Raw genomic sequence first — 223,896 nt, 5'->3', positions numbered from 1 at the left:
CACACCAGCGGCACGAAGGCCCCGACCAGCGGCACCTGGTAGGCGCCCGAGACCAGTTCGTAGATCGGCGTGCCCTGCATGCGGATCGCGTAGGCCAGCACGGCGGCGCTGAACAGCAGCACCGTGATGCGCATGGTCATCAGGTTCTCGCGGTCGGTGCCGGCGGGACGGAACTGGCGCCAGATGTTCTCGGTGAAGGTGACGCTGGGCGCCAGCAGGGTGGCCGAGGCGGTCGACTTGATGGCCGACAGCAGCGCGCCGAAGAACAGCACCTGCATCACGAAGGGCATCTTCTGCAGCACCAGCGTGGGCAGCACCTTCTGCGGATCTTCCTTGAGCAGCACCGCCACCTCCTCCGGCATGATCAGCAGCGCGCTGGCCACGAGGAACATCGGCACGAAGGCGAACAGGATGTAGGCCACGCCGCCGATCACCGGCCCGCGCGTGGCGGCCTTGACGCCGTTGGCCGACATCACGCGCTGGAACACGTCCTGCTGCGGAATGGAGCCCAGCATCATCGTGATGGCCGCGGCAAAGAAGAACACCATGTCGTGCCAGTTGGGCTCGGGCCAGAACTTGAAGAGGTCCTTGCTGACCGCGAAGGCCACCACCTTGTCGGCGCCGCCGGCCATGTCGCCCGCGAACATCGCGATCACCGCGAGGCCGACGACCAGGATGATCATCTGGATGAAGTCGGTCACGGCCACCGACCACATGCCGCCGAACAGCGTGTAGGCCAGGATCGAGACCACGCCGATCACCATGCCCAGCGGGATGCTGATGGCGCCGGCCGACAGCACGTTGAACACCAGCCCCAGCGCCGTGACCTGCGCCGACACCCAGCCCAGGTAGCTCAGCATGATGATCAGCGAACAGGCCACTTCCACGCTGCGGCCGTAGCGCTCGCGGTAGTAGTCGCTGATGGTCAGGAGCGTCATGCGGTACAGCTTGCCCGCGAAGAACAGGCCCACCAGGATCAGGCAGGTGCCCGCGCCGAACGGGTCTTCGACCACGCCGCTGAGGCCGCCCTCGATGAACTTGGCCGGAATGCCGAGCACCGTCTCGGACCCGAACCAGGTCGCGAAGGTGGTCGTGATGATCATGAACAGCGGCAGGTGCCGCCCCGCGATCGCGAAGTCGGTGGTGTTCTTCACCCGTTTGGCCGCATACAGGCCGATGGCGATGGTGACCAGCAGATAGACGATGACCAGCGTCAACAACACGGCGAAACTCCTCCAGCCTCTAGAACAAACGCACGCGCACCAGCACTTGCATGGCGAGCAACCCCAGGACGAATCCGATGCCGCCATAGAGGATGGCCTGCAGCAGCCGGTTGGTGCGCTTCTGCGCGGCCAGCAGCTCCTGCAACTCGCGGCGGTGATCGGGCGGCCGATTTTCCAGGAAATCGTGCAGCAAACGCGGCAATTGCGGCAGCAATTTCGCGTAGCGCGGCGCCTCGGCCCGCAACTGCTGGAACAGCTTCTTCGGCCCGATCTGGTCGATCATCCACTTCTCGAGGAAGGGCTTGGCCGTGGCCCAGAGGTCGAGCTCGGGGTCGATGCTGCGGCCCAGGCCCTCGATGTTCAGCAGGGTCTTCTGCAGCAGCACGAGCTGCGGCTGGATCTCGACATGGAAGCGGCGCGAGGTCTGGAACAGGCGCATCAGCACCATGCCCAGCGAAATCTCCTTCAGCGGCCGGTCGAAGTACGGCTCGCACACCGTGCGGATCGCGGCCTCGAGCTCGTCGATGCGCGTGCCCTGCGGCACCCAGCCGCTCTCCAGGTGCAGCTCGGCCACGCGCTTGTAGTCGCGCCGGAAGAAGGCCGCGAAGTTCTGCGCGAGGTACTCCTTGTCGGACTCGGTGAGCGTGCCGATGATGCCGAAGTCGAGCGAGATGTAGCGCCCGAAGGTCTCGGGCGCCAGGCTCACCTGGATGTTGCCCGGGTGCATGTCGGCATGGAAGAAGCCGTCGCGGAACACCTGCGTGAAGAAGATCGTCACGCCGTCGCGCGCCAGCTTGGGAATGTCGACGCCGGCAGCGCGCAGCTTGTCGATCTGCGCAATGGGCACGCCGTTCATGCGCTCCATCACGATCACCTCGGGGTGGCAGAAGTCCCAGAACATCTCGGGGATCAGCACCAGGTCGAGCGAGGCCATGTTGCGGCGCAGCTGCGCAGCGTTGGCAGCCTCGCGCACGAGGTCGAGCTCGTCGTGCAGGTACTTGTCGAACTCGCCGACCACCTCGCGCGGCTTCAGGCGCTTGCCGTCGGGCGAGAGCTTCTCGATCCAGCCGGCCATCATGGCCATGAGGGCCAGGTCCTTCTCGATCACGCCGCGCATGTTTGGGCGCAGCACCTTCACCGCCACGTCGCGGATCTCGCCCTGGTTGGTGCGGATGGTCGCGAAGTGCACCTGCGCGATCGAGGCGCTGGCGATGGGCGTTTCGTCGAACTGCACGAACACGTCGCTCACCGGGCGGCGGAAGGCGCGCTCGATGGTCGCGACCGCCACCGCCGAGGGGAACGGCGGCACGCGGTCCTGCAGGAAGGCCAGCTCATCGGCGATGTCGGGCGGCAGCAGGTCGCGCCGCGTGGACAGCACCTGGCCGAACTTCACGAAGATGGGGCCCAGCCGCTCCAGCGCCTCGCGCAGGCGCTGGCCGCGCGGCGCGTCAAGGTTGCGTCCGATGGAGACGATGCGCGCCACCACGCGCAGCCAGGGCTTCTGGAAGCTCGTGAGCACGAGCTCGTCCAGGCCATAGCGCAGTGCGACCCAGACGATGAACAGGCCGCGATAGAAGCGACTCATTCGGCGTGGCCCGCCGCACCGCCGGCACGGGCCGAGCGGTCGCCGACGAACTGGCGCAGCGCGCCCACCACGCGGCGCACGCCATTGCCCAGCGTGTGCGCGGGCACATCGCCGATCACGCGGGCCAGGTCGTCCTCGACGTCCCAGCGCACGTGGTCGACCAGCCAGTTGACCTCGGCCGCGAGCTGCACGTCGCCGACGATCTGCACGGAAGGCTTGTCGCCCCGCAGCGTGGCGCGGGCAATGTCGAAGGGGGAGTCATCGATCACGGTGAGCGTGAGTTCGGGCGTGGAGCCGGCAGGTGCCAGGTCGAGCAGGCCGGCCGGCGTGGCCACCAGTTCCATCGTCACGAAGCGCCACTGGAAGCGCACCACCCTGCCCTGCTGGCGCAGCAGCCGCTGCTGCGCTTCGGGTTCCTGCTGCAGCACGTGGTTCAGGAACAGGACCGCGCGGTGCTGGATCTCGTGGACGGCCCAGGCCGGCGGTTGCAGGCGTTCGCCGATGCGGTTGAACAGGTCGCCGAGCAAAGAAAAAGGGGACGATGGTGTAGCCATGGTCCCCATTATCCCGTCAGTGCTACGGCCGGGTGACGGCCGTGGCTCAGGTTTTTGTCACTGCAGCGCTTGCACACCTGCCACCAGCCAGCCAGCGCTGCCGGTCTTGGTCATGTTCCAGACTTCGCGGAACGGGGCCGGGCCCGCCGAGGCGTCTTCGCGGATCATGCCGGAGAACTCCACGCTCGCCATGTAGGCGTCGGGCAGCTCTTCGATGCCCAACAGCTTGGCGTCGAGCATCACGACTTCGGTCTTGTTGAGCGCACCGCCCGTGTGGCTGGCGCGGTCGGCCAGCTGCGTGCGGATCTCTTCGACCATGCTGTCGGTCATCATGGAACGCAGCATCGACACGTCGGCGCGGTCCCAGGCGTCTTGCAGGGTCACGAAGTTGCGCTTGGCGGCGGTGAGGAAACCGTCGGCATCGAAGCCCGCGGGGATGCCCCAGGACTGCGAACCGGCCAGTGCCGAACCGATCATGCTGCCGCCGGCTGCGGCACCCGCGGCCGAGAGGCTGCTGCCGTGCGATGCCGGCGCGGCGTCGAACGCCGCGGCGTTGCGCTCCCACGGCCGTGCCGAGGCGTCGTTGCCGACGTTGGCCGGGCTGTACTGTGCCGGTGCGCGTGCATCGGCGGGGCTGCCGGCGCCCTGGAAGGCGAAAGCGCCCTGGCGGTTGGCGTTGCCCGACGACGCGGCCGAGCGCGCCTTGAAGATGCGCCACACCGCGAGCGCGGCAAAAGCCAGCAGCGCGATCAGCAGGATGTTGGCGAAGCCGGCACCCAGGCCGAGCGAATTCGCGAGCCATGCCAGGCCCAGGCCGGCGGCCAGGCCGCCGAGCATCGCGCCCCACGGACGCTTCGGCGCAGCGGCGGCGGGCGTTGCGGGCTTGGGCGCCGCATTGGTCGCGTTCTGCTGCGCGGGGGCCGCGGGCTGCGTGGCCTGGCGCTGCGTCACGTTGGACGACTGGCGACCGACGGACTTGCCGCCACCCATGCGAGCAGCTTCCGCCTGAACGCTCACCAGCACCAGTGCTGCTGCCAAGAACAAAGAACCCAAACTCTTCATGCCGTCTCCTCTTGAGCGAAAAATTCGCGTCGTCATCGTGATCAACACTTGATTCCAACATGGAGGGCAGCAATTCCCCCCGTCATGTTGTGATAGTCCACATGTCCGAAACCGCCCTCTTTCATGAGGGTCTTGAGCTCCTCTTGCGAGGGATGCATCCGGATCGATTCGGCCAGGTAGCGGTAGCTCGCATCGTCGCCGGCCACGAGCTTGCCCAGGCGCGGCAGCACGTTGAACGAATACCAGTCGTAGGCCTTCGTGAGCGGCTTGGCGACCTTCGAGAACTCGAGCACCAGCAGCTTGCCGCGCGGCTTGAGCACGCGGTTCATCTCCTTGAGTGCGATGTCCTTGTGCGTCATGTTGCGCAGGCCGAAGGCCACGGTGACCACGTCGAAGTGGTCGTCGGGAAAGGGCAGCTTCTCGGCGTCGCAGACCGTGGTGGGCAGCACCACGCCGGCGTCGAGCAGGCGGTTGCGGCCGGTGCGCAGCATGGCTTCGTTGATGTCGGTATGGACCACCTGGCCCGTGGCGCCGACCTTCTTCGAGAAGGCGAGCGCGAGGTCGCCGGTGCCGCCCGCGATGTCGAGCACGCGCGAGCCTTCGCCCACGTTCGCGACCATCACGGTGTAGGCCTTCCAGGCCCGGTGCAGTCCGGCCGACATCAGGTCGTTCATGATGTCGTAGCGCGAGGCCACCGAGTCGAAGACGCCGCGAACGCGTTGCGCCTTCTCGCTTTCGTCGACTTTCTCGAAGCCGAAGTGGGTTGTACTCATGCGCTGGATGTTAGGCCGGAAGGCATTCCTTCAAGGCGACGACCCCGCGGGCACGGCGGACATTTGTTGCTTTTTCCTCCAACGGAGGGCCGCCGCAACGCGCGTCTTTGCTGTGTGTAAGGCTATCTTTTCAATAGCAACAGGGTATGTTTACCCTCGGTTCCGGCGACGCTCAGTGGCTGCTGCAGGCGTGGCCGCCCTTGTCGGCCATCGGGGCGTCGCGGTCCACGCCGGCCGCGGCCAGGCGCCGCTCGTAGTCGGCCCACAGCTCGGCTTGCCGCGCGCCCAGGTCGTACAGCAGGCTCCAGGTGTAGATGCCGGAGTTGTGGCCGTCGCTGAAGGCCGGCTGCACGGCGTAGTTGCCCACCGGCTCCAGCCCGACCAGGTCGACATCGCGCTTGCCGGTCTGCAGCACCTCCTGCCCCGGGCCGTGGCCCTGCACTTCGGCCGACGGCGAGTAGATGCGCATCAGCTCGAAGGGGATGCGGAAGGTGGCGCCGTCCGAGAAGCCGACCTCGAGCACGCGCGACTGCCCGTGCACGGTGATCGATTGGGGCGTCGGCGCGCCGGCTTGCAAACCTGCCATGGGGAATCCGTTCGGAAGAAGAAGAGAAAAAGAGAAAAGGGGTGGGACTCGCGCAGTATGCCGCGCAGCCCGCGCCAGCGTGCCGGCCGCCTGCGCTTAGCATCGCTGCATGCCGTCACGCACACGCTTTCCCCTCCTCCTGTCGCGCCCGAACCAGGCCGCCCTCGTCCTCTGCGCCGCGCTCGCGGGCACCGCCCTCGCCCCACCGGCCCATGCCTTCTGGGGCCTGATCGGCAAAGCGGCAGGCAAGGCCGCGACCGCCGGCAAGGCGGCCGGTGTGGCGGGCAAGGGCGCAGCAGTCGGCGCCGGTGCGGTGGCAGCCGAAGGTGCCACCGGCGTGGCCGCCAAGGGCGCGATGGCGCTGGGCGACGACGCCGCGCATGCCGCCCAGGCCGGCTCGCGCGGCTTCGGCGGCGCGCATGAACTGAGCACCGTGAACGCCGCGCTGCCACCCGAGGTCGCGGCCTACCTTGCCAAGCCGGCGAAGGAGCTCACGCCCAAGGACACGTCGTTCATGATGGACAGCTACCGGCAGATGGTCGAGCGCGCTGGCAAGAGCGGCGACTTCACCGCCGTCGAGCGCATGCCGACCTCGGCGGGCATCGCGCGCACGCTGCCTGCGGAGCCGGTCAAGGCTGCAGCAACACCGCAGCCGACGACCACTGCAGCGACCGCGTCACCCGGCAGCTCGGGCGCACTGCCCTTCCACGCGGTGCGCCTGCTGGCCCACGCCGCACATGCGGGCAACAAGAGCGCGCAGGCCGAGCTCGATCGCGTGTGCAGGGATGGCAGCGTGGCCTCGAAGCGCTTCTCGAAGGAAACGCGCGCCACGCCGGAATTCAAACAGGCCTGCGCGGACCGCAAGGCAGGCAGCGCGACGCGCACCGCCGCGGCCAACTAAGAAGAAACGAAGGCCTCAGGCCAGCGTCGCCAGCCGACGGACCATGTCGGCCTCCGCCTGCGGCAGCAGCGCCTGCACGGCGGCCAGCCGCTCGGCCGGCGCGGTCCGTTGCACGGCAGCCCAGACCGAACCGGGGAAATGGCTGTCCCAGTCGAAGCGCGCGATCACATGCCAGTGCAGGTGCGCCACCATGTTGCCGAGCGCGGCGATGTTGAGCTTGGTGGGCGCCAGCGCGTCGCGCAGGCACTGCTCCACGCGCACCACGGCTTCCATGCACAGCACGCGGTCGGCCGCGTCGAGGTCGGAGAACTCCGCCGCATGGTCTTGCCACACCACGCGGTAGAAGGCCGGAAAGCCTTCTTCCTGTGCATGGATGACACGCAGCTTCGCGCCTTCGAACACGATGCGCCCGCCGGGCGCGTCGCACAGCGGGCAACCGGCCACCGCCGTCATACGAGCACCCGCTCGATGCCGCCCTGGTTGGCGGCGGCCACGTAGTTCGGCATCCAGTCGTCGCCGAGCAGCTTGTTCGCCATCTCGACCACGATGTAGTCGGCTTCGAGCAGGCCGTTGTTCAGGTCGTTGCCGTAGCGCGAGAGGCCTTGCAGACAGCTCGGGCAGCTGGTGAGGATCTTCACGTTGTCGGTCGCGCCAACATTGCCGCTCTCGCGCAGCGCGGCCTCGCCCTTCTTCAGCTCTTCCTCCTTGCGGAAGCGGATCTGCGTCGAGATGTCGGGCCGCGACACGCCCAGCGTGCCCGACTCGCCGCAGCAGCGGTCGTTCTTGAGCACGTTGTCGCCGACCAGCGCCTTCACGGTCTTCATCGGGTCCTGCTGCTTCATCGGCGAATGGCAGGGGTCGTGGTACAGGTAGCCGCCACCGCCCGCATCGGCCAGGGTGATGCCCTTTTCGAGCAGGTACTCGTGGATGTCGATGATCCGGCAGCCCGGGAAGATCTTGTCGAACTGGTAGCCCTGCAACTGGTCGTAGCAGGTGCCGCAGCTCACCACCACCGTCTTGATGTCGAGGTAGTTGAGCGTGTTGGCGACGCGGTGGAAGAGCACGCGGTTGTCCGTGATCATCTTCTCGGCCTTGTCGAACTGGCCGCTGCCGCGCTGCGGGTAGCCGCAGCACAGGTAGCCCGGCGGCAACACCGTCTGCACGCCCGCATGCCAGAGCATCGCCTGCGTGGCCAGGCCCACCTGCGAGAACAGCCGCTCCGACCCGCAGCCCGGGAAGTAGAAGACCGCCTCGGTTTCCGAGGTGGTCGTCTTCGGGTCACGGATGATCGGCACGTAGTCCGCATCCTCGATGTCGAGCAGCGCGCGCGCCGTCTTCTTCGGCAGGTTGCCCGGCATCTTCTTGTTGATGAAGTGGATCACCTGCTCCTTGATGGGCGCAGGCCCCAGCGTGGCCGGCGGCGCGCCGGTCTGCTTCTTCGCGAGGCCGCGCAGCAGGTCGTTGGCCAGGCGCTGCGCCTTGAAGCCGATGCCCACCATGCCCGCGCGCACCGCCTTGATGGTCTGCGGGTTGGTCGCGTTCAGGAAGAACATGGCGGCCGCGTTACCAGGGCGGAAGCTCTTCTGGCCCATCTTGCGCAGCAGGTTGCGCATGTTCATCGACACGTCGCCGAAGTCGATCTTCACGGGGCACGGCGTGAGGCACTTGTGGCACACGGTGCAGTGGTCGGCCACGTCCTCGAACTCTTCCCAGTGCTTGATGCTGATGCCGCGCCGGGTCTGCTCCTCGTAGAGGAAGGCCTCGACCAGCAGCGAGGTCGCCAGGATCTTGTTGCGCGGGCTGTAGAGCAGGTTGGCGCGCGGCACATGGGTGGCGCACACCGGCTTGCACTTGCCGCAGCGCAGGCAGTCCTTCACGCTGTCGGCGATGGCACCGATGTCGCTCTGCTGCATGATCAGCGACTCGTGCCCCATGAGGCCGAAGCTCGGCGTGTAGGCGTTGGTCAGGTCGGCGTGCAGGGTCTGCGCTTGGCCGGCCGGCGCGCGCAGCAGCTTGCCCTTGTTGAAGCGGCCCTCGGGGTCGACCCGGGCCTTGTACTCGGTGAAGGGGCGCAGCTCTTCGTCGGTGAGGAACTCGAGCTTGGTGATGCCGATGCCGTGCTCGCCCGAGATCACGCCGTCCAGGCTGCGTGCCAGCGCCATGATGCGCACCACCGCGGCATGCGCGGTCTGCAGCATCTCGTAGTTGTCGCTGTTGACGGGCAGGTTGGTGTGCACGTTTCCGTCGCCCGCATGCATGTGCAGCGCGACCCACACGCGGCCCTTGAGCACCTGCTTGTGGATGGCCGTGCACTCGGCCAGGATCGGCCCGAACTCGGCGCCCGAAAAAATCTCCTGCAGCGGCTGGCGCAGCTGGGTCTTCCAGCTGGCGCGCAGCGTGTGGTCCTGCAGCTGCGGGAACAGCGCGTCGACGTTCTGCAGCCAGCCGGCCCACAGCGCGCGCACGTCGTGCACCAGCGCCACGGCCTGCGCCACGCGGTCTTCGAGCAGCTCGGCCGCCGGAATCTCGTGCGCGTCGTCGGTCTTGCCCAGCGGCAGGTTGCCGCGCGTGAGGAAGGCTTCGAGCGCGTCGGTGAGCGCGAGCTTGTTCTGCAGCGACAGCTCGATGTTGATGCGCTCGATGCCGTCACTGTACTCGGCCATGCGCGGCAGCGGGATCACCACGTCTTCGTTGATCTTGAAGGCGTTGGTGTGCTTGCTGATGGCCGCCGTGCGCTTGCGGTCGAGCCAGAATTTCTTGCGCGCCTCGGGGCTGATGGCGATGAAGCCTTCGCCGCTGCGCGAGTTGGCGATGCGCACCACTTCCGAGGTGACGCGGGCCACCGCATCGGCGTCGTCGCCGGCGATGTCGCCGAACAGCACCATCTTGGGCAGGCCGCCGTGCTTCTTCGACTTGGTGGCGTAGCCCACGGCCTTGAGGTAGCGGTCGTCCAGGTGCTCGAGGCCGGCCAGCAGCACGCCCGAGCGCTTCTGCTCGGCGAACATGAAGTCCTTGATCTCGACGATGCTGGGCACCGCATCCTTGGCGTTGCCGAAGAATTCGAGGCACACGGTGCGCGTGTGCGCCGGCATCTTGTGCACCACCCAGCGGCAGCTGGTGATGAGGCCGTCGCAGCCCTCTTTCTGGATGCCCGGCAGGCCCGAGAGGAACTTGTCGGTCACGTCCTTGCCCAGGCCTTCCTTGCGGAAGGTCTTGCCGGGAATGTCGAGGCGCTCGGTGCGCAGCGGGGTCTTGCCGTCGGCGGCGTAGTACTGCAGTTCGAACACGGCGCTCTCGGCGTCGTGGATCTTGCCCAGGTTATGGCCAACGCGCGTGACTTCAAGCCATTCGGCCTGCGGCGTGACCATGCGCCACGAGGCGAGGTTGTCCAGCGCCGTGCCCCACAGCACGGCCTTCTTGCCGCCGGCGTTCATGGCGACGTTGCCGCCGACGCACGAGGCCTCGGCGGAGGTGGGATCGACCGCGAACACGAAGCCCGCGCGCTCGGCCGCGTCGGCCACGCGCTGCGTGACCACGCCGGCCTCGGTCCAGATGGTGGGCACGGGCGCGGCCAGGCCGGGCAGCGCGACGTGCTCGACCTCGGTCATGGCCTCGAGCTTCTCGGTATTGATGACCACGCTCTTCCAGGTCAGCGGGATCGCGCCGCCGGTGTAGCCGGTGCCGCCGCCGCGCGGAATGATGGTCAGGCCCAGCTCGATGCAGCCCTTGACCAGCAGCGCCATCTCGGCCTCGGTGTCGGGGCACAGAACGACGAAGGGGTACTCGACGCGCCAGTCGGTGGCGTCGGTCACGTGCGACACGCGCGAGAGGCCGTCGAACTTGATGTTGTCCTTGGCCGTGAGCCGGCCCAGCACGCGGGTGGCCTTGCGGCGCAGCGCGGCGACGTCGCGGAAGGTGTCGTCGAAGGCGGCGACGGCCTGGCTGACGAGCCCGGTGAGCTCGCCCACCAGCTGGTCGCGCGGCAGGTCGCTGTCGGGGGTGCGGCGCTTCTGCACCTCGCCCAGGCGGTGGCGCAGGGCGTCGACCAGCTGGCCGCGGCGGCGCGGGTTGTCGAGCAGGTCGTCGACGAGGTAGGGGTTGCGCTGCACCACCCAGATGTCGCCCAGCACCTCGTAGAGCATGCGCGCCGATCGGCCGGTGCGGCGCTCGGCGCGCAGGGTCTGCAGCAGGTCCCAGCCGCGCTCGCCCAGGAGGCGAATCACGATCTCCCGGTCGGAGAAGCTGGTGTAGTTGTAGGGGATCTCGCGCAGTCGTACAGGCTCTGCGGCCTGTGACAACAGCGTATTCAACGCGGTCGGAGCATTCATCGGGTGGGGCCCTTGGCCAGGCGCTGCGCGCCCATGTAGCCGGGGGGTCGATTTTAGGGCAGGCCCCGGGGGCTTTGCCGTGCCCGGCCGCTATTCCCTATCGCGGCCCTATTGCGGGGCCCGCAGGGGCCCCGTCGGGCTCAGAACAGCACGCGGCTGCGGATCGTCCCGCCTACCTTCGCCAGCTTTTCCAGCGCCAGGTCGGACGAGGCGGCGTCGATGTCCATCACGACGTAGCCGATCTTCTCGTTGGTCTGCAGGAACTGGGACGAGATGTTGATGTTGTTGTCCGAGAAGATCTTGTTGATCTCGGACAGCACGCCCGGCACGTTGCGGTGGATGTGCAGCAGGCGGTGCTTGCCGGGGTGCGCCGGCAGCGCCACCTCGGGGAAGTTGACCGACGAGGTCGAGGTGCCGTTGTCGCTGTACTTGACCAGCTTCTCGGCCACTTCGAGCCCGATGTTGGCCTGCGCCTCCATGGTCGAGCCGCCGATGTGCGGCGTGAGGATCACGTTGTCCAGCCCGCGCAGCGGCGACTGGAACTCGTCCTTGTTGGTGCGCGGCTCGACCGGGAACACGTCGATGGCGGCGCCCAGCAGCTTCTTGCTCTTGAGGGCCTCGGCCAGCGGCTCGATCTCGACCACGGTGCCGCGCGAGGCGTTCAGCAGGATGGCGCCCGGCTTCATGGCGGCGATCTCGGCCGCGCCGATCATCCATTGCGTGGCCTGGGTCTCGGGCACGTGCAGGGTCACGATGTCGCTCTGGCCCAGCAGCTGGTGCAGCTCGCGCACCTGGCGGGCGTTGCCCAGCGGCAGCTTGGTGACCACGTCGTAGAAGGCCACGTGCATGCCCAGCGCCTCGGCCAGCACCGACAGCTGCGCGCCGATGGAGCCGTAGCCCACGATGCCCAGCGTCTTGCCGCGGATCTCGAAGGCGTTCTCGGCCGACTTGAGCCAGCCGCCGCGGTGCGCCACGGCGCTTTTCTCGGGCACGCCGCGCAGCAGCAGGATGGCTTCGGCCAGCACCAGCTCGGCCACCGAGCGGGTGTTGGAATACGGCGCGTTGAACACGGCCACGCCGTGTTCGCGGGCGGCTTCGAGGTCGACCTGGTTGGTGCCGATGCAGAAGCACCCGGCGGCCACCAGCTTGTGGGCGGCAGCGAACACCTCGGCCGTCAGCTGGGTGCGCGAGCGGATGCCCACGAAGTGCACGTCGGCGATCTTGGCCTTGAGTTCGGCGTCGGGCAGCGCACCCGGCAGCGACTCGATGTTGGTGTAGCCGGCGGCGCGCAGCACCTCCACGGCCGAGGGGTGGATGCCTTCGAGCAAAAGGAACTTGATCCTGCTTTTGTCGAGGGAGGTTTTGCTGCTCATGGCGTACTCAAGGAAGCCCCGGCCATGGCGACAAGCTAGGCCAAAAAAGGGAGGGCGATGCTAGCATGGTGCAGCGCAGCATGAGGCCCGCAACCCGCGCCGGGCTTGACGCCAAAGGGGTTTCCCCGATTGGAGGAACCCTTCGGTCCGTGCCCCAATGTGACGCGGCTGTGTCACGCACATGCCCTAGCATTCGCGCTTTCCATTTTTTCCCTTCAGGAGTCTTCATGCGATTCAAGACGCTCGCGTTGGCATCGGCGCTGGCCGCCACGCTGTTCAATGCAGCCCAGGCCCAGACCGAGATCCAGTGGTGGCATTCCATGACCGCCGTCAACAACGAGTGGGTCAACGACCTGGCCAAGCAGTTCAACGAGAGCCAGAAGGAATACAAGATCGTGCCGACCTTCAAGGGCACGTACGACGAATCGATGACGGCCTCCATCGCGGCCTTCCGCTCGGGCAACGCGCCGCACATCCTGCAGGTGTTCGAAGTGGGCACCGCCACCATGATGGCCAGCAAGGGCGCCGTCATTCCGGTCGGCCAGGTCATGAAGGACGCGGGCGAGAAGTTCGACCCGGCCGCCTACATCCCCGCCGTGGCCGGTTACTACACCGCCCCCAACGGCCAGATGCTGAGCTTCCCGTTCAACAGCTCCACCACCATCTTCTATTTCAACAAGGACGCCTTCAAGGCCGCCGGCCTGCCCACCGACAAGGCACCCGCCACCTGGCCCGAAGTGGTGGCCGCCGCCGCCAAGCTCAAGGCCAGCGGCCACAAGTGCCCGTTCACCACGGCCTGGCAGAACTGGACGCAGGTCGAGAGCTTCTCGGCCTGGCACAACGTGGAGTTCGCCAGCAAGGCCAACGGCCTGCAGGGCCTGGACGCGCGCCTGAAGGTGAATTCGCCGCTGCACCAGCGCCACATCGAGAACCTGGCCAGCATGTCCAAGCAGGGCCTGTTCATCTACAAGGGCCGCGGCAACGTGCCTGAAGCCTCGTTCGTGTCGGGCGAGTGCGCCATGATCAACACGTCGTCGGGCTTCTACGGCAACGTGGCCAAGAACGCCAAGTTCGCCTACGGCCTGGCACCCCTGCCCTACTACCCGGACGTGCCGGGCGCACCGCAGAACACCGTGATCGGTGGCGCCAGCCTGTGGGTCATGTCGGGCAAGAAGCCGGCCGAGTACAAGGGCGTGGCCAAGTTCTTCAGCTTCATCTCGACGCCTGAAGTGCAGTCCGCCAGCCACAAGCGCACCGGCTACCTGCCGGTGACCACCGCCTCGTACAAGCTCACCGAGGAATCGGGCTTCTACAAGCAGAACCCCGGCACCGACGTGGCCGTGACGCAGATGATCCGCAAGGTCACCGACAAGAGCCGCGGCATCCGCCTGGGCAACTACGTGCAGATCCGCGCCATCGAGGACGAAGAGCTCGAACAGGTCTGGGGCGGCAAGAAGACCGCCAAGGAAGCCCTCGATTCGATCGTGACCCGCGGCAACGAGCAGCTCGAACGCTTCCAAAAGGCGAACAAAAGCTAACGATTGAAGAACCGGGCTCCGTGTCCGGCTAATATCGCCCGCCCCCGCACGCCCTTCTTCCAGGGTGCGCCGGGCGGGATTTTTTATGTAGGGGCTTCATGGAAAAACGCGTTTTCTTTCGCTCGGGCTGGTTGCCCTGGCTGCTGCTGACACCGCAGATGGCGGTGATCCTCGTGTTTTTCTTCTGGCCGGCCGGCCAGGCGCTGTTGCAGTCGCTGCAGCAGCAGGACGCGTTCGGCACGTCGGTCGAGTTCGTCGGGTTCGACAACTTCCGCCACCTGTTCGACGACCCGGCCTATGCCGAGTCGTTCAAGACCACCGCGCTGTTCTCGGTGCTGGTGGCCGGCATCGGCATCAGCCTGTCGTTGATGCTGGCCGTGTTCGCCGACCGCATCGCGCGCGGCGGCATGTTCTACAAGACCATGCTGATCCTGCCGTACGCCGTGGCGCCCGCCGTGGCGGCCGTGCTGTGGGTCTTCATGTTCTCGCCCTCGCTGGGCGTGGTGGCCTATGCCCTGGGCAAGATCGGCATCAACTGGAACCACCTGCTCGACTCGGGCCACGCCATGACGCTGATCGTGATGGCCTCGGTGTGGAAGCAGATCTCCTACAACTTCCTGTTCTTCCTGGCCGGGCTGCAGTCGATTCCGAAGTCGCTGATCGAGGCCGCGGCCATCGACGGCGCGCGCCCATGGCGCCGCTTCTGGACCGTGCAGTTCCCGCTGCTGTCGCCCACCACCTTCTTCCTCTTGGTGATCAACGTGGTGTATGCCTTCTTCGACACCTTCGCGATCGTCGATGCAGCCACGCAGGGCGGCCCGGGCAAGGACACGACCATCCTGGTCTACAAGGTCTACCACGACGGCTTCAAGGGCCTGGACCTGGGCGGCTCGGCCGCGCAGTCGGTGGTGCTGATGGTGATCGTGGTGGCGCTGACGGTCATCCAGTTCCGCTACGTCGAGAAGAAAGTGCAGTACTGATGAAGCAACAAGAAAAAATCGAATTCGGCGGAGCGCAGCATGGTTGAGAAACGCGGCACGCAGGGCATCCTGGCCCACGTCATCATGATCCTGGGCGTGTTCATCGTCGCCTTCCCGCTCTACCTGGCGTTCGTGGCCTCCACGCACACGGCCCAGGAGATCGTGCAGGCGCCGATGCCCCTGACCCCCGGCTCGAACATCGTCGACAGCTACAAGGGCGCCCTGTTCGGGCGCGAGAGCAGCGCGGGCTCCAACGCCCCGGTGGCGCACATGATGTGGGTGAGCTTCGTGACGGCCATGGTCATCGCCATCGGCAAGATCACCATCTCGCTGCTGTCGGCCTTCGCCATCGTGTACTTCCGCTTCCCGTTCAAGAAGATCTGCTTCTGGGCGATCTTCGTGACGCTGATGCTGCCGGTGGAGGTGCGCATCCTGCCCACCTACAAGGTGCTGTCCGACCTGAACATGCTGAACACCTACGCGGGCCTGACGGTGCCGCTGATCGCGTCGGCCACGGCCACCTTCCTGTTCCGCCAGTTCTTCCTCACGGTGCCCGACGAGCTCACCGAAGCGTCGCGCATGGACGGCGCGAGCCCCATGCGCTTTTTCTTCGACGTGCTGCTGCCGCTGTCCAAGACCTCGATCGCGGCGCTGTTCGTGATCCAGTTCATCTACGGCTGGAACCAGTACCTGTGGCCGCTGCTGGCGACCACGAGCGAAGACATGTACCCCGTGGTGGTCGGCATCAAGCGAATGATTGCCGGCGGCGACGGACAGAACGAATGGAACGTCGTGATGGCCACCGCCATCCTGGCGATGCTGCCGCCCGCGCTGGTGGTGATCCTGATGCAGAAATGGTTCGTCAAGGGCCTTGTAGATACCGAGAAATAAAAAATGGCAGCTCTTTCCCTACGCAACGTCATCAAGCGCTACGGCCACGGGCCGAAAGCCAACCAGGTCATCCACGGCGTGAGCGCCGAGATCGCCGACCACGAATTCATCGTCATCGTCGGCCCTTCGGGCTGCGGCAAGTCGACGCTGCTGCGCATGGTCGCGGGCCTGGAGGAAATCTCCGCCGGCGAAATCTGCATCGGCGGCAAGGTGGTGAACCAGCTCGAACCCTCCGAGCGCGACATCGCCATGGTGTTCCAGAACTACGCGCTGTACCCGCACATGAGCGTGTTCGCGAACATGGCCTACGGCCTGAAGATCGCGAAGGTGCCGACGGCCGAGATCAAGGTGCGCGTCGACAAGGCCGCCAAGATCCTCGAGCTGGGCCACCTGCTCGAGCGCAAGCCGCGCGAACTCTCGGGCGGCCAGCGCCAGCGCGTGGCCATGGGCCGCGCCATCGTGCGCCAGCCGCAGGTGTTCCTGTTCGACGAACCGCTGTCGAACCTGGATGCCAAGCTGCGCGCCCAGACCCGCCTTGAGATCCAGAAGCTGCACCGCGAGCTCGGCATCACCTCGCTGTTCGTCACGCACGACCAGGTCGAGGCCATGACGCTGGCCCAGCGCATCATCGTGATGAACGGCGGCGTGATGGACCAGTTCGCCACGCCCGAAGAGGTGTATTCCAGGCCCGCCACCACCTTCGTGGCGAGCTTCATCGGCTCGCCGCCGATGAACCTGCTCAAGCACGCGCCGGGCGTGCGCCCGGGCCAGATCCTGGGCATCCGCCCCGAGCACATGAAGCTCGACGAAAGCGGCTGGACGGTGCAGGTCGAGCAGGTCGAACTGCTGGGCGCCGAGCGCCTGGTGTACGGCCGCATCGGCGAAGAACAGATCATCATGCGCACCGACGAAGGCGACCACCCGCCAGTGGCCGGCGACACGGTGAAGATCGCCGCGCGCGAAGACAAGCTGCACTGGTTCGACGCCGGCTCCGGCAAGCGCGCCGACTGAGCGATGGCCGAACGCAGCCCCTGGCCCTACCCCCGTTGGGTCGCGCACCGCGGCGCCGGCAAGCTGGCGCCCGAGAACACGCTTGCGGCCTTCCGCTTCGGCGCTTCGCACGGCTACCGCATGTTCGAATGCGACGCCAAGCTCAGCGCCGACGGCGTGGTGTTCCTGATGCACGACGCCACGCTCGATCGCACCACCAACGGCCACGGCATCGGCGGCCAGCAGGCGTGGAGCGCGCTGTCGCAGCTCGACGCCGGCGGCTGGCATTCGCGCGCCTTCGCGGGCGAGCCGCTGCCCACGCTGGAGAACCTGGCGCGCTACTGCCGGGCCAACAACCTGCTGCTGAACATCGAGATCAAGCCCACGCCCGGCACCGAACGCGAGACCGGCGAGGTGGTGGCGCGCGAAGCCGCGCGCCTGTGGCAGGGTGCGGCCGTGCCGCCGCTGCTCACCTCGTTCCAGGTCGATGCGCTGAAGGGCGCGCAGGCCGTGGCGCCCGAACTGCCGCGCGGCCTGCTGCTCGACACGCTCTGGAACGGCTGGCTCGACACCGCGCTGAACCTGGGTTGTCAGGCCATCGTCTGCAACCACGCGCTGTGGGACGCCGCCACCGTGGCGCAGGTGCACGGCGCGGGCCTGCGCTCGCTGAGCTACACGGTGAACGACGACTGGGCCGCGCAGCGCCTCATCGACCTGGGCACCGACGGCATCATCACCGACCGGGTCGACCTGTTCAGCCCCGCGGGCTGAGGCTGCATTTCTTACCCGTTCTTACGTCATGGCGGCTTCTATGATGCGGCCATGAATCGGACCTCTCGCCTGGCGGGCCTGCGCCTTCCCGCCCTCCTGGCTCTGTGGGCCCTGCTGACGTGCGGCGGCGCCTTCGCGCAGCCGGACGCCAGCATGAACGCAGGCAACGGCAACCCCAACAACAGCGCCAACACCGCGGCGGCGGCCGCCCCGCCCCCCACCATCGCCGAACTGCGCGCGCAGTTCGCCCGCATCGCGCCTTCGGGCAAGGGCAACGCCAGTGTCGTTCCGGGCGCCGAAGACGACGCACGCAAGCAGCTCGCGCAGATCAACGAGATCGGCGTGCAGGCCGACAAGTTCGTCGCCGCCCGCGCCAGCGAGCTGGCCGACCTGAACGCGCGCCTCGGCGAACTCGGCAACCCGCCCGCCGCCGGCGCCACCGAAGACCCCAACATCACGCGCCAGCGCGCGCAGCTGACCAAGGAGCGCAACGCGCTCGACGCGGACATCCGCCTGGCCAAGCTGCTGGCGATCGACGTGCGCCAGCGCGGCACCGACGTGGTGTCGCAGCGGCGCCAGCAGTTCGAGGCCGAACTCACCAGCCGCGCCGCCTCGCCGCTCAGCGGCGAATTCTGGGACGACCTGCGCGAGGCCTGGCCCGACGACTTCGAACGGCTGCAGGCGATCGGGGCGGCGCTCGGCGATGGCTTCGATCAGGCGCTGCAGCCCGAAAGCCGCACGCCGGTGATCGCCTCGTTCATCGGCGCGCTGCTGCTCGCCTGGCTCGGCGTCTGGGCCGCCGAGCGCGGGCTGGCGCGCCTGGCCACGCGCGTGCTGCCGGCCGGGCGGCTGCGCCGCTCGCTGCTGGTGATCGCCATCGTCGCCACGCACGTGCTGCTGGTCGCCGTGGCCGCGCACGGCGTCGTCGAAGTGCTCAAGGCCCACGCGATGTGGGACGCGCAGGCGCGCAAGGCGCTGCAATCGGCGGCGCAGACGCTGACCTTCATGGCGTTCATCATCGGCCTGGGACGCGGGCTGCTGGCCACGGGGCGGCCGTCGTGGCGCCTGCCGGCCATTCCCGACCTCACCGCGCAGCGCCTGTCGGCGCTGCCGTGGCTGGTGGCGCTGGTGGCCGCGCTGGCGTGGACGCCGGCCGAGATCAACGCGCTCATCGACGCCAGCTTTGCCGCCGTGGTCACGACGCACGTGGCGACGGCGCTGCTGCTCACCGCGCTGGTGGGCACCGTCGTGTACCGCCTGAAGGCGCTGCGCGCCGACGCGCCCGACGCCGGCCTGCCGGAACGGCCGATGTGGGTCGGGGTGCTGGTGGCGCTGATCGTGGTGCTGGTGATCGCGATCTGGGTGCTGGTGGCCTTCGGCTACGTGGCGCTGGCAAGCTTCCTGGCCTCGCAGCTCACCTGGAGCGGCATCGTCGCGGCGGCCTTTTACGTGCTGTTCAAGTTCGCCGACGACCTGTTCATGGCCGTGGTGTCCTCGCGCAGCGCCTCCGGCCAGCGGCTGCAGAAGAGCTTCGGCTTGGCGCCGCAGACGCTCGACCAGGCGGCCACGGTGCTCTCGGGCCTGAGCCGCGTGGCGCTGTTCTTCTACATGCTGGTGGCGCTGGCCGCGCCGCTGGGCACGGGCCCGGGCGAGGTGTTCCAGCGCGGCGGCAAGCTCGGCACCGGCGTGAAGGTGGGCGAATTCCAGCTGGTGCCGGGCGCGATCCTCAGCGCCGTGGCGGTGGCGGTGATCGGCTTCATCGTGCTGCGGGTGTTCAAGCGCTGGCTCTCGCGCAGCTACCTGCCGAGCACGCAGTTCGAGCCCGGCATGCAGAGTTCGATCACCACGCTGCTGGGCTACGTGGGCGGCATCCTGGTGGTGGCGTTCTCGCTGTCGGCGCTGGGCATCGGCATCGAGCGCATCGCGTGGGTGGCGAGCGCGCTGTCGGTGGGCATCGGCTTCGGCCTGCAGGCCATCGTGCAGAACTTCATCTCGGGGCTGATCCTGCTGGCTGAGCAGCCGGTGAAGGTGGGCGACTGGGTGGTGCTGGGCACCACCGAGGGCGACGTGCGGCGCATCAACGTGCGCGCCACCGAGATCCAGCTGGGCGACCGCTCGACGCTGATCGTGCCGAACTCGGAGTTCATCACCAAGACCGTGCGCAACATGACGCTGGCCAACGCCGAGGGCCGCGTGCTGATCCGCCTGCCGATGCCTCTGACCACCGACGCGCAGCGCGTGCGCGAGCTGATCCTCGAGGCCTGCCGCGCGCACGAGGGCGTGCTGGAAACACCGGCGCCCTCGCTCACGCTCGAAGGCATCGAGAACGGGCTGCTGATCTTCCAGGCCATCGCTTACGTGCCGAGCCCTCGGCTGGCGGGCGGCGTGCGCAGCGACCTGCTGTTCACGATCCTCGATGCGCTCAAGCAGGCCGACCTGCCGCTGGCCACGCCCACGACGCTGGTGATGGCGGCGCCCGCGCCGGTGCTGCCTGCAGAACCTTCGCCGGCGCCCGCCACGCCGGCCTCTCCTTTGCCGGGCACCACCAGCACCTGACGCCGTTGTCGCTCTATTCGAGCGGCAGCGCCCCCGTGCACTTGATCTCGTTCAGGCACACGCTGGAGCGCACCGCCGACACGCCCGGCATGTGCATCAGCGTGTGCATCAGGAACTGGGACAGCGCCTCCAGGTCGCGCGCGACCACCTTGAGCACGTAGTCGAAGTCGCCCGTCACCGAGTAGCACTCCAGGATCTGGCGCATGTCGGCGATCAGGTCCTGGAACTTGGGCAGCTCGTCGACGTGGCCGCGCGCCATCGTGACGTGGATGAAGGCGATCACCCCCAGCCCGATGTGGCGCGCGTTGAGCCGCGCGGCGTAGCCGCTGATCAGCCCCAATTCCTCGAGCCGCCGGTGGCGCCGAAGGCACTGCGCGGGCGACAGCTGGGCCACCTCGGCCAGGTCCAGGTTGGACGCGCGGCCGTGCGCCTGGAGGTGGTCCAAAATCCGCCGATCGGTCCGGTCGAGTTCGATGATCTGCAATTTCGTCTCCCCATACGCATCAATGATGCAATTATGTTTCCTAAAGCGGGGAAAGCCCGAGGCATTCATGCACCTTAATTGTGCAAAGTACGATCTAGACTTCGACGCGCCCGGACGGCGTTGCGCCACGCCGGGCCGCTGAATTGCGCGCCCTGGTGCTTTGCCGGTGCCTTGCCGGCGGCTTCGAACGCACCCACACCCCTTTCCCCACCCGGAGACCCTTACGTGAAAAACGCTTTGCTTCGCACCCCCTTCAGCGCCGTGGCCCTGGCCCTCGGCGTGCTCGCCGCCGCACCGGCCCTGGCCGCCGACAAGTCGGTCGCCGTGACCGCCATCGTCGAGCACCCGGCGCTGGACGCCGTGCGCGACGGCGTGAAGGAAGAGCTGAAGGCCGCCGGCTACGAAGCGGGCAAGAACCTCAAGTTCACCTACCAGAGCGCCCAGGGCAACGTGGGCACCGCCGCCCAGATCGCCCGCAAGTACGTGGGCGATGCGCCCGACGTGATCGTCGCCATCGCCACGCCGTCGGCGCAGGCGACCGTGGCCGCCACCAAGACCATTCCCGTCGTGTACTCGGCCATCACCGACCCGGTGGCCGCCAAGCTGGTGAAGAACTGGGAGCCCTCGGGCACCAACGTGACCGGCGTGTCCGACCTGTCGCCGCTCGAAAAGCACATCGACCTGATCAAGAAGGTCGTGCCGAACGCCAAGCGCGTCGGCGTGATCTACAGCCCCGGCGAAGCCAACTCGGTGGCCATCGTCGAGTCGCTCAAGAAGGCCGCCTCGGCCGCCGGCATGACGGTGGTCGAAGCCGCCGCCGCGCGCACGGTCGACGTGCCCACCGCCGCCCAGAGCCTGGTCGGCAAGGCCGACGTGATCTACACGCCCACCGACAACAACGTGGTCTCGGCCTTCGAAGGCATCGTGAAGGTGGCCCAGCAGGCCAAGCTGCCCGTGGTGGCCGCCGACACCGCCACCGTCGAGCGCGGCGCCGTGGCCGCGCTGGGCCTGAACTACACCGACATCGGCCGCCAGACCGGCAAGATCGTGGTGCGCATCCTCAAGGGCGAAAAGCCCGGCACCATCGCCTCGCAGACCAGCACCAACTTCGAACTGGTGGTGAACCCCGGCGCGGCCAAGCTGCAGGGCGTGACCCTGTCGGACGCGCTGCTGAAGTCGGCGAAGGTCGTCAGCACCAAGTAAACGCCGCCCCGGCGGGCCTTCTGCTCCCGGCGCAGGCCGGGCGCCGGGGCCCGCCGACTGCGCTCCCGCCGGAAGCCCCCATGTCCCTCATTGCTTCGCTGGGCGCCATCGAGATCGGTCTGATTTTCGGACTGGTCGCGCTGGGCGTCTTCATGTCGTTTCGCATCATCAACTTTCCCGACCTCACGGTGGACGGCAGCTTTCCGCTGGGCGCCGCCGTGGCCGCGACGCTGATCGTCGCGGGCTGGAACCCCGCCGCCGCCACGGCCGTGGCCTGCGTGGCCGGTGCCGCCTCGGGCTGGCTCACGGCCTGGCTCAACGTCAAGCTGAAGATCATGCAGCTGCTCGCGAGCATCCTGGTGATGATCGCGCTGTATTCCATCAACCTGCGCGTGATGGGCAAGCCCAACGTGGCGCTCATCACCGAACCCACCGTGTTCAGCATGGTCAGCTTCGGCGGCATGCCCGAGCAGTGGGCCAAGCCGCTCTTGCTGCTGATCATCGTGATCGCCGCGAAGATCGTCGTCGACCTGTTCTTTGCCTCCGAAGCCGGCCTGGCGATGCGCGCCACCGGCGGCAACGCGCGCATGGCGCGGGCCCAGGGCATCTCGACCGACTTCCAGACCATGGCGGGCCTGGCGCTCTCCAATGCGCTGGTGGCGCTGGCCGGTGCGCTGTTCGCGCAGAGCCAGGGCACGGCCGACATCTCGATGGGCGTGGGCACGATCGTGATCGGCCTGGCCGCCGTGATCATCGGCGAGACCCTGCTGCCCGCGCGCAGCATGGTCATCACCACGCTGGCCTGCGTGCTGGGCGCGCTGCTGTACCGCTTCTTCATCGCGATGGCGCTGAACACCGACTTCATGGGCCTGCAGGCGCAGGACCTGAACCTGGTCACCGCCGTGCTGGTGGCGTTCGCGCTGCTGGTGCCCGCCTACAAGCGCAAGCTGGGCGGACTCTTCAAGGGGAAGAACTGATGCTGCGCGCCCAACAACTCGAAATCACCTTCAACCCGGGCACGCCGATCGAGAACCGCGTGCTGCGCGGCCTGAGCCTGGACATTCCCACCGGCCAGTTCGTCACCGTGATCGGCTCGAACGGCGCGGGCAAGTCGACCTTTCTCAACGCAATCAGCGGCGACCTGATGGTCGACAAGGGCCGCATCGACATCGACGGCAAGGACGTGACGCGCCTGAACGCCTGGCAGCGCTCGGGCATGGTGGCCCGCGTGTTCCAGGACCCGATGGCCGGCACCTGCGAGGCGCTGACCATCGAGGAAAACATGGCGCTGGCGTGGAAGCGCGGCGAGCGCAGGGGCTTCGGCTTCTCGCTCAACCGCAACCTGCGCGAACTGTTCCGCGAGAAGCTGTCGATCCTGAAGCTGGGCCTGGAAAACCGTCTGGCCGACCGCATCGGCCTGCTCTCGGGCGGCCAGCGCCAGGCCGTGAGCCTGCTGATGGCCTCGCTGCGGCCCTCGCGCATCCTACTGCTCGATGAGCACACGGCCGCGCTCGACCCGAAGACCGCGGCCTTCGTGCTGGAGCTCACCGCCAAGATCGTCGAAGGCAGCCAGCTCACCGCGATGATGGTCACGCACAGCATGCGCCAGGCGCTGGACTACGGCACGCGCACCGTGATGCTGCACGAGGGCCAGGTGATCCTCGACGTGGCCGGCGACCAGCGCGCGGGCCTGGACGTGCCCGACCTGCTGCGCATGTTCGAGCAGACGCGCGGCGAGAAGCTGGACGACGACAAGCTGCTGCTGGCCTGATGGACGCGGCGGCTCCCCTTCTGCTCGTGCGCGACATGCGCGCGGACGACCTCGACGCGGTGCTGGCGATCCAGCTCGCCTGCTACGGCGCGGGGTTCGTGGAGGACGGCGTGCTCATCGCGCGGCGGTTGGCGGCCTCGCCGCACACCGGCTGGGTGGCCGAGCACGGCGGCGCCGTGCGGGCCTACCTGGCGGCCTACCCCTCGCAGCGCGGCAAGCTCACGCCGCTGCACGGCGACTTCGAGGTCGCGCCCGACGCCGACGCGCTGTACCTGCACGACCTGGCGGTGCATCCCGAGGCCTCGGGGCTGGGCCTGGGCCCGCGCCTCGTGCGCCACGCCTGGGCCCACGCGTTGCGCGCGGGCTGGCGGCATTCGACACTGGTGTCGGTGCAGGCTTCGGTCGGGTTCTGGGAGCGCCAGGGCTATGCGGCCACGGTGCCGGCCGACGACCTGCAACAGGCCCGGCTGGCGACCTACCCCGGGGACTCGGTCTACATGGCCCGCCGGCTGGACTGAGCAGTCCGGCTCAGCGGCCCCAGCCGCGCATCGCGAGCCACTGCACGGTGCCGCAGACCACCGCCAGCGCGGCATAAGTGGCCATCGAACCGTCGCGGCCCGTGAGGATCAGCCCGGCCAGCGAGGTCAGCAGGCCAGCCCCGAAGGTGATCGCCCATTGCTTCCACCAGCGCGGAATGCCGGTGCGCGGGCCGCCGAGGAAGCGCCCGACCGCCACGAGCACCAGGGCGATGAAAGCCGCCGGTGCCGCAAAATTAAGCAGGTGATTGAAGAGATCCAGCAGGTCCATGAGGGGGCCACGAGTGGGCGCGAGGCCATGTGGCGAAGCGTATGGCTGTCATAGGGAAAGCCATTTGCCCCTCGGCAAACCTCGCCCGGCTGCTGATTTTATAATCATGGACATGTCAGTCTGGGCTCTCGGCTTGAACCACACGACCGCGCCGCTCGATCTGCGCGGTCGTTTCGCGTTCGCGCTCGACCAGATCGCCCCGACGCTGCACAGCCTGCGCAGCTCTTTCGCCGGCAACAGCAGCCACCCGCAGGTCGAGGCCGCGATCATCTCGACCTGCAACCGCACCGAGATCTACTGCGCCTCCGAGCACATCGCGCTCGACCACACCTTCGGCTGGCTGGCCCAGAGCGGCGGCGTGGCCCCTGCCCTGCTGCGCTCGCACGCCTACACGCTGCACGACGACGAAGCCGCGCGCCATGCCTTCCGCGTGGCCAGCGGGCTCGACTCCATGGTGCTGGGCGAAGCCCAGATCCTCGGCCAGATGAAAGACGCCGTGCGCGCGGCCGAAACCGCCGGCGCACTCGGCAGCACGCTCAACCAGCTGTTCCAGCGCTCGTTCGCGGTCGCCAAGGAAGTGCGCACCGCGACCGAGATCGGCGCGCATTCGATCAGCATGGCCGCCGCCGCCGTGCGCCTGGCCGGCCAGCTGTTCGAAGACCTGCGCAAGACCCGCGTGCTGTTCGTCGGCGCGGGCGAAATGATCGACCTCGCGGCCACGCACTTCGCGGCCAAGGAACCCAAGGCCATCGCCATCGCCAACCGCACGCTGGAACGCGGCGAAAAGCTCGCCTCGCGCTTCGGCGGCGAAGCCATGCGGCTGGCCGACCTGCCGGCGCGGCTGGCCGAATTCGACATCGTCATCAGCTGCACCGCGAGCACGCTGCCGATCATCGGCCTGGGCGCCGTGGAGCGCGCGCTCAAGGCGCGCAAGCACCGCCCGATGTTCATGGTCGACCTGGCCGTACCGCGCGACATCGAGCCCGAAGTGAAGGCGCTTGAGGACATCTACCTGTACACCGTGGACGACCTCGCCCAGGTGGTGCAGCAGGGCCAAGCCAACCGCCAGGCCGCCGTGGCGCAGGCCGAGGTCATCATCGACGCCGGCGTGCAGAGCTTCATGCACTGGCTGGGCCAGCGCGGCACCGTGCCGCTGATCCAGCAGCTCAACGCGCAGGCCGACGAATGGCGCGCCACCGAAATGGCCCGCGCGCGCAAGCTGCTGGCCAAGGGCGAATCGGTCGAGGCCGTGCTCGAAGCCATGTCTCGCGGCCTCACGCAGAAGATGATGCATGGCGCCATGGCCGAGCTGCACGCGGGCGATGCCGCCTCGCGCGAACAGACGGCGCAGACGCTGTCGCGCCTGTTCCTGCGCAAAGAGCGTTAGCGACGACGCGCGTCGATGGCCCCGCCCGCCGCGCGGGCCGCGGTCTTCGTTCATGCGCCCTGCCGCTGCACTGCGGCGTTCCCCTCCCCATTTTTCGAGCCCCTTCCGTCGTGAAATCCTTTCTGCGCCACCAACTCGAACGCTACGCCCAACGCCTGGGCGAGCTCGACTTCCTGCTCTCGCGCGAAGACATCATGAGCGACATGGCGCAGTACCGCACCATCTCGCGCGAGCATGCCGAGGTCACGCAGATCGCCGGCCGCTACGAGCGCTTCAAGCAGCGCGAGGCCGACATCGCGGGCGCGAAGGAAATGCTCGACGACCCCGACATGGCCGAGATGGCCAGGGAAGAAATCGCCGGCGCCGAGGCCGAGTTGGTGCAGCTCGAAGACGAGCTGCAGCGCCTGCTGCTGCCCAAAGACCCCGACGATGCGCGCAACGCCTTCATGGAAATCCGCGCCGGCACGGGCGGCGACGAATCGGCGCTGTTCGCGGGCGACCTGCTGCGCATGTACACGCGCTACTGCGAGCGCACCGGCTGGCGCTGCGAGGTGGTGAGCGAAAGCGAGAGCGAGCTCGGCGGCTACAAGGAAGTGGTGATCCGCATCGTGGGCGACGACGTGTTCGGCCACCTGCGCTTCGAGTCGGGCGGCCACCGCGTGCAGCGCGTGCCGGCCACCGAGACGCAGGGCCGCATCCACACCAGCGCGTGCACGGTCGCCGTGCTGGCCGAGCCCGACGAGACCGTGGCGGTGCAGATCAACCCGGCCGACCTGCGCATCGACACCTACCGCGCCAGCGGCGCCGGCGGCCAGCACATCAACAAGACCGACTCGGCCGTGCGCATCACGCACATCCCGACCGGCATCGTGGCCGAGTGCCAGGACGACCGCAGCCAGCACCGCAACAAGGCGAAGGCGCTGCAGGTGCTGTCGGCGCGCATCCAGGAAAAGGAGCGCAGCGAGCGCGCCGCCAAGGACGCCGCCATGCGCAAGGGCCTGATCGGCAGCGGCGACCGCTCGGACCGCATCCGCACCTACAACTTCCCGCAGGGCCGGCTCACCGACCACCGCATCAACCTCACGCTCTACAAGCTGCTCGCCATCATGGAAGGCGACCTGGGCGACGTGCTCGAGGCGCTGCGTGCCGCACGCGAGGCCGAGCAGCTGGCCGAGCTGGAATCGAGCCTGCCCGCGTGATGACCGACGCCGCCGCACCGTCCACCGTGGCGCAGGCACTGGCCGCGGCCATGGCCCTGGGCATCGATCGCCTGGACGCCCAGCTGCTGCTGCTGCACGCGCTGGGCCGCCCCGTGAACGACCGCGCCTGGCTGCTCGCGCACGACACCGATTCGTTTCCCGGCGAGGCCTGGCCCGCGTTCGCGCGCCAGCTGTCGCGCCGCACGGCGGGCGAGCCTGTCGCCTACCTGCTGGGCGAGAAGGAATTCCACGGCCTGCAGCTGCAGGTCGACGCCCGCGTGCTGGTGCCGCGCCCCGACACCGAGACGCTGGTCGAGTGGGCCCTGGCCTGCCTTGCATCTCCGGACAGCCGCCCGGCCCCGCGCGTGCTCGACCTCGGCACGGGCAGCGGCGCGATCGCGCTGGCGCTGCAGCATGCACGCCCCGATGCGCAGGTCGACGCGGTCGACGCCAGCGCCGACGCGCTCGCGGTGGCCCGAGCCAACGCGCAGCGCCTGGGCCTGCCGGTGCGCTTCACCGAATCGAGCTGGCTCGACGGCGCCGCCGACGGCTACGCGGTCATCGCCAGCAACCCGCCGTACATCGCCGCCGGCGATCCGCACCTGCCCGCGCTGCGCCACGAGCCGACCCGCGCGCTGGTCGCCGGCGCCGACGGCCTGGACGACATCCGCCAGATCGTGCGCGACGCTCCCGCCCACCTGGCCGACGGCGGCTGGCTGCTGCTGGAGCACGGCCACGACCAGGCCGAGGCGGTGCGCCAGCTGCTGGCCGAACGCGGCTTTGCCGAGGTGCAAAGCCGTGACGACCTCGCCGGCATCGCGCGCTGCTCCGGCGGCATCTGGCGCACGGTGAAATAATCCCCCCAGCCCACTTTTCTTCAGGAGTCCCCATGTCCGACGCTCAACAACGCATCGACGACCTCGTCAAGTCCAACGAACTCGTGCTCTTCATGAAGGGCAACGCCAGCTTCCCGATGTGCGGTTTCTCGGGCCGCGCCATCCAGATCCTCAAGGCCGTGGGCGTCGACACCAAGACGCTCAAGACCGTCAACGTGCTCGAAGACGACGGCATCCGCCAGGGCATCAAGGAATACAGCAACTGGCCCACCATCCCCCAGCTCTACGTGAAGGGCGAATTCGTGGGCGGCTCGGACATCATGATGGAGATGTACGAGTCGGGCGAGCTGCAGCAGGTGATCGGCGGCGGCGCGTCCGCCTGAGTCTTCCGCTCCCCGTTTGACGGGCGCCGCGCCCCGCGCGCGCCCGGACCCGGTGCCAGTCATGGCACCATGGCGGTCTACGACGTGCCGCCATGACCCTCACCCAAAGCCTGCTCATCATCGCGCTGCTGATCGCGATGAGCGCCTTCTTCTCCCTCGCCGAAATCTGCCTGGCCGCCTCGCGCCGCCTGCGTCTGCGCCAGATGGCCGACGAGGGCGACCCGCGCGCGGAAAAGGTGCTGCGCGTGCAGGAGCAGCCGGGCCACTACTTCACCGTGGTGCAGATCGGCCTGAACGCCGTGGCGATCCTCGGCGGCGTGGTGGGCGAAGGCTCGCTGAGCCCGTATTTCGCCCGCTTCTTCGAGAACTGGCTGAGCGTGGAGGTGGCGGCCAACATCGCCTTCCTGTGCTCGTTCGTGATCGTGATCGCGGTGTTCCTGGTGTTCGCCGACCTGTTCCCCAAGCGCCTGGGCATGAGCGCACCCGAGCGGCTCGCGGTGCGCATCGTCGGGCCGATGCTGCTGCTGATCACCGCCTTCAAGCCGCTGGTGTGGTTCTTCACGCGCGCGACCGACCTCTTGTTCAAGGTGCTGGGCATGCCGATGGCGCGCGACGACAAGATCACCTCGGCCGACATCCTGGCCATGACCGAGGCCGGCGCGCAGGCCGGCGTGCTGGCGGCGCGCGAGCAGCAGGTGATCGCCAACGTGTTCGAGCTGGACACGCGCCTCGTCAGCAGCGTGATGACCGCGCGCGAAAGCATCGCCTGGTTCCTGCACGATGACCCCGAGTCGGTGCTGCGCGCGCGCATCGTGGCCGAGCCCTATTCCGCCTACCCGGTGTGCGACGGCGACATCGACCACGTGCTGGGCTACGTGGATGCCAAGGACATGTTCCAGCGCGTGCTCAGCGGCCAGCCGCTGGCCTTCGACCAGGGCCTGACGCTGCACAAGGCCCTGGTGATTCCCGACCGCCTCTCGCTCACCGAGGTGCTCGAGCAGTTCCAGCAGGCGCACGAAGACTTCGCGATCATCGTCAACGAGTACAGCCTGGTGGTGGGCGTGATCACGCTCAACGACGTGATGAGCACGGTGATGGGCGACCTGGTGTCGACCTCGACGCCCGAAGAAGAGCAGATCGTGAAGCGCGACGAGAACTCGTGGCTGATCGACGGCATCACGCCCATCCAGGACGTTCAGCGCGCCCTGCACATCGACGAGCTGCCGCATGCCGAGGAGTACGAAACGCTGGCGGGCTTCCTGATGGTGATGCTGCGCCGCGTGCCCAAGCGCACGGACAGCGTGACCTGGGGCGGCTACACCTTCGAGGTGATGGACGTCGACAGCTACCGCATCGACCAGGTGATGGTCACCAAGGGCTCGGCGACCGCCAAGGCGGTGGTCGCCGACTGAGCGACGACCTTCAGGCCGCCGAGCGGTCCCTGTCGACGTACGCCCAGAGCCGCTGGTTCGCGAACACCGCGTTCGGGTACGGCGCGCGGCCCCGGCTGCCGTTGTAGCGGCCCAGCGTCATGAACAGGTCGCCCTTCTCGCGGTCGAGGTAGTGGCGCAAGATCACGCAGCCGAAACGCAGGTTGGTCTGCATGTGGAACAGCTTGGCCGAATCGCTGTCGCCGATCACGCGGGTCCAGAACGGCATCACCTGCATGTAGCCGCGCGCGCCCGCACTGGAAACCGCGAACTTGCGGAAGTTGCTCTCGACCTGGATCAGGCCCAGCACCAGGCTCACGTCAAGCCCCGAGCGCTTGGCCTCGTACCAGACGGTTTGCAGGAACTCGATGCGCGTGGCCGGGTCGGCGACCTTCTTGCGCAGGCGCTCGCTCATCTCGCCGAGCCACCGCAGGTACGCGAGGCGGGCCTCGGTGTCGGCGAACTGCGGCACCGGCGGCGCCTTGTTGTGGATGGCCGAGCTCAGCGCGGTGCGCACCGAGTCGATCAGCGGCTCTTCGATCTGCGCACCGGCCCAGGCCGTTTGCGGCAGCGACAGAGCAGTGAGGGCACCGGCGACGGCGCTGCCCAGCAGGCAGCTGCGTCGCGAAAGGCCCCCCGCCACGCTCATGCCGCGAGCTTGCCGGCGATGAAGTCGGCGACGCCGGCCGCGGGCACCTTGGTGGCGGCGGTGTCGCGCCGGCCCTGGTACTCGAGCTGGCCTTCCTTGAGACCACGGTCGGAGATGACCACGCGGTGCGGCACGCCGATCAGTTCCCAGTCGGCGAACATCGCGCCGGGGCGCTCGCCGCGGTCGTCGAGCAGCACGTCGACGCCCTTGGCCAGCAGTTCTTCGTAGAGCGCTTCGGCCGCGACCTTGACCTCGGGGCTGCGGTCCATGCCGATCGGGCAGACCACGACCGTGAACGGTGCCAGCGCGTCGGGCCAGATGATGCCGCGCTCGTCGTGGTTCTGTTCGATGGCGGCGGCCGGCAGGCGCGTGATGCCGATGCCGTAGCAGCCCATCTCGAGGAACTGCGGCTTGCCGCCTTCGTCGAGGTAGGTGGCGTTCATGTCCTTGCTGTACTTGGTGCCGAGCACGAAGACGTGGCCCACCTCGATGCCGCGCTCGATGGCCAGCACGCCCTTGCCGTCGGGCGAGGCATCGCCGGCGACCACGTTGCGCAGGTCGGCGACCAGGTCGGGCTCGGGCAGGTCGCGGCCCCAGTTGACGCCGGTCATGTGGAAGTCGATCTCGTTGGCGCCGGTGATCCAGTCGGCCAGCACGGCGGCCTCGCGGTCGGCCACGAGCTTGACGGGCTTCTTGAGGTTCAGCGGGCCGAGGTAGCCCGGCTTGCAGCCGAAGTGCTCGTCGATCTCGGCGGTGGTGGCAAAGCGGAAGCCCTTGTCCAGGCCAGGCAGCTTGCTTACCTTGATCTCGTTCATGTCGTGGTCGCCGCGCAGCAGCAGCAGCCAGATCTGCGCGCCCTTGACGTTGCCGGCGTCGTCGAGGATGTCGGTGGCCAGCACCAGCGACTTGACCGTGGTGGCCAGCGGCACGCCGAGCAGTTCGGCCACGTCGGCGCAGGTGCTCTTGCCGGGCGTGGGCGTCTTCTCGAGCGCGTTGGCGGCGGCAGGACGCGGGCCCGCCGGGGCCAGGGCCTCGGCCTTTTCCATGTTGGCGGCGTAATTGCTGTCGGGGCAGTAGACGATGGCGTCTTCGCCGGTGGCGGCGATCACCTGGAACTCTTCGCTCAGGTCGCCGCCGATGGCGCCGCTGTCGGCCGCCACGGCGCGGTAGCGCAGGCCGAAGCGGTCGAAGATGTTGCGGTAGGCCTGGGCCATCACCTGGTAGCTGGCCTTGGCCGCGTCGAGGTCGCGGTCGAAGCTGTAGGCGTCCTTCATGATGAACTCGCGCCCGCGCATCAGGCCGAAGCGCGGACGGCGCTCGTCGCGGAACTTGGTCTGGATCTGGTAGAAATTCTTCGGCAGCTGCTTGTAGCTGCGGATTTCCTGGCGCGCGATGTCGGTCACCACCTCTTCGCTGGTCGGCTGGATCACGAAGTCGCGGTCGTGGCGATCCTTGATGCGCAAGAGCTCGGGGCCCATCTTCTCGAAGCGCCCGGTCTCCTGCCAGAACTCGGCCGGCTGCACCACGGGCATCGTGAGCTCGACGGCGCCGGCGCGGTTCATTTCCTCGCGCACGATGGCCTCGACCTTGCGGATCACGCGCAGGCCCATGGGCATGTACGTGTAGATGCCCGTGCCGAGCTTCTTGATCATGCCGGCCCGCATCATGAGGCGGTGGCTCGCGACCTCGGCGTCAGCGGGCGCTTCCTTCAGGGTGGAGACAAAGAATCGGGAAGCTTTCATCGGGATCGCGCAGGTGGGTTCGAAGTGAGGAGGGAGACAGGCACCCCGGAGAGACCCTGAGAGCCCGGAACCGGTCGCTTGCCGAGTGCAACCCGGCATGCATAATCGACTCAGTTCAAAAATTGGGGTTTGATTATGCTCGACCGGGACGGCTTCAGGCCCAACGTCGGCATCATCCTGCTCAACCAGAGAAACCAGGTTTTCTGGGGCAAGCGCATACGCACGCATTCCTGGCAGTTTCCGCAAGGCGGCATCGACCGTGGCGAAAGTCCCGAGCAAGCCATGTTCCGGGAACTGCACGAGGAAGTCGGGCTCCACCCGGAGCATGTGCGCATCGTGGCCCGTACCCGCGACTGGTTGCGCTACGAGGTGCCGGATCGGTTCATCCGCCGTGACGCACGGGGCCACTACAAAGGCCAGAAGCAGATCTGGTATCTGCTGCAACTTGTCGGCCACGACTGGGATCTCAACCTGCGTGCCACCGACCATCCCGAATTCGACGCCTGGCGCTGGCATGACTACTGGGTCCCGCTCGACGTGGTCGTCGAGTTCAAGCGCGGCGTCTACGAGATGGCGCTTACCGAGCTTGCTCGCTACCTGCCCCGGCAGGATTTCCGCAACCGCTTCCTGCGCAGCAACGTGCGCGCCCGAGAATTCGAGCGCCACACGCTGGACCATGGAGCACCTGCGGGCCTCGACCTGCCGCCCGGCGGCAGCTTCGACCCGCATCCCGACATTCCTTCTGCGAGCGATGAACCTCCTCCCAAGAACAGCGCGCCTTCTTCTTTCCCGACGCCACGCTGAGCGTGCGCTCGTCATCGCCTGCGTCAGCCTGCTGGCCGCCTGCGCCTCCCGCGGCTACGACACCGACAACCCCGACTGGGCCCAGGCCGGCATGCCGCCGGCGCCCAAGAGCACCGAGCAGGACAAGGAGTGGGAAGAAACCGCGGTGCCGCCGCCGCCCGCCTTCAGCGAAAGCCGTCTGCTGCCGATCGCGATGCCGCCCTACATGACGCTGAAGTTCGGCGTCGACCCGAACACCATCGCCATCACGAAGGACGGCATCGTGCGCTACGTGGTGGTGGCACAGAACCGGGCCGGTGGCGCCGTCAATGCGTTCTACGAAGGCGTGCGCTGCTCGACAGCCGAGATGAAGAGCTATGCCCGCTACAACAACGGCGCCTGGCAGGAAACGAAGTCGCCCGAGTGGAAGCGCGTGAAGGACATGAACTCCAGCTACGTGCCGGCGCTGGCGTCGCAGGGCCTGTGCCGCGGCAACGCACCGCGCAGCTCGGTCAACGAGATGGTGCAGAACATCCGCAACCCGCTGCGCGAACTGCCCTGATGCGACGGCGGGGCACGGCGCCCCGCCCTGAAGATCAACCGGGCATCAGCACCATGTTGTCGCGGTGCACCATCTCCGGCTCGGCCGCGTAGCCCAGCAGCCGCTCGAACTCGGCCGAAGGCTTGCGGCACAGCAGCCGGGCCTCCACGCTCGAATAGTTGGCCAGCCCGCGGGCCAATTCGACGCCGTCGACGTCGCGCACCGCGATCACGTCGCCGCGCGAGAACTCACCCGACACGCCCGTCATGCCGATCGGCAGCAGGCTCTTGCCTTCGCCGCGCACCTTGGCAGCCGCACCGGCATCGACGATGACGGCACCACGCAGTTGCAGGTGATCGGCCATCCAGCGCTTGCGTGCCTGGTGCTTGGCGGTCTGCGCCACCAGCAGCGTGCCGATGGATTCGCCGCGCGTGAGCCGCAGCAGCGCGTCGGCTTCGCGGCCCCAGGCGATGACCGTGGAAGCGCCGGACCCCGCCGCGCGCTTGGCCGCGAGGATCTTGGTGATCATGCCGCCGCGCCCGATGCTCGAGCCGGCGCCGCCCGCCATGGCTTCGAGCGCCGGGTCGCCCGCGGCGGCCTCGTGCACGAATTTCGCGCCTGGGTCCTTGCGCGGGTCGGCCGTGTACAGGCCTTTCTGGTCCGTCAGGATGATCAAGGCATCCGCTTCGACCAGGTTGGCGACCAGGGCGCCGAGCGTGTCGTTGTCGCCGAACTTGATCTCGTCGTTGACCACGGTGTCGTTCTCGTTGATCACCGGCACCACGCCCAGGCGCAGCAAAGTGACGAGGGTCGAACGTGCATTGAGGTAGCGCTCGCGGTCCGCGAGATCGGCGTGCGTCAGCAGCACCTGCGCGCTGCCGATCTGGTTCTCGCGCAGCTTGGTCTCGTACATCTGGGCCAGGCCCATCTGCCCGACGGCCGCCGCCGCCTGAAGCTCGTGCACTTCGTGCGGACGGGTCTTCCAGCCCAGGCGCTTCATGCCCTCGGCGATCGCGCCGCTCGACACCATGACCACTTCGCGCCCGTCGCGCACCAGCTCGGCCAGTTGCCGGCACCACTCGCCGATGGCACCTTCGTCGAGGCCGCGCCCCTCGTTGGTCACGAGGCTGGAGCCCACCTTGACGACGATACGGCGGGCATCCCGCAAGGCAGTGGAACCGGAATTCGAGGTCATGAAGAAAGAAGGCGTGTTTCAGGAATGCAGCCTGCGCTGCTTGCTATCCATTTTGCAGCACCGAAGGTGCCGCGACGCCCTCAGTTTCCTTCGGGCGGCAGCGGAACGAAGCGCGGATCGACCACGACGGTTTCGTGCTCGGCCACCTGCTGCGCCTTGACCTGCTGGTACACGGCCTTGATCAGGTGCTCGCAGCCTTCGCGCGTGAGCGCCGAGATCTCGAAGACCGGGCCCTTGAAGCGCAGGCGCTTGACGAAGTCCTTGACGCGCGCGGCGCGCTCGTCGTCCGGCACCATGTCCAGCTTGTTCAGCACCAGCCAGCGCGGCTTCTCGTGCAGCGCCGCGTCGTACTTCTTGAGCTCGGCCACGAGCGCCTTGGCCTGGGCGACCGGATCGACGCTGTCGTCGAACGGCGCCATGTCGACCACGTGCAGCAGCAGGCGGGTGCGCTGCAGGTGACGCAGGAACAGGTGACCGAGACCGGCGCCTTCCGAGGCACCCTCGATCAGACCGGGCAAATCGGCCACCACGAAGCTCTGCTCGGGGCCGACGCGCACGACGCCGAGGTTCGGGTGCAGCGTGGTGAAGGGGTAGTCGGCAATGCGCGGGCGGGCGTTCGAAACGGCGCTGATCAGCGTCGATTTACCGGCATTCGGCATACCCAGCAGGCCCACGTCGGCCAGCACCTTGAGTTCGAGCTTGAGGCTCTTTTTCTCACCGGGCCAGCCGGGCGTCTTCTGGCGCGGCGCGCGGTTGATCGCGCTCTTGAAGCGCATGTTGCCGAAGCCGCCGTCGCCGCCCTTGGCGATGGTGATGACCTCGCCGTCCTTGAGCAGCTCGTACAACACCTCACCCGTTTCAGCGTCGGTGATGATCGTGCCGACGGGCATCTTGAGGACGATGTCGTCGCCGGCGGCGCCGAACATGTCGGAGCCCATGCCGTGCTCGCCGCGCTTGGCTTCGTGCCGGCGCGAGTAGCGGAAATCGACCAGGGTGTTGAGGTTCGAGTCGGCCACTGCGAACACGTGGCCGCCACGGCCGCCGTCGCCGCCGTTGGGGCCGCCGAACTCCTTGTATTTCTCATGACGGAACGACACGCAGCCGTTGCCGCCATCGCCCGCGGCGATGTCGATGAAGGCTTCGTCGACGAACTTCATGGGATGTCCAGTTTACAAATGAAGAAGCCCCGGCAATGCGGGGCCTCGGAAAGATCGAAGTGACTGCGGGGCTTAGGCCGCGGGCGTCACGTTGACCATGTGCTTGTTCAGCGCACCCTTGTGACCGAACGACACGTGGCCGTCGACCAGGGCGAAGAGCGTGTGGTCCTTGCCCACGCCGACGTTCACGCCGGGGTGGAACTGGGTGCCGCGCTGGCGCACGATGATCGAGCCTGCGCTGATCAGTTCGCCGCCGAAGGCCTTCACGCCAAGCATCTTGGGCTTGGAATCGCGCCCGTTTCGCGTGGAGCCGCCGCCTTTTTTCTGTGCCATGGAATGTGCTCCTTAGCCGGCGATCGCGCCAATTTGCAGTTCGGTGAACTGCTGGCGATGGCCTTGACGTTTCTGATAGTGCTTGCGACGGCGCATCTTGAAGATGCCGACCTTGTCGTGCTTGCCGTGCGACAGTACCGTGACTGTCACCGTTGCGCCGGACACCAGGGGCGTACCAACCTTGATTTCAGCGCCGTTTCCGACAGCCAGAACCTGGTCGATCACGATTTCCTGGCCTACGTCCGCAGCAATCTGTTCTACTTTAATTTTTTCGCCGGAAGCAACGCGATATTGCTTGCCGCCGGTTTTTATGACCGCGTACATGTAAACCTCTTAGAAATGAGTCTCCGCAGCGAATTCCGCAGAGCCCAAGATTATAGCGCGGTTTGCGGACACTCACCACCCCGATGCTGAGACGCTCCAGGGAATCGTGCACGGCTCCCTATAATTCCCGCGTTCCGGCCTCCAGGGCCGCCCTCATCCTCGCAGCGCCCCGCGCCTTCGCTTTGCCAGTTCCCGCCGCCGACACCTCCCCCACCGCCACCGTGCTGGACCTGATTGCCGGCGACATGGTCGAAGTCGACCGTGTGATCGCCCAACGCCTGAACACCGGCGTTCCGCTGGTCAGCCAAGTTTCGCAATACATCATCTCGGCCGGCGGCAAGCGGCTGCGGCCGGCGCTGCTGCTGCTCATGGCAGGCGCGCTCGGCTACACGGGCGAACAGCGCTTCAACCTGGCGGCCGTGGTGGAGTTCATCCACACCGCGACCCTGCTGCACGACGACGTGGTCGACGAATCGACCCTGCGCCGAGGCCGCGCCACCGCCAACGAATCCTTCGGCAACCCCGCCAGCGTGCTGGTGGGCGACTTCCTGTATTCGCGCGCCTTCCAGATGATGTTGGATGCAAACAACATGCGCATCATGCAGATCCTGGCCGAAGCGACCAACGTGATCGCGGAAGGCGAGGTGCTGCAACTGATGAACATGCACGACGCCTCGCTGGACGAAGCGGCGTACCTGCGCGTGATCCGCTCCAAGACCGCCAAGCTCTTCGAGGCAAGCACCCGGCTGGCGGCCGTGCTGGCCGGCACGACGCCCGAAGTCGAAGAGGCCTGCGCCACCTACGGACAAGCGCTGGGCACCGCCTTCCAGGTGATCGACGATGTGCTCGATTACGCAGGCGATGCCCAGGAAACCGGGAAGAACGTCGGCGACGACCTGCGCGAAGGCAAGACCACTTTGCCGCTGATCTTTGCCATGCAACGCGGCACCCCTGAGCAGAGCGCACTGGTGCGCGCCGCCATCGAGGCCGGCGACACCGCACAGCTGGGAAAAATCGTCGAGATCGTTCGCGAAACCGGCGCGCTGGAAGCCTCACGCGCGGCTGCTGCGGCAGAGGCCGAACGCGCAATTCATGCATTGCGCGACCTCCCGTCGAATTTGCACGCTTCAGGTTTGCTACAATTAGCGGCTCAGTTGCTTGAGCGACGTGCCTGAAACACCTCCACAGAGTTGGCATCTAGGACGAGTTCTTTTTCTTGCAACCAATCGGGGTGTAGCTTAGCCTGGTAGAGCGCTACGTTCGGGACGTAGAGGCCGGAGGTTCGAATCCTCTCACCCCGACCAGTTTTTCTCGACTGGTCCAGTTAATGTCAGCCCCTGTTGCTGTGTAACGATTTACAGCACAGGCGTGTTCAGCGATGATCGTGAAGCACTTTTTCACATCTTTTGCATTCGCTGAATGGCCGCTGCCGAAATTCCCGTTAAAGAAACTACGCAGATAGCCCTTCCCGGCCTGGCGCGCGCCCTCGTGTCGGCCGGCAAGCTCGCGGCGAAGACAGCCGAAGACATCTATCAGAAGTCGCTGAGCGGCCGCACCAGCTTCATCGCCGAACTGACCGGCACCGGCGCCGTTTCGGCTGCGGACCTCGCCCACACCCTGTCGAGCGCCTTCGGAGCCCCGCTGCTCGACCTCGATGCCATCGATCACCAGCGCCTGCCCAAGGACCTGCTCGATCCGAAGCTCTGCCATGCGTACCGCATCGTCGTTCTCAGCAAGCGCAACAACCGCCTGATCGTCGCGACGGCCGACCCGTCGGACCAGCAGGCCGCGGAAAAAATCAAGTTCGCGTCGCAGATGGGCGTGGACTGGGTCATCGCCGAGTACGACAAGCTCTCGCGCATGATCGAAGCCGCCGCTGCGAGCGCGGCTGAAACCATCAACAGCATCGTCGGCACCGAGTTCGAGTTCGACGACGTCACGGCCGACACCTCGGGCGATGCCAACGAGCAGGCCATTGCCGAAGTCGAAGACGCACCCGTGGTGCGCTTCCTGCACAAGATGCTGCTCGACGCCGTGAGCATGCGGGCCTCGGACATCCACTTCGAGCCCTACGAACACCACTACCGGGTGCGCTTTCGAGTCGACGGCGAGCTGCGAGAAATCGCCAGCCCACCCACGGTCATCAAGGACAAGCTGGCCTCGCGCATCAAGGTCATTTCGCGGCTCGACATCTCGGAGAAGCGCGTGCCGCAGGACGGCCGCATGAAGCTCAAGATCGGCCCCGATCGCGTGATCGACTTCCGCGTGAGCACGCTGCCCACGCTGTTCGGCGAGAAGATCGTCGTGCGTATCCTGGACCCGAGCAGCGCGCGCATGGGCATCGACGCCCTGGGCTACGACGCCGACGAAAAGGAACGGCTCCTCCACGCCATCGGCCGCCCCTATGGCATGGTGCTGGTGACCGGCCCCACGGGCTCGGGCAAGACCGTGTCGCTATACACCTGCCTGAACCTGCTCAACCAGCCGGGCGTCAACATCGCGACGGCAGAAGACCCGTCGGAAATCAACCTGCCCGGCGTCAACCAGGTCAACGTCAACGAGAAGGCCGGCCTCACCTTCGCGGCGGCGCTGCGCGCCTTCCTGCGACAGGATCCCGACATCATCATGGTCGGCGAAATCCGCGACCTCGAAACCGCAGACATCTCGATCAAGGCCGCGCAGACCGGCCACCTGGTGCTGTCGACGCTGCACACCAACGACGCCCCGACCACGCTCACGCGCATGCGCAACATGGGGATCGCGCCCTTCAACATCGCATCGAGCGTGATCCTGATCACCGCGCAACGCCTCGCGCGCCGGCTGTGCATGCTGTGCCGCGCGCCGATCGACATCCCACGCGAAGCCCTGCTCGATGCCGGCTTCAAAGAGGAAGACATCAACGGCACCTGGAAGCCCTACCGCCCGGTCGGCTGCACCGCCTGCAGCGGCGGCTACAAGGGCCGGGTCGGCATCTACCAGGTGATGCCGATTTCGGAAGCCATCCAGGAAATCATCCTGCGCGACGGCAGTGCGCTGGACATCGCGAACCAATCCGAAGCCGAAGGCGTGCGCTCGCTGCGCCAGTCCGGCCTTCGCAAAGTCATGCAGGGCCTCACTTCGCTCGAAGAAGTCGTCGCCTGCACCAACCTATAACGAACACACTGAACACCGGAGATCGAATGGCAACAGTGGCATCCTCCCGCTCCCAGGTCACGCACAAGGAATTCGTCTTCGAATGGGAAGGCAAGGACCGCAACGGCAAGCTGGTGCGCGGCGAACTTCGCGCCGCCGGGGAGAACCAGGTGCAGGCGGCCTTGCGTCGCCAGGGCGTGCTGGCCTCCAAGATCAAGAAGCGCCGCATGCGCTCGGGCAAGGCGATCAAGCCCAAGGACATCGCGATCTTCACGCGCCAGCTCGCGACCATGATGAAGGCGGGCGTGCCGCTGCTGCAGTCCTTCGACATCGTCGGCCGCGGCAACGCGAACCCAAGCGTCGCCAAGCTGCTGAACGACATCCGCAGCGACGTCGAGACCGGCACCTCGCTGTCGGCTGCTTTTCGCAAGTTTCCGAAGTACTTCGATAATCTCTATTGCAACCTCGTGGAAGCCGGGGAAGCGGCCGGTATTCTGGAGGAGTTGCTGGATCGTCTCGCAACCTACATGGAGAAGACCGAGGCGATCAAGTCGAAGATCAAGTCGGCATTGATGTACCCGACCTCGGTGGTCGTCGTGGCCTTCATCGTGGTGGCGATCATCATGATCTTCGTGATCCCCGCGTTCAAGGAGGTGTTCACCTCCTTCGGTGCCGACCTGCCCGCGCCGACGCTGATCGTGATGGGAATCAGCGAGTTCTTCGTTTCCTACTGGTGGTTGATCTTCGGCGTGCTAGGCGGTGGCATTTATTTCTTCCTACAAGCTTGGAAGCGCAATGAGCGTGTCCAGAAGGTCATGGACCGCCTGTTGCTGCGCCTCCCCATCTTCGGCACGTTGATCGAAAAATCCTGCATAGCCCGCTGGACCCGCACGCTCGCCACCATGTTCGCAGCCGGTGTGCCGCTGGTGGAAGCCCTCGACTCCGTGGGCGGCGCATCGGGCAACTCGGTCTACGGCGACGCCACCGCCAAGATCCAGCAGGAGGTCTCGACCGGCACCAGCCTGACGACGGCCATGACCAACGTCAACCTGTTCCCCTCGATGGTGATCCAGATGACGGCCATCGGTGAAGAATCAGGCTCTATCGACCACATGCTCGGCAAGGCCGCCGACTTCTACGAATCCGAAGTCGACGACATGGTCGCCGGCCTCTCCAGCCTGATGGAGCCCATCATCATCGTGTTCCTGGGCGTCATCATCGGCGGCATCGTGGTGTCGATGTACCTGCCCATCTTCAAGCTCGGCCAGGTCGTCTGATGCTGGTGTCGCAAGGGTTCGACACCGCATTGGCCGGTGTGCTGGGGCTATTGATCGGCAGTTTCCTCAACGTGGTGATCTACCGCACCCCGGTCATGATGTACCGGGGCTGGCTGGGCGATGCGGTCGCCAACCTCATGTCGTCGAAGGACATGCCTTCGCTCTGGTCACTGGTCTTCGGTCCGAAGGCCGTGCCGCCCGCAGGGCTCGAGGCGGCCGCCGACAAGGCCGCCGAAGCGCTCGAAAAGCTCCCGCCCTTCGACCTCACCCGCCCCGCCTCGCGCTGCGGCACATGCGGCCACAAGATCCGCTGGTACCAGAACATCCCCGTGCTCAGCTATCTCGTGCTGCGTGGCCGGTGCGCCAGCTGCAAGACCTCGATCAGCCCCCGCTACCCGCTCGTCGAACTGATCACGGGCGCGCTGTTCGCCCTGTGCGCGCACCGCTTCGGCATCACCCCTACGGGCGCGCTCTGGGCGGCCTTTGGCGCCGTGCTGATCTGCCAGTTCCTCATCGACTTCGACACCCAGTTCCTGCCCGACGCCCTGAACTACCCTCTGCTCTGGCTCGGCCTGGTCGGTGCCGCCATGGGCTGGACCGGCGTCAGCCTGAACACTGCGGTCTGGGGCGCCGTGTTCGGCTACCTGAGCCTGTGGCTTGTGTACCATGCCTACCGCTTGGCCACAGGCAAGGAAGGCATGGGACATGGGGACTTCAAACTGCTCGCCGCTCTGGGCGCCTGGCTTGGCGCCGACTACCTCATTGCGATCATCCTCGTCTCATCGGTGGTGGGCGCGGTGATCGGCCTCACGCTGCGCTTCGCCGGCAAGCTGGCCCACAAGGACATTCCCATCGCCTTCGGCCCCTTCCTGGCCGGCGCCGGCCTGATCTGCCTCGTGGCCGGTCCCGCCGTCGTCAAGCAGTGGATTCCCTTCGCCTTCCCTTTCGGGGCCCTGGCCCTTTGAGAACGACAGCGGCATGGCGGTGAAGCGCATCGGCCTGACCGGCGGCATCGGCAGCGGCAAGAGCACGGTCGCGTCGTTGCTGGTGGCTGAAGGGGCAGTGCTGGTCGATACCGACGCCATCGCACGCCGCATCGCGCAGTCCGGCGGCATCGCGATGCCCGCCATCGAGGCCGCATTCGGCCCTTCCGTCATCGCGCCCGACGGCAGCCTCGACCGGGCCGCCATGCGCCAGCTGGTGTTCGCCGACGCGGGCGCCAAGGCCCGCCTCGAAGCGATCCTGCATCCGCTGATCGGCACCGAGACGCAACGCCAGGCCGCCGCCGCCGGCGACGATGCCGTCGTCGTGTTCGACGTCCCCCTGCTGGTCGAATCCGGCCGCTGGCGGGCCCTTGTGGACCGCGTGCTGGTGGTCGATGCCCACGAAGACACGCAGCTGCAGCGCGTGGTCGCACGCTCGGGATGGGAGCCCGAGGCCGTGCGCGCCGTGATCGCCCAGCAGGCGCCGCGCAAGGCGCGCCGGGCCGCCGCCGACGCCGTGATTTACAACGAGTCGTTGACGCTCGCGGAACTGGGCACCGAGGTGCGGGGTCTCTGGAAGCTGTGGGCTGCGGCCACCACGCGATAATCCGAGACCAGCCGCCCCGGCGGCTCTATAACGATTACGACAAAAAGGCGCTCGCCCCTGCAGTGCCCTCCCCGAGATGCTTTTCAACTCGTATCCCTTCATTTTTGTCTATTTCCCGCTGGTCCTGATCGGGTTCTTCCTGATCGGCAAGCGCAACGCCCGCGCCGCCGCCGGCTTCCTCGGACTGGCCTCGCTGTTCTTCTACGGTTGGTGGAGCGTGCAGGCCCTGCCGCTGCTGCTGGGTTCCATCTGCATCAACTACTGGTTCGGCCTGCAGCTGACGCCCGCGCCGGGACGCAACGACCGCAAGCGCAAGACGCTGCTGATCGCCTCGCTGGTGATCAACCTGGGCGTGCTGGCCGTCTTCAAATACGCCAACTTCTTCCTGGAAAACGTCGATGCGGGGCTGGTCGCCGCGGGTCTCACGCCGATCGATCTGGTGCACATCGTGCTGCCGATCGGCATCTCGTTCTACACCTTCACGCAGATCGCCTTCCTGGTCGACTGCTGGCAGGGCAAGGTGCACGAGCGCAGCTTCATCCACTACGTGCTGTTCGTCACCTACTTCCCGCACCTGATCGCGGGCCCGGTGCTGCACCACGCGCAGATGATGCCGCAGTTCGCGAACCCCGCGACCTACCGGATGGACCCGAACAAGGTCGCCATCGGCCTCACGATCTTCGTCTTCGGCCTTGCCAAGAAACTGCTGATCGCCGACCCCATGGGGCAGTACGCCGACCTGATGTTCAACGGCGTTCACAAGGGCATCGAGCCCACGTTGTACACCGCGTGGTTCGGTGCGCTGGCCTATACGCTGCAGATCTATTTCGACTTCTCGGGCTACTCGGACATGGCCGTCGGCCTCTCGATGTGCCTGGGCGTGCAGCTGCCGCTCAACTTCCGCTCGCCCTACAAGTCGACCAACATCATCGAGTTCTGGCGCCGCTGGCACATCTCGCTGTCGACCTTCCTGCGCGACTACCTCTACGTGCCGCTGGGCGGCAACCGCAAGGGCCCGGCGCGGCGCTACCTGAACCTGTTCCTCACGATGCTGCTCGGTGGCCTGTGGCACGGCGCGGCCTGGACCTTCGTGGTCTGGGGCGCGATGCACGGCGCGTTCCTGATGGTCAACCACCTCTGGAACGCCAAGGTCCGTCGCAATGCCACCCCGGGACGCATCGCACGCGTGCTGGGCTGGCTGCTGACCTTCCTGTGCGTGGTGGTGGCCTGGATCGTCTTCCGCGCCGACGGCATGAACACGGCCATGTCCATCTACAAGGGCATGCTGGGGATGCACGGCGCGCCGGTCTCGGCGTTCAGCGAGTTCGGCAAGGTGCCGTTCCGCAAGCCGGAGTTCTTCCAGCTCATGCTGGTGGCGATCATCATCTGCCTGACGCTGCCGCCGACCATCACCCTGGAGCGCTGGATTCCCCACCCGAAGTCGATGGCCGGCCGCCCGGTGATGGCCCGCCTGTCGACCGTGGTGCTCGCCATCGGTACCTTCGCACTGTTCGCGTGGTGCGTTTCGAAGCTGGGCGGCTACAGCCCCTTCCTCTATTTCCAATTCTGATTCGACATGACGACGACCACGACGCCCGCGAAAGTCTGGCTGCGGTTCTTCCTCTTCGGCTACTTCGTCCTGATGGCCCTGTGGATCATTTCGCTCACCAGCCCGGTGCCCTACGGCGACCTCACGCGCATCGGACGCCTGTCCGAGCGCGAGTTCGGCTGGCGCGACCCGCCGCCCAAGGTCGACCCGGTCTACCTTGCCAGCACGCCCATCGAACAGGCGGACGTGATGGTCGTCGGCGACAGCTTCTCCATGACGCACCGCTGGCAGTCCGTGCTTGCCAAGGCCGGCTACCGGGTCTCGACCTCCTACTGGGGCCAGTACGGCGAATCGCTGTGCGGCGATTTCAGCCAGTGGGTCCACGACTCCGGCTTCAAGGGCAAGCTGGTGATCATCGAAAGCGTGGAGCGCCTGCTGGACATGCGCATGCGCTACAGCGAGCGCTGCAAGGACGGCAAGACCATCTTCCCCTACAGCGCCAAGGCCGAGCCCCTCATCGAGCCCGACGAGACCGTGCCGGCCTTCGCGCCCAACTGGGAAGTCCAGTACATGACCGGCGTCGTGACCTATTACCACACGTGGAAGGCCAAGAACTCGCCGGTAGACACCTATTTCGATCGTGACACCTGGGTAAGGAAAGTCCCCGACGGTTGCAAATTCTTCTCGCATCGCCAGTGCGACCGGATGCCCTTCTTCCAGGAAGACGAGGACAATGGCCCGTTGACCTCCGACACGCTGGCGCGAATGAAGAACTTCACCGCTGCGCACAGCACCATCCCGCTCCTGTGGATGGTGGTGCCCAACAAGACCACGGTCTACCTCAAGCCCGATTTCTCGAAAGACTTCGAAAGCGGCTTCCGCGATGCGAAGCTGGGCCCCGACCTGTACGCCTTCACCCGCGAAAAGCACACGCAGATCCGCGACTTCTACTTCTCGAACGACACGCACATGTCCATGCACGGACAGCTCGCACTCGGCGAGCGCATGCTGGCCGCGGTGCGTGAAGTGATGCCCACACCCCCTTCCAAATCGCCCTGAAGTTATGATTCCGCGACAGGAAACCGACAAATACGCGTGATCCTCTACGAGTACCCCTTCAACGAGCGCATCCGCACGTACCTGAGGCTGGAGCATCTGTTCCGTCGCCTCGGGGAACTGGTGCCCTCGGAATCGCCGCTTTCGCACCACTACGCCCTGGTCACGATCTTCGAGATCATGGACGTGGCGGCGCGCGCCGACCTCAAGGCCGACGTGCTGCGCGACCTCGACAAGCACAAGAACGTCTTCAACAGCTACCGGGGCAATCCGGCCATCGCCGAGACGGTGCTGAACCAGGTGGTCGACCAGCTCGAACGCAACTTCAGTGCACTCAACGGCGTGGCCGGCAAGGCGGGACAGGCACTCACCGAGAACGAGTGGCTCATGAGCATCCGCAGCCGCGCCGGCATTCCGGGCGGCACCTGCGAGTTCGACCTGCCCGCCTACTACGCGTGGCAGCACCGCACGCCGGCCAGCCGCCGCGCCGACCTGGAGCGCTGGTCGAACACGCTGTCGCCGCTGGCCTCGTCGATCTACCTGCTGCTCAAGCTGCTGCGCGACGCCGACGTACCCTACAAGGTGATCGCCACCCACGGGCAGTTCCAGCAGAACCTGCCGCAGGGACGCAGCTTCCAGCTGCTGCGACTGCGCATCGATCCCAAGCTGGGCCTGGTCCCGGAAATCAGCGGCAACCGCCTCATGGTCTCGGTGCGGCTCATGCGGCACGAAGCCGACGACCGCCTGCACCCGAGCACGGAAGACACCCCCTTCGAACTGACCCTCTGCGCGTGAGGCCCGGTGTGAGCAAGAAGAAAGAAGACGAACGCATCGTCCGCTGCCCGACCTGCGGCGGCGACAGCATTTATGCGGAGCGCAACCCGTTCCGGCCGTTCTGCAGCGCACGCTGCAAGGGCATCGACTTCGGCGCCTGGGCGACCGAGGAATTCAGGATGCCGGCGGAGACACCGCCCGACGAAGAGCCCTTCGGCGATCCCAAGCTGCAGCAATAGATTGCATGCACGCCGCCGCAGCCCAGAGCTGCGGGGCCGTCAGTTGGCTGCAGCGGGCTGCACGCCCTCTTCCAGGAACACCTTGTCCAGGTAGGTCGCGAACTGCCGCGTGAACGCGGGCCGCAGGTGGCCGTGGTCCTTGTAGGCCGGCGCACCGTCCGGCATCGTCCGCGGGCACTGGCCGTCCTTGCACAGGGCGCCCAGCACGTCGATCGCCTCCGCGCCGCTGGCGGCCGCGATCTGCAGGAGCCGCTGGTTGAGCTTCACCTGGTCGGCGAGCACGGGCGCGGTTGGCGAGTTGCCCACCACCGAGAGCGTGCGCAGCCGGCTGCCCTCGATCATGCGGCGCGGCTCGAAGTCGTCGCCCAGCGCGTTGTCCAGCAGCAGATAGACCTTTTTCTTCTGCTTGACCAGTTCGGTCACCCACGCCTGCAGCGCCACCAGCGAGGGCTCGATGCCGGCGCGGTCGCCGCGGGTCAGGGAGAGCGACGCACCGTTCGCGCGCAGCACGTAGTCCAGCGGGAAATCGCCCGTGAAGTAGCAGTTCCAGCAGCTGCCGATCAGCACGGTGTCGATCTGCGGGTCGCGCGCCATCGCCATCCACTGGTCGCGGGCCGGGCCGCAGCCGGGGTTCTGCTCGGCGAAGACGTTCGGAATGGCCGGGCACGCGCCGTAGGTGAAGAAGTACGTGGTTGCCATGCGCTCGGGCGCGAGGCGTGCCAGCTCCGCGGCACGCGGGCCGTACTCGATGACGTGGCTGTCGCCGATCAGCAGCACCTTGCGGGCGCCGTTGCCGATGCGATTCACCGCGTAGGGGCCGAAGTTCTCCGAGGAAAAGCCGGCGTAGTAGTCGCCGTCCACCGTCGCATCGGTCACCTTCTGCAGCAGCTCGCTGTTGTGGCGGGCGGGCAAACCGTTGAGCACCGCCACGCCGGCCACGGCCACGAAGGCACCGGTGCCCACGAGCGTGCGCAGCATGCCCGCGCCCAGGCGGGCCCGCGTGAACCGCTCGATGAAGCGGTAGGTCAGCCAGGCCAGCAGCACGCTCGCGACCACCATCGTCACGCGCGTGCCCACCGACGGCTCCGCGCCCTTGACGATCCGCGCATACACCAGCAGCGGCCAATGCCACAGGTACAGCGGATAGCTGATCAGGCCGATCCACACCATCGCGCGGTTCGACAGGAAGTACTTGTTCAGCACACCCGTCGGGCCGGCCGCGATGCAGCTCACCGCGCCCAGCGTCGGCAGCAGCGCCCACCAGCCGGGGAAGGCCTTGTCGCTGCGGATCATCACGAGGCCCAGCACGATCAGGCCCACGCCCAGCACCGACTGCACATGGCTGCGCCAGACGCTCGGTGCCGACGGCTTCATCCGCATGCAGGCCAGGATGCCGCCCACCATGAGTTCCCAGAAGCGCGAAGCTGGCGAATAGAAGGCCGCCGTGCGGAACGGGTGGATCGTCGTCACGTTGATGAGGAACGACACCACCGCCAGCACCCACAGCACGCGCACGATCGGCCAGCGCCGGCGCCAGGCCAGCCCGAGCAGCAGCGGCCAGAAAATGTAGAACTGTTCCTCGATGCCCAGCGACCACAGGTGCAGCAGCGGCTTGGTCTCGGCGGCCGTGTCGAAGTAGCCGGCCTCGCTCCAGAAGACGAAGTTGGCCACGAAGCCCACGCCGCCCAGCGCCTGCTTGCCCAGCTCGACGAATTCCTTGTTGAGCAGCACGTACCAGCCGAAGGCCAGCACGCCCGCCAGCATCAGCATCAGTGCCGGGAAGATCCGGCGGATGCGCCGTGCATAGAAGTCGCGGTAGCTGAAATCGCCGGCCGCGTGGCTCTGCATCATGATCGTCGTGATCAGGAAGCCCGAGATCACGAAGAAGATGTCGACGCCGATGAAGCCGCCAGGCAGCAGCTTCGGGAACGCATGGAAGATGACGACCGAGGCCACGGCCACGGCGCGCAGGCCGTCGATGTCGGCACGGTACTTGGGATGCATATCTCTTACTTCTGGACCACGGTCGTGCCGTGCGTCGTCAGGCGACGCTCGACACCGCCTCGGCGGCCGACGCGGGCAGGCCGCGTTCCTCGACCAGCCACTGCAGCACCGGCAGCGCGCCCGGCAGCACCGGCGCCACGTCGAGCGGCAGTTGCTGCCAGGCCATGGCCTGGCTTTCGCGCATTTCGAACTCGCCGGTCCAGTCCGTCACCTTGCACCAGTGCAGGCGCACCAGCGCATGCGGGTAGTCGTGCTCCGTGACCTTCCAGACCTCGGCGCCGCCGATGGTGATGCCCAGCTCTTCCTGCAGCTCGCGGCGCAGGGCTTCCTCGACCGTTTCGCCGACCTCGATCTTGCCGCCCGGGAACTCCCAGTAGCCCGCATAGGCCTTGCCTTCGGGGCGCGTGGTGAGCAGCAGCGCCTCGTCGGCCAGACGGATCAGCACGCCGACGGCCACTTCGGTGTGCTTGCGCGCCGATGTCACAGCCTCGCTCACGCGCCGGCCCGCCCTGCGTAGTCGCGCGCGAACTGGTAGGCCACGCGGCCGCTGCGCGAGCCGCGCTCCAGCGCCCACACGAGCGCCTCGGGCCGCGCCGCCGCGATGGCCGCGTCGTCGACACCGAACGACGAGAGCCACTGGCCCACGATCGTCAGGTATTCGTTCTGGCTGAAGGGATAGAAGCTCACCCAGAGGCCGAAGCGCTCCGACAGCGAGATCTTCTCTTCGATCACCTCGCCCGGATGCACCTCACCGTCGTCCGTGTGCTTGTACGTGAGGTTGTCCTTCATGTACTCGGGCAGCAGGTGGCGCCGGTTGCTGGTGGCGTAGATCAGCACGTTGGGCGTCGAGGCGGCAATCGATCCGTCGAGGATCGACTTGAGCGCCTTGTAGCCCGGCTCGCCCTCGTCGAAGCTCAGGTCGTCGCTGAAGACGATGAACTTCTCGGGGCGCTGCGACACCACCTCGACGATGTCGGGCAGGTCGGTGAGCTCGGCCTTGTCGACCTCGATCAGGCGCAGGCCCTGCGGCGCGTAGGCCTGCAGACAGGCGCGGATCAGCGACGACTTGCCCGTGCCGCGCGCGCCGGTCAGCAGCACGTTGTTGGCCGGCTTGCCTTCGACGAACTGGCGCGTGTTGCGCTCGATCTTTTCCTTCTGGACGTCGATTTCCCTCAGCGAATCGAGCGCCATCGTGGCCACGTGCTTCACGGGCTCCAGCACACCATGGCCGGAGCTGCGACGGCGGTAGCGCCACGCGATGGAGGCGCTCCAGTCGGTTGGCGCGGCCAGTGGCTGGGGCAGGATCGATTCGATGCGGCCGATGAGCTGTTCGGCGCGTTCGATGAGCTTCTGGAACTGCTCGTTCATGACCGGTAATCGGCGTTGATGGTCACGTACTCGTGGCTGAAGTCGCAGGTCCACACGGTGTCGCTGGCGGTGCCGCGGCCCAGGCCGATGCGCACGGTGATCTCGCTCTGCTTCATCACGCGCTGGCCGTCTTCCTCGCGGTACGACGGGTTGCGCCCGCCCTTCACCGCCACGTGCACGTCGTCCAGGAACAGGTCGATGCCGGTCTGGTCGAGGTCGGCAATGCCGGCATAGCCGACGGCCGCCAGGATGCGGCCCAGGTTCGGGTCGCTAGCGAAGAAAGCGGTCTTGACCAGCGGCGAATGCGCCACGGCATAAGCCACCTGGCGGCACTCGGCCCCGTCCTTGCCGCCGTCGACCTGGATGGTGATGAACTTGGTCGCGCCTTCGCCGTCGCGCACGATGGCTTGCGCCAGCAGGCGGGCCACGTCGCGCATCGCGGCCACGAGCGCCTGGCCATCGGCCGAGTCGAGCGAGGTGATGGTGGCGTGCGCGGCCTTCTGCGTGGCGATGACCACGAACGAGTCGTTGGTCGAGGTGTCGCCGTCGATGGTCACGCGGTTGAACGAAGCGTCGGCCAGCTGCGTGGCCAGCGGCTGGATCAGCGCGGGGTCGATCTTCGCGTCGGTCGCCATGAAGCCGAGCATGGTCGCCATGTTCGGGCGGATCATGCCGGCGCCCTTGCTGATGCCGGTGATGGTGACCGTGGCGCCGCCGATCTTCACCTGGCGGCTGAACGCCTTGGGGATCGTGTCGGTGGTCATGATGCCTTCGGCGGCACGGGCCCAGTTGTTTTCCGACGCGTCGGCCAGCGCGGCCGGCAGGCCGGCTTCGATGCGGTCCACGGGCAGTGGCTCCATGATCACGCCGGTCGAGAACGGCAGGATCTGCTCGGGTGCCAACTCCAGATGGCGCGCCAGCGCGATGCAGGTCGAGCGCGTGCGCATCAGGCCGTCTTCGCCGGTGCCGGCGTTGGCGTTGCCGGTGTTGATCACCATCGCGCGGATGCCGTAGTTGGCCTTCAGGTGGTCACGGCAGACCTGCACCGGGGCGGCGCAGAAGCGGTTCTGCGTGAACACGCCGCCGACCGCCGAGCCTTCGTCGATCAGCACGACGGTCAGGTCCTTGCGGTTGGCCTTGCGCACGCCGGCTTCGGCCACGCCGATGCGGACGCCGGGCACCGCGAACAAGGCGGCGGGATCGGGAGCGGACAGGTTCACGGGCATGGGATTTCTCTCAATGAAAGGTGCGGGACTTCAGCTCAGTTCAGCTTGCCGTGGCACGCCTTGTACTTCTTGCCGCTGCCGCAGGGGCAGGGGTCGTTGCGGCCGACGCGCGCAAAGGCAGCGGCTTCGGCGCTCAGCGCGCCGGTGCCGACGGCCGCCAGGCGGCGCTGGTTCTCTTCGTCGACGCGCACCTCGACCTCGCCGGTCTCGGTGGGCGCGGTGTAGGTGATGTTCGAGACGTTCTCGCCGCGGCTTTCCATCTCTTCGGCCGCCTGCTCGAGCTGTTCACCCGACTGCACGCGCACCGTCATGAGCTGGCGCGTGACTTCGTTCTTGACCGAGTCGAGCAGCTGGCCGAAGAGCTCGAAGGCCTCGCGCTTGTATTCCTGCTTGGGCTGCTTCTGCGCATAGCCGCGCAGGTGGATGCCCTGGCGCAGGTAGTCGAGCGAGGCCAGGTGTTCGCGCCAGTGGGTGTCGATGCTCTGCAGCAGCACCATGCGTTCGAACTGGGTGAAATTCTCCTGACCGATGAGTGCGACCTTGGCGTCGAAGCTCTCGTTGGCGTAGGCCACGATCTTCTCGACCACTTCCTCGTCGGAGATGGCTTCGGAGGCCTCGACCTGCTGCTTGAGCGGCATGTCGATGCCCCACTCGCTGAACAGGCTCTTCTCGAGGCTGTCGAGGTCCCATTGCTCTTCGACCGATTCGCGCGGCACGTACTGGCGAGCGAGGTCGGTGAAGCAGCCTTCGCGCAGCGCGGCGATCTGCGCCGTGAGGTCAGCCGCGTCGAGGATGTCGTTGCGCTGCTGGTAGATCACCTTGCGCTGATCGTTCGACACGTCGTCGTACTCGAGCAGTTGCTTGCGGATGTCGAAGTTGCGCGCCTCGACCTTGCGCTGCGCGCTCTCGATGCTGCGCGTGACGATGCCGGCCTCGATGGCTTCGCCGTCGGGCATCTTCAGGCGGTCCATGATCGCCTTCACGCGGTCGCCCGCGAAGATGCGCATGAGCGGATCGTCCAGGCTCAGGTAGAAGCGCGAGGAACCCGGGTCGCCCTGGCGGCCCGAACGGCCGCGCAGCTGGTTGTCGATGCGGCGCGACTCATGGCGTTCGGTGGCAATGATGCGCAGGCCGCCCAGCGACTTCACGAACTCGTGGTCCTTGGTCCACTCGGCGCGCACGTGGGCGATGTCGGCCTGCTTGGTGGCTTCGTCGCGGCCTTCGTCGGCCTCGATCGCCTCGATCATCTTCTCGATGTTGCCGCCCAGCACGATGTCGGTACCGCGGCCGGCCATGTTGGTCGCGATGGTGATCATCTTCGTGCGGCCGGCCTGCGCGACGATGTCGGCTTCGCGGGCGTGCTGCTTGGCGTTGAGCACCTGGTGCGGCAGGCCTGCCTTCTCGAGCAGGGCGTCGATGATTTCCGAGTTCTCGATGGACGAGGTGCCCACCAGCACCGGCTGGCCGCGCTCGTAGCACTCGCGGATGTCCTGGATGGCTGCTTCGTACTTCTCGCGCGTGGTCTTGTAGACGCGGTCGAGCTGGTCGTCGCGCTTGCTGATGCGGTTGGGCGGAATGATCGTGGTCTCGAGACCGTAGATTTCCTGGAACTCGTAGGCCTCGGTGTCGGCCGTGCCGGTCATGCCGGCCAGCTTGCCGTACAGGCGGAAGTAGTTCTGGAAGGTGATCGAGGCCAGCGTCTGGTTCTCGGCCTGGATCTCGACGCCTTCCTTGGCTTCCACGGCCTGGTGCAGGCCGTCGCTCCAGCGGCGACCGCTCATGAGGCGGCCGGTGAATTCGTCGACGATGACCACTTCGCCCTGCTGCACCACGTAGTGCTGGTCGCGGTGGTACAGGTGGCGGGCACGCAGCGCGGCATTCAGGTGATGCATCAGCGTGATGTTGGCCGGGTCGTACAGCGACGCGCCTTCGGGAATCAGCTTGAGCTCGCCCAGGATGCGCTCGGCGTTCTCGTGGCCATCTTCGGTCAGGAACACCTGGTGGGTTTTCTCGTCGACCGTGAAGTCGCCGGGCACCGTGACGCCCTCGCCCGTGCGCGGATCGGCTTCGCCTTCCTGCTTCTTGAGCAGCGGCACCACCTTGTTGATCGCCAGGTACAGGTCGGTGTGGTCTTCGGCCTGGCCGCTGATGATCAGCGGCGTGCGGGCCTCGTCGATCAGGATGGAGTCCACCTCGTCGACGATCGCGAAGTTCAGGCCGCGCTGCACCCGGTCGCCGGGCTCGTAGACCATGTTGTCGCGCAGGTAGTCGAAGCCGTACTCGTTGTTCGTGCCGTACGTGATGTCGCTGCTGTAGGCGGCCTGCTTCTCTTCGCGTGGCATCTGCGGCAGGTTGATGCCGACCGACAGGCCCAGGAAGTTGTACAGGCGGCCCATCCAGGTCGCGTCGCGGTTGGCCAAGTAGTCGTTCACCGTGACCACGTGCACGCCCTTGCCGGACAGCGCGTTCAGGTACACGGGCAGCGTGGCGGTCAGCGTCTTGCCTTCGCCGGTGCGCATTTCGGAGATCTTGCCGTTGTGCAGCGCCATGCCGCCGAGCAGCTGGACGTCGAAGTGGCGCATCTTCATGACGCGCTTGGAGCCTTCGCGCACGGTGGCGAAGGCTTCGGGCAACAGGTCGTCGAGCGACTCGCCCTTGGCGATGCGGTCCTTGAATTCCTGCGTCTTGGCGCGCAGCGCGTCGTCGCTGAGCTTTTCGAATTCGGGTTCGAGCGCATTGATGCGCGTCACCGTCTTGCGATACTGCTTGAGGAGCCGGTCGTTGCGACTGCCGAAGATCTGGGTCAGGAAGTTGGTTGCCATGGGCGTGGAGAGGGGCGGGCACCTGACACGACAGGCACTGCGACCGGATTCCCTAAGATATGGTGAAAGCAGTTGGGCGCACCTTCTTCGAATGCAAGCTTCGCAAGTCTCGAAGTCGGATGGCCCCGTTCCGGAACAAACGCCGACGCACGCGTCGGCAAACCGGGCATTTTAGCTGTCTTGTTTCTAACCCCTGGATTACCCATGTATCGCCGACTGCCCCCCGCCATTTCACTGCACGATGCTGCGGCAGGCGCCCCCACCCTGGGGAGCCTGATGGCGCGCGCGCGGGACACGGCCGAGCGGCTGAAGGCGATCGAAGGGTTGATTCCACCGGCCATGCGCGCGGCCATCCAGCCGGGGCCGGCCGAGGGCGACGTGTGGTGCCTGCTGGTCAAGGGCAGCGCCGCGGCCGCCAAGCTGCGCCAGCTGTCGCCGATGCTGGTCACGCGGCTGAAGAACCGGGGCTGGGACGTCGCGACGATCCGCATCAAGGTGCACACGGGGCGCTGAGCCCCGGGATGGCACACCGCCTCAGGCGGTCACGGCGCGGTCGGGCCAGCTCGGGTCGCTCGACGCGTCGGAGGTCAGCACCATCACGACATGCGCGTCGGCTGCGATGGTCTCGGCCTCGCGCAGTTGCCGCACGGCCCCCAGGCCCGCCGCTGCTGCCAGTTCGGCACTCACGCCGGCCGCAGTAAGCAGCCGCCGCGCCGCGCGGGCCTCGTCGTCGCCCACCACCACGGCACCGCCGCCGCTGGCCGTGGCGGCCTGCCATTGCAGATAAGTGACCGTCGCGCCCGCGCTCGACAGCTGCGCCGTGCGACCAGGGTAGCTGCCGTTGAGCGCCCCGCCGCCGAGCACGCGCGACAGCCGCGGGAAGGGCTCGACCAGCCACATCCGCGGCAGGCGCGCGATGCGCCCCGCCGCCAGCAGCTCGCGAAAACCGGCGTAGATGCCCCAGGCCATGTCGCCGCGCCCGGTCGGCACCACGACGTGATCGGGCAGGCCGCCGTCCTTCAGGCACTCTTCGGCGATGGCCTTGTAGCCCTCCACGCCCAAGGGCGCACTGCCCAGCGCGGGCAGGCGGTAATTGGACAGCGCGAAATACCCCGGGTACTGCGAGCGCTCGCGCACGAAGCCCCAGCGGCCGGTGTTGTCGGCGAACACATAGCGCCGCGCGCCCAGCGCGTCGAGCTGGCGGGCGTAGGTGGCGGGCATCGCCTCGTAGGAGGCCACCTCGCAACCGAGCCCCGCGGCCCACGCGTAGTGCGCCGCCGACACCGCCGTGTTGCCCGACGACGCGAGCACCAGCGTGTGGGCCCCGGCGTCCAGCGCCTGCGCCACGCCCATCGCGGTCAGCCGGTCTTTCGGCGAGCCGGTCGGGTTGCGCGATTCGTCCTTGATGCTCAGGCGCGCGATGTCGAACTGCCGCGCCAGCTCGGGCATGTCGTGCTGCGGCGTGTTGCCCTCGCCGAGCGAGAAGCCCTGCACGTACGGCATCGGCACCACGTCCGGGCCGCCGGGCCGGTAGCTGGCGCGCAGCCCGACGTGGAAGCCGGCCTGCCGGCAGGCCGGGCAGCCGTCGTTGGCGAGCGTGACCGGGTACAGCGCGTCGCAGCGCAGGCACTGCAGCCCCTGCAGGCGCGGATTGCGCTGCGGCGTGAACGAGCGGCCGAGCACCCCGGCCGGCCGGCCCGGCAGGAAGGTCTGCGCGGGGCTCTCCGGCGGCGCGGTGAACTTGAAGTCCAGAACGGGCGATGGGGTCACGGATCGTTGACTCGTTAATAAATGTGACCGAATCTTATTCAAAATCAACAAAATCCACGATACGGGAGTTCATCCCATTGCAGCGGATTTCAGTTTTCCTTCACTTATTTCCAGCTGAATTCGTGGTTCAGCCCGATCACCACGCCGCGCACGCCCTGCGGCCCGGTGCGCGAGGTGCTGATGTCGACGCTGATCAGCGGCGTCAGGCTGAAACGGCCGCCCACGCGCGAGGTCCACAGGCCTCCGGCCCGGTTGCGCTCGGCGATCAGCGACACGGCGTCGTTCAGAGCCCACTCCACGGCCAGGCCGCCGCGCGGCGTGCGCGCGCCAGTGCCCAGCGCCCAGTCGGCGCCCAGGTTGGCGTGAATCTGCAGGCTGGCCGTGGGCCGCCAGGTGAGCGGCACCACCAGCTGGCCGCCCCAGCGACCGCCGCGCCGCAGGTCGGCCACCGCGCCCATCGACACGGCGGCGCTGAAAGGCGCGTCGGCGGCCGCGCCGGCAAAGGTCCACTTGAGCTGCGGTCCGCCCGTGACCGAATGCACGCCCTGCGCCGAGAGCCGGTCGAAGTTCAACCCCAGCTCGACCGGCCCGACCCGGCAGGCCGGCCCGACATGGAAACCCGTCGTGACCGGCTCGGCGCCGCTGCGGCCCCACCAGGTTTCGTACTGGCACTGGCCGGGGTCGAGCGTGCCGGCGTCGTCGACATCGAAGTGGCCGGCGGCCTGCGCGCCGAGGCCCGGCAACGCCGCGACTGCGGCAAGAAGCAGGCGTGCGGTGCGGTTGTTGTTGTTCTTCATCTCGTGCTTCCCTCAGAGAGCCCTGCCTCATTCTAGGAAGCCGGAAAGTCCGCGCCATGACGCGGCAACGCCATCCCCCGCCCTTCAGAGTTCGAACTGCGGCTGCAGCTCGCGGATGCGCTTGATCGCCACGCCCGCCGCGGCGGTGCGCGTCTCCACGCCCAGCTTCACGTACACGCGCTCCAGGTGCTTCTTGGCGGTGGCCGGGCTGCTGCCGAGGATCTCGCCGATGTCCTTGTTGGTCTTGCCCTTGACCACCCAGTACAGCACCTCGGCCTCGCGCGCCGTGAGCTTCAGGCTCAGGCTCATGGCCTCGATCACGGCGGTGTCGGAGACCTCGCGCATGACGATCATCCACTCGTCGCCGGCGTCGTCCTCGCCGGTCTGGCGGTGCAGCCGCAGGCTCAGGCTGCGGGCCCCCTGCGCGATGACCAGGGCCGGCGGCTCGATGCCGCGCGCGCGGGCGTCGGGCGCGTGCTGGCGCAGCCAGCCGAGCACGGCCGGCGGCGTCTCGGGCGCCTGCGTCTCGCAGTAGCGCGCCAGCAGGTCGCGCGCCAGCGCCGTCTGCCAGATCAGCCGCCCCTCGGGCAGGCGCACCGTGATGCTCGCGTAGCCGAAGGCGTCGAGCGCGTTGCGCGCCTGCCCGGCCTGATGCGCCTCCTGCCGCGCGCGGCGCGCGCCCTGCAGGTGCACGTTCATGCGCGCCAGCACTTCCTTGGGCTTGATCGGCTTGGTGACGTAGTCGACTCCGCCCGCCTCCAGCGCGGCCACGAGGTGCTCGGTTTCGGTGAGCCCCGTCATGAACACGATGGGAATGTGCGCGGTGGCCACATCGGCCTTGAGCCGGCGCGCCACTTCGAAGCCGTCGATGCCCGGCATCATCGCGTCGAGCAGCACGATGTCGGGCCGCGCCTGCGCGGCGCGCTGCAGCGCCTGCTCGCCGTTGGTGGCGATGAGCACGGTGTAGCCCGACTCGTCGAGCGCGTCGTGCAGCACGGCGAGGTTGTCGGGCACGTCGTCGACGATCAGCACCAGGTCGCCGTGGGCGCCCTGCTGCTCGCGCAGCGTGCGGGCGAGCGGTGAAGCGGGCAGGGTCGTTGGAGACAAGAAAGTCATGCGGCGCCCTCGGCGGCTTCGGCCAGCGCGCGGCCCATGGCTTCGAACTGGAACTGGCGGGCCAGCGCGCGCTGGGCCTCGGTCCACGCGGCGCACTCGGGCTGCGCGGCGTCGATGTCGTCGAGCTGGTTCATGATGCCCCGGAAGTAGCCCAGGCCCACGGCCTCGTCGAGCGCACGCAGGCGCGCCAGCGACGGCGGCTGCATCGCGCGCGGCGCGGCCACGGCGGGCGCGGGCCGCGCGGCGGTGTCGGACCACTGCAGCGCGAGCCGGCGCTCCAGCCAGTCCAGCAGTTCGGTGTGGCGCACAGGCTTGACGAAGAAATCTTCGGGCGCGATGCCCACGTCGTTGTCCAGGCCCTTGTCGAAGGCGTTGGCCGAGACGATGGCCACCGACGCGTCGGCCAGCCCCAGCTTGCGCGCACGGCGGATGGTTTCCCAGCCGTCGATGCCGGGCATCGCGAGGTCGACGAACATGGCGTCGGGCCGGTAGCCGGCGGCGATGAGGTCCAACGCGTCGTGCCCGCTGGCCGCGCTGCGCAGCTCGAAGCCCAGCGGCGCGAGCACATGGCCCAGCAGCTCGCGGTCGGCCTCCTCGTTGTCGACCACCAGCAGGCGCCGGCGCGCGCCCTCGTAGCCACGCCGCGCGCGCGGTGCCGGCGCAACGCGTGCACTGCCCGCCACCGCCTCATGCACGCGCGGCAGGAACAGCCGCACGCAGAACAGCGAGCCCTCGCCCGGCGTGCTGCGTACCTTCATCTCGCCGCCCATCAGGTCGGTCAGCATCTTCGCGATGGTCAAACCCAGGCCCGCGCCGGGTGCCGACGACACCGCCGCGTGGCCGCGCGCGAAGGGCTCGAAGATGCGCTCGATGTCGGCCGCCGTCATGCCCGGCCCGGTGTCCTCGATCTCGATGGCGGCGAACTCGCGCGCGTACGAAATGCGCAAGGTCACCTGCCCCGCCGCCGTGAACTTGATCGCATTGCCCAGCAGGTTGATGAGGATCTGGCTCACGCGCTTTTCGTCGGCGCGCACCACGTCGGGCAGCGTGCCGGCCGCCTCGAAGCGAAAGCGCAGGCCCTTCTCGGCCGCCTGCAGCTCGAACATGTCGGCCAGCTCGCGCATCGCGTCGGCAAAGCGCATCGGCCGCGCGTCCAGCGTGAGCTTGCCGGCCTCGATGTGGGCGATGGCCAGCGTGCCCTCGATGAGCGACAGCAGGTGCTCGCCGCCGCGCTTGATCACGGCCACCGCCTGCTGGCGGTGCGGCGGCACCGAATGGTCTTCGCCCATGAGTTGCGCGTAGCCCAGGATGCTGTTGAGCGGCGTGCGCAGCTCGTGGCTGATGGCGCTGATGTAGCGGCTCTTGGCCTGGTTCGCGAGGTCCGCCGCGCGCCGCGCCTGGTCGGCCGCGAGCTTGGCGTGCTCGGCGATCTCGCGGGCTTCTTCGGCGCTCTGCTTGGCGTCCTGCAGCGCGCGGTCGGTCTCGCGGTGCAGCGCAATCTCACGCACCAGCAGGTGGGTCTGGCGGTTCGACTCCTCTTGCGCCACCTTGCGGCTCTGGTGCGCCAGCACCAGCCACCACGCGACGATGCCCGCGATGACCAGCAGCGCCATGTAGGCCTTGAGAAAACCCGAGCGCAGCGACGCCTGCTGCACCGCGACCAGCGCCCCGCCCACATCGGCCTGCGCCGCCAGCGCGAGCGCGCCTTCGCTCAGCGCCCGCAGCTCCTGCTGGTAGAGCACGCCGAACACCACGGCCAGCAGCGGCACGATGACCAGCATCAGCAGCAGGAAGTGCCCGAGCCCCGTGTCCAGGTAGCGCCAGCTGCGGCGCGGCAGCAGCCAGCGCAGCACGGCGGACCACTGCGCCGACAGGCTCGCGTGCGGCTTGCACAGATCGCCGCAGCGCGCGTCGAGCGTGCAGCACAGCGAGCAGATCGCGCCCTGGTAGGCCGGGCAGTGCGCCATGTCGGGGCCTTCGTATTCGCGCTCGCAGATCACGCAGTGCTGCACCTTCAGGCGCTGGTAGCTGCCGCCCTCGTCCGGCGACGGCTCGACCCGCGCCCAGCGCACCTTGCGCCCGCCCGCGGCCGGCGCGAACAGCACGGAGCCGCCCGCGTCGGACGTGCGCGCGAGGTAGTACTTGCCGCCCGTGACCCACGCCAGCAGCGGCGACGCGACCAGCGCCGTGCCCAGCGCAATCAGCGCCGAGAAGGCCTGCGCCAGTGGCCCGAACACGCCCAGGTGCGCGGTGATCGACAGCACCGACGCCAGCGCCATCGCGCCCACGCCCACCGGGTTGATGTCCCACAGGTGCGCGCGCTTGAACTCGATGCCCGGCGGCGACAGCCCCAGCGGCTTGTTGACGACCAGGTCGGCCACCACGGCCATCATCCAGGCGATGGCGATGTTGGCGAACAGGCCGAGCACGTCGCCCAGCGCCTCGAACACGTTCATCTCCATCAGCATGAAGGCGATGAGCGCGTTGAACACCACCCACACCACGCGCCCCGGATGGCTGTGCGCCACGCGCGAGAAGAAATTGCTCCAGGCCAGCGAGCCGGCGTAGGCGTTCGTCACGTTGATCTTCAGCTGCGAGACCACCACGAACAGCGCCGTCGCCGCCACCGCCCAGCCGTAGTTCGGAAACACGTACTCGTAGGCCGCCAGGTACATCTGGTTCGGGTCGACCGCGCGCTCCACCGGCACCATGTGCGTGATCGCCAGGTAGGCCAGCGCCGCCCCGCCCAGCATCTTGACCACGCCCAGCACCACCCAGCCCGGCCCGCCCGCCAGCACGCCGGCCCACCAGCGGCGCGTCGTGCCCGTGGTGCGCGCGGGCATGAAGCGCAGGTAGTCGGCCTGCTCGCCCATCTGCGTGATGAGCGCGATGCCGACCGTCAGTGCGGCACCGAACAGGTGCAGGTTGAATCCTTGTGCGCCCGACTTCGCCCCGCCGTAGTGCGTGATGCCCGCGAACGCACCAGGATCGCGCACCAGCACGAAGACAAAGGGCACCACCAGCATCAGCAGCCACAGCGGCTGCGTCCACAGCTGCAGCCGGCTGATCACCGACACCCCGTGCGTGACCAGCGGAATCACCACCAGCGCGCACACCAGGTAGCCCCACACCGGCGGAATGCCCAGCGCCAGCTCGAGCGCATAGGCCATCACGGCCGCCTCGAGCGCAAAGAAGATGAAGGTGAAGCTCGCGTAGATCAGCGAGGTGAGCGTGGAGCCGATGTAGCCGAAGCCCGCGCCGCGCGTGAGCAGGTCCATGTCGACGCCGTAGCGCGCCGCGTACACGCTGATCGGCAGGCCTGCCAGGAAGATGATGAGCCCGGTGACGAGGATCGCCCAGAAGGCGTTGGCGAAGCCGTACTGCACCAGCAGCGTGGCGCCGACCGCCTCCAGCACCAGGAACGAGGCCGCCCCGAAGGCCGTGTTGGCCACCCGCCATTCGGACCATTTGCGAAAGCGCTGCGGCGTGTAGCGCAGCGCGTAGTCCTCGAGCGTTTCGCTCGCGACCCAGCTGTTGTAGTCGCGCCGCACCTTGACGATGCGCTGGGGAGCGTCGTCGGTCAGGAGAGGTGGGTCGGCGGGATTCACACCGTTTCGGTGCAGCTTTCATGCCATCAGGTACGGCATTTGGCGAACAGGGCACGACTGTTGCAAAGCCACAGCCTTGCCCATAATCACCGACCGCCACCCGACCCCACCCCCGCCATGGAACTGACCCCGCGCGAAAAAGACAAGCTGCTGATCTTCACGGCGGCGCTGCTGGCCGAGCGCCGCAAGGCGCGGGGGCTCAAGCTCAACTACCCCGAAGCCGTCGCGCTCATCACCGCCGCCGTGATGGAAGGCGCCCGTGACGGCAAGAGCGTCGCCGAGTTGATGAGCGAAGGCCGCAGCGTGCTCACCCGCGCCGACGTGATGGACGGCATCGCCGAGATGATTCCCGACATCCAGGTCGAGGCCAGTTTTCCTGACGGCACCAAGCTCGTGACCGTCCACCAGCCGATCGTCTGAACCTCCGCCACAAGAAGAAAGACCTTTTCATGCGCTTCGCAAAGACTTCTGCCCTGCTCGCCGCCCTCCTCCTGCCGCTGGCCGCCAGCGCCCACACGGGCGTCGACGGCGGCGTGCACCACGGTTTCGTCACCGGCTTCATGCACCCGCTCACCGGCGCGGACCACCTCGCGGCGATGGTTGCGGTCGGCCTGTGGAGTGCGCTGGTCGCGCGCCGCGCCTGGCCCGACCTGCTGTGGGCGCCGCTGGCCTTCGCGGGCATGCTGCTCGCGGGCGCGCTGGCCGGGCTGGCCGGCGTGCAGCTGCCGGCGGTGGAGCCGATGATCGCCGCCTCGCTGCTGGTGCTGGGCCTGCTGGTCGCCACGCGCGTGCACCTGCCGGCCGGCGTCGCCATGGCCGTGGTGGGCCTGTTCGCCGTCTTCCACGGCGTGGCGCACGGCCACGAACTCGCGGGCGAGCACGGCGCGGCCCTCACGCTGGCCGGCATGGTCAGCGCCACGCTGCTGCTGCACGCGGCCGGCATCGCGCTGGGTTGGGCACTGCGCCATGCCAACGCCTGGCTGCCGCGCGTGGCCGGCGCCGCCGTCGTCGCCCTGGGCGCCACGCTGCTGGCCCAGGCAGTCTGAGGCGGCCATGACGCCCGGCGAACTCCTCACCGACGACGGCGAGCACACGCTCAACCCCGGCCGCCGCGCCCTCACGCTGGTGGTGCGCAACACGGCCGACCGGCCGATCCAGGTCGGCTCGCACTACCACTTCGCCGAGACCAACGGCGCCCTCGACTTCGACCGTGCCGCCGCGCGCGGCATGCGGCTGAACATCGCCTCGGGCGCCGCGGTGCGCTTCGAGCCGGGGCAGCAACGCACGGTCGAGCTGGTCGACTTCTCGGGCGATCGCATCGTCTACGGCTTTCGCGGCCTGGTTCAAGGAAAGCTCTAAAACATGGCCACCATCGGGCGACGCGCCTACGCAGAAATCTTCGGCCCCACCGTGGGCGACCGGGTCCGTCTTGCGGACACCGACCTGCTGATCGAAGTCGAAGCCGACTACACGCTGCGTGCCGGCGGCTACGGCGAAGAGGTGAAGTTCGGCGGCGGCAAGACGATCCGCGACGGCATGGCGCAGTCGCAGCGCACGCGCGCACAGGGCGCCGTCGACACGGTGATGACCAACGCGTTGATCCTCGACCACTGGGGCATCGTGAAGGCCGACATCGGCCTGAAGGACGGCCGCATCGCCGCCATCGGCAAGGCCGGCAACCCCGACGTGCAGCCGGGCGTGGACATCGTCATCGGCCCGGGCACCGAGATCATCAGCTGCGAGGGCACCATCGTCACCGCGGGCGGCATCGACAGCCACATCCACTTCATCTGCCCACAGCAGATCGAGGAAGCGCTGGCCTCGGGCGTGACGACCATGCTCGGCGGCGGCACCGGCCCGGCCACCGGCACCTTCGCGACCACGGCCACGCCAGGCCCCTGGCACATCGAACGCATGCTGCAGGCGGCCGACGCGTTCCCGATGAACCTGGGCTTTCTCGGCAAGGGCAACGCCAGCCTGCCCGATGCGCTGCACGAGCAGATCGAGGCCGGCGTCATGGGCCTGAAGCTGCACGAAGACTGGGGCACCACGCCGTCGGCCATCAGCAACTGCCTGGACGTGGCCGACGCCACCGACACGCAGGTGGCGATCCACAGCGACACGCTGAACGAATCGGGCTTCGTCGAGAACACCATCGCCGCCGTGGGCGGGCGCGCCATCTGCGCCTTCCACACCGAGGGCGCGGGCGGCGGCCATGCGCCCGACATCCTGCGCGTGGTGGGCGAGTCGAATTTCCTGCCCTCGTCGACCAACCCGACGATGCCCTACACCGTGAACACGCTCGACGAGCACGTCGACATGCTCATGGTGTGCCACCACCTCGATGCCGGCATCGCCGAAGACCTGGCCTTTGCCGAGTCGCGCATCCGCAAGGAAACCATCGCCGCCGAAGACGTGCTGCATGACCTGGGCGCGATCAGCATGTTCAGCTCCGACAGCCAGGCCATGGGCCGCGTCGGCGAGGTCGTCATCCGCACCTGGCAGACCGCGCACAAGATGAAGCAGCAGCGCGGCACGCTGCCCGAGGACAGCGAGCGCAACGACAACTTCCGCGCGCGGCGCTACGTGGCCAAGTACACGATCAACCCGGCCCTCGCGCACGGCATCGCGCACGAGGTGGGCTCCATCGAAGTCGGCAAGTGGGCCGACCTCGTGGTCTGGAAGCCGGCCTTCTTCGGCGTGAAGCCCTTCACCATCATCAAGGGCGGCACCATCGCGATGGCCGCGATGGGCGACCCCAGCGCGTCGATTCCCACGCCGCAGCCGGTGCACTTCCGGCCGATGTTCGGCGCCTACGGCGGCTCGCTCGCCAAGAGCTCGCTGACCTTCGTCTCGCAGGCCGGGCTGGCCGCGGGCATCAAGGAACGCTACGGCCTGAGCAAGCACCTGAGCGCGGTGAAGAACATCCGCAACGTGCGCAAGCAGGACCTGATTCACAACGGCTACACGCCGAAGATGGAGATCGACGCGCAGACCTACGCCGTGCGCGCCGACGGCCAGCTGCTGACCTGCGAGCCGGCCAAGGTGCTGCCGATGGCGCAGCGCTACTTCCTGTTCTGAAGGAGGCCGCAACGCGGCCGTCCGACGGGTTTGCAATCAAGGTGAGCGCAAGGCGCGAAGCCGCAGACAGTGCTGACGCACGGCAAGGCGACGCAACGCGGCGATCGCCTTGATTGCGAAGCCGTCTCACACGGCCGGATGCCGGCGGTGCCAGTCGGTCGCCCGCTGGAACGCCCAGCCCGCGCGCACCAGCAGGTCTTCGCCGAAGTGCGGCGCCACGAACTGGAAGGCCACCGGCACGCCCGCCTCAGTGGCGCCGCCCGGCAAGGTGAGCGTGGGGCTGCCCGTGAGGTCGAACGGGCAGGTGTAGCGCAGCATGCCCGCCAGCAGCTCCGGGTCCACGCCGAGCTGGCCGGCGCGTTCGAGCGTCGGCGCCGCGAAGGGAATGGCCGGGATCAGCAGCAGGTCGACCTGTTCGAAGAACGTGCGCACGCGGCCGGTGAAGTCGGCGCGGCGCAGCAGCAGCTTCTGGTAGTCGGTGGCGCTTTGCGAAAGCCCGAGATCGATCAGCCCCGAGAGGCCCGGGCCGTACTCCGCACGCCGCGCCGGGTATGTCGCCTCGTGCGCCACGGCGGTCTCGACCGCGCACAGCGGCGACCAGTCGAGCACGGCCTGCGTCGTGTCGGGAAACACCACCTCGCGCACCGAAGCGCCCAGCGATTCGACCGTGCGGATCGCAGCCGCGAGCGTGGCGCGCGTGGGTACGTCCACGCGGTCCAGCGTCCAGGCGGGGTCGATGCCCACGCGCAAGCCGGCCAGGCCGCGCGTCATCGTCGCCAGGTAGTCGGGCACCGGCAGCGTGCTGGCCGTCGGGTCGCGCGGGTCGGCGCCCGCGATGGCCGCCAGCATTGCGCCCGCGTCGGCGGCGCTGCGCGTCATCGGGCCGATGTGGTCGAGCGAGGCGGCGAGTTCGAAGGCGCCGTGGCGGCTCACCCGCCCCCACGTCGGCTTCAGGCCCGTGATGCCGTTGGCCGCCGACGGAAAGCGGATCGATCCGCCCGTGTCGGTGCCCAGCGCGCCGAAGCACAGCCCCGCCGCCGTGGCCACGCCCGAGCCGCTGGACGACACGCCCGGCCACAGCGAGGCGTCCCACGGATTGACCGGCGACGCGATCTGCGGATGGTGGTCGGCGAACGCGCCTTCGGTCTGCTGCAGCTTGCCCAGGATCACCGCGCCGGCTTCGCGCAGGCGATGGACCACGGTCGCGTCTTCCGTCGGGCGGAACGCTTTGTGGATCGCCATGCCGTGCGCGCTCGGCACGCCCTCGGTCCACAGCAGGTCTTTCACGGCCAGCGGCACGCCGTGCAGCGGCCCGCGCGCGCGGCCGGCGGCGATCTCGGTGTCCGCGCGGCGCGCCTCGTCGAGCGCCTGCGCGTCCATGCGCGTCGCGTAGCTGCGCAGCCGGCCATCGACGGCCTCGATGCGCGCGAGCATGGCGCGCGTGACCTCTTCCGACGAGCGCTCGCGCGACTGGATCTGCCGGCCGACCTCCAGCAGTTCGAGATGATGCAATTCCTTGTCCGCCATGACTGACTCCCGCGTGTGTAGGGTTGAGAAAGAAGGTCCGAATCCAAGTGGCAAGCTGCCACCCCGGGCGAACCTTATCGGCGCGCGGCGGCCCGCGCTGGTCTCTTCCGGACATGCACTTGTGCTGGGGCGGACACCCCGCGCGCGGCGCTCAGCGCGGCTTCAGCAGCGTGTGCGGCGCGCAGCCGTAGGCCTTGCGGAAGACCCGGCTGAAATGCGAGAGGTCGGAGAACCCGTGCTGGAACGCGACGTCCGTCACGCTGTGCGCGCGCCCGCCCACCAGCGCCTCGCGGCTGGCCGCCAGGCGCGCCTGCCAGACCGCGCCCATCGCCGTGGCGCCCTGGCGCGCGAACGCCCGCGCCACGGTGCGCGCCGAGACATGGTGCGCCTGCGCCAGCGCCTCGAGCGACAGCGCCGGGTCGTCCAGGTGGCGTTCGATGTAGGCCGTCATGCGCGCATGCAGGCCGCGCTCGGCACCGGCGTCGCCAGCCATGTCCTGCTGCAGTTCGAGCGTCACGGCCAGCAGGTCGATGAGCGCGCCGCCGAAGCGTTCGGCCGCGGCGGATTGCGGCTGCGCAAAGGCCGGGTTCGCCGTCTCCTGCAGCATCGCGTGCAGCGGCCTCGCGCCGGGGCGGTCCGCGGCGATGGTGCAGGCAGTGAAGTCTTCGGCCTTCGCGAAGCGCCGCAGCAGCAGCCGGCGCGGCATGCGCGCCAGGTAGACCGAGCGCGCGTCCAGCGTGCATTCGAACGGCCGGCCGGCGTCGTAGAGCAGCATGTCGCCGCTGCGCAGCCGCCCCTGCCGCCCGCCTTGCACCAAGGTGCCCTCGCCCTCCTGCACGAAGGCCAGCCACAGGTCGTCCAGCGGATGCCGGCGCAGGTGGGGCGCGTCGCGCGACCAGTGATGCATCGGCGCCGACATGCGGTTGACGCTGACCGCGCCCACCTCGCGCACGTCGAGCCGCCCTTCGAACGGCTCGGCCGTCATCGCACGGCTGGCCGCGGGAATGCAGTGGCGGCACACGACGTCGTGCCAGTAGTCGAAACGCAGCGGGGTCGCCACGTCGGTCGTCAGGTAGGCCAGGCTGTTCATGACGCGCATGCTGGGGCGGATGGGGCGCGCAGGCAAGCCCTGCGCGGGGCCCGGTACTTGCTACGGGAAGAGAAACCTTTATTGCACCGTGCCCATGCCTGCGTTTTCATTCACCCGCGCCGCGCGCGCCGCTTCAGTCGTTGCGTGGCGCCAGGTGCTCGCGAATCCACTGGGCGAGCGCGTCTTCGTCCAGTCCGCCTTCGGCGAGCTTCAGCGTGATGAGCACGCAGTCATGGTCGGACGCCACCAACTCGAAGCCATTGAGGTCGAGGAACACTTCCATCGCGACGAAAGCGGTTCGCTTGTTGCCGTCGGTGAAAGGGTGGTTGCGCGCAATGCCGAAGGCGTAGGCGGCGGCCAGCGTGGCGGCATCGGGCGATTCGTACAGCGCGCGGTTCTGCGGCCGGCCCATGGCCGAGGCCAGCAGGCCCTCGTCGCGCACGCCCGCCGGCCCGCCATGCTCGGCCAGCTGCTCTTCATGCACCGCATGAATCAACTGCAGGCTGAGCCAGACCCAGGCCTGGTTGGCCGCGCTCATTTCGCCAGCTCGCGCAGCACGTTGCGTCGCTTCTTCATGACGCGCCGCGCCGCCTCCATCTGGCGTTCGAAGGCGTCGTCGTACGGCGTGAGCGTGAAGCCGCCACCCGCGGCCTGCGTGAGGTAGACCGTGTCGCCCTTGCCGACCTTCATGCTGGCCAGCACCTCCTTGGGCAGGATGACGCCGACCGAGTTGCCGATCTGGGTCAGTTTGAGTGCGGACATGGCGGACTCCCACGAGCAAAAGTTATAACAAGCGTTATATTATTCCGCCTCATCTGGAGTCGCAACCCGCCATGCTCACCGCCAACAAACTCATGCCCCAGGGCCGCGGTCTCGCGCCCGTGCTGCTCAAGCGTGCCGCCACCATCGAACTCGATTGGGACGTGCGCCAGAAAAGCCGTTTCGACGCCACCGACTCGCAAGGCCGGCAGATCGGCATCTTCCTGCCGCGCGGCACCGCGGTGCGCGGCGGCGACGTGCTGGTGGCGGAAGACGGCTCGCTGGTGCGCGTGATCGCGGCGCCGCAGCCCGTGCTGCGCATCACGCACTGCACCGCCCACGGCACGCCCTTCGACCTGACGCGCGCGGCCTACCACCTGGGCAACCGGCATGTGCCGATCGAGCTCAAGCCCGACCACCTGAAGATCGAACCCGACCACGTGCTGGCCGACATGCTGCGTTCGATGCACCTGATCGTCGTGGCCGTCGAAGAAGCCTTCGAGCCCGAAGGCGGCGCGTACGGCGCGCAAGGGCATTCGCATGGCGGCCACAGCCATGACCACGGCCATGACCACAGTCACGACCACGGGCACTCGCACAGCAGCGGCCCGAAGCCCCTCGTGCTCGCCCCCGAACTGCTCGACGACGATCACGGCCACTCGCACTGAAATGAACGACGGCCTTCCCGTGCGCAGGACACTGGGTGCTTCCCGCAGCGAAATCAAGGAGGAGGCCGCAGGCCGGGGGACATTCGCGGAGGGAAGTACCCGGTGGCCTGCGCACGCGCCCTGAACCACAGCGCTGAAAAATGCCAACCCCGCACAGCCTCCTCCAGCTCATCTGGCTCGCCTCCCCTGCCCTGCCGGTCGGCGGCTTCTCGTACTCCGAAGGCGTCGAGGCCGCAGTCGAATGGGCCGGCATCCATTCCGAAGCCAGCGCCACCGAGTGGCTCTCCGACCAGCTGCACCTGAGCTTCGCGCGCGGCGACCTCGCCCTGGCCGCCCAGGCGATCACCGCCTGGCGCGCGAACGACGCACAACGCATCCGCACCCTCAACGACTGGGTGCTACACACCCGCGAATCCGCCGAGTTCTTCCTGCAAACCGAGCAGATGGGCCGCTCCTTCGTCGAGTGGCTGAAGCTGCACCATGCCGACACGGCCGAGGTCTTCGCCGGCCTGCCCGCGACCTACCCCGTGGCCTTCGCGTTCGCCGCCAGCCGCACCGAAGCCACCGTGCAGGACGGCTGCCTGGCCTTCGCCTTCGGCTGGGCCGAGAACATGGTCGCCGCCGCCGTCAAGGCCGTGCCGCTGGGCCAGAGCGCGGGCCAGCGCATCCTGGCGCGGCTGGCGAACGAAATCCCTGCGGCCGTCGAGCGCGCAATGCAACTGAGCGACGACGAGCGCCAGGCCTTCGCGCCCCTGCTGGCGGTGTTGTCGGCCCGCCATGAAACACAATATTCCCGCCTCTTCCGAAGCTGACCGAACCGGACCTTTTCGCCCATGACCTCCGCCCTGCACCACATTCCGAACCGCACCAAGAAGCTCCCGCCGCTGCGCGTGGGCATCGGCGGCCCCGTCGGCTCGGGCAAGACCACCCTGCTCGAAATGCTCTGCAAGGCGATGCGCGACGAGTACGACCTCGTCGCCATCACCAACGACATCTACACCAAGGAAGACCAGCGCCTGCTCACGGTGGCCGGCGCGCTGCCGGCCGAGCGCATCATGGGCGTGGAAACCGGCGGCTGCCCGCACACCGCGATCCGCGAAGACGCCTCGATCAACCTCGAGGCCATCGACCGCATGCTCGAAGACTTTCCCGACGCCGACATCGTGTTCGTCGAATCGGGCGGCGACAACCTCGCGGCCACTTTCAGCCCCGAGCTGTCGGACCTCACCATCTACGTGATCGACGTGGCGGCCGGCGAAAAGATCCCGCGCAAGGGCGGCCCCGGCATCACCAAGAGCGACCTGTTCGTCATCAACAAGACCGACCTCGCGCCCTACGTGGGCGCGAACCTCGACGTGATGGAACAGGACACCCAGCGCATGCGCCGCCAGCGCCCCTACGTGATGACCAACCTCAAGACGCTCACGGGCGTCGCCGAGGTGGTGGCCTTCATCGAAACGCGCGGCATGCTCACCGCCGCCTGATTCTTCCACCAGGGCGGCGGTGGGCGCTCAGTGCGCCACGGCCTCCGGCATCTGCCCGAACTTCCCGCTGCCGAAGTCCTTCATCGCCTGCACGATCTCGTCGCGCGTGTTCATCACGAACGGGCCGTGGCCGACGATGGGTTCGTCGATCGGCTCGCCGCTGAGCAGCAGCACCACCGCGTCGTTGTTGGCGTCCAGCGTGAGCGCATCGCCCGCGCGGTCGAGCAGCACCATCTGCGCGTCGCGCACGACCGTCTCGCCGTTCACCTGCACCGTGCCGCGCAGCACCACCACCGCGGCCGTGTGGCCTTCGGGCACCGGCAGCGTCACCTGCGCGCCCTGGTTCAGGCGCAGGTCCCACACGTCGATGGGCGTGAAGGTGTGGGCCGGTCCCTTGTGGCCGAGGTAGTCGCCCGCGATCACGCGCACGCTGCCCGCGCCTTCGGGCAGCGGCACCGACGGAATCTGCGCATCGACGATGGCCTGGTAGCCCGGCGTGGCCATCTTGTCCTTGGCGGGCAGGTTGACCCACAGCTGCACCATCTCGAGCTCGCCACCGTCGCGCGTGAACGCTTCGGAATGGAACTCCTCGTGCAGGATGCCCGCGCCGGCGGTCATCCATTGCACGTCGCCGGGGCCGATGGTGCCGCCCTGCCCGGTCGAGTCGCGGTGCGACACCTCGCCCTTGTAGACGATGGTCACGGTCTCGAAGCCGCGGTGCGGGTGCTGGCCCACGCCGCGCGGCTGATCGGTCGGGGTGAACCGGGCCGGGCCGGCGTAGTCGAGCAGCAAAAAGGGGCTGGCGTGGCGCCCCAGCGTGTCGTAGCTGAACAGCGAGCGCACGGGAAAACCGTCGCCCACCCAGTGCGGGCGCGGTGCGCTGTAGGTGCCGAGGATCTTCTTCATGGTCTGTGTTCCTTTCCATCTGGCGGCTCGCCCGGAACGGGAAAGCCATGGATCAAGGATGGGGCCGCAACGATGCTTTGAGTAGATGCCAGAATTCGCCCTCATCGTTCCATTTGGCGAACGATCAACGGCACGGAGGGCCCCCAGCCATGCGCGACCTGAACGATCTCTACTACTACGCCCAGGTGGTCGACCACGGTGGTTTTGCCCCCGCCGGCCGCGCGCTCAGCGTGCCCAAGTCGAGCCTGAGCCGGCGCATCGCGCTGCTCGAAGAGCGGCTGGGCGTGCGCCTCATCCAGCGCTCCACGCGCCGCTTCAGCGTCACCGACATCGGCCGCCAGTACTACGAGCATTGCGTGGCCATGCTGGTCGAGGCCGATGCCGCGCAGGAGGCCATCGACCGCCTGCAGGCCCAGCCGCAGGGGCTGGTGCGGCTGTCGTGCCCGCCGGCGCTGGTGTACTACCAGGTGGCCGAGATGCTCGCCCGCTTCATGACCGAGTGCCCGCGCGTGACCGTGCAGCTCGAGAGCACCAACCGCCGCGTCGACGTGATCCGCGAAGGTTTCGACCTCGCGCTGCGCGTGCGCTTTCCGCCGCTCGAGGACACCGACCTCGTGATGAAGGTGCTGGGCCACAGCACGCAGCGGCTGGTGGCCCACCCGCGCCTGCTCGAAGGCCTGACGGCGCCGGCCAGCCCCGCCGACATCGGCCTGCTGCCCAGCCTGGACCTGGGCCCGGCCCAGCCGCACCACACCTGGTCGCTCGAAGGCCCCGATGGCGCGAGCGCCGAGGTGCGCCACCAGCCCCGCCTGGTGACCGACGACATGGCCGCGCTGCGGCATGCCGCCCTGCAGGGCGTGGGCGTGGCCAAGATGCCGACGATGATGGTGCGCGACGACCTGCAGGCCGGCCGCCTGGTCGACGCGCTGCCGCAATGGGCGCCGCGCAGCGGCATCGTGCACGCGGTGTTCCCTTCGCGCCGCGGCCTGCTGCCGTCGGTGCGCAAGCTGGTGGACTTCCTGGCGGTGGAGTACGAGGCGCTCGAAGCCCTCGAGCTTTCGGGCGTATCGGCCGCATCGGCGCCGACGCGCACTTCAGTCGACTGATCCAGCGGCCACCGCCGGCGCGTACAGCGGCAGGCGCAGCGTCAGCCCGAGCACGCCGCCGTCGTCCGGCGCCGAATAGATGCGCCCGCCGTGGCGCCCCGCGATGCGTTCGCAGATGCGCGCACTGGCCAGCGAGGCGGCGTCGAGGGCGTCGAAGAAGCGCGCCAGCGGCGGGCGTTCGCTGTCTGCGTCGAGGTCGCGCCAGTGAACGACGGCCTGCGTGCCTTCGATGCGTGCGCGCACCTGCAGCGTCGCGCCCGCGGCCATCACGCGCGCGGCATGCGCGGCCACCTTGGCCAGCAGCTCGCGCAGCTCCGATGGAATGCCGAAGACCGGCACCGCTTCCGCGGGCAGGTCCACATCAAGGTGCAGAGATATTGCATCGCCAGATTCAGTGCCGAGCAATGGCCGCAGGTCCTGCACGCGGCTGTCCGCCAGCTGCTGGCGCTGCTGCGTGCGGGCCTGCTGTGCGAGGCCACGGGCGTGCACGGCCGCGCGGGCGTTGGCGACGAACAGCGCGCCCATCAGCGCGAGCACGCCGGTCAGCCCAAGGCCGATGAGCGTGGCGATGACCAGGCCGAGTGAATTGCCGTACATGGTCGGCGCTCCCTCAGCGCGGTTCGGGAAAGGCCGGCCGCGCGCAGCCGCTCGGGGCCCCGCAGCGTGGCGGGGGGCCTTCGCGAAACCCCGGCGGTGGCCCGGGCGGAAAAAGAGGAGGCGGCAGCACGATGCAGCCCGACAGGCCGAGCGCTGCCAGCACGCCTGCGAGGTGATGAATCCGGATCATGTGAATCGATGCATTGCATGTTCGACGACAGGGACCGTTCGCGTGCGCCGGCAATGCCGCCGCACGCGAACGGAGAACGGTCAGAACGCGTGGCGGATGCCGAAGTCGTAGCCGGTCGAAGAACGCGGCAGGCCCGTGTAGCCCACGCCCGTGCTGCCATAGCCCGTGGTGCTGGCGGCCGTGAGGCTGCCCGTGTAGTTCGCGTCGTTGCGGTTGCTCACGCGCGCCACGGTGGCGTACAGCGCGGTGCGTTTGGACAGGTTGTGCACGTAGCCGATCGCGAGCTTGTTCGCGCGCGGGTCGTCGCCCGTGACGCCGACCGCGCCTTCGTTGTAGCGCACCGTCGAGTACGACGCGCGGATCAGGCCCGCACCCACCGGCATGCTCGCGCCGATCAGGTAGCCGTTGTAGCTGTCGCGGCTGTTGCCCAGTGCCGCGAGGTCGAACTTGTTCTTCACGTTCGACAGCTCGCCGAAGAGCTTGACCGGACCGAAGTCGTACGACGCACCGAGGTTGATGGTCTGCACCTTGCGCGTGAGCGTGGTGGTGTCGGCCGCGACGTTCTGGCCCACCGCCAGCGCGATGTCCAGCGGACCGTTCGCATAGCCGAAACGCCCGCCGACATAGCGCCCGGCACTGCTGCTGGTGGCGGCCGTGGTGTCGGTCGCACTGGTCTTCGTGTTCTCGTTCAGGCTGTACTGCAGCTGGCCGTAGAAGCCGCCGAGGTTGGGCGGCAGGAAGTAGCCGACCATGTTGCTGGCGCGCACGTAGTTCGTGTTGCCCAGCGCGGTGCTGCCACTCACCGTGTTGATCACGCTCGAGCCCGAGCCGTTGGTGCCGAACGGGTCGAACACCGTGTCGTTCCAGAACGTGGCCGTGTAGTCGCGGCCCAGCCGCACTTCGCCGAAGCCGCCCGACAGGCTGACGGTGGAGCGGCGGTTGAAGTTGGCGATGCCGGTGGCGCCGTCGTCGTTGCTGATCGGCGCCTCGAGCCAGAAGCTGGCGGCGAGCCCGCCGCCCAGGTCTTCCGTGCCGCGAAAGCCGATGCGGCTGGAGTTGTAGCCCGAGTTGGCCAGGCTCCATTGGCTCTGCTTGCTGGTGGTGCCCGTGACAGGGTTGCGCGAGGTGGCGCTCTGGTAGCTCACGCCGGCATCGACGACGCCGAACAGGGTGACCGACGATTGGGCAGAGGCCAGGCCGGTGACGGCCAGCGCGGCGAGTGCCGTGAGGGATTTCTTCATTCAGGTTTCTCCGGGGTTTTCAGCTGCTCTTCATCGAGCCGCTGACCGGATGGTCCTGTTCAAAATTGGAGGAATCTGGTGGACACCAGCCCTCCCCTCGCGGGTGTTGTTTTGCGTTCACGCGCCGGCCGGTGCGTGAACGCTCGGCGCCGGACAGACTACTCGGCCGTGCGAAGCGCAGGCGCAGGGGACGTCGCCGCGCGCCGCGCATAGCGCTGCGCCAGCACCGCGCACACCATCAGCTGCATCTGGTGGAACAGCATCAGCGGCAACACGATCGCGCCGACGGCGTGCGAGGCGAACAGCACCTTGGCCATCGGAATGCCGCTCGCCAGGCTCTTCTTGGAGCCGCAGAAGACGATGGTGATCTCGTCCTCGATGTTGAAGCCGAAGCGCCGCGCCATGAACGTCGTCAGGCCCAGCGCCAGCGCCAGCAGCACGCCGCACACCAGCAGCAGGCCCAGCAGCGCGCTCACGGGAATCTGCTTCCAGAGCCCTTCGATCACGGCCGCGCTGAAGGCCGTGTAGACCACCAGCAGGATCGAGCCCTGGTCCACGAACTTCAGCACCGCGGCGCGCTTCTGGATCCACTTGCCGATCAACGGACGCGACAGGTGGCCGATGACGAACGGCACCAGCAGCTGCAGCAGGATGCGCCCGATCGCGTCGAGCGACGACGACGACGCCACCGCGCCGCCTTCAGGCAGCACCACCAAGCTCACCAGCACCGGCGTGATGAACACGCCCAGCAAGGTCGAAGCCGAAGCGCTGCAGATGGCGGCCGGCATGTTCCCCCGCGCCATCGCAGTGAAAGCAATCGCCGACTGCACCGTCGCCGGCAGCACGCACAGGAACAGCACGCCCGTGTACAGCTGCGGCGTCACCAGCGGCCCCAGCACAGGCCGCAGCGCGAGCCCCAGCACCGGGAACAGGATGAAGGTGCAGGCGAACACCAGCAGGTGCAGCCGCCACAGCGTGATGCCCGCCAGGATCGCCTCGCGCGACAGCTTGGCGCCGTGCAGGAAGAACAGCAGCCCGATCGCGACCGTGGTCAGGCCCTCGAAGAAGTGGGCCACGCGGCCGCTGGCGGGCAGCAGGCTGGCCAGGGTGACGACCACGACGAGCGCGATCGTGAAGTTGTCGGGGAGAAAGCGTGAACGTGCCATGGCCTGTATTGGACCTTTCGCCCATTCAAAAGAGAAATGGATTTATCGGATGGATATATGATTTGAGCGCATGAACGTCACGCTGCGCCAACTCCGCGTCTTTCGCTCGGTGGCCGAGGGCCGCAACTTCAGCCGCGCCGGCGACCAGGTGGGCCTGAGCCAGCCGGCGGTGAGCCGGTCGATCTCGGAGCTCGAGGCCCAGCTCGGCCTCAAGCTGCTGGACCGCACCACGCGCGAGGTGGTGCTGACCGAAGCCGGCCACTCGTTCGCGGCCCGGCTCGACCGCGTGCTCGACGAACTCGACCAGACCCTGCAGGACGTGGCCGGCCTGGCCAGCGCGCGCGGCGGCAAGGTGCGCGTGGCCAGCAGCCCCACGCTCTCGGCCAACCTCATGCCCGACTGCATCGCGGCCTGCGCGGTGCAGGCGCCGGGCATCCAGTTCCTGCTGCTCGACCGCATCCAGCAGGACGTGCTGGACAGCGTGCGCAGCGGCGAGGTCGATTTCGGCGTGGTGATCGAGCCCTCGGAAGCCGACGACCTGCACTGCGAGTCGATCCTCAACGACCCCTTCATGGTGGTCACGCTGCCCGGCCACCGGCTGACGGAAAAGAAGGCGTCGGTGAACTGGTCGGCGCTCGACGGCCAGCCGCTGGTGCTGCTCGACCACGCCTCGGGCAGCCGGCGCCTCATCGACCAGGCGCTGGAGCGGCACGGCGCGCGCTGCGATGTGAAGCAGCAGCTGGGCCATGCGACCACCGTGTTCCGCATGGTCGAAGCCGGCATCGGCATCAGCGTGATGCCGGGGCTGTCGCTGCCGCCCGAGGGGCTGGCGCGGCTGGTGGTGCGCCCGCTGGTGCCGAACGTGCAGCGCGCGATCATGCTGATCCGGCGACGCAACCGCGAGCTGTCGCCGCTGGCGCAGCGGGTCTGGCGCATGGTGCGCGAGACGGCGGCGCTCAGTGAGGCGCCCGCGGCCCCGCCGACGAAGGCGCGCTGAAGAAGCGCTCCTGCCGCTGGCGCACGCAGAAGTCGATCAGCTCCTCCACCTCGGTGGCCTTGTCGAATACCGCGTCGGCGCCGAGCTGCGCGCACTTGCGGCGCGTCTCGGGCGTGGCGTGGTTGCTGAGCACCACCATCTTCTGCTTCGGGTCGCGGTTGCGGCAGGCCTCGAGCACGCTGAAGCCCGTACCGTCGCCCAGGAACAGGTCGACGATGGCCAGGTCCCACAGCGCCGGGTTGCGCGTGAGCCAACGCGTGCCCTCCGCCTCCGACTCGGCCTGGCCGACCGGATCGATGCGCGCCATCTCGCGCAACGTGCCCGCCAGGCTGGCGCGCTGGGCGGGGTTGTCTTCGACGATGAAGGCGCGGACGGTGGTCATGGCGGGCTCTGCAAAGGGACAAGTGCAGGCTACAAATTGCGCCCGCCAAAAGTCGAAGGTGTGACACCCCACCGCGCGTAGGACATCACCCGCCGGCCGCTGCGCCGGCCTCAGAGCGTGAGGATGGTGCAGCCCGTGGTCTTGCGCGCCTCGAGGTCGCGGTGCGCCTGCTGCACGTCGGCCAGGGCGTAGCGCTGGTCGATCGGGATCTTCACCGCGCCGCTTTGCACCACCGCGAACAGGTCGTCGGCCATGGCCTGCGTGCGCTCGCGCGTGGCGATGTGCGTGAACAGCGTCGGGCGCGTCACGTAGAGCGAGCCCTTCGAGGCCAGCAGGCCGAGGTTGACCGGCGGCACCGGGCCCGAGCCGTTGCCGAAGATCGCCAGCAGGCCGAAGGGGCGCAGGCTGTCGACGGAGCCTTCGAAGGTGTCCTTGCCTACCGAGTCGTACACCACCTTCACGCCCTGGCCGCCGGTGATCTCCTTCACGCGTGCCGCGAAGTTCTCGGTGCTGTAGTTGATGGCGTGCGCCGCGCCGTGGGCCAGCGCGAGCTGGCACTTGGCGTCGCTGCCGGCCGTGCCGATGAGCTGCAGGCCGAGCGCCTTGGCCCACTGGCAGGCGATGAGGCCGACGCCGCCGGCCGCCGCATGGAACAGCACGAAGTCGCCGGGCTGCAGGCCTTCGGCGGGCAGCGTCTTCTTCAGCAGGTACTGCGCGGTGAGGCCCTTGAGCATCATGGCCGCGCCGGTCTCGAAGGAGATGTCGTCGGGCAGCTTGCACACGCACTTGGCCGGCATCACGCGCAGCTCGCAATACGCGCCGGGCGGCTGGCTCGCGTAGGCGGCGCGGTCGCCCGCCTTCAGGTGCGTCACGCCCTCGCCCACTGCCTCGACGATGCCCGAGGCTTCCATGCCCAGCTGCAGCGGCATCTGGAACGGGTACAGGCCGGTGCGCTGGTAGGTGTCGATGAAGTTCAGGCCCACGGCCTTGTGGCGGATGCGGATCTCGCCGGGGCCGGGCTCGCCCACCTCGACCTCGACGACCTTCAGTTCCTCGGGACCGCCGTGGCGGTCGATACGGACGGCTTTGCTCAACATCGTTGCTGTCTCCACGCAGGGGAAAAAAGAATGGGACGGGCATCGTGCCACGTTTGGCTTTTTCTCGACGCGGCACGGTCTCCGTGCCGGCCCGGTAGAGTCGGCGGCCATGTCGTCCGCATCGAATCACCACCGCCTCACGCCCCTCACCGCCCTTCTGCTCACCGTGCCGCCGCTGCTGTGGGCCGGCAATGCGGTGGTCGGCCGGCTGGTGCGCGCGCTGGTGTCGCCGCTGACGCTGAACTTCGTGCGCTGGGTGATCGCGTTCGTGCTGCTGCTGCCGCTGGCGGCCTGGGTGCTGCGCCGCGACAGCCCGCTGTGGGCGCACTGGAAGCGCTACGCATTGCTGGGCCTGCTGGGCATCGGCCTGTACAACGCCTTCCAGTACCTGGCGCTGCAGACCTCCACGCCGATCAACGTCACGCTGGTGGGCTCCAGCCTGCCCCTGTGGATGCTGGCCGTGGGCACGCTGTGCTTCGGCGCGCGCGTCAGCCGGCGCGCGCTGGGCGGCGCGCTGCTGTCGATGCTGGGCGTGCTGCTGGTCTTGAGCCGCGGCGAGTGGCAGCAGCTGCTGGCGCTGCGGCTGGTGCCGGGCGACCTCTACATGATCGCGGGCACCATCGCCTGGGCCTTCTACAGCTGGCTGCTGGCGCGCACGCACGAGCCCGTCAATGTGCGCAGCGACTGGGCTGCCTTCCTGATGGCACAGCTGGTGTTCGGTGTCGCGTGGTCGGGCGCGCTGGCCACCGGCGAATGGACACTGACCGACGCCCACATCGACCTGGGCTGGCCGCTCATTGCGGCGATGCTGTTCATCGGCATCGGCCCCGCCGTGCTGGCCTACCGCTGCTGGGGCACCGGCGTGCAACGCGCGGGCCCGCAGGCGGCGAGCATCTTCATGAACCTCACGCCGCTGTTCGCGGCCGTGCTGTCAGCGGCCTTCCTCGGCGAGGCGCCGTACTGGTACCACGGCGCCGCCTTCGTGCTGATCGTGGGCGGGATCGTGGTGTCGTCGCGGCGCTGAGCGCGCGCCGCTGCGTCGATCAGTAAGTGCCCGGGTAGGCGCCGCCGTCTGCCAGCACGTTCTGGCCGGTCATGTAGCCGGCCTGCATGCTGCACAGGAACGCGCAGATCGCGCCGAATTCCGCCGGGTTGCCGAAGCGCTTGGCCGGAATGTTCTTCTTGCGCGCTTCCCACACGGTGTCGAAGTCCTGGCCCGACTTCTGCGCCGCGCCGGCCATCGTGCCCTTGAGGCGGTCGGTCTCGAAGGAGCCCGGCAGCAGGTTGTTGATGGTCACGCCCTGCGCCGCCACCGACGTGCGCGCCACGCCGGCCACGAAGCCCGTGAGGCCGCTGCGCGCGCCGTTCGACAGGCCCAGGATGTCGATCGGCGACTTCACCGCGCTCGACGTGATGTTGACGATGCGACCGAAGCCGCGTTTCGCCATGCCGTCGACCGTGGCCTTGATGAGCTCGATGGGCGTGAGCATGTTGGCGTCGACCGCCTTGATCCACGCCTCGCGGTCCCAGTTGCGGAAGTCGCCGGGCGGCGGGCCGCCGGCGTTGGTGACGACGATGTCGAAGTCGTGGCCCAGCGCGAACACGGCCGCGCGGCCGGCTTCGGTGGTGATGTCGGCCGCCACGTGCTTGACGAACGGACCCGACGGTCCGGCCGCTGCCACCAGCTGCTTGGCCGCAGCATCGAGCGCCTCGGCACCGCGCGCCACGATCACCACGTTGACGCCCTCGCGCACCAGCGCCTCGGCGCAGCCGTAGCCCAACCCCTTGCTCGCGCCGCACACGAGTGCGGTCCTGCCTGCAATGCCCAGATCCATGTGTTTGCTCCAGTCGATCGATCGATCGATGCTGCAGGGACTAACGCCCCTTGCGTGTGAAAACGAAGATGCCCGCGATGACGAGCACCGTGCCGGCCGCGATCCACGCGGTGAACGGCTCACCCAGTATGACCACCCCCATGAGGATGGTCGACAGGGGCCCGATCATGCCGGTTTGTGCCGCAATGGCGGGGCCGATGCGCTCGATGGCCATCATCACCATGAGGACAGGCACCGCGGTGCACAGCGTGGCGTTGAGCACCGACAGCCAGATCACCTCGGGCGCCACCGCCATCGCCGCGCTCATCGGCCGCGTCAGCACGAACTGCAGGATGCACAGCACGCAGGCCACGGTGGTCGCCAGCCCCACGAGCCGCAGCGACCCGAGCCGCTTGACGAACTCCCCGCTGTACACGAGGTAGCCCGCATAGCTCACCGCGCTCAGGAACACGAGGAACGCGCCCCAAGCCGCCGCGCCGCCGCCCTTGCCGTCGCCGCCGGTCCACAGCTCGTGGCCGAACACCAGCAGCACGCCGGCGTAGCTCACGACCATGCCGATCACCTGCGGGCGCGTCGGGCGGCGCCGGTACAGCAGCCAGCCGAAGAACAGCACCAGCGTGGGGTTGAGGTAAAGAATCAGCCGCTCGAAGCTGGCCGAGATGTAGGCCAGCCCCGCAAAGTCGAGAAAGCTCGCGAGGTAGTAGCCCGAGAAGCCGAGCCCCAGGATGCCGAGCCAGTCGCGCGTCGTGAGCGCGGGCTTGCCGCGCCCGGCCCACCATGCCATCAGCGCGAACAGCGGCAGCGCGAAGAGCATGCGCAGCATGATGAGCGTGATGGCGTCGACGCCGTAGCGGTACGCCAGCTTGACGATGATGGCCTTGCCGCTGAACGCGATGGCGCCCAGCGTGGCAAGGACGAGGCCGGTGGCGTAGCCCTTGCGGGCGGCCTCGTGTCCGTGCGGGGGAATGCCGACCGATGCGGCTGTCTTGTTCATCCCCCGATCATCCCTTGATCCTCAGTAGCCTGCAGCGAGGCCGTCGCGGCGCGGATCGCTCGCAGCCACGTAGCCTTCGACCGAAGGCTCGCCCGCGCGCCAGATGAACTGGCCGGCGCCGAAGTCCTGGTAGGAGTCGTTGATCACCTCGAGGTGGTGGCCCAGGTCGCGCAGGCCCTGCAACGTGTTGGCATTCATCGCGGCCTCGACGTTGATCTCGAGCCCCGCGTTGAAGCGCCAGCGCGGCGCGTCGCACGCGGCCTGCGGGTTCTGGCCGTAGTCGAGCATGCGCACCAGCGTCTGCATGTGGCCCTGCGGCTGCATGTTGCCGCCCATCACGCCGAAGCTCATCACCGGCTGGCCGTCCTTGGTGAGGAAGGCCGGGATGATGGTGTGGAACGGGCGCTTGCCCGGTGCCACCACGTTCGGGCTCTCGGCCTTGAGGCTGAAGCCGTGGCCGCGGTTCTGCAGGCTGATGCCGAATTCGGGTTCCACGCAGCCCGAGCCGAAGCCCATGTAGTTGCTCTGGATGAAGCTCACCATCATGCCGCTCTCGTCCGCGGCCGTGAGGTAGATGGTGCCGCCCTTGACGGGGTTGCCGGCCTTGAAGTCCTGCGCCTTGTTCACGTCGATAAGTCTCGCACGCGAAGCCAGGTAGGCGTCATCGAGCATTTGCGCGGGGGTCACCGTCATCGACGATGGCTCCGACACGTAGCGGTACACGTCGGCGAAGGCCAGCTTCATGGCCTCGATCTGCAGGTGCTGCGACTGCACCGAGTCGACCGGCAGCGAAGCGATGTCGAACTTCTCGAGGATGCCCAGCGCGATCAGCGCCGCGATGCCCTGGCCGTTCGGCGGGATCTCGTGCAGCGTGTGGCCGCGGTAGTCGCGCGAGATGGGCTTGACCCACTCAGGCTGGTAGGCCGCCATGTCGGCCACGGTGAGCGCGCCGCCCTGTTCCTGCGAGAACTTGGCGATGGCCTCGGCGATCTCGCCGTTGTAGTAGGCCTCGCCCTTGGTGCGGGCGATGGCCTTGAGCGCGCGTGCCGCCGCGGTGAAGCGGAACAGCTCGCCGATCTCGGGCGCGCGGCCCCGGGGCAGGAAGGCCTGGGCGAAGCCCGGCTGCGACTGCAGGATCGGCGTGGCCGCCGCCCACTTGCCCTGCACCACCGGCGGCACGAGGTAGCCGCGCTCGGCGATGTCGATGGCGGGCGCCATCAGGTCGGCGAACGGCAGCTTGCCGAAACGCTCGCTCATCGCGACCCAGCCGCGCACCGCGCCCGGCACCGTGACCGAGTCGATGCCGCGCATCGGCGGCGTGGCGGCGTCGGCGCCGTACTTGGCCTTGAAGTACTCGGGCGTCCAGGCCTTCGGCGCGGGGCCCGAGGCGTTCAGGCCGTGCAGTTCCTTGCCGTCCCACAGGATGCAGAAGGCGTCGCTGCCCAGGCCGTTGCTCACCGGCTCGACCAGCGTCATCACGGCGGCCGTGGCAATGGCCGCATCGACCGCGTTGCCGCCCTGCTGCAGGATGCGCAGGCCGGCCTGCGCGGCCAGCGGGTGCGAGGTCGCGACCACGTTGCGTGCGAAGACCGGGAGGCGGGTCGAGAGGTAGGGATTGTTGAAGTCGAAGTTCATGTCGGCGTGCTCTCGTTAGTCATTCGTGATCTTGCGATCGACGACGATCTTTTTCCACTTGGCGGCGTCAACCGCCACCATCTTTGCGAACTGCTCGGGCGTGCCCGCGTTCGCCGGCTCGATGCCCAGGCGGGCGAGCTTGTCCTTCAGTTCCGGATCGGCCAACGCCTCGTTGGCGGCCTTGTTCACGCGCGCCACGATGTCCGCCGGCAGCCCCTTCGGACCGTAGAAGCCGAACCAGGTGTTCGACTCGAAGCCCGGCAGCGTGTCGGCGATGGGCGGCAGCTCGGGCGCGAGCGGGCTGCGCTTGAGCGAGGTGACGCCCAGTGCGCGCAGGCGGCCGTCGCGCACGTGCGGCATGCCGGTGGGCAGCGAGTCGAACAGCACGTCGACCTTGCCGCTGATGAGGTCGGGCACCGCCAGCGCCGTGCCGCGGTAGGGAATGTGCGTGACGAACACGCCGGCCTGCGCCTTGAACAGCTCCGCCGTGAGCTGCACGATGGTGCCGTTGCCGCTCGATGCGTAGTTGAGCTTGCCGGGGTTCTTCTTGGCGTTGTCGATCCATTCGCGCACCGTCTTGGCGGGCGTGTTGACCGGCACCAGCATGATGCTCGGCGCATCGCCGACGTGGGCGATGGGCGTGAAGTCGCGCACCGTGTCGTAGGGCAGCTTGGGCGTGATGGCCGGACCGATGGCGTGCGTGCTCGTGGTCGCGAGCAGCAGCGTGTAACCGTCGGGCGGCGCCTTGGCCGCGAGGTCGGAACCGATCGCACCGCCGGCGCCGGGCTTGTTGTCGACCACCAGCGTGGCGCCGAGCTTCTCGCCCATCTTCTGGCCCAGCGTGCGGGCAAAGAGGTCGGTGGCGCCGGCCGCCGGGAACGGCACGATCAGGCGGATGGGCCGGTTCGGGTAGTTCTGGGCCAGTGCGGGCACCGCGGCCAGCACCAGCGCAGCCGCGGCAAGCGCGGCGCGGGTGGTTCGTTTCATGGAATTCATTGTGTCCGAGGTGGTGTGTCGGGAGCGCGCCTTGTCCGACGTGGCCGCAGGATTGGACACGCGGGGCATTGAAAAGGGAAATGGATTTATCGGATAGATATATGAATCCGGCGCATCAATCGTGCCACTGCGAAGCCCCAACGAAAAACGGCGCCCGAGGGCGCCGTTTGTGCGTTCAGAGAAAGCCCGTCGATCAGTCTTCGACGAAAGCCTCTTCGCGCTTCGATTTCACCGCGGGCAGCAGCACGATGATCAGCAGCAGCGCCGCGGCGATCAGCAGCCCGGCCGAGATCGGGCGCGTGACGAACACGCTCCAGTCGCCGCGCGACAGCAGCAGCGAACGGCGCAGGTTCTCTTCCATCATCGGGCCCAGGATAAAGCCCAGCAGCAAGGGTGCGGGTTCGCAGCCGAGCTTGAAGAAGGCGTAGCCGATGAAGCCGAACACGCCCACCATCCAGATATCCCAGGTGTTGTTGTTGGTCGAGTACACGCCGATGGCGCAGAACAGCACGATCGCCGGGAACAGGAACTTGTAGGGCACCGACAGCAGCTTGATCCACATGCCGATCAGCGGCAGGTTCAGGATCACCAGCATCGCATTGCCGAGCCACATCGAGGCGATCAGGCCCCAGAACAGCTCGGGGTTGCTGGTCATGACCTGCGGACCCGGCTGGATGTTGTGGATCGTCATCGCGCCCACCATCAGCGCCATCACGGCGTTGGGCGGAATGCCCAGCGTCAGGAGCGGAATGAATGAGGTCTGCGCGCCGGCGTTGTTGGCGGCTTCAGGCGCGGCCACGCCGCGGATGTTGCCCTTGCCGAAGGGCACTTCGCCCGGATGCAGCTTGGTCTTCTTCTCGATGGTGTAGGCCGCGAAAGCCGACAGCAGCGCACCGCCACCGGGCAGGATGCCCAGCGACGAACCCAGCGCGGTGCCGCGCAGCACGGCGGGCAGCATGCGCTTGAAGTCTTCCTTGGTCGGGAACAGGCCCGAGACCTTGGCGGTGAACACTTCGCGCTCTTCGTCCGGACGCGACAGGTTGGCGATGATTTCGCCGTAACCGAACACGCCCATGGCGATGGCCACGAAGCCGATGCCGTCGGTGAGTTCAGGCACGTCGAAGCTGAAGCGCGCGACACCCGAGTTCACGTCGGTACCGACCAGGCCCAGCAGCAGGCCCAGCACGATCATCGCGATCGCCTTGAGCAGCGAACCCGATGCCAGCACCACGGCACCGATCAGGCCCAGGATCATCAGCGAGAAGTATTCGGCTGGGCCGAACTTGAAGGCCAGCTCGGTCAGCGGCGGTGCGAAGGCGGCAAGAATGAGCGTGCCGACGCAACCTGCGAAGAACGAGCCCAGGCCGGCCGCGGCGAGCGCCGGACCTGCACGGCCCTTGCGTGCCATCTGGTAGCCGTCGATCACGGTCACCACCGACGACGATTCGCCCGGCAGGTTCACCAGAATCGCGGTGGTCGAGCCACCGTATTGCGCGCCGTAGTAGATACCAGCCAGCATGATCAGCGCCGACACGGGCGGCAGCGCGTACGTGGCGGGCAGCAGCATCGCGATGGTCGCGACCGGGCCGATGCCCGGCAGCACGCCGATCAGCGTGCCCAGAATACAGCCGACGAGGCAGTACAGCAGATTCGTGAAGGTGAAGGCAACGCCAAAACCCAGCGAGAGGTGTTCAAACAGTTCCATGGTGTGAGCAGCTTTCTTCGTCTCAACCGGTGATGAAGGTCGGCCAGACCTGGATCTGCAGCTTGAGCGCCCAGATGAAGGCCACATAGCTGCCAACGGCCAGGATGGTGGCCAGGATCAGCACGGTCGGCAGCTTGAACTCGTGGCCGGCGAGGCTGGCGATGATCACGAGCGCGTAGATCGCGATGATCATGCCCATGGCCGGCACGCCGATGCTCGGCAGGCCGCCGAGCAGCACGCCGAAGGCGAGGTTGGCGCCCAGGATGAACACCACTTGCTTCCAGGCCCACTTGCCGATTTTTTCGCCATCGGTCGTTTCAACGGTGAGCCCGCTGAACATGATGCCCAGGCCGATCAGCGCCATCAGGATGCCCAGCATGAGCGGGAAGTAACCCGGACCCATGCGGGCGCCGCTGCCCACGCTGTAGGTGGTGGCGCCCCATGCGAACGCCACGCCCACGACGGTGAACATCAGTCCCGAGAAAAAGTCTTTCTGACTTTTGATTTTCACGAACAGTCTCCTCGAACAATTTCGATGCGGGATTGTCGAGTCAGCCTCCGGTCAGGCCGATGTGGATTCCACTAACCGAAGGGGTAGGGATAACCCGAAATGACTCATGCCTCGTCAGACCCGAGGCACCTGTTTCTACTCGAGAGGAGGCGTTGCGCTGAGCACTTCCTCGATGGTCGTCACGCCTTCGGCCACGCGCAGCGCACCGGCCAGGCGCAGCGGCCGCATGCCGTCGATCACGGCCTGGCGCCGCAGGCCCGTGAGGTTGGGCTCCTTGGTGACCTGGTCCTTGAACGGCTCGGTCACGCTCAGCAGTTCGTACAGGCCCATGCGGCCCATGTAGCCGGTCATGCGGCAATCGACGCAGCCCACCGGCTTGTAGGCGCGCACCGGACCGGTGATCTGCCACGGCTTGACGATGGCCTCGAGGCTCTCGCGCGTGACTGCGTCGTCGGGCTGCTTGCAATGCGGGCACAGCGTGCGCACGAGGCGCTGCGCGAGCACGCCCAGCATCACGGCGGTGATGAGGTACGAGGGCACGCCCAGTTCCATCATCCGCGTGATGGCGCTGGGCGCATCGTTGGTGTGCAGCGTGCTGAACACGAGGTGGCCGGTGAGCGCGGCCTGCACCGCCATCTCGGCGGTGGCGAGGTCGCGGATTTCACCGACCATGATGATGTCCGGGTCCTGCCGCATCAGCGCGCGCAGGCCCTCGGTGAAACCGAAGTCGAGCTGCGGCTGCACCTGCGTCTGGTTGAACGAAGGCTCGATCATTTCGATCGGGTCTTCGACCGTGCTCACGTTGACCTCTTCGGTCGCCACGCGCTTGAGCGTGGAGTACAGCGTGGTGGTCTTGCCCGAGCCCGTGGGCCCTGTCACCAGGATGATGCCGTTGGGCCGCGTGACCAGCTGTTCCCAGCGCTGCGCGTCGTGCTGCGCGAAGCCCAGCGCGTCGAGGTCCTTCACCGCGGTGTCGGGGTCGAAGATGCGCATCACCATCTTCTCGCCGAAGGCGGTCGGCAAGGTCGACAGGCGCATTTCGATTTCGTCGCCGCGCATGTTGCGGGTCTTGATGCGGCCGTCGAGCGGACGGCGCTTTTCGACCACGTCCATGCGGCCCAGGAGCTTGATGCGCGCGACCATCGCGTTCATCACGCCCATGGGCATCTGGTAGGCGGGGTGCAGGATGCCGTCGATGCGAAAGCGGATCACGCCCTGCTCGCGGCGCGGCTCCAGGTGGATGTCGCTGGCGCGCTGGTCGAAGGCGTACTGCCAGAGCCAGTCGACCACCTGCACCACGCTCTGGTCGTTGGCGTCGAGCTGCTTGGTGCTCTTGCCCAGCTCGACCAGCTGCTCGAAGCTCGCGCCGCCGGTGTTGCCGCCGGCCTTCTGCGCGGCGCGCACCGACTTGGCGAGCGCAAAGAATTCGGCCGTGTAGCGCTGGATGTCCGACGGGTTGGCCACCACGCGGCGCACGGTGCGCTTGGACTGGCGCTCGACCTCGGCGATCCAGTCGATGAGAAACGGTTCGGCCGTGGCCACCACCACCTCGTTCGGCAGCACCTGCACGGGCAGCACCTTGTGGCGCTCGGCATACCCGGCGCTCATGGTATCGGCCACCTTGCCCACATCGACCTTGAGCGGATCGATGCGCAGGTAGGCCAGGCCGGCGCGGCCGGCGAGCCATTGCGTGAGCGCCTCGAGGTCGAGCGGCTTGCCGTCGGCCTCGCGCGTCATGGCCACGTTGGCCAGGCGCACCAGCGGCGCCTGGCGGCTCTCGGCCTGGGCGCAGCGCGCGATGGTGCGCTTGGCCTCCATCGGCGAGATCACGCCGTCGGTGGCGAGCCATTCGATCAGGCGACGCAGGTCGAGCGGACCTTCGTGGCGGGCAGCAGCGGAAGCGGCGGCGGGTACAGCGCTCATGAAGCGGGAATCAGGTGGTGAGGGAAAGCGTCATCGGCTTGAACACCCGCAGCCATTTCGGCGCGGGCAGGCCCCAGCGAGTCTGGATGGTTTGGGCGCGCTCGGCAAGCACCTCGCGCTTCGGGCGCGACGGTGTGCGCTGGGCCAGCACCACCGTGTTGCCTTCGCGCGTCGGCTTGAAGGCCCAGACCGCGTCGGCGCCGAAGGCGGCGGCGATTTTCTCGAGGCTGCGCTCGTAGCTCGACGAGCGGCCGAAGAGGTTGACCGTCATGCAGCCGTCTTCGGTGAGCAGCGCGCGGCAGTCGGCATAGAAGGCTTCGCTGTCGAGCACCGGCGCGGCGGCCTCGTGGTCGTACAGGTCGACCTGCAGCGCATCGACCGTGCCCTGCCATTCGGGCTTGCGGATTTCCTCGGCGGCGTCGGCGATCACCACGCGCAGCTTCAGGTCGTCGGCCGGCAGCTTGAACCAGCCGCGGCAGGCCGACACCACCTGCGGGTTCAGCTCGACCGCGGTGGTGCGCATGCGCAGCGTCTTGCGGCTGAACTTGGTGAGCGTGGCCGCGCCCAGGCCCAGCTGCATCGCGTGGCGGTTGCCCACGCCCTTGCTGTCGACGAACAGCAGCCAGGCCATCATGCGCTGCACGTACTCGAGCTCGATCTCGAAAGGCGCGTCGAGCTTCATCGAGCCCTGGACCCATTCGGTGCCCAGGTGCAGGTAGCGGATGTCGCCCCAGTCGGAAAAATTGACTTCGGGCAGGACGAGGGTTTTCTTGGAAGAAGCGGAAGAAGCCATCAGAGAAGGTGGTGGGCAACGAAGACCTCGCGCCAGGCCGCGAGCTTGCGCTCGAAGGACCACGACGCGTTGGCGGGGCTGGTGGAGGGCAGCGAATACACCGGCACCCCGAGGGTGCGCGTGTGGCGTGCGTGCTTGAAGCTCTCGCCGCCGTTGTGGGCGATGGCGGCGAGCTTCGGCAGTTGCAGGCCGGCGATGTCGTTCACGACCGCCGAGCGGATCGCGGTGTCGAGGCTGCCCTCGCGCTCGCAGGCGCCGTACACGTCCCACACGCCGAGGCCGCGATCGAGCAGCCAGTCGCAGCGCGCGCGGTAGCTGTCTGCGCCCGTCGGAAGCAGGGGGTCGGGCCAGAGGGCTTGCAAGATCTTCCAGAACTGATTTTGGGGATGCGCATAGTACTGCTGCCGCTCGAGCGACTTGACGCCAGGAAAGCTACCGAGGATGAGCACACGTGTGTGGGGCGAGACGATGGGCGCAAGGCCGGTCAGCACCGCGGCGGCGCTGGCGGCGACGGTCGGGGACGGGACGGCGGTCGGTTTCATGGGCGGTATCTTGGCATTGCCGCGCGGCGTGCCTGAACGCCCATGAAAAAACCCGCCGAAGCGGGTTCTTTCGTCAAGCACGGGCCGAAGCCCGGTGCATGGAGGTTACGGCTTCTTGGCCGCTTCGTTCTCGGCCGTGCCCGGCACCTTCTCGCCGATCGCCTTGCCGGCGCTGCGCATGCCGTCGGCCGTCTTGTGGCCTGCCGTTTCCACCGCGTCGCCGGTCTTCACGGCTGCCTTCTTGGTGGCGGTGGTGGCCTTCTTCGTGGTGTTCTTGGTGGCGTTCCAGGCCTTCTTGGTGCCGCGCTCGGTGGCGTTGGCTGCCTTCTTGGTGCCGCTCTTGGTGGCATCCCAGGCCTTCTCGGCGCCGCTTTCGGTCGCGTTCACGGCCTTCTTGGTCGTGCTCTTGGTGGCGTCCCAGGCCTTTTCGGTGCCGCGTGCGGTCGCATCGACGGCGTCCTTGCCGGCTTCCTTCACCTTCTCGGTGGTCGTGGGCTCGGCCGCGGTGGTCTGCGCGATGGCCGACACACCGATGGAGGCCAGCGCCAGTGCAAGCGCGACGGGCAGGGTACGAACAAAAGATGTGGTCATGAAAGACTCCTTTTTTGAGTGAAGTGCGGAGTGACGACAGTGCCACTGGACAACCAACGTCACTTCGAACTTCAAGGATGACAGCAAAAAGGGCCCGATGACCTGCGCTGGCGCAACTCGGGAACTTGGCCTACGCGCTGGGCGGACGCCCCTCCGACACGTTCAGCAGACTTTGGAGCTTCGGCAGGGCTGCCACCGCATTGCGCGTGGTGTTTTCGGCCAGCGACGCGATGTCGATGCCCCGCAGCTGCGCGACCACTTCGGCGATGCGCGGCAGCTCGCCGGGCTCGTTGCGGCCCTGCGCCTGGCCCGCGTCGCGCTGCGCCTGCGTGCGGTACAGCCAGTGCGGCTGGATGTCGGGCGCGTCGGTTTCCATCACCAGCGCGTCCATCGGCAAGGTGGCCGCGAGGCGGCGCAGCTGCAGCGCGCGCTCGAAGGTCACGGCGCCGCCGAAGCCCAGCTTCAGGCCGATCTCGATGCAGGCCTGCGCCTGCTGCTCGCTACCGTTGAACGCGTGGGCGATGCCGTGCCACGGCCGCCCTCCCGCGGTCTGGCGCAGATGCTTGAGCACCTTGTCGACCGAGCGCCGCACATGGATGAGCACGGGCAGCCCGTGCTTGCGCGCCAGTTGCAACTGAGTGTGAAAGAAGCGTTCCTGTCTATCGGCGTCCAGGCCTTCCACGAAGTAGTCGAGCCCGATCTCGCCGACCGCCACCAGGCGCGGATCGTCGCGCCGCGCGTGCAGTTCGGCATCGAGCGTCTGCAGGTCGGCATCGCTCGCCTGCCCCGTGCACAGCGGGTGGATGCCCAGCGCGTAGGCGTCGCCCTGCGCGTGGGCCAGTTCGCGCACGGTGGCGAAGTTGAAGGCCGCCACCGCCGGAATGACGCACAGCACCACGCCCTGCGCCGCCGCGCGGGCGCGGATGACGGGCATCTCGGCACCGAATTCGGGCGCATCGAGGTGACAGTGGGTATCGACAAACGCAGCCATCGCGCGATGATGCCCGAAGGGATGCACAGGCGCGGAAAGCGTGCTACTGTGAACTCCTTCACGCGTCCTTTTTTGCCGGAGGTGCTCCGATGCGCAGGCCCGCTTTCTACAGCCGCTCGCCCCGCACGCTGCCGCCGGCCGCAGCACCGGCGGCCGGGTCGCCGGCGGATGCCGCGGCTGTGGCCGAGGCCGACGCCGTGCAAGCCCCACCCCCTCGCGCACGCTGGCAGCCCGGGCGCCGCGCCTTCGCACTGCTCACCGTCAGCTGCATCGCCATCGCCGCCGGCGGCGCCTTCTGGGCACCGCGCCAGGGCGCCAAGGCGCTCACGCAGAAAGACATCGACGCCGCCGTGCTGCGCACGCTGCAGACCGCCACCCTGCCCTCGCCCGCGGCCAAGGCCGCCGACATCGTGCGGCCCTCGGTGGTGCGCGTGGTCGGCTACGGCCCCGAGAAGGCCACGCCCGAGGCCAAGACCCAGAAGCGTGGCCGCAACATGGCCAAGGGCAAGCCGCCCGAGGCGCCCGCCGACGGCGGCACGCCGGGCGAGGTCGAGCGCGGCGTGGGCACGGGCGTGGTGATCGTCGACAAGGGCGTGATCCTCACCAACCTGCACGTGGTCGCCGGCGCCGAGAAGATCAAGGTCACTTTCGCCGACGGGCTCGAAGCGGTGGCCGTCATCACCGGCGTGCAGCCCGAGAACGACCTGGCCGTGCTGCAGGCCCAGAAGATTCCCGACGACCTGATCCCCGCCGTGATGCGCTCCACCGCCGACCTGCGCTCCGGCGACCAGGTGGCGGCCGTGGGCTTTCCGTTCGGCATCGGGCCCTCGGTGTCGGCCGGCGTGGTGTCGGGACTGAAGCGCTCCTTCCGCTCGCCCGAGGGCAAGCAGGAGCTGGGTAACCTGATCCAGTTCGACGCCGCCGCCAACCCCGGCAATTCGGGCGGCCCGCTCATCAACATGGACGGCGAGGTGCTGGGCATCGTCACCGCCATCCTCAACCCGACGCAGCAGCGCACCTTCATCGGCATCGGCTTCGCGGTGCCGATCGAGAACGCCGCTTCGGCGGCCGGCTCGCCGCCTTTCTGATTTCTTCGAAAGCCCTTCGCATGAGCACAGAAAACCCGACCTCGTCGACCTTTGCAACAGCCCCCGCCACCGCCGAGCTGATGGAGCAGATCCTCTACGAGGTGAAGCGCGTGGTCGTGGGGCAGGATCGCTTTCTCGAGCGCGTGATGGTCGCGATGCTCGCAGGCGGCCACCTGCTGGTCGAAGGCGTGCCGGGGCTGGCCAAGACGCTCACCATCAAGACGCTGGCCGACACCGTGCGCGGCCAGTTCAAACGCATCCAGTTCACGCCCGACCTGGTGCCGGCCGACCTCGTGGGCACGCGCATCTACAACCAGAAGACGGGCGAGTTCAGCACCTCGCTGGGCCCGGTGTTCGCCAACCTGCTTTTGGCCGACGAAATCAACCGCGCGCCGGCCAAGGTGCAAAGCGCGCTGCTCGAGGTGATGCAGGAGCGCCAGGTCACCATCGCCGGCGAAACGCACAAGGTGCCGCGCCCCTTTCTCGTGATGGCGACGCAGAACCCGATCGAGACCGAGGGCACCTACCCGCTGCCTGAGGCGCAGGTCGATCGTTTCATGATGAAGGTCATGGTCGACTACCCGAGCGATGAAGAAGAGTTCGTGATCGTGCAACGCGTGATCGGCCCGCCCGTCTCGGCCACGCCGGTCGCCACCACCGAACAGCTGGCCGAGCTGCAGGCCGAGGCGCGGCGCGTGTACGTCGACCCTTCGCTGATCCAGTACGCCGTCAAGCTCGTGTCGGCCACGCGCACGCCCGAGAAGCACGGCCTGAAGGACCTGCGCCGCTTCATCACCTTCGGCGCCAGCCCGCGCGCGAGCATCAGCCTCACCGAAGGCGCGCGCGCCCTGGCGCTGCTGCGCGGTCGCAGCTACGCGCTGCCCGAAGACATGAGCGCGCTGGTGCCCGATGTGCTGCGCCACCGCGTGACGCTGTCCTACGAGGGCCTGTCCGAAGGGCTCACGCCCGACGGGCTGATCGAGAAGATCATGAAGGCCGTTCCCGCTCCCCCCAAGCCCCTCGAACATGAAAAGCTGGTGGCGTAAGGCCCCCGAGGCCGCGAACGACGAACGGCTCGCGATCGAAGCCGGCGGGGCCGAACGCGCGCTGCGCCGGCTCGAATGGACCGTGATCCGCCGCCTCGACGGCCTGCTGCAGGGCGACTACCGCACGCTCATGCGCGGCACCGGCCTGGACCTGGCCGACCTGCGCGAGTACCAGCACCACGACGACGTGCGCCACATCGACTGGAACGTCACCGCGCGGCTGCAGACGCCGCACGTGCGCGTGTTCACCGAAGACCGCGAGATGGCCGCGTGGTTCGTGCTCGACCTGAGCCGCTCGGTCGACTTCGGCTCGGGCCTGAAGGCCAAGCGCGAGATCTCGGCCGGCTTCGTCGGCGTGCTCGCGCGGCTGCTCACGCGGCACGGCAACCGGGTCGGCGCACTGGTCTACGGCCGCGACCTCGAGGCCGTGATCCCGCCGCGCACCGGCCGCCGCCATGTGCTGCACCTGCTGCACGCGATGGAAAAGCGCGCGAACCAGGCCGAAGCCGCGCCCGCGCAGAAAGGCATGACCCGCCTGGCCGACCTGCTGACCTCCGCCGCAGCGCTCATGCCGCGCCGCTCCACCGTGTTCGTGGTGTCCGACTTTCTCAGCGAGCCCGGCTGGGAGCGCCCGCTGGGCCAGCTGGTGCAACGGCACGAAGTGATTGCCGTGCGCCTCTTCGATCCGCTCGAGCTCGAGCTGCCCGACCTCGGCCTGGTGCCGCTGCGCGACGCCGAGACCGGCGAGCAGCTGTGGGTCGACACCCATGACGCGGGGTTCCGCAAACGCTTCGCGCGGCTGGCCGCCGAACGCGAGACCACCCTGCGCGAGTCGCTGGCCCGGGCCGGCGTCGACGCCCTCGAACTCTCGACCAACGACGATCTGGTCGAAGCCATCGTGCGATTCGCGGACCTGCGCAAGCGCCGGGTCCGCGGCGTCGCAGCGGGTGGCGGGAAGGCGGTGGTGGCGGCATGACATTCCTCTGGCCTCAATTCCTCTGGCTGCTGGCGGCCTTGCCGCTGCTGGTGCTCCTGTATGTCTGGCTGATCCGCCGCAAGAAGAAGATGGCGGTGCGCTACGCCAGTCTGTCGATCGTGCGCGAGGCCATGGGCCCGGGCCAGAGCCTGCGGCGTCACATCCCGCCGCTGCTGTTCCTGGTGGCCATCACCGCGATGCTCGTGGCGGCGGCGCGGCCGATGGCGGTGGTGGTGCTGCCGTCGAACCAGCAGACCATCATCCTGGCAATGGACGTGTCGGGCAGCATGCGCGCGGCCGACGTGCAACCCAACCGGCTGGTGGCGGCGCAGGAAGCGGCCAAGAGCTTCATCAAGGACCTGCCGCGCCATGTGAAGGTGGGCATCGTCGCCTTCGCGGGCAGCGCACAGGTGGCGCAGCTGCCCACCACCAACCACGACGACCTCGTGACGGCCATCGACAGCTTCCAGCTGCAGCGCGCCACGGCCACGGGCAACGCCATCGTGGTGTCGCTGGCCACGCTGTTCCCCGACGCGGGCATCGACATCTCGCAGTTCAGCGCGCCCAGCCGCCAGCGCGGCATCCCGATCGACCAGAACGAGAAGCAGCTCAAGGAGTTCACGCCCGTGGCGCCCGGCTCGTTCACCTCGGCCGCGATCATCATGCTGACCGACGGCCAGCGCACCACCGGCGTCGACCCGCTGGACGCCGCCAAGGCCGCGGCCGACCGCGGCGTGCGCATCTACACGGTGGGCGTGGGCACGGTCGACGGCGAGACCATCGGCTTCGAAGGCTGGTCGATGCGCGTGCGGCTGGACGAAGAAACCCTCAAGGCCATCGCCAACAAGACCAGCGCCGAATATTTCTACGCCGGCACCGCGAGCGACCTGAAGAAGGTCTACGAGACGCTGAGCTCCAAGCTCACCGTCGAGAAGAAGGAAACCGAGATCTCGGCGCTGTTCGCGCTGGGCGCGGCGGTGCTCACGCTGCTGTCGGCGGGGCTGTCGCTGCTCTGGTTCAACCGGATTCTTTAGCGCTGTTTTCTGCCACGGCGGGCGGCAGCTTCACCGCCCCCACCCCGCCCAGGAACAGGTCGGCCACGATCGGCGCGATGGCCGCGTGGTCGAGCCGGCCGCCGGGCTTCATCCAGGTGAACATCCAGTTGATCATGCCGAACAGCAGCATGGTCAGCGGCTTGGCGAGCTCGTCGCTCGGCGCGCCGGGGCGCAGCGCCGACACGGCGCGCGCAAAGCCCGCGACCACGGCGCGTTCCTGGTCGAGCACGCGCTCGCGGTCTTCGTCCTCGAGAAAGCGCACGTCGTCGGTCAGCACGCGGTGCGCGTCCTGCGCGCCGGCGTACTCCTCGACGATGCGGTAGATGAAGCGGCGCAGCCGCTCCTCGTCGGTGGACGGCTGGGCCTCTTCCTCGGCCACCAGGGCCGCCAGCTTCGAGACGTGCGTCTCGGCGATGCTGATGAGCAGGCTGCTCTTGTCCTTGTAGTAGTGGTAGAGCGTGGCCTTCGACAGGTTGCAGGCCTCGGCGACCTGGTTCATCGAGGTCGCGGGGTAGCCGCGGCGGGCGAACAGCTGGGCGGCCTGCGCGAGGATCAGTTCGCGCTGGTCGTCGTAGGTGGCGGATCTTCCACGCGGCATCGGGTCTTCTTCCTGGGTTGTCTGTCGGTTGCTGGCGTGCAGCAGGCTCGATCTTGCATGAAGCCGCAGGGCTAGCCGCGGCGGGTGGCGATCAGGGATTTCACGTCGGTGGCGGGCAGGCGCGGCCGGTCTTTTTCCACCTCGGCGAGCGGCGCCACCTCGTGCAGGCTGGCCAGGCTGCGCACCGTCAGCGCCTGGTAGGTCTGCGTGCCTTCGAGCTTCCAGGCGATCTCTTCGTCGCTGAGCTCGCGCCGCACCTTGGCTGGGATGCCCGCCGCGAGCGAGCGCGCGGGCACCTTCATGCCGGCGGGCACGAAGGCACAGGCCGCGACGATGGCTTTCTCGCCCACCTCGGCCTCGTCCATCACCACCGCGTTCATGCCCACCAGCGCGTCGCGCCGCACGATGCAGCTGTGCAGGATCGCGCCATGGCCGATGTGGCCGTTGACCTCCACCACCGTGTCGTTGTCGGGAAAGCCGTGGATGCAGCAGTGGTCCTGCACGTTGGAGCCCTCCTGCAAGACGATGCGGCCGAAGTCGCCGCGCAGGCTGGCGCAGGGGCCGACGTAGCAGTTGGGGCCGACGATCACGTCGCCGATCAGCACGGCCGTGGGATGCACGTAGGCGCTCGGGTCGACGACAGGAATCACGCCGTCGATGGAATAGCTGGGCATTCGGTCTCCTTGTTTTTTCGCAGGCCTCAGGGTTTGCCCTGAAGGCACCCCGCTTGTGCCGGAATCGAGGTCGATCCTAAAATCAACCGAACGGTCGGTCAATAGTGTTTACGCACCGAGCCGTCCCCACAAAGGATGAAAGAGACACGCATGACTGAGCCTTTGGTACTCATCAGCAACGCCGGCGCCGTCCGCACGCTGAGCCTGAACCGCCCTGCGGCGCTCAACAGCTTCACGACCGGGTTGCACGCCGAGCTGCTGGCCGCGCTCGAAGCCGCGGCCGCCGACAGCAGCGTGCGCTGCGTGGTGCTCACCGGCGCCGGCCGCGCCTTCTGCGCGGGGCAGGACCTGGCCGACCCGTCGGTCGCGCCCGACCCCACGCCGGGCGCCGCGCCCAAGGACCTGGGCCACGTCATCTCCACCTATTACGGCCCGCTGGTCGCGCGCCTGCGCTCGATGCCGGTGCCAGTGGTTGCCGCCGTCAACGGCGTGGCGGCCGGCGCGGGCGCCAACCTCGCGCTGTGCTGCGACCTCGTCGTGGCCGGCCGCTCGGCCAGCTTCATCCAGGCCTTCACCAAGATCGGCCTCGTGCCCGACACCGGCGGCACCTGGCTGCTGCCGCGCCTCGTGGGCCCGGCGCGCGCGCTGGGCATCGCGATGCTGGGCGACAAGCTGCCGGCCGAAGACGCCGCGCGCATCGGCCTCATCTGGCAGTGCGTGGACGACGCGGCCCTGGCCGACACCGCCGCCGCGCTGGCGACGCGCCTGGCCGGCATGCCCACGCGCGCACTCGTCGCCACCCGCGAAGCGATGGCCGCCGCGCAAAACCTCGACCTGGGCGCGGCACTTGCCGAAGAAGCGCGCATCCAACGCGAGATGGGCAACGCCGACGACTACCGCGAAGGGGTCGAGGCTTTCCGCGCCAAGCGCGCCCCGGTGTTCAAGGACCGCTGAGATGACCGACGCTTCCCGCACCCCGCAACAGACCGCCGAGTTCGTGCGCGACGGCATGTTCGCGAACGACAACGCCAGCAAGGGCCTGGGCATGCGCATCGTGGAGGTCGGCCCCGGTCAGGCCACGCTCGAGATGCGCGTGCGCCCCGACATGCTCAACGGCCACGCCATCTGCCACGGCGGCTTCATGGCCACGCTGGCCGACTCCACCTTCGCCTTCGCCTGCAACTCGTACAACGAGCTGACCGTGGCCTCGGGCTTCGCCATCGACTTCCTCGCGCCGGCGCGCGAGGGCGACGTGCTCACCGCGCGCTGCTTCGAAGTCTCCAAGGCCGGCCGCACCGGCGTGTACGACACCGAAATCACCAACCAGCGCGGCGAGCGCATCGCGATGTTCCGCGGTCGCTCGTACACCGCCAAGGGCCGGCCGGCCGTCCCGGCCGCTTGAGGAGACACCCCACCATGACCGTGAAACGCCCCGCCCCCGGCGACCTCGACCCGATCGAAACCGCCAGCCGCGACGAGATCGCCGCCCTGCAACTCACGCGCCTGCGCGCCACGCTGCGCAACGCCTACGACCACGTGCCGCACTACCGCCAGGCCTTCGATGCCAAGGGCGTGCACCCCGACGACCTGAAGTCGCTGGCCGACCTGTCGAAATTCCCGTTCACGGTGAAGACCGACCTGCGCGACAACTACCCCTTCGGCATGTTCGCCGTGCCGCGCACGCAGGTGGCACGCATCCACGCGTCGTCGGGCACCACCGGCAAGCCGACCGTGGTGGGCTACACCAAGAAAGACATCGACACCTGGGCCGACCTCGTTGCGCGCTCGATCCGCGCGGCAGGCGGACGGCCCGGCGACATGATCCATGTGGCCTACGGCTACGGCCTCTTCACGGGCGGCCTGGGCGCGCACTACGGCGCCGAGCGCGCGGGCTGCACCGTCATCCCGATGTCGGGCGGCCAGACCGAGAAGCAGGTGCAGCTCATCCAGGACTTCAAGCCCGACATCATCATGGTCACGCCCAGCTACATGCAGGTGATCATCGAGCAGTTCGAGCGCCAGGGCCTCGATGCGAAAGACAGCTCGCTCAAGGTCGGCATCTTCGGCGCCGAGCCGTGGACCGAGGCCATGCGCCGCGACATCGAGACCCGCGCCGGCATCGACGCCGTCGACATCTACGGCCTCTCCGAAGTGATGGGCCCGGGCGTGGCCAGCGAATGCGTCGAGAGCAAGGACGGCCCGGTGATCTGGGAAGACCACTTCTACCCCGAGATCATCGACCCCGAAACGGGCGAGCTGAAGGCCGACGGCGAAGAAGGCGAACTGGTCTTCACCTCGCTGAGCAAGGAGGCCATGCCCATCGTGCGCTACCGCACGCGCGACCTCACGCGCCTGTTGCCGCCCACCTCGCGGTCGTTCCGCCGCATGGGCAAGATCGTCGGGCGCAGCGACGACATGATGATCATCCGCGGCGTGAACGTCTTCCCCACGCAGGTGGAAGAGATCGTGCTCGCGCACAGCGCCCTCACCGGCCTGTACCAGGTGCGCGTGAGCCGCGAAGGCCTGCTCGACCAGGTCGAGGTGCACTGCGAACTCACGCCGCACGAAGCCGCCGCGGCCGACCGCAACGCGATTTCCGAGTGGGTGCAGCACCGCGTGAAGACGCTGATCGGCATCTCCACCCGCGTGGTCGTGCACGGCCCCGACGAAATGGAACGCACGCAGACCGGCAAGGCCCGGCGCGTCGTCGACACGCGCCCGCGCTGAGCGCCCGCGCGCCCCACACACCGCACCGAAAGGACACGCACATGTACACCCAGGCCATGGACACGATGGGCAAGGACGCAGGCGACGGCAAGCAGAAGGCCGTGCGCTCCGCCGACGAGCTGCGTCTCGAGGAACGCTTCGATGCGCGCATCGACGCCGGCGACTTCATCGAGGCGAAAGACTGGATGCCCGAGCACTACCGCAAGACGCTGGTGCGCCAGATCAGCCAGCACGCGCACTCCGAAATCGTCGGCATGCTGCCCGAGGGCAACTGGATCAGCCGCGCGCCCACGCTCAAGCGCAAGGCCATCCTGCTGGCCAAGGTGCAGGACGAAGGCGGCCACGGCCTGTACCTGTACGCCGCCGCCGAAACGCTGGGCACCTCGCGCGACCAGATGTTCGACGCGCTGCACACCGGCAAGGCCAAGTACAGCTCGATCTTCAACTACCCCACGCTCAGCTGGGCCGACATGGGCACCATCGGCTGGCTGGTCGACGGCGCGGCCATCATGAACCAGGTGCCGATCTGCCGCTGCTCGTACGCACCGTATGCGCGCGCCATGATCCGCATCTGCCGCGAAGAGAGCTTTCACCAGCGCCAGGGCTACGAAGCGCTGCTGACGATGATGAAGCAGGGCACCGACGCGCAGAAGGCGATGGTGCAGGACGCGGTCAACCGCTGGTGGTGGCCCTCGATCATGATGTTCGGCCCGCCGGACGACCAGTCGCCCAACTCGGCGCAGTCGATGCGCTGGGGCATCAAGCGCTTCAGCAACGACGAGCTGCGCCAGAAGTTCATCGACGCCACCGTCGAACAGGCCGCGATCCTCGGCGTGACGCTGCCCGACCCCGACCTCAAGTGGAACGAAGAACGCCAGGCGCATGACTTCGGCGTCATCGACTGGAGCGAATTCTGGCGCGTGATCGCCGGCGACGGCCCCTGCAACCGCGAACGCCTGCAGGCCCGCGTCGATGCCTGGGACGACGGCGCCTGGGTGCGCGAAGCCGCCCTCGCCCACGCCAACAAACAACCTCTGAAGGAAGCAGCATGAGCACCGAAATGAAGCAAGAGTGGCCTCTGTGGGAAGTGTTCGTGCGCAGCAAGGCCGGCCTCGATCACAAGCACTGCGGCAGCCTGCACGCGGCCGACCCGAAGATGGCGATCCAGATGGCGCGCGACGTCTACACGCGCCGCCAGGAAGGCAGCAGCATCTGGGTGGTGCGCTCCGACCAGATCGTGGCCAGCGACCCGGGCGACAAGGACATGTTCTTCGACCCGGCCGAAGACAAGGTCTACCGCCACCCCACCTTCTACGCGCTGCCCAAGTCCGTGGACCACATGTGAGCCAGGAACGGCACGCCATGCAAGCCTCGATCGAACTGAACCGCACGCCCGCCGTGCACTACCTGCTGCGCATCGGAGACACCTGCCTGGTGCTCGCGCAGCGCCTGGGCGAATGGTGCGGCCACGCACCGGTGCTCGAAGAAGACATCGCGATGGCCAACATCGCGCTCGACCTCGTCGGCCAGGCCCGCGCCGTGCTCACGCACGCCGGCCAGCTCGAAGGCGCCGGCCGCGCGCACGACGAAGACCAGCTCGCCTACCTGCGCGACGAGCGCGACTACTTCAACCTCACGCTGGTCGAGCTGCCGCGCGGCGACTTCGCCTTTGCCGTGCTGCGCAACACCATGGTCGCCACGCTGCTCAAGCTGCTGTGGCAACGCCTGGCCGCATCGAACGACGCCGAGGTGGCCGCCATCGCCGGCAAGGCGCTGAAGGAAGCGCGCTACCACCAGCAGCACTCGGCCGACTGGGTCGTGCGCCTGGGCGACGGCACCGACGAATCGCGCCGCCGCACCGAGAAGGCGCTCAAGCAGCTGTGGCTCTACGTGCCCGAGCTGTTCGACAGCGACGACGTCGATGCACAGGCCAGCGCCAGCGGCCTCGGCCCGGCCTGGAGCGAACTGCGCGAGCCGTGGCTGGCCGAGATGCAGCAGGTGCTCGACGCCGCCGGCCTCGCCATGCCGAAGGAAGCCGCTTTCCGCAGCACCGGCAAGCACGGCGTGCACAGCGAGCACATGGGCTACATCCTGGCCGAGATGCAGCACCTGCAGCGCAGCTTCCCCGGAGGCGTGTGGTGACGAACGCACTGGCGTCGCGCATTGATGCGGCGTGGGCCGTGCTGCACACCGTGCCCGACCCCGAGGTGCCGGCCGTGTCGGTCTGCGACCTGGGCATCGTGCGCGAGGTGATCGAGCACGACGACGGCCTGGAGATCGTGCTCACGCCGACCTACTCCGGCTGCCCCGCCACCGAAGCCATCGAGCACGACGTGCTGGCCGCCATCGAGAACGCAGGCCTGGGCCGTGCGCGCGCCACGCTGCGCCGCGCACCCGCCTGGACCAGCGACTGGATCAGCGACGCAGGCCGCGACAAGCTCAAGGCCTACGGCATCGCGCCGCCCGCGCACCTCACGCCCGAGCAGGCCTCCAACACCGCCATGCCGATCAAGCTCTTCGGCCGCATGGCAGGCGAGCGCATCGCCTGCCCGCGCTGCGCGAGCGAGCGCACCGAGCGCCTGTCGGCTTTCGGCTCCACCGCCTGCAAGGCCCTGTACCGCTGCATGGCCTGCCGCGAACCCTTCGAACATTTCAAGCCTATCTGAGGCACGCCCACGATGAGCACCCTCTTCCACCCCCTGCGCGTGAAGGCCATCGAGCCCGACACGCACGAGGCCGTCATCGTCTCGTTCGAGGTGCCGCCCGCGCTGCGCGAAGTCTTCGGCTTCACGCAGGGCCAGTACCTCACGCTGCGCCATGACATCGACGGCCAGGACCTGCGCCGTTCCTATTCGATCTGCGCCGGCCTCGACGACGGCGAGCTGCGCGTCGGCGTGCGCAAGGTGCGCGGCGGCGTGTTCTCCAACTGGATCAACGCCCACCTGCAACCCGGCGACAGCCTGCAGGTAATGGCGCCGCAAGGCCGCTTCTTCGTGCCCATCGAGCCCGAGGCCGCGCGCCACCACGTGGGCATCGCCGGCGGCAGCGGCATCACGCCGATCCTGTCGATCATGAAGACCGTGCTGGCGCGCGAGCCCAAGAGCCGCTTCACGCTGATCTACGGCAACCGCCAGCTGCAGTCCACGATGTTCAAGGAAGAGATCGAGGACCTGAAGAACCGCTACATGACGCGGCTCGTGCTGCAGCACGTGTTCTCCGACGAGCACACCGATTCGCCGCTGGGCTTCGGCGTGATGAACCGCGAGAAGATCGGCGAGTTCCTGGCCTCGGTGGTGCCCGCCGCGCAGATCGACCACGTGTACGTGTGCGGCCCGTTCCAGATGAACGACGAGGCCGAGGCCGCGCTGCTCGCCGCGGGCGTGCCCGAGGACCGCATCCACATCGAGCGCTTCGGCGTCGCGCTGCCTTCGGCCAGCCAGGTCGGCGCGGTGGTGCACGAGGCGCAGCCGGGCGACGCCAAGCAGGCGCGCGTGACCATCGTGCGCGACGGCCTGCAGCGCGAGATCACCTACACCGAGGGCCAGCCCAGCATCCTCGATGCGGCGTCGGCAGCCGGGCTCGAGGTGCCGTTCTCGTGCACCTCGGGCGTGTGCGGCACCTGCCGCGCGAAGTGCGTGGACGGGGAAGTCCGCATGGAAAGAAACTTCGCGCTCGACAAGAATGAGGTGGCCGCGGGATTCGTGCTGACCTGCCAGGCCCACCCCCTGACCGAACGCGTCACGCTGTCCTTCGACGAGCGTTGAACGCACGGCTTTTCCCTCGGCCTTTCCCCTTTCAACCCGGAGACAAACCAACCATGAAATTCTTCAAGCCCCTGCTGATCGCCGCCCTGTGCGCCACGGCCCTCTCGGCCTGGGCCGACGTCAACGTCGGCGTGACCATCTCGGCCACCGGGCCGGCGGCGTCGCTCGGCATTCCCGAGAAGAACACCATCGCGCTGATGCCCAAGACGATCGGCGGGCAGAAGATCAACTACATCGTGCTGGACGATGCCTCCGACACCACGGCCGCCGTGAACAACACGCGCAAGCTGATCGCCGAGAACAAGGTCGACGTGATCCTGGGCTCGACCACCACGCCGGCCTCGCTCGCGATGATCGACGTGGCCAGCGAAGCGCAGACGCCGATGATCTCGGTGGCCGCCTCGGCCCGCATCATCGAGCCGATGGACGCCAAGAAGAAGTGGGTCTTCAAGACGCCGCAGAACGACATCATGATGTCGCTGGCCATCGCCGAGCACATGGCCGCCAACGGCGTGAAGACGGTCGGCTTCATCGGCTTCTCCGACGCGTACGGCGAAGGCTGGGCGCAGGAATTCGCCAAAGCCGCCGACCTGAAGAAGATCAAGATCGTGGCCAACGAACGCTATGCGCGCTCCGACACCTCGGTCACCGGCCAGGCGCTGAAGCTCATGTCGGCCAAGCCCGACGCGGTGCTGGTCGCCGGCTCCGGCACGCCGGCCGCGCTGCCGCAGAAGACGCTCAAGGAGCGCGGCTACACCGGCAAGATGTACCAGACGCACGGCGTGGCCAACGCCGACTTCCTGCGCGTGGGCGGCAAGGACGTGGACGGCACCTTCCTGCCGGCCGGCCCGGTGCTCGTGGCCGACCAGCTGCCCGCCAGCAACCCGGTGAAGAAGTCTGCGCTCGCCTACGTCGCCGCCTATGAAGCCGCCTATGGCAAGGGCACGGTCTCGACCTTCGGCGCGCACGCCTGGGACGCGGGCCTCCTGATGAGCTCGGCCGTGCCGGTCGCGCTGAAGAAGGCCCAGCCTGGCACGCCCGAGTTCCGCGCCGCGCTGCGCGATGCGCTCGAGCAGACCAAGGACGTGTCGGGCGCGCACGGCGTGTTCAACATGACCGCGGCGGACCACCTGGGCCTGGACCAGCGCGCGCGCGTGATGGTCAAGATCGAAAACGGCGCCTGGAAATTCCAGCCCTGAAGCACTGAACTCGCCCCCAGGCTTCGCGCACTTCGTGTCGCCTCTCCAACCCCCTACCGGGGGCAACACCTGAGGCCCGGCAAAGCCGGTTCCTCGGTGTTCCTGATCTGAATCACGGGCGACGCCCGAAGGTTGTTTTATGGACTTGCAGATTGCCCTGTTGCTGGGGCAGGACGGCATCGTGAACGGCGCGGTCTACGGACTGATGGCGCTCGCGCTGGTGCTGGTGTTTTCGGTCACGCGCGTGATCTTCATTCCGCAGGGCGAGTTCGTCGCCTTCGGTGCGCTCTCCATGGCGGCGCTGCAGGGCGGGCGCACGCCGGCCACGCTGTGGCTGCTGGTGGCGTTGGGCGTCATGGCGCTGGCCGTGGAGGTGTGGCGCTGGAAGCGCGGCGCGACCATCGACTGGCGCTCGGCCTTCACCTGGTGCGTGGCCTTCCCGGCCATCGCCGCGGTGCTGGTGCTGGGCCTCAAGCCCACGTCGATGACGATGCAGGCGGTGACCACACTGGTGCTGATCGCGCCGCTGGGCCCGCTGCTGTACCGCCTGGCGTACCGCCCGCTGGCCGATGCCACGGTGCTGATGCTGCTGATCGTCTCGGTCGCGCTGCACGGCGTGCTGGTCGGCCTGGGCCTGTTCTTCTTCGGTGCCGAAGGTTCGCGCACCACGCCGTTCTCCGACGTGCGCTTCGACATCGGCGGCATCCCCGTGAGCGGCCAGTCGCTCGTGGTGGTGGGCGTCACGCTGCTCTTGGTGATTGCGATGTTCTGGTTCTTCGGCCGCTCCATGGTCGGCAAGGCGCTGCGCGCCACCGCCATCAACCGCGTGGGCGCGCGGCTCTCGGGCATTCCCACCGAGCTGTCGGGCGACCTGAGCTTTGCGCTCGCGGCGCTCATCGGCGCGGTGTCGGGCCTGCTGATCGCACCGATCACCACGGTCTACTACGACACCGGTTTTCTCATCGGCCTGAAGGGCTTCGTGGCCGCCATCGTCGGCGGGCTCGCGAGCTACCCGCTGGCGCTCGCGGGCGCGTTGCTGGTCGGCCTGCTGGAGGCTTTCTCTTCGTTCTGGGCCAGCGCGTACAAGGAAGTGCTGGTGTTCACGTTGATCATTCCGGTGCTGTGGTGGCGTTCGCTGCGCAGCCATCATGTGGAGGACGAGGAATGAGCGCGTCGCCCACCACTTCTTCCGCCACGACGGCACACGCCGGCCGTCCGCTGGTCACGCCGCGCACGCTCACGCTGGTGTGCATCGTGGCGCTCGCGCTGGCCTGGGGCTGGCTGCCCGACTTCACGGTCGCGGTGCTCAGCAACATCGGCCTGTATGCGCTGGTGGCCGCCGGGCTGGTCATGCTGACCGGCGTGGGCGGCATGACCTCCTTCGGCCAGGCCGCGTTCGTCGGCATGGGCGCCTATGCCACCGCGTGGATCTGCACCTCGCCCACGGCCGCGGGCTGGCTCGGCGGCATCGCCGGTTCGGCGCTGGTGCCGTGGCTCGGCCTGCTGCTCGGGCTGGTGCTGACCTTCGCGCTGGCCTGGGCGCTCGGCGCGGTCACGCTCAAGCTGTCGGGCCACTACCTGCCGCTGTGCACCATCGCCTGGGGCCTGAGCCTGTACTTCCTGCTCGGCAACATGGAGTTCCTGGGCGGCCAGACCGGCATCACGGGCGTGCCGCCGCTGGTGGTGGCGGGCGTCTCGCTGGCCTCGCCGCGCGCGCTCGGCGTGGTGATCTGGGCCGTGCTGCTGCTGGCGCTGTGGGCGCTGCACAACCTGCTCGACTCGCGCGAAGGCCGCGCCATCCGCGCGCTCAAGGGCGGCCGGCTCATGGCCGAATCGATGGGCGTCGACACGGCGCGCCACCGCATCAAGCTGTTCGTGCTGGCCGCGCTGCTGGCGGCGGTGTCGGGCTGGCTCTACGCGCACATGCAGCGCTTCGTGAACCCGACGCCCTTCAACCTGAACATCGGCATCGAGATGCTGTTCATGGCGGTGGTCGGCGGCGCGGGCCACCTGTGGGGCGCGGTGCTCGGCGCCACGCTGATCACGCTGCTGAAGGAGAAGCTGCAGGACATCCTGCCCGCGCTGCTGGGCACCAGCGGCAACTTCGAGGTGGTGGTGTTCGGCCTGCTGATGCTGTTCGTGCTGCAGCGTTTTGCCGACGGCCTGTGGCCCACGCTGGCGCGGCTCGTGAGCCGCTGGGTGCGGCCGGTGGCCAAGGTGCCCGCAGCCAACGCAGCCGCACCGACGGCGCAGCTCGCACAGCGCGTGCTGCCGGCGGCGGGCACGCTGCTCTTGCAGGCCGACGCGGTCAGCAAGCGCTTCGGCGGCCTCATCGCCAACAACGACATCTCGATGACGCTGAAGGCCGGCGAGATCCACGCGCTGATCGGCCCGAACGGCGCGGGCAAGAGCACCTTCTTCAACATGATCTCGGGCGTGGACGACCCCAGCTCGGGCCAAGTGCGGCTCGAAGGCGATGCCATGTCGGGCCGCCCCTCGCGCGCCTTCGCGTCGCGCGGCCTGGGCCGCACCTTCCAGCACGTGCGCCTGCTGGGCCAGCGCAGCGTGGTCGAGAACGTGGCGCTCGGCGCGCACCTGCGCGCCAAGCGCGGCTGGCTCGCAGCCATGCTGCGGCTGGACCGCGCCGAAGAAGCCGCGCTGATGGCCGAAGCCCGCAAGCAGATCGAGCGCTGCGGCCTCGGCGCGCATGCCGACACGCCGGCCGCCTCGCTCTCGCTGGGGCAGCAGCGTGTGGTCGAGATCGCACGTGCGCTCGCCGGCCAGCCGTCGGTGCTGCTGCTGGACGAACCCGCCGCCGGCCTGCGCCACCTGGAAAAGCGCGCGCTCTCCGAGCTGCTGGGCCAGCTGCGCGCCGAAGGCCTGGGCATCCTCGTGGTGGAGCACGACATGGAGTTCGTGATGAACCTCGCCGACCGCATCACCGTGCTCGAGTTCGGCACCGTGATCGCCACCGGCACGCCAGCCGAAGTGCAGGCCAACCCGCGCGTGCTCGAGGCCTACCTCGGTGGCGCCGACGACGAACTGCTGGAAGACGCCCGATGAGCCATCCCATTCTTCAACTGGAAGACTTCTGCGTCGCCTACCGCACCGTCGAGGCGGTGCACAGCGTGCGCCTGCACGTGAACGAAGGCGAGATCGTCACCGTGATCGGCCCCAACGGCGCCGGCAAGACCACGCTGCTGTGCGCGGCCATGGGCCTGCTGCAGTCGACCGGCAAGCTGTCGCTGGACGGCGAGCGCATCGCGCGCCCCGGCGTCGAGACCATGGTGGCGCGCGGCGTGGCGCTGGTGCCCGAGCGGCGCGAGCTGTTCGGCGAGATGTCGGTCGAAGACAACCTGCTGCTCGGCGGCTTCTACCAGTGGCGCAAGGGCCAGCGCGACCAGCGCGCGCGCATGGACGAGATCTTCGAGATCTTTCCACGCCTGAAGGAGCGCCGTCCGCAGATGGCCTCCACGCTCTCCGGCGGCGAGCGCCAGATGCTGGCCATCGGCCGCGCGCTCATGGCGCGCCCGCGCCTGCTGATGCTCGACGAGCCGTCGCTGGGCCTGGCCCCGCTGGTGGTGCGCGAGGTGCTGCGCGTGGTGTCGCAGCTGCGCAAGCACGGCGTGTCGGTGCTGCTGGTGGAACAGAACGCCCGCGCCGCCCTGCAGGTGGCCGACCGCGCCTACGTGCTCGAGATGGGCGCCGTGGCGCTCGAAGGCAATGCCGGCGATCTGCTGCACGACCAGCGAATCATCGATACCTACCTGGGCATCGGCAACAAGAAATGACCCCCGCGCAGCGCGCGCACCGCGCCGCTGCGCCTTCCCTCTTCAAAGGACACGCGCCATGACCACCCTTCAAAGCTACATCGCCGGCCGCTGGATCGGCCAGGAAGCCGCGCAATCGCTGCGCAGCGCCGTCAACGGCCAGGCCGTGGCGAGCACGCACGCCGAGGCCATCGACTTCGCCGAGGCGCTGGCGCATGCGCGCCGCGTCGGCATTCCCGCGCTCATGAAGCTCGACTTCCAGCAGCGCGCCGAGCGCCTGAAGGCGCTGGCCAAGTACCTGGCCGCGAACAAGGAAGCGCTGTATGCCGTGTCGGCCCACACGGGTGCCACGCGCGCCGACGGCTGGATCGACATCGAAGGCGGCGCCGGCACGCTCAGCGCCTACGCCAGCATCGGCACCAACGAGCTGCCCTCGGGCAACCTCGTGCACGAAGGCCCGGCCTTCCCGCTCGGCAAGAAGGGCGGCTTCGCGGGCACGCACATCCTGGTGCCGCGCGGCGGCGTGGCGGTGCACATCAACGCCTTCAACTTCCCGGTGTGGGGCCTGCTCGAGAAGTTCGCGCCCAGCTTCCTGGCCGGCATGCCCTGCATCGGCAAGCCGGCCACGGCCACCAGCTACCTCACCGAGGCGCTGATGAAGCTCATCGTGCAGTCGGGCATCCTGCCCGAGGGCAGCCTGCAGCTCGTGATCGGCAGCACGGGCGACCTGCTCGACCGCCTCGAAGGGCCCGACGTGGTCACCTTCACCGGCTCGGCCGACACCGCCGCCAAGCTGCGCGTGAACGCGAACCTGGTGCGCCAGTCGATCCCGTTCAATGCCGAGGCCGACTCGCTGAACTGCGCGATCCTCGCGCCCGACGTGACGCCCGACGACGAGGAGTTCGATCTCTTCGTGAAGGAAGTGGCGCGCGAGATGACCATCAAGGCCGGCCAGAAGTGCACGGCCATCCGCCGCGCGATCGTGCCGCGCCAGCATCTCGATGCGGTGGCCGAGAAGCTGCGCGCCCGCCTGGCCAAGACCGTCATCGGCGACCCCTCGCGCGAAGACGTGCGCATGGGCGCCCTCGCCTCGCGCGACCAGCAGGCCGACGTGGCCGAGCGCGTCGCCACGCTGCTTCAGGGCGCGGAGCTGGTGTACGGCGAACGCGACGGCTTCGCGCCCGTGGGCGACGGCGTGAGCGAAGGCGCGTTCTTCGCGCCCACGCTGCTCTTGAGCCGCAAGCCGCTCGAACACGACGCCGCGCACGACGTCGAGGCCTTCGGCCCCGTCAGCACGCTCATGCCCTACGACGGCATCGACGAAGCGCTGGCACTGGCCGCGCGCGGCAAGGGCAGCCTCGTGGGCACGCTGGTCACGCGCGACCCGGCCATCGCGGCCAAGGCCATTCCGGTCGCTGCCGCCTGGCACGGCCGCCTGCTGGTGCTCGACCGCGAGGCCGCCGCCGAATCGACCGGCCACGGCTCGCCGCTGCCGGTGCTCAAGCACGGCGGCCCGGGCCGCGCGGGCGGCGGCGAAGAGCTCGGTGGCCTGCGCGCCGTGAAGCACTACCTGCAACGCGCCGCGCTGCAGGGCTCGCCCACCATGCTGGCCGCCGTCACCGGCGAGCACGTGCGCGGCGCCGCGCTGCGCGAGAGCGAGGTGCATCCCTTCCGCCGCTACTTCGAAGAGCTGCGCATCGGCGACTCGCTGCTCACGCACCGCCGCACGGTGGGCGAAGCCGACATCGTCGCCTTCGGCGGCATCTCGGGCGACTACTTCTACATGCACTTCGACGAAGAGGCGGCCAAGGCCTCGCCCTTCGGCAAGCGCATCGCGCACGGCTACTTCGTGCTGTCGGCGGCCGCGGGCCTGTTCGTGTCGCCCTCGCCCGGCCCGGTGCTGGCCAACTACGGCCTGGACACGCTGCGCTTCGTCAAGCCCGTGGGCATCGGCGACACCATCCAGGCGCGCCTGACCTGCAAGCGCAAGATCGACCGCAACAAGAAGGACGCGAGCGGCCAGGGCCAGGGCGTGGTGGCCTGGGACGTGGAGGTGACCAACCAGCTCGGCGAACTGGTCGCGAGCTACGATATCCTGACGCTCGTCTCCAAGAAACCAGAAACCACCTGATGTTCGATCTCACAGGAAAAGTCGCGCTCGTCACCGGCGGCAACGGCGGCATCGGCCTCGGCATGGCACAGGGCCTCGCCAAGGCCGGCGCCCGCGTCGTCATTGCGGCGCGCAATGCGCAGAAGTCGGCCGCCGCGGTCGAATCGCTGAAGGCCCTGGGCAGCGACAGCTTCGCGCTCGCGCTCGACGTGACCGACGAAGCCTCGGTGCAGAAGGCCTTCGACGAGGTTGCCGCGCGCTGCGGCCGGCTCGACATCCTCGTGAACAACGCCGGCACCACGGTGCGCAAGCCGGTCGACCAGCTCGCGCTGGCCGAGTGGCACCAGGTGATGGACACCAACCTCACCAGCGCCTTCCTGTGCAGCCGTGCCGCGCACCCGCACCTGAAGGCCGCGGGCGGCGGCAAGATCATCAACATCGGCTCGATGATGTCGATCTTCGGCGCGCCCTACGCCCCGGCCTATGCGGCGAGCAAGGCCGGCATCGTGCAGCTCACCAAGTCGACCGCGCTCTCGTGGGCGGTCGACCAGATCCAGGTCAACGCCATCCTTCCGGGCTGGTTCGAGACCGAGCTGACCGACGGTGCGCGCACCCAGATCCCGGGCCTGTACGAGCGCGTGAAGGCGCGCGCCGCGGCCGGCCGCTGGGGCCAGCCTTCGGACATCGCAGGCACCGCCGTGTTCCTGGCCAGCGCCGCCTCCGACTACGTGACCGGCACCGCCATCCCGGTCGACGGCGGGTTTTCGATCTCCGGCTGAGTCTTGCGGGCCGTGTAAATTCGGCCGCCATGCTCCTCTGGTTCCAGCTCTTTCTTTTCGTCGCCGGCACGGCCGCGCTGCTGTACGTGTCGCGCGGGCCGCTGAGCCAGCCCGGCTCGCACGGCTTCTACCGCTTCTTCGCGTGGGAATGCATGCTGGTGCTGATCGTGCTGAACCTGCCGGTGTGGCATGTCGATCCGCTCTCGTTCACGCAGCTGCTCTCGTGCGTGCTGCTGGCGCTGTCGATCTGGCTGCCGATCCACGCGGTGCGGCTGCTCAAGGCGCAGGGCAAGCCGAGCGAGGCGCGCAACGACGACCCGGCCCTGTACGGCTTTGAAAAGACCTCGGCGCTGGTGACCACCGGCGCCTTCCGCTACATCCGCCACCCGATGTACACGGCGCTGATGCTGCTGGCCTGGGGCGCGTTCCTCAAGCAGTTCACCTGGCTCACGCTGGCGCTCGTGCTGATGGCCACGCTGTTCCTCTTCCTGACGGCGCTGCGCGACGAGAAGGAATGCCTCGCGCATTTCGGCGACACCTACCGCGACTACATGCGCGGCACGCGGCGCTTCATTCCTTTCGTGCTGTAGCGCTGCCTGGCGCTTCGGGCGCGCCCTCTTCTCTCCTCGCGCCCCACCAGGCCGCGAGCACCAGCCCGCCCTTACGCACCAGCAGCACCGCCATGACCACGAGCACGGCCCGCGACGCCACGTAGCCCGCGATACCGAGCACCGTGGACGGCAGCGGCTTGGACGCCCAGAAGATGACCCAGGCCGCCAGCCCGGCCATCGCCAGCCCGCCGACGACCAGCATCACGCCACCCACCATCCACGTGAGGATCGCGAGCCGCGCGGCCAGGCCGGTCAGGCGGTCGGCGCCGGGCCAGTCGCGCCAGGTCCACAGCGCGGCCAGGCCCAGCGACCCCATCATGGCCGCCAGCAGGCCCATGAGGCTGTAGCCGACCACGGTGATGATCTGGTTCAGGTCCGGCATGCAGGCTACGGTGTCAAACGCGGCAGCGTCTTCGCATCGACCGCCTCGCCGTCCACGATGAAGTGCCCGCCCGCCACATGGTGCAGCGTGCGCAGGTCGTCGTGGCCCTCGAAATGCCAGCGGCCTTCCGAGAACACGCGCGCATCGGCCTGCGCCGCGATCACCTCGCCCAGGAACAGGTCGTAGCGCTGCTGGATCGGCGGCTCGGGCAACAGCCGGCATTCGAGCCAGGCCGCGCAGCCCTCGAGCAGCGGCGTGCCGGTGGCGTCGCCCGCGAAGGTCGCGAGGCCGTAGGCGGCGAACTTGTCGCTGCCGTCGCGCTCGGCGATCTCGCGGCCCGAGCTGTTGCCCAGCGCCTCGGTCAAGTCGAGCTGCGCGCGCGTGGGCACCTGCAGCGCGAAGGTGCCCGCGCCTTCGAGCAGCACGCGCGTCCAGGTGCTCTTGTCGAGCACGACCGCCACCTTGGGCGGATCGAAGTCCAGCGGCATCGCCCACGCCGCGGCCATGATGTTGCGCCGGCCGTCGTGCGCGGCGCTCACGAGGACGGTCGGGCCGTGGTTCAGGAGACGGTAGGCCTTGTTCAGCGGAACCGGCCGGCGATAAGAGGCATTCATGCGCGGGAGGCTCGCGAAAGCGAGCCCGGAGGATGGCGGCCCGCCAGCCTACCAGCAGGCGCCGGGCTGCTCAAACGCCCGGTTGTTGCCCGTCACGCCGCATAAGCGTCGCACAGGGCGAGGTACTCGTCGCCCGAAATCTCCAGCGCCGTCGCGCGGCGCAGCACGCGGGCCTTCGGCTTGGGCAGGTCGGTCTTGATCTGGATCTGCTTGCCGATGGGAATGCCCATGTAGTCCTGGTTGACCCAGGTGTTCTCGACGATGTTGTGCCACGGCAGCAGCAGGCCGTTCTCGAAGGTCAGGCCCTGGCGGCCGATGACGAAGGCAGGCGTTGCGATGTTGGCCAGCGTACGGATGCACTTGACGGCCAGCCACGCGGCCAGCAGGCCGAAGCCCGCCGCGATGAGGATGCCGATGTTCTTGTCCTGCGCGCGGATGCACAGCACGGCGAGCACGACCGCGACCACCACCCAGAGCGTGGCACCGGCGATCAGCCGTGTGCGGGAGTAGAAGACGGGGCGGTCCTGGCGGGTTTTTTCCTGTTGGCTGGCGGAGCTGTAGATTTCCATTTTGGAGTCGCTGTACTTTGGAGATTGAAGAAAGAAAAAGAAGAAGAGGAGCTCAGGCCGACGGCAGGCGTTGCATGAGGCAGCTCATCAGCACCGGTTCGTTGTCGATCTTCGAGCGATCGATCTTGCGGGTCTTGCCGTTGGCGACGATGAGCAGGTGCTCGTCGACGTCCATCGCTTCGGCGTCCGACTGCGTGCGGATGGTGTCGATACTCGACCACGCGATGAGCTGGCCCTTGTGCACCAGCCCTTCCGCATTGAGCGCCAGCGCGCCGAAGGGCACGGTGTCGCCCGCATGCAAGCGCCGCTCGACGTCGTGCCGCAGCACCTCGCCCACGGCCTCTTCCACTTCAGCAACGAGCGCGTACGGGTCGTCCCACAGGTCGAGCCGCAGGCGCAGCGTCTGGCCGTCGCGGGTGGTGAGCAGCAGGTGGTTGCGGTTGTGGCGATGGCGCAGCCGCGTCACGTCGGCGAAGGCAACGGTCTGCGTGCCCAGCTGCAGGCCGTGCGCGGTCAGCGTCAGCACCTGCGGGGTGCGCAGCCACGCGAAGAAGTCGCTGCCCTTCCAGCAGATCAGGTAGATCGCGGCCGGGATCGCCAGCACCAGCACGAAGAAGGCGCCCTTGTAGCGCACGAAGTCCGGCGTGATGAGGTACGGAAGGATGTAGATCTTGGCCGGCACCAACACCATGGCGCAGAAGACATAGATCGCGGCCAAGCCGGCCAGCACACAGTAGAACGCGTAGCGCGGAAAGATGCGGTCGTGACGAAGGGGCATGTGAAGCAAATACCCAATGCGTCGACAACGGGCGTGATGGCGTGGAGCTGAATTGCGCGCACGACCATACCAGCGGGAAGCGTCGCTCTCGAGGCTGCGCACGCGTTAAAGCATCTTTTTTTTGATCTGAAAACGCCCGTTGCGAAATCAGTTAACCAAGAAGATTTAAGTTTGATGCCCGCTTCGACACAAGCGCTGCTTAAGCATTCATGGCAATTCTGCAAGCAACGCGCGGTGTGCGATGCGCACCCGCGCAATCAGCGCGGCAACGTCGCCTGCCGCCTGAACTCGCTCGGGCTGCCGCCCGTGTGCGCGCGGAACACGCGGCTGAAGTGCGAGAGGTTGCCGAAGCCCGCGCCCAGCGCGATGTCGGTGATGGAGCGTGCGGCGTTCGCGGGATCGATGAGGTCGCGGATGCTGGCCGCCAGCCGCTGGTGCTGGATGTAGCCGGTGAGCGTGTCGTCGTCGCCCGCGAAGGCCTGGTGCAGCAGGCGCTTGCTGCAACGCAGCGCCAGCGCCATGCCGTCGATGGACAGCGCCGGGTCGCGCAGGTTCTGCGCCACGTGGCGGTGGATGCGGTCTTTCAGTGCCTCGCGCTGGGTCTGGGCGGTGCTGCGGCCCGCCAGTTCCATGAGCGACAGGCGCACCAGCTGGATCAGCAGCTCGCCCGCGCCGCGCGCGGCGGCCTCGCTCATGTGGGGCAGCTCCAGGTAGGTGTTGCGCATGGTCTCCAGCGCCACGCGCGAGATGCCGCTGTCGCCACCGATGCGCCGCGCCACGAGGTCGCCCAGCGGCAGCGCGGGCGAGGCGATCTGGTCTTTTGGCAGCATCACGATGAGGTGGTCGCTGCGCTCGGGATTGGCCACGGTGTAGTCGAGCGTGGTGTCGTACAGCGTCCAGCCGCCCGCGCGCACGGCCGCCGCACGCCCGCGCTGCGTGACCTCGGCCGAGCCCTGCCAGGGCGCGACGATCTTCAGGTAGGGCGCATCGCTCAGGCGCGCCATCTGCGGGGTGCGCAGCACGCGGTGGCGGTTGGCTTCGAGCCGCGTGAGGATCACGTCGCCCGCGTGCGAGGACGCCAGGTGGCCGTCGAAATCGCTGTCGCCATACAGGTCGGAGCCGAGGCCGCCGAAGTGGCGCCACACCCACTCGCACCACAGCGGCCCGCGTTCCTTCGGCGGGATGGCGTCGGTGGACAGGAGCAGGGACGCGGTCATGGGGCGAAAGCGGTGAAGACGAAAGATTGCAACACGGCAGCAGGATGCCGCGCATTGTGGAGTGCCCGCAAAGCCCTCGCCTTTGCGGGTTAACCACTAGGCGCCTGCACGCTGCGTCAAGTGCTTTGTGCGCGGCGGGCACAGCGGCAAAGGGCGTGCGTTTCTACGATCCCGGTCAGCGGGCGCATACCGACGCCCGGAAGGAGACCTCCATGCTTCACCCCACCCGCCGCCACTGGATCCAGGGCACGGCCACCGCGCTGGGCGCGGCCGCCGTCGCGCCGCAGCTGTTCGCGCAGAGCGCGCCCGTTCGCATCGGCTACGCCATCGCCCGCACCGGCCCCTGGGCCGCGGGCGCGCAGGTGAGCCAGGAGCCCAACTACCTGCTGTGGGCCGAGCAGGTCAACGCCGCGGGCGGCCTGTCGGTGAAGGGCACGAAGCGGCCCATCGAGCTGATCGGCTACGACGACCGCAGCGAGACCGAGACCTGCGTGCGCACGTTTGAAAAGCTCATGGGCAGCGACAAGGTCGACCTCGTGCTGCCGCCCTGGGGCTCAGGCGCCAACTTCGCGGTCGCGCCACTGGCCAACCGCTTCGGCTATCCGCTGCTGGCGCCCACCGCCCTGTCGCGCAAGCTGATCGACATGCGCCTGCCCTTCTTCTTCTCGCTGCTGCAGCAGCCCGACAAGATGATGGGCGCGCTGGTCGACATGCTGGTGGCGCAGAACGTGAAGACCATCACCATCGTCTACATGGACGACCTGTTCGGGCTGGAGAACTTCGCGGCGCTGAACAACGCGCTGAAGAAGACGCAGATCCAGGTGCTCGACCGCAAGAGCTACCCGCTGGGCGTGAAAGACCTCGCGCCCGTGCTGCGCACCATGAAGGACCTGAACCCCGACGCCTTCATCGGCATCACCTACCCGCCAGACACCATCCTCGCGAGCCGGCAGGCGCGCGAAGTGGGCTTCAACCCGAAGTACTTCTACGCCTCGGTGGGCACTGCTTTCCAGCTCTACAAAAACGTGATGGCCGCCAACACCGAGGGCGTGATCGGCATGGGCTCGTGGAACGGCAAGACCAGCCCCGAGGCCAAGGCCTACTTCGATGCGCACACGAAAAAGTTCGGCAAGGAACCCGACCGCTGGGCCAGCGGCCATGCGTGGGCCGGCCTGCAGATCCTGCAGCAGGCGGTAGAAAAGGTGGGCCTCGATCGCAAGGCGCTGCGCGAGCAGATCGCGAAGAACGAGTTCAAGACCATCCTCGGGCCGATCCGCTTCGAGGGCAGCGAGAACGCGTCGATTCCCGGCACCGTGTCGCAGTGGCAGGGCAGCGACTTCGAAGTGGTGTGGCCCAAAGACCGCGCCACCGCGCAACTGATGCCGAAGCCGGCCTGGAAATAACAGCGTGTCGTTCTCTGGATGGGCCGAGCTCCTGGCCGGCGGATTGATCACGGGCGGCATCTACGCGCTGGTGGCCATCGGACTGAACCTGCAGTACGGGCTGATGCGCATCATGAACATCTCGCACGGCGAGTTCCTGATGCTCGGCGCCTTTCTCACCTGGTGGGCGCACACGGCGCTGGGCGTCTCGCCGCTGGTGTTCATGCCGGTGGCTTTCGTGCTGCTGATGGCGCTGGGCATGGCGGTGCACTGGCTGTGCTTTCGCCAGGTGGCGGCGCGCGCGCCGAACGTCGACGTGTTCGAGGCGCGCAGCCTGATGGTCGGCTTCGGCCTGATGTTCTTCGTGCAGAACACCGCCTTGCTCGTGTGGGGCGGCGACCTGCGCGGCTACGACTACCTGGCCGAGCCGGTGCAGCTGGGCGAGATGCGCTTCACCGCCAACAAGCTGGTGCTGTTCGGCGTGGCGCTGGCGCTGAGCCTCGTGCTCATCGCGCTGCTCAAGCTCACGCTGCTGGGCAAGGCGGTGCGCGCGCTGATGCAGTCGCCCACCGGCGCGCAGCTCGTGGGCATCAACACCAGGCGGCTGCACCCGCTGATGTTCGGCATCGGCCTGGGCCTGTCGGGCGTGGCCGGCGCGCTGCTGTCGATGACCTACGAGATCTCGCCCTCGATGGGCGAGCCCTACACCGTGACGGCACTGATCGTCATCACCCTCGGCGGCTTCGGCAGCATCGCGGGCAGCCTCGTCGGCGGCCTGCTGCTGGGCGTGGTGGAAGCGCTGGGCATGTACTACACGAGCCCCTCGCTCAAGATGCTGCTGTCGTATGCCGTGTTCATCGGCGTGCTGATCTGGCGGCCCAACGGACTGTTCTCCAGAAGATGATTTCCCTCTTTCAAAACAAACCGTGGTGGGTGCTTTGCATCGGCCTCGTGCTGGCGGCCGCCGTGCCGTGGGTCGCGAACGAGTTCATCGCCTCGGTCGCGCTCGGCTGCCTGATGTACATCGCGCTGGCCACGAGCTGGTCGCTGTTCTGCGGTGCCACGCGCTACCTGTCGCTGGCCACCTCGGCCTTCTTCGGCCTGGGCGCGTATGCGAGCGCCACGCTGCTCGAGGTGCTGCCCTGGCCTCTGGTGATCCTGAGCGGCGCGGCCATCGCGAGCGCAGTGGCGGTGCTGATGGGCGCGGCCGTGCTGCACCTGCGCGGCACCTACTTCGCCGTGCTGACCTTCGGCATGACCGAACTGATCCGCCATGCCGTCACCTTCGTGGAGAAGCAGGTCTCGGGCACCGTGGGCCGCGTGCTCACGGTGGTGCCGTCGAACGAGACGGTGTACCTCACGGTGCTGGCGATTGCGGGCGCGGCCATTGCCACCGCGCTGCTCGTGAAGCGCAGCCGCTTCGGCCTGGCGCTGGCCGGCATCGGCGCTGACGAGCAGCGCGCGCAGACGCTGGGCGTGGATACGCGCCGCGTGAAGATCGCCGGCTTCGCACTCACCGCCGCCTTCGCCGGTGCGGTGGGCGCCGCGATGGCCGTGCGCTGGACCTACATCGAACCGGCCGCCGTGTTCAGCCCCTTCATCGGCTTCCAGACCGTGCTGATCGCGATGATCGGCGGGGCCGCCAGCATCGGCGGGCCGGTGGCCGCGGCCATCGTGTTCAGCCTGCTGTCGGAGACGCTGCGGCTGCAGCTGCCCTACGGCTACATGATGGTGCTGGGGCTGCTGCTGATCCTGTGCGTGATGTACCTGCCCAACGGCCTTGCGTCGCTGTGGCAGCGCAAGCGTGCGGCCCTGCGGAGGCATGCGCCATGAAGGCAACGCCTCTTCTCGAAGCGCGTGACCTCACGGTGCGCTTCGGCGGACTCACTGCGGTCGATGCCGTGAACGCCACGCTGCACGCGGGCGAGCTGGTCGGCATCATCGGCCCCAACGGCGCGGGCAAGACGACCTTCTTCAACGCGATCTCGGGCGTGGTCATGCCCACGTCGGGCCGGCTGCTGGTGGAAGGCGACGTCGACCTCACGCGGCGCGGCCCGCACCTGTATGCCGCCCACGGCATCGCGCGCACCTTCCAGACGCCGCGCGTGATGGCCGACATGACGCTCGAGGACAACGTGCGCTTCGGCATGCAGTTCGCAGGCCGCCGCCGCGCGCCCATCGCAGGCCTGGGCAGCACCGGCGAGATCCTCGACATGCTGGGCCTGGGTGGCCTCGCCACACAGATCGCGGCCGACGTCACGCCCTCGCAGCAGCGGCTGCTCGAGATCGGCATGGCGCTCGGCACCCGGCCGCGCGTGCTGCTGCTCGACGAAGTGGCGGCCGGCCTCACCGAGGCGGAGGTCGATGCCATGGCGCGGCGCATCCGCCGCCTGAGCGACGACCACGGCCTCGCCGTCGTGTGGATCGAGCATGCCGTGACCACGCTGCTGAAGTACGTCGAGCGCGTGCTGGTGCTGCACCAGGGCCGCAAGATCGCCGACGGCACGCCGGCCGAAGTCGTGCGCAATGCCGAGGTGGTCGAGGCCTACCTGGGCGACGAGATGGAGGTCACGGCATGAGCGGCACGCAACTCACTGTGCGCGGTCTTGCGGCCGGCTACCACGGCTTCCAGGTCATCCAGGGCCTGGACCTCGACGTGACGCCCGGCGTCACCGTCGTGCTCGGGCCCAACGGCGCGGGCAAGACCACGCTGCTCAAGGCGCTCGCGGGGCTGCTGCCGCGCACGGGCGATGCGGTGCTCGACGGTGCGGCGCTGCCGTCCGCCGATGCCACCGCCTGCGTGCGGCGCGGCCTGGCGCTGGTGGCCGAGGGCCGCCAGCTGTTCCCCCAGATGACCGTCACCGAGAACCTCGAACTCGGTGGCTGGCTCATTCCCGCGCGGCTGCGCGCCGAGCGCCTCGCGCGCGCCTTCGACGACTTTCCGCGCCTGAAGGAACGCGCCACACAGCTCGCCGGCACCATGAGCGGCGGCGAGCAGCAGATGGTGGCGGTGGCGCGCGCCCTGATGAGCGGGCCGCGCCTGCTGATGCTCGACGAGCCCTCGCTCGGCCTGGCGCCGCGCATGGTCGACGAGCTGCTCGCCATCGTGCGCCGCATCGCCGACCAAGGCGTGACCGTGCTCATGGTCGAGCAGAACGTGCGCAAGGCCTTGCAGGCCGCCGACCGCGGCTACGTGCTCGAACGCGGGCGCGTCGTCGCCTCGGGCGAAGCGCAGGCGCTGCTGCATTCCGACGCCGTGCGCCAGGCCTACCTGGGCGCGGCCTGAACCACCCTCTTCCTCTTTCTTTCTTGCAAAGGACACCCATGACCGACATCTCCATGCTCATCGACGGCGAACGCCGCGCGGCCACCGGCGGCGCCACCTTCGAGCGCCGCAACCCGCTGGACGGCGGCATCGCCACGCGCGCCCCCGCCGCCACGCCGGCCGACGCGGTCGCCGCTGTCGATGCCGCGCAGCGCGCCTTCGCCACCTGGTCGCAGACCGGCCCCAACGAACGCCGCGCCCTGCTGCTCAAGGCCGCGCACGCGCTCGAAGCGCGCGCCGACGCTTTCGTGCAGGCCATGGCGCGAGAGACCGGCGCCTCGGCGCTGTGGGCCGGCTTCAACGTGCACCTGGCGGCCGGCATCCTCACCGAGGCCGCATCACTCACCACGCAGATCGCGGGCGAAGTCATCCCGTCCGACGTGCCCGGCAGCCTTGCCATGGGCGTGCGGCAGGCCGCCGGCGTGGTGCTGGGCATCGCGCCATGGAACGCCCCCGTGATCCTGGCCACGCGCGCCATCGCCACGCCGCTGGCCTGTGGCAACACCGTCGTGCTCAAGGGCTCCGAGCTGTGCCCCGAGACGCATGCGCTCATCATTGAAGCGCTGGCCGAGGCCGGCCTGCCCAAGGGCACCGTCAACTTCGTGACCAACGCGCCCGCCGACGCGGGCGCCGTGGTCGAGGCCATGGTCGCGCACCCGGCCGTGCGGCGCGTCAACTTCACCGGCTCCACGCGCGTGGGCCGCCTCATCGCGCAGACCTGCGCCACGTACCTGAAATCCGCCGTGCTCGAACTCGGCGGCAAGGCGCCCTTCGTGGTGCTCGACGACGCCGACATCGACGCGGCCGTGGACGGCGCGATCTTTGGCGCCTTCGCCAACTCGGGCCAGATCTGCATGTCGACCGAACGCCTCGTGGTCGACAACGCCGTCGCCGACGAATTCGTCTCGAAGTTCGCCGCCCGCGCACAAGCCTTGCCGCTCGGCGACCCGCGCGAAGGCCCCGTCGTGCTGGGCTCGGTCGTCGACATGAGCACCGTGACCCGCTGCAACGCCCTGATCGACGATGCGCTCGCCAAGGGCGCCGTGCTCGTGTGCGGCGGCAAGGCGCAGAACACGCTGATGCCCGCCACCGTGCTCGACCACGTCACGCCCGCGATGGCCATCTACCGCGAGGAATCCTTCGGGCCGGTGAAGGCGGTCGTGCGCGTGAACGGCGTGGAAGAGGCCGTGGCGGTGGCCAACGACAACGAGTTCGGTTTGTCGTCCGCGGTGTTCGGCCGCGACGTGGCGCGTGCGTGGAACGTGGCGCAGCGCATCGAGGCGGGGATCTGCCATGTCAACGGGCCGACGGTGCATGACGAGGCGCAGATGCCGTTCGGGGGGGTGAAGGCGTCGGGGTACGGGCGGTTCGGGGGGCGGGCCGGGGTGGAGGCGTTCACGGAGCTGCGGTGGATTACGGTGCAGACGACGGCGCGGCACTATCCGTTCTGAACGAAGGAGCGGCAGGACACCGCCCTGCCGTTCCGATCAGGCCATCATCGGCTCCGGCGAAGCCCTTTCGGCGGGCCGACGGTTCTGGGTCAACCGTGTCTCGTCCGCGCCCGCATACACACGGCGGTAGCGCAGGTAGCCGGCCCCCCATGCATACCATTCGCGCCCTTCCGTGAACTCGGGCGCGTACTCGCCCTTGGTCAGGTACAGGTTCACCCATTGCTCCTGCCGGCGCGTCAGCCCGGCGGGCGCTCCGCCTCTGGGTGGATCGATCTGCCCGCGCGCCTCGTCCGCTCTTTTCTTCCGGGCCACCAGTTTTTCGAGCTGCTCCTTGAACTCGGCCGCTTCGGGCCCGGTGAGCTTGAACCATGCGTGCGAATCGTGCACGCGGTCTTCGAACAGCTTGCTGGTGAGCACGGGCTCGTTCCAGTACGGCTCGATGCGGCCCCACTCGCCGACCCGCTCCGAATCGATGCCAGGCACGTTGTCGACTTCGTGCGGCGTGCCGTCGGGGCTGTTGCGGCCGCTGATCCGCTTCTTTTTCTTGAGCCAGGCTTCGAAGTCCTTCACTTCCTTGACGAACTGCTCGTCGGCCGACTTGAGGTCCGCCTGGTCTTCCTTCGAAGCGCGCAAAACGAACGGCATCGTGGCCGCGTGGCCAGCCCAGGACTTGCGCCACTGGATGAACAGCTTGCGCTGCTCCGCCATGATGTCGCGCAGCACGCCTTCCTTGACCTGGCATACGGCAAGGTAAGCGTTGAAGTCCCGGATCAGGTCCTTGGCGACCATGAATTGCTTCTGGATGACTGGGCGTGCCAGTTCCAGTTTCAGGGGCACGCCCAAGATTCGTGCTTCGCGGTACATCAGGGCCAAAGGAATGCGCGAAAGCATGTCCTCGCCCGCCTCATCGATCCCCTTGCCCTGCTCCTTCGGCATGTAGCCTCCGCCGACGTCCGAGTGCATGCCAGGGCACACCCACTCCCGAGAGTTCTCAGGCAACGTATTGCCGACATGAATGGAATCCGATGGAAAGCTGCGACGGAACTCATGCGCGGCCACGATGTGCAGGCAGGGCACGTCGGCCGGGATGCGCATCGACGTGTCAGCGTCAGCCCAGCCGCCATGGCCGTCGGCGAAAAGGGACGAGGCCGCCACACCGACCGACGCGACGGTATCGAACAGTCCCAAAAAGTCGAAGGTCACCGGAAACGAGGCCAGTGTCGGCCCGGTCTGCCCGCGGAGCTGAGCATCGATCTCGCACATCGCAAGGAACCAGTTGACGAAAACCCGTGCCTCCGCCGCACCTCGCGAAAAGCCGAATGCGCTGACGAAGATGCGCTGCACGCGCCCCGGATCAACCTTGCTGCACTGACCCGTTGTGGGATCGATCATGTGCGGCTTGACCGACTCGTGCAGCTTGTTGAGCATCGCTTCGAGCGTCCGGCGATTCTTGTTCTCGCGTTGGCGCTTGTCGGCGGACCCTTTGCCCGCTTCCAGCAGTTCCTCCCGCCCGAGGTCGAAGGCCTTGCAAAACTTCAGCACTTCTTCGGTGGAGAACAGCCCTGGTCCGTTGCCGCTTCGGGTGAGGTAGCGGTAGACGCAGTTGAGCGCTTGCGCCAACGCCCACAGGATGCGGCGCTCGCCGTAGAGCGCCGTGGCGTTGCCCAGCAACGCGTCCTTGCCGGTGCCGCTGTCGTCCACCTGCGTGAAGGGCGTCCCCACGCCCGGCACATACACCTTGAAGAACTGCTGGTAGTTGTCGGGGTTCGTGGTCCACTGCGCATCGGGGTCGGCTGGCACCCCGGGCACGTGCTGGCCCGGATAGGCACCGTACAGGCGTGCGACGTTGGAGTGCGTGTGATCCTTTTCTCTGGTGCTGCGATCGTAGTTGTTGCGCGTGCCGTCGAAGAAGAAGCCCATGAAGAGGTTCACGTCGCAGGACTTGCCGGGCTGACCGATGGGGCGCAACTCCCGACCTATCTCGTAATTTCTCTTGATGCGTTCACTCTGTTTCTCTCCGAAAAATCGTTCTCGATTCAATAGATCTGAAAAAGCGAGCTCATCCAGAGAAGAAATGAGCTGCGCAGTCATGGCTTCACCTTCATGAGGTGCTCGACCTTTTCGCGGGAGTACTCCAGTGATTTTTCCTTCCACTGGCGTTCGTGGATGAGAAATTCCGGGTCGGCTGGGCCAGTAAACATCTGGAGTTCTTTGGGAGGTCGTTTTTGCTTTCGCTCTTCCAAGTAGAAGTCCCAAGTCTTCTTGAGAGACGCCAATGGGTCCTGATTGAATTCATCCATGGACTTCTTGCTTGCGTTGAGACTCTCCTGCGCCAACCGCATGTCTCGCTCCCACAACTCACGTTGAAAGGCCAATGAAGGCTTGGGCCACCCCTTGATCTTCCCGGGCCACTCGTCGCCATTGGGACGATAGGCGGTCGAAACAACCCCCACCGTTCCATCGGGATAGTTGATGAACCACACATCCCCTGCCTTGCCGCTCTTGTCGTAAGGCGGCAGATCGACGATGAAGGTCTGGCGCGGCCGGTAATCGCCCGCCTTGTTGTCGTAGCTCTGCAGGATCACACCGACCTGGATGCCAGGCGCCCACATCTTCGGCACGTTGTAGCAACAGATCACGCCCCCTGCGGCGAATGGGCCGATCTCTTCGGAGGCGACCACGGTCTGCTTCGGGTCCTTGGGATCGAACAGCCGGTAACGGATGTCCTGGTCGGTGTAGTTGACGCCGCTGACCGAGGCTGGAACCGTGTCAGCACGACCAGTGGCACATCCTGCCGTAGCCAGAGATGCAAGAAACGCGAGGGGAAGGAGCCAGTTTTTGAGAATCATCTGTTGTTCCTGTGGCAATGCGCTAGACCATCAAGGCGCGCAGCGCTTCATGGTCCGGGCCAGCGCCGTGGCTGAGTTCGGGGTGCTGCCAAAAAACTTCACACAGCCTCATCCTTTGCGCCACCGTGTCGAACTGCATGGCATCGGCTGCGACGAGCCCGCATACGGCCAGTGCGTGCAGCACCGAGGGCCGGTGCTGCGCTTCGTAGGCTGGCGAGAGTTGAAGCAGGTTCGCGATCACTTCATCTGCTTCGCTGCCGGCAATGAGCACCGCGCATTGATCACCATCGAGTACCGGTGCGCATGGAGCCAGCGACGTGGATGCCATTTTCCCCGGGGCAAGGAAAGTGCTCCAGCTGGCGTCGCGCCGACGGAAATGCCATGTGGCTCCGGGACCGCAGAACGCCATCTGCTGCAACGGAGACAGCGCGGCCAGCACATCCGGCAGGCGGCGCGTGTCGGGAAAGCGCAGCACGAAATACTGCCCGTCCGCATTCACGATGCACCAGGGGCTCAGGCGTTCGAACAGCGATTCGAGCGGTTCGTTCGAGCGGATGAAGCTGAGCATCGGCAAGCCATTCGTCAGCAGCAGCACACGATCGAGCAAGGGCCTCTCGCCGGCATCGATGTTCAGCAGCACGGGTGAATGCTGGATCACTTCATCCGAAGCGCCGGGCATGTTCTCGTAGAGCGACCGCCAAGAGCCGGAGCCCAGGTGGCTCTCGAGCAGCTGATGGCATTGCGGAGCGAATGCGCAATCGATCAAGGCGTAGCGAAATCCCTCGGTGCCGGAGGCAAGAGGGCCGTCGTCCGCAAACAGGGCGTCGATCCATCCGGGCGCGTGCTTGTCGATCAGGTTCATCGTGCGTTACTCCACCTGGGTGAAGGCTGGCGCCGACTTGAGCGACTTCAGGAGGCAAGCCACGCAGATGCTCTTGGGAAATGCCGGCAGCGGGTAGCTCTTCTGCACCGGCCCGGCCAACTTCCGCTGCACCGAGTGATAAGTGATCTTCCCCGGACACTCGAAAGTGATGTCCCCATCCTGCAGCGTGATCGACGCGCCCTGCGCCGTCGCGATGCGGATCTTCTTCTTGGCCGCGAACTCCACCGTCTGGTCGGTGCTGGCGATCTTCAGGGCCTCCTTGGCCTGCACGCGCAGTTCGTCGTGCTGCGCCTGGAAGTCCAGGTCGTCGTTGCCCGCGATGACCGACAGGCCCGTGTCCGCATCGGCCTTCTGCGCCCCGGCCAGCACGCCGATGGCCTGGCCGCTGTGCACGCGCAGCACATCGGCCAGCGCCAGGTTGATGTCGCCGCCGCTGGCCAGCGTGGCGGTCTCGCCGCTGACGACCTGCAGCTGCTGGCCCGCCACCATCGCCAGCCCGCCGCGCGCGGCCAGTGCGATCACGGCATCGCTCGTGTGCGGCACCTTGCCTTCGCCGGTGGCGATGGCCTTGTCTGCCGCATCTGCGTAGGCAGTGTCGAGCGCATCGGCCGCCACCATGCCGCTGGCGGTGCGCTCCATCGCGGCATAGGGGGCGCGCTCCTTGTCGAGCTGGGATTCGTTGGCCTTGCCGGCCCCGATGTGCCCTGCCAACTGCACAGTCTCGTGGGTCCTGGCCGCATCGCTCAGGGCCTGGCCCAGCTGCTGCACCTGCTTGAGCAGCGCCATGCCGGCGGCGAAGTCGCCCACGGGCTCGAGCTTGTGGCCGCCTGCGCCGTGGTACGTGCTCAGCAAGACGCCCTTGCCGCCGCGCAGGGCGGCATAGCCGTCGGTGCGCAGCTCCAGGCCCTGGCCTCGGAAGCTGCCGCGGAAGTTGTCGGCCTGGTGGATCAGGTGGCCCAGGTTCAGCTGGCTGTGGGCGGTGCTGGCGTGCAGCTGCACGCGCAGCTGCTGGTTCGAATCGTCGAACACCAATTGACTGAAGCCCTCGCCGCCGAACTCCTTGGTCTTGAAGCCGCTCAGGGCCGCGGCGTTGCGGTGGCCCTTGTCGTCGGCGCTGGCGCCGTGCCAGGGCGGGGCGTGGCCCGCTGCGAGGTTGGCCTGGGCGCTGGGCGAGGCGTTGCTCGCCTGGGCGAAGACGTCGTTGTTATCGGTGCTGCCCTGTTCGCTGTCGCGTGACGCGCCGCCGGGCGTGGGGGCGAGGCCGCCGTCGCCGCGCCCGTTGTACAGCGCGCCGACGATGACGGGCTGGTCCACATCGAGGTCGACGAACTTGACCAGCACTTCCTGCCCGATGCGCGGCAGCCACTGCCAGCCCATGCCGGGGCCCGCCTGGCGCTGGGCCACGCGGATCCAGCGGGTGCTGCGGTTGTCCTGGGCGTTGTCTCCATTGCTGCTGCTGTTGCCGTTGTCGCTCGATCCGTTCTGCCAGTGGAAGCGCACGCGCACGTCGCCACGGTCGTTGCAGTACAGCTCGTCGGCGCCATTGGGCGAGGTCTCGCCCGAAGGCCCGACCACGATGGCGCTGTGCACGCCGCTGGCCGTGGGCCTGGCGTGCAGGCGGGCGCCATCGGCCGCGGCCAGTGCGGGGCGCCAGGGGCGTGGGGCGTGCACGCCGGAGAAGCTGTTGGCGTAGCCCTGGGCCTGGGCGGTTGCGAGGCTCTGGGGCTGCGGGTAGATGTGGTTGTCGTTGCTCGTTGCCACTGCTGCAGACACCAGCCCGAACACGTCGGCTTCGGCCGTCACAGGGGCGCAGGGCTGGTCGAACACGAGGTGTTCCGTCAATGCACCCAGCTGCGCCGCAATCGATGCCACCGTGTCCTTGGGCAGATTGTTGATGCCCACATGCTCGATGGTGTCCAGCAGCAGCGCGGGCCTGGCCTGCAAGCCCAGCGCGGGCGCGTCGTCGATCTCGAGGCGCGTGCCCGGGCGCAAGGTGCGCACGGTGCTGTGGCCCAGCATCAGGTCGGCGCGGCATTCGGCCGCTTCCATCATCAATGCCGCGTAGCGCTCGACGGTGCGGTTGGTGTCCCAGCCGCGGCTGCGGTCGTTCAGGCCGAGCACGTCGTCGTATTCCAGGCGCGGGGCGTTCTTGCCACCGACCGGAAAGCGCGCCGGGGCGCTGCCTGTGAGCTGGCGCTTGCCGTCGACGTTCCAGGCGCTCAGGTGCACCTGGGCCACCGACTGGCGCATGCGCCGCACCAGCGCCTGCACGGCATCGCTGCGTTCCTGCGAGCTCTTGCGGTGAAAGCGAACGGGCGAGCCTGCATCGGCGGGCTGGGTGTCGTTCGACGAGAAGATCACGAGCTTGTGGCCGGTCGGGGCCTGGGCGTCTTCCTCGATGCGCCAGGCCAGGCCTTCTTCGGCCAGCAGGCGCGAGAAGAAGTCGTAGTCGCTCTCGCGGTACTGGGTGCAGTAGGTGCGAACGGGGGCGTCGGCCAGGAAGCCGTTCACTTCGGAGGAGAAGGCCCAGCTGCCGGCCTCGGCATACGGCGCGAGCACGCGTTCGATGATGTCTGCCACGCTGCGCTGCTGGAAGACCTGGCTGCGCCCTTGCTGGGTGGCCAGCCAGAGCCAGGGCACGAGCGTGAGGCGGTAGCGGGCCAGGCCGCCGTCGGCGCCGAGTGACTCGACGGCGCGGATCAGGCCGGTGCGTCGTGCGAGCGAACCATTGGCCAGCACGGTGACCAACGTCAGCGGCTGGTCGATCAGCGATGACAGCGCCAGGTCCGCACGCAGGCTCAGGCACACGATGCGCAGCTCGAACAGCTGCGAGACCGCCTCGCGCTGCACCCAGCCTTCCACGCGCAAAGCATCGATGCTCTCGCGTGCGGCACTGTTGGAGGACGACGAAGCACTCGGCGCTTCGAGGCGATACAGCCGCGCCGTCTGGCTCAGCTCGGCCCACAGGGCGCTGCGGTCAGCGGATGGTGACGACGAACGCATGCGCACAGGCACGCTGCCGTGGTTGGACATGAAACTCCCCGAACTTATTTTTCTTCCCCGCGTTGCGCGGGGTGGCATGCGTCCGATTGTCGGAGTCCCGGTGGCCCGAGCGTAAGTACCTGAAAGTAGCACCCGGCGATGCAGGACGGCGCCTCAAGCCGGCGAATGCACGCCGCCGCCCTGGCACCCCTCTTCCGCCGCCGCGACCAGCCGCAGCCCGGCGCGCACGCGCGCCAGCGTCTCGTTCTCGCGCTGCGGCGCATACACGGCGTGCGCCGAATGCGAGAACTCCGGCGCGCCCTCCACCAGCCGCAGCCGGCCGTCGGCCAGGAAGGGCCGCGCGACGCCGATGCGGAAGTAACCCGCGCCGCCCACCGCAAGCAGGTAGGTGAGCGCCAGCGGCCCGAGCGAGATCGACACCGGCGCATGGGCCAGTTCCGGAAACGCCGCCTCGTGGTTGGCCGCGAAGGCCGGGCCCCAGTCGACCGACACGTAGCGCGTGCGGTCGAGCCGGCCTTCGGGGTCGGTGGTGACCATCACCAGCCGCTCCTCGGCCAGCAGCTCGGCCACGAGGCCGGGGCGCTGCGGCGGGTTGTAGAGCACGGCCAGGTCGAGCGCGCCGCCCTGCACGGCGTCGAGCAGGCGCTGCGCGCTGTCGACCTCGGCGCGCAGCGCGATCTCGGGGCAGACGCGGTGCATCCAGATCAGCCAGTCGGCCAGCAGCGGATGCCACAGGCTGGGCTCGCTGCCCACGCTCACGCCCTCCTCGATCCCCGGCGGCAGCGCCACATGCTGGCGTGCGCGCTCCCACACCTGCACCAGCGTGGTCGCGTGGGCCACGAAGCGCTCGCCCGACGCGGTGAGCCGCGCGCCGGCCTTGTTGCGCACGAACAGGCGCCGCCCGAGCTGGTCTTCGAGCAGGCGGATGCGCGCGCTGACGGCGGTCTGCGTCAGGTGCAGCCGCTCGGCCGCGGCCACGAAGCTGCCGGTGGCCGCGACTTCGAGAAAGGTGCGGGCGAGGCCGATGTCCATCGGATTCATATTAGTTTTTTTGCACTCATTTGCAATGAACATTCATTGGCTTGGAGAGAAGCATCGGTTCACCATGGGCAGGCACACGTTTCCAGGAGCCCCGCCCCATGCGTCCCCTGCCGCCCATGCCCCACGCCTGCCCGCCCGACGATGCCGCCGCGCCCTTCGCCGACACGCCCGCCGCGCTGCGCGCGCAGGGGCTGCGTTTTCCCGAGCGGGTGGAGGTGTCCTCGCCGGTCTGCTACGCCGACGAGCTCGACGCGGCCTACCACGAAGCCGGCGACCGCGACGCACTGCTTGCCGCGCTGAACGAACTGCTCGAAGCCGAGCGCGCCGGCGCGCGCATCACGCTGCGCAGCGCCGCCGAGACCGACGACCCCGCGCTGCAGCGCCTGGTGACCGACATCCACCGCGACGAGGTGCGCTGGTGCGGCGTGCTGATCGACGCGATCCAGTCGCTGGCCGCTACGCCCAGCACACGCACCGGCGCCTTCTACGAGCGCGCGATGGCGGTGCCGGAACTGGGCGCGCGCCTGGCGCTGCTCAACCGCGGCCAGGGCTGGGTGGTGCGCAAGCTGCAGGCGCTGCTGCCGCGCATCGTCGACGCGCACATCCACAGCGAGCTGACGGCCATGCTGGTGTCGCACCAGCAGAACATCGCGCGCGTCGATGCGCAGCAGGCACCCCAGGCACCACAGGCCCCGCGCGGGCCGCAGGAAGGAGCTTCATCATGAATGCACAGGACGTCATGACCTCGCCGGTCTTCACCGTCGCGCCGGACACGCCGGTGCGCGACATCAGCGCGCTGCTGCTGGCGCGCCACATCAGCGGCGTGCCGGTGCTCGACCAGGGCGAGGTGGTCGGCATCGTGAGCAAGTCCGACCTGCTGCACCGCTACGAAGCCGAGCCCGGCGGCGCGCCACTGCATCCGTGGTGGCAGCGCTGGGTGCAGCGCACCGCACCGCCGCGCGACTACGTGCGCGCGCACGCCCTGCGCGCGGCCGACCTCATGACGCGCGAGCCGGTGTCGATCGCCGAAGACCTCTCGCTGGCCCGCGTCGCGCAGCTGCTGACCGCCTACCGCATCCAGCGCCTGCCGGTGGTGCGCGGGCGCCGGCTGGTGGGCATCGTGACGAGCGGCGACCTGGTCAAGGCACTGCTGCGGCAGGCCGAGGCCGACACCGCGAGCGCCGATGCGTGCGACGACGCGCAGATCCTGGCGCGTCTCGTGGCCGAACTGGAGCGGCAGACCTGGTGGAGCCGCGCGTGGTCGCATGTGTCGGTGGACAACGGCATCGTGATGTACCACGGCATGGTCGGCAACGAGGCCGAGCGCGACGCGGCGCGCGTGGCGGCCGAGGGCATCGCGGGCGTGCGCGGCGTGGTCGACGAGCGGCTGTGCACGATCGAATGGCAGACGATGGTCTGAAAGGCAAAAAAGAAAGTTGCAACACGGCGCGGGGGTGCGCCATCCAATGGGCAGAAGGAACTCACCGCATGCCGCCCACCGCCCTGCCCCTGACTGCCGATGCCGACGCGAACGCGTCCGACGCCGAACTGGCCGCACGCGCCGCGCAGGGCGACACACAGGCCTTCGCGCGCATCATGCGGCGCCACAACCAGCTGCTGTTTCGCACCGCGCGCAGCATCCTGCACAGCGACGCCGACACCGAAGACGCGCTGCAGGACGCCTACCTGCGGGCCTGGCGCGCCATCGGCGGCTTCCGTGACGAAGCGAAGCTCTCGACCTGGCTGGTGCGCATCGTCATCAACGAGGCGCTGGGCCGCCTGCGCCGCCGCGGTGCGCAGGTGATTCCGCTCGACGGCGGCGCGACTGCAGGGGACGACGACGATGCCCCCGACACGCAGCTCGCCGACGACCCCGACCGCCAACCGGAGCGCCTCGCCATGCGGGAAGACCTTCGCCGACTCATGGAGCGCCGCATCGACCGGCTGCCCGACGCCTACCGCACCGTGTTCGTGCTGCGCGCGGTGCAGGAACTCAGCGTCGGCGAAACCGCCGAGGCGCTGCAGCTGCCCGAGGCCACGGTGCGGCTGCGCTTCTTCCGCGCCCGCAGCCTGCTGCGCGAAAGCCTGTCGCGCGACATCGACCTGGCGACGGGCGATGCCTTCGCGTTCGACGGCGCGCGCTGCGACCGCATCGTGGCGCGCGTGCTGGCGGCGCTGCCTTGATTCTTCCCACAACCACCACCCCCGAGGAGACCCCACCATGTCCTTTTTCCTGATGCCCACCCCGGCCGCCGCGCGGCGCGCCTTTCTCGGCCACTCCGGCCTGATGCTGTCGGGCGCCGCCGTGGCGCTGCTGGCGGGGCGCGACGCGCTCGCCGCGAAGAGCGGTGGCGCCACCGGCAACGACGTGCAGATCCTCAACACCGCGCTCGGCGCCGAGTTCGAAGCCATCGCGGCCTACCAGCTCGGCGCGGAAAGCAAACTGCTCGAGAAGCCCGTGCTCGACCTCGCCGTGACCTTCCAGGGCCACCACAAGGAACATGCGGACGTGCTGGCCAAGACCATCGCGAAGCTCGGCGGCAAGGCCGTCGCGGCCAAGGCGCGCTACGACTTCCCGGTGGAACAGCTCAAGTCACAGGCCGACGTGCTGCGCTTCGCCGCGAAGCTTGAACAAGGCGCCGTGAGCGCCTACCTGGGCGCGGTGCCGCTGTTCGGCAACCGCGAGCTGTCGAAGGCCGCGGCCAGCATCCTCGGCGACGAGGCGATGCACTGGGCCGTGCTGCGCCAGGCGCTCGGCGAGGCGCCGGTGCCTTCGGCGTTCGTGTCGTGAGCCGTGCGGGGCGCGGGCTCGCTGCGAGCCTGCTGGCCGCATGGGCCTGTGCGGCTGCCGCAACGCCCGATGCGGTGCGCGGCGAGCAGGTCTACGCGCGCTGCCAGGCCTGCCATGCGCTGGCCACCGACCGGGTCGGACCGCGCCACTGCGGCCTGTTCGGCCGGCTCGCCGGCAGCGTGCCGGGTTTCGCGTATTCGGAGGCGATGAAGAAGTCGCGCATCGTGTGGAACGACAAGACGCTCGACCGCTTCCTCAGCGCCCCGCTCGCGATGGTGCCGGGCAGCAGCATGACCTACGACGGCGTACCCGACCCGCGGGAGCGCGCCGACCTGCTCGCCTACCTGCGGCAGGCGAACGACACGCCGGCCTGCGCGGCGCTGGCGCGGCCTACGCCGCGCTGATTGCGGGCGTGAAAGCGCCCGCGATCTCGCGCGTCACGCACAGGAAGGCTTCCATCTCGCCCATCGTGTGGCAGTGCAGCGGCGACACCCGCACGGTGCCTTCGAGCCCGAAGGATTCGAGCATCCGCTTCGAGTAGATGCTGCTGGCCACGCGCTCGTACACCGTCACACCGCGCTGGCCGTACTCCACCACGGCCTGCGTGCAGTCGAGCCCGTCGAAGCCGATGCCCAGGATCAGGTCGCGCTGCGTCAAGTCTTCGTGGTCGAGGAACACCTGCACGCCGTCGAGCGCGCGCAGGCCCGGCGTCTGCGCGGTGCCGTCGAGCAGCGTCGCCAGCAGCGCGCGTTCGTGCAGCTCGATGCGCTCGATGCCCGCCACGAAGCGGGCGCGGCGGTCGGTCGCGTCGGTGAAGTGGCCGCCGAGCCAGCCCACGTAGTCGACGATCTCGGTGAGCACCGCGAACTGCCACGGCGCCGAGCTGCCCAGCTCCCAATGACCGGGCTTCTTGCCAGCCAGCTTGTGGTGCGGCAATGCAGCCGCGCGCTCCGACATCCACGAGAAGCCCGAGCCGCGGCAGCCGAAGAACTTGTAGGGCGCGAGGTTGATGCCGTCCACCGGCGTCTGCTGCAGGTCGATGACGCCGTGCGGCGCGTGCTGCACGGCATCGACGAGGATGTACAGGTCGGGCTTGATCTCGCGCGCGCGCCGCACGATGGCTGCCATGTCGAGCTTGGCGCCCGAGATGTTCGACGCATGGATCACGTTGAGCACACAGGTGTTCTCGTCGACCAGCCCCACGATGGCGTCCACATCGACGCCGCCGGTGACGGGGTTGCTCTTCGCCACCCGCAGTTCGCGCCCGAGGCGTTCGGCATACAGGCGCATGGCGTCGAAGGCCGAGGGGTGCTCGAGCGCGGTCGTGACCATGTTCGTGCCCGGCACGTTCTCGGCCACCGCGCGCACCATGTCGAACATGGCGCCCGAAGCGGTGAGCGAGGGGTACACGCTGCCGCCCGTGGCGTTGAGGATCGTGCGCAGGTCGTCGGCGCCGCGCGCCTGCATCGCCTGCAGCTCGACGGCGGTGGCGTGGATGCGCTCGGCGTTGTCGGGAATGGCGTCGACCTGCGCGAAGCGCTCGACCGCGGCCTTGAGCCGGAACGAGCCGCCGGCGTTGTCGAAGTACAGGCGCTCGCGGCCGTGGTGGTCGCGTTCGATGCCCAGGAAGCGCTCGCGCACCTGGCGCATCAGCGCATCGGAAAGGAGCTCGCCTCGGGGCAGGTCCGCACGTGTGGCTGCCATGGTGTCAGACGCCCTTGTTGTTGGGGTTCTTGTAGATCTCGCGCACCGCGTCCGTCATCGGGAAGTTGAGGTTCGCGTTGCGCGGCGGGATCGGCGAGAGGAACCACTTGGTGTACAGCTGCTCGATGGCACCCGACTTCATGAGGCCGTTGACGGTCTCGTCGACCAGCGCCTTGAACTCGGGGTCGTCCTTGCGCAGCATGATGCCGTAGGGCTCCTGGCGCAGCGACTCCTTGAGGATCTTGTAGTCGCCCGGGTTGGTGGCGCTGGCGATCATGCCGGCCAGCTGCACGTCGTCGAGCACGTAGGCATCGGCGCGGCCGGTGGACAGCAGCAGGAAACCGTCGGAGGTGTCCTTGCCCGCGATCTCGTTCACCTCGATGGTGCCGCTCTTGCGCGCGCCGCGCAGCAGCTGGATCGAGGTGCTGCCCGAGACGGTGGCCACGTTCTTGCCGTTGAGGTCGGGCAGCGCGTTGATGCCCGAGCTCTTCTTCACGGCGGCCGTGATGTTGGTGACGAAGTGGCTCGGTGCGAAGTCGACCTGCGCCTGGCGCTGCGTGGTGTTGGTGGTGGTCGCGCAGTCGAGGTCCACGGTGCCGTTCTGCAGCAGCGGGATGCGGTTGGTCGAGTTGAGCATGGTGTAGCGCACCTCGATCTTCGGCAGGCCCAGCTTGGCCTTCACCGCGTCGACGATCTTCAGGCAGATGTCGTTGGTGAAGCCGATGGGCGCGCTGTCGGCGCTGAGCTTGTACGAGAACGGGATCTGGCTGTCGCGCGCGCCGATCTGGATCGTGCCGCTGTCCTTGATCTTGCGCAGCGTGCCGGCGTCCTGCGCGCTGGCGGCGCCGCAGGCGAAGACGAGGGCGAGTGCCCATGCGACAGGTGCGAGAGGCAGTTTGAAGTCCATGGTGTGTTCCTTGGGTTGCAATGACGGTGGCCTGGCGCGCATCTTCTGCGTCCCGACGAATTTCTAAAAGCGATTTTTTGTGATCGAATCGCATGAAGAAAAGCGTTCTTTCTTTCAGGAGCCGCCCGCCGTGATGACCTTCAAGCAACTCGAAGCCCTGTACTGGATCGCCCGGCTGGGCGGCTTCGCGCAGGCGGCCAACCAGCTGCACACCTCGCAGTCGGCCATTTCCAAGCGCGTGCACGAGCTGGAGCAGCTGTTCGACACCGAACTCTTCGACCGCAGCCAGCGCACGGCGCGCCTCACCGAGAAGGGCGAAGAGATGTTCGTGCTCGCCAGGAAGCTGCTCGACCAGCGCGACGCCGCCGTCGAGCAGTTCGGCAAGCCCGGCGTGGTGGAGCGGCGCATCCGCCTGGGCGTGACCGAGCTCACCGCCATGACGTGGCTGCCGCGCCTGGTCGGCCTGATCCAGCAGCACTACCCCAAGGTGATCCTCGAACCCGACGTGGACGACAGCCTGCAGCTGCGCGACAAGCTCCTGGCCGACGAGCTCGACGTGGTCATCGTGCCCCATACCTTCGCCGACTCGCGCATGCAGAGCAAGGTCATCGGCCGGGTGAAGAGCGCGTGGATGTGCAAGCCCGGCGTGATTCCCTCGACCGCGGCCACCGGCACCGTGCGCCTGCACGACCTGGCGCGCCACCGCATGCTGGTGCAGGGCAACAACTCGGGCACCGGCCGCGCCTACGACGCATGGATGAAGGACCAGGGCGTGCAGCCCGCCAACGCGATCGTGGTGAGCAACCTCGTGGCGCTCACGGGCCTCACCGTGTCGGGCCTGGGCGTGAGCTACCTGCCGCGCGAATGCCTCGCGCCGCTGGTCGACGCCGGCATGCTCGAGGTGCTCGACGTGACGCCCGCGCTGCCCGTGGTGCGCTACGTCGCCATGCACAAGGGCGAGCACCGCAGCGCGCTCACCTCGTCGATCGTGATGCTGGCGCAGGCGTGCTGCGACTTCACGCGGATGTTCCAGGCGCAGCCGGAAGAAGAAGCCTCGTAGGGTTCGCGCGCTGCGCCCCGTCTGTTTGAAGGCGTTGGTTGATCGGCCAACCCAGCGACGGCGCCCGGCGGGCCCAGGACACTGGGTGCTTCCCGCAGCGAAATCAAGGAGGAGGCCGCAGGCCGGGGGACATTCGCGGAGGGAAGTACCCGGTGGCCTGGGCCCGCGCCCTGAACGCTCACCCCCCGCGCGTCAACATCCGTCCTGCGCGCGCCAGCACTTTCGCCTCGCCCTCGCCACCGCGGTAGGCCAGCACGCCATTCACGAACACGCGCTCGACGCCGAGGCTCACGCCATGCGGCTTGTCGTAGGTGGCGGTGTCGGTGATGGTCTCGGGGTCGAACACCACCACGTCGGCCATGGTGCCGACGCGCAACAGGCCGCGATCGGCGATGCGCAGGTTGCGCGCCGTCATGCCCGTCATCTTGTGCACCGCCTGCTCCAGCGTGAAGAGCTTGCGCTGACGCCAGTAGCGCGCGAACACGCGCGGGAACGCGCCCCACAGGCGCGGGTGCGGATGGCGGTCGTGTGGCAGGCCGTCGCTGCCGATCATGGTGAGCGGGTGCGCAATGACGCGCTCCACGTCTTCTTCCTGCATCTGGAAATAGCAGGCGCCGCCGGGCTTCAGCCGCAGGCAGGCTTCCTGCTCGGTGGTGCCCCACTCGCGCGCGATGTCCGAGATCAGGCGGCCGGTCATCTCGGGGTGCGGGTCGGACCAGGTCAGCAGCACGTCGATCACGCCGTCGACCAGGTCTTCGCGCAGCACGGTGGAGCCGGCCACATAGGGGTAGACATCCATCGCGATCTCCTGGCGCTGCGACAGCGCCTCGATCAGTGGCAGCGTCTCCTTCGTGCGGCCCCAGTTCGCGGGACCGGCGCACTTGTGGTGCGAGATGACCAGCGGCACGCCCGCGCTGAAGGCCGAGTCGCCGGCCTCGTGCAGCGCTTCGATGATCTGCTGCATCTCGCTGCGCAGGTGCGTGGCGTACACGCCGCCATGGCGCGCCACGACGCGCGCGAGCGCGGTGACCTCTTCGGCCGGCGCGGCAAAGGCTTCTTCGTAGAACAGGCCCGACGACATGCCATGCGCGCCCGAGGCCATGCAGTCGTCGAGCAGCGTTTCCATGCGCGCCAGCTCGTCGCCGTCGGCGGGCCGGTCGAGCGCCTGCATCGCGGCGAAGCGCAGCGTGGTGTGGCCCACCAGCGCCGCCACGTTGAGTGCAGGCTGCACCGCATCGACCGCGGCGCGGTACTCGGCCATGGTCGCGTGCTTGAACGAGTCGGCGCCCAGCAGCGTGAGCGGCGGCTTCGACTGCGGCGTGCGGTAGGGCGCCAGCGAGATGCCGCAGTTGCCCGTGACCACGGTCGTGATGCCCTGCGACACCTTGGGCAGGCACAGCGGGTCGCGCAGCACGATGGCGTCGTCATGCGTGTGGGCGTCGATGAAGCCGGGCGCGATCACCTTGCCGCGGCAGTCGACCACGTCGACGTCGGCGATGTTCAACCCTGCAGGCAGGCGCGCGCGCAGACCGTCGCCCAGCGCCAGGATGCGGTCGCCCTGCAACAGCACGTCGCCGGGCCACGAAGGGCCGCCCGAGCCGTCGACCACGAGGCCGGCTTCGAGCAGCACGGCTTGGGTGTCGCTCATGGTTCGCTGTCTCCCTTTTTCGTGTTGATGCCGCCGCCATCCCAGCTTTGCAGCGGGTGCGTGGTGGCGTCGATGCCGTGGCGCTGGAAAGCCTCGCGCGCGCGCTGCAGGCGCTGCACGGCGGGCTCGCCGCGGCGCTGCGCCACCAGCACGGTGAGGATCTCGATGACCGTGAGGTGCGTGAGGTAGGCATCGATGCCCACATGCATCACCGCGTCGTCGGGCACCGACAGGCCGATGAGGAAGTCGGCCTTGGCCGCGAGCGCCGTGCCCGGCCGCGTGAGCGCGACCACCTGGGCGCCCTGTCCGCGTGCGATGTCGACCGCGTCGAGCAGCGAGGGCATGCCGCCTACGTGCGAGATGGCGATGACCACGCCGCCCGGGCGCTGCGCCGCGCCGGCCACCTGCTGCAGGTGATAGTCGGCCCAGGCGTTGGCCGAGAGGCCGAGGCGGAACAGCCGCGCCTGCAGGTCGTTGGCCATGAACCACGAGGTGGCGCCGGCGCCGTACAGGTCGACGTGCGGCGCCGCCGCGATGGCGCGCACCGCGCCGTCGAGCACCTGCATGTCGAGCTGGCCGCGCACGCCCGAGACCGAGGCCGCGGCGCTGCGTGCGATCTTGCCGACCACTTCGTCGGCGGCGTCTTCGATGTTGACGCGGCGGTGCAGCGGCGAGCCGCCGAGCGCCAGCTCCTGCGCGAGCGCGAGCTTGAACTCGCGCAGCCCGGCAAAGCCGAGGTCGCGGCAGGTGCGCATGATGGTGGGCACCGAGCTGCGCGAGCGCTCGGCCAGCTGCTCGAAGCTCTCTTCGAGCGCGCGGTCGGGGTCTTCGAGGATCAGGTCGAGAATCGCGCGCCGCGTGGCCGGCGCATCGCCACGCACCTCGGCGATTCTCTGGAGCAAGGAGGGCGTCATCGGTGCGTTTTCAGAAGTGCATGGCGACAGCGTCGCTCACGCGGTAGTCGTTCTCGACCACGGGCATCCAGTGCCATTTGTCGAAGGTGGTGCAGGGGTGCGAGATGCCCAGACCCACGCGGTCGCCGACCTTCGGTGCATCGGCCTCTTCGCTCTCGTCCCAGCGCAGGTAGGCATGCTGGTCGTTCAGTGCGGTGATCTTCCAGCCGGCGGGCACGCCCTGGGGCTGCAACGCGCCGCGCGCTGCGCGTGCGATCGGCACGGGCATCGACAGGTCGAAGGAGATGTCGCGCTTGCCGACCGACAGGATCGCCAGGCCCGGCTCGGGCCGCGACTGCACGTTGGCCCAGACTTCCATCGCCGGTGTCAGGCCCTCACCGCACTCGCACCCCATGCGCTCATCCACCACGTTCACCATGCGCTTGTAGAAGCCATGGTCGTGCGTGACGTAGCAACCCGAGCGCAGCAGGCCGCGCACGGGCGAGCCCAGCGCAGGCTTGAGCCGCCCCGCCACGAGGTCGAAGATCGCCGAGCCGCCGGCCGAGACCAGCACCTCGTCGGTCTCGAACAGCTGCTGCGTGTCGCAGTGACGCGCCACGGCTTCGATCCGATCCATCAGTGCCTTGGCGAAGGCGGTGTCCTGTTCGGTGGACCCGGTGGCATTCAGGCCTTCGTAGCTCTCGATGCCCACCAGCTTCGCGGCGCTGCTGGCACGCACTGCACTGGCCACGGCGACCGCTTCCGCATGCGTGCGGCAGCCCGTGCGTCCGCCGTCGATGCCGATCTCGAGCATCACCTCGAAGGGCACGCTGGCGGGGTTGCGCTTCGACCAGTCTTCGATCAGCGCCAGCTGCGCGATCGAATCGACCAGGAACACCACACGCAGGTCCGCATGGTCGGCCAGCAGCAGCTGGATGCCCGCGAGGTCTTCGTCACTCACGACCTGGTTGGCGATCAGCGTGCGGCGCGCGCCGGCGGCCACGCCCACGGCCAGCTGCGTGACGGTGGCAAAGGTCAGGCCCCAGGCGCCGGCATCGAGCTGGCGCTGGAACAGCTGCGGCGACATGGTGGTCTTGCCGTGCGGTGCGAGGTCGACGCCCCATTCGCGCACGCGTGCCTGCATCCACGCCAGGTTGTGCTCGAGCGCCTCGCGCTTGAGCACGGCCAGCGGCAGCGGCAAGTCGCCGGCCAGCACGTTCCAGCCGGCGGCGCCGACTTCACTGCGCAGGCGCGGCGGCTGGGTGCGCGGGTAGCCCTTGAAGCGGTCGCTCAGCAGCGGGTCGATGAAGTCTTGGGTGGCAGAAACGGTGTCGGTCATGGTCGTGCAACGGCGGTGTTGGAGAGCAGTTCTTTACGGATGCAGGCGCTGTAGTGTCCGGGAGAAAGTTCGTCGAGGCTGGGCACCGTCTGCGCGCAAGCTTCGATGGCATGCGGGCAGCGCGTGCGGAACACGCAGCCCGAGGGCGGCGAGATCGGGCTGGGAATGTCGCCCTTCAGTGCGATGCGCTCGGTGGCCATCTCGGGATCAGGCTTCGGGCTCGCGGCCAGCAGCGCCTGGGTGTAGGGGTGCGAGGGGTTCGCGAACAGCTCCTCGGTGGTGGCCACTTCCATCACCTTGCCCAAGTACAGCACCACCACGCGGTCGCACAAATACTCGACCACGTCGAGGTCGTGCGAGATGAAGAGCATGGTCAGCCCGAGCCGCTCGCGCAGGTCCGCCAGCAGGTTGATCACCTGCGATTGAATCGACACGTCGAGGGCAGACAGCGGTTCGTCGGCCACGATGAACTCGGGCTCCACGGCCAGCGCGCGCGCCACGCCGATGCGCTGGCGCTGGCCGCCCGAGAACTCGTGCGGGAAGCGGCTGGCGTGCTCGGGGCGCAGGCCCACGGTCTCCAGCAGCTCGGCGATGCGCTTGTCGCGCGCGGCCGCGCCCTTGTGCAGGCCGTGCGTGGACAGTGCTTCGCCCAGGATGGCGCTGATGCGCATCTTCGGGTTCAGGCTGGCGTACGGGTCCTGGAAGATGATCTGCAGCTTGCTGCGCAGCTTGCGCATGCGCTCGCCCGAAAGGCCGCCGATGTCGTCGCCGCGGTACAGCACCTGGCCCTCGGTGCGCTCGACCAGGCGCAGCACGGTGCGCCCGATGGTGCTCTTGCCCGAGCCCGATTCGCCGACCAGGCCCAGTGTCTCGCCGGGGTGGATCGCGAAGGACACGTCGTCCACCGCGCGCACCGGGCGCTCGCTGCTGCCGAAGTATTTCTTGAGGCCGCGGACTTCGATGAGGGGCGAGGAAGAAACAGCGGTGGTCATCATGCAGCCCTCGCGAGCGGTTGGTCGGGCTGCACGCGCACGCAGCGCGCCTGGCGGTCCTGACGGATGTCGATGAGCGGCGGCATGGCGCTGCGGCATTCGGGCAGTGCCTGGTCGCAGCGCGGCTCGAAGGCGCAACCGGGCGGCGGCGCCAACGGGCTGGACACCTGCCCGCGGATCGCAAACAAGCGCTTGGGCTTGGGCTGGCCGGGCTGGCGCGCCTTGCCCGGCAGGCAGGCCAGCAAGCCCTGCGTGTACGGGTGCTCGGGCTGCGCGAACAGCGGGCGCACGGGCGCGCGCTCGACCACACGGCCCGAGTACATGACGACCACATCGTCGGCATGGTGCGCCACCACGCCCAGGTTGTGCGTGATGAACAGGATGCTCATGCCGGTCTCGGCCTGCAGCCGGCGCATGAGCTCCAGGATCTGCGCCTGGATGGTCACGTCCAGCGCGGTGGTGGGCTCGTCGGCGATCAAGAGCGTCGGGTCGCAGGCCATGGCCAGCGCGATCATCACGCGCTGGCGCATGCCGCCCGACAGCTGGTGCGGGTACTCGTGGATGCGTTGGGCCGCAGCCGGGATCTCCACCAGCTCCAGCATGCGCAGCGCATGGGCCAAGGCCGCCTTGCGGTCGAGCCCCTTGTGCAGGCGCACGCTCTCGGCAATCTGCTCGCCGATGGTGAAGACCGGGTTCAGGCTGGTCATCGGCTCCTGGAAGATCATCGACAGCTGGTTGCCGCGCAGCGAGCGCATCTCGCGCTCGCCGATCTGCAGCAGGTCCAGCGTCTTGCCTTCACGGGTGACGAAGGAAGCCGATCCGCTGACCTGCGCGTTGGCGGTCTTGGGCAAGAGGCGCATCAGCGTGAGGCTGGTGACCGACTTGCCCGAGCCGGATTCGCCCACCAGCGCGGTGGTCTTGCCGGGCTGGATCGAGAAACTCACATCGGCCACCGAACGGATCAATCCGTCTTCGGTGGGGAAGCTGGTGCTCAGGTTGGTGACCGTGAGGCGTGGGGAGGTGTTCGTCATCACGAGGTCTTCTTGAGCTTCGGGTCGAGCAGGTCGCGCACGCCGTCACCGAGCAATTGCAGCGACAGCGCCGTGAAGATGATCGCCAGGCCCGGGAACAGCACGACCCAGAAGGCCTGGTGCGCGTACTGCTGGCTGCCCGCGACCATGGTGCCCCAGGTGGGGATCTCGGGCGGCACGCCCACGCCGAGGAACGACAGGCCCGCCTCGGCCAGGATCGCGTAGGCGAAGATGAACGACACCTGCACGAGGATCGGCGACATCAGGTTTGGCAGGATGTGGCGCCACAGGATGCGCGAGGTGCGCACGCCCAAAGCGCGCACGGCTTCGACGAACAGCAGCTCGCGCACCACCAGCGTCGAGGCCCGCACCACCCGCGCCACGCGCGGTGTGTAGACCAGCACCAGCGCGAGCACGGTGTTCATCAGCGACGGCCCGAGGATGGCCACCAGCGCGATGGCCAGCAGGATGTCGGGGAAGGACATCATGGCGTCGACCACGCGCATCAAGGGTGCATCAAGGCGGCGGAAGAAGCCTGCCATCAAACCCAGCACCGTGCCGGCGATCACCGCGCCCAGCGCCGTGAGCGCGGCGATGGAGAGCGAGTAACGGGCACCGTGCACGATGCGCGCATACATGTCGCGCCCGAGTTCGTCGGTTCCGAGCAGGTGTTCGGCGCTGGGCGCCTTCAGGCGCTGCAGCACCGCTGTGTCGTTGGGGTCGGCCGAAGCAAACAGCGGTGCACCGACAGCGAGCACGGCAATCACCAGCAGCACCAGGGCGGAGACCATCACGATGCGGCGGTGCATCAGCTGGCGGAGCATTCGAGGCATGCGCATCGTTCAGACCTTCACGCGCGGATCGACCACCGCGTACAGCAGGTCGATCGAAAAATTGATGAGCACGTAGATCGCGGCGATCACGAGCAGTGCACCTTGAATGACCGGGTAGTCGCGCCGCAGCACGGCGTTGACCACCAAATTGCCCACGCCGGGCAGGCCGAACACGGTCTCGGTGATGACGGCGCCGCCGATCATCAGCGCGACGGTGAGGCCGATCACGGTGACGATGGGAACCAGCGCGTTGCGCAGCGCGTGCTTCAAGACGACGGTGCTCTCGCTCAGGCCCTTGGAGCGCGCGGTGCGCACGTAGTCCTCGCCGAGCACGTCGAGCATCGAGGCCCGCGTGAAGCGGATGATGAGTGCGGAGTTCAAGAGGCCCAGCACGGTGGCGGGCAGAACCAGTGCGTGCAGCCGCTCGGCAAACGGCGCATCGGGCGCGCCGTAGCCCGAGACCGGGAACCACCCGAAGGACACCGCGAAGATCTGGATCAGCACGATGCCCAGCCAGAAGCTGGGGATGCTGGCGCCCAGCATCGCGATGCCGGTGAAGAACTGGTCGACCACGCGGCCTCGGAACACCGCAGAGACGATGCCGCAGGGCACGCCGATGAGCGCGGCGATGGCCACGGCCAGCAGGGCCAGCAAGGTGGTGGGCTCGGCGCGCTCCCACAGTGCCTGCGTGACCGGGCGCTGCAGGAAGATCGAGGTGCCCAGGTTGCCCTGCAGCACTTCGCGCAGCCAGTAGCCGAACTGCACGGGCAGGGGTTTATCGAGGCCGTAGTCCTTCTGCACGCGGGCGATGTCGGCGGCGGTGGCCTGGTCGCCCAGCAGCACCGAGATGGGGTCGCCCGAAGCGGCGCGCGTGAGCACAAAGACCAGCACGGCCACCAGGGCCAGCACGATGAGCATGCCGCCCGCGCGCGAGGCGATGTAGCGAAGCGATGCGCTCTTGATCATGACAAGAACTCGATGGCGGCGGCGCTGCCCACGGCCACGTACTGGCCGGTGAACTGCACGTCGCCGTTCTTCTTCACGCGGAAGATGGTCACGTTGTCGCCCTGCTTGTTGTGGCACACGTAGAGAAAGCGCCCGCTCGGCTCGAGCGTGCAGCTGCGCGGGTAGTTGCCGCGCGTCCACTCCTCGCGCACGAGCGTGGGCGCGCCGGTGCGGGCATCGACCTTGAAGATGGAGATCGAATCGTGCAGCCGGTTGAGCGACACGAAGTGCGTGCCGCCCGGCAGCATGCGGATGCCCGAGGCGTAGCTGGTGCCCTTGAAGCCGGCGGGCAGCGCCGAGGTCTCGCTCACCAGCGTGAGCACGCCGGTGGCGCCGTCGTAGCGCAGGAAGGCGATGGTCGAGGCCTCTTCATTGACGAGGTAGACCCACTTGCCGTTCGGATGGAAGGCGAAGTGGCGCGCGCCCGAGCTCTCGGACACGGCCACCGTGCTCGGCTGGCTCAGCACGCCAGTGGCGCGGTCGAAGCGGTACGAGATGACGCGGTCGAGCCCCAGGTCGGCCACGAGCATGAAGTTGCCGGCCGGGTCGGCCTGCACCATGTGGGCGTGCGGGCCGTCGTGGTCGCTGGTGGCAAAGCCTTCGTGCGAGCGCGCGGCCAGCGGCACCACGTCGGCGCCGGGCTTGCAGGGCGTGGCGGCGCCGCAGGCAGCGACGTCCTTGTAGACGACGGCGGCGCGGTCGGTATCGAAGGTTCCGTCGGTGCGCAGCGCGATCACGCTGACGTCGCCGCTGGCGTAGTTGGCGGTGAACACGAAGCGCCCGTCGGGATGCACGCTCAGGTGCGCCGGGTCCTTGCCGCCGCAGGGCATCTCGGCCACGAACGACAGCGCGCCGTTCGCGCCGATGCGGAAGGCCGAGACGGAGCCGGCCTCGAACTCGTTGGCCGCGTAGAGCATCGGCAGCGTCGGGTGGCGTGCCAGCGAGGCGGGGTTGCGCAGCTTCGCATCGCTGCCCGCGCTCGCCACGGCGGGCGGTGCACCGGGGATGGGCTTGAGCGCGCCGGTCGCGCCGTCCACCACGAACTGGTGCACGCCCAGGCCGCGCCCGCCGCGCCACGGCTTGCCGCCGTCGCTGTAGGTGCCGACGTAGGCGTACACGGGGCCCGGAGTGGTGGCTTGAGCGGGAGTGGCCATGGATGGTTTGAGTCCGAGGGCGCCGAGGCCGGAGGCCAGTGCGCTGACTTGCAGAAGTTGACGACGCGACGGCATGGCGGTGCTTGCGGCCTTACTTGATCTTCGCGTTCCAGAAGAACGGCCAGGTCGCGGGCTGGTAGTTGTCCAGCGCCGGGCTCTTGGCCGAGAGGCCGTTGAACTTGCCGACGTTGATGTACGGCACCTCGTCGTACACCACCTGCTGCACCTTGCCCCACAGCGCGCCACGCTTGGCCGGGTCGCTCTCGGTGTTGAAGGCGCTGAGTGCGGCCTTCTTGGCGGGCGAATCCCACCAGCCGGGCGCGCCGTCGCCCAGTTGCGGCGGCGAGAGCATGGGCTCGGGGAACTGGCCCGAGTGGGTCACGTAGATGTCCCACAGCTTCGGGTCGTTGCGGCGTTGCACCAGCGTGGCCCAGTCGACCACGTTGAGGTCGACCTTGAAGCCGGCGCGCTTGAGCTGCTCGGCCATCAGGAGCGACATGTTGTAGTGGAAGTCGTACTGGCGACTGGTCAGAACGCGGATGGGCTCGCCCTTGTAGCCGGCCTTGGCGGCGGCGTCTTTGGCCTTGGTGGCGTTGCGCTGGTTGTACTGGTCGGTGCCCGCCGCCGAGTAGAACGGCGAACTCTTGGGGAAGTGGTTCGCTTCCGCGATGAAGAAGCGCGTGTCGCCGAAGCCGGCCGCGAGCATCTCGCCCTGGCCCATCGCCGTCTGCAGGGCCTGGCGCACCGCCGGGTTGGCGGCCACGCCTTCCTTGGTGTTGAGCACGAGGTAGGGGAAGCCGAACGACGGCGTCATGATCGGCAGCGTCTTGCCGCCGGCCTTCTCCAGGCGCGGCAGCGCTTCCACCGGCAGCAGGTCGGCAAAGTCGTACTGGCCGGCGAGTGCACCTTCGACGCGCGTGCTCGCGTTGGGCACGGGCACGAAACGCAGCTCTTCGATGGCCGCTTCGCGCTTGCCGCCGTAGCCGCTCGCGGGCTCCTTGCGCGCGGCGTACTTGTCGAAGCGCGTGAGCAGCACGAACTGGTCGGGGCGGCGCTCCTTGAACTTGTAGGGGCCGGTGCCGACGAAGTCCTTCAGCGGCGAAGCGATGGAGTCCTTGGCCATGATGGCCGCCATGCCACTGGGCAGTGCGAGCTGCGACAGCAGCGGTGCGTACGGCGCTTTCAGCACGATCTCCACGCCCAGCGGGCCCTTGGCCTTGAGGCTCTCGATTTCCTTGCCCACGGCCTTGCCGCGCGGCGACTGGTCCATCCAGCGCTGCAGGCTGGCGACCACGTCGTCGGCCGTGAGTTCGCGCCCGTTGTGCAGCGCCACGCCCTTGCGCAGCGTGATCGCGTAGGTCTTGCCGTCGGCCGAGATCTTGGGCATGCCTTCGGCCAGCATCGGCACCACGTTCCACTTGGCATCGAAGGTGTACAGCGTCTCGTACACGTGCTGCATGATGGTTCCGACCAGGTCGGCCGTGGAGGCCATCGGGTCGAGCGTCTGCGGCTCGGCCACCATCGCCAGCGTGGCGAAGTTGCGCGGGCCCTGCGCGTGGGCGCTGGGGTGAGGCAGTGCGGCACACAGCATCGCGAGCAGGGAAGCTCCCAGCAGGCTGCGCTTCGACAGGCGGGGCAGGCGCTGGACAAGACCGGCGTGAGACATGGAGAACTCCTTCATGGGGCGGACTGATTTATGAAAGAAATTTTCTTTCTAGACCGAACTCTGAAGCAGACTTCATGCCAAATCATCCGTGTTAACCCTTGTTGAGGGGTTATTCTGAAAAAGTCTTTCAAATCAGACGGATACTGCGGCCCTCACCCGCCCCACTCAACCCCTCTCACTCACAGGAGTTCCCATGCCCCTCGAATACCTCGGCGCCCCACCCATCGCCTCCGACCGCCAGGCCCGCCCCTTCTCCCCCGCCGTGCGCGCGGGCGATTTCGTCTACGTGTCGGGCCAGGTGCCCGCCAACGCGCAGGGCGAGATCGTGGCCGGCGGCATCGAGGTGCAGACGCGCCAGGTGATGGAGAACCTGAAGACCGTGCTCGCGCTGGCCGGCGCCACGCTCGACGACGTGTGCAAGAGCACCGTCTGGCTGCACGACGCGCGCGACTTTGGTGCCTTCAACCGCGTCTACATGAGCTACTTCGGTGAAAACAAGCCGGCCCGCTCGACCACCGAGGCGCGCCTCATGGTCGATGCGAAGGTCGAGATCGACGTCGTCGCCTACAAGCCCAAGGCCTGATCAGGCCCATCAGGCCGGTCGCAACTCGGTCTTGCGCTGCACGATGCGCGAGACCAGCCCGTACTCAACGGCCTCCGTGGCCGACAGCCAGCGGTCGCGCTCGATGTCGGCCAGCACCACGTCGATGGGCTTACCGGTTTCGCGCGCGATCTCGTGCGCGATGCGCTGGCGCGCCTTGATGATCTCCTGCGCCTGGATCGCGATGTCGGTCGCCTGCCCGCCTGCGCCGCCACTGGGCTGGTGGATCAAAAAGCGCGTGTTGGGCAGGCACACGCGCCGCTCGCGCGGCGCCGCCAAAAACAGGTGCGTGGCCGCGCTGCCCACCCAGCCGGTGCCGATCATGTGCACCGGCGCGCTGATGAAGCGCACCACGTCGTGGATCGCGTCGCCCGATTCCAGGTGCCCGCCGGGCGAGCTCACGAGGATGTCGATGGGTTTGTCGCCGCTGTCGGCATCGAGCGCGATGAGCCGGCGCGTGACGTCGGCGGCCACGCTGTCGGTGATGCTGCCGAAGATCAGCAGCGTGCGCGACTTGAACGCCTTTTCCTCGAGGTAGGAATTGCGCGGCTCGGCCGTGGCCGCGGGCGGGGTGTCGTCGTCGGTTTCCAGTGTTGAAAACATGGGCTGCATGAAGAAAGCTCCTGTGGTTGAACTGTCTTGACGAACAAGCCCACAGTTTCGTGACATTGCGCCTGCCGTGGCAAGCTGCACCGTGGTGCCACGGTGCCACGGTGCCACGTGCCACTCAGGCGGCCATCCGGGGCGACACCACGGCCCTTCGGGGTGTACCGACGCCGGCCAGCACCGGCCGGCCCGTCATCGCGCCGCAATGGTCCAGCGCCTGGCGCAGGACGGTATCCACGTTGCGCAGCGACAGCCCGTAATGGGAGGCCACCTCCTGGCGCGTCTTCTCCTCGATGCGCAAGGCCTCGAGCACCGCCCGGTGACGCCGCGGCAGGCCCTGCATCGCGCGGTCGACCGAACCGACTTCGGCGCGCACCTCGGCCATGTCCTCGGGCCCGGGCGCGTGGTCGATGGCCGACTCGACGGCGGTGTGCGGGTCGTCCACATAGCGCCATGCCCCCTCGCTGCGCAACCGGTCCATGGCCAGGTTGCAGGCCACGCGATAGACGTAGGCGCTGGGGTTTTCCACGGGCGCGCCCACCCGCAGGTGGCCCAGCCGCAGCCAGGCATCGTGCAGGCATTCGCTGGCCATCTCGGCGCACCCGAGATGGCGGGTCAGCTTGCGCCGCAACCCTTCGTAGTTGGCGCAGAGAAAAACCTGCAGCGCCAGGCGACGCTGCGCTTCGTCCCGCAGCGCATCGGCCGCCTGGTCGCGCGCCGGTGCTTCCTGTTCGCAAAGGACACTGGGTGCCATGACATGCCGCTCCTGCCCGCCTAGCGGTCCTGCTGCAGGCGACGACGCTCGTCGCTGCTCAGGGCGGCCCAGTGCCTGGGGTCGATCTTGCGGCCCATGCCCACCACCTGCACGGGGTTCTGCGGGTCGTAGTCGACCTGCGCCCCGGATTGCAATCCCGACCGCGGCGCCGGCGCGTCGCGCCCCTCTTGTGCGGGCTCGTTGCCGAAGCCGAGCACGCGCACCGTGAAGACCGACGCCAGCGCCTGCCGCGCGGCCGCGCGCTCGCGCTGCACCGCGTCCTGCGCGGCGGCCGTCGCCTGCGCAGCGGCAGCGCTCGCATTGGTGAGCGCGCCGATGTTCACTGACGCGATCACCGGCAAGCCCTTGGTCTCGCCCTTGACCTGGATGTTGTCCGCGTTGAGCACCTGCAGCGCCGCGATGTTCAGGTTGCCCGCCACGCGCAAGCCCGCATCGCCGGCGTTCACGGTGCCGCGCGGCGCGACCAGGTCGACGTCGCCGTCGCCCACGGTGCCGATGCCGCTGCCGCTCATGTCCGACTTCTCGCGGATCACCGTCACGCCGTCCAGGTCGGTGGACACCTCGGGCGCCGAGGGCACGCGCAAGGTCTTGGCGCCGCGCCCGGCGTCGATGTCGCCGACGGTGGACCAGATGATCTGGTCGCTGCCCTGCTTCGTGACATCGGGCACGAAGGACAGGATGCGCGACTGGTTCACGGTGACGTCGTTCCTGGCCGCAATGCCGATGTGCCCCGACGCCAGCGTCACCAGACCGTAGCCGGCCGGCACTGCGGCGCCCAGCGCCGCCACCTGCAGGCCGCCGCCGGGCGTGAGCACGTCGATGTCGCCGCCGGCCATGGTGCGCAGCATCAGCTTGTTGGCCGCCACGTCGCCCTTCCATGTGTCGCCCGGGAACAGCGTCTCGATGGCCGTGTAGCCGCGGTTGTAGCCGCCGTTGCGCGGCAGGCCGCCGGTGCCCGGCTCGTTCTGGTCGCGCCCGGCTTCGCGCAGTTCGATGAGGAAGATCTGCCGCAGGAACTGCTGCTGTGCGAGTGCAGGCAATTGCTGGAAGCGCGCCCACGCGTCCAGCGGCGCCAGCGTCTCGCCGGTCATGTCCTTCATGTACGACACCAGCCCCCGGCGCACGGTTTTTTCCTGTCCGCCTTCGCGCGCTTCGAGCTGGTCCGTCAAGTAGATGGGCAGCACCGTGCCGTCGGCTCCGCGGGCCTTCAGGTGGTCGGGTATGGACGCGACGGCCACGGGATCGAGGTAGGCGCGCGTGAACGCCTCGTAGCCCACCGCGCGGTTCAGTCCGGCCATGGCGGTGATCGTGGCGCCCTGCGCCGGCAACCCCTTGACCTGCGACTCGGGCCGTGCGCGGTTGTCCCTGTCGTAGCGCTGGTTGCCCAGCGTCTGCACCTGCAGGTTGTCCGCGTACAGGTCGCGACCGGCGGCGAGCACCAGGGCACCCGGGCCCTGCAGTTCGATGTTGCCCGTCAGGCCGACCGGGAATTCGTTGTCGCGGTCCAGGCGCAGCACGCCCTCCATCGCCAGGATGTCGTTGCCCGCTTCCAGCAGCGTGACGTCGGAGCCGCGCAGGTTGCGCCCGGCCAGGCGAAGGCCGCGGATGTCGGTGCCCGCGCGCACCCAGGTCTGCTCGTTGGCCTTCACGTCGAGCCCGACGATGGAGCCCCGCGATGCATAGATGCGGCTGGGCTCGAAGTCGTTGGCCAGCGGCAGCACCTCGGGGTTGTGGACGCTGCGCAGGTACGCGGTGTTGATGAAGGTGGACGAGGCCGGGCCGATCAGGTTGTCGAGCATGTCCTCCATGTTCATCTGACTGACCGGCGAGCCCGCGCCGGCCGGCATGTAGCCCGAGGGCATCATTGCGGGCGTGGCATAGGCCATGAGCAGTGGCGCGTCGAAGCGGATGTCGCTCTTCGCCACCAGCCTCACGTCGTTGGTGGTGCCCGGCAGCACGTGCAGCGGCCCGTCGATGGCGATGCCGCCGTTCAGCGCGGCCGCCGAGAAGCGCGCCGGATAGCGGTTGCCGCCGAAGCCCACCAGCGTGTCGGTGTCGAAGCTGTTGAGCAGCAGGTCGCGGAAGATGAACGTCGCGCGGTTCACGAAGGTGATGTTGCCGCCGGTCGACACGAGCCTGAGCGCGCTGCGGTCGGTGTAGCCGCTCATGTAGGCGCCGTAGTTCAGCAGCTGGCCGTCGTTGCGCAGGCCTTCGCCGTACGTCACCAGCAGCGGATCGATCACGGTCTGCAGGCGCAGGTCGCCCGCCGTGCGCAGGCTCAGCGTGGCATCGCCCAGCGCGAGCACCGGGGCCACGGTGTAGTTCGTCTTCGTGAAGCCGCCGGCACTGTCGTCGCGGGTCAGCACCACCGTGTGGCCGACCGCCGTCTCGCCGGCACGGATGTCGCCGGCGCCGCGCGCCACGTAGTACTGGCCGCCGCGGATCGCACCGCCGGCCTGCACCGTCATGGCACCGCCATTGCGCATTTCCATGGTCATCGCCTCGCTGGCGGAACGGCCGCCGCGCATGCGCATGTGGGTCGGCAAGGCGACCAGCAGGTTGCGCAGGTCGCCGCCGGCTTCCACGCTGACGTTGCCGCCGCCCAGCGCGCCCACGCCCTGCTGGAAGCGCCCGTAGTCGATCCACCAGCTCGACTGCTCCGGCGCGTGGATGACAGGGCCGTAGGTGCCGTCCGGATGCATGGCGTTCTCGCCGTTGGTGTACTCGCCGAAGAAGCGCTCGGCGTTGAGCGTGCCCTGGCGGTTGAGCCATTCGGTGAAATGCTGGCCCGAGGGCATGGCCTCGATGCTGCCCAGTGCACCGATGACGAGGTTGCCGCCTTCCACGCCGTAGCTCGCGTTGCGGTTGGCGGTGGAGAAGTCGCTCCACATCGTCGTGTCCTTGCGCCCGGCGGTGTAGATCACCGATTCCTTGTGCGCCAGGCGAAGGTCGCGGCCCGCGCGCACCTCGAGATCGCCCGTGCCGGTGCGCACGAGCTTGCCTGCGCCGTTGTCGGGCGCCGGGTTGTCGTCCGTCGGGACGGCGGTGTTGGCCGTGCCCACGGTGATCGAGCCCTTGCCCGCGGTCTGCGCGACGAGGGGCCGCAGCGCCATGGCATCGGCCGAGGCCAGCTCCCCGCCCGCCACCAGCCGCAGGTTCCACGAAGGGCCCGCCTGCAACAGGCCGCTGCGGTCCGCCGCATCGAAGCCGTCGCTCAGGTGGCCGTTGATGGCCAGGTTGCCGCCCGCGCGCAAGGTCAGCGTGCCTTCGCGCGCATTCGGGAAATCGCTGTACAGGTTCCAGTCGCTGTTCAGCGCAAGATCGCCCGCGCTGCGGATCTCGATGCCCGGCATGACGTCCAGGGCCGTGCCCAGCCGTGCGGCCACCGCGCCCGATGCGCCGCGAAAACGCGCGGCATGCGCGATGGCGTCGGCCTTGACCGAATCGACCGTGGCGCCGTCGTAGTCCTTCACGTCGTAGGTGCTGACGCCCTCGAGCACCGCCGAGCGCGCGCCGGTGACGGTGGTGCGCAATGCAGTCACCGCAAGGTCGTCATGCGCCGCGTTCTGTTGCGCGCGCAGGCGCACCTTGCCGCCTTCGTTGCCGGCCACGTCGATCAGACCGCCCACGAGGTTCAGCTGGCCGCCGGCCGCTTCGAGCGTGACGCGGCCGTTGCCGAGGCGGCCGGTCGCACCGGCGAGCAGCTGCGCGCCGGACTGCATCGCCACGCCGTTGCCGGCCGTGATGCGGATGGCGCCGCCGTAGGCCGAGCGCGCATCCACCGTGCCGGTGATGTCGATGCGGCCCCGGTCCGCCGTGAGACCGAAGTCTTCCACCTGCGTGAAGCCGCCCAGCGCCACGTCGCCCTGGCGGATGCGGAACTGGCGCGACCGGTTGAAGCCCGCGTCGTTCAGCCGCTGGCTGAAGCCGGCGAAGTCGGGCAGCGCCTCGATGTCGAGCGAGAAACTGCCGGCCTTGCCACCGGTGCGGCTGGCCTGCGCAGCGATCAGGCCGTCGAGCACCACGGTGCCGCCCTGCGATGCCGCCAGGCTCAGCGTGCCGGCGTCGCCGCCGTCCGGGTGCGCGGCAAGATGGAGCCGACTGCCGGCGTCCAGGCGCACGTCGCCGCCCGCCGCAGACAAGGTGATGCGCCCCGCATCCGCGTGCTCGGCCACGTCGAAGAACTGCTGGGCCGAGCCGCCCACGTCGATCAGCGCGCCCTGCGTCACGACCAGGCTGCCGCCGGTGGCCGTCATGTCGATGCTGCCGCCCCGCGCGACCGCCCGGCCGCCGAAGGCGATGCTGCGGCCGGTGAGGCCCAGCCGCAGGCCCAGGCTTTCCTGCAGGTCGAACGGTGCGGCCGTGCCTTCCGGCGATGCCACGACCTGCAAGGCGCCGCCCGTGGCAATGGACTGCGCCGCGCCGCCGCGTCCGGTGAGCAGCGGCGTGCGCAGCGTGAGCGGCGCGGCGCCGGTGTCGATGCCGCCCGCGCCTTCGCCGACGATGGCATCGCGGCCGGCCAGCGTCACGGCGCCGAAGCCCGAGAACGTCTTCTGGCCCGCGCCCAGCACGAGCGTGGCGGCGTCGAGGGTGAAGCCACCCACACCTGCGCCGGCCGGCACGTTCGCGCCGCCGCCGCTGTTGATGAGCGCGATGCTCTCGCCCTTGATGACCACATCGCCCGCGCCGCGCCCGACGAACGCGGCGCCATCGAAGGTCAGCGCCTTGAGGCCGGCCGCGCCCAGGTCGAGCGAGCCGTAGAAGTCGAAGCCGGTGTAGCTGCGCAGCGTCAGCCGTGTCGAGTGGGCCAGTTGCGCGAGCGCGCCGCTGTCCAACACCATGCCTTCGGTGCCGCCGCCGAAGCCGATGCGGCCGGCCGCCACCGACAGGTCGGTGCCGGCGATCTGCGCCGAGGCGGCCAGCTCCGTCGTGCGCGTCGCGTCGATGAGCAAGGCCGCGCCGCCGTCGACGACGGCACCGGCACCGATCGAGACCAGCCCGCCGCGCGAGGTGTCCACGCCCTGGCGAATGACCTTGGCTGCATCGCCCGTGGTCACGCGGACCAGCGCGCCCCAGTCTTTGGCGGGCGTGGTCAGCACATCGTCCATGGCGTCCTTGGCGTCGATCACGCCGTCGGAGTTGTCGTCCAGGTTGCCGTCCGGGTCGGTGTAGACCGCCGCCACTCTCGGCTTCATGACCAGGTTGCCCGAGCCCCGGCCGCCGGCGCCCCGTGCGCTGACGCGGCTTGCGCCCTCGATGGCGACCTGGTCGCTGGCCGCCAGGATGATTTCGGGACCGAAGAGTTCGGAGCCTTCGTTGTTCCGCACGACGATGTCGGTCGCGGTCACGTCGAGCTCCAGGCCCAGCGCATTGCCCTGGCGCTTGCCGCCCACCAGCAGGCTGCCGGCGCCGAAGTTCGACAGGCTCGCCGAATCGATGACCAGGTAGCCATCGGCCTGCAGGCTGGCGGTGTCCTGCCCGCTGCCGACGATGGCAATTTTCTTGCCGGCAATGTCGACCAGCCCGCCGCGCCCGCCTGCATCGGGTGCCGAGCGCAGCGTGCCGTCCAGCACCAGGCGTCGCTGCGCGTCGAACACGACCGCGCCGCCGTCGCGCGGCAGGCGGGGCGTGACGACGTCCTGGCCAGTGAGACGGTACTGCGTGAGCTTGAAGGCTTCGGACGAAAAGAAGTCGTTGGCCGTGGCCTCGTTGTATTCGGAATAGCGGCGCAGCGTGCCGCCGGACATCACGCGCCAGGCCGTGGTCCGCGCGTCCTGGCGGCCGCCATGGGTGTCGCCGGCCCGGCCCTGCATGACCAGGCTGCCGTCCGGCGCGCGGGTGGCCGGCGCACGTGCGCCGCCCCATGCCTTGCCCGTCGCCTGCACCGCGAAGGCGCCGGGCAGCAGCGCAAAGCGCGCGGGCAACAACTGGTACCAGCCGGCCGCCAGCCCGGGGCCGCCGGCGAGCCAGACACGCTGCCCCGCCGCGCCAGCGCCCGCGCCGGCAGCCACAGGTGCCGCACCGGCTTGGCCGGGCAGGATCGCGTACATGCCCGGCATGGCCAGCACGTCGTGCGAGCCGCCCGGGCCCGGCACGAATTCGGAGGCATGCAGGTCGCCGCCGCCCGCGATGTCCACCACCGCGCCGCGTGCCAGTGCCACGTCGGGCGACTTCATGGTGATGCGCTTCTCGGGCGGCGCAACCAGGGAGCCGCGCGACGGATTGGCGACGTCGACGCCCTGGGTCGGGTCGTGCCAATGTTCGTTGTTGGACAACGTGCCGAAGGGCACGGTGACCCCGGCGCCCGACACCGACGTGAGGCTGCCCGCGCCCAGCGACAGGCGTTCGCCTGCATCCAGTTCGATCTGGCCGAAGGGCGCGCGCAGCACGCCGTTCTGCGCGATCACCGGCGCTTGCAGGCGCAGGCTGCCGCCGGCCGACAACGGCGCGCCGTCGGCATCGCCTTCGCGCTCGACGGTGATCGAATCGCCCGCGCGGACCACGCCGGTCATCGCGGTCGTCGGGTAGACCTGGCCGGCCCGCAGCACGAGGTGGCCGTCGACGTCCAGGTTGACCTGCAGCTTCGTTTCTTCGGTGATCTGCGTGGGCAGCGCGCCACCCATGCGGATCTCGCCGGCTTCGAGCACCGTGCGTCCGAAGCCGCCGATGCGCACGGCACCGGTCTGGAACTGGCCCTCGTTCTCCGAGGTCGTGATGTCGATCAGCGAACCGGCCAGGGTGAGCTGGCCCGTTGCCGCGGCGGATGCTGCCGACGGAGCCCGCGACGCCTCGGGCACGGCCGACAGCACGATGTGCGGCGCGCGCAGCGACGACGACGAGGCCGCGTGCCCGACGATCGGCCCCTGCAGCGAGATCGAGCGACCGAGCGCGAGGTGCGCGTTGTCCAGCCGGATCGCGCCTTGCGTTGCATTCACCAGCGAGAGGTCGGCAAAGCCGCCGTCCCTGAACGCCTGCGGACGCACCGTCAGCGCGAACTGGCGGCCGGGCTTGTCGAGCAGGTCGCGCAGCAGCTCGCCGCCCGAAAAGAAGATGTCGCGGAAGTTGTCCAGCGTTTGCGCGGACAGTCCGAACTGCGCCGGATCGAGCGGGCTGGAGGGGCCGGGCAATGGCAACCGGTCGGACACCACCAGTTCCTTGGTGTCCGCCAGCGCCGCGGCCAGCGACGACGGCAGCACCATCGGGCCGGCGATGTCGTAGCCCCATTCGCGAAGGCCGGGCGCCCAGTCGAAGTCCAGGCCCTGCTTCCAGTCGCTGCACGCGCCGTCCACGCGGAAGCCGTAGCAATCGGGGTCGGGCAGTGCGCGCGCGAGCTGCTCCAGCGGCGAGCCGTTCAGGCCGGACGACGCGGTCATGTTCAGGCGGATGCGCCCGCCGATGCCGCCGGGTCCGCCGGCCGTGCCCCGCATCGTGCTTTCGATCAGGCCCGCGCCCGTGATCTCGATCAGGCCGCCGTTGCTGTCCAGCTGGATCGCCTGCGCGGGCCGGGGCACGCGGGTGCCCGAGGGGCCGGCATCGGCGACATCGTCGATCGTGCCGGTGGCGCCCGAGACGTCGATGAGTGCGTCTTTCTCGAGCCGCAGTTCGCCCGCCTGGACCGTCACCGTGCCGCCGTCGCGCACCTCGCCCACGCGGCGGCCGGTGCTGTCGACGTGGATCAGCGGCACGCCGCGCGCCAGCAGTTCGCCGCCGGCTTCGAGGGCGACCGTGCGGCCGTTCAGGCCGATGTGCCCGGCCGGCGCGTCGAGTCGGCCCGCCACCGTGAGCACGCCCAGGTCACCGCCGGCGCTGAGCGACAGGCTGCCGCCGGTGTCGGTGCGCACCGTGGCGCCGCGCGCCATCCGGATCGGACCGTTTTCCGTGCCGAGCCGCAGCGATGCGGGGTCTCGCGCCGCACGCTCTTCGGGTCGCAGCACGCCCAGCGGCGCCACGTCGGCCAGGTTGCGCCCGCTGGGCAGATCGCGCCAGGCGAAGCTGCCCAGGTCAATGCTGGTGGCCTGCTGCGACACCGCTGCGTCCTCAGGCAGCGTGATGCCCTTGCCTTCGCCGCGCACCGAGACCGAGACCTTGCCGAAGCCGCGCTCTCCGAAGAGCGTGGCGGGCAGCACGACAGCAGCAGCAGCTGCTGCTGCATCCGCTGATGCGGCGGTATCGCCCGGCTGCACTGCGGGCGCAACGCCGCCGACCTGCACGGATGAAGCGGTTGCCAGCGACAGGCTGCCCGCCGAGCCCGCGGCCTGGGCGCGCAGGTTCAGCGCGCCCAGGTCCAGGTCGGGTGTCACGCCGGTCAGCGAGATCGCGCCCGCATCGCCCACGCGCAGCGTCGGCAAAGCCTTCTTGCCGAGGTCCGTACGGCCGCCACCCGACACATCGAACACGGCCGCCTTGTGGGCCGAGATCTTTCCGACGTTGACCGTGATGGCCCCGCCATCCACGGCCCAGGCGCCGCGCAACGCGCCGTCGCGCCAAGTGTTGATCCACTGCCCGCTGGCGTCCAGCCGGCCGTGCTCGCCCACTTCGAGCAAGCCGTTGGCCGAGGACAGGCTGATCTGCCCGCCGGGGGCGCGGATCTGGCCGTGGATGCGGATGTCGTTCGTCGAGCCTTCCGTACCCGCCACGAACAGCGACGCGCCCGGCGACAGGGTGACCGCGGCGCCGCTTGCCAGCTCGAAGTCGCCGTTGATGGTGTTCAGCACGATGGTGCCCATGCCCGAATCGCTGAGCATGTCGTCCGAAAGGAAAGTGAGCTTGCGCGACTTCTGTTCGTCGGGCTTGAGCTGCACGTAGAAGTCGTCGCCGAGTTTGGTCCTGGCTTCGAAGTCCTGCGCGAGGCGCTTCGGGTCGTGCGTGACGACGATGGTGCCCGGCGACCAGGGCCGGCCGTCCGGCGTGTTCTCGCCCAACTCCAGTCGCCCACCCTTGTTCCCACCCGGGTTCTGCGACTGGCGCTCGCCCACCACCACGCCGCCCAGCATGTCGCCCTCGAGCACCATGGCGTCGCCCGCATGGATCTGCACCGCGCCGGCCTTGCGCCCTTCGGTATAGCCTGCTTCCTTGTAGTCGGCGCCGATGAGCGGCGTGCGCCAGGTGGTCTTCACGCCCCAGCGCAGATGCTCTTTCGTGAACTCGCCCGCGATGCCGGTGTAGCCGGTGTCGGACATGGCCCGGTCCATCGTGTGGATGCGGCCGTCGGCGCCCATGAGCTTGGTCGCCGTGTTCATGCCGTCGGTGTAGCGCACCGAGCCGCCGGACACGTCGAGCATCGAGCCGGCGCGCGTGATCACCGAGCCCCCGGCGCGCAGTTCGATGCGGCCCGCGTCGGCCGAGAGTTCGCGCAGGTCGGTCTTGCCCACGCCGACCCAGCCGGTCACGTCGCCCAGCGGCGTTCCCACCCAGGCGCCGGGAATGTAGGTGACGCCGTCGGGGCCGAGCACCCACTGCACGCCCGCCATCGGACCGTCCCTGAACACGCCGTTCACGCGCCGGTCGACGATCACTTTCTTGCCGCGAATCCAGGCGTCGAGCTGCAGCGGCGAGTCGCGCAGTTCGTTGATGCGCATCTCGGCCTCGATGAAGTTGCGCGACATGTCCACGCGCATGCCCTGCAGGCCGGCCACGCTCAGGAACGCCTCGCCGTCCACGTAGATGCGGCTCGCGTCGCCCCGGCTGCCGGGCTTGTAAAACTGAAGCTGCGTGAACAGCGGGTTGACCGCCGATTCGACCTTGATCGTTCCCGCCGGCACCAGCACGCCGGCCCTCGCCCGCACGTCGATCAGTTGCCCGTACAGGCTCACCCGGCCGGGCTGGTAGCGCGTGGCGAGCGCAGAGGCCTCGATCTCGCTGGTGTCCGAGGCGTCGGGCAGGACCTGCGAGATGCTGCCTTCGCCCAGCGTCAGCGTGCCGGCCGACCAGTTGATGAAATCGTTCACGCCGTCCGCGTACATGTGGGTACCCAGGCCCCACGCGCGCATCAGGATCGAGCCATTGCGGTTGTTCAACGCCGTCGTGGCGTTCAGCACGCCGGACTGGCGCACGTCCTGCGCCTGCAGCGTGATATTGCCGCGCTCAGCCTGCACGGTGCCGGTGTTGACCACCTCGTAACCGACGGCCTTGGCGCGCGCGGCCATCTCGGGCATGACGACATCGCGCAGACCGGCAACGAAGTTGGCGTCGGCATAGACCGGCGACAGGTTGAGTGCGCCCAGCACCTGGCCGCCGGTGAAGGCCCAGCCGGGCACGGCCGACGCGCTCACATCCAGGCCGCGGGGCGCGTTCGGGTCCTGCGCGGACGGCGTCTTCAGGTAGATGTTTTCGCCGGCCGCCAGGATGACCTGGCCGTCGGGCGCCGAGATGCGGCCCGCGTTCTGCACCTTGGGCGCGAACAGCATGACCTTGCCGCCGCTGCTCGCCGACAGCTGCGCGCCGGCGTCGACCCGCACCGCGCCGGGTGCCGCGCCGGGATCGAAGCGGTCCACGTTGCCCATGCGGTCGGGCGCGCCGCCGGTGCCGGCCTTGAAGCCGTTGTCGCCATAGATCTCGGGCCGTGCGGAGGTGAATTCGCCGAACTGCGGAATCGGGAAATCGTTGCCCTGGTTGGAGAGCACCTGCGGGTTGTTGATGCCCAGCTTGAACTGCTTGTCCGACAGCGAAAGGCTCGATGCCACCAGCGAGCGCGTGTCCACCTGGCTCGACCCCGTGAAGACGATGCCGTTGCGGTTGATGAGGTACACCGAGCCGTCGGCCTTGATCTGCCCGGCAATCTGGCTGGGGCGGCCGCTCGGATCGTTGATACGGTTCAGCGCGATCCATGCGTTGGTACCGTCGGGCTTGGCGCCGCCCTTCTGGTCGAACTGCACCGTGGTGTGCTTCCCGACGTTGAAGCTCTCCCAGTTCAGGATCGCCTTGTCGCCGGTCTGCTCGATGCCGACCACGGTGCGGCCGCCCGCCGCCGTCTGCACCGGCGCCCTGGCATTGAGCCAACCTGCGGTGAGGCTGTGGGTGTCGACCTTGAGCCCGCCGTCGGCCAGGCCGTCGGGGATGTCCGAGCCCCCGTTCGATGCAGCCTCGCGTGCGGCCGCCTGCGCCGCCTGTTGCGCGGCAATGGAACGCGCCGCCATGTTCAGGTTGCCCATGGAGCGCTGCAACTGTTCGCCGGCCTTGCGCTGCTCCAGCGGGTTGGTCAGCATCGATGCCGGCATGCCGTTGGGCAGGCGGCCCGTCGCCGAGGCGGTGTTCTGCACCGCGCTCTTGTTGGCGAACCAGGCGCCGCTGAAGGCCTGCTGGGCCTGGGCATCGAGCACCAGGGCGCCGTTGGCCGCCAGCGTCATGGCAATGGCGCGCGCGATCGGCGCCATGCGAAAGCGCCGCGCCTGCCGCCGGTTGTGCGCCTTCGTTGCGTGGATCGGTGTAAGGGGCCCGCGTGTGCTCATGAGTCGTTTCCGCCGGAAAGTTGAGTCGATGCACTACGACGAACGGGCGCCCCACGACCCCGCAACTTATTTTTCAGGCCGCGCACCACGGCCGTCCGATTCAGCTGAGAACGGTCAACCCGCCCGGCAATGAACGGGCGTCGAGATCGAAGGCATGCTGCAGCTGCACCAGCGCCAGGTCGAGCGATGCGATGTAGAAGCTACCGGTGACCAGGCGGCTGCGCGCGGCCGTGTTCATCAGCACCACGCGGCCGCGCCGGTAGCGGTTGATCTCGTCGAGCACGTCGGACAACCGGGCCTGCGTGAACACCAGCTCGCCCTTGCGCCAGGCCGACAGGTTGGCGGCGCCGACCAGCGCCACGCTGCTCAGCGACGTGCCGTCGTACACCGTCTGCTGGCGCGCGCGCAGCTCACGCGCGCCCGCGGGGTGTTCCACGCGCACCGCGCCTTCGATGCAGGTCACGCACACCTTGGCGTCCAGGTAGCGGACCTCGAAACGCCCCGACTCGGCCAGGCTGCGGCCCGCCCCGGCCACGACGCCGAAGGGCCGTGCGCCGCTGGCCGACGACAGATCGAACGCGGCCTCTCCCTCGAGCAGGTCGACGCCGGTCGTCCGGCCGTCCACCGTGCGGCGCCGGATGCGGGTCTGGGTGTTCAGGGTGACCTGCACCCGCTCGGTGAGGCCCACCTCCAGCTGCTCGCCGGTGGCAGTGCGGTAGTCGCCGCCCCACCCCGCCGGCGCGGGCCACAAGCCCGCGGACGGATGGAACACCGCCACGCCCGCGACACCGGCCATGGCCGCCGCGCCCGCTGCCGCACCGAGGAAGGCGCGGCGCGCGAGCACCGGCCGGGGATGGTGGCGCGCATGAAACGCCGCCGCATCGGCATTGGTGCGAAGCACGCCGGCAGAGGCCTGACCGAGCACGGCCCATTGCGCCCTGGCCTCCTTGAAGACCGCCGCGTGCGCCGGGCTGCGCTCCAGCCAGTGCTTGAAGCGCTGGGCGTCCTGCGGCTTGACGGCACCCGAATGAAGCAGCCGCAGCCACTCCCAGGCCTCGTGCCGCGTCGTGTCGGCCGCGAGGGCGGGATCGTCGACCGGTGCCGTCAGGGGGTCGTGCATCACGGCCGCGCCCCTTCTTCTGGGCCTCGGCCCGTTGCGAGCGCCAGGGTGATTCGATTCTTCACTCCGTACGACGAACGGGCCGCGCCGATCCCGCAACTATTTTTTGTCATGGGCCATCCGGGCACTCAGGTAGTCGTGCGCATGCTTGAGTTCGTATTCGACGGTGCGCAGGGAAATGCCCAGGCGCCGGGCCACTTCGGGCTGCGTCAGTCCCTCCATGTGCACGAGCACGATGACCTCGCGCCGCCGCGCCGGCATGCGGTCCAGCAGCTTGATCACGGCGTCCAGCTGCGAACGCGCCTCGGCGATCCGCGCGGGTCCCGGCGCCGTGTCGGCCAGTTCCATCAGCGCATCGACTTCTTCGAAAGGCAGGTTGCGGCTCTGGCGACGCTGGATGTCCAGCGCAATGTTGAACGCCATGCGCACGAGATAGCCGCCCGGCCGCTGGATCGGCCCTGCTTCGCTTCCGCCCTGGTCGTTCACGCGCAGCCAGGTGTCGTGCAGCGCGTCCTCGGCCAGGTCTGCATTGCGCAACGCGCGGCCCAGCTGGCGCTTGAGAGCGTCGTAGTGCCTGGACAGGTAGTCCATGAGCACGGGGCGGACGTCTTCGGCCATGGACAGGTCAGGACGGCGAGCGGCCGGCCGCCTCGCGGCAGCGCGTTCCGCCGCGCGCATCGGTGGGCAGGATGAGCAGCGTCAAAGGCTGCGGCAGGTCCGGCGGCGGCGCATGCGCGAGGCGCACGCCCCGCAGAACCTCCAGCATCTCGGCGTCGCGGGCCGCGTCGCCGGTCAGGCCGAGCAGGCGCGGCCGGCGAAGCTGGCCTCCCTCGTCCACCTCGAAGCGCAGCAAGGACCGGTACGTTCCCGGCCGCGTGCGCACATTGCCGCACAACGCTTCCCAGACTCGCGCCTGCAGCAGGCTGGGGTAGCCCGCCAGGCTTCCAAGGCTGGCCGCGCGCGGGGCCTCCGCCCGGGCCTGCGCCGGCCTCAGCGCGAGCGTGACGGCCGAACCCGAGCGGACCTTTTCGGCCACCAGGCCTGTGCCCTCCAGCAACAGTTCAAGCGCGGTGTCGGGGGCGTAAAGCCCGCGCACCGCGGAGGACGTCAGCCCGACCAGGATTTCGCTGCGAAAGAGTGCAGGCTGCCGCGTGACGGCGGCATAGCGCTTGAGCGCATCGGCCAGGGGAAGCGAGGGAATGTCGAACGCCAGTGCGGCGTCACCCGCGCCTGGAACCGCGCCGGCCGGGGCCTCGCCCTCACGCAGCGGTGATGCAGATCCGTCGCTCGCCCAGGCCGTGCCGGCCAGCCACGACAGCGCGAGCGCGCAGAGTGCGACGCTGCGGCCTGCCGAGCCCGCGAACCCAGGGTGCACCTCGCTCACCCTCGCGGCGCAACGATGCCGCGCGCATCGTCACGCCCGCCGTGAGGATGCGAAAGCCATGGCTGGGAGAAAAGTCGAGTCTGCAAGGAGCGCACGCCAGTCGGGAAACTTGCATGCTGTCACCGGCGTGTGACGGTCTCGTTGCAACGTCAGACCTTCCTGCGCCCCAGCGCGTGGCGCGCGTCCCGTGTGCCGCAGGAAGCCCGAGCACGCCCCTCGAGCGGCTGACCGACGCTCAGCCCGCCAGCCGCCCCGCCACCAGCTGCAGCACGCGGTCGCAGCGCTTGGCCAGGTCCTGGTCGTGCGTGACCATCACGAAGGCCGTGCGGTGCCGGTGCGCGAGGTCGAGCATCAGCGCGAACACGGCGTCGGCCGTGCTGCGGTCGAGGTTGCCAGTGGGTTCGTCGGCCAGCACGCAGGCGGGCTGCGTGACCAGCGCGCGCGCAATGGCCACGCGCTGGCGCTCACCGCCGGACAGCTCGGCCGGCCGGTGGTGCAGGCGTTCGCCCAGGCCCACGCTGGCGAGGATCTTGGCCGCGGCCTGCGACGCTTCGCCGGCCTCGACGCGGCGGATCTTCAGCGGCATCGCGACGTTGTCGAGCGCGCTGAACTCGGGCAGCAGGTGATGGAACTGGTAGACGAAGCCCAGGTGATGGTTGCGCAGCCGGCCCTGCTCGGCAGGGTCGGCATGCGCGATGTCCTTGCCGAGCAGTTCGACCTTGCCCGCGGTGGGTGCGTCGAGCCCGCCCATCAGGTGCAGCAGCGTGCTCTTGCCGGAGCCAGACGCACCGACGATGGCCAGCGTTTCGCCGGCGTGCACGTCGAGATCGACACCGTGCAGCACGGTGAGGTCGATGCGGCCTTCATGGAAGCGCTTGGTGAGGCCGCGGGCCTTCAGGACGACATCACTCATAGCGCAGGGCCTCGGCGGGGTTCACACGGCTGGCGCGCCAGCTCGGATACAGCGTGGCCAGGAAGGCCAGGATGAGGGAAATGACCGCGATCGGCATGATGTCGCTTTGCTGCGGATCGCTAGGCATCTTGCTGATCAGGTAGATGTCCTTGGGCAGGAAGCTGGCGTGGAAGAGCTGCTCCAGGAAGGGCACGATCACGTCGATGTTGTAGGCAATGCCCAGGCCCAGCAGCAGGCCGCCGACGGTGCCGATCACGCCCACCATGGCGCCCTGCACCACGAAGATGGCCATGATGCTGCGCGGCGAGCTGCCCAGCGTACGCAGGATGGCGATGTCGGCGCGCTTGTCGGTCACGGTCATCACCAGCGTCGAGACGAGGTTGAAGGCCGCCACCGCGACGATCAGCGTGAGGATGATGAACATCATGCGTTTCTCGACCTGCACGGCCGCGAACCAGGTCTTGTTCTGGCGCGTCCAGTCGCGAATGAGGAACTGGCCCGGCAGCGTGACGGCGAGCTGGTCGGCCACCTCGCGCGCCTCGTGCAGGTCTTTCAGCTTGAGGCGGATGCCGGTCGGGCCTTCGAGGCGGAACACCTTGGCGGCGTCTTTCTCGTGCACCATCGCGAGCGCCGAGTCGTACTCGTAGTGGCCCGAATCGAACACGCCGACCACGGTGAACTGCTTCAGGCGCGGCACCACGCCGGCCGGCGTGACCTGCCCGCCCGGCGCCACCAGCGTGACCTGGTCGCCGGGCTGCACGAACATGGAGCGCGCCAGCTCGATGCCCAGCACGATGCCGAACTCGCCCGGCACCAGCTTGTCGAAGGTGCCGCCCTTGGCGATGCCGCCGGTGTCGGTGACCTCGGGCTCGAGCGCGGGGTCGATGCCGCGCACGATCGCGCCCTTCATGTCTTCGCCGCGCGCGATCAGCGCCTGCGTGTTGATGAACGGCGCCGCGCCGATCACCTCGGGGTTCTTGCGGGCGTCGGCCATGATGGCGTCGATGTCCTGCAGGGCCTGGCCGTCGCGCGAGAAGATCTCGATGTGCGACACCACGCTGAGCATGCGGTCGCGCACTTCCTTCTGGAATCCGTTCATCACGCTGAGCACGATGATCAGCGCCGCCACGCCCAGGGCGATGCCGAGCATCGACACGCCGGAGATGAAGGAGATGAAGCCGTTGCGTCGCGTGGCACGGCCTGCGCGCGTGTAGCGCCAGCCGAGCTGCAGTTCGTAGGGGAATCGCATCAGCGGCCCCGCCCCGTGGCCTCAAGGGGCATGGGCGCACCCGCGGGGGGCGGCAAATACTCGGGGTGAGGAGCGAGGGGGTAGGTCATACGGTGGAATTGTGGCATCCCGGACAATAGGGAAATGGCCGAACCTCTCCCACGTCATCTGTTGATTCCCTTTGCCGGCCGCGGTTCCCCGGCTTGCCGCGCGGCGCTCGCGACCCTGCGGCTGCCGAACCTCGAAACCCTGCTGCTGCGCCTGACGCTCGCCGACACCGACACGCAGGACGACAGCACCCGCTCCCCGCCGCACGAACGCGCCCTGGCCCGCGCGCTGGGCCTGCCTCCCGCCGACGACGGCTGCATTCCCTGGGCCGCGCTCGAAGCCCGCAAGACCGGCCTGGCCGCGCCCGGCGATCACGAGGCCTGGGGCCAGGTGACGCTGTGCAACTGGCAGGTCGGCATCGACGACGTGGCGCTGGGCGATCCGTCGGCCATCGAGATCGACGCGGCCGAGTCGATGGCCCTGCTGACCGTGGCGCAGCCGTTCTTCGAGGAAGACGGCATCGCGCTGTACCCCAGCGACACGCCGGGCCGCTGGCTCGCGCGCGCGCCCATCTTCGACGGGCTGGCCACGGCCTCCATCGACCGCGCGGTGGGGTACCCCATTTCGCAGTGGTCGCCGCTGGGCGATGCCTCGCGGCCGCTGCGCCGGCTGCAGAACGAGATGCAGATGCTGCTGTACACGCAGCGCGTGAACGACGAGCGCACCGCGCGCGGCGTGCCGCCGATCAATTCGTTCTGGCTCAGCGGCACCGGCGCCTTGAAGGACGGCGCCCTGCCCTCGCCACCCATCGCGCGCACGCCGGTCGTCGACCTCGCGCTGCGCGACGCCGCGCTGCGCGACGACGGCCTGGCCTGGGCCGCCGCCTGGCAGGCGCTGGACGCCGGCGCGGTCGCCGGCCTGCTCGCCGACCTCACGCGCGGCACCGACGTGGCGCTCTCGTTGTGCGGCGACCGGGGCGCGCAGCTTTTCACCGTGCAGCCGCGCGGCCTCGCCCGCTGGGCCAAGGGCCTGTTCGACCGCAACCGCGCCTCGCAGGTGCTGGAGTCCCTATGAAGATCATTGCCCGGGACATCCCGCCGCGCACCGTCTGGGCGCTGGAACAGGCCGGCGTTCACCCGCTGCTGGCGCGCCTCTTCGCCGCGCGCGGCGTGCGCGGCAAGGACGAGCTCGACGACGGGCTCGCGCGCCTGCTGCCGCCCGACACGCTGCGCGGCACGCGCGAAGCCGCCGTGCTGCTGGCCGACGCCATCGCACAGGACAAGCGCCTGTGCATCGTGGCCGACTACGACTGCGACGGCGCCACCGCCTGCGCGGTCGGCGTGCGCGGCCTGCGCCTGCTGGGCGGCAAGAACGTGAGCTACCTCGTGCCTGACCGCGTGGTCGACGGCTACGGCTTGACGCCGCCGATCGCCGAGCGCGTGGCCGCGGCCGGCGCCGACATGCTGATCACCGTCGACAACGGCATCGCCAGCGTCGAAGGCGTGGCCGCCGCCAAGGCGCGCGGCCTGCAGGTGCTGGTGACCGACCATCACCTGCCCGGCCCTGAGCTGCCCCTGGCCGACGTGATGGTCAACCCCAACCAGCCCGGCTGCGAGTTCGAAAGCAAGAGCATCGCCGGCGTCGGTGTGATGTTCTACGTGCTGCTCGCGCTGCGCTCCGAACTGCGCACGCGCGGCGTGTTCGACACCGCCACGCAACCCAAGCTCGATGCGCTGCTGCCGCTGGTGGCGCTGGGCACCGTGGCCGACGTGGTGAAGCTCGACGCCAACAACCGCCGCCTCGTGGCGCAGGGCCTGCGCCGCATCCGCGCGGGCGCGATGCCCGCCGGCGTGGCGGCGCTGTTCAAGGCGGCGGGGCGCACCGCCTCGGCCGCGACCACCTTCGACTTCGGCTTTGCGCTCGGCCCACGCATCAACGCGGCCGGCCGGCTGGCCGACATGACGCTGGGCATCGAATGCCTGCTGACCGACGACGCCGGCCGCGCCGACGAACTCGCGCGCATGCTCGACGGCATCAACCGCGAGCGGCGCGACATCGAGGGCGGCATGCGCGACCAGGCGCTGCTGCTGGCCGAGTCGCTGTTCGCGGCCGATGGCGAAGGCGTGGAAGCGCCGCCGCCGGCCATCAGCGTGTTCGGCGCGGACTTTCACGAAGGCGTGGTGGGCATCGTGGCCTCGCGCATCAAGGACCGTTTCCATCGCCCGACCTTCGTGTTCGCGGCCAGCGCGGCGCCGGGCAAGGAGCAGGAGCTGAAGGGCTCGGGCCGCTCGATTCCGGGCTTTCACCTGCGCGATGCGCTCGACCTCGTGGCCAAGCGCCACCCCGGCGTGCTGCTGCGCTTCGGCGGCCACGCGATGGCCGCGGGCTGCACCGTGGCGCGCGAGCACTTTCCCGTCTTCGAGCGCGCGCTGGCCCAGGTCGCCGGCGAATGGCTGGCCGAGGCCGCGCTCACGCGCCAGATCGAAACCGACGGGCCCATCGCCCGCGAGTACATGCGCATCGACCTCGTCGACACGCTGCACCGCGAGGTCTGGGGCCAGGGCTTTGCGCCGCCCACCTTCAGCGAAGAGGTCGAGGTGGTGTCGCAGCGGCTGGTGGGCGAGAAGCACCTGGCGCTCAAGCTCAAGCACCAGGGCCAGCCGATCGACGCGATCTGGTTCAGCCACACCGAGCCGCTGCCGCCGCGCGTGAAGCTGGCGTTCCGGCTGGATGCGGACGAGTGGCAAGGGGTGCGACGGTTGCGCTTTCTGGTCGAAGGCGCAGAGGTGTGACGCGGGCGGCCTAGACTGGAGGTCCATCCATTCGACCGGGCACTCTCGCATGCAGCAAGAAGCCATCTCGGCCCACGACATCTTTCCGCACATCCGCGTCGTGATGGGCATGGTCATCGGCCTGGGCGTGACCCGGCTGCTGTCGGGCGTCGCACGCATCGTGCAGCACCCCACGCAGTACCGGCTCTACGCCGTGCACCTGGCCTGGGTCGCCTCGGTGCTGCTGGCCCTGGTGCATTTCTGGTGGTGGGAGTTCGGCCTGTACCAGATCGACAGCTGGACCTTCGGCACCTACGCCTTCATCGTCAGCTACGCGATCCTGCTCTTCCTGCTGTGCGCGCTGCTCTTTCCCGACAGCATGCAGGACTACGCGAGCTACCGCGACTACTTCTACGCCCGCCGCGCGTGGTTCTTCGGCTTGCTGGCCGCCACCTACCTGCTCGACGTGGTCGACACGCTGATCAAGGGCGAGGCGCACTTCGCCCGCTTTGCGATGGAGTACCTCATCCGCACGCCCATCCTCGTGGGCCTGTGCATCGCGGCGGCCCGGTCGGCCAACCCGCGCTTTCACACGGCCTTCGTCGCGGGCACGCTGGCTTACCAGCTGTCGTGGATCTTCCGGCTCTTCGACACGCTGGACTGAACGGCCTCGGCCACGGATTCCACGGGCGCGAACACGATGGCGCCTTCCGAAACTTCAAGCTCGTTGCGGCCGGATCAACAGGACCTGCTTCCATGAGCGCGGGCTAACATCCACGTCCTTCCACCGATACGGACCGCCCCTACCGCCGTGAGCACTCTGCCCCCTTGCCCCCAATGCCATTCGGAATTCACCTACGAAGACGGCCTCAACCTTGTCTGCCCCGAATGCGCTCACGAATGGTCCGCCTCGGGCGCTGCCGCCGAAAGCGCAGCCGATGAGGGGCGAGTCATCAAGGATTCGGTCGGCAACGTGCTGAACGACGGCGACACCGTCACCGTCATCAAGGACCTCAAGGTCAAGGGCTCGTCGCTGGTCGTGAAGGTCGGCACCAAGGCGAAGAACATCCGCCTGATCGATGGCGATCACGACATCGACTGCAAGATCGATGGCATTGGCGCGATGAAGCTGAAGTCGGAATTCGTGCGCAAGGCGTGAAACCGGCCTGGCGCATGCGGCGCAGCGTCTCGCTGTCCGCTCGTCACGCCGGTGCCACGCGGACTTCCTAGCTGGCCAACTCCCGGCAGCGTGCGGCGTCCAGCGCATGGCCGCAGGCATGGAACTCCCGCGCCGCCGCGGCGAAGCCTTCGCGCGCGGCAGCGACACGGCCGGTGGCCCGTTCGATGTGGGCCTGCGCCTCGTGCAGCGACGCGTACCAGGCCGGCAACTTCATCACCACGTTGGCCAGGTATTCGGATTGCTGCTGGTGGCTGGCGGCCAGGTCCAGCTCGTGCGCTCTCGCGGCCGCGATGGTGGCCGGGATGGCGAAGGTGATGCGGCAGCCGGGGCAGCTTTCCAGCGGGCCGCGCACGTTGGCCTCGGCCTCCTCCAGCACGCCCAGCGCGGCGTCGGGCTGCGTGGCCATCGCGATGCGGGTGCCGTAGATGCGGTCCAGCAGGTGGAAGCCGACGTCGGACTGACGCGCGACGTCGAGCGCTTCATCGAGCAGGCCGCGCGCCCGGTCCATCTGCCCGCGGTAGATCGCCAGTTCGGAACGGCGCTGCAGCGACAGCGCTTCGCCCGTCGCGCCGCCGATCGCGCGGTGCATGCGCCCTCCCGCCACCAGGTCCTGCTCGGCGGCGTCGAGCTGGCCGCTGAGCAGCCAGGCCTCGCCGCGCAGCGTGACCGCGAACGCATGCCCGCGCGCCGCGCCCAGCCGCTGCGCTTCCGTGGCCAGCGCATCGGCGAATGCGATGACCTCGGCATACGGCCGCGAGCCGTACAAAAAGCGCTGCGTGATGCACAGGTGGCCGTCGAACACGCGCACCGCCAGCTGCGGCAGGTGGCTCGTCTCCTTGAGGTCGGCCCACACGCTGCCGTGCAGGTCGCCGCGCGCGTGCGCCGCCGCGGCTTGCGACCAGGAGGCGATCACGAGCGTGCCTTCGTCGCCGGTCTCCAGGGCGATCCGGCGCACTTCGGCCGAGCGGCGCGTGCCTTCGGCGGGGTCCCCGAAGCCCAGGGCCGCCGCGCCGCTGTAGGCCAGCGCTTCGGCGAGGCGCCCCGCCACCGTGGTGGGATGCACGTCCTTCAGGTACTGCAGGGCACCGGGCGGATCGCTCATCTTCACTTGCGCCAAGGCCCGCTTGGCGCGCAGTTCGTGGGACAGCGCGTCTGGCGCGACGGCGGCGGCCGCATCGTAGGCGGCCAGCGTGCCTGGCCGGCCCAGCGCGTCCAGGGACTCGGCACGCAGCGCCAGGGCTTCCGGCTGCGCCGCCCGGTGCGCGAGCAGCGGCTCGACGTGGCGCAACACGTCCTCGTAGGCGCCGAGGCGAAAGGCCTGGCGCGCAGCCGCCAGCGCACACGGCATCGCCTGCTCGGCATCGCCCGCGGCGAGCCAGTGATGGCCCACCAGGCCCGGTGCCGCACCGCCTTGCGCGAGCCGGGCCGCCACGTCGCGATGCAACAGCACACGCCGGTGCGGCGGGATGCCTTCGGCCAGCGCGTCCCGCACGAGGGCGTGGCGGAAGCGGTAACGGCCATCGGCCACCACCAGCACGCCTGCGGCCAGCGCCTGGTCGAGCCGCGCCAGCGCGTCGTGGCCCTCGTCGGCGGCCAGCGCCACGGCCGTGGCCACGTCGAAATCTTCGGCCGACAGCGCCAACCGGCGCAGGGCCTCCGTCGTGCCGGGGTCCAGGTCGCACAGGCGTTCGGCCAGGGCCGACGACAGGCTGCGGGACATCACCGCCGTGGCGCCGTCTGAGGTGGCCGCACCGCGCGCGAGCTCAACCACGGCAAACGGCAGGCCTTCGGCACGACGGGCGATGGCGGTGGCGGCCTCGCCCGTCATCGGTGCATCGGCCGAGCGGGCCGCGAGCAGCGCCGCTTCTTCCTCGGACAGCGGACCCAGTTCAAGGGCTTCCAGCTGGCCGGCACGCTGCAAGCGTGAGGTGTTCCGGTCCAGCAGGGGCGGCAGTGCGTGCCGGCACGCGAGCAGCACGAACACCGGGGGGCCGCTTGCCGCCAGTTGCGTCAGCGCCTGGGCGCTCGCGTCGTCCGCCGCGTGCGCATCGTCGACGATGAGCAGCACCGGCTTTTGCGCGGCGGTGGCCAGCAGCAGCCGGCGCACGGCACCCACCATCTGGTGGCGCCCGAGCGGCAGGGCCAGCGGTTTCACGTCGCCCGAGGCGGTCATCTGCGCCAGCACAGCCTGGGCGTGCGCACCGATGGCCTGTGCCGCATCGGGCAGTTCGCCGAGCAGGGGCTCCACCAGGTCGGCCGCGATGCCGTAGGGCCGGGTCCAGTCGCCGGCCTGCAACGAGCGCACCTGCCAACCCAGGCCCCGCGCTTCCTCGGCGACACGGCGGCAGAACGCGGTCTTGCCCATTCCCGCCGGTGCGCGCACCACCGCGCCCCCCGGACGGCCCGCGAGGCTGGCGCGCAGCCACCCCAGGACGCGCACCAGTTCCATGGCACGGCCGACGAAACGCGGCGCGGCGCCCTCCAGGCCCGCCACGCATTCGCGGTACAGCGCCTCGGCCGGCGGACCCGGGCGCAGGTCGAGGGTCTGTTGCAGATGGTCGCGCAGGTGGCCGTACCAGCGCAGCGCCGAAGAGCGTCGCCCGGCCGCCAGTTCCTCGCGCATCAACTGGACATGGGCCGCCTCGTCGGTGGGGTCTTCGCGCACCAGCCGTTCCAGGTCGCCGATCTGGCGCAGCAGCTGCAGGAACTTGTCGCGCAACCGCTGGCGCGGCGCCTCGGTCCAGGTTTCGTAGCGGGCGTCCGGCAGGAGGTCGCCACCATAGAGCTGCGCGGCCGCCTTGCAGGCCTGCGGATCGCCGCTGAGCAGGGCCTCGTCCGCTGCGCGCTCGAACCGCTCGGCGTCGCACGCCACCGCCTGGTCGGGCAACAGGAAAACCCGGCCGCCTCGCAGCACCAGGGCGTCGGGCTGGCCGATGAACTGGCGCGCGTGGTGCGCGGCCTTGCGCAGGTTGGCGCTGCCGGCGTCGGGGTCCAGGTGCGGCCACAGGGCTTCCACCACCTGCTCGTTCGCCAGGCTGCGTCCGGGCTGCAATGCCAGCAGTTGCAGCAGCTCGGCGGCGCGCCGGGTCAGCGGCACCGGTGGAATCTGCGGGTCGTCGCCGGCCACGCTCAGGCGGAACGGGCCCAGCAGCCGGATGGACACGGCTTCGGACGGCGGAGTCGGTGGGGGCGACATCGCGATTCCTTTCCCCCGGCACGGGCCGGGAACGTTTCAGGAACGCCAAGCGTGGAGCATCAGTATGCCGTCTATCGAATCTGGCGGGTGCAACGAATAGACGCACCACCCTCGCGCCCGCGGACCCTCAAGGAGTACCTCATGCATATCGCAAAAGACGCCGTCGACGTGAAGATGGAAATTCCCGGTGCCCTGATCCGGCAGCGTTTGAATTTCGGCGACGCGACCGGCTACAGCAAGATCAGCGGCGAGTACTTCACGCTGTCGGCGGGCGTCGACACGACGCCGCTCTTCCAGGGCCTGAACAACCACAACTCGTGCCAGTGCCCGCACTGGGGGTTCGTGCTCAAGGGCCAGATCACCACCACCGACGACGCCGGGGAGCAGGAGACCGTCCAGGCCAACGACCTGTTCTATTGGCCGCCCGGCCACAACGTCAAGGTCGACGCCGACGCGGAGATCGTGATGTTCAGCCCGCAACACGAGCACACGCACGTGATCGACCACATGATCGAGAAGGTGAAGTCATGAACCCAAACAAGGCCCTCTGGGAAAAAGGCGACTTCACCCGCATCGCCGAGAGCATGCGCGAGAGCGGTGAGGACGTCGTGCGGCATGCCCGCATCACGCCCGGCATGAAGGTGCTGGACCTCGGCTGTGGCGACGGCAACACCGCCATCCCGGCCGCGAAACTCGGCGCGCAGGTGCTGGGCGTGGACATCGCCGCCAACCTGGTCGCCGCGGGCAACCGGCGGGCGGCCCAGGCCGGGCTATCGGCCAGCTGCCGGTTCGAGGAAGGGGACGCCTGCGAGCTGCGGCTCGAGAACAAGTCCTTCGACCTCGTCATCAGCATGTTCGGCGCCATGTTCGCGCCCAGGCCCTTCGACGTGGCACGGGAGATGGTGCGTGTCACGCGTCCGGGCGGTCGCATCCTCATGGGCAACTGGATCCCGAACGACCCGACGCTGGTGGCGCAGATCCTGAAGATCAGCTCGTCGTATGCGCCCCCGCCGCCCGAGGGCTTCGTGAGCCCGATGGGCTGGGGCTCGACCCCGAACATCATCGAGCGCTTTGGCGCGGCGGGCGTTGCCTCGGAGGCCATCAGCTGGGAACGCGACAGCTACATCTTCGACTTCAAGGGTTCACCGGCAGAGTTCGTCGACACCTTCCGGCAGTTCTACGGGCCGACCATGAACGCATTCGACGCGGCAGCCCAGGCGGGGCGCACCGACGAACTGCGCACGGAGCTGGTGACGCTGTTCCAGAGCCAGAACCAGAGCCAGTACCCCAACACCTGCCTGATCGCCGCGACGTTCCTGCGGGTGACGGTGGACGTGGGCTGATCCGCGGCGTCAAGCATCTGAAGGCCCTGGAGCGTGAGAACAGCCGGCTGAAGAAGCTCCTTGCCGAGAGAGATCTGGACCTCGAGATCCTCAAGGAGATCGGCGCGGGCAACTGGCCTTCGTGCGCGCACGGGACTTGAGTCTGCGCCGCGCCCAGCTACGAGCTGCGCCTGCCGCCCAAGGATGCACCGGTGCTCGCGGCGATGAAGGTACTCTCGGCTCAGTATCCGCGCTACGGCTATCGCCGCATTCGCGTGTTCCTGCATCAGAGCGGCTTCGAGCGGAGTTGGTCACGCACGCATCGCCTGTGGCGCCGGGCAAGCCTGCTGGTGCCCCCGAAAACGGCCGCGCAAGCGCGTCGCCTCGGTGCGCCCGCGCATCCACACGCCGTTCAAGCCCAACATGGTCTGAGCCTACGACTTCGACTTCGACACCACTGCCAGCGGTCAGCAAATCAAATGTCTGACCGTGGTGGACGAATACACCCACGAGTGCCTGGCCATCGATGTGGCCGAGACCATTCGCTCCAGGCGCGTCATCGGAGCGTCGTCGCGCCTGGTGAGCCTGCACGGGGCGCTACTGTTCATGGGCTCGGACACCGGGCCGACTTCGTCCGCCAGGCCATCCTGGGGTCTGGAGTTAATCGCGCACGCTGCCATTGCCACTGTACTCAACGACCCAGGCGAGCCTCAGCAGAGCGGAACCGACGAGAGCTTCAACGGCAAGTTCTGCGACGGGTGCCTGTCCATCGAATGGTTCCGCTCGCGCCGCAAAGCCGCTGTTCCTGATCGAAGTCTGTCGCAATCACTATAGCGAGGCATGTCACCACAGCAGCCTGCAATACTTGACCCCGACGGAGTGCAAACGGAACTCCGCAAAAAATTGCGACCTGCCGTCCTCTAGGAAAACTGTCTCGACTAAACCGAGCAGTTCAGTTCAGAGCGCCGACACGCTGCCAAGCATCCCTGACACCCACCCGCCACTCTGTACTCAGATGCGGCGCATCGTTTTCTATTTTTTATGAACTTCCCGACCTTCTTCCTCCCGCCCTTGCTTCGCGAGTCTGTCCTCGCGACAGAGCGCATCACCCAGGCACCCGAGTCCTTGATTGCGTCTGCGCACCTGTCTGTCGCTTCCCTCGCATGCCAGCACTTCCTCCGTGTTCGCCGCCCTGGTGGGCAAGAGGGCCCCGTGAGCCTGTCCTTTATCGATATCGTTCCCAGCGGTGAGCGCAAGACGACTGTGTACAAGGACATTTTTCAGCCCATCGCCGATTTCCAGCACGAGGAGGAAATGCGAATACTTCCGCAGATCGACAACTATCACCTCGCACTTTCTGAATGGGAGGCCGAAATCAAAGACCTCTATCGCCGGAAGTCCAGCCTGAAGAAATCAGGCAAACCGACGCAGGCAGTCCAAGATGAAATCGAGCAGATGCTGAAAGAAAAGCCCAAGCGTCCAAAGGGTTTCAAACTGCTCGTGCAGGATGCCACCGCCGAGGCCGTAGCTCAACGACTGCACGAGGAGCATCCCACTGCAGCAATTGTTTCCTCCGAAGGCGGTGTTGTTCTCGAATCGGCACTTTTTCGATCACTCGGCATGTTTAATTCACTCTGGAGCAACGAGGATCTTGAAATTGCGCGCAGGACTAAGGAAACGCTGAAGATCATCAGCCCGAATTTTGGCGTAACAATCGCTGTCCAGGAAGAGGTGCTCAAGAAATTCCTGAAACGCAAGGGCAGCGAGCTCCACAACAGCGGCTTCATGTCCCGTTTTTTAATCTCGCAGGCCCTACCCAAGCGAGGGACCCGAATCATCACCGGCGAGGATATTTCTCGCACTCGCTCGGACGAATTCAAGGCCAGGGTCACGGAGATCCTGAAGGCAACACATATTTTCGATGCGCCGGCCAGCAAATACGTCATGGAATATGAGCCGCCGGCTTACAAGCCCTGGATCGACTTCTTCAATGAGACCGAATTGGCACAAGCCCCTGGAGGTTCGTTCGCGGATATCCCCGAGGCTGCCTCCAAGATTGGGGAGCAGGCGGCGCGCATCAGCGCAGTCCTTCAGTATATCGAACACGGGCCATCCCCGATCAATGTGGTCAATGCGGAACGTGGGATCAATATTGCCCGCGGACATCTTATGCAGCATAAGGAGATTTTTGGCGCCAAGCCGGAGATCCCTCAAGACGAAATTGATGCGGGCAGTTTGGGGCGCTGGCTCTGGAAACAGTGCGAGCGCTATGGCGGCATGTCACGCTTTCGCCGCAATGAAATCCTGAAGTTCGGCCCGGCCGCTCTTCGCAACACTGTGCGCCGAGAGGCTGCGTTGATCTTCATGGTCCGGGCTGGACATGTACGCCTGGAGTTCAGCAACAAGACCACGTTCGTGCACTTGAACCCGGAGTTCTTCCCGGTCCAAAACCCGCCGGCCTGGTTTCCGCCGCCATTCAGCGGCCTTCCGTCGGGTCGGATCTGAGCTGAAGCCTTGTCGGCTGGCTCGGCCGGGAAGGCAGCGCCACCCTCGCCTTTAAACTTGTCGCCCCACAAAAGGCCGCTACTCCTGCTACTTTGTAGCAGGAGTAGCGGCTATTTGCTTTGGACGCTCTACTTTTCTTGCGCACCCTCATGTTGAACCGGTGTGCTGGGCCTGCATGATTTGCTCCCATGGGTCATGCTTCGTACTGCGGCCTGCCCCAAATGCCTGCCCGGAGCGGCAGTCAGTCCTCGCTCCTCGTGGCTGCGATGGTCGACACGAACGGCGTGCCCGAACCTCTCCAGGAACTCGTTTTGTTTGCCGGCCCAGTGCTTGCGCCGCATGGTCACCTCGGCCCCCAGAACCCCACGCGGGCGCCCACAGTTGTCCTTCCGGCACCCGCCTCGCTCCGGATGCACGGGGTTGTAGCGCCTGAAATATTGAGACGGCTCCCGGTCATGCTGATCGTCCAGGCGCTCAGAAATCATGATGTGCGCATGCGGCTGGGGAACGCCCCCAAGGCTGGCCATGGGGCAATGAATGGCGTATTGGTAGGGCTTGCCTTTGAAGCTCTCCTGAATATACGAATTGACCAACTCGTCATTCTGCTCTGCCGTCAGTTCAACCGGCAATGCCACCTCATATTCACGATAGGCGGCAGCATTACTACGTTCGTACTTATCGGCTGCACTCCACAGCGCTCGAGGCGATCCGTTGGCCCACGGCGGAAGATTGCCATACCCAGTCGCAATGAGATCCGCCGATTTATCTTCTCGTGCGTATTGACCTTCACGAGCGATATAGCTCGAGTGCCGTGCGGCACTGCCCTTCTTACCCGTCTTGACCGTGATGTGAAAACTGGCCATTCTCTGCTCCTAATTGGAAATTGGAGAAACGGTAAGTGCGCATGCTAATTTACCCTCCCCCTCTAGTCCCTCGACGTGAGAGTCCTATACCAATAGGAAAACATGTAAAAATAAACAACAGAAGAGAACGCCATCTCTTATTCGGAGACCAATCCGATCTGCCCAAGCGGCCCATTTAAGAGTGATATGAAGAAATTAGGAGGGGCAGCTTGAGACTGCCCTCAATTAGTACATGAACTCAAAGCACGATTGCAATGACTACGACTCTCCACCGATGGTGGTGTACAAATTCGCCGCCACCATCCACGACTATCTGTGCTGGTCACAGAAGTACCCTCGCGAGTGATCCGACGCCTACTTGGTCTGAATGTAAATGGAAAATGAAAAAGGGTTGTTGCTCGGCGATCCGAGCATCCGCGCCGCCTCTTCGATATCTGCGAGCAATGCATGGAAAAAGGGCGATGCCCTAGCAAAAAAAAGAGCAGAGCTGACTCGCCCAGGCTCCGCTAATCCGCCGAGGCAGATTGCAAAGGCTGGGCGTCAGCGGAAAGTCATTTCGCAGATTTCGGGGCCTTGTATCTGAAGCCGCCCTCAGGGCCGCTGATGTGTTCAATCGGGAGTCGCTCTTCGAACAAACGATTGGCCTCCATTCCCAGCCCGCTCTTCGTCAGGTAGGTGAGGTACTCCCGCATGCGATTAGGATCCATGAGATAGACCGGCAGAGCACTTCTCCCCTCCAGGTCATCAATGAACAAGGCGGCGGAGACCGGCTCAGCACTACCGGCTTCACGGTATCGAAACGCCGTCTTGACCTTAAGGGTATGGCTCTTCTCGTAGTAAGCATCTACTTCCTTGATCATGGATTGATGGGTTCGCTGAATCTCCTGCGCGTACTTCTCATTCCAGGTCGATGCGTCCTCAATCTGCTTGGCGGCTGCATCAATGGCAGCTTGAGTCTTCTGCTTTTCGGCCTCGATCTCTGCCAGCAGCTTTTCCTTTTCTCCATTCACCGCAGCCAAGTTCTCGGCACGACGCGCTTCCCATGCCGCAGCGTCGGGTGGTGCTTCTCCTCGTCGCAGTCGATCACCACTGAGCGATAGGAATTCCGAACGTTGCGCCGTGGCGATGCGTTCGATCCGCTGATCGATCTCCGCCACCCGTCGGGAAGCTTGCGCCGCGCGCTCCTGGCTGTAGCGCAGTGCATTAGCCTGGATGCTGCGGGCTTCCGACAACGCGTGGGTCACGGAGAGGTCGGCGAGATTTGCCTTGGCTTTCAAAGCGTCCAGCTCTCCTTGCTTGGCCAACTTGAGCAACCCGTCATCGAGCTTGACCGTACAGGTGTGGGTGACGATCGTGGCGTTGTTCACGATCTCGCTGGTCCAGTCGGTGCTCTTGCACTCCTTGACCTTGTTCAAGGTCTCGCCAACCGTGAACTCGTCACCGTGCAAGCGCGTGTCCTTGACGGCGGAGATCTCGCTGTCGCCGCAACCGGCCATCACGGTCAAGGCGAGACTGAAGCCGATCAGTTTGATCGTATTGAAGGTAGTCATGTAGAAAGTTCTTGATGAGGAATGGTTATGCGAAGGTGCAAGCCGAACATGTCGGCGCCACCGTCAGAGTGCAGAGCACGCGCGATGGCCTGCTTGCTCAGCAGCGATGCTTCTTGTTCACCGGCCGTCGGGGATCAGTGCCGAGCACGGCACCTTCCTCGGTCATGCACACGCCGTCGGCGCAGCCATAGCCAGGCGCTTTGAGTACAGCGCGGTCGGCATCACCGATCTCGCAGCGCAGTTCGTCGAAGTCGAATTCCTTGTAGGAACTCGCCCGATCATTGGTCGTGTAGTACACGCCGTCGGCTCCCGCGTGCACCTGGATCGGGTAGACCGGGTACTTGAGATCGCGGCTCCAGCCCTGGATCTGGATCTCCATGGCCGAGCGGTCGATCTGGTGCTTCACGGCATCGGGGTTAATCAGCGGATCGATGCCCTTGGCGAGCGCCAAGGGCGTCCAGACGATCGCGATGAGCACAGCGAAGACGCTGCCGAGCATGGTTTTCATGAGAGGCCCTTAAAAGGAAGTGAAAGCGCCGTGAAGCCTTCCGGATCAGGCGTGTACGGCCATTGGGCGGGCGGCCGTTGATGGAAGTCGACAAAAGCGCCAACCGGGTTTAGCCGACCCGAATAACTACAGCGTGCTACGCGCCGCCCCTGCACCGGAATCTCGCTCAGCCGCCCGTTCAAACGGCAGCTTCATGAAAACCAAGACGGCCAGCACGACGATGCCCGCCCACGGAACACACAGACTCCAGGCCAGCAGGCCCCAGGCGCCGTGATGGCCCAGTTTCTTGGCGAAGCGCCAGCCCAGAGCAGGCGGGACAACCAAGCCGACGAGGATGAGCAAGTGATAAATGTTCAATGAGTCCATGTTGAGTTTTGAGTGGAAAGGAGGAAGGCAGGAAGGTCCCCACCCTGGCGAGCCGCGCGAGACTGACTTCTCCGAGTGAGCCGGATGGCCCCCTCGATCGCAGCGCTGAATGCGGCTTCGTCTTCGTTGGCTTCTCTTTAAAGGCGTGTTTGAATCTCCTTTTTGATTAAGGTGACGCACGCCGGACCGGGCAGTACCCGATCCAGCGCGCAGCTCTATCACTTCGTTGATTGCATCCGAATGTTAAAGGGTTTCAAACACCGTGGTTTCAAACACCTCGTTTTTCGAGCATCGAGGGCATGCCTCGTGCCATCCCTCTTTCTCTTCGCCTGGTGTTTGCCCGCAATATCCGCCTGATGCGCATTCACGCGGGCATGTCGCAGGAGCGCATGGCCGCCGAGGCCGGATTGGACCGGGCCTTCGTTGGCACACTGGAGCGCGGCCAGCGCAACATCTCCATCGACAACATCGAGCTGATTGCCAAAGCCATCGGCGCGCCCGCCCATGAGTTGATGGACCCGGACTTGCCGCAGCAGCGCGATCTCGATGTGACATTGACGCGGGCCCCGCGCACCGCCCGGCCCTACCCGGTCAAGAAGCGCAGCACTCGTCGCAGCTAGACACCGGCAGGCGTCTCGCGCCGCAACACGATCAAGCTGCGCAGACGAACCGCACAGGCCTCGCCCGTGAGATGACGACAGTTCAGCGTGAACCCCGGACTCGCACGTACCGACCTGCCCGCCTCGGCTTGCAGTTCAATGCGCACGTTGTGGGCGCAGGCCCAGGGTTCATTTGCGCCGGCATCCAGCAACAACAACGCCCTGGGCTCGCCAGTCGCACGGTCCCACTCCACCCCGATCACCGTCGCCCATCGGTTGGCGGCGGCGGATTCGAAGTGCACCAGGCATGCGTGGCTCGCGCGCAGCGCCTCCAGAGCGATCGCCCCGAGGTGGCCCGTTTGGCCGGAATCTGAGACGTGCAATTCGGCGACGATGGGCAACCCTGCAGCTTCGATGCAGCGCAGAACGCTGTCGTCGCTAGTTCCCTGCAATGCCTTTCGAGCCAAGCGCTGGGCCTCTCTCATTTGCGGGCGGGACAACTGCCCCAGTATTGCCAGGCACTGGACCACGCTGGCAAGCGCACAAGTTTCGGCCGATGCCGATTTGCAGATGGGCAGGTTCTCGTACACGAGACCCTTTGCATCCTGTGCGAGGTACTGAACTTCGGTGTCGAAGCGGATGCCCCTTACAAACAGGTGTTCGAGATGGGCCATGTGGTTGTCTTTCTCTGGAAGGCGCCATCCGCGATGACGACCTTGCCAACGGCGATGCGCTCGAAAGCGTTCGGCGTCAAGGCCTGTTCTTTGTGCATGAGCAATCCTTGATGTGATTGAAATCTTGTCCAGCCCGCCCCTTCAATCCGCTGGGGCGAGCCGTTGTGAAACCCCAGCGGAAATGGGGCGTGGCCATCGAGCCGGCCGACTCGATGGCGATGTGGTGATCTGCTGGTCAGGTGTTCGCCGGTTTCCTTCAAAGGCCCCCAAAAGAGTCCCGGCGCAAGTAGCTGCAGAAACTCCATCCCAGCCCAAGGCCCAAGAGGATTCCGGTCGCGAGCACGAATGCGAAGGCCGTCAAGTAGTCAATTGGCCCGTAGCAGATGTTCATGGCGATGTCCTTATCTCTTTCTTTCTGGTTGGTGAGGTGAATCTCCAGCCCCACAAGGACCAAACCCCGGTCCCTTGAGAGGGCGCCGGGGTCTGTGTCGTCGAGATGAGAAGAGGGAGATCGGGAGAGCGGCGTTCTGATGCCGCATTCAAAGTAGAGGGACACGGACAGGTTCTTCATCTGGAAACTGGAGTTGTCGCAACCTGGCCTCCTCTTCGGTGGCGCGCCAAGCCGCTTCCTGTTGGAACGGATCGGTTTGCTTGCGCTGCAGCATCACGCGGTCCACCCGCTGCAAGAACGCTTCGTCGAGCGGGAACATCTCCTTCTGGCCGGCCGCGCCCTGCGCGGGTATCGCGTCAGGTGTGCTTCTCATGAGGGCCTTCCCTTGAAGAAGATCGCCTGCACGCGCTGGGCACCTGCGCCGTGGGCCGGAAAACCCACGATGGCGGCGCGATCGCGTTGCTGACAGATCCCGCAGTTCAGGCAATCGGAGTTGCCGGTGCTGGCAGGGCAGACGATCACCTGGCGCCCGGCAGGCGTTCGCATTGGCTTGGTGCACCCCTGGGGCAGGACGACCACCACCGGCGCGATGCCAAGGTCCGCATACGCGTCGGCCTGGACCAAGGTCTCGGCACTGAGGTTGACCGTGAAGCCAAGCCGGTTCGCATTGAGGATCGCCGCCTGGTTGCCAGGGGTGGGCGGATAGTGCGTGTAGGTGAACCCGCGACGCCCCCGATTTGCCACGGCCAGCCGTGTGAGCTGGCCGGCATCGATGACGCCGGGCGCTTCGGGTGTCAGATCACCCGCCTGGTTGTGGCGCCACAGGGCATGGCGCCGCAAGGTGGAGATCTCCTGGAGCAATTCATCGAAGCTGTGGCCTCGCCTCCCCTGTGACACGCTGCGCCAATGAATGGCCAGGGGTCCGCTTTCGGCATAGCAGCCATTGCCCTTGAAGCCGCAACTCGGCGGGCACGAGTTCGCACTCGTCGTCGTCACCGGGATCGGACCGGTCTTGCGGTTGCGGCTGACGCGCACCAGGTGATAGGTGCAGATGTCCTGTTTGGTGGAAGCTGCAGGAGAGTGATTCAGCCGTTCCTGGGACGGTCTGGTTGATTGCGGGCGAGCGTGTGCCTCCGCCATGATCGGAATAAACAAAGTTGATCCTCTATGTTGTGAGCGCAGCCGTTGACGGCGACGCCATGAAGTGCCGGCCCTAAGGGGCGATAAAGGGCGAGCCAGACCTACGCGCGCACCTCCACCACGCCCCAGGCCAGAGAGGCCGGGGCGTGGTGGGTGCGTGCGTAGGGGATGAAGGCGGACCAGGAGGTCCGATGCGCAGGCAGGGCGCCTGAATGCAGTTGCAGCGAGTGCGCTACCGTCGAGAGTCAGTGCCCTCGCGCGGACAAAGGGGCGGGGGAATCGGGTCGATGCGGCCGAGCCTTCTGGCCAGCTTGTCCCGCACTTCCACAGCGCAGCCATGCCAGGCATGACCACTGACCATGGGCGTGTCCAGCGCCTGGGGATCCGTTTCAGCGACGCGCCTGGCGTACTGCTCCAGCGCCTGCATCACGAACGCCTGGATGAGCGCACCGTGAGCGCTGAACTCCATCAGCTCGGTGACGAATTCAACATTGCTCGAAGGCATGCAGGCTCCCCTCATTCACCTCGCAGACCTCACATGTCGACTGCAGGATCTCGAAGCCCGCATCGGCAATGAGGCCCGGATCCAGCAGCATGACCAGGTCATCCGAGATGCCCGAGCGCATCGACGCCCACGCCTCATCGTCCAGGCCATCTTCGCGTGCACGCACCCTGGCAGCACCAGCGAGCGCCTCCTCATCGAAGACGGCAAGCTCGATTCTGAAGACCACCACCGTGCGGGGCATGGCCGAGGTGAACGCGGTGCCGCTCATGCGCCCTCCCCGGCGTCGATGCGCGAGATCTCCGCGCCGAACGTCAGCGCCGCGTTGTCGGGGCTGGGTGGTCCGTTCTGGCGAATCCACCAATCGGGCGGGCTGTACGGCACGGTCATCACGCCCAGGTAGCCGCCCTGCGAGGCGTAGCCCACCACCTTGGCGCGGCCGATTCCGTTGATGCGGATGAGCACGTCGTCGCCGATCGAGGGGACCTCGAAGTCGGCAGACCACTTGAATACATCTTGGGCGAAGGGGTCTCGGGTATGGGGCGGCACTGTGGCGTGCCGCCGGAACTTGGTCTTCATGGGTGTTTCTCTTGTGGATGTTTTTCTTGGGACGGCAACACCGTCGCGTTGCCGAGTTGTCGGGATTTCAGGCGGCAGATCAGGCCGTCGCTCTCTCGCGCCACGTCCCAGCCACGGCGGCCGAGACTTCGGCGCAGCACGTAGGTCGATTCGCCGTAGGAGACGCGCAGGCCCGGGCGGATGGCCGCTCGTTTGGCGGCCCGGTTTGCATGGAACTCACGCACCTTCTCGCGCCATGGGCCTGCGTAGGGCCCAGTCGGAGGACTGGCCCGATCCAGGAAGGCCAAGGGACAGTCGAAGTAGTACGGCCCGCAGCTCTCGTCCATGCTCTTGACAGCCACTTCACCCTTCCTGCAATCGATGAGGGTCAGGCCGATCCAGATGCGTCCGGCGTGTTCGCCCGAGCGGTTCTGCGCCAGGAACCACAGGCGGTTGCCGATCGCGCGATGTGCCAGCACCGCAGCAAAGGCTGCGACGCTATGCAGTTCGTCATGGAGGGCTTGGTCCTTGGTGGCCCGGTAGACGATGCTGCCCATCTCAGACCTCCGCCCGATCGCCCGCCAGCGGCGCGCAGTCGGTTGCCACGCAGTGCCAGAACTCGCGCTCGGCATCGATGAGTCGGGAGATCTCGACCTCGTCGCGTTCGACCCGGTGGATCCGCAGGTCCTGGCCGCAGATCAGGGCAACCACATCCAGGGCCTGGGCGCCTGTGACAGCCAGCCGATGCAGCATCTGGATCCGCACGTAGGCGGGAAGGCCCGCGCTCCAGAGCTCAGCCGCGTGCATGCCGACGCATCGACACTCCAGCAGCTGGACATCGGGAGCGCCGACGACTTCGCGGCCGGGAAGCGCCAGCATCCAGGGGTGCTGCGGGTGCCGCAGCAAGGCGCGAGTGCGTAGCACCTGGCGCCCTGTGCGCAGCGCATAGTGCGCCGCCACGATGGGCTCAAGCAGGCGGTCCCAATAGGCTGCGGTTTCTGCGGACTGAACGAGGGAAGGATCGACAGGCTGCAGCAGGTCATGCCGCTCGGTCTTCTCCATCCACAGCCGCACGGGGGACTTGAAGGGATCACGGCCTACGGCCGCAGCGGCGTCGAGACTGCCGATCCCTGCTTCGCGCATCTCCGGCCAACGCTCGGATATCGGATTCTGTGAACAAGTGGTCGTCACCAGGCGCAATGCAGGGGCGCGCGACCGCGCACGAGCGCTCGGGGAACGCTGTGTGTTCCGGGGAGTTGAGTTCATCGATTTCTTTCTGAAGGTTCAAACCGCCCATCCAGCAAAAAGCCCCGCCCTCTCGGTGGAGAGGCGGGGCTTTGGTGGAGGAGCTGAGGGGTGGAAGTACGGGAGGTCGAAGATCCCGTCGCGTCAAGCGGCGAGCTCCAGCGCATGGGCCAACGCGCGTTGCTTGAGGGCAGCGCCTTGGCCGAACCAGGCGCTGTCCAAGCGGTACTCGCGGTCGCGAGCCCGGCGCTCGTGGTCGACGAATTCGGTCATCGCGCTGAGCAGGCCCCAGGTCGTCCCACGGGCTGCAGCGAGCTCGGCGCCGCGGCCCTTGCCTTCGTACAACTCGAGGACCTTGCGGGCCGCCCAGGCACGCGGCGCGGACTGGGTGCCGGTCTGAGCTGTGGCGAGTCCATTCGATTCGCTCGGCCCGTAGAACACATGCTGGATGTAGGCGTCGACCTCCTGGCTCTTGACCTTGCGCTCGGACAGGACCTTCATGCGGTACATGAAATCGTCCCACTGTCCGATGGCGATACCCAGCTGTCGTTTGACGGCGCCGGCATCGAAGCAGGTGTTATGGGGCACGCGAATCACGTTGCTCGTGTTGTCCAGTGCGATGGCCAGGGTGTTGTTGCACACGACCCGCACGGTCGTCGGCGTGACCGTGGTGGCCAGCGTGCCGTCGCAGGAGGTTGCGAACAAGAGGTAGCCGTTGACGGTGTCACTTCCCTTGAGCACGGCCTGCTTGTCAGTGCGCGCGAGCGCCCAAACCTTGCGCCCGCCCTTGAGGACCCCTGCCGTCTCCATCTCGTAGCCGCCGACCTCGGTGAGGTCGCGATAGAACTCGAGGACCGCGCGAGGTTGCACGACTTGGTAGCGGCTGCTGACGACCGACAGTGCGGCCCGGGTGTCGCTGCGGTAGAGCACCTTCTGCTCGGCGAAGGATTCCAGGATCTGAAGGGCATCACCTTCGGGTTGTGAGTTACTGGCACATGACACGGTGCCTTCGGCGATGAAACGCACCGGGGCTTCCTGAATGGTCCAGTCCATACCGGCTTGCTGGGCCCAGACTTCGAGGGGCTGTTTGGGTTGAAGGCGGTGACCCAGGCGGTGCCAGGGGGTGTCGCCTGCGTAGGCCATTGTTTCGATGAGATGCGCCATGGGAAGGTTTCCTTTTAGAGGGACGAGGTGAGGTGAGAAGAGTGGTCAGCGGCGCCAGGCCGAGAAGGTCTGGCCGCAAGTAAGGCAGCGGCGGTTGCGCAAGATCGTGTCGTCGACTGCCTTGCCAAGCGCGGCGCCGACATGTGAAGTCGTAGCCGTGCGACTTGGAATGCACAGGACGTTTCGGAAAAGGTCAGAACACGCGCCAGAAAGAGCCGGACGACAAAAAGCCCAGCTCGGCGGAGGCCGGGCTGGGCTTTGTTGAACGGATGGACTTTCTACTGTCTATCCGGTGTAGTCATATGGGGCTGAAAATTTCTGGAGTCGCCACGACGCCTGGGTTTCTGGGTCCGCGTAACAGCGCATTGGCTGAAACCTCCCACTTTGTGCCCCCAAAGCGGAGCAACTATGGACGCGCCAAAGCCAAAGGAGTCCATTCAAGCGTCAATTCATTCTTGGCATCACCGCTTGAGCTGAAGTCCACACATCTATCCTCCGGGCGCTAAGCTAGGGTTTCTTTTAGAGGAACCACGATAGATTTTGATTTTGACGCCTGCGACATGGACTACGATTTCCAATGGGAATCGGCCCTACGGGTCACACACCTGGCAGAGGCTGAATTTCAGGCCAACCTACTCGGCTACTCACTGAACGAATAGCAAGATCTTGAATTGTTACCGCCAGTCCAATCGCGATCCAGCATCCAGCATGAGCAAATGAAACTTTGCTCGAGGAGAAAAGAAAAAGCCCGACAACGCAGGACGTTGTCGGGCTTTTTGTCTGGTGCCGCTTGTCGGAATCGAACTGACGACCTTCCGCTTACAAGGCGGGTGCTCTACCAATTGAGCTAAAGCGGCTGAAAGAAAAGCAGTGCTGAAGGTGATTGTAAGCGGCCGGCTTTGGGACCGACCACGTCGTCACTTGACGCGCTTGAGCGAGGGCCGGGTGCCGCCACCAGCCGGCGGGCGCGGCGGCTCGTCGGTCGGATCGGCAGGCTCTGAGCTGGCATCGACCGTCTCGTCACCGTCTTCGCCCGTCACCAGGTGGAACACCTTGCTGGCATCGCCTTCGGTGCCGCGCGAGGCATCGCGCAGCGGCATGCGCGGCGCGCTGTTCGGCGAAGGAGTGGCCGTGGCAGCGTCATCGCCATCATCGTCTGACGTGGCGGCCGGCACCGGTGCCGGAAACGCCATGCCCTGGCCGTTCTCACGCGCGTAGATCGCGATCACACGGCCAACCGGCACGCTGATCTCGCGCGCCGTGCCAGCGAAGCGGGCCTTGAACTCGATGAAGTCGTTGCCCAGCTTCAGCGAGCTGGTCGCGTCGAAGCTGATGTTCAGCACGATCTCGCCGTTCTTCACGTACTCGCGCGGCACCTGGACGGTGTCGTCGACCAGCACCGCGACATAGGGCGTGAACCCGTTGTCGGTGCACCACTCGTACAGCGCCCGAATGAGGTACGGGCGGGTGGAAGAGGACTCGAGCGCGTTGATCATGAAAGGCGGCGAAAAACGAAGGAAGCAAGCACGCAGCTTACTTACTTTCGCATGACCTTTTCAGACGGGGTCAGCGCTTCGATATAGGCCGGGCGCGAGAAGATGCGCTCGGCATACTTCAGCAGCGGTGCCGCGTTCTTGCTGAGGTCGATGCCGTAGTAGTCCAGGCGCCACAGCAGCGGCGCGATGGCCACGTCGAGCATCGAGAAGTTGTCGCCCAGCATGTACTTGTTCTTGAGGAACACGGGGGCGAGTTGCGTGAGGCGGTCGCGGATGTGCGAACGTGCCTTTTCGATAGCTTTCTCATTGCCCTTGGTGGTGCGGTTCTCAAGCGTAGCCACGTGCACGAACAGTTCCTTCTCGAAGTTGAGCAGGAACAGGCGCACGCGGGCGCGGTCGACCGGGTCGCCGGGCATCAGCTGCGGGTGCGGGAAGCGCTCGTCGATGTACTCGTTGATGATGTTCGACTCGTACAGGATTAGGTCGCGCTCGACCAGGATCGGCACCTGGCCGTACGGATTCATCACGCTGATGTCTTCGGGCTTGTTGTAGAGGTCGACGTCACGGATCTCGAAATCCATGCCCTTTTCGAACAACACGAAGCGGCAGCGGTGGGAGAAGGGGCAGGTCGTTCCTGAATACAAGACCATCATGGCGAGAGACTCCTAAAAATCAAAAAGAGTGGGTCGCCTGGGCAACCCACTCTGTGGGACCGGACGCACGAGGCGCCCGATCGGCGTGAACGGAATTACTTGACGTCTTTCCAGTACGAGGCGTTCAGTCGCCATACGAAAACCACCGACATGGCCAGGAACAGCAGCACCCAGACGCCGATGCGCACGCGGGTGTTCTGCGCCGGCTCGGCCATCCACTGCAGGTAGCCGACGAGGTCGCCCACTGCGCTGTCGAACTGCACCGGGGTCAGCGTGCCGGGGGTCACTTGCTCCCACTTGCCCGTGAACACGTCGGTGGCATGACCGTGCTGCTCGACCTTGGCGTGCACCGGCAGGCGCTCGCCCTGCAGTTCCCACAGCGGGTTCGGCATGGCGACGCTCGGGAACAGCAGGTTGTTCCAGCCGGTGGCCTTGGTGTCGTCGCGGTAGAAGCTGCGCAGGAAGGTGTACAGGTAATCGGGGCCCGTGCCGCCGTGGCCGGCGCGCGAACGTGCGACCAGCGTCAGGTCGGGCGGCGTGGTGCCGAACCATTCCTTGGCCTGGCGCGCGTCGATGTTGGCCTTCATGGTTTCGCCGACCTTGTCGGTCGTGAACAGAAGGTTGTCCTTGATCTGCTGCTCGCTGATGCCGATGTCCTGCAGGCGGTTGTAGCGCATGAAGGCGGCCGAGTGGCAATTGAGGCAGTAGTTGACGAACAGCTTGGCGCCGTTCTGCAGGGCCGCCACGTCGGTGGTCTTGTTGGGCGACTTGTCCCACGCCAGACCGCCCGATTCGGCGGATGCGGCCGCGGAGAAGGTCAGGCCCAGTGCCAGACCCATGACAGCGAGCCAGCCGGAAATTCTTTTCTTCATCGTGTTTCTCTCAAGCTCTCTTGCACTTGTGCGCGCATCAATGGGCGGCGAAGACCACGCGCTCGGGCACGGTCTTGAATTCGCCCTTGCGGCTCCACCACGGCATCAGCAGGAAGAAGCCGAAGTAGAAGAGCGTGCCGATCTGCGAGATGGTCTGGGCGATGTCCAGAGCGAACGAGCCGATGACCAGATTGCCCCAGACGCCGGGTGCCTGGATGCCCAGGTAGCCCAGGATCAGGAAGAAGAACACGAACACGCCGTAGACATATTTGTGCCAGCTCGGACGGTAGCGGATCGACTTGACTTCGCTGTGGTCGAGCCACGGCAGGAAGAACAGGATGATGACCGAGCCGCCCATGACGACCACGCCCCAGAACTTGGCGTCGAAGGTCTTGAGCAGGAAGATCACGACGGCGGCCACGACCACGGCGGCAACCTTCAGGCCCATGCCCGACTTGCCCTTGATGAAGTTCCAGACGGCAGCGGCCGCGATGATCAGCGCGAACACGTTGACCATGTCGTCGGTGGTGGCGCGCAGCATCGAATAGAACGGCGTGAAGTACCAGACCGGAGCGATGTGGTTCGGCGTCTTCAGCGAGTCGGCCGGGATGAAGTTGTTGTACTCCAGGAAGTACCCACCGGCTTCGGGCGCGAAGAAGATCACTGCCGAGAAGATCGTGAGGAACACCACCACGCCAAAGATGTCGTGCACCGTGTAGTACGGGTGCGACGGGATGCCGTCGAGCGGATGACCGTCGGGACCGCGCTTGGCCTTGATCTCGATGCCGTCGGGGTTGTTCGAACCCACTTCGTGCAGCGCGATCAGGTGGGCCACCACGAGGCCGAGCAGCACCAGCGGCACGGCGATGACGTGGAAGCTGAAGAAGCGGTTCAGCGTGGCGTCGCTCACGACGTAGTCGCCGCGGATCAGCAGGGCCAGGTCAGGACCGATGAACGGGATGGCGGCGAACAGGTTCACGATGACCTGGGCGCCCCAGTAGGACATCTGGCCCCACGGCAGCAGGTAGCCCATGAAGGCCTCGGCCATCAGGCACAGGAAGATCGCGCAGCCGAACACCCAGATCAGCTCGCGCGGCTTGCGGTAGCTGCCGTACATGAGGCCGCGGAACATGTGCAGGTACACCACAATGAAGAACGCCGAGGCGCCCGTCGAGTGGATGTAGCGGATCAGCCAGCCCCAGGGCACGTCGCGCATGATGTACTCGACCGATGCGAACGCCTGGTTCGCGTCGGGCTTGTAGTGCATGACGAGGAATATGCCGGTCACGATCTGGATCACGAGGACCAGCATCGCGAGCGAGCCGAAGATGTACCAGAAGTTGAAATTCTTCGGCGCGTAGTACTTGCCCCACTGGTCGTTCCAGAGCTTGGTCAGCGGGAAGCGGTTGTCGACCCAGTTGAGCAGCTTCTCGCCTGCGGGGGCGTTGGGGGAAACTTCGTGAAATTCAGCCATATTCGTGGTCTCCCTCAGGCCTTCTTGCTGTCGTCGCCGATGAGCAGGCGCGTGTCGGACAGGTACATGTGCGGAGGCACAGGGAGGTTGTCAGGAGCGGGCTTGTTCTTGAAGACGCGACCGGCGAGGTCGAACGTGGAGCCGTGGCAAGGGCAGAGGAAGCCGCCTTCCCAGTCGTTCGGCAGCGAGGGTTGCGGGCCGGCCTGCAGGCGGTCGACCGGCGAGCAGCCGAGGTGGGTGCAGATGCCGACCACGACCAGCACATCGGGCTTGATCGAACGATGGCCATTCTGTGCGTACTTGGGCGTGAATTCGTCGGGGTGACGCTTGGAGAGCGGATCGGCGAGCTGGCCATCGAGCTTGGCGAGTTCGGCGACCTGGTCAGGGCTGCGCTTGAGGATCCAGACCGGCTTGCCGCGCCATTCGACGGTGATCTTTTCGCCGACCTTCAGGGCCGAGATGTCCACTTCGACCGCGGCGCCCGCGGCCTTGGCCTTTTCGGACGGCTGGAATGTGCTCACAAAAGGGATTGCGGTGGCCACGCCGCCCGCTACGCCGGCACAGCTGGATGCGATCAACCACGTCCGCTTGCTTGTGTCGATCCGGGGCGAGCCGGAGGTCATGTCACTCATGGGGATCCTCTAAGTCTTCTTCGCTGGAGCAGGGGCTGACCTTTGCCACAGCAAGGTCAACCCGAGATTGTAGCGGGGCGCAAAAGGGTTTTTCAATGATTGCCGCGCGTGCGCACGGCGCCGCAGCACGTGCGCGACAGCACGCGACGGCCCTCGGCGCTCAGCTCAGCAGCCCGTACTGGGTCGCCTGCCGGACGGCCTGGGTTCGCGACTTGACGGCCAGCTTGCGGTAGATCCGCTTGGCGTGGAACTCGACCGTGTTGATCGAGAGACAGATCGCTTCGGCAATCTGCCGATTGCTCCAGCCTTGCGCGATCAGGCGCAACACATTGAGCTCCCGAGGTGACAGCAGCCCGGGAGCAGGCATCGGGGGCGAGACCGTGTCGTCGTCGCGCAGCGCGGACTCGGCACCCTCCGGTTTCGCGGACGCCGCAATCAGGCCGAGGACGCGGCGCGCGACGCGTGCATCCATCGGCGAACCGCCGCGCTCGATCGAGCGCAGCAAGAAAGAGAGCTCGACATCGTCGGCGCTCGTCAGCAGGTAGCCGGAGGCTCCTGACGAGATCGCAGCTTCGACCAGCAGGCGGTCGTCGTCCTTCGACATGGCGATGGCGTCGATCTGCGGGTAGGCGCGCCGCAGGTGCGACAGGAGGGCGACGCCGCCACCACCGGATAAGTGCATGTCGACCAGCACCAGGTCGTAGGGCAGCGCGGCCAGCAGACGGATCGCCTCCGCGTGCGTGGAGGCGATCACCACGCGGCGGCCCGGAGCCAGGTCGCAAAGGAGGCGTCGCATGCGGTCGGCCAGGGCAAGGTCGCCCTCGACGATCAACGCACCGAAGAAGGCACAGCCCAGGGCGGCGTAGCGCCCGGCGAGTGCTGGCGCCGAATGTGCGCTGCTGATGGACAGGTGATTCATCATGAGCAGACGCCTCCGATCACGCGATCTGCCGCGCGCTCGCACACCCGCACACCTTTCGCTCCCACACCTTCAGACAATCGAACCACGCATATCCCCTTGTTGTGCCCCGCGGCCTACCTTGAATGTCAACTTTCGTTTCGGGGTACTGCAGGAACGATGCCTGGGAGTTGGCCAGGCGGCCCATCACCACGATGGCTCGTTGAGCGCGTTGATTTCATTGAAGAAATGCAGCGGTAACGCCCGGGACCCTGCCGATGGAGCTGCGCGCCAGTCGCCGTCGTTACGGCTGTCGCGGGCGGAACGTTACGTAGCATTGAGATACACATGTGCCCGTCACACTCACCCGCAAGAATCGGGGCAATACGCAGTTACAAGGATGCCGTGGTAAACGCCTCATCCACCGGGCCAAATTAGTTGCGGCACACTTCTGATGCTGCTAACCTCAAGTCAAGAGCATAAAAACCCTTTGAGAGGATCACTGTGAAGACGAACAAACTAGTTGCTACCGTCGCCCTTGCCACCCTGGCAATCTCGTCGGCTTTTGCCCAAACGCAGGTTACCCCTGCGCCCGCAAGCAACAACACTCGCGCATTTGCACCAGGCCCCGCTGGCGCTCCGAGCGCAACCGCTGCTGGCCTTGGTGGCCTGACCCCCGCTCAATGGGGCGCTGTTGGAGGCACCGGCGCTCTGATGCTGGCCCTCGGTAGCAGCAACAACGGCAACGGCGGCGGCGGCTTCTTCGTCCCTGGCACCGGCACCACCGGCACGGGCACCACCGGCACGCGTTAATGCTGGTTGCCCTCCTGAAAGGAGGGCATTCGCTGAAAAGTCCGCGCGTTGCTTCCGCCACGCGACTCTTAGAACGTTGCCTTTTGGCAACGTTTTTCTTGGGCGTTGGCGGTTGCTCCTCCGGAACTTCAGCCATGCTGGATTCAGCTCGCCTGCTGTATCGCGGCGAGTCTGCAGCAACCCAGCCCAATTTCAATCCCAGCTATCGGTACCTGCGGGCCACCGTCGATGGGCGCGTCCTGTATATGGTGCTCGGCTATATCGATCAGCGCGCCGACGGGCCCGTCGAGGTTTGGTACAGCGGCACGGGCGAAGTCGTCCGACTTCTGAATGGTCAACTGGTCGGCACGACCGGGCTGTCCATCGACTGGCGCGACGTTCGACTTGCCAACCCACCCGCCTGGCAAGCCCACGGCGCCAACACCCCGCAGGCCTACTCGCGCGAACGCGACCTGATGCCAGGCTATCGCTTCGGCATCCGCGACGACATCGCGCGCACATCGATCGCGCCGCCCACCGACAGCGCGCTCGCCGGCGCGTCCGCGAGCGCCTTGCGTTGGTATGAAGAGCGCAGCGTCTCCCGTCCTGCGGCAGCCTCCATTCCTCCCGCGCGTTTCGGCGTTTCATTTGCTTCTGGTGCCCCTCAGGTCGTGTATTCGGAGCAATGTATTTCCCGCGACCTCTGCATGAGCTTCGAACAGTGGACACCCCCCGCACCAGCAGCCGGCACCGCGGCGCGCGCTGGTACATGAGCCCCCTCCTCCTGCGAGCCATCAGCCCCCCGCATTGGCCCCGTCGAACGGCCCTTGCCTGCGCGCTGATGGCAAGTCTCGGCGCCGCGGCGGAGCCATCGCAGAACGCGGCGACCGTTGAACCTGCAAGCGATGCCGAAGTGCGACCCGGCGAACGACTGAGCACCTGGCTGCTGCGTCAACCAGAAGGCACTGCAACGCCCGGACTGGCATGGCGCGTGCCGCAGGAGCGACTGGCTCAACAGTTCTTGAAGAACACCCTGCTCGTGCGCCTCGAGGGGGCCAGCAGACGCGCACCGCGCTCCGAGCAACTCGATCGGCTGAAGCTCATCACGTGGCTGCAGAACCTCCCGATCACCGGCCGCGTGGCGCTGGGCATCGTGGACCCTCGCTGGTTGCAGGCGCACCCGGATCAAGATCCCGTGCTGTCGACCGGACAGCAACTTGTTGCGCCCCCCCCGCAACTGAAAACCATCGCGGTTGTCCGCCCCAATGGCGAGTTGTGCCACGTGGCGCATGAAGCCGGCCGGACCGCCTGGGACTACGTCATCGCCTGCGTGCCCGACAGCACTCACGACTGGGCATGGGTTGCACAGCCCGATGGTCGGACGTCACGCGTGGGCATCGCCCCCTGGAACGGTCACCCCTCCGATGAGCCGGCGCCCGGTGCATGGATCTGGGCAGCGCCGCGCGGCATGACCGAACTGGTCGACGCGTCGGAAGGCATTATCAAGTTCCTTGCGACACAAGGCCCGTCGCCCCAAGCAGCAACGCTGCGCGCAACCACTGCGGCGCTGGCACCCGCCAAACCGGTCATCGCGATCAGTACGCCTGCCCTGCCGTCAGTGCCACCGGAAAGCATCATCTCCGTGCGCTCCGACACTTCGGCGCCGCAGTACAAAGCACCGCGCACAAGCAGCAACGACTGGGGCGAAACAGGTCTGCTCCAAACGCCCACGGCACGCATGGGCGAGGCCGGTGATTTCCGCACATCGATCAGCCACGTATCACCCTATACGCGACTGAACGTGATGTTCCAACCACTGGACTGGCTGGAGGCGGGCTTTCGCTACACCTCAGTCAGCAACCGCACCTATTTCGCCAACACCCCAGGCCAAAGCTACAAGGACAAGAGCATCGACGTGAAGGTCCGGCTGTTGCGTGAATCGGCCTATGTGCCTGAATTGGCGCTGGGCTTTCGCGACCTCGGGGGCACAGGCCTTTTCTCGTCCGAGTACTTGGTCGCCAACAAGCGCTACGGTGATCTCGACTTCAGCCTCGGCATCGGCTGGGGGTACATGGGCAGCAGCGGGAACATCCGAAACCCTTTGCTTGCACTGAGCAACCGCTTCAGAACCCGCTCCGCCAGTTCGTCGACGGGTGGCGAAGCAAACTTCAACTCTTTCTTCCGGGGCCCGGCCGCGCTCTTCGGCGGCGTCGAATGGCGCACCCCCTGGGATCCCCTGACCGTCAAGCTCGAGTACGAGGGCAACAACTACAAGAACGAGCCCCAGCAGAACAACCAGGTTCAGCGCTCGCCTTTCAACATCGGACTGGAGTATCGCTACTCACCCGGCGTGGCCTTCACCGCCGGCCTGGAACGCGGCAACAAAGTGATGGTGGGCCTGACCCTGTCCACCAACATGGCCAACATGCGAGCCAGCAAGCCCGCAGACCCGCCTCCGCCTCGCTTCACCCCGGAAGCGCCAGCCAATCCGCCCGGCTGGGCAACCACCGCGGCGGAGATTCAGGCACGCACCGAGTGGACCGTGCAGCGCATCGCGCCGCAAGGCGACAGCGCACACGTGTGGATCACTGAAAGCCACACGGTGTACCGCGAGGCCCGCGTGCAGCAGGTCATTGCCGTCATGCATCGCGATGCACCGGCATCGATCAAGCACTTCATCCTTCATTACAACGAGCGCGGACTAGCACTGCACACGCAGGTCGTTGATCGCAGCGAGTGGGTGACAGCGCACTACCAGGCACAGACGCCCGCAGAACTGCGCGCCACGGACCAGCGTGACTACGCCCCGCCGCGCGGCCGGACCGAAGATGGGCTCTATGTGCCGGCGTCGCCGCAGCGCACCCCCACCGACCCAACAGCCACCGCCGCCGCATCGCCCAGCGAGACGCCGGCCATGGCCCCTTGGGAGCGGCGCACCGAAAGACTCACCTTCGGCCTGACCCCGAGCTTCTCGCAGATCCTCGGCGGCCCCGATGCCTTCCTGCTCTACCAACTCGGCGTTTCGGCCACTGCGGAATACCGTTTCACACCGAGCACCTGGGTGAACGCCGCGCTGAACTGGCGCCTGATCGACAACTTCGACAAGTTCACCTACACGGCGCCCAGTAACCTCCCCCGCGTGCGAACCTACCAGCGCGAGTACGCGACGACCAAGCGGCTGACGATGCCAGTGTTTCAGCTGACCCACGTGGGCCGGCTGAACGAAGACCAGTACTACAGCGTCTACGGCGGCGCGCTCGAGTCGATGTTTGCCGGCGTCGGCGCCGAGTGGCTCTACCGCCCGTGGCGCAGCAAGTTCGCTTTTGGCATCGACGTCAACCATGTGCGTCAGCGAGACTTCGCTCAGGATTTGGGCCTGCGCGATTACAAGGTCAACACCGGCCACGCCACGCTCTATTGGGACACCGGTTGGAACGGCGTGCAGGCCAGGATCAGCGCTGGTCAGTATCTTGCAGGCGACCGTGGCGTCACGCTCGACATCAGCCGTCGCTTCGATAACGGCGTGACGATCGGCGCCTGGGCGACCAAGACCAACGTCTCTGCGGCGCAGTTCGGCGAAGGCAGCTTCGACAAGGGCATCTACGTCTCCATCCCCTTCGACGCACTGTTGCCGCGCTCGAGCAAGTTCACTGCGAACTTTGCCTGGGCGCCACTCATACGCGACGGCGGCGCCAAGCTGGGGCGGATCAATCCGCTGTTCGAGATGACGTCGATACGGGATCCAAAGGCCTTCAGCTTCTCGCCGCCCGATGACAAAGCACCCAAGGCAGGGGACAACATCCTCGACTTCAAGCGGGCGCAATAGGCGCCACAGGCCGAAAACAAAAGAGCCCCGACCCGGGGCTCTTGGTTTCAGCATCACCCCAGTGAGTCGGGGCGAGAAAAAATGAAGCAGTTCTATCGAATCAGATTGCCACGGCAATCCGATTCGGCGCGGATGGCTGGTTGGCCTCACCCACCTGCGCAGCGCCGACTGCCGCCGCGATCGGCAGAGCACGGTCACGCACACGGTGACGCTCCATATGCACCCAGTCCACCACCTCCGCGTGGGGTCGATAACCGGGAAGCATCTGCGTCAGCGTCCGCTTCAGCATCGGCACATCGCTGCTCTCGAGTGCCGTATTCAGCGTCTCGAACTGGCGCCAGAGCTCGCTCCAAGGCAGGCAGGGCTCGTGCGCCTTCATGACACGAGGATGCGCTGTAGGCATCGCACTGTCACCAATCAGGAGCTCTTCGTAGAGCTTCTCGCCGGGCCGCAATCCGGTCACCTGGAGTTCGATATCGCCATCCGGCGAATGCTCGTCACGAACCGTACGCCCCGAAAGCTCCACCAGCCGACGAGCGAGGTCAATGATCCTCACCGGCTCCCCCATGTCGAGCACGAAGACGTCACCGCCTTGCGCCATCGCACCCGCCTGAATCACCAACTGGGCAGCCTCGGGAATGGTCATGAAATAGCGCGTGATGTCCGCATGCGTCAGCGTGATCGGGCCACCCGCCTCGATCTGCTTTCGAAACAACGGCACCACGGAACCGCTCGAGCCCAGCACGTTCCCGAAGCGGACCATCGAGAAGCAGGTGTCCGAACTCTGCTGCGCCAGCCCCTGCAACGCCATTTCGGCGACGCGCTTGCTGGCCCCCATGATGTTCGTCGGCCGCACCGCCTTATCGGTACTGATGAGGACAAAGTTGGGGACCTTGCACTCCATGGCAATCCGTGCCGTCGTGAGCGTGCCCATCGCGTTGTTTCGCACACCCTCTGCCGGGTTGTGCTCGACGAGCGGCACATGCTTGTATGCCGCCGCGTGGTAGACCGTGTCAGGGCGCCAGGCGCGCATCACTTCACGCAGCCGTGCCGCATCGCACACCGAAGCGAGCAGCGGGATGACACGTACGGTCGGTGCCAGTTGCTCCAACTCCTGGTGGATGCCATAGAGCGCGTACTCGCTCAGCTCCACGAGCAGCAGCGTGGAAGGCGACAGCTGAACAATCTGCCGGCACAGCTCACTGCCGATGGAGCCACCGGCGCCCGTCACCAGCACCACTTGGCCTTGGATGTGCTTGTGCAGCAGGTCTGCCACCGGCTCGACTGGATCCCGTCCTAGCAGGTCCTCGATGTCGACTTCGACCAGATCATTGACCTGGACCTTGCCGTTGGCCAGATCAAGCAGCCCCGGCAGCATGCGTACATGCAGATGCAAAGGCAACAATTGGTTCAGAATTTCGACGCGGCGCCCGCGACTGGCCGAAGGCAACGCCAAGAGAACATCCGTGATGCCCCAACTGGCGGCGTTGTTGGTGAGCCAATCCGAGGACTGAATGCGCAGACCGTTGATCGTGTTGCCTTGAAGATGTGAGTCATCGTCAACGAAAGCGCGGACGACCATGTCCCGACTTTGAGCCAACGCCGCAGCCAGTTGCAAACCCGCGCTACCGGCACCGTAGATCACAACCTGAGGCAATTGCTTACGTTGCAGAGCGCTCATGTAGAGACCACCCAGCCAATAGCGCGCAAACATGCGCGAGCCGGCGATGGCCAAGAACAAGAGCAACGGCACCAGCAAACCGACCGTGCGCGGCACTCCTCGCACGCCGACCACCGAGAAGATCAACGCATAGCCGAGGCCAAACAATACGCACGCGCGCACGATGGCCATGACTGCAGCCGTGCCTGCATATCGAAAGATGGCTCGGTAGAGCCCAAACACCACAAAGACGGGGAGCGCAAGGGCTACAGCGACCGCGACGGCTGACCACTGAACGCCACGCGGCGTCACCCATTGCTCGAAACGAAAGCTGAATGCCAACCAGACACACAGGACGCAGAGCGTTGCATCGACCCCTAGAGCCAGCATGCGCTTCAAAGGGCGCGGCAAGGCAAGCAAGGGCGCAGCCAGACGATTGATCACACTGAAAACTCCTGCGGCGTTGGAGTGCGCCGCGCTGCAACAATTGTCCGTGAAGGGTACCCACCCCTCCCCCCAATTCAGGGGATTCGCGACACTCATAATGTCATTTTTTGTATCTTTTGCATCGACATGACTTTGGTCATAGGGCGACTGATCAGCCCACTCGATCAGTCGTCCCCTTGGCAGCCATGACCGATTCGAGCCCAGAATGCCTGCGGCTTGACCACGTCCACGAGGCAGTGGGCGCCAGCGTCCTGACTACAATGCCAAGGGCGTGCCTAGCCATCCTTCGGCTCTCTTGCTTAGATGGCGCGATCCAATCGCTCAACGAAGAACAAGTGGTGAGGACATTTCTGTATGACATATGGCTCATGCTGGGCATGACGCACGCGGCACGCAATACGTTGAGTCTGACAACAGGGGCACAAGCCTTCGCAGGGAGCCAAGTCTCATGAAATCTGTTCTGGTGGTATGCATTGGCAACATCTGCCGTAGCCCGATGGGGGAAGCATTGATTGCTGCAGCGTTGCCGCAGATTCAAGTCACGTCAGCGGGGACTGGAGCCTTGGTTGGGCACCCAGCAGATCCGATCGCACGCAAACTCATGGCCGAATGCGGCATCGACATCGAAGCCCACCGGGCACGCCAACTTACAGGGCAGATGTGCCAGCAGGCCGATCTCATTCTTGCGATGGATGAAGCCCAACGGATTCACATCGGGCAGCGCCATCCGTTGACCCGGGGCAAGTTGTTTCGCTTGGGCGAAGTCGCGCGCGTTGACATTCCCGATCCTTACCGCATGGGCCGCCCGGCCTTCGAGCACGCCCTGCAACTTATCGCCGACGGCGCCCAAGCCTGGGCTGAACGCATCCGCAAACTCTCATGATTCCTTCTGCTTCCACTTCGGCTCCTTCCGCAGCACTTGCTCGCGACGATGACGACGCGATTCACCTGTCCGAGTACGTCGATATCTTGCTCGACCGAAAGTGGCTGGTGGCGGGCGTTACTGCCGTCGCCCTCGTCATCGGTACGGCCTACGCGCTCTTGGCCACGCCGATCTACCAGTCCAACCTCCTCATTCAGGTTGAAGACTCCGCCCCTGACGCCAAGAACTTTCTTGGCGACACCGCCAACCTCTTCGATGTGAAGACGCCAGCCACGGGCGAAATCCAGATCATCCGTTCGCGATTGGTCATTGGAGGTGCCGTCGCAGCAAAGCAGTTGTACATCGATGCGCAGCCTCGCTATCTGCCGTTTATCGGCGAATGGCTCTCAAGGCGCGCAAAGGAACTGTCTAGCCCAGGCTTTCTTGGCATGGGAGGCTACGTCTCTGGCACTGAAGCAGTCAACATTGCAAAGTTCGACGTGCCTTCCACGTTCGAAGACCAGAAACCTTTCACGATCACTGCGCTAGCCGCTGGCCAATACACACTGAGTCATCCCGATCTTGCCGAACCATTGACCGGCACTGTCGGCAACGTGCTCAACCAACAGGTTCCAGAAGGAGCCATCACCTTAGTGGTATCGCGGCTCGATGGAAAATCCGGGGCCGAATTTCTGGTCTCACGTGCATCGTTGCTCACAACGACTGAAGATCTCCAAAGACGCCTCCAACTGGGAGAACAAGGAAAGCAGTCAAACGTGATCAGTGTTTCGCTCGAAGACAGCGATCGTGATCGGCTGCGAAGCACACTCAACGAGATCGGCACTCAGTATGTTCGCCAGAACATTGAGCGAAAGGCAGCAGAGGCTGAAAAAACCATTGAGTTTCTCGATCGACAGCTGCCCGAATTCAAGCAGCAACTCGAAGATTCGGAAGATGCATACGCACGCTTTCGCAACCAGAACGGCACCGTCGCCTTCGATGAAGAGGCCAAGGCTGCCCTGACCATGTCAGTTCAGTTGCAGACCAAGCTGCTGGAATCCCAACAACTTCGGCGCGAACTACTCTCGCGCTTTACCGAGAGCAACCCGAAGGTCCAAATGATCGACGGTCAGATCGCGGCCATTCGCCATGAGATGGAAGGACTCGAGACCCGCGTCAGCGCCATGCCAGCCGTCCAACGCGACGCCCTGAGGCTCGAGCGGGATGTGCGCGTCAATGGCGAGCTCTACAAGTCGATGCTCAATAGCTCACTGCAACTGCGTCTTGTAAAGGAAGGCAAGATTGGGAATGTACGACTACTCGATACTGCTATCGAACCGAAGAAGGCCGTTAAACCGCAGAAGCCATTGATCGTCGCACTTTCTCTGGCACTCGGATTGTTGGCCGGGGTGGCCTTTGCCATTCTCCGGAGCAAGCTTTCAAGCGGCATCCAAACCCCGCAAGAAATTGAAGATCGCCTCGGTCTCAACGTTTACTCTGTTGTGCCATTAGCGCTCGAGCAGGAAACGATTTTGGAACACATCGCTGGCGGAGCGAAGGGCGTGCAATTGCTAGCAGTCACTTCGCCTGAAAGTCTTGCTATCGAGAGCCTGCGAAACCTGCGCGTGTCCCTGCAACTGACTTTGATGGAGACCGGCAACAATCGCGTGCTCATCACTGGCGCCACACCTGGCGTGGGCAAAAGTTTCGTCTCCGGCAATTTCGCAGTCATCATGGCTCAGGCCGGTAAGCGCGTACTGCTCATTGACGCCGATCTGCGCAAGGGACATCTTCAAAAGGCTTTCGGACTGCCGCGCAAGGGCGGGTTAGCGGACGTGCTAGCGAACGAGATGACACCGGAGCAAGCGATTCATGTTCAAGTCGTCCCGAACTTGGACGTCCTGACGACGGGTGCGTACCCCTTCAACCCCGCCAACATGATGCTGTCCTCGGCCCTGGGTGAGTTGCTTGACGCTTTCTCGGAACGCTACGATCTGGTGGTGATTGACAGCCCGCCAGTGCTGGTTGCCGCCGATGCCGCAGCGGTCGCTGCGCATGCAGGTGCCGTGTTGCTGGTCGCTCGCGACAACCTGACCCAACTAGGTGAGCTGAAAGAGAGCGTCAAGCGTCTTGCGCATGCAGGCCAAGAGGTCAATGGTGTGGTCTTCAATGGCATGGACCTCTCGCGCCGGCACTACGGCAGCTACGGCTACAAGTATGGCGGCTATCGATACACTGAATACAAGTACAAGGAAGAGGCTACTTAATCGCCCTCGGCGAGCGAGCAGCACAGGGCAAATAGCGTCCTTTGCGCCGCCAAATTTAGAGACATGCCGGTGACACCGGTGACATGCCGATAACTTGATTCGTCTGCCGCAACGATTGTGCGTCTCTCCAGTCTGAACGAGACGAATGCCGAAGGCTTCGGCCTTGCTCTAGCTAGAGGAATGCCTGAGCCTTAGTCTTAGTCATCTGAGCGGCGTCGACCCTTCTGAAGAAGATTTCGATTCCGTGAATTTTCCGCCCCCAGCTGTATAGGTAGCCGGCAGCTGTGCGTGACGATGCCCAGTTGCCATTGTCGCGCTGATCTCCACGGGCGCGTAACTAGCCATCGCCGCCACGCCGCGCATAGAGGCGCCCTTCGCATCCCACGAGTATTCATCGACGTACAGTGCTCGCTCGTACTTGCCCCTCGGAATGATCTGCGAGTAGATGCCCACGGAAACAACAGCCATCCCCGAGCTTCCCCTAGCGCGTCCCTCGCCGCGAATGCGAACCCGATTCTCGTAAGCCGAATCGGATCTGATGACGCCCGGTCCCGAGTAACCCCCCTTCGAATCGACGTTCACCGAATTCCGGTACGGGACCGTGTCAGCATCAAGAGCTCGAAACAAAACAGCACCCTGGGCCAACTCCGAGTCTGTCACCGTCACGCTGACTTCGTTCAATCGACACTTGCCTACGATGTTCACAGCATACGCCGCTGATGATGAAGCTGCGCGCATGCTTCGAACCGTCCCCGTTACCCAGTTAGATTCAACATAGTCCTGATTAGAGTAGGCGGCCAGTTGGATGGGGGCTCCAGCATTGCCCACGGATTCGAGCGTCACTCTATTTTTCTTAGATCCGTTAGAGATGTAAACACAATGTCGAGGGGTATTGATCGACGTGACTTTGAACTCGCAATCGTCGGCGCCAGCAATCAACAACCCATATCCATTGCTGTTCATTCCGCCCCCAGTTATCCCAGAAAAGCGCAGATTCCCTGACCATCGCCGAGGCTTGGCAGAGTTGCCTCGAGGCCATATCTGGACTCCCACTGTTAACCCAGACACCTCCAAATCAAGTTGCACATCATGAACGTCATCGCCATTCGGGCTGATGGCGCGTTCAACAGTTGCGCCACCAGCACCACTACCAGTGATCTTTCCGTTGACAGAAGAACCACTACCAACCCGCAACAAGTCAAGGCCAGGAGTGCCAGCGATGAAATTCACATTCCGCGCCTCAACACCTGCGGGAACGATCAGCCCTCTATCAATCCTCGCAAGAACGTGTTCGAAGTCGACCACCTTCCTTCCTGAGTTGAGCGCGGCTTGTGCCGCCTGTGATACATCGGTTTTTCCGTCCCAAATGCCACCATAGGACTTCGCTTTCGTAACTGTGTTATCTGCACGAACCGAAGAAGTCAGATAACCGCATAACCCGACAAACAAAAAATATCTACGACTTGTTGCCGAGGGCAGCTGCTGGAAGGTTGTCGTGGTCATAGATTCATTATGAGCTTGTAAGCGTTAACGACGTAGCCTGTGAATGGAAACCAAACAGGAAGCGAAACGGTCCTTAACATCAAAGAAATCCATCTACGTATCGAGGCCGCGGCCAAGATTAACTCGCATGAGCATTCGCCGTATGCGCACGTATAACAAGAAAACTGCGCCACCGCTCAGCACCCCGAATCCATCGGCCAATAGATCACCCCACTCCGCAAATCTATCAGGAGAAAAATATTGAAGTATCTCGATTCCCGCCCCGTAGGCTAGGAGGCCTCCAAAAACCAAACCCAATCTCATTGGATAAGCACGCCCACCCAGCATAGCCAGCAAGAAAAACGCGAGAAAATGATTTAATTTATCCCATCCCGTCGATGGAATTGCAGATCTAGCAGGGACGAGTGCCAAAGAAAAAATAAAAAAAACGCTTACCCAAAATGCCAAACGGAAAAACACCATCAGGCGATGCTCGTTCATTGTCCGTCTTTGATTCGATTCGAAGCCACCACAACCTCTCCTGCTTGCAAAATTCCATCGGGCGAAACCGTGGCCCCACTTAGTAGCAATGCCCCTATTGGCATCCATGCCCGACGACCTAGAGTACTTCCGCCCGACATAGCCGCATTAACTCCTAAATGGCCGAATTCTTCTACCCGACAATCGTGATCGATCACAGCACCGCTGTTAACGATAACTCCCTCGCCAAGTTGGGCGCCAATTCCAACACTAGCGCCCGCCAGAATGACAGCACCCGGACCTACAATCGCCCTGGGTGAAACATAGGCCGACGGATGAATCACAGTTGCCAAGGGGACCTCTTGCCTTTTGATTTCCTTGTGCAAAGCCTCTCTTACCATATTATCTCCGATGCCAACGATTACCGCATCGACACTATTGCGAAGCAATGCAAGTGTTTTTATTTCACCCAAAACAGGCCATTCTTCTACCTGCCGCATCTGCACTTTTGCGTCATCGAGAAATCCGACAACCGCATAAGTAGAGCTAAATGAAGCCGCATCGGCCACTGATCGCCCATGCCCGCCGGCGCCAAGAATCAACAAACGTTTCAACATCATTGAATAATCAAAATTTCAATGCACAATACCATCACGCCTCAGCACCTTAACAAAGGTCAGCCAGATAATTCTAATATCAAAAAAAACAGATTTACGCCGACAATACTCAGAGTCAAATTGCACTTTGACTTCAATTGGAAGCTCATCCCTTCCATTTACTTGAGCCCATCCAGTAAGCCCAGGCAGCATCTCATGAACTCCAAGCTGGGTCCGCAGTCGAATTAGATCTTCTTGATTAAACAACGCCGGCCGAGGCCCCACAAAGCTCATATCCCCAACCAAGATACTCCACAATTGAGGCAATTCATCAAGGCTTGATTTCCTCAAAAATGACCCCACTGAAGTCAAATAACTGCCAGGGTCTGCAAGTAAATGAGTGGCCACAGCAGGCGTGCCGACCCGCATACTACGGAATTTTGGCATCTTAAAAATCCGATTCCCTCTTCCCACTCTATCGGACCAATAGAGTACCGGTCCAGGAGAGGTTACGCGAACAGCAAGTGCCACCAAAATAAAGGGAAATATCAAAATTGGTGCTGCAAAAAACAGCAAGAACAAATCTAAAAATCGTTTCATCACTACAGTCTTGAAGCCATTCGTTTCATGCCCTCTTCGACAGAAAAAGGGGGCTCCCATCCAAGCAACTGGCGAGTTTTACCAATATCAACTTGTAAATCTCCACAAATCTTCTGAACGATTTCTTCTCGCCGCAGAAGTCTTGCTACTCTTTCCATGCATCGGACCGGGACGGGAAGAAGCACAGCAGGCCGACCAAGAGACTCCCCAAGCAACCGTAAAAGATGAGTAGTAGAAATATCTTCGCCATCTCCGGCAAAAAATAATTGATTCGCAGCTGCATCCTTCTCCACGCAACAAGCAATCAAATCAATTAAATTGTAAATTGATACAAAAGTCCGAGAATTTTGAACCTTCCCGAATGGCAGGGGGATTCTCTTTTTTACCAAATAAATCAACCGACCAAAATTCCCTGGCGCACCGGCACCATAGACCAGTGGGGGGCGGACAATTACAAGCTCAATTCCTGTCTCCCTCGCCAATTTTTTTAACTCTTCCTCGGCCTTCCACTTTGAAACAGCATAGGCCTCGCTTGGATTAGGAGGATCATCAGTGGTGAACGGCCGCTGCCTGCTCGCACCATTGACTCCAATAGAACTAATAAAAACAAATCTTCGAACTCCAAGTTTTGCGGCTTGCCTCGCCAAATTCAAAGTTCCATTGACATTCACCTTTTCAAATTCTCGAACGTTCGCGTCGAAATCCCTGCCACCTGAAATGTGAGCACGCCCCGCCAAATGCACGACAACCTCGACTTCAGCTAGTGCGTCCCGCCAATCGGTGTCATTATCCAAAGATTCAATTTGAAAGTAACTTGCAGAAAGGGCTCCAGACCCCGTGCCTCGCCCCGACCCGAGAACTTTATGTCCTCTGGCGAACAAAAATGGGATCAGAGCACGTCCAATAAACCCATTCGATCCAGTGACCAAGCACTTCATTAGCTATGCCTTTTAAAAGTCATTGCTAACTCATTAAATGAAGATAGGATCGGGCAAGATTAGAGTAGTCATGTCGCTCCAAGACATAGGCTCTACCACGTTCACCCATTGCAGCCCTTTCCTTCTCGGAAAGCAGGGAAATTTTTTCCATTGCCAAGGCAATTTCCTCTATATTTCCTGGAAGCACCGAATAACCCGCTCCTGCTTCCGCGATCGGATCATTCCCGGCCTTTACGGCAAAAACGACCGGGAGCTTGGCCAACATATAGTCGAACAATTTATTGGGACTCACGCCAAATCGAAATAGCGGCTCTGGGCGCAAAGAAATATAGCCCGCATCGACTCGATAAAGAAGGTCCACCACCTCCGATTTTTTAATTTGTCCGCAAACCAGAATATCCCCCTCTAGCGCAAGATCTTTAACGGTGAACCTCAACTCTGACTCGCACTCCCCCCGACCAACGATGATAACTTTGATAGCAGCAATTTCTTTTTCTTTCAGAATCTTTGTCGCGCGAATCAAAGACTCAACGTGATTTGGCCTTCCCAATGCTCCCGCGTAAATAAATACCACGCACCCCTCTGACTTCCATTTGTTGACTACCTCAGTAAGAGAACAGTTAGGTTCCAACTGAAGCATTTCCCTTGAATCAATGCCATTTGGAATGTATGCCCATTTTCTTTCCGACATTCCCATACTGATCATGTGATCGGCTGTCATCGGCAAAAGAGACACTACGCGATCCGCACGCCTATATGCAAATTTCTCCACTAGACCAGTGAAGAATATGAATGGATGCCTAGGAGAAACACCAGCAAGTTCGATCAAGCTGAGCGGCCACAAATCCCTAACTTCAAAAAAAGATTTAGCAAAAAATCTCCTAGCAACAAAATGCGTTGCCAAAAATATATACGGATGTGGGCTAGACGCAATGACTACGTCAGGTGCGCCATATCTAGCTGCGTAGCGCCCATAGTTTCTTAAAAATCCAAAACAAAGCCTGGCCATATTCCATAGCCGCCCCAATCCATTCCCTTTATATCCAGGAGTTTCTATGAACTCATAATTCACGCCTTCAATTACCCGCCCTCCCTCTTTCTGAGGGACATCTAAAAGATGATGAGAGGATGCGGAAAAAATGGTCACTCGAGCGCCTTCTCGCGCCCAATGTTGTGCTAAAAAAAATGGGCGGCTATAACGGCCAACTCCTGGCCCGCCCGCGTATGGATGCACATACCAAATATTTTTCATTTCTCTAACGGTCAGGCAGAGAGCCTCGAGGCTACTCGCTGCGCAGCCTGTCCGCCGCCATACAGGTTTTTCACATCTACTACTGATCGTTTGAAATTCTCGGCAGCGGATTTGATGATTTTCTGCGTGTCTGCTCCAGCAAGCTCATTCGCGCCTGCTTCGATTAACTCAACCCACTCGGTTTCATCGCGGAGCGTTACACAGGACTTTCCAAAAAAGAACGCTTCTTTTTGAAGTCCTCCGCTGTCGGTCAGGACAAGATCACATCGTTGCAACAAACCGATCATTTCCAAATAACCGACAGGTTCAATCTGTTCGACTTGCAACACTAGCCCCGCATTTTTGATAGCAAATTGAGTGCGCGGGTGCAAAGGCATCACTACAGGGGCAATGTTACGGTGAATCTCATTAAGGGCCTGAACAATTGATGCCAAACGAACTGGATCATCTGTGTTCTCGGCACGATGGAGCGTAGAAAGAATAAAATCTCCAGAGCCTTCCGTCTTTGATATTTTTCCAATCTTCGAGAAGAGAATAGCTGCATCCTGCATCACGTCACCAACCTGCAGAATTTCTCCTTTCCCAGTCCGGAAGCCCTCTTGAGCTAAATTTCGGACCGCCGCATCAGTTGGGCAAAATAGAATATCACTCACCTGATCGGTTAGTATTCTATTTATTTCCTCAGGCATCCTTTTATTAAAGCTCCTCAGCCCAGCTTCCACATGCGCGATTGGAATTTGGAGCTTTGCTCCAGCAAGGGCCCCGGCCAAGGTCGAATTAGTATCACCGTAAACCAAAACAATATCTGGCTTCTCGACTAAGAGAATCTCTTCGATCTGCATCAGCATCCGACCTGTCATGATGCCGTGCGTTCCGCCATTTATCTCCAATTGGTAGCTTGGGCGAGGGATGCTGAGTTGATCAAAAAATATTTCCGACATATTCTGATCAAAGTGCTGTCCGGTATGCAGAAGCACCTCCTTTAAGAGGGAATTTTCAAGAATGGCCTTAGAGACAACACTTGCCTTAATAAATTGCGGGCGAGCGCCAACGACCGTAAAAATCTTTCTCATCAACAAATTCCAAGTATAAATTTATGCGCCTTGGCTTCTGAAAAAGCCTATCGCGCATCATCGCGATTTAGCACTCTGAAAATTTCGCACCTAACCCAGAAAAAACTTAACTCAAGCTTACTAAAGTAGAGTCGCTTCGTATCCCTGCGGATTTTTTGATTGCCAGCGCCAAACGTCCAGCATCATTTCAGAAAGACCACGCTCAGCCTTCCATTCGAGCTCTCTATTTGCCTTACTGGTATCAGCCCAACATTCCGCTATATCACCAGCCCTGCGGGGAAAAAATCTATATGCGATTTTTTTTCCGCTGGCCTCTTCGAACGCATGAACAACCTCTAAGACGGAATACCCTCGTCCGGTACCCAGATTCCAAACATGCAATCCGCTCTTATTCTCAATTGCGGAGATTGCTTTGAGATGTCCCGCAGCCAAATCTTGGACATGAATGTAGTCTCGCACCCCTGTCCCATCGGCGGTGGCATAGTCGTTTCCAAAAACACGCAAAAAATCTATTTTTCCAATTCCTACTTGGCTGATATATGGAACAAGATTATTAGGCAACCCATTGGGATTCTCTCCAATCAAGCCACTAGAGTGAGCACCTACAGGATTAAAATATCGCAATGCAGCAATATGCCAAGAAGGGTCAGAAATTACTATGTCCTGAAGCATTTGCTCGGCCATTAATTTAGAACGACCATATGGATTTTCTGGACTTCCAAAAGCGCATTGCTCGCTTACAGGAATCTCCCTTGGCTCTCCATAAACCGTCGCAGACGAACTAAATATTAATCGAAATACATTCGCGCGCTTCATGGCCTTACACAAAAACAAGGTCCCAAGAAAATTGTTTTCATAATAAGCAACCGGGTTCTCAACGCTTTCAGCAACCGATTTCAGACCAGCAAAATGCAAGACAGCATGTATCTGATGTTGAGCAAAAACATCATCTAAGGACGATGAATCTCTAACATCGCCAATTACGAGATGTATTTTTTTACTTGTGATTAACTCTACCCTGCTGACAGCTGTCAACGAGCTATTGCTGAAGTTGTCGAGCACAACAACATCGTAACCAGCTTCAAGCAGTGCGAGCGATGTGTGAGAGCCTATATAGCCGGCTCCACCTGTGACTAGTATTTTTTTCCTCATTATCAATCCATTGCCAAATTAATTTTCTCGGCATTCGATAATTTCATTTCTCTCAGTAAGTTCATAACGGAAGAACTTGAAGTCCATCGAGAAATTAATATTTCCCCTCCGAGGGTAGAGGTTTTTTTATAAAGTACTGGATCTTGAATAAGCGAATCAATTTTTTCGGCAAGTTCTTGGGCATTCTTTTGAGCCACTGTCATTCCCAGTTTCTCTTCCAGAAGTTCTTCGATAGAGCCCGTTTTTGTCGAGACACATGGAATCCCAAACGACATTGCTTCCATTAGTGAAACAGGAACGCCTTCATGGTTCTCGGAGTCTAGCTCAACACTAGGGAGCACAAAAATATCGACCAACCTGTCTTGGTAAATTCTCATTAATTCAGCATGGCTCACTTGCCCTAGAAAAGAAATTTCCGCCTGCAAGTTCAAGGTCGCCGTAAGCTCTTCGAGTAATTTCCGGAGAGGCCCTTCTCCAGCAACGGAAAGATGAACTTCCCTTCCTCTAGCTTTTAAAATTGCTATCGCTTCGAGCAAATACTTATGCCCTTTAATCTCAATGAGGTTTGCAGCACAAATTATCTCAACGCGTTTTCGAGATAGCTCCAAAACAGGCGGCCTACGCTCAATTAAAACACCCATAGGGATAATGACGGACTTTGCAGAATTCACGCCATATTCGAGCGCATCTTTTGCGCCCCTCTTAGAAATGAACCTGATGAACTGAGCTTTCTCTGATTTTAGTGCGAGCAGATTGTTTTCATAGATATCCGACCGATGACAAGTTAGGGACCATGATTTTTTTGAGATCAGGCAGGATAGCAACGCTATCGTGGATGTCGTTCCGCCCCAATGAACATGGAGATGAGATATTTCATTTCTCGCCATATATTTTGAAAGCCAAATTGCCTTCGGAAGAACAAGCAAGTTCTTTAAGAGCTTTGCATTGAACTCCGAATTCCTCAAAAGAAATATCAACGCCCTCAAAATGCCCAGCGGATTTTTGAATAAGCTGCGCGCGACCCCGTTCCAGACTCGATAGGAGAGTAATCGGGTGGCTTCAATTTTTACATTCGCACTCAAAGAGGACCATTCTTCTCTTAACGCCCCCCGTGGCCGCGCGGGGACGACAATCAGCTCGTCTATGAACGTTGAGAGCGTCCTAATTTCTGCGCCAAGAAATCCTTCTCCTGCACCATAAGGGAACGTAGAGGTTATATATGCAATCTTCACATTAACCCCTCAGGCTAATACGCCTACTAAAATACATAAAGAGAAGAGGGATTCCTACAGCCTTGAAAAATACGAGTGAAAAAGCAAAAACATCATTTGCAATCAAGTTCAGCATATTTCCCAAAAACATCAATACCCCTGCCAAAAATATTGGATCCCCCTTCTTTTGTGCGGCAATCCGAACAACAAAACGCAGCAGGATAGCCATGAAGACCCCGAATATAGGCATGCCGAGCACGCCCCAATCCATATAGGGAGCGGTGAGAATGAAGAATTGGCGCCCAATGTTTTTTTGAGTTTCCCCGTAGAACAGTTCCACATACCAATTAGATAATGGCAATGGCCGATTCTCCCAGATAAAGCTCGGAATGATGAAGAGTAGCGCTCGAAATGAGTACTCTCCCCAACCAAAAGAAAATCTCTCCCCCACAGAGCGGATAATCTGAGGAAATGTTTCAAAAGGGATTGCAAAATTCCCCTCTGTTAACGTATAAAACAATCCAATCCCTTTTTCAGAGGCTGAATTGCTTCTATCTTCCAAAACCCCAAATATCTGTGAAATATCTTGATAACTTTCACCGCGCGTTAGTCCAATAAAATTTAATGCCAGGAAGCAAATGACGCCCATAAAAAGGAGAAACCAAGCAGGAATCTTTTTGACAAAAACATGATACCCTCCGACGGACGCACCTATAAGTACCACCAAGACTCCGCGTCGCCCCATAATTGCGAACATCAAAGTCAGTAGAAGAACGAAAAAAATGCCGATAACGATCGTCTTTTTGTCTTTATGAGAATATCCGGTGTAGAGCACCACTATTGCTGAAACCACCAACCATTCAAATGCTATTGCGTATTGTGAAGAGCCGGTGAAGGTTTCGGTGACCTTATAACCCAGCAATATGTAGTTAATCATCCCGCCAAATTCATTCGCCATTTGATTAATCATCAAATAGCAGGCAGCCAACAAAATAAGAATGGCCAGCCAAGGCACCTTCTTTTTTGTAGAAGAAGGTGCTCGAATTTCTTTCCACCTCCGCTCTGGAAGATTAGTATAGAAAAACGAAAAAACCAGATTGAAAATTCCTGCAAGCACAGCTGCAAATGGAATAAATTCAACGAATTCAATATAATATGGACTCAAGCCCGAGTCCAACTCCATATCCAATGCCGCTCTAATAACAAGAGGCAGCACGTAGAGCATCTCAGTCAAAATGAAGATGACCGGCACAGCATAATAAAATCCATCAAGAAGTGCCGGCCGTCTTTTTCCGAAGAGCATTCCAAAAAATGCTGCCACTGACAGAAAATAAAAGATTAGTCCGCCAATTTGCATTTGCCGACCTCTCTTTTTCTTAGGCACTTCGCTGGTACGCCACCCCATACTTCGTTAGCGGGAATATCGCGATTTACTACAGCACCAGCAGCGATTACAGCACGGTCGCCGATTTTCACTCCTTGCAAAACAATAACTCTCGCCCCAATCCAGACTCCATCACCAATTACTGGCGGCACCTTAGTTTTGTCCGTGGAATTTAGTCTCTCACCGAACTCCAAGGCTTCATATGGAGAAGTGGTCCAAAAATCCAATCTATGTTCGGTGGGTCCGATAATTACTGACGGGCCGATTGAACAAAACTTCCCAATACGGGCGCACTGAACCACTCCGCTGCTTAAGTATGTACCAGGCCCAATTAAAACATCTCGGCCAACAGTTGCAGCACCAATCGCCTTTACGCCGGAAATTTTTGCATACGGACTAACGCGTGACGCCCACTCCAAATTGATTCCATACGCGGATGCACGCAGCCATCCGCATCGATAATAGCACCAACGAATTAGGGACAAATATAAATTTCGAAAAACTTTTATCATTGCACTCAAATAGCCTTCAATGTTTTTCGAACCCTTAGGCGACAAAAAGCTGCCGCCGTCACTTCGGCCAGAAGCCAGCCAATCATCGCCAATTTGGCACCGTCTTTAGTATCAAATAGAAATGCAGCCGAGGAAATTGCCGCTGCAAAAAGAGTGCATTTACCAAGCGCCAACGCTGAGTTAAAACGCAAATCCCCCGCGGCCGAAAGTCTTAACCCGTCGATCCTTAGCGAAATCATAGGGATCAGAACAAATGCAGCAATACTCATTGTCGGGAACATGGCTTGCAATTTGCTCCCCGAGAACCGTTCAAGGGCGAGAGAAATACCCCACCCCCCTATACTTACTCCCAAGAAAAGCAATATAAGGAGAAAATTGACGGCGCGCGACCCTGCCCGAAGTGCGTGGCCATTTGAATTCTTACTCCATTTATTTAAGATGATTGGGGAAACTGCTTGCAACGGAAAGGCAACCGCATTCACCAGCATCAAACACATGGAAAAGTATCCAACTTGGCGCAAATCAAACTCTTTCTTCAGCAGCCAGAGACAAAAAAACATTTGAAAGACATTTGAGATTGCCTGGACAAATATTTCCATGCCATTGGAAATTAGAGTTGACACTTTGGGTGCGGGAGAAAAATCTCCTGAAAGCATTCGAAACGGGAAATTCCAATACACTAGCGGCAGTAATATTGCAGCACTGGCACCGAAAAAAAATGCCGTATCGACCTTCAGATCCCGGCCGCTTAATATTCCAACCACAGCGGCGGTCAAGAAAGAGAGCGTGGGAAGTACCGTGATCGCGTGGAATCGGAATCCATCCTCTTGGGTCAAAAGAATCCCTCGCCAAATGTTCGCCAAAACAGCCGCCGCAGCACCAACTGCAGCTGCAAGCGCCAGAAAAGCAGTTGGGGTAATACTTTTCTGAAGGAGAAGTGAGGTGGCCGCAAAAAGGGGGATCAACAAAAATGAATATAGAGCAGTTGCGCAATATAACCATTTAGGCGAAGCGCCAGATTTATTTATAGCCAGTATGGAACTTTGGGGAAAACCAAAACATCCAATTATGACCAATAGGTCGAACCAAGATTTCGCCGCAGCGAAGGCGCCTTGACTTTCCACTCCGGCTGTTTGCGTGACAACCACTGAAAATGTGAGCAGCAGCAAAGGCGCAATCGCCTGAAACCCGACGGCAAAAAAATACTTTTTTTTCACATCAACCATCTAGCCAATGGAGGAGTGCAGCATTACGCTCATTTTTCAATTCGAAAAGAAGTTAACCCCTCAGCAATCAGCAGCTGTGCGTCCTTATTTAAGTACGGCCCCATTGGTAAACTGAGAACTGTCCTAGCAACAGAATCCCCTGCTGGCAGACTAATTTTTTCATCGCAAACTGCCGGCTGGTGGTTTAGAGGAATCGGGTAATGCACAACGGTCGGAACTCCAGCCCGCTTCATGTGCGCTTGCAACGCCTCTCGTTCGTCGACACGCACGGTGTATTGAGCCCACGCACTTTGATTATGCGATTCGACGTACGGAATGGCCGCAGTGCCAAAATCTCCCAACAAGCGCCCGTATTCCGCCGCCACCCCCTGACGGCTAGCGATTTCGTCGTCGAAGATTTTCAGCTTCGTTAGGAGTACCGCAGCCTGCAACGTATCCAATCTACTATTCACTCCCACGCGAATGTGGTGATAGCGCCGATCCTGCCCATGCCGAGCAATCTGCCGCATCACTTTGGCCAATTCGTCATCGTTGGTGAAAATCGCCCCACCGTCCCCATAGCACCCCAACGGCTTACTCGGGAAAAAACTCGCGCACGCAATGGTGCTGAGATTACAGCTCTTGCGCCCCTTATAGGTAGCGCCAAAACTCTGCGCCGCATCCTCAATCACCGGAATTCCGTGTTTCGCGGCAATCGCATTGATCGCATCGAAGTCCGCACACTGCCCATACAGGCTCACCGGAACAATGGCCTTGGTCCGCGAAGTGATCGCAGCTTCCAGCAATGCCGGGTCAAGGTTATAGGTGCGCGCATCGATGTCCACGTACACCGGCTTGGCGCCCAGCAGCGCCACCGTCTCGGCAGTGGCGATGTACGTAAAGCCCGGCGTAATGACCTCATCGCCCGGCCCGATGCCAAGCGCCATCTGAGCGATCTGCAAAGCATCCGTGCCGTTCGCCACGGTGATGCAATGCTTGGCACCTGTATAGGCAGCCAGCTTCTCCTCCAGCTCGGCCACTTCAGGCCCGAGGATGTATTGCCCATGCGCCAGCACGCGCTGAATCGCCGCGTCGATCTGGTCCTTGATGCGGGCTTGCTGGGTCTTGAGGTCGATGAATTCGATCATGGCGTCTTGGCATCCAACTTGGTCACGGCATTGCCGTCGAGTACGTAGCGCGCGCCGGTGTGCGCGCAAATGGCTTCTGCTGTGCCTTTCAGCGGCAACGCGAGTTGCTCGCCGAATTCGCTCATCCAGCCGATCTGCCTGGCGGGCACGCCGACCATGAGTGCATAGGCCGGCACGTTCTTGTTGATCACTGCGCCGGCGCCGACAAAGGCGTATTCGCCCACGGTGTTGCCGCAGACGATGGTGCAGTTGGCACCCAGCGTCGCGCCGCGTTTCACCAGAGTGCGGCGGTATTCGTCCTTGCGCGTGACAGCCGAGCGCGGGTTGTAGACGTTGGTGAAGACCATGCTCGGCCCGCAGAACACGTCGTCTTCCAGGGTGACCGCGTCATAGACGCTGACGTTGTTCTGGATCTTCACGTTGTGGCCGATGGTCACGTCGTTGCCGACGTAGACGTTCTGGCCCAGGGAGCAGTCTTCGCCGATCGACGCCTGTGCGCTGACGTGCACCCAGTGCCAGATGCGGGTGCCGTCGCCGATGCGGGCGCCCTCGTCGACGATTGCGGTGGGGTGGGCTTTGTATGCCATTCCGAACTCGCGGCGCGTCAGGCGAGATGACGCACGAAGGGATGCACTTCGCCCTGCTCGCCCTGGACGGGTGTAGCACTACGGATCACGTTGACAGTCTCGATGCAGTGGCGCGCATCTTCGAGGCCATAGCCTCGGCCCGCCAGAATTTCCTGGTAGCTCACGGTGTGCAGATCGGTGAAGCCCTCCGAAAACTCGAGCTTCTCACCACTGACGTCGATGTTGCGGAAGGTGGTCTTCTTGCCCTTCACGTCGGCCGGCAGGTCGTTGGCGTCGATGGACAAGAACCAACGCACACGCGCGCGTTCGTATTCGAGATAGCCCGCCGCCTTCGCCGTGCCGCTGTAGTGCACCACGTTGCGCTGCAGCTTGCCGAAGATGAAATGCAGCATGTCGTAGAAGTGCACGCCGATGTTGGTCGCCACGCCAAATGATTTGCGGTTGTCGCCCTTCCAGCTTTCCATGTACCACTTGCCGCGCGAGGTGATGTAGGTCAGCTCGACGTCGAACTTGGTATCCGCGGGCGCCGCTGCCACCTTGTCGCGCAACTTCAGGATGGCTTCGTGATGGCGCAGCTGCAGGATGTTGAAGACACGCTTGCCGGTTTCCTTTTCAACGCGTTGCAGTTCGTCGATGAGATCCGGCGTGGGCACCAGGGGCTTCTCGCAAATCACGTCGCAACCCAGGCGGAGACCCGCGGCAATGTGCGGATGGTGCAGGTAGTTGGGGCTGCAGATTGCTACGTAGTCCAACGCGGTCGCGGGGTTGCGCTTGAGCTGCTGCGCATGCTCGTAGAAGCGTTCGAACTCGGTGAAGAACTCGCTCTGCGGCGAGATGCTGTCGATGATGCCGACCGAATCGTTGATGTCGTAGGCCACCGCGAGGTGGTTGTCCGTGTCCTTGATGGCACGCATGTGGCGCGGAGCGATGTAGCCGGCGGCGCCGATGAGAGCAAAGTTTTTCATGTCGAGGAAGAAACGGAAAATGGCTTACAGGCGGAACACGGTGAAGCCGCTGTCGCGGGCTTCCTGTGCGTTGAACAGGCTCTTGACGTCGACCAGCACGGGCTGCTCGCCTCGGCACAGGGCACGCAGTTCGGTCATCGTCGCGCCGCGGTACTCGTTGTGGCCCACGGCAACGACGAGCGCATCGACCGGGTGGTCTGCATCGACCTGGCCGAGTTGAAGGCCGTATTCGCTTGTCACTTCTTCAGCGTCAGCCCATGGGTCTACGACTTCCACGGAAGCACCCCATGCCTCGAACTCGCGAACCATGTCGACGATCTTGCTGTTGCGAATGTCCGGGCAGTTTTCCTTGAAGGTGATGCCCAGCACGCCGATACGGCAACGCGGCACGTCCATGCCGTTCTTCAGCATCAGCTTGATGGTGTTGCGGGCCACGTAGCGCGCCATGTTGTCGTTGATGCGGCGCCCGGCCAATATCACCTGAGGGTGGTACCCGACCTGCTCCGCCTTGTGCGTGAGGTAGTACGGGTCCACACCAATGCAGTGCCCCCCCACAAGGCCCGGACGGAAGGGCAGGAAATTCCATTTACTGCCTGCGGCCTCGAGCACGTCGAGGGTGTCGATACCTAGGCGCTCGAAGATCACCGACAGCTCATTGACCAGCGCGATGTTCAAGTCGCGCTGCGTGTTCTCGATCACCTTGGCGGCCTCGGCCACCTTGATGCTGGCAGCCTTGTGCGTGCCGGCGGTGATGATCTCGTTGTAGAGCGCATCCACAACATCGGCCACCTCGGGCGTGCTGCCACTGGTGATCTTCTTGATCTTGGTGAGCGTATTGACCTTGTCGCCGGGGTTGATCCGCTCTGGGCTGTAGCCGCAGAAGAAATCGACATTGAATTTCTTACCGCTGAATCTCTCCAGCACGGGCACGCACACTTCTTCTGTCGCGCCGGGATAGACGGTGGACTCGAAAATAACGATCGCCCCCTTCGGCATGACCTTGCCGACGGTTTCGCTGGCCTTGACCAGCGGCGTCAGATCGGGACGGTTCGCATCGTCGATAGGCGTGGGCACGGTCACGATAAAGACAGCGCAGTCGCGTAAATCATCGGCATGCGACGTGAATGCCAGCTGCGTCGCGGCCTTCAACTCTTCGCTGGTGGTTTCGAGCGTGTGATCGTGTCCACCCTGCAGCTCCGTGATGCGTTTGGCATTGATATCGAAGCCGGCCACCCGACGCTTCTTGCCAAATTCCACAGCGAGGGGAAGGCCCACGTAGCCGAGGCCGATGATCGCGATAGGTTGAGTTGATTGAATGACTTGCATATTGAAAGCACTGGAGACGAAAAATTGGCGACAGACTCAGTCAAGAGCCATGCCGCCACACCGCATTCACGGCCGCTGACTTCAAAAGTAAGGAGGCCCGTGACGCGAACCTCGAGAACTTGGTCTGGGGCCAGGCTTGGCTAGCGATGCCTGACGTAAACCTCGCTGGCGTTGTTGACCACTTGCGCAGACGGCAGGATCAAGCTAACCACGCGGTTCCACTTGACCAACGGCACCGGGTCGACATACACGACGTCCTGCGACTGCAGTCGGAACTGGCTTGCTAGCGCCATCGTCGCTGGGTTCTTGGCGTTCAGATGGAAGATGGCCGGCGCGCCGGTCGCGCCTTGGCGAATCACGTAGATCTGACCGGCATTGGAGGTGGTCGTCATCGGACCACCCGCCTCGCCCAGGGCCTCGCTCAAGCTCAAACGGCCATTGCTGCGCATGGACAAGGCAACAGGCGCCATGATTTCGCCCATGACGAATACCTTGGAGTCTTCGCGGTGTGCCACGCGGACGGTGTCGCCGTTCTTGAGGGGAATGTTGTTCCCGTCATAGCCAGCCTCACGCAGCCGGGTCATGTCGATCGGGACTGAGCGGCCATCGCGAATGAGCGTAACGGCCGCGCGATTGGCATTGGCCGTCATGCCACCGGCGCGGTTGATTGCCTCGTTCAGCGTCATGGGCACATCAGTGAAGATCTGAGACCCCGGAACGCGCACTTCGCCTTCCACATAGGCGCGCCGGCTTCGGAAGGACTGGATACGCACCGTCACCTGCGGGTCACGAACGTGCGGCCGGAGCAGCTTGCCGATCAGATCGGAAGCATCGCCTTCGCTCAGGCCCGCCACGCGCACACGGCCGATGTAAGGAAAGGCAATCTCACCATCAGCATCAACGATGAAGCCTGGCGCCACCTGCACACCAGTCGGGTCGGCCGACTGCGAAATCACAGCACCCGCATTGGGCAGCAGCTCAGGGTGGTCATACACGATCACGCCCACGACGTCACCCGACCCGATGGTGTAGCGAGCCCCTTTGCCAAACAACGCCTGCACCTCAGGCGGCACCCCCTTCGGCGACACCTCCGCCAGCGTGCGCACCAGCGCCAGCGAGATCGGAGTGATTTCGCCTTCAGGCGCTTCATCGGGAAGGTAGCGGAACTGCGACGGCAACTCACCGCCTGCTTCGTAAGGCTCCACCGACCCCATGCCGGGCACCACGGCACAGCCCTGGAGCAACACCGCGCCGGCAAGCGCTACCCACGCGAGGGCTTTCGCATCTCTTCTCAATTCAGGTCCCTTGAAAGTCAGTCAGTCAGTCGTATCAACAACGAAGCGGCGAAAGAACGGCAATTCCCGAAGGCATGCGAGGCTCGCACATCCGCTCTCTTGTATCGCGCTTCTTTTTCAAACACTTGTGATCGCCGCCACTACGCGGCACCATTTATGTAAAAATTTGAACAGCTATAGTCGCGCTGAAACTGGCAAATTCAGGCAACAAAGGTGCAGAATTCATCGCGGGGTCACGCAAGAATCTGGCGCACCCAGGGCGAATGCGCTCTGACAGACAGAAGTCTTGAAGGTCGATTTCGCGCGGCCGCTCCCCACTGCTCCCCTCTCATCGTACCAGTGCAGTGCACTGTCAATGGGGCTTTGCCTGCGTTCCAGGATGCTTCCGAAATGCCCGTACAGCGCCGTTTTGCCTTCTTTTCGAGAGCAAAACACGACGTATCCGACCGGTTCTACCCATCCCGCGAAATTGGAAACAAGACGTTCCAAAGCGTAGTCGGCAAGGTTTAGCTACGGAGACTGGGTACCCTCCGTCCGTTCCAAGCAGGAGCCGCCAGCGGTCATTCCTGAGTTGCGGTCCCGCATCACCCGAGGCGCCGCCCGTCTTGGCCCCCCGCTTCCGCAGGCATACTGGCACCCCTTTCAACAGCAGGTCTTCAGCACCCTTTCTGAATCATGAGCATCCTCAGCGAATTCAAGGAGTTTGCCGTCAAGGGCAACGTCATCGACCTCGCCGTCGGCGTGATCATCGGGGCGGCGTTCGGCAAGATCGTCGACTCGCTCGTGGCCGACATCATCATGCCGCTCGTGGGCATGGTGTTCGGGAAGCTCGACTTCTCGAACCTCTACGTGATCCTGGGCACGGTGCCGCCGGGCGTGACGAACACGCTGGCGGAGTTGAAGAAGGCCGGCGTGCCGGTGCTGGCGTATGGCAACTTCATCACGATTGCTGTCAATTTCGTGATCCTCGCCTTCATCATCTTCATCATGGTCAAGCAGATCAACAAGCTGCGCAAGACCGAAGAGGCGGCCCCGGCAGCGCCGGCTGCCACGCCGGAAGACATCACGCTGCTGCGCGAAATCCGCGACAGCCTGAAGCGCCCCTGAGCTTTTCTTACTGGCAGCGCGCTCAGGCGCCGGCCAGCGTTCGTGCCATGCGCAACGCCTCGACAAGGCTCGAGGCATCGGCCACGCCCTGGCCCGCAATGTCGAACGCCGTGCCGTGATCCGGGCTGGTGCGCACCAGCGGCAGCCCGAGCGTCACGTTCACGCCCTTCTCCACCCCGAGGTACTTGACCGGGATCAGGCCCTGGTCGTGGTACATCGCGATCACCACGTCGAACTCGCCGCTGGACGGCACGCCGGCCTTGGCGCGCGCGCGCATGAAGACGGTGTCGGGCGCATGGGGCCCCTGGGCGTCGATGCCCTCGGCGCGCGCGGCCTCGATGGCCGGCGCGATGACGGTGCGCTCTTCCGAACCGAACAGGCCGCCCTCGCCCGCGTGCGGGTTGAGCCCGGCCACGCCGATGCGCGGCGGCCGGCCGAGCGCATGGGTCAGCGCGCGATGGGTGATGCGCAGCGTGTCCAGCACGCCGTCGAAGCGCACGGCCTCGATGGCGTCGCGCAGCGACATGTGGATGCTCACGAGCACGGTGCGCAGCTCGTCGTTGGCCAGCATCATGCGCACGGGCACGTCGGCCACGGTGCGGCCCAGGTGGGCGGCGGCCTCGGCCTGCAGCAGTTCGGTATGGCCGGGGTACGGAAAGCCGGCCGCGGCCAGCGCTTCCTTGTGCAGCGGTGCAGTGACGAGGGCCGAGATCTCGCCGCGCAACGCAGCCCGCGCGGCCCACACCACGCAGTCGCCAGCGGCGCGCCCGGCCTCGGCGCTGATGCGCCCCTGCACGATGCCCTTCGGCGGCGCGATCACCTGCAGCACCGGGATGCACCCCGGCGGCACGGCAACCACTTCAGCGACGCTGGCGATCTCCACGACAGGCCACGCCAACCGCCCCGGCGCCGCGAGCGCCTGCGAGGCTTTTCGCAGCGTGCCGACGTCGCCAGCCACGAACGCACCGCGCACGGCGTCGGGCGCGTCGCGGAAGGCCTTGGCAATGATCTCGGGGCCGATGCCGGCCGGGTCGCCGAGCGTGATCGCGATCGGCGCCTTCATGCCGGGTTGTCGATGTCGATGAACTCGTGCTTCAGCCCGAGCTGGGCCGCCACATGGGCCGCTACGGCCTGCGCGCCGTAGCGCTCGGTGGCGTGGTGGCCGCAGGCCAGGAAGGCCACGCCCAGCTCGCGGGCGTAGTGCGCCTGCGGCTCGGAGATTTCGCCGGTGATGAAGGCGTCGGCGCCGGCCGCAATGGCGGCCTCGAAGTAGCCTTGGGCGCCGCCCGTGCACCACGCGATGTTCTTGATCGGGCGGTGGGCCGTGTCGACCAGCGTGACGGGCCGCTTCAGCACCTTCTCGACATGGGTCGCCAGGGCCTTGGCGCTGGCGAAGTTCTCGCCGTTCTCGCGCGCGCCCAGAAAGCCCAATTCCTGCTCGCCGAAACGCCCGGCCGACCCCGGGTGCGCCACGAGCCCCAGCTGCAGGCCGAGTTGCGCGTTGTTGCCCAGTTCGGGGTGCGCATCGAGCGGCAGGTGGTAGGCGAAGAGGTTGACGTCGTCACCCAGCAGCAGGCCCAGGCGCTGCTTCATCCAGCCGGTGACGCAGCCGTCCTGGCCGCGCCAGAACAGGCCGTGGTGGACGAAGATGGCATCGGCTTCGGCGTGGATCGCGGCCTCGATCAGCGCGCGGCTGGCGGTCACGCCGGAGACGATCTTGCGGACCACGGTGCGCCCTTCGACCTGCAGGCCGTTGGGTCCGTAATCCTTGAAGCGCCCGGGGGCCAGCAGCAGGTCGAATGCGTGAAGCAGTTCGTGGCGTGTGGTGCTCATCGCGACATTGTCGCGCTCCCTGCGGCCGGCGCGCCATCGCGCATCGGGTGGCCGCGTGCGGCCAGGGGCCACAGGGCCAGCAGGAAGCCCAGCGCCGCCAGCGCGGCGACGTAGTGCGCCGGCGCCATGGTGTCGTGCTGCAGCCAGAGCGTGAGGATCACCGGCGTCAGGCCGCCGAAGACGGCATAAGACATGTTGTAGGCGAAGGAAAGCCCCGTGAAGCGCACCGGCGCCGGAAAGGCGCGCACGCCCGCGATCGGCACCGTGGCGATGGTGCCCACGAAGAGACCCACCAGCCCGTAGTGCCAGAACAGCGTGGCCGGCGTGCCGGGCAGCCCGGTGTAGAACAGGTAGGCGGTGGCAAAGAGGCCGCCCCAGCCGATGAGCATCACGGCGCGCGTGCCGATGCGGTCGCTGGCCCAGCCGACGATCACGCAGCCGATGGTCAGGGTCAGCGTGGCGAGTGCGTTGGCCTCGAGCGCCAGCGCCGCCGGAATGTGGTGCACCTTCTGCAGGTAGGTGGGCGTGTACAGCACCACCACCACGATCGCGGCCGACAGCACCCAGGTCTGCAGCCCCACGTACACGCTCGCCAGGCGGTGCTCGCGCAGCACGGTGCGCAGCGGCAGTTCGCGGGCGACCGTCTTTCGGCCGGCCAGTTCCTTGAAGACCGGCGTCTCGTGCAGGAAGCGGCGCAGGTAGACCGAGAACAGCCCGAACACGCCGCCCAGGATGAAGGGAATGCGCCAGGCGAAGTCGTTCACCTGCTCCGGCGAGTAGTGGCGGTTGATGGCCACGGCCACCAGCGAGCCCAGCAGGATGCCGCCGGTGATGCCCGAGGTCAGCGTGCCGATGCCGAAACCGTAGCGCTTGGCCGGCACGTGCTCGCCGACGAACACCCAGGCGCCGGGCATTTCGCCGCCGATGGCCGCGCCCTGCAGCACGCGCATCGCCAGCAGCAGCAGGGGCGCCGCGACGCCGATGCTCGCGTAGGTGGGCAAGAGGCCGATCACCAGCGTGGGCGCCGCCATCAGGAAGATCGACAGCGTGAACATGCGCTTGCGCCCCAGCAGGTCGCCGAAGTGCGCGATGACGATGCCGCCCACGGGCCGCGCGAGGTAGCCCGCCGCGAAGATGCCGAAGGTCTGCAGCTGGCGCAGCCAGTCGGGCATGTCGGCGGGGAAGAACAGCGCGCCCAGCACGGTCGCGAAGAAGACGTAGATGACGAAGTCGTAGAACTCGAGCGTGCCGCCGAGGGCGGACAGGGCCAGGGTCTTGTAGTCGCGCGCATCGAGCGTGCGCGCCGGAGCGGGCGTGGCGCCGTCCGCGTAGGTAGCTTCTGAGGTCATGGCAGCAGGGGTATCGTGGCCGCTCGCCTGCCTTGAACCGGATAGGGGCAGAGCGTGGCACGCCGACGAAGGGATCGCCTGGCCGCGTCCGCCGGGTGGGCGGCGCGGAAGGCCTGAGGGGGCGATCCGGGTCGGATCGCTTGCCGATACTAAGGGTTAGCCCGTATTCACGTCCCGAAGGCCGCGCAATCTCGACCCTGCCGCGCGGTCTATGGCGCCTGCCGGTTGAGGGACAATTGCAACCGGCGCCGTCTTTCAGCGCTTTTCCAACGCTCTTTCTTCAAGCTTTCATGAAACGCACCTGGCTGCTCTTTGCCCAAGCCGTGACCGTCCTGCTGGCGGCCTATTTCGTCGTCGCGACGCTCAAGCCCGAGTGGATCAATAAGCGCTCGACCTCGCTGGGCGGCGTGGTGTCCATCGTGGAAGCGCCCAGCGGCGCGCCGACCGTGCCCGCCACGGGCAGCCTGAGCGCGGCGGCCAAGAAGGCCTCGCCGGCGGTGGTGAGCATCAACACCAGCAAGGCCGCGCAGCGCCACCCGCGCAGCAACGACCCCTGGTTCCGCTTCTTCTTCGGCGACCAGGCCGACCAGCCCCAGGTGGGCCTGGGCAGCGGCGTGATCGTGAGCACCGACGGCTACATCCTCACCAACAACCATGTGGTCGAGGGCGCCGACGAAATCGAGGTCACCCTGAACGACAGCCGCCACGCGCGCGGCAAGGTGATCGGCACCGACCCCGACACCGACCTGGCCGTGCTCAAGATCGAGCTCGACAAGCTACCGGTGATCGTACTGGGCAACTCCGACGAGCTGCTGGTGGGCGACCAGGTGCTGGCCATCGGCAACCCCTTCGGCGTCGGCCAGACCGTGACCAGCGGCATCGTCTCGGCGCTGGGGCGCAACCAGCTGGGCATCAACCAGTTCGAGAACTTCATCCAGACCGACGCGGCCATCAACCCCGGCAACTCGGGCGGCGCGCTGATCGACGTCAACGGCAACCTGCAGGGCATCAACACCGCGATCTACTCGCGCTCGGGCGGCAGCATGGGCATCGGCTTCGCCATCCCGGTGTCGATGGCCAAGATCGTGCTCGAGGGCATCGTGAAGGAAGGCCAGGTGCGCCGCGGCTGGATCGGCGTCGAGCCGAGCGACCTGTCGCCCGAACTGGCCGAGACCTTCGGCGTGAAGGCCGACGCGGGCGTGATCATCACCGGCGTGCTGCAGAACGGCCCCGCCGCCAAGGCCGGCATCCGCCCGGGCGACGTGATCACCTCGGTGGGCGAGAAGAAGACCGACAACGTGCAGGCCTTGCTGACCGCCGTGGCCGGTCTGAAGCCAGGCGACGCGGCCCGCTTCGCATTGCAGCGCGGCACAGACAAGATGGAACTGGACGTGACGCCGGGGCTGCGGCCGAAGAGCCCGATCCGGCAGCAGTTGCCCAACAACGAATAGGCGAGAAACGACAGCGGCTCCGGCCGCATATCGGACAGCAACAAAAAAGCGGCCCTCGGGCCGCTTTTGTTTTGGGGGCAGGAGCCGATCGATCCGGGGATCAGGAACTGCCGGAAGACCCCGAGCCGGCACCCTCTTCTTCACCCTCGGGCGCCTTGCCCGTTCCTGCGAAATAGCGCGCCCCGATGATCCCCACCTCGTACAGCAGGCACATCGGCACCGCCAGCGCGAGCTGCGAGACCACGTCGGGCGGCGTGAGCACCGCAGCCACCACGAAGGCGATCACGATGAAGTAGCCGCGGAACGAGCGCAGCTTCTCGATGGTGACCATCTCGAAGCGCACCAGCAGCATCACCACGATCGGCACCTGGAAGGCGACGCCGAAGGCGATGTACAGTGACAGGATGGCCTCGACGTACGACGAGATGTCGGGCGTGGCCGCCACCGCCGCGGGCGTGAACTTCTGGATGAAGCCGAACATCTTGTCCAGCACGAACAGCTGCACGAAGGCGATGCCGCCGTAGGCCAGCACGCTGCCGAAGAAGATCAGCGGCAAGGCAAAGCGCTTCTCGTGACTGTACAGGCCCGGCGCGACGAACATCCAGGCCTGGTACATGAGCCAGGGCAGCGCCAGCAGCACGGCCGCCATCATCAGCACCTTGAGCGGCACGAAGAACGGCGAGAACACACCGATGGCGATCAGCTTGGCGTCCGGCGGCATGTGCGCGCGGATCGGCATGGCGATGATGTCCATGAGCCCGCTCGGGCCGGGCCAGATCGCCAGCAGGATGCCCGCGACCACGAGGCCGTAGACGCAGTACAGCAGCCGGTCCCGAAGCTCGACCAGGTGCTGCACGAACGGCTGCTCGGTGCCCGCCAGCTCGTCTTCTTCTTTGTTCTTGTTGTCGGAATCGGCCATGGGAGAGGAGAAAGCGTGGGAGAAGACACAGGCGCACGGGGCGCCCGGGAACGCCGCGGGGCGTGCGCGTGCGTCAGTTGATCTTGTGGGGGCGGAAGCGGGCGACCCGCGCCGCACCCGACAGCGCCTTGGTACGCACGCCGTTGCGCGCCTTGTACCAGTTCGGCGTGGCGCCCTGCTTCAGGCGCCAGTTCTTGCGGGGGTGCCTGTATTCGGGCACCGCCTGCTCGGGCTCGGCCAGTGCCGACAGGGTGTCGCCGGACGCGCCGGAAAACTGCTTCTCGAACTCGCTGGCGCCGGTGTGGATGCTGTGCTCCACGTCGCGCGCCGCGTCCTCGACCGTGGTCTTCATCTTGCGGAGCTCGTCGAGCTCCATCGAACGGTTGACTTCGGCCTTGACGTCGTTCACGTAGCGCTGCGCCTTGCCGAGCAGGGCGCCCACCGTGCGTGCAACGCGCGGCAGCTTCTCCGGCCCGATCACGATCAGCGCCACGACGCCGATGAGCGCCAGCTTCTCAATGCCGAGGTCGATCACGGATGTGTGCCTGCGGTGCTCAGGACTTCTGGCGCGCTTCGACGTCGATCGTCGACTTGTCGCTGTTGGCCGGCTGGCCGGTCACTTGCTGCGTGGGGGCCGGTGCAGCGGAGGCGTCGGAGGAGGCCGAGCCGTCCTTCATGCCGTCCTTGAAGCCCTTGACGGCGCCACCGAGATCCGAACCCATGTTCCGCAGCTTCTTGGTGCCGAAGATCATGACCACGACGAGCAGCACGATCAGCCAGTGCCAGATGGAAAAAGAACCCATGGAGAACTCCTAAGAATGTGTCCGATTTTAGTCGGGGGGAATGTGACAGTTTGGCTTAACCCTGCTCAGCCGCGAAGCCAGGGGCGGGGGCCGCCCATGACGTGCACATGGAGATGGTGAACCTCCTGCCCGCCCTCGGCGCCGGTGTTCACGACGACCCGGTAGCCGCCGTCCGGATAGGGCCGGCAGCCCTGCTCCAGCGCCAGCTGTGGTGCCAGCGTCATGATCTTGCCCATGAGCGCCGAATCCTCGGGCGTGAGCTGCGCCATCGAGGCGATGTGCTTCTTGGGCACCAGCATGAAATGCACC

Annotated in this window: 209 protein-coding genes, 2 tRNA genes and 1 pseudogene (2 of these 212 running past the window's edge); 87 read left to right on the top strand and 125 right to left on the bottom strand. The window is 66.2% G+C overall.

Annotation, left to right across the window (positions count from 1 at the left end):
* The 6 genes from AC1RAD_RS05910 to AC1RAD_RS05885 all read right to left on the bottom strand — a co-directional run.
* Positions 1-1,223: the 5' portion of a high affinity choline transporter 1 gene (locus AC1RAD_RS05910; protein WP_492734168.1), read on the bottom strand. It extends 226 nt beyond the left edge of the window; 1,223 of the gene's 1,449 nt are visible here — the first part of the coding sequence; the start codon lies at positions 1,221-1,223; its stop codon lies beyond the left edge, outside the window.
* A gap of 19 nt (positions 1,224-1,242) precedes the next feature.
* Positions 1,243-2,808 (bottom strand): ubiquinone biosynthesis regulatory protein kinase UbiB, encoded by a 1,566-nt coding sequence (gene ubiB / locus AC1RAD_RS05905; RefSeq protein ID WP_062477035.1) that lies wholly within the window; start codon positions 2,806-2,808, stop codon positions 1,243-1,245.
* Entirely contained in the window at positions 2,805-3,362 is a 558-nt protein-coding gene (locus tag AC1RAD_RS05900) for a ubiquinone biosynthesis accessory factor UbiJ (protein WP_062477123.1), read from the bottom strand. The genes ubiB and AC1RAD_RS05900 overlap by 4 nt, the downstream gene beginning before the upstream one ends.
* A 57-nt stretch (positions 3,363-3,419) precedes the next feature.
* Positions 3,420-4,424: a Tim44 domain-containing protein gene (locus AC1RAD_RS05895; protein WP_062477032.1), complete on the bottom strand. Its 1,005-nt coding sequence runs from the start codon at positions 4,422-4,424 to the stop codon at positions 3,420-3,422.
* A 41-nt stretch (positions 4,425-4,465) separates the two neighbouring features.
* Positions 4,466-5,197: a bifunctional demethylmenaquinone methyltransferase/2-methoxy-6-polyprenyl-1,4-benzoquinol methylase UbiE gene (gene ubiE, locus AC1RAD_RS05890; protein WP_062477029.1), complete on the bottom strand. Its 732-nt coding sequence runs from the start codon at positions 5,195-5,197 to the stop codon at positions 4,466-4,468.
* A 172-nt stretch (positions 5,198-5,369) separates the two neighbouring features.
* Positions 5,370-5,783 carry a gamma-butyrobetaine hydroxylase family protein gene (locus tag AC1RAD_RS05885; protein ID WP_062477026.1) on the bottom strand — a complete coding sequence of 138 codons (414 nt, stop codon included), beginning with the start codon at positions 5,781-5,783 and terminating at the stop codon, positions 5,370-5,372.
* Positions 5,784-5,892: 109 nt separating this feature from the next.
* On the opposite strand from AC1RAD_RS05885, the gene AC1RAD_RS05880 reads away from it, so the two are divergent.
* Positions 5,893-6,684, top strand: coding sequence for a hypothetical protein (locus AC1RAD_RS05880; RefSeq protein WP_492734167.1), 792 nt, complete (start codon positions 5,893-5,895; stop codon positions 6,682-6,684).
* 15 nt (positions 6,685-6,699) lie between these two features.
* On the opposite strand, the gene AC1RAD_RS05875 is transcribed toward AC1RAD_RS05880, so the two are convergent.
* The 3 genes from AC1RAD_RS05875 to serA all read right to left on the bottom strand — a co-directional run bounded on the left by AC1RAD_RS05875 (position 6,700) and on the right by serA (position 12,385).
* Positions 6,700-7,137 (bottom strand): HIT family protein, encoded by a 438-nt coding sequence (locus AC1RAD_RS05875; protein ID WP_369631680.1) that lies wholly within the window; start codon positions 7,135-7,137, stop codon positions 6,700-6,702.
* Entirely contained in the window at positions 7,134-11,012 is a 3,879-nt protein-coding gene (locus AC1RAD_RS05870) for a DUF3683 domain-containing protein (RefSeq protein ID WP_492734166.1), read from the bottom strand. Before AC1RAD_RS05870 ends, AC1RAD_RS05875 begins: the two co-directional genes overlap by 4 nt.
* A 140-nt stretch (positions 11,013-11,152) precedes the next feature.
* Positions 11,153-12,385 carry a phosphoglycerate dehydrogenase gene (serA, locus tag AC1RAD_RS05865; protein ID WP_070063599.1) on the bottom strand — a complete coding sequence of 411 codons (1,233 nt, stop codon included), beginning with the start codon at positions 12,383-12,385 and terminating at the stop codon, positions 11,153-11,155.
* A gap of 227 nt (positions 12,386-12,612) precedes the next feature.
* Between serA and ugpB the strand changes: the two genes are divergently transcribed.
* The 6 genes from ugpB to AC1RAD_RS05835 all read left to right on the top strand — a co-directional run bounded on the left by ugpB (position 12,613) and on the right by AC1RAD_RS05835 (position 20,111).
* Positions 12,613-13,923 (top strand): sn-glycerol-3-phosphate ABC transporter substrate-binding protein UgpB, encoded by a 1,311-nt coding sequence (gene ugpB / locus AC1RAD_RS05860; protein WP_369644485.1) that lies wholly within the window; start codon positions 12,613-12,615, stop codon positions 13,921-13,923.
* A 98-nt stretch (positions 13,924-14,021) separates the two neighbouring features.
* Positions 14,022-14,903 carry a sn-glycerol-3-phosphate ABC transporter permease UgpA gene (ugpA, locus tag AC1RAD_RS05855; RefSeq protein ID WP_492734165.1) on the top strand — a complete coding sequence of 294 codons (882 nt, stop codon included), beginning with the start codon at positions 14,022-14,024 and terminating at the stop codon, positions 14,901-14,903.
* Between the two features lie 39 nt (positions 14,904-14,942).
* Positions 14,943-15,794, top strand: coding sequence for a sn-glycerol-3-phosphate ABC transporter permease UgpE (ugpE, locus tag AC1RAD_RS05850; RefSeq protein WP_062474482.1), 852 nt, complete (start codon positions 14,943-14,945; stop codon positions 15,792-15,794).
* A 3-nt stretch (positions 15,795-15,797) separates the two neighbouring features.
* Complete coding sequence (ugpC, locus tag AC1RAD_RS05845) at positions 15,798-16,805, top strand: sn-glycerol-3-phosphate ABC transporter ATP-binding protein UgpC (protein ID WP_062474484.1); 1,008 nt, start codon at positions 15,798-15,800, stop codon at positions 16,803-16,805.
* 3 nt (positions 16,806-16,808) lie between these two features.
* Positions 16,809-17,555, top strand: a complete 747-nt coding sequence (gene ugpQ / locus AC1RAD_RS05840; RefSeq protein WP_492734164.1) for a glycerophosphodiester phosphodiesterase — start codon at positions 16,809-16,811, stop codon at positions 17,553-17,555.
* A 51-nt stretch (positions 17,556-17,606) separates the two neighbouring features.
* A complete protein-coding gene (locus AC1RAD_RS05835; protein ID WP_492734163.1) occupies positions 17,607-20,111 on the top strand; it encodes a DUF3772 domain-containing protein in 2,505 nt (834 codons plus the stop codon).
* A gap of 13 nt (positions 20,112-20,124) precedes the next feature.
* On the opposite strand, the gene AC1RAD_RS05830 is transcribed toward AC1RAD_RS05835, so the two are convergent.
* Complete coding sequence (locus AC1RAD_RS05830) at positions 20,125-20,595, bottom strand: Lrp/AsnC family transcriptional regulator (RefSeq protein ID WP_056578260.1); 471 nt, start codon at positions 20,593-20,595, stop codon at positions 20,125-20,127.
* Positions 20,596-20,820: 225 nt separating this feature from the next.
* On the opposite strand from AC1RAD_RS05830, the gene AC1RAD_RS05825 reads away from it, so the two are divergent.
* The 4 genes from AC1RAD_RS05825 (at position 20,821) to AC1RAD_RS05810 (ending at position 24,087) form a co-directional block, all read left to right on the top strand.
* A complete protein-coding gene (locus tag AC1RAD_RS05825; RefSeq protein WP_174250233.1) occupies positions 20,821-21,798 on the top strand; it encodes an ABC transporter substrate-binding protein in 978 nt (325 codons plus the stop codon).
* A gap of 80 nt (positions 21,799-21,878) precedes the next feature.
* Positions 21,879-22,775 carry an ABC transporter permease gene (locus tag AC1RAD_RS05820; protein WP_062474491.1) on the top strand — a complete coding sequence of 299 codons (897 nt, stop codon included), beginning with the start codon at positions 21,879-21,881 and terminating at the stop codon, positions 22,773-22,775.
* Positions 22,775-23,569, top strand: a complete 795-nt coding sequence (locus tag AC1RAD_RS05815) for an ABC transporter ATP-binding protein (protein ID WP_062474493.1) — start codon at positions 22,775-22,777, stop codon at positions 23,567-23,569. Before AC1RAD_RS05820 ends, AC1RAD_RS05815 begins: the two co-directional genes overlap by 1 nt.
* Positions 23,569-24,087, top strand: coding sequence for a GNAT family N-acetyltransferase (locus AC1RAD_RS05810; RefSeq protein WP_492734162.1), 519 nt, complete (start codon positions 23,569-23,571; stop codon positions 24,085-24,087). The genes AC1RAD_RS05815 and AC1RAD_RS05810 overlap by 1 nt, the downstream gene beginning before the upstream one ends.
* A 10-nt stretch (positions 24,088-24,097) precedes the next feature.
* Here the strand turns inward: AC1RAD_RS05810 and AC1RAD_RS05805 are convergent, their stop codons facing one another.
* The gene (locus AC1RAD_RS05805; RefSeq protein WP_492734161.1) at positions 24,098-24,376 is read right to left on the bottom strand and encodes a hypothetical protein; all 279 of its coding nucleotides are present in this window, start codon (positions 24,374-24,376) and stop codon (positions 24,098-24,100) included.
* A gap of 112 nt (positions 24,377-24,488) precedes the next feature.
* Between AC1RAD_RS05805 and hemA the strand changes: the two genes are divergently transcribed.
* From hemA to paeA, 5 genes are all read left to right on the top strand, one after another.
* A complete protein-coding gene (gene hemA, locus AC1RAD_RS05800; RefSeq protein ID WP_492734160.1) occupies positions 24,489-25,763 on the top strand; it encodes a glutamyl-tRNA reductase in 1,275 nt (424 codons plus the stop codon).
* Positions 25,764-25,873: 110 nt separating this feature from the next.
* Complete coding sequence (prfA, locus tag AC1RAD_RS05795) at positions 25,874-26,962, top strand: peptide chain release factor 1 (RefSeq protein ID WP_492734159.1); 1,089 nt, start codon at positions 25,874-25,876, stop codon at positions 26,960-26,962.
* Positions 26,962-27,819, top strand: coding sequence for a peptide chain release factor N(5)-glutamine methyltransferase (prmC, locus tag AC1RAD_RS05790; RefSeq protein WP_492734158.1), 858 nt, complete (start codon positions 26,962-26,964; stop codon positions 27,817-27,819). The genes prfA and prmC overlap by 1 nt, the downstream gene beginning before the upstream one ends.
* A 32-nt stretch (positions 27,820-27,851) precedes the next feature.
* Positions 27,852-28,181 carry a Grx4 family monothiol glutaredoxin gene (gene grxD, locus AC1RAD_RS05785; RefSeq protein ID WP_062474501.1) on the top strand — a complete coding sequence of 110 codons (330 nt, stop codon included), beginning with the start codon at positions 27,852-27,854 and terminating at the stop codon, positions 28,179-28,181.
* 92 nt (positions 28,182-28,273) lie between these two features.
* Positions 28,274-29,593 (top strand): polyamine export protein PaeA, encoded by a 1,320-nt coding sequence (gene paeA / locus AC1RAD_RS05780; RefSeq protein ID WP_062474502.1) that lies wholly within the window; start codon positions 28,274-28,276, stop codon positions 29,591-29,593.
* Between the two features lie 10 nt (positions 29,594-29,603).
* Here paeA and AC1RAD_RS05775 read toward each other — a convergent pair whose 3' ends face one another.
* Positions 29,604-30,260, bottom strand: coding sequence for a lytic transglycosylase domain-containing protein (locus AC1RAD_RS05775; protein ID WP_492734157.1), 657 nt, complete (start codon positions 30,258-30,260; stop codon positions 29,604-29,606).
* Positions 30,257-32,002: a proline--tRNA ligase gene (locus tag AC1RAD_RS05770; protein ID WP_492734156.1), complete on the bottom strand. Its 1,746-nt coding sequence runs from the start codon at positions 32,000-32,002 to the stop codon at positions 30,257-30,259. Before AC1RAD_RS05770 ends, AC1RAD_RS05775 begins: the two co-directional genes overlap by 4 nt.
* Before the next feature lie 135 nt (positions 32,003-32,137).
* Here AC1RAD_RS05770 and AC1RAD_RS05765 point away from each other — a divergent pair, with 135 nt between their 5' ends.
* Positions 32,138-32,806 carry an RNA pyrophosphohydrolase gene (locus AC1RAD_RS05765; protein WP_062474507.1) on the top strand — a complete coding sequence of 223 codons (669 nt, stop codon included), beginning with the start codon at positions 32,138-32,140 and terminating at the stop codon, positions 32,804-32,806.
* Positions 32,754-33,347: a CNP1-like family protein gene (locus AC1RAD_RS05760; protein WP_492734155.1), complete on the top strand. Its 594-nt coding sequence runs from the start codon at positions 32,754-32,756 to the stop codon at positions 33,345-33,347. The genes AC1RAD_RS05765 and AC1RAD_RS05760 overlap by 53 nt, the downstream gene beginning before the upstream one ends.
* Before the next feature lie 34 nt (positions 33,348-33,381).
* Here AC1RAD_RS05760 and proB read toward each other — a convergent pair whose 3' ends face one another.
* The 4 genes from proB to rplU form a co-directional block, all read right to left on the bottom strand.
* Positions 33,382-34,521, bottom strand: coding sequence for a glutamate 5-kinase (gene proB / locus AC1RAD_RS05755; RefSeq protein ID WP_492734154.1), 1,140 nt, complete (start codon positions 34,519-34,521; stop codon positions 33,382-33,384).
* 80 nt (positions 34,522-34,601) lie between these two features.
* Positions 34,602-35,678: an Obg family GTPase CgtA gene (gene cgtA, locus AC1RAD_RS05750; protein WP_062474512.1), complete on the bottom strand. Its 1,077-nt coding sequence runs from the start codon at positions 35,676-35,678 to the stop codon at positions 34,602-34,604.
* A 72-nt stretch (positions 35,679-35,750) separates the two neighbouring features.
* Positions 35,751-36,011 carry a 50S ribosomal protein L27 gene (gene rpmA, locus AC1RAD_RS05745; protein ID WP_013543198.1) on the bottom strand — a complete coding sequence of 87 codons (261 nt, stop codon included), beginning with the start codon at positions 36,009-36,011 and terminating at the stop codon, positions 35,751-35,753.
* A gap of 12 nt (positions 36,012-36,023) precedes the next feature.
* Entirely contained in the window at positions 36,024-36,335 is a 312-nt protein-coding gene (gene rplU, locus AC1RAD_RS05740; RefSeq protein ID WP_042578903.1) for a 50S ribosomal protein L21, read from the bottom strand.
* 182 nt (positions 36,336-36,517) lie between these two features.
* On the opposite strand from rplU, the gene AC1RAD_RS05735 reads away from it, so the two are divergent.
* From AC1RAD_RS05735 to AC1RAD_RS05690, 10 genes are all read left to right on the top strand, one after another.
* Complete coding sequence (locus AC1RAD_RS05735) at positions 36,518-37,510, top strand: polyprenyl synthetase family protein (RefSeq protein WP_070063612.1); 993 nt, start codon at positions 36,518-36,520, stop codon at positions 37,508-37,510.
* 52 nt (positions 37,511-37,562) lie between these two features.
* Positions 37,563-37,639 (top strand) — tRNA-Pro (locus tag AC1RAD_RS05730).
* A gap of 115 nt (positions 37,640-37,754) precedes the next feature.
* On the top strand, positions 37,755-39,488 hold the full coding sequence (pilB, locus tag AC1RAD_RS05725) for a type IV-A pilus assembly ATPase PilB (protein ID WP_492734153.1): 1,734 nt from the start codon (positions 37,755-37,757) through the stop codon (positions 39,486-39,488).
* Positions 39,489-39,514: 26 nt separating this feature from the next.
* On the top strand, positions 39,515-40,744 hold the full coding sequence (locus AC1RAD_RS05720; RefSeq protein WP_492734152.1) for a type II secretion system F family protein: 1,230 nt from the start codon (positions 39,515-39,517) through the stop codon (positions 40,742-40,744).
* The gene (locus AC1RAD_RS05715) at positions 40,744-41,709 is read left to right on the top strand and encodes a prepilin peptidase (RefSeq protein WP_492734151.1); all 966 of its coding nucleotides are present in this window, start codon (positions 40,744-40,746) and stop codon (positions 41,707-41,709) included. Before AC1RAD_RS05720 ends, AC1RAD_RS05715 begins: the two co-directional genes overlap by 1 nt.
* A gap of 13 nt (positions 41,710-41,722) precedes the next feature.
* Complete coding sequence (coaE, locus tag AC1RAD_RS05710) at positions 41,723-42,334, top strand: dephospho-CoA kinase (protein WP_492734150.1); 612 nt, start codon at positions 41,723-41,725, stop codon at positions 42,332-42,334.
* Positions 42,335-42,410: 76 nt separating this feature from the next.
* A complete protein-coding gene (locus tag AC1RAD_RS05705; protein ID WP_492734149.1) occupies positions 42,411-43,904 on the top strand; it encodes an MBOAT family O-acyltransferase in 1,494 nt (497 codons plus the stop codon).
* 6 nt (positions 43,905-43,910) lie between these two features.
* A complete protein-coding gene (locus AC1RAD_RS05700) occupies positions 43,911-44,942 on the top strand; it encodes an alginate O-acetyltransferase AlgX-related protein (protein ID WP_062474527.1) in 1,032 nt (343 codons plus the stop codon).
* 36 nt (positions 44,943-44,978) lie between these two features.
* Positions 44,979-45,734, top strand: a complete 756-nt coding sequence (gene zapD, locus AC1RAD_RS05695; RefSeq protein WP_070063618.1) for a cell division protein ZapD — start codon at positions 44,979-44,981, stop codon at positions 45,732-45,734.
* Between the two features lie 8 nt (positions 45,735-45,742).
* Positions 45,743-45,952 (top strand): DNA gyrase inhibitor YacG, encoded by a 210-nt coding sequence (locus tag AC1RAD_RS05690; RefSeq protein ID WP_062474531.1) that lies wholly within the window; start codon positions 45,743-45,745, stop codon positions 45,950-45,952.
* 39 nt (positions 45,953-45,991) lie between these two features.
* Here the strand turns inward: AC1RAD_RS05690 and AC1RAD_RS05685 are convergent, their stop codons facing one another.
* Genes AC1RAD_RS05685 through secA form a run of 5 tightly spaced genes read right to left on the bottom strand, consistent with a single transcriptional unit; the run spans position 45,992 to position 53,372 of the window.
* Entirely contained in the window at positions 45,992-47,956 is a 1,965-nt protein-coding gene (locus AC1RAD_RS05685) for an acyltransferase family protein (protein ID WP_492734148.1), read from the bottom strand.
* A 37-nt stretch (positions 47,957-47,993) separates the two neighbouring features.
* Positions 47,994-48,452, bottom strand: coding sequence for an NUDIX domain-containing protein (locus AC1RAD_RS05680; protein ID WP_487847844.1), 459 nt, complete (start codon positions 48,450-48,452; stop codon positions 47,994-47,996).
* Positions 48,449-49,324: an ATP-binding protein gene (locus AC1RAD_RS05675; RefSeq protein ID WP_062474537.1), complete on the bottom strand. Its 876-nt coding sequence runs from the start codon at positions 49,322-49,324 to the stop codon at positions 48,449-48,451. Before AC1RAD_RS05675 ends, AC1RAD_RS05680 begins: the two co-directional genes overlap by 4 nt.
* Positions 49,321-50,550 (bottom strand): bifunctional glutamate N-acetyltransferase/amino-acid acetyltransferase ArgJ, encoded by a 1,230-nt coding sequence (gene argJ / locus AC1RAD_RS05670; protein ID WP_447741594.1) that lies wholly within the window; start codon positions 50,548-50,550, stop codon positions 49,321-49,323. The genes AC1RAD_RS05675 and argJ overlap by 4 nt, the downstream gene beginning before the upstream one ends.
* A 35-nt stretch (positions 50,551-50,585) precedes the next feature.
* Complete coding sequence (gene secA / locus AC1RAD_RS05665) at positions 50,586-53,372, bottom strand: preprotein translocase subunit SecA (RefSeq protein WP_492734147.1); 2,787 nt, start codon at positions 53,370-53,372, stop codon at positions 50,586-50,588.
* 204 nt (positions 53,373-53,576) lie between these two features.
* On the opposite strand from secA, the gene AC1RAD_RS05660 reads away from it, so the two are divergent.
* Positions 53,577-53,885, top strand: coding sequence for a DciA family protein (locus AC1RAD_RS05660; protein ID WP_062474543.1), 309 nt, complete (start codon positions 53,577-53,579; stop codon positions 53,883-53,885).
* A gap of 21 nt (positions 53,886-53,906) precedes the next feature.
* Here AC1RAD_RS05660 and AC1RAD_RS05655 read toward each other — a convergent pair whose 3' ends face one another.
* The 4 genes from AC1RAD_RS05655 to AC1RAD_RS05640 form a co-directional block, all read right to left on the bottom strand.
* Positions 53,907-55,142, bottom strand: coding sequence for a pyridoxal-phosphate dependent enzyme (locus AC1RAD_RS05655; protein WP_492734146.1), 1,236 nt, complete (start codon positions 55,140-55,142; stop codon positions 53,907-53,909).
* A gap of 104 nt (positions 55,143-55,246) precedes the next feature.
* Positions 55,247-55,939, bottom strand: a complete 693-nt coding sequence (locus AC1RAD_RS05650) for a PA4824 family protein (RefSeq protein WP_492734145.1) — start codon at positions 55,937-55,939, stop codon at positions 55,247-55,249.
* Positions 55,940-56,023: 84 nt separating this feature from the next.
* On the bottom strand, positions 56,024-57,055 hold the full coding sequence (locus AC1RAD_RS05645; protein WP_492734144.1) for a response regulator: 1,032 nt from the start codon (positions 57,053-57,055) through the stop codon (positions 56,024-56,026).
* Positions 57,052-60,678 carry a hybrid sensor histidine kinase/response regulator gene (locus tag AC1RAD_RS05640; protein ID WP_492734554.1) on the bottom strand — a complete coding sequence of 1,209 codons (3,627 nt, stop codon included), beginning with the start codon at positions 60,676-60,678 and terminating at the stop codon, positions 57,052-57,054. Before AC1RAD_RS05640 ends, AC1RAD_RS05645 begins: the two co-directional genes overlap by 4 nt.
* 102 nt (positions 60,679-60,780) lie before the next feature.
* Between AC1RAD_RS05640 and AC1RAD_RS05635 the strand changes: the two genes are divergently transcribed.
* From AC1RAD_RS05635 to ureC, 4 genes are read left to right on the top strand one after another with little or no spacing between them, the layout of a single operon-like run.
* Positions 60,781-61,083 (top strand): urease subunit gamma, encoded by a 303-nt coding sequence (locus AC1RAD_RS05635; protein WP_062474548.1) that lies wholly within the window; start codon positions 60,781-60,783, stop codon positions 61,081-61,083.
* A gap of 29 nt (positions 61,084-61,112) precedes the next feature.
* A complete protein-coding gene (locus AC1RAD_RS05630) occupies positions 61,113-61,709 on the top strand; it encodes a HupE/UreJ family protein (RefSeq protein ID WP_307584136.1) in 597 nt (198 codons plus the stop codon).
* 7 nt (positions 61,710-61,716) lie between these two features.
* Complete coding sequence (locus AC1RAD_RS05625) at positions 61,717-62,022, top strand: urease subunit beta (protein WP_070063624.1); 306 nt, start codon at positions 61,717-61,719, stop codon at positions 62,020-62,022.
* A 3-nt stretch (positions 62,023-62,025) separates the two neighbouring features.
* Complete coding sequence (gene ureC / locus AC1RAD_RS05620) at positions 62,026-63,744, top strand: urease subunit alpha (protein ID WP_095949383.1); 1,719 nt, start codon at positions 62,026-62,028, stop codon at positions 63,742-63,744.
* Between the two features lie 126 nt (positions 63,745-63,870).
* Here the strand turns inward: ureC and AC1RAD_RS05615 are convergent, their stop codons facing one another.
* The 4 genes from AC1RAD_RS05615 to AC1RAD_RS05600 form a co-directional block, all read right to left on the bottom strand.
* Positions 63,871-65,271, bottom strand: coding sequence for an amidase (locus AC1RAD_RS05615; RefSeq protein WP_492734143.1), 1,401 nt, complete (start codon positions 65,269-65,271; stop codon positions 63,871-63,873).
* 151 nt (positions 65,272-65,422) lie between these two features.
* Complete coding sequence (locus AC1RAD_RS05610; RefSeq protein WP_492734142.1) at positions 65,423-66,370, bottom strand: AraC-like ligand-binding domain-containing protein; 948 nt, start codon at positions 66,368-66,370, stop codon at positions 65,423-65,425.
* A 124-nt stretch (positions 66,371-66,494) separates the two neighbouring features.
* The gene (locus AC1RAD_RS05605) at positions 66,495-66,899 is read right to left on the bottom strand and encodes a type II toxin-antitoxin system death-on-curing family toxin (protein WP_095743902.1); all 405 of its coding nucleotides are present in this window, start codon (positions 66,897-66,899) and stop codon (positions 66,495-66,497) included.
* Complete coding sequence (locus tag AC1RAD_RS05600; protein WP_095743901.1) at positions 66,896-67,123, bottom strand: AbrB/MazE/SpoVT family DNA-binding domain-containing protein; 228 nt, start codon at positions 67,121-67,123, stop codon at positions 66,896-66,898. The genes AC1RAD_RS05605 and AC1RAD_RS05600 overlap by 4 nt, the downstream gene beginning before the upstream one ends.
* Positions 67,124-67,194: 71 nt before the next feature.
* Here AC1RAD_RS05600 and ureE point away from each other — a divergent pair, with 71 nt between their 5' ends.
* The 3 genes from ureE to ureG all read left to right on the top strand — a co-directional run bounded on the left by ureE (position 67,195) and on the right by ureG (position 69,272).
* Positions 67,195-67,788: an urease accessory protein UreE gene (gene ureE, locus AC1RAD_RS05595; protein WP_487847852.1), complete on the top strand. Its 594-nt coding sequence runs from the start codon at positions 67,195-67,197 to the stop codon at positions 67,786-67,788.
* Between the two features lie 140 nt (positions 67,789-67,928).
* Positions 67,929-68,600 (top strand): urease accessory protein UreF, encoded by a 672-nt coding sequence (locus AC1RAD_RS05590; protein ID WP_492734141.1) that lies wholly within the window; start codon positions 67,929-67,931, stop codon positions 68,598-68,600.
* Between the two features lie 21 nt (positions 68,601-68,621).
* Positions 68,622-69,272 carry an urease accessory protein UreG gene (gene ureG, locus AC1RAD_RS05585; protein WP_492734140.1) on the top strand — a complete coding sequence of 217 codons (651 nt, stop codon included), beginning with the start codon at positions 68,622-68,624 and terminating at the stop codon, positions 69,270-69,272.
* Positions 69,273-69,299: 27 nt separating this feature from the next.
* On the opposite strand, the gene AC1RAD_RS05580 is transcribed toward ureG, so the two are convergent.
* Entirely contained in the window at positions 69,300-70,178 is an 879-nt protein-coding gene (locus tag AC1RAD_RS05580) for a pirin family protein (RefSeq protein WP_492734139.1), read from the bottom strand.
* Positions 70,179-70,327: 149 nt separating this feature from the next.
* On the opposite strand from AC1RAD_RS05580, the gene AC1RAD_RS05575 reads away from it, so the two are divergent.
* The gene (locus tag AC1RAD_RS05575) at positions 70,328-71,284 is read left to right on the top strand and encodes a LysR family transcriptional regulator (RefSeq protein ID WP_139700107.1); all 957 of its coding nucleotides are present in this window, start codon (positions 70,328-70,330) and stop codon (positions 71,282-71,284) included.
* Here the strand turns inward: AC1RAD_RS05575 and AC1RAD_RS05570 are convergent.
* The 3 genes from AC1RAD_RS05570 to AC1RAD_RS05560 form a co-directional block, all read right to left on the bottom strand.
* Positions 71,273-71,881 (bottom strand): ATP-binding protein, encoded by a 609-nt coding sequence (locus tag AC1RAD_RS05570; protein WP_492734138.1) that lies wholly within the window; start codon positions 71,879-71,881, stop codon positions 71,273-71,275. The genes AC1RAD_RS05575 and AC1RAD_RS05570 overlap by 12 nt on opposite strands.
* A 270-nt stretch (positions 71,882-72,151) precedes the next feature.
* On the bottom strand, positions 72,152-73,312 hold the full coding sequence (locus AC1RAD_RS05565) for a porin (RefSeq protein ID WP_492734137.1): 1,161 nt from the start codon (positions 73,310-73,312) through the stop codon (positions 72,152-72,154).
* Between the two features lie 158 nt (positions 73,313-73,470).
* Complete coding sequence (locus AC1RAD_RS05560; protein WP_492734136.1) at positions 73,471-74,478, bottom strand: bile acid:sodium symporter family protein; 1,008 nt, start codon at positions 74,476-74,478, stop codon at positions 73,471-73,473.
* Positions 74,479-74,548: 70 nt separating this feature from the next.
* Here AC1RAD_RS05560 and AC1RAD_RS05555 point away from each other — a divergent pair, with 70 nt between their 5' ends.
* Positions 74,549-75,475, top strand: coding sequence for a LysR family transcriptional regulator (locus tag AC1RAD_RS05555; RefSeq protein ID WP_062479435.1), 927 nt, complete (start codon positions 74,549-74,551; stop codon positions 75,473-75,475).
* On the opposite strand, the gene AC1RAD_RS05550 is transcribed toward AC1RAD_RS05555, so the two are convergent.
* A complete protein-coding gene (locus tag AC1RAD_RS05550) occupies positions 75,435-75,857 on the bottom strand; it encodes a response regulator (protein WP_062479432.1) in 423 nt (140 codons plus the stop codon). The genes AC1RAD_RS05555 and AC1RAD_RS05550 overlap by 41 nt on opposite strands.
* Before the next feature lie 110 nt (positions 75,858-75,967).
* On the bottom strand, positions 75,968-76,954 hold the full coding sequence (locus AC1RAD_RS05545; protein ID WP_492734135.1) for a quinone oxidoreductase family protein: 987 nt from the start codon (positions 76,952-76,954) through the stop codon (positions 75,968-75,970).
* Between the two features lie 109 nt (positions 76,955-77,063).
* Here AC1RAD_RS05545 and AC1RAD_RS05540 point away from each other — a divergent pair, with 109 nt between their 5' ends.
* The gene (locus AC1RAD_RS05540; RefSeq protein ID WP_492734134.1) at positions 77,064-77,978 is read left to right on the top strand and encodes a DMT family transporter; all 915 of its coding nucleotides are present in this window, start codon (positions 77,064-77,066) and stop codon (positions 77,976-77,978) included.
* Positions 77,979-77,997: 19 nt separating this feature from the next.
* Here the strand turns inward: AC1RAD_RS05540 and AC1RAD_RS05535 are convergent, their stop codons facing one another.
* The 11 genes from AC1RAD_RS05535 to AC1RAD_RS05485 all read right to left on the bottom strand — a co-directional run bounded on the left by AC1RAD_RS05535 (position 77,998) and on the right by AC1RAD_RS05485 (position 89,470).
* Positions 77,998-78,789 carry an SDR family oxidoreductase gene (locus AC1RAD_RS05535; RefSeq protein WP_492734133.1) on the bottom strand — a complete coding sequence of 264 codons (792 nt, stop codon included), beginning with the start codon at positions 78,787-78,789 and terminating at the stop codon, positions 77,998-78,000.
* Between the two features lie 40 nt (positions 78,790-78,829).
* Entirely contained in the window at positions 78,830-79,783 is a 954-nt protein-coding gene (locus AC1RAD_RS05530; protein ID WP_492734132.1) for a DMT family transporter, read from the bottom strand.
* 21 nt (positions 79,784-79,804) lie between these two features.
* The gene (locus AC1RAD_RS05525) at positions 79,805-81,418 is read right to left on the bottom strand and encodes a gamma-glutamyltransferase family protein (protein ID WP_369644520.1); all 1,614 of its coding nucleotides are present in this window, start codon (positions 81,416-81,418) and stop codon (positions 79,805-79,807) included.
* Between the two features lie 15 nt (positions 81,419-81,433).
* A complete protein-coding gene (locus AC1RAD_RS05520) occupies positions 81,434-82,405 on the bottom strand; it encodes a tripartite tricarboxylate transporter substrate binding protein (RefSeq protein WP_369644521.1) in 972 nt (323 codons plus the stop codon).
* A 202-nt stretch (positions 82,406-82,607) separates the two neighbouring features.
* Positions 82,608-84,119: a tripartite tricarboxylate transporter permease gene (locus AC1RAD_RS05515; protein ID WP_095743889.1), complete on the bottom strand. Its 1,512-nt coding sequence runs from the start codon at positions 84,117-84,119 to the stop codon at positions 82,608-82,610.
* 22 nt (positions 84,120-84,141) lie between these two features.
* Positions 84,142-84,630, bottom strand: coding sequence for a tripartite tricarboxylate transporter TctB family protein (locus AC1RAD_RS05510; RefSeq protein WP_095949399.1), 489 nt, complete (start codon positions 84,628-84,630; stop codon positions 84,142-84,144).
* 135 nt (positions 84,631-84,765) lie between these two features.
* Positions 84,766-86,553, bottom strand: a complete 1,788-nt coding sequence (gene tfpB / locus AC1RAD_RS05505; RefSeq protein ID WP_307584154.1) for a type IV pilus assembly ATPase TfpB — start codon at positions 86,551-86,553, stop codon at positions 84,766-84,768.
* A 10-nt stretch (positions 86,554-86,563) separates the two neighbouring features.
* Complete coding sequence (locus AC1RAD_RS05500) at positions 86,564-87,346, bottom strand: class I SAM-dependent methyltransferase (protein WP_095949400.1); 783 nt, start codon at positions 87,344-87,346, stop codon at positions 86,564-86,566.
* Positions 87,346-87,888 carry a DNA-deoxyinosine glycosylase gene (locus AC1RAD_RS05495; protein ID WP_369644524.1) on the bottom strand — a complete coding sequence of 181 codons (543 nt, stop codon included), beginning with the start codon at positions 87,886-87,888 and terminating at the stop codon, positions 87,346-87,348. The genes AC1RAD_RS05500 and AC1RAD_RS05495 overlap by 1 nt, the downstream gene beginning before the upstream one ends.
* 105 nt (positions 87,889-87,993) lie before the next feature.
* A complete protein-coding gene (locus AC1RAD_RS05490; protein ID WP_062479399.1) occupies positions 87,994-88,479 on the bottom strand; it encodes a hypothetical protein in 486 nt (161 codons plus the stop codon).
* A 130-nt stretch (positions 88,480-88,609) separates the two neighbouring features.
* On the bottom strand, positions 88,610-89,470 hold the full coding sequence (locus AC1RAD_RS05485) for a TatD family hydrolase (RefSeq protein ID WP_159274998.1): 861 nt from the start codon (positions 89,468-89,470) through the stop codon (positions 88,610-88,612).
* 89 nt (positions 89,471-89,559) lie between these two features.
* Between AC1RAD_RS05485 and AC1RAD_RS05480 the strand changes: the two genes are divergently transcribed.
* From AC1RAD_RS05480 to AC1RAD_RS05465, 4 genes are read left to right on the top strand one after another with little or no spacing between them, the layout of a single operon-like run.
* On the top strand, positions 89,560-90,558 hold the full coding sequence (locus AC1RAD_RS05480; protein WP_070063643.1) for a S1C family serine protease: 999 nt from the start codon (positions 89,560-89,562) through the stop codon (positions 90,556-90,558).
* A 20-nt stretch (positions 90,559-90,578) separates the two neighbouring features.
* A complete protein-coding gene (locus AC1RAD_RS05475) occupies positions 90,579-91,604 on the top strand; it encodes an AAA family ATPase (RefSeq protein WP_070063644.1) in 1,026 nt (341 codons plus the stop codon).
* Positions 91,585-92,580: a DUF58 domain-containing protein gene (locus AC1RAD_RS05470; RefSeq protein WP_159274999.1), complete on the top strand. Its 996-nt coding sequence runs from the start codon at positions 91,585-91,587 to the stop codon at positions 92,578-92,580. The genes AC1RAD_RS05475 and AC1RAD_RS05470 overlap by 20 nt, the downstream gene beginning before the upstream one ends.
* On the top strand, positions 92,577-93,614 hold the full coding sequence (locus tag AC1RAD_RS05465; protein WP_062478619.1) for a VWA domain-containing protein: 1,038 nt from the start codon (positions 92,577-92,579) through the stop codon (positions 93,612-93,614). Before AC1RAD_RS05470 ends, AC1RAD_RS05465 begins: the two co-directional genes overlap by 4 nt.
* Here the strand turns inward: AC1RAD_RS05465 and AC1RAD_RS05460 are convergent.
* Positions 93,598-94,233: a TetR/AcrR family transcriptional regulator gene (locus AC1RAD_RS05460; RefSeq protein WP_095743882.1), complete on the bottom strand. Its 636-nt coding sequence runs from the start codon at positions 94,231-94,233 to the stop codon at positions 93,598-93,600. The two genes, AC1RAD_RS05465 and AC1RAD_RS05460, sit on opposite strands and share 17 nt — an antisense overlap.
* Positions 94,234-94,304: 71 nt before the next feature.
* Entirely contained in the window at positions 94,305-94,907 is a 603-nt protein-coding gene (locus AC1RAD_RS05455; protein WP_095743881.1) for a phenylacetic acid degradation protein PaaY, read from the bottom strand.
* A gap of 150 nt (positions 94,908-95,057) precedes the next feature.
* On the opposite strand from AC1RAD_RS05455, the gene AC1RAD_RS05450 reads away from it, so the two are divergent.
* The 15 genes from AC1RAD_RS05450 (at position 95,058) to AC1RAD_RS05380 (ending at position 109,846) form a co-directional block, all read left to right on the top strand.
* Positions 95,058-95,861 (top strand): enoyl-CoA hydratase-related protein, encoded by an 804-nt coding sequence (locus AC1RAD_RS05450; RefSeq protein ID WP_159275000.1) that lies wholly within the window; start codon positions 95,058-95,060, stop codon positions 95,859-95,861.
* A 1-nt stretch (position 95,862) separates the two neighbouring features.
* Positions 95,863-96,309, top strand: a complete 447-nt coding sequence (gene paaI, locus AC1RAD_RS05445; RefSeq protein ID WP_056578139.1) for a hydroxyphenylacetyl-CoA thioesterase PaaI — start codon at positions 95,863-95,865, stop codon at positions 96,307-96,309.
* Positions 96,310-96,323: 14 nt separating this feature from the next.
* Entirely contained in the window at positions 96,324-97,634 is a 1,311-nt protein-coding gene (gene paaK / locus AC1RAD_RS05440) for a phenylacetate--CoA ligase PaaK (RefSeq protein WP_159275001.1), read from the top strand.
* Positions 97,635-97,675: 41 nt separating this feature from the next.
* Positions 97,676-98,686, top strand: a complete 1,011-nt coding sequence (paaA, locus tag AC1RAD_RS05435) for a 1,2-phenylacetyl-CoA epoxidase subunit PaaA (protein WP_159275002.1) — start codon at positions 97,676-97,678, stop codon at positions 98,684-98,686.
* Positions 98,683-98,979: a 1,2-phenylacetyl-CoA epoxidase subunit PaaB gene (gene paaB / locus AC1RAD_RS05430; RefSeq protein ID WP_159275003.1), complete on the top strand. Its 297-nt coding sequence runs from the start codon at positions 98,683-98,685 to the stop codon at positions 98,977-98,979. Before paaA ends, paaB begins: the two co-directional genes overlap by 4 nt.
* Positions 98,980-98,996: 17 nt before the next feature.
* On the top strand, positions 98,997-99,776 hold the full coding sequence (paaC, locus tag AC1RAD_RS05425; protein ID WP_159275004.1) for a 1,2-phenylacetyl-CoA epoxidase subunit PaaC: 780 nt from the start codon (positions 98,997-98,999) through the stop codon (positions 99,774-99,776).
* A complete protein-coding gene (gene paaD / locus AC1RAD_RS05420; protein WP_373866851.1) occupies positions 99,770-100,300 on the top strand; it encodes a 1,2-phenylacetyl-CoA epoxidase subunit PaaD in 531 nt (176 codons plus the stop codon). Before paaC ends, paaD begins: the two co-directional genes overlap by 7 nt.
* 12 nt (positions 100,301-100,312) lie before the next feature.
* A complete protein-coding gene (paaE, locus tag AC1RAD_RS05415) occupies positions 100,313-101,398 on the top strand; it encodes a 1,2-phenylacetyl-CoA epoxidase subunit PaaE (RefSeq protein ID WP_062478643.1) in 1,086 nt (361 codons plus the stop codon).
* Positions 101,399-101,451: 53 nt separating this feature from the next.
* Positions 101,452-102,597 (top strand): ABC transporter substrate-binding protein, encoded by a 1,146-nt coding sequence (locus AC1RAD_RS05410; RefSeq protein WP_062478646.1) that lies wholly within the window; start codon positions 101,452-101,454, stop codon positions 102,595-102,597.
* A gap of 139 nt (positions 102,598-102,736) precedes the next feature.
* On the top strand, positions 102,737-103,765 hold the full coding sequence (locus tag AC1RAD_RS05405) for a branched-chain amino acid ABC transporter permease (RefSeq protein ID WP_062478648.1): 1,029 nt from the start codon (positions 102,737-102,739) through the stop codon (positions 103,763-103,765).
* Positions 103,762-105,660: a branched-chain amino acid ABC transporter ATP-binding protein/permease gene (locus tag AC1RAD_RS05400; protein ID WP_492734131.1), complete on the top strand. Its 1,899-nt coding sequence runs from the start codon at positions 103,762-103,764 to the stop codon at positions 105,658-105,660. The genes AC1RAD_RS05405 and AC1RAD_RS05400 overlap by 4 nt, the downstream gene beginning before the upstream one ends.
* Complete coding sequence (locus AC1RAD_RS05395; RefSeq protein ID WP_062478652.1) at positions 105,657-106,388, top strand: ABC transporter ATP-binding protein; 732 nt, start codon at positions 105,657-105,659, stop codon at positions 106,386-106,388. The genes AC1RAD_RS05400 and AC1RAD_RS05395 overlap by 4 nt, the downstream gene beginning before the upstream one ends.
* 58 nt (positions 106,389-106,446) lie before the next feature.
* A complete protein-coding gene (gene paaZ, locus AC1RAD_RS05390; protein ID WP_447741525.1) occupies positions 106,447-108,498 on the top strand; it encodes a phenylacetic acid degradation bifunctional protein PaaZ in 2,052 nt (683 codons plus the stop codon).
* On the top strand, positions 108,498-109,256 hold the full coding sequence (locus AC1RAD_RS05385) for an SDR family NAD(P)-dependent oxidoreductase (protein ID WP_492677216.1): 759 nt from the start codon (positions 108,498-108,500) through the stop codon (positions 109,254-109,256). The genes paaZ and AC1RAD_RS05385 overlap by 1 nt, the downstream gene beginning before the upstream one ends.
* 29 nt (positions 109,257-109,285) lie before the next feature.
* A complete protein-coding gene (locus AC1RAD_RS05380; RefSeq protein ID WP_307584171.1) occupies positions 109,286-109,846 on the top strand; it encodes a methyltransferase family protein in 561 nt (186 codons plus the stop codon).
* Here the strand turns inward: AC1RAD_RS05380 and AC1RAD_RS05375 are convergent.
* From AC1RAD_RS05375 to AC1RAD_RS05355, 5 genes are all read right to left on the bottom strand, one after another.
* Complete coding sequence (locus AC1RAD_RS05375) at positions 109,827-110,249, bottom strand: hypothetical protein (protein WP_307584172.1); 423 nt, start codon at positions 110,247-110,249, stop codon at positions 109,827-109,829. The genes AC1RAD_RS05380 and AC1RAD_RS05375 overlap by 20 nt on opposite strands.
* 5 nt (positions 110,250-110,254) lie before the next feature.
* A complete protein-coding gene (locus AC1RAD_RS05370; RefSeq protein ID WP_307584173.1) occupies positions 110,255-110,863 on the bottom strand; it encodes a flavin reductase family protein in 609 nt (202 codons plus the stop codon).
* Positions 110,864-110,955: 92 nt separating this feature from the next.
* Complete coding sequence (locus AC1RAD_RS05365; protein WP_062478668.1) at positions 110,956-111,432, bottom strand: hypothetical protein; 477 nt, start codon at positions 111,430-111,432, stop codon at positions 110,956-110,958.
* 52 nt (positions 111,433-111,484) lie between these two features.
* Positions 111,485-112,210 carry a hypothetical protein gene (locus tag AC1RAD_RS05360; protein ID WP_095949419.1) on the bottom strand — a complete coding sequence of 242 codons (726 nt, stop codon included), beginning with the start codon at positions 112,208-112,210 and terminating at the stop codon, positions 111,485-111,487.
* Positions 112,211-112,467: 257 nt separating this feature from the next.
* On the bottom strand, positions 112,468-113,427 hold the full coding sequence (locus AC1RAD_RS05355; RefSeq protein WP_139700034.1) for an AraC-like ligand-binding domain-containing protein: 960 nt from the start codon (positions 113,425-113,427) through the stop codon (positions 112,468-112,470).
* A 212-nt stretch (positions 113,428-113,639) separates the two neighbouring features.
* Between AC1RAD_RS05355 and AC1RAD_RS05350 the strand changes: the two genes are divergently transcribed.
* From AC1RAD_RS05350 to AC1RAD_RS05325, 6 genes are read left to right on the top strand one after another with little or no spacing between them, the layout of a single operon-like run.
* Positions 113,640-114,830, top strand: coding sequence for an amino acid ABC transporter substrate-binding protein (locus AC1RAD_RS05350; protein ID WP_159275014.1), 1,191 nt, complete (start codon positions 113,640-113,642; stop codon positions 114,828-114,830).
* Positions 114,831-114,834: 4 nt separating this feature from the next.
* Positions 114,835-115,713: a branched-chain amino acid ABC transporter permease gene (locus tag AC1RAD_RS05345; protein WP_159275015.1), complete on the top strand. Its 879-nt coding sequence runs from the start codon at positions 114,835-114,837 to the stop codon at positions 115,711-115,713.
* Positions 115,710-116,642, top strand: coding sequence for a branched-chain amino acid ABC transporter permease (locus AC1RAD_RS05340; RefSeq protein WP_492734130.1), 933 nt, complete (start codon positions 115,710-115,712; stop codon positions 116,640-116,642). Before AC1RAD_RS05345 ends, AC1RAD_RS05340 begins: the two co-directional genes overlap by 4 nt.
* Complete coding sequence (locus tag AC1RAD_RS05335; protein ID WP_492734129.1) at positions 116,639-117,388, top strand: ABC transporter ATP-binding protein; 750 nt, start codon at positions 116,639-116,641, stop codon at positions 117,386-117,388. Before AC1RAD_RS05340 ends, AC1RAD_RS05335 begins: the two co-directional genes overlap by 4 nt.
* Positions 117,385-118,095, top strand: a complete 711-nt coding sequence (locus AC1RAD_RS05330; protein WP_492734128.1) for an ABC transporter ATP-binding protein — start codon at positions 117,385-117,387, stop codon at positions 118,093-118,095. Before AC1RAD_RS05335 ends, AC1RAD_RS05330 begins: the two co-directional genes overlap by 4 nt.
* Positions 118,096-118,133: 38 nt before the next feature.
* Entirely contained in the window at positions 118,134-119,585 is a 1,452-nt protein-coding gene (locus AC1RAD_RS05325) for an aldehyde dehydrogenase (protein WP_492734127.1), read from the top strand.
* Between the two features lie 36 nt (positions 119,586-119,621).
* Here AC1RAD_RS05325 and AC1RAD_RS05320 read toward each other — a convergent pair whose 3' ends face one another.
* From AC1RAD_RS05320 to AC1RAD_RS05300, 5 genes are all read right to left on the bottom strand, one after another.
* The gene (locus AC1RAD_RS05320; RefSeq protein WP_159275020.1) at positions 119,622-121,676 is read right to left on the bottom strand and encodes a T6SS phospholipase effector Tle1-like catalytic domain-containing protein; all 2,055 of its coding nucleotides are present in this window, start codon (positions 121,674-121,676) and stop codon (positions 119,622-119,624) included.
* Complete coding sequence (locus AC1RAD_RS05315) at positions 121,673-122,434, bottom strand: DUF3304 domain-containing protein (RefSeq protein ID WP_159275021.1); 762 nt, start codon at positions 122,432-122,434, stop codon at positions 121,673-121,675. The genes AC1RAD_RS05320 and AC1RAD_RS05315 overlap by 4 nt, the downstream gene beginning before the upstream one ends.
* Before the next feature lie 22 nt (positions 122,435-122,456).
* On the bottom strand, positions 122,457-123,296 hold the full coding sequence (locus tag AC1RAD_RS05310; protein WP_159275022.1) for a DUF4123 domain-containing protein: 840 nt from the start codon (positions 123,294-123,296) through the stop codon (positions 122,457-122,459).
* Between the two features lie 6 nt (positions 123,297-123,302).
* Positions 123,303-126,350: a type VI secretion system Vgr family protein gene (locus AC1RAD_RS05305; protein WP_492734126.1), complete on the bottom strand. Its 3,048-nt coding sequence runs from the start codon at positions 126,348-126,350 to the stop codon at positions 123,303-123,305.
* Positions 126,351-126,473: 123 nt separating this feature from the next.
* Positions 126,474-127,352, bottom strand: coding sequence for a LysR family transcriptional regulator (locus AC1RAD_RS05300; protein ID WP_159275065.1), 879 nt, complete (start codon positions 127,350-127,352; stop codon positions 126,474-126,476).
* A 107-nt stretch (positions 127,353-127,459) separates the two neighbouring features.
* Between AC1RAD_RS05300 and AC1RAD_RS05295 the strand changes: the two genes are divergently transcribed.
* From AC1RAD_RS05295 to AC1RAD_RS05275, 5 genes are all read left to right on the top strand, one after another.
* Complete coding sequence (locus AC1RAD_RS05295) at positions 127,460-128,086, top strand: DUF6306 domain-containing protein (protein WP_235944304.1); 627 nt, start codon at positions 127,460-127,462, stop codon at positions 128,084-128,086.
* Positions 128,083-128,781 carry a CBS domain-containing protein gene (locus AC1RAD_RS05290; RefSeq protein ID WP_492734125.1) on the top strand — a complete coding sequence of 233 codons (699 nt, stop codon included), beginning with the start codon at positions 128,083-128,085 and terminating at the stop codon, positions 128,779-128,781. The genes AC1RAD_RS05295 and AC1RAD_RS05290 overlap by 4 nt, the downstream gene beginning before the upstream one ends.
* A gap of 68 nt (positions 128,782-128,849) precedes the next feature.
* Complete coding sequence (locus AC1RAD_RS05285) at positions 128,850-129,545, top strand: RNA polymerase sigma factor (RefSeq protein WP_159275025.1); 696 nt, start codon at positions 128,850-128,852, stop codon at positions 129,543-129,545.
* A gap of 37 nt (positions 129,546-129,582) precedes the next feature.
* Positions 129,583-130,152: a ferritin-like domain-containing protein gene (locus tag AC1RAD_RS05280; RefSeq protein ID WP_159275026.1), complete on the top strand. Its 570-nt coding sequence runs from the start codon at positions 129,583-129,585 to the stop codon at positions 130,150-130,152.
* Positions 130,149-130,556 carry a c-type cytochrome gene (locus AC1RAD_RS05275; protein ID WP_174254450.1) on the top strand — a complete coding sequence of 136 codons (408 nt, stop codon included), beginning with the start codon at positions 130,149-130,151 and terminating at the stop codon, positions 130,554-130,556. Before AC1RAD_RS05280 ends, AC1RAD_RS05275 begins: the two co-directional genes overlap by 4 nt.
* Here the strand turns inward: AC1RAD_RS05275 and AC1RAD_RS05270 are convergent.
* Positions 130,543-131,856: an aminotransferase class V-fold PLP-dependent enzyme gene (locus AC1RAD_RS05270; RefSeq protein WP_159275027.1), complete on the bottom strand. Its 1,314-nt coding sequence runs from the start codon at positions 131,854-131,856 to the stop codon at positions 130,543-130,545. The two genes, AC1RAD_RS05275 and AC1RAD_RS05270, sit on opposite strands and share 14 nt — an antisense overlap.
* Positions 131,857-131,860: 4 nt before the next feature.
* Positions 131,861-132,763: an amino acid ABC transporter substrate-binding protein gene (locus AC1RAD_RS05265; protein WP_159275028.1), complete on the bottom strand. Its 903-nt coding sequence runs from the start codon at positions 132,761-132,763 to the stop codon at positions 131,861-131,863.
* A gap of 133 nt (positions 132,764-132,896) precedes the next feature.
* Here AC1RAD_RS05265 and AC1RAD_RS05260 point away from each other — a divergent pair, with 133 nt between their 5' ends.
* Complete coding sequence (locus tag AC1RAD_RS05260; protein ID WP_062481847.1) at positions 132,897-133,823, top strand: LysR family transcriptional regulator; 927 nt, start codon at positions 132,897-132,899, stop codon at positions 133,821-133,823.
* Positions 133,824-134,001: 178 nt separating this feature from the next.
* On the opposite strand, the gene AC1RAD_RS05255 is transcribed toward AC1RAD_RS05260, so the two are convergent.
* The 9 genes from AC1RAD_RS05255 to AC1RAD_RS05215 form a co-directional block, all read right to left on the bottom strand.
* Entirely contained in the window at positions 134,002-135,471 is a 1,470-nt protein-coding gene (locus AC1RAD_RS05255) for an N-acyl-D-amino-acid deacylase family protein (RefSeq protein WP_492734124.1), read from the bottom strand.
* A complete protein-coding gene (locus AC1RAD_RS05250; RefSeq protein WP_487847887.1) occupies positions 135,468-136,385 on the bottom strand; it encodes a MurR/RpiR family transcriptional regulator in 918 nt (305 codons plus the stop codon). Before AC1RAD_RS05250 ends, AC1RAD_RS05255 begins: the two co-directional genes overlap by 4 nt.
* Positions 136,386-136,395: 10 nt before the next feature.
* Entirely contained in the window at positions 136,396-137,703 is a 1,308-nt protein-coding gene (locus AC1RAD_RS05245) for an amino acid deaminase (protein ID WP_492734123.1), read from the bottom strand.
* On the bottom strand, positions 137,700-138,695 hold the full coding sequence (locus AC1RAD_RS05240; RefSeq protein ID WP_492734553.1) for an ABC transporter ATP-binding protein: 996 nt from the start codon (positions 138,693-138,695) through the stop codon (positions 137,700-137,702). The genes AC1RAD_RS05245 and AC1RAD_RS05240 overlap by 4 nt, the downstream gene beginning before the upstream one ends.
* Positions 138,695-139,726: an ABC transporter ATP-binding protein gene (locus AC1RAD_RS05235; RefSeq protein WP_492734122.1), complete on the bottom strand. Its 1,032-nt coding sequence runs from the start codon at positions 139,724-139,726 to the stop codon at positions 138,695-138,697. Before AC1RAD_RS05235 ends, AC1RAD_RS05240 begins: the two co-directional genes overlap by 1 nt.
* Positions 139,726-140,565 carry an ABC transporter permease gene (locus tag AC1RAD_RS05230; RefSeq protein ID WP_492734121.1) on the bottom strand — a complete coding sequence of 280 codons (840 nt, stop codon included), beginning with the start codon at positions 140,563-140,565 and terminating at the stop codon, positions 139,726-139,728. The genes AC1RAD_RS05235 and AC1RAD_RS05230 overlap by 1 nt, the downstream gene beginning before the upstream one ends.
* A 3-nt stretch (positions 140,566-140,568) precedes the next feature.
* Positions 140,569-141,525, bottom strand: coding sequence for an ABC transporter permease (locus tag AC1RAD_RS05225; protein ID WP_447741489.1), 957 nt, complete (start codon positions 141,523-141,525; stop codon positions 140,569-140,571).
* Positions 141,522-142,718, bottom strand: coding sequence for a lactonase family protein (locus tag AC1RAD_RS05220; RefSeq protein WP_492734120.1), 1,197 nt, complete (start codon positions 142,716-142,718; stop codon positions 141,522-141,524). The genes AC1RAD_RS05225 and AC1RAD_RS05220 overlap by 4 nt, the downstream gene beginning before the upstream one ends.
* A 91-nt stretch (positions 142,719-142,809) precedes the next feature.
* A complete protein-coding gene (locus tag AC1RAD_RS05215; protein ID WP_492734119.1) occupies positions 142,810-144,384 on the bottom strand; it encodes an ABC transporter substrate-binding protein in 1,575 nt (524 codons plus the stop codon).
* Positions 144,385-144,577: 193 nt separating this feature from the next.
* Here AC1RAD_RS05215 and AC1RAD_RS05210 point away from each other — a divergent pair, with 193 nt between their 5' ends.
* On the top strand, positions 144,578-144,967 hold the full coding sequence (locus tag AC1RAD_RS05210; protein ID WP_062473709.1) for a RidA family protein: 390 nt from the start codon (positions 144,578-144,580) through the stop codon (positions 144,965-144,967).
* 9 nt (positions 144,968-144,976) lie between these two features.
* Here AC1RAD_RS05210 and AC1RAD_RS05205 read toward each other — a convergent pair whose 3' ends face one another.
* The 8 genes from AC1RAD_RS05205 to AC1RAD_RS05170 form a co-directional block, all read right to left on the bottom strand.
* Positions 144,977-145,597: an ATP-dependent Clp protease proteolytic subunit gene (locus AC1RAD_RS05205; protein ID WP_070059889.1), complete on the bottom strand. Its 621-nt coding sequence runs from the start codon at positions 145,595-145,597 to the stop codon at positions 144,977-144,979.
* 115 nt (positions 145,598-145,712) lie between these two features.
* Complete coding sequence (locus AC1RAD_RS05200; RefSeq protein ID WP_492734118.1) at positions 145,713-146,345, bottom strand: sigma-70 family RNA polymerase sigma factor; 633 nt, start codon at positions 146,343-146,345, stop codon at positions 145,713-145,715.
* Between the two features lie 20 nt (positions 146,346-146,365).
* A complete protein-coding gene (locus AC1RAD_RS05195; RefSeq protein ID WP_492734117.1) occupies positions 146,366-157,813 on the bottom strand; it encodes a filamentous hemagglutinin family protein in 11,448 nt (3,815 codons plus the stop codon).
* A gap of 100 nt (positions 157,814-157,913) precedes the next feature.
* The gene (locus AC1RAD_RS05190; protein ID WP_492734116.1) at positions 157,914-158,933 is read right to left on the bottom strand and encodes a FecR family protein; all 1,020 of its coding nucleotides are present in this window, start codon (positions 158,931-158,933) and stop codon (positions 157,914-157,916) included.
* Between the two features lie 99 nt (positions 158,934-159,032).
* A complete protein-coding gene (locus tag AC1RAD_RS05185; protein ID WP_492734115.1) occupies positions 159,033-159,551 on the bottom strand; it encodes an RNA polymerase sigma factor in 519 nt (172 codons plus the stop codon).
* Positions 159,552-159,558: 7 nt separating this feature from the next.
* The gene (locus AC1RAD_RS05180) at positions 159,559-160,317 is read right to left on the bottom strand and encodes a TonB-dependent outer membrane receptor (protein WP_492734114.1); all 759 of its coding nucleotides are present in this window, start codon (positions 160,315-160,317) and stop codon (positions 159,559-159,561) included.
* A gap of 235 nt (positions 160,318-160,552) precedes the next feature.
* Positions 160,553-161,230, bottom strand: a complete 678-nt coding sequence (gene lolD / locus AC1RAD_RS05175; protein ID WP_487847898.1) for a lipoprotein-releasing ABC transporter ATP-binding protein LolD — start codon at positions 161,228-161,230, stop codon at positions 160,553-160,555.
* Positions 161,223-162,479 carry a lipoprotein-releasing ABC transporter permease subunit gene (locus AC1RAD_RS05170; protein WP_095743837.1) on the bottom strand — a complete coding sequence of 419 codons (1,257 nt, stop codon included), beginning with the start codon at positions 162,477-162,479 and terminating at the stop codon, positions 161,223-161,225. The genes lolD and AC1RAD_RS05170 overlap by 8 nt, the downstream gene beginning before the upstream one ends.
* A gap of 123 nt (positions 162,480-162,602) precedes the next feature.
* Between AC1RAD_RS05170 and AC1RAD_RS05165 the strand changes: the two genes are divergently transcribed.
* From AC1RAD_RS05165 to AC1RAD_RS05150, 4 genes are all read left to right on the top strand, one after another.
* The gene (locus AC1RAD_RS05165) at positions 162,603-163,580 is read left to right on the top strand and encodes a hypothetical protein (RefSeq protein WP_492734113.1); all 978 of its coding nucleotides are present in this window, start codon (positions 162,603-162,605) and stop codon (positions 163,578-163,580) included.
* Positions 163,577-165,298, top strand: a complete 1,722-nt coding sequence (gene recJ / locus AC1RAD_RS05160; protein WP_095950947.1) for a single-stranded-DNA-specific exonuclease RecJ — start codon at positions 163,577-163,579, stop codon at positions 165,296-165,298. The genes AC1RAD_RS05165 and recJ overlap by 4 nt, the downstream gene beginning before the upstream one ends.
* A gap of 49 nt (positions 165,299-165,347) precedes the next feature.
* Positions 165,348-165,941, top strand: coding sequence for a hypothetical protein (locus AC1RAD_RS05155; protein ID WP_062473695.1), 594 nt, complete (start codon positions 165,348-165,350; stop codon positions 165,939-165,941).
* A gap of 147 nt (positions 165,942-166,088) precedes the next feature.
* Positions 166,089-166,436, top strand: a complete 348-nt coding sequence (locus AC1RAD_RS05150; RefSeq protein ID WP_095743821.1) for a zinc ribbon domain-containing protein YjdM — start codon at positions 166,089-166,091, stop codon at positions 166,434-166,436.
* A gap of 67 nt (positions 166,437-166,503) precedes the next feature.
* On the opposite strand, the gene AC1RAD_RS05145 is transcribed toward AC1RAD_RS05150, so the two are convergent.
* Entirely contained in the window at positions 166,504-169,653 is a 3,150-nt protein-coding gene (locus AC1RAD_RS05145; RefSeq protein ID WP_492734112.1) for an ATP-binding protein, read from the bottom strand.
* A 141-nt stretch (positions 169,654-169,794) separates the two neighbouring features.
* Between AC1RAD_RS05145 and AC1RAD_RS05140 the strand changes: the two genes are divergently transcribed.
* The 5 genes and pseudogenes from AC1RAD_RS05140 to AC1RAD_RS05120 all read left to right on the top strand — a co-directional run bounded on the left by AC1RAD_RS05140 (position 169,795) and on the right by AC1RAD_RS05120 (position 173,480).
* Positions 169,795-170,184, top strand: coding sequence for a cupin domain-containing protein (locus AC1RAD_RS05140; protein ID WP_159275044.1), 390 nt, complete (start codon positions 169,795-169,797; stop codon positions 170,182-170,184).
* A complete protein-coding gene (locus tag AC1RAD_RS05135; RefSeq protein ID WP_492734111.1) occupies positions 170,181-170,996 on the top strand; it encodes a class I SAM-dependent methyltransferase in 816 nt (271 codons plus the stop codon). The genes AC1RAD_RS05140 and AC1RAD_RS05135 overlap by 4 nt, the downstream gene beginning before the upstream one ends.
* 8 nt (positions 170,997-171,004) lie before the next feature.
* Positions 171,005-171,347, top strand: a pseudogene (locus tag AC1RAD_RS05130) (IS3 family transposase); the annotation flags it as partial.
* A gap of 120 nt (positions 171,348-171,467) precedes the next feature.
* On the top strand, positions 171,468-171,809 hold the full coding sequence (locus AC1RAD_RS05125) for an integrase core domain-containing protein (RefSeq protein ID WP_492734110.1): 342 nt from the start codon (positions 171,468-171,470) through the stop codon (positions 171,807-171,809).
* A gap of 207 nt (positions 171,810-172,016) precedes the next feature.
* Entirely contained in the window at positions 172,017-173,480 is a 1,464-nt protein-coding gene (locus AC1RAD_RS05120) for a YfjI family protein (protein WP_492734109.1), read from the top strand.
* Between the two features lie 128 nt (positions 173,481-173,608).
* Here AC1RAD_RS05120 and AC1RAD_RS05115 read toward each other — a convergent pair whose 3' ends face one another.
* The 4 genes from AC1RAD_RS05115 to AC1RAD_RS05100 form a co-directional block, all read right to left on the bottom strand.
* Positions 173,609-174,343 (bottom strand): MobA/MobL family protein, encoded by a 735-nt coding sequence (locus tag AC1RAD_RS05115; protein ID WP_487847913.1) that lies wholly within the window; start codon positions 174,341-174,343, stop codon positions 173,609-173,611.
* Positions 174,344-174,894: 551 nt separating this feature from the next.
* Positions 174,895-175,893: a hypothetical protein gene (locus AC1RAD_RS05110; protein WP_492734108.1), complete on the bottom strand. Its 999-nt coding sequence runs from the start codon at positions 175,891-175,893 to the stop codon at positions 174,895-174,897.
* 97 nt (positions 175,894-175,990) lie between these two features.
* Positions 175,991-176,401, bottom strand: coding sequence for a hypothetical protein (locus tag AC1RAD_RS05105; protein WP_492734107.1), 411 nt, complete (start codon positions 176,399-176,401; stop codon positions 175,991-175,993).
* Between the two features lie 126 nt (positions 176,402-176,527).
* On the bottom strand, positions 176,528-176,767 hold the full coding sequence (locus AC1RAD_RS05100; RefSeq protein WP_487847916.1) for a hypothetical protein: 240 nt from the start codon (positions 176,765-176,767) through the stop codon (positions 176,528-176,530).
* A gap of 299 nt (positions 176,768-177,066) precedes the next feature.
* Between AC1RAD_RS05100 and AC1RAD_RS05095 the strand changes: the two genes are divergently transcribed.
* Entirely contained in the window at positions 177,067-177,387 is a 321-nt protein-coding gene (locus AC1RAD_RS05095; protein WP_487847917.1) for a helix-turn-helix domain-containing protein, read from the top strand.
* Here the strand turns inward: AC1RAD_RS05095 and AC1RAD_RS05090 are convergent.
* From AC1RAD_RS05090 to AC1RAD_RS05010, 17 genes are all read right to left on the bottom strand, one after another.
* On the bottom strand, positions 177,384-178,040 hold the full coding sequence (locus tag AC1RAD_RS05090; protein ID WP_492734106.1) for a hypothetical protein: 657 nt from the start codon (positions 178,038-178,040) through the stop codon (positions 177,384-177,386). The genes AC1RAD_RS05095 and AC1RAD_RS05090 overlap by 4 nt on opposite strands.
* Positions 178,041-178,296: 256 nt before the next feature.
* On the bottom strand, positions 178,297-178,596 hold the full coding sequence (locus AC1RAD_RS05085) for a hypothetical protein (RefSeq protein WP_492734105.1): 300 nt from the start codon (positions 178,594-178,596) through the stop codon (positions 178,297-178,299).
* Positions 178,580-178,804: a hypothetical protein gene (locus AC1RAD_RS05080; protein ID WP_319359388.1), complete on the bottom strand. Its 225-nt coding sequence runs from the start codon at positions 178,802-178,804 to the stop codon at positions 178,580-178,582. Before AC1RAD_RS05080 ends, AC1RAD_RS05085 begins: the two co-directional genes overlap by 17 nt.
* Positions 178,801-179,586, bottom strand: a complete 786-nt coding sequence (locus AC1RAD_RS05075; RefSeq protein WP_492734104.1) for a DUF7227 family protein — start codon at positions 179,584-179,586, stop codon at positions 178,801-178,803. The genes AC1RAD_RS05080 and AC1RAD_RS05075 overlap by 4 nt, the downstream gene beginning before the upstream one ends.
* 217 nt (positions 179,587-179,803) lie before the next feature.
* Entirely contained in the window at positions 179,804-180,076 is a 273-nt protein-coding gene (locus AC1RAD_RS05070; protein ID WP_492734103.1) for a hypothetical protein, read from the bottom strand.
* Positions 180,057-180,344, bottom strand: a complete 288-nt coding sequence (locus AC1RAD_RS05065; protein ID WP_492734102.1) for a hypothetical protein — start codon at positions 180,342-180,344, stop codon at positions 180,057-180,059. The genes AC1RAD_RS05070 and AC1RAD_RS05065 overlap by 20 nt, the downstream gene beginning before the upstream one ends.
* A complete protein-coding gene (locus AC1RAD_RS05060) occupies positions 180,341-180,652 on the bottom strand; it encodes a hypothetical protein (protein ID WP_492734101.1) in 312 nt (103 codons plus the stop codon). Before AC1RAD_RS05060 ends, AC1RAD_RS05065 begins: the two co-directional genes overlap by 4 nt.
* The gene (locus AC1RAD_RS05055) at positions 180,649-181,188 is read right to left on the bottom strand and encodes a hypothetical protein (protein WP_492734100.1); all 540 of its coding nucleotides are present in this window, start codon (positions 181,186-181,188) and stop codon (positions 180,649-180,651) included. Before AC1RAD_RS05055 ends, AC1RAD_RS05060 begins: the two co-directional genes overlap by 4 nt.
* Before the next feature lies 1 nt (position 181,189).
* Positions 181,190-181,822, bottom strand: coding sequence for a YqaJ viral recombinase family nuclease (locus AC1RAD_RS05050; RefSeq protein ID WP_492734099.1), 633 nt, complete (start codon positions 181,820-181,822; stop codon positions 181,190-181,192).
* Between the two features lie 198 nt (positions 181,823-182,020).
* A complete protein-coding gene (locus AC1RAD_RS05045) occupies positions 182,021-183,040 on the bottom strand; it encodes a DUF932 domain-containing protein (RefSeq protein ID WP_492734098.1) in 1,020 nt (339 codons plus the stop codon).
* Between the two features lie 781 nt (positions 183,041-183,821).
* A tRNA-Thr gene (locus AC1RAD_RS05040) sits at positions 183,822-183,897 on the bottom strand.
* Between the two features lie 60 nt (positions 183,898-183,957).
* Complete coding sequence (locus AC1RAD_RS05035; RefSeq protein WP_307584210.1) at positions 183,958-184,536, bottom strand: ClpXP protease specificity-enhancing factor; 579 nt, start codon at positions 184,534-184,536, stop codon at positions 183,958-183,960.
* A gap of 41 nt (positions 184,537-184,577) precedes the next feature.
* Positions 184,578-185,189, bottom strand: a complete 612-nt coding sequence (locus AC1RAD_RS05030; protein ID WP_116908513.1) for a glutathione S-transferase N-terminal domain-containing protein — start codon at positions 185,187-185,189, stop codon at positions 184,578-184,580.
* 95 nt (positions 185,190-185,284) lie between these two features.
* Entirely contained in the window at positions 185,285-186,061 is a 777-nt protein-coding gene (locus tag AC1RAD_RS05025) for a cytochrome c1 (RefSeq protein WP_062473681.1), read from the bottom strand.
* A 37-nt stretch (positions 186,062-186,098) separates the two neighbouring features.
* Positions 186,099-187,535 carry a cytochrome b gene (locus AC1RAD_RS05020; protein ID WP_492734097.1) on the bottom strand — a complete coding sequence of 479 codons (1,437 nt, stop codon included), beginning with the start codon at positions 187,533-187,535 and terminating at the stop codon, positions 186,099-186,101.
* Positions 187,536-187,549: 14 nt separating this feature from the next.
* Positions 187,550-188,167 carry a ubiquinol-cytochrome c reductase iron-sulfur subunit gene (gene petA / locus AC1RAD_RS05015; RefSeq protein WP_062473677.1) on the bottom strand — a complete coding sequence of 206 codons (618 nt, stop codon included), beginning with the start codon at positions 188,165-188,167 and terminating at the stop codon, positions 187,550-187,552.
* Between the two features lie 160 nt (positions 188,168-188,327).
* Positions 188,328-189,089, bottom strand: a complete 762-nt coding sequence (locus AC1RAD_RS05010; protein WP_492734096.1) for a response regulator transcription factor — start codon at positions 189,087-189,089, stop codon at positions 188,328-188,330.
* Between the two features lie 923 nt (positions 189,090-190,012).
* On the opposite strand from AC1RAD_RS05010, the gene AC1RAD_RS05005 reads away from it, so the two are divergent.
* On the top strand, positions 190,013-190,630 hold the full coding sequence (locus tag AC1RAD_RS05005; protein ID WP_172438411.1) for a YjbF family lipoprotein: 618 nt from the start codon (positions 190,013-190,015) through the stop codon (positions 190,628-190,630).
* Positions 190,627-193,683: a YjbH domain-containing protein gene (locus AC1RAD_RS05000; RefSeq protein ID WP_492734095.1), complete on the top strand. Its 3,057-nt coding sequence runs from the start codon at positions 190,627-190,629 to the stop codon at positions 193,681-193,683. The genes AC1RAD_RS05005 and AC1RAD_RS05000 overlap by 4 nt, the downstream gene beginning before the upstream one ends.
* Before the next feature lie 100 nt (positions 193,684-193,783).
* Here AC1RAD_RS05000 and AC1RAD_RS04995 read toward each other — a convergent pair whose 3' ends face one another.
* Positions 193,784-195,787 carry a polysaccharide biosynthesis protein gene (locus AC1RAD_RS04995; RefSeq protein WP_492734094.1) on the bottom strand — a complete coding sequence of 668 codons (2,004 nt, stop codon included), beginning with the start codon at positions 195,785-195,787 and terminating at the stop codon, positions 193,784-193,786.
* Positions 195,788-196,238: 451 nt separating this feature from the next.
* On the opposite strand from AC1RAD_RS04995, the gene AC1RAD_RS04990 reads away from it, so the two are divergent.
* Together AC1RAD_RS04990 and AC1RAD_RS04985 are read left to right on the top strand one after the other, a co-directional pair.
* The gene (locus AC1RAD_RS04990) at positions 196,239-196,673 is read left to right on the top strand and encodes a low molecular weight protein-tyrosine-phosphatase (RefSeq protein ID WP_492734093.1); all 435 of its coding nucleotides are present in this window, start codon (positions 196,239-196,241) and stop codon (positions 196,671-196,673) included.
* Positions 196,670-198,919 (top strand): polysaccharide biosynthesis tyrosine autokinase, encoded by a 2,250-nt coding sequence (locus AC1RAD_RS04985; protein WP_492734092.1) that lies wholly within the window; start codon positions 196,670-196,672, stop codon positions 198,917-198,919. The genes AC1RAD_RS04990 and AC1RAD_RS04985 overlap by 4 nt, the downstream gene beginning before the upstream one ends.
* A gap of 201 nt (positions 198,920-199,120) precedes the next feature.
* Here AC1RAD_RS04985 and AC1RAD_RS04980 read toward each other — a convergent pair whose 3' ends face one another.
* From AC1RAD_RS04980 to AC1RAD_RS04900, 17 genes are all read right to left on the bottom strand, one after another.
* Positions 199,121-200,422 (bottom strand): hypothetical protein, encoded by a 1,302-nt coding sequence (locus tag AC1RAD_RS04980; RefSeq protein WP_492734091.1) that lies wholly within the window; start codon positions 200,420-200,422, stop codon positions 199,121-199,123.
* A gap of 93 nt (positions 200,423-200,515) precedes the next feature.
* Entirely contained in the window at positions 200,516-200,902 is a 387-nt protein-coding gene (locus tag AC1RAD_RS04975; protein WP_492734090.1) for a VanZ family protein, read from the bottom strand.
* Complete coding sequence (locus tag AC1RAD_RS04970) at positions 200,899-201,501, bottom strand: NeuD/PglB/VioB family sugar acetyltransferase (protein WP_492734089.1); 603 nt, start codon at positions 201,499-201,501, stop codon at positions 200,899-200,901. Before AC1RAD_RS04970 ends, AC1RAD_RS04975 begins: the two co-directional genes overlap by 4 nt.
* 15 nt (positions 201,502-201,516) lie before the next feature.
* Positions 201,517-202,077, bottom strand: coding sequence for a sugar transferase (locus AC1RAD_RS04965; protein WP_492734088.1), 561 nt, complete (start codon positions 202,075-202,077; stop codon positions 201,517-201,519).
* 2 nt (positions 202,078-202,079) lie between these two features.
* On the bottom strand, positions 202,080-203,015 hold the full coding sequence (locus tag AC1RAD_RS04960; RefSeq protein WP_492734087.1) for an NAD-dependent epimerase/dehydratase family protein: 936 nt from the start codon (positions 203,013-203,015) through the stop codon (positions 202,080-202,082).
* 25 nt (positions 203,016-203,040) lie between these two features.
* Entirely contained in the window at positions 203,041-204,267 is a 1,227-nt protein-coding gene (locus tag AC1RAD_RS04955; protein ID WP_492734086.1) for a glycosyltransferase family 4 protein, read from the bottom strand.
* An 11-nt stretch (positions 204,268-204,278) separates the two neighbouring features.
* Positions 204,279-205,340, bottom strand: a complete 1,062-nt coding sequence (gene wecB, locus AC1RAD_RS04950; RefSeq protein WP_492734085.1) for a non-hydrolyzing UDP-N-acetylglucosamine 2-epimerase — start codon at positions 205,338-205,340, stop codon at positions 204,279-204,281.
* Positions 205,341-205,460: 120 nt separating this feature from the next.
* Complete coding sequence (gene galE, locus AC1RAD_RS04945; protein WP_492734084.1) at positions 205,461-206,492, bottom strand: UDP-glucose 4-epimerase GalE; 1,032 nt, start codon at positions 206,490-206,492, stop codon at positions 205,461-205,463.
* Positions 206,493-206,494: 2 nt separating this feature from the next.
* Positions 206,495-207,724, bottom strand: coding sequence for a glycosyltransferase (locus tag AC1RAD_RS04940; RefSeq protein ID WP_492734083.1), 1,230 nt, complete (start codon positions 207,722-207,724; stop codon positions 206,495-206,497).
* Position 207,725: 1 nt separating this feature from the next.
* Positions 207,726-209,108 carry an O-antigen polymerase gene (locus AC1RAD_RS04935; RefSeq protein WP_492734082.1) on the bottom strand — a complete coding sequence of 461 codons (1,383 nt, stop codon included), beginning with the start codon at positions 209,106-209,108 and terminating at the stop codon, positions 207,726-207,728.
* Positions 209,042-209,599: an acyltransferase gene (locus tag AC1RAD_RS04930; protein ID WP_492734552.1), complete on the bottom strand. Its 558-nt coding sequence runs from the start codon at positions 209,597-209,599 to the stop codon at positions 209,042-209,044. The genes AC1RAD_RS04935 and AC1RAD_RS04930 overlap by 67 nt, the downstream gene beginning before the upstream one ends.
* A 5-nt stretch (positions 209,600-209,604) precedes the next feature.
* On the bottom strand, positions 209,605-210,825 hold the full coding sequence (locus tag AC1RAD_RS04925) for a polysaccharide biosynthesis protein (RefSeq protein WP_492734081.1): 1,221 nt from the start codon (positions 210,823-210,825) through the stop codon (positions 209,605-209,607).
* Between the two features lie 29 nt (positions 210,826-210,854).
* On the bottom strand, positions 210,855-211,952 hold the full coding sequence (locus AC1RAD_RS04920) for a DegT/DnrJ/EryC1/StrS family aminotransferase (RefSeq protein ID WP_492734080.1): 1,098 nt from the start codon (positions 211,950-211,952) through the stop codon (positions 210,855-210,857).
* On the bottom strand, positions 211,949-212,539 hold the full coding sequence (locus AC1RAD_RS04915; protein WP_492734079.1) for an acyltransferase: 591 nt from the start codon (positions 212,537-212,539) through the stop codon (positions 211,949-211,951). Before AC1RAD_RS04915 ends, AC1RAD_RS04920 begins: the two co-directional genes overlap by 4 nt.
* 17 nt (positions 212,540-212,556) lie before the next feature.
* Positions 212,557-213,504, bottom strand: a complete 948-nt coding sequence (locus AC1RAD_RS04910) for a Gfo/Idh/MocA family protein (RefSeq protein ID WP_492734078.1) — start codon at positions 213,502-213,504, stop codon at positions 212,557-212,559.
* A gap of 24 nt (positions 213,505-213,528) precedes the next feature.
* Positions 213,529-214,830 carry a nucleotide sugar dehydrogenase gene (locus AC1RAD_RS04905; RefSeq protein WP_492734077.1) on the bottom strand — a complete coding sequence of 434 codons (1,302 nt, stop codon included), beginning with the start codon at positions 214,828-214,830 and terminating at the stop codon, positions 213,529-213,531.
* Positions 214,831-214,970: 140 nt separating this feature from the next.
* On the bottom strand, positions 214,971-216,044 hold the full coding sequence (locus AC1RAD_RS04900; RefSeq protein WP_082818073.1) for a polysaccharide biosynthesis/export family protein: 1,074 nt from the start codon (positions 216,042-216,044) through the stop codon (positions 214,971-214,973).
* Positions 216,045-216,800: 756 nt separating this feature from the next.
* On the opposite strand from AC1RAD_RS04900, the gene mscL reads away from it, so the two are divergent.
* The gene (gene mscL / locus AC1RAD_RS04895) at positions 216,801-217,232 is read left to right on the top strand and encodes a large conductance mechanosensitive channel protein MscL (RefSeq protein ID WP_062473649.1); all 432 of its coding nucleotides are present in this window, start codon (positions 216,801-216,803) and stop codon (positions 217,230-217,232) included.
* Positions 217,233-217,254: 22 nt separating this feature from the next.
* Here the strand turns inward: mscL and pdxA are convergent, their stop codons facing one another.
* From pdxA to AC1RAD_RS04880, 3 genes are read right to left on the bottom strand one after another with little or no spacing between them, the layout of a single operon-like run.
* Positions 217,255-218,295 (bottom strand): 4-hydroxythreonine-4-phosphate dehydrogenase PdxA, encoded by a 1,041-nt coding sequence (gene pdxA, locus AC1RAD_RS04890; RefSeq protein ID WP_492734076.1) that lies wholly within the window; start codon positions 218,293-218,295, stop codon positions 217,255-217,257.
* On the bottom strand, positions 218,292-219,065 hold the full coding sequence (locus tag AC1RAD_RS04885) for a Nif3-like dinuclear metal center hexameric protein (RefSeq protein ID WP_062473645.1): 774 nt from the start codon (positions 219,063-219,065) through the stop codon (positions 218,292-218,294). The genes pdxA and AC1RAD_RS04885 overlap by 4 nt, the downstream gene beginning before the upstream one ends.
* Positions 219,062-220,414, bottom strand: a complete 1,353-nt coding sequence (locus tag AC1RAD_RS04880; protein WP_492734075.1) for an MFS transporter — start codon at positions 220,412-220,414, stop codon at positions 219,062-219,064. Before AC1RAD_RS04880 ends, AC1RAD_RS04885 begins: the two co-directional genes overlap by 4 nt.
* A gap of 290 nt (positions 220,415-220,704) precedes the next feature.
* On the opposite strand from AC1RAD_RS04880, the gene AC1RAD_RS04875 reads away from it, so the two are divergent.
* Complete coding sequence (locus AC1RAD_RS04875) at positions 220,705-221,865, top strand: S1C family serine protease (RefSeq protein ID WP_492734074.1); 1,161 nt, start codon at positions 220,705-220,707, stop codon at positions 221,863-221,865.
* Positions 221,866-221,965: 100 nt separating this feature from the next.
* On the opposite strand, the gene tatC is transcribed toward AC1RAD_RS04875, so the two are convergent.
* From tatC to AC1RAD_RS04855, 4 genes are all read right to left on the bottom strand, one after another.
* A complete protein-coding gene (gene tatC, locus AC1RAD_RS04870; RefSeq protein ID WP_070059920.1) occupies positions 221,966-222,784 on the bottom strand; it encodes a twin-arginine translocase subunit TatC in 819 nt (272 codons plus the stop codon).
* Between the two features lie 73 nt (positions 222,785-222,857).
* Complete coding sequence (tatB, locus tag AC1RAD_RS04865) at positions 222,858-223,319, bottom strand: Sec-independent protein translocase protein TatB (protein WP_062471652.1); 462 nt, start codon at positions 223,317-223,319, stop codon at positions 222,858-222,860.
* Positions 223,320-223,338: 19 nt separating this feature from the next.
* Complete coding sequence (gene tatA / locus AC1RAD_RS04860; RefSeq protein ID WP_492734073.1) at positions 223,339-223,587, bottom strand: Sec-independent protein translocase subunit TatA; 249 nt, start codon at positions 223,585-223,587, stop codon at positions 223,339-223,341.
* 65 nt (positions 223,588-223,652) lie between these two features.
* Positions 223,653-223,896, bottom strand: the 3' portion of a protein-coding gene (locus tag AC1RAD_RS04855) for a histidine triad nucleotide-binding protein (RefSeq protein WP_062471658.1). The gene runs 116 nt beyond the window's last position; only the last 244 of its 360 coding nucleotides appear in the window; its start codon lies off the right edge, out of view; the stop codon is at positions 223,653-223,655.

It is taken from the genome of Variovorax sp. GW823-FHT04B03, from assembly GCF_058796495.1.
This window is presented reverse-complemented; position numbering and strand designations above follow the sequence as displayed.

Excerpts from the sequence above, each read along its gene's own strand:
- AC1RAD_RS05685 (WP_492734148.1), bottom strand. The coding sequence starts at position 47,956 with ATGCATCCCAAGTACCGTGCCGACATCGACGGCCTGCGCGCCGTGGCC.
- petA (WP_062473677.1), bottom strand. The coding sequence starts at position 188,167 with ATGAGTGACATGACCTCCGGCTCGCCCCGGATCGACACAAGCAAGCGG.
- AC1RAD_RS05170 (WP_095743837.1), bottom strand. The coding sequence starts at position 162,479 with ATGCGATTCCCCTACGAACTGCAGCTCGGCTGGCGCTACACGCGCGCA.
- AC1RAD_RS04935 (WP_492734082.1), bottom strand. The coding sequence starts at position 209,108 with ATGGGGTGGCGTACCAGCGAAGTGCCTAAGAAAAAGAGAGGTCGGCAA.
- AC1RAD_RS05335 (WP_492734129.1), top strand. The coding sequence starts at position 116,639 with ATGAAGGCAACGCCTCTTCTCGAAGCGCGTGACCTCACGGTGCGCTTC.
- cgtA (WP_062474512.1), bottom strand. The coding sequence starts at position 35,678 with ATGAAGTTCGTCGACGAAGCCTTCATCGACATCGCCGCGGGCGATGGC.
- AC1RAD_RS05140 (WP_159275044.1), top strand. The coding sequence starts at position 169,795 with ATGCATATCGCAAAAGACGCCGTCGACGTGAAGATGGAAATTCCCGGT.
- AC1RAD_RS05290 (WP_492734125.1), top strand. The coding sequence starts at position 128,083 with ATGAATGCACAGGACGTCATGACCTCGCCGGTCTTCACCGTCGCGCCG.
- AC1RAD_RS05465 (WP_062478619.1), top strand. The coding sequence starts at position 92,577 with ATGACATTCCTCTGGCCTCAATTCCTCTGGCTGCTGGCGGCCTTGCCG.
- paaK (WP_159275001.1), top strand. The coding sequence starts at position 96,324 with ATGACCGTGAAACGCCCCGCCCCCGGCGACCTCGACCCGATCGAAACC.
- AC1RAD_RS05700 (WP_062474527.1), top strand. The coding sequence starts at position 43,911 with ATGACGACGACCACGACGCCCGCGAAAGTCTGGCTGCGGTTCTTCCTC.
- AC1RAD_RS05090 (WP_492734106.1), bottom strand. The coding sequence starts at position 178,040 with ATGGCCCATCTCGAACACCTGTTTGTAAGGGGCATCCGCTTCGACACC.
- AC1RAD_RS05805 (WP_492734161.1), bottom strand. The coding sequence starts at position 24,376 with ATGGACCTGCTGGATCTCTTCAATCACCTGCTTAATTTTGCGGCACCG.
- ureC (WP_095949383.1), top strand. The coding sequence starts at position 62,026 with ATGGCCACCATCGGGCGACGCGCCTACGCAGAAATCTTCGGCCCCACC.
- AC1RAD_RS04925 (WP_492734081.1), bottom strand. The coding sequence starts at position 210,825 with ATGGTTGATGTGAAAAAAAAGTATTTTTTTGCCGTCGGGTTTCAGGCG.
- AC1RAD_RS05260 (WP_062481847.1), top strand. The coding sequence starts at position 132,897 with ATGACCTTCAAGCAACTCGAAGCCCTGTACTGGATCGCCCGGCTGGGC.
- AC1RAD_RS04965 (WP_492734088.1), bottom strand. The coding sequence starts at position 202,077 with ATGAAACGATTTTTAGATTTGTTCTTGCTGTTTTTTGCAGCACCAATT.
- AC1RAD_RS05810 (WP_492734162.1), top strand. The coding sequence starts at position 23,569 with ATGGACGCGGCGGCTCCCCTTCTGCTCGTGCGCGACATGCGCGCGGAC.
- AC1RAD_RS04915 (WP_492734079.1), bottom strand. The coding sequence starts at position 212,539 with ATGGCATACAAAGCCCACCCCACCGCAATCGTCGACGAGGGCGCCCGC.
- AC1RAD_RS05240 (WP_492734553.1), bottom strand. The coding sequence starts at position 138,695 with ATGACCACCGCTGTTTCTTCCTCGCCCCTCATCGAAGTCCGCGGCCTC.
- AC1RAD_RS05610 (WP_492734142.1), bottom strand. The coding sequence starts at position 66,370 with ATGCGCGTCATGAACAGCCTGGCCTACCTGACGACCGACGTGGCGACC.
- tatA (WP_492734073.1), bottom strand. The coding sequence starts at position 223,587 with ATGGGTTCTTTTTCCATCTGGCACTGGCTGATCGTGCTGCTCGTCGTG.
- mscL (WP_062473649.1), top strand. The coding sequence starts at position 216,801 with ATGAGCATCCTCAGCGAATTCAAGGAGTTTGCCGTCAAGGGCAACGTC.
- AC1RAD_RS05820 (WP_062474491.1), top strand. The coding sequence starts at position 21,879 with ATGTCCCTCATTGCTTCGCTGGGCGCCATCGAGATCGGTCTGATTTTC.
- AC1RAD_RS04885 (WP_062473645.1), bottom strand. The coding sequence starts at position 219,065 with ATGAGCACCACACGCCACGAACTGCTTCACGCATTCGACCTGCTGCTG.
- AC1RAD_RS05145 (WP_492734112.1), bottom strand. The coding sequence starts at position 169,653 with ATGTCGCCCCCACCGACTCCGCCGTCCGAAGCCGTGTCCATCCGGCTG.
- ubiE (WP_062477029.1), bottom strand. The coding sequence starts at position 5,197 with ATGAGTACAACCCACTTCGGCTTCGAGAAAGTCGACGAAAGCGAGAAG.
- AC1RAD_RS05005 (WP_172438411.1), top strand. The coding sequence starts at position 190,013 with ATGCTGGATTCAGCTCGCCTGCTGTATCGCGGCGAGTCTGCAGCAACC.
- ugpQ (WP_492734164.1), top strand. The coding sequence starts at position 16,809 with ATGGCCGAACGCAGCCCCTGGCCCTACCCCCGTTGGGTCGCGCACCGC.
- AC1RAD_RS05405 (WP_062478648.1), top strand. The coding sequence starts at position 102,737 with ATGGACTTGCAGATTGCCCTGTTGCTGGGGCAGGACGGCATCGTGAAC.
- tatC (WP_070059920.1), bottom strand. The coding sequence starts at position 222,784 with ATGGCCGATTCCGACAACAAGAACAAAGAAGAAGACGAGCTGGCGGGC.
- AC1RAD_RS05885 (WP_062477026.1), bottom strand. The coding sequence starts at position 5,783 with ATGGCAGGTTTGCAAGCCGGCGCGCCGACGCCCCAATCGATCACCGTG.
- paaI (WP_056578139.1), top strand. The coding sequence starts at position 95,863 with ATGACCGACGCTTCCCGCACCCCGCAACAGACCGCCGAGTTCGTGCGC.
- paaC (WP_159275004.1), top strand. The coding sequence starts at position 98,997 with ATGCAAGCCTCGATCGAACTGAACCGCACGCCCGCCGTGCACTACCTG.
- AC1RAD_RS05010 (WP_492734096.1), bottom strand. The coding sequence starts at position 189,089 with ATGATGAATCACCTGTCCATCAGCAGCGCACATTCGGCGCCAGCACTC.
- AC1RAD_RS05165 (WP_492734113.1), top strand. The coding sequence starts at position 162,603 with ATGGCCGAACCTCTCCCACGTCATCTGTTGATTCCCTTTGCCGGCCGC.
- AC1RAD_RS05565 (WP_492734137.1), bottom strand. The coding sequence starts at position 73,312 with ATGAAGAAATCCCTCACGGCACTCGCCGCGCTGGCCGTCACCGGCCTG.
- grxD (WP_062474501.1), top strand. The coding sequence starts at position 27,852 with ATGTCCGACGCTCAACAACGCATCGACGACCTCGTCAAGTCCAACGAA.
- AC1RAD_RS05135 (WP_492734111.1), top strand. The coding sequence starts at position 170,181 with ATGAACCCAAACAAGGCCCTCTGGGAAAAAGGCGACTTCACCCGCATC.
- AC1RAD_RS05715 (WP_492734151.1), top strand. The coding sequence starts at position 40,744 with ATGCTGGTGTCGCAAGGGTTCGACACCGCATTGGCCGGTGTGCTGGGG.
- AC1RAD_RS05115 (WP_487847913.1), bottom strand. The coding sequence starts at position 174,343 with ATGGCCAGTTTTCACATCACGGTCAAGACGGGTAAGAAGGGCAGTGCC.
- pdxA (WP_492734076.1), bottom strand. The coding sequence starts at position 218,295 with ATGAAGGCGCCGATCGCGATCACGCTCGGCGACCCGGCCGGCATCGGC.
- AC1RAD_RS05485 (WP_159274998.1), bottom strand. The coding sequence starts at position 89,470 with ATGGCTGCGTTTGTCGATACCCACTGTCACCTCGATGCGCCCGAATTC.
- AC1RAD_RS05035 (WP_307584210.1), bottom strand. The coding sequence starts at position 184,536 with ATGATCAACGCGCTCGAGTCCTCTTCCACCCGCCCGTACCTCATTCGG.
- AC1RAD_RS05675 (WP_062474537.1), bottom strand. The coding sequence starts at position 49,324 with ATGAACGAGCAGTTCCAGAAGCTCATCGAACGCGCCGAACAGCTCATC.
- AC1RAD_RS05835 (WP_492734163.1), top strand. The coding sequence starts at position 17,607 with ATGAATCGGACCTCTCGCCTGGCGGGCCTGCGCCTTCCCGCCCTCCTG.
- wecB (WP_492734085.1), bottom strand. The coding sequence starts at position 205,340 with ATGAGAAAGATTTTTACGGTCGTTGGCGCTCGCCCGCAATTTATTAAG.
- AC1RAD_RS04905 (WP_492734077.1), bottom strand. The coding sequence starts at position 214,830 with ATGCAAGTCATTCAATCAACTCAACCTATCGCGATCATCGGCCTCGGC.
- AC1RAD_RS05285 (WP_159275025.1), top strand. The coding sequence starts at position 128,850 with ATGCCGCCCACCGCCCTGCCCCTGACTGCCGATGCCGACGCGAACGCG.
- AC1RAD_RS05560 (WP_492734136.1), bottom strand. The coding sequence starts at position 74,478 with ATGGCACGTTCACGCTTTCTCCCCGACAACTTCACGATCGCGCTCGTC.
- AC1RAD_RS05525 (WP_369644520.1), bottom strand. The coding sequence starts at position 81,418 with ATGAACTTCGACTTCAACAATCCCTACCTCTCGACCCGCCTCCCGGTC.
- rpmA (WP_013543198.1), bottom strand. The coding sequence starts at position 36,011 with ATGGCACAGAAAAAAGGCGGCGGCTCCACGCGAAACGGGCGCGATTCC.
- AC1RAD_RS04985 (WP_492734092.1), top strand. The coding sequence starts at position 196,670 with ATGATTCCTTCTGCTTCCACTTCGGCTCCTTCCGCAGCACTTGCTCGC.
- secA (WP_492734147.1), bottom strand. The coding sequence starts at position 53,372 with ATGGCAACCAACTTCCTGACCCAGATCTTCGGCAGTCGCAACGACCGG.
- ugpE (WP_062474482.1), top strand. The coding sequence starts at position 14,943 with ATGGTTGAGAAACGCGGCACGCAGGGCATCCTGGCCCACGTCATCATG.
- AC1RAD_RS05400 (WP_492734131.1), top strand. The coding sequence starts at position 103,762 with ATGAGCGCGTCGCCCACCACTTCTTCCGCCACGACGGCACACGCCGGC.
- AC1RAD_RS05385 (WP_492677216.1), top strand. The coding sequence starts at position 108,498 with ATGTTCGATCTCACAGGAAAAGTCGCGCTCGTCACCGGCGGCAACGGC.
- lolD (WP_487847898.1), bottom strand. The coding sequence starts at position 161,230 with ATGAGTGATGTCGTCCTGAAGGCCCGCGGCCTCACCAAGCGCTTCCAT.
- AC1RAD_RS04930 (WP_492734552.1), bottom strand. The coding sequence starts at position 209,599 with ATGATAAAAGTTTTTCGAAATTTATATTTGTCCCTAATTCGTTGGTGC.
- AC1RAD_RS05230 (WP_492734121.1), bottom strand. The coding sequence starts at position 140,565 with ATGCGCATGCCTCGAATGCTCCGCCAGCTGATGCACCGCCGCATCGTG.
- AC1RAD_RS05575 (WP_139700107.1), top strand. The coding sequence starts at position 70,328 with ATGCGCGACCTGAACGATCTCTACTACTACGCCCAGGTGGTCGACCAC.
- AC1RAD_RS05310 (WP_159275022.1), bottom strand. The coding sequence starts at position 123,296 with ATGAACCTGATCGACAAGCACGCGCCCGGATGGATCGACGCCCTGTTT.
- AC1RAD_RS05770 (WP_492734156.1), bottom strand. The coding sequence starts at position 32,002 with ATGAAAGCTTCCCGATTCTTTGTCTCCACCCTGAAGGAAGCGCCCGCT.
- rplU (WP_042578903.1), bottom strand. The coding sequence starts at position 36,335 with ATGTACGCGGTCATAAAAACCGGCGGCAAGCAATATCGCGTTGCTTCC.
- AC1RAD_RS04975 (WP_492734090.1), bottom strand. The coding sequence starts at position 200,902 with ATGAACGAGCATCGCCTGATGGTGTTTTTCCGTTTGGCATTTTGGGTA.
- AC1RAD_RS05540 (WP_492734134.1), top strand. The coding sequence starts at position 77,064 with ATGTCGTCCGCATCGAATCACCACCGCCTCACGCCCCTCACCGCCCTT.
- AC1RAD_RS05095 (WP_487847917.1), top strand. The coding sequence starts at position 177,067 with ATGCCTCGTGCCATCCCTCTTTCTCTTCGCCTGGTGTTTGCCCGCAAT.
- AC1RAD_RS05530 (WP_492734132.1), bottom strand. The coding sequence starts at position 79,783 with ATGAACAAGACAGCCGCATCGGTCGGCATTCCCCCGCACGGACACGAG.
- ureG (WP_492734140.1), top strand. The coding sequence starts at position 68,622 with ATGACCTCCGCCCTGCACCACATTCCGAACCGCACCAAGAAGCTCCCG.
- AC1RAD_RS04900 (WP_082818073.1), bottom strand. The coding sequence starts at position 216,044 with ATGGGGTCGGTGGAGCCTTACGAAGCAGGCGGTGAGTTGCCGTCGCAG.
- AC1RAD_RS05815 (WP_062474493.1), top strand. The coding sequence starts at position 22,775 with ATGCTGCGCGCCCAACAACTCGAAATCACCTTCAACCCGGGCACGCCG.
- AC1RAD_RS05045 (WP_492734098.1), bottom strand. The coding sequence starts at position 183,040 with ATGGCGCATCTCATCGAAACAATGGCCTACGCAGGCGACACCCCCTGG.
- AC1RAD_RS05650 (WP_492734145.1), bottom strand. The coding sequence starts at position 55,939 with ATGAAGAACAACAACAACCGCACCGCACGCCTGCTTCTTGCCGCAGTC.
- AC1RAD_RS05195 (WP_492734117.1), bottom strand. The coding sequence starts at position 157,813 with ATGAGCACACGCGGGCCCCTTACACCGATCCACGCAACGAAGGCGCAC.
- galE (WP_492734084.1), bottom strand. The coding sequence starts at position 206,492 with ATGAGGAAAAAAATACTAGTCACAGGTGGAGCCGGCTATATAGGCTCT.
- coaE (WP_492734150.1), top strand. The coding sequence starts at position 41,723 with ATGGCGGTGAAGCGCATCGGCCTGACCGGCGGCATCGGCAGCGGCAAG.
- AC1RAD_RS04910 (WP_492734078.1), bottom strand. The coding sequence starts at position 213,504 with ATGAAAAACTTTGCTCTCATCGGCGCCGCCGGCTACATCGCTCCGCGC.
- AC1RAD_RS05600 (WP_095743901.1), bottom strand. The coding sequence starts at position 67,123 with ATGTCCGCACTCAAACTGACCCAGATCGGCAACTCGGTCGGCGTCATC.
- AC1RAD_RS05365 (WP_062478668.1), bottom strand. The coding sequence starts at position 111,432 with ATGGAAATCTACAGCTCCGCCAGCCAACAGGAAAAAACCCGCCAGGAC.
- AC1RAD_RS05625 (WP_070063624.1), top strand. The coding sequence starts at position 61,717 with ATGACGCCCGGCGAACTCCTCACCGACGACGGCGAGCACACGCTCAAC.
- AC1RAD_RS05635 (WP_062474548.1), top strand. The coding sequence starts at position 60,781 with ATGGAACTGACCCCGCGCGAAAAAGACAAGCTGCTGATCTTCACGGCG.
- AC1RAD_RS05460 (WP_095743882.1), bottom strand. The coding sequence starts at position 94,233 with ATGCCGCGTGGAAGATCCGCCACCTACGACGACCAGCGCGAACTGATC.
- AC1RAD_RS05630 (WP_307584136.1), top strand. The coding sequence starts at position 61,113 with ATGCGCTTCGCAAAGACTTCTGCCCTGCTCGCCGCCCTCCTCCTGCCG.
- AC1RAD_RS05235 (WP_492734122.1), bottom strand. The coding sequence starts at position 139,726 with ATGACGAACACCTCCCCACGCCTCACGGTCACCAACCTGAGCACCAGC.
- prmC (WP_492734158.1), top strand. The coding sequence starts at position 26,962 with ATGACCGACGCCGCCGCACCGTCCACCGTGGCGCAGGCACTGGCCGCG.
- AC1RAD_RS05875 (WP_369631680.1), bottom strand. The coding sequence starts at position 7,137 with ATGACGGCGGTGGCCGGTTGCCCGCTGTGCGACGCGCCCGGCGGGCGC.
- AC1RAD_RS05360 (WP_095949419.1), bottom strand. The coding sequence starts at position 112,210 with ATGCCCCTTCGTCACGACCGCATCTTTCCGCGCTACGCGTTCTACTGT.
- AC1RAD_RS05210 (WP_062473709.1), top strand. The coding sequence starts at position 144,578 with ATGCCCCTCGAATACCTCGGCGCCCCACCCATCGCCTCCGACCGCCAG.
- argJ (WP_447741594.1), bottom strand. The coding sequence starts at position 50,550 with ATGCCCGTGAACCTGTCCGCTCCCGATCCCGCCGCCTTGTTCGCGGTG.
- recJ (WP_095950947.1), top strand. The coding sequence starts at position 163,577 with ATGAAGATCATTGCCCGGGACATCCCGCCGCGCACCGTCTGGGCGCTG.
- AC1RAD_RS05060 (WP_492734101.1), bottom strand. The coding sequence starts at position 180,652 with ATGAAGACCAAGTTCCGGCGGCACGCCACAGTGCCGCCCCATACCCGA.
- AC1RAD_RS04920 (WP_492734080.1), bottom strand. The coding sequence starts at position 211,952 with ATGATCGAATTCATCGACCTCAAGACCCAGCAAGCCCGCATCAAGGAC.
- proB (WP_492734154.1), bottom strand. The coding sequence starts at position 34,521 with ATGACCTCGAATTCCGGTTCCACTGCCTTGCGGGATGCCCGCCGTATC.
- AC1RAD_RS05265 (WP_159275028.1), bottom strand. The coding sequence starts at position 132,763 with ATGGACTTCAAACTGCCTCTCGCACCTGTCGCATGGGCACTCGCCCTC.
- AC1RAD_RS05615 (WP_492734143.1), bottom strand. The coding sequence starts at position 65,271 with ATGGCGGACAAGGAATTGCATCATCTCGAACTGCTGGAGGTCGGCCGG.
- AC1RAD_RS05535 (WP_492734133.1), bottom strand. The coding sequence starts at position 78,789 with ATGGATCTGGGCATTGCAGGCAGGACCGCACTCGTGTGCGGCGCGAGC.
- AC1RAD_RS05105 (WP_492734107.1), bottom strand. The coding sequence starts at position 176,401 with ATGAAAACCATGCTCGGCAGCGTCTTCGCTGTGCTCATCGCGATCGTC.
- AC1RAD_RS05355 (WP_139700034.1), bottom strand. The coding sequence starts at position 113,427 with ATGACCGCGTCCCTGCTCCTGTCCACCGACGCCATCCCGCCGAAGGAA.
- AC1RAD_RS05350 (WP_159275014.1), top strand. The coding sequence starts at position 113,640 with ATGCTTCACCCCACCCGCCGCCACTGGATCCAGGGCACGGCCACCGCG.
- AC1RAD_RS04970 (WP_492734089.1), bottom strand. The coding sequence starts at position 201,501 with ATGATGTTGAAACGTTTGTTGATTCTTGGCGCCGGCGGGCATGGGCGA.
- AC1RAD_RS05720 (WP_492734152.1), top strand. The coding sequence starts at position 39,515 with ATGGCAACAGTGGCATCCTCCCGCTCCCAGGTCACGCACAAGGAATTC.
- AC1RAD_RS05080 (WP_319359388.1), bottom strand. The coding sequence starts at position 178,804 with ATGAGAAGCACACCTGACGCGATACCCGCGCAGGGCGCGGCCGGCCAG.
- AC1RAD_RS05590 (WP_492734141.1), top strand. The coding sequence starts at position 67,929 with ATGCCAACCCCGCACAGCCTCCTCCAGCTCATCTGGCTCGCCTCCCCT.
- AC1RAD_RS05765 (WP_062474507.1), top strand. The coding sequence starts at position 32,138 with ATGCTCGACCGGGACGGCTTCAGGCCCAACGTCGGCATCATCCTGCTC.
- AC1RAD_RS05470 (WP_159274999.1), top strand. The coding sequence starts at position 91,585 with ATGAAAAGCTGGTGGCGTAAGGCCCCCGAGGCCGCGAACGACGAACGG.
- AC1RAD_RS05550 (WP_062479432.1), bottom strand. The coding sequence starts at position 75,857 with ATGACCACCGTCCGCGCCTTCATCGTCGAAGACAACCCCGCCCAGCGC.
- AC1RAD_RS05500 (WP_095949400.1), bottom strand. The coding sequence starts at position 87,346 with ATGGCTTCTTCCGCTTCTTCCAAGAAAACCCTCGTCCTGCCCGAAGTC.
- AC1RAD_RS05900 (WP_062477123.1), bottom strand. The coding sequence starts at position 3,362 with ATGGCTACACCATCGTCCCCTTTTTCTTTGCTCGGCGACCTGTTCAAC.
- AC1RAD_RS05880 (WP_492734167.1), top strand. The coding sequence starts at position 5,893 with ATGCCGTCACGCACACGCTTTCCCCTCCTCCTGTCGCGCCCGAACCAG.
- AC1RAD_RS05190 (WP_492734116.1), bottom strand. The coding sequence starts at position 158,933 with ATGCACGACCCCCTGACGGCACCGGTCGACGATCCCGCCCTCGCGGCC.
- serA (WP_070063599.1), bottom strand. The coding sequence starts at position 12,385 with ATGAGCAGCAAAACCTCCCTCGACAAAAGCAGGATCAAGTTCCTTTTG.
- AC1RAD_RS05070 (WP_492734103.1), bottom strand. The coding sequence starts at position 180,076 with ATGCCTTCGAGCAATGTTGAATTCGTCACCGAGCTGATGGAGTTCAGC.
- AC1RAD_RS05025 (WP_062473681.1), bottom strand. The coding sequence starts at position 186,061 with ATGAAGAAAAGAATTTCCGGCTGGCTCGCTGTCATGGGTCTGGCACTG.
- AC1RAD_RS04875 (WP_492734074.1), top strand. The coding sequence starts at position 220,705 with ATGAAACGCACCTGGCTGCTCTTTGCCCAAGCCGTGACCGTCCTGCTG.
- AC1RAD_RS04990 (WP_492734093.1), top strand. The coding sequence starts at position 196,239 with ATGAAATCTGTTCTGGTGGTATGCATTGGCAACATCTGCCGTAGCCCG.
- AC1RAD_RS05895 (WP_062477032.1), bottom strand. The coding sequence starts at position 4,424 with ATGAAGAGTTTGGGTTCTTTGTTCTTGGCAGCAGCACTGGTGCTGGTG.
- AC1RAD_RS05185 (WP_492734115.1), bottom strand. The coding sequence starts at position 159,551 with ATGGCCGAAGACGTCCGCCCCGTGCTCATGGACTACCTGTCCAGGCAC.
- AC1RAD_RS05455 (WP_095743881.1), bottom strand. The coding sequence starts at position 94,907 with ATGCCCAGCTATTCCATCGACGGCGTGATTCCTGTCGTCGACCCGAGC.
- AC1RAD_RS05760 (WP_492734155.1), top strand. The coding sequence starts at position 32,754 with ATGAACCTCCTCCCAAGAACAGCGCGCCTTCTTCTTTCCCGACGCCAC.
- AC1RAD_RS05395 (WP_062478652.1), top strand. The coding sequence starts at position 105,657 with ATGAGCCATCCCATTCTTCAACTGGAAGACTTCTGCGTCGCCTACCGC.
- AC1RAD_RS05570 (WP_492734138.1), bottom strand. The coding sequence starts at position 71,881 with ATGTACGGCAATTCACTCGGCCTGGTCATCGCCACGCTCATCGGCCTT.
- AC1RAD_RS05515 (WP_095743889.1), bottom strand. The coding sequence starts at position 84,119 with ATGGAACTGTTTGAACACCTCTCGCTGGGTTTTGGCGTTGCCTTCACC.
- AC1RAD_RS05370 (WP_307584173.1), bottom strand. The coding sequence starts at position 110,863 with ATGAATGCCTCTTATCGCCGGCCGGTTCCGCTGAACAAGGCCTACCGT.
- AC1RAD_RS05490 (WP_062479399.1), bottom strand. The coding sequence starts at position 88,479 with ATGACCACATCTTTTGTTCGTACCCTGCCCGTCGCGCTTGCACTGGCG.
- AC1RAD_RS05000 (WP_492734095.1), top strand. The coding sequence starts at position 190,627 with ATGAGCCCCCTCCTCCTGCGAGCCATCAGCCCCCCGCATTGGCCCCGT.
- AC1RAD_RS05330 (WP_492734128.1), top strand. The coding sequence starts at position 117,385 with ATGAGCGGCACGCAACTCACTGTGCGCGGTCTTGCGGCCGGCTACCAC.
- paaZ (WP_447741525.1), top strand. The coding sequence starts at position 106,447 with ATGACCACCCTTCAAAGCTACATCGCCGGCCGCTGGATCGGCCAGGAA.
- AC1RAD_RS05300 (WP_159275065.1), bottom strand. The coding sequence starts at position 127,352 with ATGGACATCGGCCTCGCCCGCACCTTTCTCGAAGTCGCGGCCACCGGC.
- AC1RAD_RS05645 (WP_492734144.1), bottom strand. The coding sequence starts at position 57,055 with ATGACTTTCTTGTCTCCAACGACCCTGCCCGCTTCACCGCTCGCCCGC.
- ugpC (WP_062474484.1), top strand. The coding sequence starts at position 15,798 with ATGGCAGCTCTTTCCCTACGCAACGTCATCAAGCGCTACGGCCACGGG.
- AC1RAD_RS05705 (WP_492734149.1), top strand. The coding sequence starts at position 42,411 with ATGCTTTTCAACTCGTATCCCTTCATTTTTGTCTATTTCCCGCTGGTC.
- AC1RAD_RS05480 (WP_070063643.1), top strand. The coding sequence starts at position 89,560 with ATGCGCAGGCCCGCTTTCTACAGCCGCTCGCCCCGCACGCTGCCGCCG.
- hemA (WP_492734160.1), top strand. The coding sequence starts at position 24,489 with ATGTCAGTCTGGGCTCTCGGCTTGAACCACACGACCGCGCCGCTCGAT.
- ureE (WP_487847852.1), top strand. The coding sequence starts at position 67,195 with ATGCTCACCGCCAACAAACTCATGCCCCAGGGCCGCGGTCTCGCGCCC.
- paaB (WP_159275003.1), top strand. The coding sequence starts at position 98,683 with ATGAGCACCGAAATGAAGCAAGAGTGGCCTCTGTGGGAAGTGTTCGTG.
- AC1RAD_RS05305 (WP_492734126.1), bottom strand. The coding sequence starts at position 126,350 with ATGTCCAACCACGGCAGCGTGCCTGTGCGCATGCGTTCGTCGTCACCA.
- AC1RAD_RS04960 (WP_492734087.1), bottom strand. The coding sequence starts at position 203,015 with ATGAAGTGCTTGGTCACTGGATCGAATGGGTTTATTGGACGTGCTCTG.
- AC1RAD_RS05110 (WP_492734108.1), bottom strand. The coding sequence starts at position 175,893 with ATGACTACCTTCAATACGATCAAACTGATCGGCTTCAGTCTCGCCTTG.
- AC1RAD_RS05340 (WP_492734130.1), top strand. The coding sequence starts at position 115,710 with ATGATTTCCCTCTTTCAAAACAAACCGTGGTGGGTGCTTTGCATCGGC.
- AC1RAD_RS05030 (WP_116908513.1), bottom strand. The coding sequence starts at position 185,189 with ATGATGGTCTTGTATTCAGGAACGACCTGCCCCTTCTCCCACCGCTGC.
- AC1RAD_RS05325 (WP_492734127.1), top strand. The coding sequence starts at position 118,134 with ATGACCGACATCTCCATGCTCATCGACGGCGAACGCCGCGCGGCCACC.
- AC1RAD_RS05555 (WP_062479435.1), top strand. The coding sequence starts at position 74,549 with ATGAACGTCACGCTGCGCCAACTCCGCGTCTTTCGCTCGGTGGCCGAG.
- AC1RAD_RS05065 (WP_492734102.1), bottom strand. The coding sequence starts at position 180,344 with ATGAGCGGCACCGCGTTCACCTCGGCCATGCCCCGCACGGTGGTGGTC.
- AC1RAD_RS04955 (WP_492734086.1), bottom strand. The coding sequence starts at position 204,267 with ATGAAAAATATTTGGTATGTGCATCCATACGCGGGCGGGCCAGGAGTT.
- AC1RAD_RS05375 (WP_307584172.1), bottom strand. The coding sequence starts at position 110,249 with ATGCCGGACCTGAACCAGATCATCACCGTGGTCGGCTACAGCCTCATG.
- AC1RAD_RS04880 (WP_492734075.1), bottom strand. The coding sequence starts at position 220,414 with ATGACCTCAGAAGCTACCTACGCGGACGGCGCCACGCCCGCTCCGGCG.
- AC1RAD_RS05280 (WP_159275026.1), top strand. The coding sequence starts at position 129,583 with ATGTCCTTTTTCCTGATGCCCACCCCGGCCGCCGCGCGGCGCGCCTTT.
- paaA (WP_159275002.1), top strand. The coding sequence starts at position 97,676 with ATGTACACCCAGGCCATGGACACGATGGGCAAGGACGCAGGCGACGGC.
- AC1RAD_RS05495 (WP_369644524.1), bottom strand. The coding sequence starts at position 87,888 with ATGAAACCGACCGCCGTCCCGTCCCCGACCGTCGCCGCCAGCGCCGCC.
- AC1RAD_RS05245 (WP_492734123.1), bottom strand. The coding sequence starts at position 137,703 with ATGACCGACACCGTTTCTGCCACCCAAGACTTCATCGACCCGCTGCTG.
- AC1RAD_RS05215 (WP_492734119.1), bottom strand. The coding sequence starts at position 144,384 with ATGTCTCACGCCGGTCTTGTCCAGCGCCTGCCCCGCCTGTCGAAGCGC.
- AC1RAD_RS05320 (WP_159275020.1), bottom strand. The coding sequence starts at position 121,676 with ATGACTGCGCAGCTCATTTCTTCTCTGGATGAGCTCGCTTTTTCAGAT.
- AC1RAD_RS05155 (WP_062473695.1), top strand. The coding sequence starts at position 165,348 with ATGCAGCAAGAAGCCATCTCGGCCCACGACATCTTTCCGCACATCCGC.
- AC1RAD_RS05250 (WP_487847887.1), bottom strand. The coding sequence starts at position 136,385 with ATGACGCCCTCCTTGCTCCAGAGAATCGCCGAGGTGCGTGGCGATGCG.
- paaE (WP_062478643.1), top strand. The coding sequence starts at position 100,313 with ATGAGCACCCTCTTCCACCCCCTGCGCGTGAAGGCCATCGAGCCCGAC.
- AC1RAD_RS05380 (WP_307584171.1), top strand. The coding sequence starts at position 109,286 with ATGCTCCTCTGGTTCCAGCTCTTTCTTTTCGTCGCCGGCACGGCCGCG.
- AC1RAD_RS05450 (WP_159275000.1), top strand. The coding sequence starts at position 95,058 with ATGACTGAGCCTTTGGTACTCATCAGCAACGCCGGCGCCGTCCGCACG.
- AC1RAD_RS05270 (WP_159275027.1), bottom strand. The coding sequence starts at position 131,856 with ATGGCAGCCACACGTGCGGACCTGCCCCGAGGCGAGCTCCTTTCCGAT.
- AC1RAD_RS05605 (WP_095743902.1), bottom strand. The coding sequence starts at position 66,899 with ATGAGCGCGGCCAACCAGGCCTGGGTCTGGCTCAGCCTGCAGTTGATT.
- AC1RAD_RS05545 (WP_492734135.1), bottom strand. The coding sequence starts at position 76,954 with ATGTTGAGCAAAGCCGTCCGTATCGACCGCCACGGCGGTCCCGAGGAA.
- AC1RAD_RS05120 (WP_492734109.1), top strand. The coding sequence starts at position 172,017 with ATGAACTTCCCGACCTTCTTCCTCCCGCCCTTGCTTCGCGAGTCTGTC.
- paeA (WP_062474502.1), top strand. The coding sequence starts at position 28,274 with ATGACCCTCACCCAAAGCCTGCTCATCATCGCGCTGCTGATCGCGATG.
- AC1RAD_RS05200 (WP_492734118.1), bottom strand. The coding sequence starts at position 146,345 with ATGGCACCCAGTGTCCTTTGCGAACAGGAAGCACCGGCGCGCGACCAG.
- AC1RAD_RS05100 (WP_487847916.1), bottom strand. The coding sequence starts at position 176,767 with ATGGACTCATTGAACATTTATCACTTGCTCATCCTCGTCGGCTTGGTT.
- ubiB (WP_062477035.1), bottom strand. The coding sequence starts at position 2,808 with ATGAGTCGCTTCTATCGCGGCCTGTTCATCGTCTGGGTCGCACTGCGC.
- pilB (WP_492734153.1), top strand. The coding sequence starts at position 37,755 with ATGGCCGCTGCCGAAATTCCCGTTAAAGAAACTACGCAGATAGCCCTT.
- AC1RAD_RS05410 (WP_062478646.1), top strand. The coding sequence starts at position 101,452 with ATGAAATTCTTCAAGCCCCTGCTGATCGCCGCCCTGTGCGCCACGGCC.
- AC1RAD_RS05055 (WP_492734100.1), bottom strand. The coding sequence starts at position 181,188 with ATGGGCAGCATCGTCTACCGGGCCACCAAGGACCAAGCCCTCCATGAC.
- AC1RAD_RS05020 (WP_492734097.1), bottom strand. The coding sequence starts at position 187,535 with ATGGCTGAATTTCACGAAGTTTCCCCCAACGCCCCCGCAGGCGAGAAG.
- AC1RAD_RS05255 (WP_492734124.1), bottom strand. The coding sequence starts at position 135,471 with ATGAGCGACACCCAAGCCGTGCTGCTCGAAGCCGGCCTCGTGGTCGAC.
- AC1RAD_RS05225 (WP_447741489.1), bottom strand. The coding sequence starts at position 141,525 with ATGATCAAGAGCGCATCGCTTCGCTACATCGCCTCGCGCGCGGGCGGC.
- AC1RAD_RS05295 (WP_235944304.1), top strand. The coding sequence starts at position 127,460 with ATGCGTCCCCTGCCGCCCATGCCCCACGCCTGCCCGCCCGACGATGCC.
- tfpB (WP_307584154.1), bottom strand. The coding sequence starts at position 86,553 with ATGAGCGCTGTACCCGCCGCCGCTTCCGCTGCTGCCCGCCACGAAGGT.
- AC1RAD_RS05205 (WP_070059889.1), bottom strand. The coding sequence starts at position 145,597 with ATGCAGCCCATGTTTTCAACACTGGAAACCGACGACGACACCCCGCCC.
- AC1RAD_RS05870 (WP_492734166.1), bottom strand. The coding sequence starts at position 11,012 with ATGAATGCTCCGACCGCGTTGAATACGCTGTTGTCACAGGCCGCAGAG.
- AC1RAD_RS05475 (WP_070063644.1), top strand. The coding sequence starts at position 90,579 with ATGAGCACAGAAAACCCGACCTCGTCGACCTTTGCAACAGCCCCCGCC.
- ugpB (WP_369644485.1), top strand. The coding sequence starts at position 12,613 with ATGCGATTCAAGACGCTCGCGTTGGCATCGGCGCTGGCCGCCACGCTG.
- AC1RAD_RS05315 (WP_159275021.1), bottom strand. The coding sequence starts at position 122,434 with ATGATTCTCAAAAACTGGCTCCTTCCCCTCGCGTTTCTTGCATCTCTG.
- ugpA (WP_492734165.1), top strand. The coding sequence starts at position 14,022 with ATGGAAAAACGCGTTTTCTTTCGCTCGGGCTGGTTGCCCTGGCTGCTG.
- AC1RAD_RS05220 (WP_492734120.1), bottom strand. The coding sequence starts at position 142,718 with ATGGCCACTCCCGCTCAAGCCACCACTCCGGGCCCCGTGTACGCCTAC.
- AC1RAD_RS04980 (WP_492734091.1), bottom strand. The coding sequence starts at position 200,422 with ATGACCACGACAACCTTCCAGCAGCTGCCCTCGGCAACAAGTCGTAGA.
- AC1RAD_RS05660 (WP_062474543.1), top strand. The coding sequence starts at position 53,577 with ATGTATCGCCGACTGCCCCCCGCCATTTCACTGCACGATGCTGCGGCA.
- AC1RAD_RS05520 (WP_369644521.1), bottom strand. The coding sequence starts at position 82,405 with ATGAAACGAACCACCCGCGCCGCGCTTGCCGCGGCTGCGCTGGTGCTG.
- AC1RAD_RS05775 (WP_492734157.1), bottom strand. The coding sequence starts at position 30,260 with ATGAGCGTGGCGGGGGGCCTTTCGCGACGCAGCTGCCTGCTGGGCAGC.
- AC1RAD_RS05580 (WP_492734139.1), bottom strand. The coding sequence starts at position 70,178 with ATGAAGAAGATCCTCGGCACCTACAGCGCACCGCGCCCGCACTGGGTG.